Source organism: Pseudomonas sp. FW300-N2A2 (genome assembly GCF_017351735.1).
In the GTDB taxonomy this organism is placed as follows: Bacteria; Pseudomonadota; Gammaproteobacteria; order Pseudomonadales; family Pseudomonadaceae; genus Aquipseudomonas; species Aquipseudomonas migulae.
In genome coordinates, this window is the sequence record NZ_JACNDU010000002.1 from 286,681 (window position 1) to 474,945 (window position 188,265).

Annotated in this window: 157 protein-coding genes, 2 tRNA genes and 2 pseudogenes (1 of these 161 only partly in view); 77 read left to right on the forward strand and 84 right to left on the reverse strand. The window is 60.3% G+C overall.

The features are described from left to right. From J4E42_RS04835 to J4E42_RS04845, 3 genes are all read left to right on the forward strand, one after another. Positions 1-72, forward strand: the final stretch of a protein-coding gene (locus tag J4E42_RS04835; protein WP_207284722.1) for a dermonecrotic toxin domain-containing protein. The gene continues 3,888 nt to the left of window position 1, outside the view; the window shows 72 of its 3,960 coding nt (coding positions 3,889-3,960); the start codon falls outside the window, past its left edge; its stop codon occupies positions 70-72. A 150-nt stretch (positions 73-222) separates the two neighbouring features. After that, on the forward strand, positions 223-1,218 hold the full coding sequence (locus J4E42_RS04840; RefSeq protein WP_207284723.1) for a hypothetical protein: 996 nt from the start codon (positions 223-225) through the stop codon (positions 1,216-1,218). 93 nt (positions 1,219-1,311) lie between these two features. Further along, positions 1,312-6,078, forward strand: coding sequence for an RHS repeat domain-containing protein (locus tag J4E42_RS04845; RefSeq protein WP_207284724.1), 4,767 nt, complete (start codon positions 1,312-1,314; stop codon positions 6,076-6,078). Between the two features lie 37 nt (positions 6,079-6,115). On the opposite strand, the gene queG is transcribed toward J4E42_RS04845, so the two are convergent. Further along, positions 6,116-7,186: a tRNA epoxyqueuosine(34) reductase QueG gene (gene queG / locus J4E42_RS04850; protein WP_207284725.1), complete on the reverse strand. Its 1,071-nt coding sequence runs from the start codon at positions 7,184-7,186 to the stop codon at positions 6,116-6,118. Between the two features lie 63 nt (positions 7,187-7,249). Between queG and J4E42_RS04855 the strand changes: the two genes are divergently transcribed. From J4E42_RS04855 to J4E42_RS04910, 12 genes are all read left to right on the forward strand, one after another. After that, on the forward strand, positions 7,250-8,749 hold the full coding sequence (locus tag J4E42_RS04855; RefSeq protein WP_207284726.1) for an NAD(P)H-hydrate dehydratase: 1,500 nt from the start codon (positions 7,250-7,252) through the stop codon (positions 8,747-8,749). Further along, positions 8,737-9,207, forward strand: a complete 471-nt coding sequence (tsaE, locus tag J4E42_RS04860; RefSeq protein WP_008035315.1) for a tRNA (adenosine(37)-N6)-threonylcarbamoyltransferase complex ATPase subunit type 1 TsaE — start codon at positions 8,737-8,739, stop codon at positions 9,205-9,207. The genes J4E42_RS04855 and tsaE overlap by 13 nt, the downstream gene beginning before the upstream one ends. A gap of 48 nt (positions 9,208-9,255) precedes the next feature. Continuing rightward, complete coding sequence (locus tag J4E42_RS04865; protein WP_404943243.1) at positions 9,256-10,635, forward strand: N-acetylmuramoyl-L-alanine amidase; 1,380 nt, start codon at positions 9,256-9,258, stop codon at positions 10,633-10,635. Then, positions 10,632-12,542 carry a DNA mismatch repair endonuclease MutL gene (gene mutL / locus J4E42_RS04870; protein ID WP_219739747.1) on the forward strand — a complete coding sequence of 637 codons (1,911 nt, stop codon included), beginning with the start codon at positions 10,632-10,634 and terminating at the stop codon, positions 12,540-12,542. The genes J4E42_RS04865 and mutL overlap by 4 nt, the downstream gene beginning before the upstream one ends. Then, positions 12,542-13,513, forward strand: a complete 972-nt coding sequence (miaA, locus tag J4E42_RS04875; RefSeq protein ID WP_207284797.1) for a tRNA (adenosine(37)-N6)-dimethylallyltransferase MiaA — start codon at positions 12,542-12,544, stop codon at positions 13,511-13,513. The genes mutL and miaA overlap by 1 nt, the downstream gene beginning before the upstream one ends. A 94-nt stretch (positions 13,514-13,607) precedes the next feature. Further along, entirely contained in the window at positions 13,608-13,868 is a 261-nt protein-coding gene (gene hfq, locus J4E42_RS04880) for an RNA chaperone Hfq (RefSeq protein WP_007902656.1), read from the forward strand. A gap of 12 nt (positions 13,869-13,880) precedes the next feature. Beyond that, positions 13,881-15,182 (forward strand): ribosome rescue GTPase HflX, encoded by a 1,302-nt coding sequence (gene hflX, locus J4E42_RS04885; RefSeq protein ID WP_008035321.1) that lies wholly within the window; start codon positions 13,881-13,883, stop codon positions 15,180-15,182. Between the two features lie 96 nt (positions 15,183-15,278). Next, the gene (gene hflK / locus J4E42_RS04890) at positions 15,279-16,451 is read left to right on the forward strand and encodes an FtsH protease activity modulator HflK (protein WP_008035322.1); all 1,173 of its coding nucleotides are present in this window, start codon (positions 15,279-15,281) and stop codon (positions 16,449-16,451) included. Further along, on the forward strand, positions 16,451-17,320 hold the full coding sequence (gene hflC / locus J4E42_RS04895) for a protease modulator HflC (protein ID WP_008035323.1): 870 nt from the start codon (positions 16,451-16,453) through the stop codon (positions 17,318-17,320). The genes hflK and hflC overlap by 1 nt, the downstream gene beginning before the upstream one ends. A 316-nt stretch (positions 17,321-17,636) precedes the next feature. After that, positions 17,637-18,824, forward strand: coding sequence for an ATP phosphoribosyltransferase regulatory subunit (locus J4E42_RS04900; RefSeq protein WP_008035324.1), 1,188 nt, complete (start codon positions 17,637-17,639; stop codon positions 18,822-18,824). 55 nt (positions 18,825-18,879) lie between these two features. After that, entirely contained in the window at positions 18,880-20,169 is a 1,290-nt protein-coding gene (locus J4E42_RS04905) for an adenylosuccinate synthase (protein WP_008035326.1), read from the forward strand. 150 nt (positions 20,170-20,319) lie between these two features. Next, entirely contained in the window at positions 20,320-22,254 is a 1,935-nt protein-coding gene (locus tag J4E42_RS04910) for a methyl-accepting chemotaxis protein (protein ID WP_192226926.1), read from the forward strand. 97 nt (positions 22,255-22,351) lie between these two features. On the opposite strand, the gene J4E42_RS04915 is transcribed toward J4E42_RS04910, so the two are convergent. The 4 genes from J4E42_RS04915 to J4E42_RS04930 all read right to left on the reverse strand — a co-directional run bounded on the left by J4E42_RS04915 (position 22,352) and on the right by J4E42_RS04930 (position 25,551). After that, a complete protein-coding gene (locus J4E42_RS04915; protein ID WP_192226927.1) occupies positions 22,352-23,917 on the reverse strand; it encodes an iron ABC transporter permease in 1,566 nt (521 codons plus the stop codon). Beyond that, entirely contained in the window at positions 23,917-24,927 is a 1,011-nt protein-coding gene (locus tag J4E42_RS04920) for an extracellular solute-binding protein (protein ID WP_207284727.1), read from the reverse strand. The genes J4E42_RS04915 and J4E42_RS04920 overlap by 1 nt, the downstream gene beginning before the upstream one ends. A gap of 284 nt (positions 24,928-25,211) precedes the next feature. Further along, positions 25,212-25,298 (reverse strand) — tRNA-Leu (locus J4E42_RS04925). Positions 25,299-25,464: 166 nt separating this feature from the next. Next, positions 25,465-25,551 (reverse strand) — tRNA-Leu (locus tag J4E42_RS04930). A gap of 224 nt (positions 25,552-25,775) precedes the next feature. Between J4E42_RS04930 and rnr the strand changes: the two genes are divergently transcribed. The 11 genes from rnr to J4E42_RS04985 all read left to right on the forward strand — a co-directional run bounded on the left by rnr (position 25,776) and on the right by J4E42_RS04985 (position 42,697). After that, entirely contained in the window at positions 25,776-28,394 is a 2,619-nt protein-coding gene (rnr, locus tag J4E42_RS04935; RefSeq protein ID WP_207284728.1) for a ribonuclease R, read from the forward strand. After that, the gene (gene rlmB, locus J4E42_RS04940) at positions 28,391-29,158 is read left to right on the forward strand and encodes a 23S rRNA (guanosine(2251)-2'-O)-methyltransferase RlmB (protein WP_207284729.1); all 768 of its coding nucleotides are present in this window, start codon (positions 28,391-28,393) and stop codon (positions 29,156-29,158) included. The genes rnr and rlmB overlap by 4 nt, the downstream gene beginning before the upstream one ends. Before the next feature lie 314 nt (positions 29,159-29,472). After that, positions 29,473-29,895 (forward strand): 30S ribosomal protein S6, encoded by a 423-nt coding sequence (gene rpsF / locus J4E42_RS04945; RefSeq protein WP_008035342.1) that lies wholly within the window; start codon positions 29,473-29,475, stop codon positions 29,893-29,895. A gap of 28 nt (positions 29,896-29,923) precedes the next feature. Next, positions 29,924-30,154 (forward strand): 30S ribosomal protein S18, encoded by a 231-nt coding sequence (rpsR, locus tag J4E42_RS04950; RefSeq protein WP_002551829.1) that lies wholly within the window; start codon positions 29,924-29,926, stop codon positions 30,152-30,154. A 36-nt stretch (positions 30,155-30,190) separates the two neighbouring features. Next, positions 30,191-31,084, forward strand: coding sequence for a hypothetical protein (locus J4E42_RS04955; RefSeq protein WP_008035345.1), 894 nt, complete (start codon positions 30,191-30,193; stop codon positions 31,082-31,084). A gap of 19 nt (positions 31,085-31,103) precedes the next feature. Then, positions 31,104-31,550 carry a 50S ribosomal protein L9 gene (gene rplI / locus J4E42_RS04960; protein ID WP_008035347.1) on the forward strand — a complete coding sequence of 149 codons (447 nt, stop codon included), beginning with the start codon at positions 31,104-31,106 and terminating at the stop codon, positions 31,548-31,550. Positions 31,551-31,669: 119 nt separating this feature from the next. Beyond that, a complete protein-coding gene (gene dnaB, locus J4E42_RS04965; RefSeq protein WP_008035349.1) occupies positions 31,670-33,064 on the forward strand; it encodes a replicative DNA helicase in 1,395 nt (464 codons plus the stop codon). A 191-nt stretch (positions 33,065-33,255) separates the two neighbouring features. Then, the gene (locus J4E42_RS04970) at positions 33,256-35,559 is read left to right on the forward strand and encodes a YgiQ family radical SAM protein (protein WP_192226931.1); all 2,304 of its coding nucleotides are present in this window, start codon (positions 33,256-33,258) and stop codon (positions 35,557-35,559) included. A gap of 397 nt (positions 35,560-35,956) precedes the next feature. Beyond that, on the forward strand, positions 35,957-39,232 hold the full coding sequence (locus tag J4E42_RS04975) for a DUF2126 domain-containing protein (protein ID WP_207284730.1): 3,276 nt from the start codon (positions 35,957-35,959) through the stop codon (positions 39,230-39,232). Positions 39,233-39,320: 88 nt separating this feature from the next. Continuing rightward, a complete protein-coding gene (locus tag J4E42_RS04980; protein ID WP_207284731.1) occupies positions 39,321-41,807 on the forward strand; it encodes a circularly permuted type 2 ATP-grasp protein in 2,487 nt (828 codons plus the stop codon). Beyond that, the gene (locus tag J4E42_RS04985) at positions 41,807-42,697 is read left to right on the forward strand and encodes a transglutaminase family protein (protein ID WP_207284732.1); all 891 of its coding nucleotides are present in this window, start codon (positions 41,807-41,809) and stop codon (positions 42,695-42,697) included. The genes J4E42_RS04980 and J4E42_RS04985 overlap by 1 nt, the downstream gene beginning before the upstream one ends. Before the next feature lie 162 nt (positions 42,698-42,859). Here the strand turns inward: J4E42_RS04985 and J4E42_RS04990 are convergent, their stop codons facing one another. Together J4E42_RS04990 and J4E42_RS04995 are read right to left on the reverse strand one after the other, a co-directional pair. Then, complete coding sequence (locus J4E42_RS04990) at positions 42,860-43,051, reverse strand: hypothetical protein (RefSeq protein WP_008035362.1); 192 nt, start codon at positions 43,049-43,051, stop codon at positions 42,860-42,862. Between the two features lie 68 nt (positions 43,052-43,119). Beyond that, positions 43,120-43,707 carry a TIGR00730 family Rossman fold protein gene (locus J4E42_RS04995; protein WP_008035363.1) on the reverse strand — a complete coding sequence of 196 codons (588 nt, stop codon included), beginning with the start codon at positions 43,705-43,707 and terminating at the stop codon, positions 43,120-43,122. A 343-nt stretch (positions 43,708-44,050) separates the two neighbouring features. Here J4E42_RS04995 and azu point away from each other — a divergent pair, with 343 nt between their 5' ends. After that, positions 44,051-44,497, forward strand: a complete 447-nt coding sequence (gene azu, locus J4E42_RS05000) for an azurin (protein ID WP_008035372.1) — start codon at positions 44,051-44,053, stop codon at positions 44,495-44,497. A 164-nt stretch (positions 44,498-44,661) separates the two neighbouring features. On the opposite strand, the gene nadE is transcribed toward azu, so the two are convergent. From nadE to J4E42_RS05015, 3 genes are all read right to left on the reverse strand, one after another. Further along, a complete protein-coding gene (gene nadE / locus J4E42_RS05005; protein ID WP_008043144.1) occupies positions 44,662-45,489 on the reverse strand; it encodes an ammonia-dependent NAD(+) synthetase in 828 nt (275 codons plus the stop codon). A 4-nt stretch (positions 45,490-45,493) separates the two neighbouring features. Further along, positions 45,494-46,720 carry a nicotinate phosphoribosyltransferase gene (gene pncB / locus J4E42_RS05010; protein WP_207284733.1) on the reverse strand — a complete coding sequence of 409 codons (1,227 nt, stop codon included), beginning with the start codon at positions 46,718-46,720 and terminating at the stop codon, positions 45,494-45,496. Between the two features lie 217 nt (positions 46,721-46,937). Continuing rightward, positions 46,938-47,843, reverse strand: a complete 906-nt coding sequence (locus J4E42_RS05015; protein WP_008043152.1) for a LysR family transcriptional regulator — start codon at positions 47,841-47,843, stop codon at positions 46,938-46,940. A gap of 174 nt (positions 47,844-48,017) precedes the next feature. On the opposite strand from J4E42_RS05015, the gene J4E42_RS05020 reads away from it, so the two are divergent. The 8 genes from J4E42_RS05020 to J4E42_RS05055 all read left to right on the forward strand — a co-directional run bounded on the left by J4E42_RS05020 (position 48,018) and on the right by J4E42_RS05055 (position 57,986). Continuing rightward, on the forward strand, positions 48,018-49,508 hold the full coding sequence (locus tag J4E42_RS05020) for an aldehyde dehydrogenase family protein (protein ID WP_008043154.1): 1,491 nt from the start codon (positions 48,018-48,020) through the stop codon (positions 49,506-49,508). Positions 49,509-49,640: 132 nt separating this feature from the next. After that, positions 49,641-50,924 (forward strand): FAD-binding oxidoreductase, encoded by a 1,284-nt coding sequence (locus J4E42_RS05025; RefSeq protein WP_207284734.1) that lies wholly within the window; start codon positions 49,641-49,643, stop codon positions 50,922-50,924. 365 nt (positions 50,925-51,289) lie between these two features. Beyond that, positions 51,290-52,423 (forward strand): branched-chain amino acid ABC transporter substrate-binding protein, encoded by a 1,134-nt coding sequence (locus tag J4E42_RS05030; protein WP_008035383.1) that lies wholly within the window; start codon positions 51,290-51,292, stop codon positions 52,421-52,423. Positions 52,424-52,594: 171 nt separating this feature from the next. After that, complete coding sequence (locus tag J4E42_RS05035) at positions 52,595-53,509, forward strand: ABC transporter permease subunit (protein ID WP_008035385.1); 915 nt, start codon at positions 52,595-52,597, stop codon at positions 53,507-53,509. 3 nt (positions 53,510-53,512) lie between these two features. Further along, positions 53,513-54,796, forward strand: coding sequence for a high-affinity branched-chain amino acid ABC transporter permease LivM (gene livM, locus J4E42_RS05040; protein ID WP_008035387.1), 1,284 nt, complete (start codon positions 53,513-53,515; stop codon positions 54,794-54,796). Further along, positions 54,793-55,668: an ABC transporter ATP-binding protein gene (locus J4E42_RS05045; RefSeq protein WP_008035389.1), complete on the forward strand. Its 876-nt coding sequence runs from the start codon at positions 54,793-54,795 to the stop codon at positions 55,666-55,668. The genes livM and J4E42_RS05045 overlap by 4 nt, the downstream gene beginning before the upstream one ends. Next, on the forward strand, positions 55,665-56,381 hold the full coding sequence (locus tag J4E42_RS05050) for an ABC transporter ATP-binding protein (protein ID WP_008035391.1): 717 nt from the start codon (positions 55,665-55,667) through the stop codon (positions 56,379-56,381). The genes J4E42_RS05045 and J4E42_RS05050 overlap by 4 nt, the downstream gene beginning before the upstream one ends. An 840-nt stretch (positions 56,382-57,221) precedes the next feature. Continuing rightward, positions 57,222-57,986 carry an SDR family oxidoreductase gene (locus tag J4E42_RS05055; RefSeq protein WP_207284735.1) on the forward strand — a complete coding sequence of 255 codons (765 nt, stop codon included), beginning with the start codon at positions 57,222-57,224 and terminating at the stop codon, positions 57,984-57,986. Between the two features lie 87 nt (positions 57,987-58,073). Here the strand turns inward: J4E42_RS05055 and J4E42_RS05060 are convergent, their stop codons facing one another. The 7 genes from J4E42_RS05060 to J4E42_RS05090 form a co-directional block, all read right to left on the reverse strand. Then, entirely contained in the window at positions 58,074-59,201 is a 1,128-nt protein-coding gene (locus J4E42_RS05060) for an AGE family epimerase/isomerase (protein WP_207284736.1), read from the reverse strand. A 130-nt stretch (positions 59,202-59,331) separates the two neighbouring features. Further along, positions 59,332-59,904, reverse strand: a complete 573-nt coding sequence (locus J4E42_RS05065; RefSeq protein ID WP_207284737.1) for a HupE/UreJ family protein — start codon at positions 59,902-59,904, stop codon at positions 59,332-59,334. Positions 59,905-59,938: 34 nt separating this feature from the next. Further along, positions 59,939-60,553, reverse strand: a complete 615-nt coding sequence (ureG, locus tag J4E42_RS05070) for an urease accessory protein UreG (RefSeq protein ID WP_008035409.1) — start codon at positions 60,551-60,553, stop codon at positions 59,939-59,941. 23 nt (positions 60,554-60,576) lie between these two features. Beyond that, positions 60,577-61,251, reverse strand: coding sequence for an urease accessory protein UreF (locus J4E42_RS05075; RefSeq protein WP_207284738.1), 675 nt, complete (start codon positions 61,249-61,251; stop codon positions 60,577-60,579). Further along, entirely contained in the window at positions 61,248-61,748 is a 501-nt protein-coding gene (gene ureE / locus J4E42_RS05080) for an urease accessory protein UreE (RefSeq protein WP_207284739.1), read from the reverse strand. The genes J4E42_RS05075 and ureE overlap by 4 nt, the downstream gene beginning before the upstream one ends. 371 nt (positions 61,749-62,119) lie before the next feature. Continuing rightward, on the reverse strand, positions 62,120-62,752 hold the full coding sequence (locus tag J4E42_RS05085; protein ID WP_008035416.1) for a TetR family transcriptional regulator: 633 nt from the start codon (positions 62,750-62,752) through the stop codon (positions 62,120-62,122). Between the two features lie 157 nt (positions 62,753-62,909). Further along, the gene (locus J4E42_RS05090) at positions 62,910-63,422 is read right to left on the reverse strand and encodes a hypothetical protein (protein WP_207284740.1); all 513 of its coding nucleotides are present in this window, start codon (positions 63,420-63,422) and stop codon (positions 62,910-62,912) included. 388 nt (positions 63,423-63,810) lie between these two features. Between J4E42_RS05090 and J4E42_RS05095 the strand changes: the two genes are divergently transcribed. Continuing rightward, complete coding sequence (locus tag J4E42_RS05095) at positions 63,811-65,886, forward strand: AsmA family protein (RefSeq protein ID WP_207284741.1); 2,076 nt, start codon at positions 63,811-63,813, stop codon at positions 65,884-65,886. A 62-nt stretch (positions 65,887-65,948) separates the two neighbouring features. On the opposite strand, the gene J4E42_RS05100 is transcribed toward J4E42_RS05095, so the two are convergent. Next, positions 65,949-66,911 carry a LysR substrate-binding domain-containing protein gene (locus tag J4E42_RS05100; RefSeq protein ID WP_259331662.1) on the reverse strand — a complete coding sequence of 321 codons (963 nt, stop codon included), beginning with the start codon at positions 66,909-66,911 and terminating at the stop codon, positions 65,949-65,951. A 108-nt stretch (positions 66,912-67,019) separates the two neighbouring features. Here J4E42_RS05100 and J4E42_RS05105 point away from each other — a divergent pair, with 108 nt between their 5' ends. The 3 genes from J4E42_RS05105 to J4E42_RS05115 all read left to right on the forward strand — a co-directional run bounded on the left by J4E42_RS05105 (position 67,020) and on the right by J4E42_RS05115 (position 68,963). Continuing rightward, the gene (locus J4E42_RS05105; RefSeq protein ID WP_207284743.1) at positions 67,020-67,658 is read left to right on the forward strand and encodes an FMN-dependent NADH-azoreductase; all 639 of its coding nucleotides are present in this window, start codon (positions 67,020-67,022) and stop codon (positions 67,656-67,658) included. After that, the gene (locus tag J4E42_RS05110) at positions 67,659-67,964 is read left to right on the forward strand and encodes a multidrug efflux SMR transporter (protein WP_207284744.1); all 306 of its coding nucleotides are present in this window, start codon (positions 67,659-67,661) and stop codon (positions 67,962-67,964) included. A gap of 108 nt (positions 67,965-68,072) precedes the next feature. Further along, the gene (locus J4E42_RS05115; protein ID WP_008045209.1) at positions 68,073-68,963 is read left to right on the forward strand and encodes a triacylglycerol lipase; all 891 of its coding nucleotides are present in this window, start codon (positions 68,073-68,075) and stop codon (positions 68,961-68,963) included. Between the two features lie 97 nt (positions 68,964-69,060). On the opposite strand, the gene J4E42_RS05120 is transcribed toward J4E42_RS05115, so the two are convergent. Continuing rightward, positions 69,061-69,948: a DMT family transporter gene (locus J4E42_RS05120; RefSeq protein WP_207284745.1), complete on the reverse strand. Its 888-nt coding sequence runs from the start codon at positions 69,946-69,948 to the stop codon at positions 69,061-69,063. A 96-nt stretch (positions 69,949-70,044) separates the two neighbouring features. On the opposite strand from J4E42_RS05120, the gene J4E42_RS05125 reads away from it, so the two are divergent. The 3 genes from J4E42_RS05125 (at position 70,045) to J4E42_RS05135 (ending at position 72,450) form a co-directional block, all read left to right on the forward strand. Continuing rightward, positions 70,045-70,839 carry a helix-turn-helix transcriptional regulator gene (locus J4E42_RS05125; protein ID WP_207284746.1) on the forward strand — a complete coding sequence of 265 codons (795 nt, stop codon included), beginning with the start codon at positions 70,045-70,047 and terminating at the stop codon, positions 70,837-70,839. A gap of 64 nt (positions 70,840-70,903) precedes the next feature. Further along, positions 70,904-71,209, forward strand: coding sequence for a PsiF family protein (locus J4E42_RS05130; RefSeq protein WP_008031179.1), 306 nt, complete (start codon positions 70,904-70,906; stop codon positions 71,207-71,209). A 227-nt stretch (positions 71,210-71,436) separates the two neighbouring features. After that, a complete protein-coding gene (locus J4E42_RS05135) occupies positions 71,437-72,450 on the forward strand; it encodes an AI-2E family transporter (protein ID WP_008038685.1) in 1,014 nt (337 codons plus the stop codon). Positions 72,451-72,568: 118 nt separating this feature from the next. On the opposite strand, the gene J4E42_RS05140 is transcribed toward J4E42_RS05135, so the two are convergent. Continuing rightward, the gene (locus tag J4E42_RS05140) at positions 72,569-73,843 is read right to left on the reverse strand and encodes an Hsp70 family protein (protein WP_192226948.1); all 1,275 of its coding nucleotides are present in this window, start codon (positions 73,841-73,843) and stop codon (positions 72,569-72,571) included. Positions 73,844-74,141: 298 nt separating this feature from the next. Here J4E42_RS05140 and J4E42_RS05145 point away from each other — a divergent pair, with 298 nt between their 5' ends. Both J4E42_RS05145 and J4E42_RS05150 read left to right on the forward strand, forming a co-directional pair. After that, on the forward strand, positions 74,142-75,089 hold the full coding sequence (locus tag J4E42_RS05145; RefSeq protein WP_008038686.1) for a DnaJ C-terminal domain-containing protein: 948 nt from the start codon (positions 74,142-74,144) through the stop codon (positions 75,087-75,089). Positions 75,090-75,112: 23 nt separating this feature from the next. Continuing rightward, entirely contained in the window at positions 75,113-75,418 is a 306-nt protein-coding gene (locus J4E42_RS05150; protein ID WP_008038687.1) for a chaperone modulator CbpM, read from the forward strand. Between the two features lie 129 nt (positions 75,419-75,547). Here the strand turns inward: J4E42_RS05150 and J4E42_RS05155 are convergent, their stop codons facing one another. Then, positions 75,548-76,669, reverse strand: coding sequence for a sensor histidine kinase (locus J4E42_RS05155; RefSeq protein ID WP_207284747.1), 1,122 nt, complete (start codon positions 76,667-76,669; stop codon positions 75,548-75,550). A 236-nt stretch (positions 76,670-76,905) separates the two neighbouring features. Here J4E42_RS05155 and J4E42_RS05160 point away from each other — a divergent pair, with 236 nt between their 5' ends. Next, positions 76,906-82,188, forward strand: a complete 5,283-nt coding sequence (locus J4E42_RS05160) for a dermonecrotic toxin domain-containing protein (RefSeq protein WP_207284748.1) — start codon at positions 76,906-76,908, stop codon at positions 82,186-82,188. A 54-nt stretch (positions 82,189-82,242) separates the two neighbouring features. Here the strand turns inward: J4E42_RS05160 and ureC are convergent, their stop codons facing one another. The 11 genes from ureC to urtA all read right to left on the reverse strand — a co-directional run bounded on the left by ureC (position 82,243) and on the right by urtA (position 92,504). Then, entirely contained in the window at positions 82,243-83,943 is a 1,701-nt protein-coding gene (gene ureC / locus J4E42_RS05165; protein WP_207284749.1) for an urease subunit alpha, read from the reverse strand. A gap of 168 nt (positions 83,944-84,111) precedes the next feature. Further along, positions 84,112-84,417: an urease subunit beta gene (locus J4E42_RS05170; RefSeq protein ID WP_008038692.1), complete on the reverse strand. Its 306-nt coding sequence runs from the start codon at positions 84,415-84,417 to the stop codon at positions 84,112-84,114. After that, a complete protein-coding gene (locus J4E42_RS05175; protein ID WP_008031197.1) occupies positions 84,417-84,950 on the reverse strand; it encodes a GNAT family N-acetyltransferase in 534 nt (177 codons plus the stop codon). The genes J4E42_RS05170 and J4E42_RS05175 overlap by 1 nt, the downstream gene beginning before the upstream one ends. Positions 84,951-84,956: 6 nt before the next feature. Continuing rightward, complete coding sequence (locus J4E42_RS05180) at positions 84,957-85,490, reverse strand: GNAT family N-acetyltransferase (protein WP_008038694.1); 534 nt, start codon at positions 85,488-85,490, stop codon at positions 84,957-84,959. Between the two features lie 9 nt (positions 85,491-85,499). Next, entirely contained in the window at positions 85,500-85,802 is a 303-nt protein-coding gene (gene ureA, locus J4E42_RS05185; RefSeq protein WP_007907366.1) for an urease subunit gamma, read from the reverse strand. Positions 85,803-85,960: 158 nt separating this feature from the next. After that, the gene (locus J4E42_RS05190; RefSeq protein WP_207284750.1) at positions 85,961-86,800 is read right to left on the reverse strand and encodes an urease accessory protein UreD; all 840 of its coding nucleotides are present in this window, start codon (positions 86,798-86,800) and stop codon (positions 85,961-85,963) included. A 30-nt stretch (positions 86,801-86,830) separates the two neighbouring features. Continuing rightward, the gene (urtE, locus tag J4E42_RS05195) at positions 86,831-87,529 is read right to left on the reverse strand and encodes an urea ABC transporter ATP-binding subunit UrtE (protein WP_008031204.1); all 699 of its coding nucleotides are present in this window, start codon (positions 87,527-87,529) and stop codon (positions 86,831-86,833) included. Between the two features lie 136 nt (positions 87,530-87,665). Further along, positions 87,666-88,535: an urea ABC transporter ATP-binding protein UrtD gene (gene urtD, locus J4E42_RS05200; RefSeq protein WP_207284751.1), complete on the reverse strand. Its 870-nt coding sequence runs from the start codon at positions 88,533-88,535 to the stop codon at positions 87,666-87,668. Beyond that, the gene (urtC, locus tag J4E42_RS05205) at positions 88,532-89,611 is read right to left on the reverse strand and encodes an urea ABC transporter permease subunit UrtC (protein ID WP_207284752.1); all 1,080 of its coding nucleotides are present in this window, start codon (positions 89,609-89,611) and stop codon (positions 88,532-88,534) included. The genes urtD and urtC overlap by 4 nt, the downstream gene beginning before the upstream one ends. Next, on the reverse strand, positions 89,611-91,107 hold the full coding sequence (gene urtB / locus J4E42_RS05210; protein WP_207284753.1) for an urea ABC transporter permease subunit UrtB: 1,497 nt from the start codon (positions 91,105-91,107) through the stop codon (positions 89,611-89,613). Before urtB ends, urtC begins: the two co-directional genes overlap by 1 nt. A gap of 131 nt (positions 91,108-91,238) precedes the next feature. Further along, positions 91,239-92,504 carry an urea ABC transporter substrate-binding protein gene (gene urtA / locus J4E42_RS05215; protein ID WP_008031211.1) on the reverse strand — a complete coding sequence of 422 codons (1,266 nt, stop codon included), beginning with the start codon at positions 92,502-92,504 and terminating at the stop codon, positions 91,239-91,241. A gap of 291 nt (positions 92,505-92,795) precedes the next feature. Between urtA and J4E42_RS05220 the strand changes: the two genes are divergently transcribed. After that, on the forward strand, positions 92,796-97,325 hold the full coding sequence (locus tag J4E42_RS05220; RefSeq protein WP_207284754.1) for a hypothetical protein: 4,530 nt from the start codon (positions 92,796-92,798) through the stop codon (positions 97,323-97,325). 51 nt (positions 97,326-97,376) lie between these two features. Here J4E42_RS05220 and J4E42_RS05225 read toward each other — a convergent pair whose 3' ends face one another. From J4E42_RS05225 to J4E42_RS05280, 12 genes are all read right to left on the reverse strand, one after another. After that, positions 97,377-98,387, reverse strand: coding sequence for an iron ABC transporter permease (locus tag J4E42_RS05225; RefSeq protein ID WP_207284755.1), 1,011 nt, complete (start codon positions 98,385-98,387; stop codon positions 97,377-97,379). Beyond that, the gene (locus J4E42_RS05230; protein WP_207284756.1) at positions 98,384-99,331 is read right to left on the reverse strand and encodes an ABC transporter substrate-binding protein; all 948 of its coding nucleotides are present in this window, start codon (positions 99,329-99,331) and stop codon (positions 98,384-98,386) included. The genes J4E42_RS05225 and J4E42_RS05230 overlap by 4 nt, the downstream gene beginning before the upstream one ends. Beyond that, positions 99,328-100,116, reverse strand: a complete 789-nt coding sequence (locus tag J4E42_RS05235) for an ABC transporter ATP-binding protein (protein ID WP_008038702.1) — start codon at positions 100,114-100,116, stop codon at positions 99,328-99,330. Before J4E42_RS05235 ends, J4E42_RS05230 begins: the two co-directional genes overlap by 4 nt. Positions 100,117-100,232: 116 nt before the next feature. Next, positions 100,233-102,353 carry a TonB-dependent siderophore receptor gene (locus J4E42_RS05240; RefSeq protein WP_207284757.1) on the reverse strand — a complete coding sequence of 707 codons (2,121 nt, stop codon included), beginning with the start codon at positions 102,351-102,353 and terminating at the stop codon, positions 100,233-100,235. 148 nt (positions 102,354-102,501) lie between these two features. Then, a complete protein-coding gene (locus J4E42_RS05245; RefSeq protein ID WP_207284758.1) occupies positions 102,502-103,881 on the reverse strand; it encodes a PepSY domain-containing protein in 1,380 nt (459 codons plus the stop codon). Between the two features lie 154 nt (positions 103,882-104,035). Further along, the gene (locus J4E42_RS05250) at positions 104,036-106,153 is read right to left on the reverse strand and encodes a TonB-dependent copper receptor (protein ID WP_207284759.1); all 2,118 of its coding nucleotides are present in this window, start codon (positions 106,151-106,153) and stop codon (positions 104,036-104,038) included. A 168-nt stretch (positions 106,154-106,321) separates the two neighbouring features. Then, positions 106,322-106,771 carry a DUF2946 domain-containing protein gene (locus J4E42_RS05255; RefSeq protein ID WP_192226961.1) on the reverse strand — a complete coding sequence of 150 codons (450 nt, stop codon included), beginning with the start codon at positions 106,769-106,771 and terminating at the stop codon, positions 106,322-106,324. Between the two features lie 21 nt (positions 106,772-106,792). Beyond that, the gene (locus J4E42_RS05260; protein ID WP_008038709.1) at positions 106,793-107,272 is read right to left on the reverse strand and encodes a copper chaperone PCu(A)C; all 480 of its coding nucleotides are present in this window, start codon (positions 107,270-107,272) and stop codon (positions 106,793-106,795) included. Positions 107,273-107,320: 48 nt separating this feature from the next. Continuing rightward, the gene (locus J4E42_RS05265) at positions 107,321-107,719 is read right to left on the reverse strand and encodes a DUF2946 domain-containing protein (protein WP_008038710.1); all 399 of its coding nucleotides are present in this window, start codon (positions 107,717-107,719) and stop codon (positions 107,321-107,323) included. 164 nt (positions 107,720-107,883) lie between these two features. Beyond that, on the reverse strand, positions 107,884-108,606 hold the full coding sequence (locus J4E42_RS05270) for a cobalt-precorrin-6A reductase (protein ID WP_207284760.1): 723 nt from the start codon (positions 108,604-108,606) through the stop codon (positions 107,884-107,886). After that, positions 108,603-109,700 (reverse strand): cobalt-precorrin-5B (C(1))-methyltransferase, encoded by a 1,098-nt coding sequence (locus J4E42_RS05275; RefSeq protein WP_192419734.1) that lies wholly within the window; start codon positions 109,698-109,700, stop codon positions 108,603-108,605. Before J4E42_RS05275 ends, J4E42_RS05270 begins: the two co-directional genes overlap by 4 nt. Beyond that, the gene (locus J4E42_RS05280; protein ID WP_008038715.1) at positions 109,693-110,904 is read right to left on the reverse strand and encodes a bifunctional cobalt-precorrin-7 (C(5))-methyltransferase/cobalt-precorrin-6B (C(15))-methyltransferase; all 1,212 of its coding nucleotides are present in this window, start codon (positions 110,902-110,904) and stop codon (positions 109,693-109,695) included. The genes J4E42_RS05275 and J4E42_RS05280 overlap by 8 nt, the downstream gene beginning before the upstream one ends. 169 nt (positions 110,905-111,073) lie before the next feature. Here J4E42_RS05280 and J4E42_RS05285 point away from each other — a divergent pair, with 169 nt between their 5' ends. The 6 genes from J4E42_RS05285 (at position 111,074) to J4E42_RS05310 (ending at position 117,540) form a co-directional block, all read left to right on the forward strand. Beyond that, positions 111,074-111,826 (forward strand): hypothetical protein, encoded by a 753-nt coding sequence (locus tag J4E42_RS05285; protein ID WP_207284761.1) that lies wholly within the window; start codon positions 111,074-111,076, stop codon positions 111,824-111,826. 145 nt (positions 111,827-111,971) lie between these two features. Then, on the forward strand, positions 111,972-113,279 hold the full coding sequence (gene cobG, locus J4E42_RS05290; RefSeq protein ID WP_207284762.1) for a precorrin-3B synthase: 1,308 nt from the start codon (positions 111,972-111,974) through the stop codon (positions 113,277-113,279). Further along, entirely contained in the window at positions 113,272-113,898 is a 627-nt protein-coding gene (locus J4E42_RS05295; protein ID WP_008038718.1) for a precorrin-8X methylmutase, read from the forward strand. The genes cobG and J4E42_RS05295 overlap by 8 nt, the downstream gene beginning before the upstream one ends. Further along, complete coding sequence (locus tag J4E42_RS05300; protein ID WP_032828913.1) at positions 113,898-114,629, forward strand: precorrin-2 C(20)-methyltransferase; 732 nt, start codon at positions 113,898-113,900, stop codon at positions 114,627-114,629. The genes J4E42_RS05295 and J4E42_RS05300 overlap by 1 nt, the downstream gene beginning before the upstream one ends. After that, a complete protein-coding gene (cobJ, locus tag J4E42_RS05305) occupies positions 114,629-116,332 on the forward strand; it encodes a precorrin-3B C(17)-methyltransferase (protein WP_207284763.1) in 1,704 nt (567 codons plus the stop codon). Before J4E42_RS05300 ends, cobJ begins: the two co-directional genes overlap by 1 nt. Before the next feature lie 416 nt (positions 116,333-116,748). Continuing rightward, entirely contained in the window at positions 116,749-117,540 is a 792-nt protein-coding gene (locus tag J4E42_RS05310; protein ID WP_207284764.1) for a hypothetical protein, read from the forward strand. A 46-nt stretch (positions 117,541-117,586) separates the two neighbouring features. Here the strand turns inward: J4E42_RS05310 and J4E42_RS05315 are convergent, their stop codons facing one another. The 14 genes and pseudogenes from J4E42_RS05315 to gcbA all read right to left on the reverse strand — a co-directional run bounded on the left by J4E42_RS05315 (position 117,587) and on the right by gcbA (position 136,243). Continuing rightward, complete coding sequence (locus J4E42_RS05315; RefSeq protein ID WP_008031249.1) at positions 117,587-118,183, reverse strand: MarC family protein; 597 nt, start codon at positions 118,181-118,183, stop codon at positions 117,587-117,589. Positions 118,184-118,247: 64 nt separating this feature from the next. Next, the gene (locus tag J4E42_RS05320) at positions 118,248-121,025 is read right to left on the reverse strand and encodes a hybrid sensor histidine kinase/response regulator (protein ID WP_207284765.1); all 2,778 of its coding nucleotides are present in this window, start codon (positions 121,023-121,025) and stop codon (positions 118,248-118,250) included. 99 nt (positions 121,026-121,124) lie between these two features. Further along, positions 121,125-122,420: a phosphoribosylamine--glycine ligase gene (gene purD, locus J4E42_RS05325; RefSeq protein ID WP_008038723.1), complete on the reverse strand. Its 1,296-nt coding sequence runs from the start codon at positions 122,418-122,420 to the stop codon at positions 121,125-121,127. A gap of 154 nt (positions 122,421-122,574) precedes the next feature. Further along, positions 122,575-124,182: a bifunctional phosphoribosylaminoimidazolecarboxamide formyltransferase/IMP cyclohydrolase gene (gene purH / locus J4E42_RS05330; RefSeq protein ID WP_008038724.1), complete on the reverse strand. Its 1,608-nt coding sequence runs from the start codon at positions 124,180-124,182 to the stop codon at positions 122,575-122,577. Positions 124,183-124,263: 81 nt separating this feature from the next. Beyond that, positions 124,264-124,584, reverse strand: coding sequence for a DNA-binding transcriptional regulator Fis (fis, locus tag J4E42_RS05335; protein ID WP_007907419.1), 321 nt, complete (start codon positions 124,582-124,584; stop codon positions 124,264-124,266). Next, entirely contained in the window at positions 124,581-125,591 is a 1,011-nt protein-coding gene (gene dusB, locus J4E42_RS05340) for a tRNA dihydrouridine synthase DusB (RefSeq protein ID WP_150633367.1), read from the reverse strand. The genes fis and dusB overlap by 4 nt, the downstream gene beginning before the upstream one ends. 185 nt (positions 125,592-125,776) lie before the next feature. After that, complete coding sequence (locus tag J4E42_RS05345) at positions 125,777-127,027, reverse strand: DUF3426 domain-containing protein (protein ID WP_207284766.1); 1,251 nt, start codon at positions 127,025-127,027, stop codon at positions 125,777-125,779. 30 nt (positions 127,028-127,057) lie between these two features. Next, complete coding sequence (prmA, locus tag J4E42_RS05350; RefSeq protein WP_008031261.1) at positions 127,058-127,936, reverse strand: 50S ribosomal protein L11 methyltransferase; 879 nt, start codon at positions 127,934-127,936, stop codon at positions 127,058-127,060. Positions 127,937-128,218: 282 nt separating this feature from the next. After that, complete coding sequence (gene accC / locus J4E42_RS05355; protein ID WP_008038726.1) at positions 128,219-129,577, reverse strand: acetyl-CoA carboxylase biotin carboxylase subunit; 1,359 nt, start codon at positions 129,575-129,577, stop codon at positions 128,219-128,221. Between the two features lie 17 nt (positions 129,578-129,594). Next, positions 129,595-130,059, reverse strand: coding sequence for an acetyl-CoA carboxylase biotin carboxyl carrier protein (accB, locus tag J4E42_RS05360; RefSeq protein WP_008038728.1), 465 nt, complete (start codon positions 130,057-130,059; stop codon positions 129,595-129,597). A 24-nt stretch (positions 130,060-130,083) separates the two neighbouring features. Next, positions 130,084-130,539 (reverse strand): type II 3-dehydroquinate dehydratase, encoded by a 456-nt coding sequence (gene aroQ / locus J4E42_RS05365; protein WP_008031265.1) that lies wholly within the window; start codon positions 130,537-130,539, stop codon positions 130,084-130,086. A gap of 131 nt (positions 130,540-130,670) precedes the next feature. Further along, positions 130,671-132,410: a protein-disulfide reductase DsbD gene (locus J4E42_RS05370; RefSeq protein WP_207284767.1), complete on the reverse strand. Its 1,740-nt coding sequence runs from the start codon at positions 132,408-132,410 to the stop codon at positions 130,671-130,673. Positions 132,411-132,573: 163 nt separating this feature from the next. Continuing rightward, a pseudogene (locus J4E42_RS29680) lies at positions 132,574-133,080 on the reverse strand (methyl-accepting chemotaxis protein); the annotation flags it as partial. Between the two features lie 1,492 nt (positions 133,081-134,572). Then, positions 134,573-136,243, reverse strand: a complete 1,671-nt coding sequence (gene gcbA, locus J4E42_RS05380) for a diguanylate cyclase GcbA (protein WP_008031270.1) — start codon at positions 136,241-136,243, stop codon at positions 134,573-134,575. Between the two features lie 315 nt (positions 136,244-136,558). On the opposite strand from gcbA, the gene J4E42_RS05385 reads away from it, so the two are divergent. From J4E42_RS05385 to J4E42_RS05430, 10 genes are all read left to right on the forward strand, one after another. Next, a complete protein-coding gene (locus J4E42_RS05385; RefSeq protein ID WP_207284769.1) occupies positions 136,559-137,710 on the forward strand; it encodes a DUF2515 family protein in 1,152 nt (383 codons plus the stop codon). Positions 137,711-137,922: 212 nt separating this feature from the next. Continuing rightward, the gene (locus J4E42_RS05390; protein WP_310650439.1) at positions 137,923-138,438 is read left to right on the forward strand and encodes a hypothetical protein; all 516 of its coding nucleotides are present in this window, start codon (positions 137,923-137,925) and stop codon (positions 138,436-138,438) included. Then, entirely contained in the window at positions 138,417-138,923 is a 507-nt protein-coding gene (locus tag J4E42_RS05395) for an Hcp family type VI secretion system effector (protein ID WP_207284770.1), read from the forward strand. Before J4E42_RS05390 ends, J4E42_RS05395 begins: the two co-directional genes overlap by 22 nt. Beyond that, a complete protein-coding gene (locus J4E42_RS05400) occupies positions 138,920-139,396 on the forward strand; it encodes a hypothetical protein (protein ID WP_207284771.1) in 477 nt (158 codons plus the stop codon). The genes J4E42_RS05395 and J4E42_RS05400 overlap by 4 nt, the downstream gene beginning before the upstream one ends. Positions 139,397-139,549: 153 nt before the next feature. Then, entirely contained in the window at positions 139,550-140,617 is a 1,068-nt protein-coding gene (locus J4E42_RS05405) for a DUF2333 family protein (RefSeq protein ID WP_008031276.1), read from the forward strand. Positions 140,618-140,620: 3 nt separating this feature from the next. Beyond that, the gene (locus J4E42_RS05410) at positions 140,621-141,178 is read left to right on the forward strand and encodes an NUDIX hydrolase (protein WP_207284772.1); all 558 of its coding nucleotides are present in this window, start codon (positions 140,621-140,623) and stop codon (positions 141,176-141,178) included. A gap of 291 nt (positions 141,179-141,469) precedes the next feature. Further along, a complete protein-coding gene (locus J4E42_RS05415) occupies positions 141,470-141,841 on the forward strand; it encodes a translation initiation factor Sui1 (protein WP_008031278.1) in 372 nt (123 codons plus the stop codon). A gap of 217 nt (positions 141,842-142,058) precedes the next feature. Beyond that, a complete protein-coding gene (gene speA, locus J4E42_RS05420) occupies positions 142,059-143,972 on the forward strand; it encodes an arginine decarboxylase (protein WP_192226980.1) in 1,914 nt (637 codons plus the stop codon). A gap of 233 nt (positions 143,973-144,205) precedes the next feature. Then, on the forward strand, positions 144,206-145,522 hold the full coding sequence (locus tag J4E42_RS05425) for a contractile injection system protein, VgrG/Pvc8 family (protein WP_207284773.1): 1,317 nt from the start codon (positions 144,206-144,208) through the stop codon (positions 145,520-145,522). Continuing rightward, positions 145,519-146,304, forward strand: a complete 786-nt coding sequence (locus J4E42_RS05430) for a DUF4123 domain-containing protein (protein WP_207284774.1) — start codon at positions 145,519-145,521, stop codon at positions 146,302-146,304. Before J4E42_RS05425 ends, J4E42_RS05430 begins: the two co-directional genes overlap by 4 nt. Here the strand turns inward: J4E42_RS05430 and J4E42_RS05435 are convergent. Both J4E42_RS05435 and J4E42_RS05440 read right to left on the reverse strand, forming a co-directional pair. Next, the gene (locus tag J4E42_RS05435) at positions 146,298-147,647 is read right to left on the reverse strand and encodes an MATE family efflux transporter (RefSeq protein ID WP_207284775.1); all 1,350 of its coding nucleotides are present in this window, start codon (positions 147,645-147,647) and stop codon (positions 146,298-146,300) included. The two genes, J4E42_RS05430 and J4E42_RS05435, sit on opposite strands and share 7 nt — an antisense overlap. 159 nt (positions 147,648-147,806) lie before the next feature. After that, on the reverse strand, positions 147,807-148,100 hold the full coding sequence (locus J4E42_RS05440; protein ID WP_008031285.1) for a hypothetical protein: 294 nt from the start codon (positions 148,098-148,100) through the stop codon (positions 147,807-147,809). 270 nt (positions 148,101-148,370) lie between these two features. Between J4E42_RS05440 and J4E42_RS05445 the strand changes: the two genes are divergently transcribed. Genes J4E42_RS05445 through J4E42_RS05460 form a run of 4 tightly spaced genes read left to right on the forward strand, consistent with a single transcriptional unit; the run spans position 148,371 to position 150,661 of the window. Next, the gene (locus J4E42_RS05445) at positions 148,371-148,673 is read left to right on the forward strand and encodes a MazG-like family protein (protein ID WP_007951009.1); all 303 of its coding nucleotides are present in this window, start codon (positions 148,371-148,373) and stop codon (positions 148,671-148,673) included. Beyond that, complete coding sequence (locus J4E42_RS05450) at positions 148,673-149,422, forward strand: methyltransferase domain-containing protein (protein ID WP_192226984.1); 750 nt, start codon at positions 148,673-148,675, stop codon at positions 149,420-149,422. The genes J4E42_RS05445 and J4E42_RS05450 overlap by 1 nt, the downstream gene beginning before the upstream one ends. Before the next feature lie 12 nt (positions 149,423-149,434). After that, positions 149,435-150,049, forward strand: a complete 615-nt coding sequence (locus tag J4E42_RS05455; protein ID WP_207284776.1) for a DUF4136 domain-containing protein — start codon at positions 149,435-149,437, stop codon at positions 150,047-150,049. Positions 150,050-150,103: 54 nt separating this feature from the next. Further along, on the forward strand, positions 150,104-150,661 hold the full coding sequence (locus tag J4E42_RS05460; protein ID WP_008031292.1) for a DUF4136 domain-containing protein: 558 nt from the start codon (positions 150,104-150,106) through the stop codon (positions 150,659-150,661). A 125-nt stretch (positions 150,662-150,786) separates the two neighbouring features. On the opposite strand, the gene J4E42_RS05465 is transcribed toward J4E42_RS05460, so the two are convergent. The 4 genes from J4E42_RS05465 to J4E42_RS05480 all read right to left on the reverse strand — a co-directional run bounded on the left by J4E42_RS05465 (position 150,787) and on the right by J4E42_RS05480 (position 155,279). Then, positions 150,787-152,775, reverse strand: coding sequence for a sensor histidine kinase (locus J4E42_RS05465; RefSeq protein WP_207284777.1), 1,989 nt, complete (start codon positions 152,773-152,775; stop codon positions 150,787-150,789). After that, positions 152,772-152,954 (reverse strand): hypothetical protein, encoded by a 183-nt coding sequence (locus tag J4E42_RS05470; RefSeq protein WP_008038747.1) that lies wholly within the window; start codon positions 152,952-152,954, stop codon positions 152,772-152,774. Before J4E42_RS05470 ends, J4E42_RS05465 begins: the two co-directional genes overlap by 4 nt. A gap of 115 nt (positions 152,955-153,069) precedes the next feature. Then, positions 153,070-153,924 carry a MaoC family dehydratase gene (locus tag J4E42_RS05475; protein ID WP_207284778.1) on the reverse strand — a complete coding sequence of 285 codons (855 nt, stop codon included), beginning with the start codon at positions 153,922-153,924 and terminating at the stop codon, positions 153,070-153,072. Between the two features lie 2 nt (positions 153,925-153,926). After that, complete coding sequence (locus tag J4E42_RS05480) at positions 153,927-155,279, reverse strand: 3-oxoacyl-ACP reductase (protein ID WP_207284779.1); 1,353 nt, start codon at positions 155,277-155,279, stop codon at positions 153,927-153,929. 264 nt (positions 155,280-155,543) lie between these two features. Here J4E42_RS05480 and J4E42_RS05485 point away from each other — a divergent pair, with 264 nt between their 5' ends. Both J4E42_RS05485 and J4E42_RS05490 read left to right on the forward strand, forming a co-directional pair. Beyond that, the gene (locus J4E42_RS05485) at positions 155,544-156,821 is read left to right on the forward strand and encodes an acetyl-CoA C-acetyltransferase (protein ID WP_207284780.1); all 1,278 of its coding nucleotides are present in this window, start codon (positions 155,544-155,546) and stop codon (positions 156,819-156,821) included. A 197-nt stretch (positions 156,822-157,018) separates the two neighbouring features. Then, positions 157,019-157,810 carry a helix-turn-helix transcriptional regulator gene (locus J4E42_RS05490; RefSeq protein ID WP_008031304.1) on the forward strand — a complete coding sequence of 264 codons (792 nt, stop codon included), beginning with the start codon at positions 157,019-157,021 and terminating at the stop codon, positions 157,808-157,810. A 105-nt stretch (positions 157,811-157,915) separates the two neighbouring features. Here the strand turns inward: J4E42_RS05490 and J4E42_RS29685 are convergent, their stop codons facing one another. Together J4E42_RS29685 and J4E42_RS29690 are read right to left on the reverse strand one after the other, a co-directional pair. Then, positions 157,916-158,683 carry a methyl-accepting chemotaxis protein gene (locus J4E42_RS29685; protein ID WP_390959830.1) on the reverse strand — a complete coding sequence of 256 codons (768 nt, stop codon included), beginning with the start codon at positions 158,681-158,683 and terminating at the stop codon, positions 157,916-157,918. A gap of 90 nt (positions 158,684-158,773) precedes the next feature. Continuing rightward, a pseudogene (locus J4E42_RS29690) lies at positions 158,774-159,862 on the reverse strand (cache domain-containing protein); the annotation flags it as partial. A gap of 444 nt (positions 159,863-160,306) precedes the next feature. Here J4E42_RS29690 and J4E42_RS05500 point away from each other — a divergent pair. Further along, the gene (locus tag J4E42_RS05500; RefSeq protein WP_008038756.1) at positions 160,307-161,200 is read left to right on the forward strand and encodes a PA4780 family RIO1-like protein kinase; all 894 of its coding nucleotides are present in this window, start codon (positions 160,307-160,309) and stop codon (positions 161,198-161,200) included. A gap of 189 nt (positions 161,201-161,389) precedes the next feature. Next, positions 161,390-162,640: an MFS transporter gene (locus tag J4E42_RS05505; protein ID WP_207284781.1), complete on the forward strand. Its 1,251-nt coding sequence runs from the start codon at positions 161,390-161,392 to the stop codon at positions 162,638-162,640. Here the strand turns inward: J4E42_RS05505 and cueR are convergent. The 3 genes from cueR to J4E42_RS05520 all read right to left on the reverse strand — a co-directional run bounded on the left by cueR (position 162,594) and on the right by J4E42_RS05520 (position 165,985). Beyond that, entirely contained in the window at positions 162,594-163,007 is a 414-nt protein-coding gene (gene cueR, locus J4E42_RS05510) for a Cu(I)-responsive transcriptional regulator (RefSeq protein ID WP_207284782.1), read from the reverse strand. The two genes, J4E42_RS05505 and cueR, sit on opposite strands and share 47 nt — an antisense overlap. Beyond that, a complete protein-coding gene (locus J4E42_RS05515; RefSeq protein WP_207284783.1) occupies positions 163,004-165,397 on the reverse strand; it encodes a heavy metal translocating P-type ATPase in 2,394 nt (797 codons plus the stop codon). The genes cueR and J4E42_RS05515 overlap by 4 nt, the downstream gene beginning before the upstream one ends. A gap of 204 nt (positions 165,398-165,601) precedes the next feature. Further along, positions 165,602-165,985, reverse strand: coding sequence for a hypothetical protein (locus J4E42_RS05520; protein WP_008038759.1), 384 nt, complete (start codon positions 165,983-165,985; stop codon positions 165,602-165,604). 147 nt (positions 165,986-166,132) lie between these two features. On the opposite strand from J4E42_RS05520, the gene J4E42_RS05525 reads away from it, so the two are divergent. Continuing rightward, a complete protein-coding gene (locus tag J4E42_RS05525; protein WP_207284784.1) occupies positions 166,133-166,330 on the forward strand; it encodes a heavy-metal-associated domain-containing protein in 198 nt (65 codons plus the stop codon). A 222-nt stretch (positions 166,331-166,552) separates the two neighbouring features. After that, positions 166,553-167,749 (forward strand): multidrug effflux MFS transporter, encoded by a 1,197-nt coding sequence (locus J4E42_RS05530; protein WP_008031320.1) that lies wholly within the window; start codon positions 166,553-166,555, stop codon positions 167,747-167,749. Positions 167,750-167,757: 8 nt separating this feature from the next. Here J4E42_RS05530 and J4E42_RS05535 read toward each other — a convergent pair whose 3' ends face one another. From J4E42_RS05535 to J4E42_RS05545, 3 genes are all read right to left on the reverse strand, one after another. Beyond that, positions 167,758-167,928 carry a hypothetical protein gene (locus J4E42_RS05535; protein WP_008038760.1) on the reverse strand — a complete coding sequence of 57 codons (171 nt, stop codon included), beginning with the start codon at positions 167,926-167,928 and terminating at the stop codon, positions 167,758-167,760. A gap of 134 nt (positions 167,929-168,062) precedes the next feature. After that, complete coding sequence (locus tag J4E42_RS05540; protein ID WP_008031324.1) at positions 168,063-169,076, reverse strand: zinc-binding alcohol dehydrogenase family protein; 1,014 nt, start codon at positions 169,074-169,076, stop codon at positions 168,063-168,065. A gap of 29 nt (positions 169,077-169,105) precedes the next feature. Further along, on the reverse strand, positions 169,106-169,399 hold the full coding sequence (locus tag J4E42_RS05545; RefSeq protein ID WP_008038762.1) for a putative quinol monooxygenase: 294 nt from the start codon (positions 169,397-169,399) through the stop codon (positions 169,106-169,108). 118 nt (positions 169,400-169,517) lie between these two features. On the opposite strand from J4E42_RS05545, the gene J4E42_RS05550 reads away from it, so the two are divergent. Further along, complete coding sequence (locus tag J4E42_RS05550; protein WP_207284785.1) at positions 169,518-170,447, forward strand: LysR family transcriptional regulator; 930 nt, start codon at positions 169,518-169,520, stop codon at positions 170,445-170,447. 316 nt (positions 170,448-170,763) lie between these two features. Further along, entirely contained in the window at positions 170,764-171,498 is a 735-nt protein-coding gene (locus J4E42_RS05555) for a helix-turn-helix transcriptional regulator (RefSeq protein WP_008038764.1), read from the forward strand. Positions 171,499-171,623: 125 nt separating this feature from the next. On the opposite strand, the gene J4E42_RS05560 is transcribed toward J4E42_RS05555, so the two are convergent. The 6 genes from J4E42_RS05560 to J4E42_RS05585 all read right to left on the reverse strand — a co-directional run bounded on the left by J4E42_RS05560 (position 171,624) and on the right by J4E42_RS05585 (position 177,879). Then, positions 171,624-172,577, reverse strand: a complete 954-nt coding sequence (locus J4E42_RS05560) for an adenosine deaminase (RefSeq protein ID WP_008031333.1) — start codon at positions 172,575-172,577, stop codon at positions 171,624-171,626. Positions 172,578-172,658: 81 nt separating this feature from the next. Continuing rightward, on the reverse strand, positions 172,659-173,624 hold the full coding sequence (locus J4E42_RS05565) for an isopenicillin N synthase family oxygenase (RefSeq protein ID WP_207284786.1): 966 nt from the start codon (positions 173,622-173,624) through the stop codon (positions 172,659-172,661). 140 nt (positions 173,625-173,764) lie between these two features. Continuing rightward, positions 173,765-174,847, reverse strand: coding sequence for a BMP family ABC transporter substrate-binding protein (locus tag J4E42_RS05570; RefSeq protein WP_008038766.1), 1,083 nt, complete (start codon positions 174,845-174,847; stop codon positions 173,765-173,767). 351 nt (positions 174,848-175,198) lie between these two features. Further along, a complete protein-coding gene (locus J4E42_RS05575; RefSeq protein ID WP_207284787.1) occupies positions 175,199-176,557 on the reverse strand; it encodes an 8-oxoguanine deaminase in 1,359 nt (452 codons plus the stop codon). A 259-nt stretch (positions 176,558-176,816) separates the two neighbouring features. Further along, positions 176,817-177,503, reverse strand: coding sequence for an SDR family oxidoreductase (locus J4E42_RS05580; protein ID WP_207284788.1), 687 nt, complete (start codon positions 177,501-177,503; stop codon positions 176,817-176,819). A gap of 25 nt (positions 177,504-177,528) precedes the next feature. Then, a complete protein-coding gene (locus tag J4E42_RS05585) occupies positions 177,529-177,879 on the reverse strand; it encodes a MerR family transcriptional regulator (RefSeq protein WP_008038769.1) in 351 nt (116 codons plus the stop codon). 82 nt (positions 177,880-177,961) lie between these two features. Between J4E42_RS05585 and J4E42_RS05590 the strand changes: the two genes are divergently transcribed. Continuing rightward, positions 177,962-178,393, forward strand: coding sequence for a hypothetical protein (locus tag J4E42_RS05590; RefSeq protein WP_207284789.1), 432 nt, complete (start codon positions 177,962-177,964; stop codon positions 178,391-178,393). A 49-nt stretch (positions 178,394-178,442) separates the two neighbouring features. Here the strand turns inward: J4E42_RS05590 and J4E42_RS05595 are convergent, their stop codons facing one another. The 6 genes from J4E42_RS05595 to J4E42_RS05620 form a co-directional block, all read right to left on the reverse strand. Further along, positions 178,443-179,369, reverse strand: coding sequence for an ABC transporter permease (locus J4E42_RS05595; RefSeq protein ID WP_008031350.1), 927 nt, complete (start codon positions 179,367-179,369; stop codon positions 178,443-178,445). Beyond that, positions 179,369-180,475: an ABC transporter permease gene (locus J4E42_RS05600; RefSeq protein WP_207284790.1), complete on the reverse strand. Its 1,107-nt coding sequence runs from the start codon at positions 180,473-180,475 to the stop codon at positions 179,369-179,371. The genes J4E42_RS05595 and J4E42_RS05600 overlap by 1 nt, the downstream gene beginning before the upstream one ends. A gap of 11 nt (positions 180,476-180,486) precedes the next feature. Beyond that, entirely contained in the window at positions 180,487-182,052 is a 1,566-nt protein-coding gene (locus tag J4E42_RS05605; RefSeq protein WP_207284791.1) for an ABC transporter ATP-binding protein, read from the reverse strand. A 530-nt stretch (positions 182,053-182,582) separates the two neighbouring features. Then, complete coding sequence (locus J4E42_RS05610) at positions 182,583-183,164, reverse strand: YigZ family protein (protein ID WP_207284792.1); 582 nt, start codon at positions 183,162-183,164, stop codon at positions 182,583-182,585. Between the two features lie 7 nt (positions 183,165-183,171). Continuing rightward, positions 183,172-183,822, reverse strand: coding sequence for a TetR/AcrR family transcriptional regulator (locus J4E42_RS05615; RefSeq protein WP_008031358.1), 651 nt, complete (start codon positions 183,820-183,822; stop codon positions 183,172-183,174). Positions 183,823-184,028: 206 nt separating this feature from the next. After that, positions 184,029-184,949: a LysR family transcriptional regulator gene (locus J4E42_RS05620; RefSeq protein ID WP_007940170.1), complete on the reverse strand. Its 921-nt coding sequence runs from the start codon at positions 184,947-184,949 to the stop codon at positions 184,029-184,031. A 124-nt stretch (positions 184,950-185,073) separates the two neighbouring features. Here J4E42_RS05620 and J4E42_RS05625 point away from each other — a divergent pair, with 124 nt between their 5' ends. Further along, positions 185,074-186,423: an aspartate aminotransferase family protein gene (locus J4E42_RS05625; protein ID WP_192227006.1), complete on the forward strand. Its 1,350-nt coding sequence runs from the start codon at positions 185,074-185,076 to the stop codon at positions 186,421-186,423. Positions 186,424-186,487: 64 nt separating this feature from the next. Next, positions 186,488-187,981 (forward strand): CoA-acylating methylmalonate-semialdehyde dehydrogenase, encoded by a 1,494-nt coding sequence (locus J4E42_RS05630; RefSeq protein ID WP_207284793.1) that lies wholly within the window; start codon positions 186,488-186,490, stop codon positions 187,979-187,981. Positions 187,982-188,265 lie beyond the last annotated feature (284 nt).

Consider the following 188,265-nt stretch of genomic DNA (forward strand, 5'->3'; position numbering starts at 1 on the left):
GGTGAAGAAATCGATTGGCAGGAAGCGCCTGATTCGGACGACAGCGGAGTTGGTGAAGGTGATTCGGACTGAGTCGGCTGTAATACTTTGTAAGTGATTGGTTGGGTGGAAAGTTTCATGTTTAAATTTGTGGTAATTACTGCATTGAGGCGCTGATTTTTTCTTGTTATTAATCGGTGATACGACCCGTTGAATCGATTAATAACCAGCAAGGAATGCGTCATGAGTAATGTTCAAGGCTTGACTGCTTCGGTAGAAAGTAACAAACCATCCATATCCGGATTATCAAGACTGGAGGTCCGCTTCGAAGCACCCGGTGTCGAATCGAAAAAAGTGTATGCCAATGGGCGGATGCAAGTTCGCGTCTGGGTGTTCGTCGAAGCGGTAGATGAAAATGGTGATGCAGTTGAAATCGACCTTTCCCCGCTTCAATTCTCCGCAAAGCTGATTCATTTCCACAATGGCCAGCCATTGGAAGGTGAGTCGTATCAAAATCTGCCACTGGCTGGTTGGAATGCCAGTCGTTACGAAAACGGGTACACCCATGACGTGCCCGGAGGCGTTCAATCCGGTAGCGCAGGGAGCAGCAGCGGAACGCCCGTAGGGTTCTGGGTTTCATCGGCAATCGACGGGCAAGCTCAAATCGCTGCTGAAGTGACAGTGCAGGGCAAGGTTTACCGAAGCAATAACACCCTGAATCCGGATGGCCGGAAGATTTCCAGAAGTGTTGTGATTCATGCGGAAAAAAGCCCTGATTATGGCGTAGAGCAATTTACGTGGCAGTCGCATGAACTCCGCGGATCGTTTGAGGGCGATCTATTGTTTCGATACAACTTGGGGCTGTATCCAGGCGGCAAGCAAGTAAAACTGCTGCGTTGGGAAAGTCGTCAGTACGAAGTCGGTGGTACCTACCCTGTTTTATTCTGTGATACAGGCTTGATTCTGGGGCGGGATGCGCCGAGGTCCTTCGTGGGTGTCATTGCTCCTTCTCGGGCAACAGAGTTGGATGTCTATGTTTCTGAGTGGCGAAAGGTTGAAGTAAACCAGCGTTCGGGGGAGTTGGCAGTTATAAAAGGTGTGCCTCCGCAGTATGTTTACACTAATCAAGTGAGAGTTGAATCTTTTCACTTTGTCGCTTTCGATGAGTTCGGTAATACGCACAATCTGTCGATTGAAATCGATATTCCTAATGATGAGTTTGTATTGAGAAGAGGCTGAGAATCAATTGGGTCAAAGCTTTGATCAAGACATGTGCGTAGCTGATGTGCTGCGTGATGATTCAATATTCATGAGTTTTAGGGGTATCTGATAATGACAGTCACTGAAGTGGCGAACGTCTATTCCAATGCGTTTAATTTTGATGAGTTTCTCTCCGGCGGGGTCGACCCCCGTACCGGTATTTACACCTGTTCGTTGATGTTGGGTGACATCAAGTCCGCAGACTTGAACGGTCCTTCTTTGCCAATCAGCTTGTCCTACAGCCCACTCAACAGTATCGACAGCGGTTTCGGCAGCGGTTGGTCGATGGCAATGACCCGTTACGACGCGGGCAATGAAATACTCGGTTTGTCCGGTGGCGGAAGTTTCAAGACGAAGCAGACAGCCACCCACCTGGTCTTCGATGAGTTGAAACTTGAGACGCTCAAGGTTGAACGGTCTGGGCCAGGGCGTTTTGACGTCATCCATAAAAATGGTGTGCGTGAAGAGCTGAAGATCTTTGAGGGCAGCGATGTAGCGGTGCCGATGAGGATCGTTGGCGCCAATGGCGCTGCCATCACGCTCGACTACACCGCCATCAACGGGCAACCGGCGCTGGTGGCTGTGAAGGACACACAACGTACGTTGCTGAGCATTTCCCGTACCAGGGGCAAGGTTACGCTGACGCAATACCCCGGCACCGAATGTGAAGCCAGCTTTGTGTTGTCGCTCGCTAACAACGCGGTGGCTTCCATTGATTTGCCCGTAGGCGGGTCCTGGTTTCTGACCTATGAGCCTTTCGGCAATCTCCAGTGCCTGACCCAGGTCGATTCGCCGCTAGGAGCGCGAGAGATAATCGAGTATCAGGAAGCGGGGCATCAATTCCCGCCCGGTTCGCCGATTCGCTCCATGCCTTATGTGATCTCCCACACCGTGTACCCACGGCAGAATCAGCCCGCGATCACAAAAAATTATGAGTTCTCGCAGAAGAATTTCCAGGGCTTCGATGACGAAGGCAGGCGTTGGTCCCCGGACGGTGACACGCTCTACAAGAGCTCGTTGGGCTATGAGTATTCTTCGACCGAAAAACTGATGGCGGGTACGAAGGTCCACAGCTCCACGGTGCGCACCTACAACAAATATCATCTGCTGGTTTCGCAGGTGACGACCTGTCAGCAGATGATCACCACCCGGTCCACGGTGTACCACATCGATTCGGGCAAGAGCTTTCTCGAGCAACCTGCGCAGTTTCGTTTGCCCAAAGTCCAGACGTTACGCTACGAAAACCGCACCGCCGGTACATCGCGCGAAGAGCTTATCCACACCGAATTCGATGCGGCAGGCAATTTGCTCAAACAGGTCGGACCAGATGGCGTCACGACCCTGTCCGAATTTTATCCCGCTGCCGGAGCGGAGGGATGCCCTGCCGACCCATTGGGATTTGTCCGGTTCGAGAAGCAGAGAACCATCATCCCGGCATCACAAGCATCGGATAAACCAAGCGCCGCCTCGACGGTGATGCGTTATCGCTATGCCTTGCACGCCTCGTTGCAAGGTTCGCCGGTGACCGCCGTGCTGCCTGTCGAGGAGAGCTTTTATGAGCTGAGCGCAGACGCTGAAATTCTGCGTTCGAAAACACAACGGGTTTACGTCAATCAGCCTGATGACCCGCTGCGCCATGGCTTGCTGCAAAAACAAACCGTCACGCAGAACGCCTTGGCGACGGTTACCGAGTTTTCCTATGTGCTCGACAACAACCGGCTTGAAATTCAGAGCACCCTCAAGGGTTTCGATGGCACCGTCAAAACCGCGGCTCAGACACTCTCATCGCTCAACGGCATGAAGCTGGGCGAACGCGGCGAAGACCAGGGAGCGGTTGCCTACACGTTCGACGCCATTGGCCGGCCCCTGAGCGAAACGTTTTCGCCGGGCACGGCCAACGCTGCCACCCGCCGCATGGTTTATCAGGCGGCCAGCAATAAAGCACCGGCGACGATGCTCACGACGGATGTGGCCGGTGTTCAGCAAAAAGTCGTGTACGACGGCCTCGGGCGCGTCGTCGCAGTCGAAGAGCAGGATTGCGATAACCCGGACGAAGCGGCCAGGACCCAGTTGCTCGTTATCTATACAGCGCGCCACGATGCGCTGGGCCAGTTAGTGGAGCAAACGCATTCTGACTGGTGGGATGGGGTTGCGAGGCCGGTCAAGACCGGGTTTGTCTACGATGGCTGGGGACAGGTCAAGACCACGCTTCACGCTGACGGGCGCAAGGAGCATTGCACAATCGACCCTGTGGCCCGCACTGAAATCCGCTGGCTTGAGGGTATGGGCAAGTCTGTCACCGGCCTCAATGTTTTCGGCAAGCCTGATCGTATCGAGTCGTTCAATATTGCGGGTGAAACCCAAGGCGCAATCGTTCATGGCTATGACGGCATCGGCCGAGCCATCAGCCAGACCGATCCTGTCGGCAACACCACTACCTATGAGTACGATGTGTTCAATCGGTTGCGGCGCAGCGTATTGCCTGACGGGAGCTCCGTGGAGACCGACTACACGCTGCACAGTCAGGAGTCGCTTGCCACTGAAGTGAAAGTGGCGGGCCAAAGCCTTGGCCGGCAGACATTCGATGGCTTGGGCCGCTTGAGCGAAAGTACCGTGGGTGGACGCACGGTCACTGCGGGCTACGCGGCAGGATTCACGCAACCGATCTGGCAGAAAAGCGCCAGCGGTGAAAAGGTCGAGTTTGTTTATGCGCGCGATTTCGGCGGGCGCGTGACGCAACGCAAGGCGACCGGACTGGACGCCGGATTCACTTACAGCCCACTGCACGGGCAATTAGCCAGTTGTGTCGAGCAGGAGCGGGAAACGCGCTTCGAATATCACCCTTCCGGACGCCTGAAAAGTGAAACCACTGCGCACGCGGGCGTGGACCGGACGGCGTCGTACACGTACACGTTCAATGGCCGGCCTCTGACCTGCGTCGATGTGCTCGGTCAGGCACACAAGACGGAGTACGACGAATGGGGACGGGCAAAGTCGTTTGAGCAGAATTCGCTCAAGGCCGACTTTATCTACAACGCCGTGGGCCTGCTGGAGCGAGTCGACTCGCAGGATACGCAGGCCAAGCGTTCCATGACGACCCGCCTGATCTACGACGATCAGGGGCGAGAAATTTCGCGCAGCTTTGAGGTCAAGGGCGCTGCTACTCAGACCCTGAAATCGAGTTACGACGTCGCTGGCAAGCTGACGCAGAAGGTACTGGGCATCGGTGAAGACGTACTGCGCGACGAACGCTTCGACTACGACGCCCGAGGTCGACTGGGCAGCTACACCTGTAGCGGAACGCTGCGGCCACGCGATCCCTTTGGCAAAGACATTATCAAGCAGACCTACGTTTACGATGCGCTGGATAACATCGTCAGTCTGCAAAACGATTTTCCCGGTGGCAGCAACACCACGACCTTCACCTACAGCGCTGTCGATCCCACGCAACTGATCGAGGTTCAGCACTCTCACGCGGATTATCCGCCGCCGGTTACGCTGCAATATGACGCCAACGGCCAGATGATCCAGGACGATCAGGCTCGTACGCTGAGCTACGACGCACTGGGGCGATTGACGCAAATCGCTGCGGCATCCGGGGCGGTGATGCGCGCCTATCACTACGATGCGCGCGATCGTCTGGTGGAGCTGTCACAACCCGGCGCGCCGGACGCCCAGCGCTTCTATCATGACGGGCGGGTGATCAACGAGATCAGCGGTGCTGACCGTCGTACCTGTGGGCGCCAGTCCGGTTTATTGCTGGGGGAACAGCAGCAGGGCGCGGTCACCGGATTGACGCTGTTTGGCACAGACCTGCAGCAAAGCGTTTTGATCGCCGAGTCCGGCACACAGCGCGACGAAGTTGCCTACAGCCCCTACGGATATCGTCCTGCCGAAGGCGGGATATTCAGTCAGGCAGGATTCAGCGGTGAGCAGCTTGATCCGTTGACCGGGCTCTATTTGCTGGGCAATGGTTACCGGGCCTACAGCCCGACGTTGATGCGTTTCCTGAGTCCGGACAGCTTGAGCCCGTTTGGCGCGGGTGGATTGAACCCATACGCTTACTGCCTGGGCGATCCGATCAATCGGGTTGATCCGACCGGGCATGTTTCCTGGCAATCTGCCTTGGGCGTTGGCCTTTCGTTGTTCAGTATCGCGACAAGCATCCTGACCTTTGGCGCAACCACGCCGCTGGCGGTCGCGAGCCTGACGTTGGCGCTGGCTTCCGGGATCGCCGGCATTGCGAGTGAGATTGCCCATGAAGTGATGCCGCAATCGGAGCTGGGTGACGTCCTTGGCTATGTGAGCCTGGGGTTGGGGCTGGCGTCTTTTGCGGCTGGCGCCGGGGCGGCCGCTCAGGGCGCGGGCAAGGTCGCGGGAGCGTTCCGGTCAGGTTTGAGCGGCGATGCACGAGGGGCGGCCAAGGCGATGGCCGGAGGGATGGGCGCAAGAGGCGCAAGGGCCGGGTCAACCACGCAGTCTGCAGAGACAACATCTGCAAAATGGACTTACGTGATTTACAACTCGAAGCCCAAAATTCCTGGTTTTAAGTCGCTGGATGCTGCGGGACAAAAAAAGTTTTACCAGTTCACGGGCGCTATTGATAAGGGGATGACGCCCAGTCAGGCAGCTGAGCATATAGGCGGCAAAAGCCACTACAACGAAATGGTGCCGTTCAAATCCCCCAACCCCAAGCAGCTTCTCGAGCCGGGATTCTTCAATGAAACGGGGTATACCGAGATCAGACTGAGCCAGGGTAAACGTCTGTTCTTTTACGCAAACAGAGACACTCGAACGGTTACATTGCATTCTATTGGCCATACGAAAAAAGGAGGTTGACGCCAACGGGCGCTCGCTTGGGGAGTAGGTGGCGAGATCAGGAATCGCGCAAAGCATGCTGACGCAACGCCCACTCCACATGCTCCCTAACCAACTCCGACGGGTATTCCCGTCGCGCCTTCAATGCTTCCAGCACCGGAATCGTTGAAGGCGCATTCCCCAGGCCCACCGCCAGATTTCGCAACCAGCGCTCATAACCCGCCCGACGCAGCGGCGAGCCTTCGGTGCTGCTCAGAAACCGGTCTTCATCCCACATGAACAGCTCAGCCAGTTCAGCGTTGTCCAGGTTGTGCCGTGGCTTGAAGTCGCTTTCGCCGGACGGACGGGCAAAACGGTTCCACGGGCAGACGATCTGGCAGTCATCGCAGCCGAACACCCGATTGCCGATCAATGGCCGCAGATCCTCGGGGATCGCGCTTTTCAGTTCGATGGTCAGGTAGGAAATGCAGCGCCGGGCGTCTAGGACATAAGGGCCAACAAAGGCGTTGGTCGGGCAGATGTCGAGGCACGCGGTGCAGCGGCCGCAATGTTCGGTGGCGTGCGGAGGATCTTCCGGCAACGGCAGATCGACAAAGAGTTCACTGAGAAAAAAGTAACTGCCGGCCTTGCGATTCAAGACCAGCGTGTTTTTGCCGATCCATCCAAGGCCGGCCTTTTCGGCGATGGCTTTTTCCAGCACCGGTGCGCTGTCGACAAATGCGCGGTAGCCGAACGGGCCGATGACCGCCTGAATCTTTTCTGCCAGTTGTTGCACGCGTTTACGGATCAACTTGTGGTAATCGCGGCCCAAGGCATAACGCGACACGTAGGCTTTTTCCGGTAGTGCCAGCAATTGCGCCATTTGGGTGTCGCCCGGCAGGTAATCCATGCGCAGGGACACCACCCGAAGCGTGCCGGGCACCAGCTCTTCCGGGTGTGAGCGTTTGCTGCCATGGGCGCCCATGTAGTCCATTTCGCCGTGGTAGCCGGCTTCGAGCCAGCGCGCCAGGTGCTGCTCATGCTCGGCCAGATCCAGGCCGCTGATGCCGACTTGCTGAAAGCCCAGCTCGCGGCCCCAGTCCTTGATGGATTGGGCGAGGGCGGGCAGGTCTGTGGTAATAGCGGGCATGAGGCGAGAGAAACCGGAGCTGAGGTGCGTATAATTCTGCCAGACATCGGAGCCCGAAGACGCATGCCGCACACTAAAGATGATTTACCCGACGTGCTGTACAGCGCCGCGCAAGTGCGAGCGCTCGATGCGAGCCTGATTGCGGCCGGTACGCCGGGCTTCGAATTGATGCAGCGGGCGGCGCGGGCGACCTGGCGTGCGTTGGTCCGGCACTGGCCGACGGCCAACGAACTGACGGTGGCCGCCGGCCACGGCAACAACGCCGGTGACGGTTATCTGGTCGCGGTGTTGGCCAAGCGTGCCGGCTGGCATGTGCGCGTGCTGGCGGTCGGTGATCCCCAGCGTTTGCAGGGTGATGCAGCCTTGGCCCACGCCGAGGCCCTGTCCGAAGGCGTCGCCGTTCAAGCCTGGAGTGCGCAGTCGGAGTTGCGTGGCGTTGTATTGGACGCCTTGCTCGGCACCGGCCTGACAGGCAAGGTGCGCGAGCCTTACGCCAGTGTCATCGCGGCGATCAATGCCAGCGGCATGGCGGTTGCGGCGGTGGATATTCCTTCAGGCCTTTGTGCGGATACAGGGCACGTGCTCGGTGCGGCTGTCCGGGCGGACCTGACCGTGACCTTCATTGGTTTGAAACTGGGCCTGTTCACGGGGGAGGCGGCGGACGTGGTGGGCGAGTGGGTCTTTAATGATCTGCAAGCTTCGCCTGAGTCTTTGAGCGGGATCGCCATCAGTGCTTGTCGTTTGACGGCCGGTAACTTGTCGCGTCTGGCGGGGCGTGCGCCGACTGCGCATAAAGGCAAATTCGGCCATGTCTTGCTGATCGGCGGTGATCGCGGTTTCGGCGGTGCCATTTTGCTGAGTGCACAAAGTGCGCTGCGCAGTGGCGCCGGCATGGTGTCGGTGGCCACTCGCAGCGAGCACGTGCCAGCCGCACTGGCCAGAATTCCCGAGGCGATGGTGCTGGGCACTTCGTCGGCGAATCAGCTGATGGGTTTGCTGCAAAAGGTTTCCGTGCTGGTGGTCGGTCCGGGCTTGGGGCAGGCTTCGTGGGGGCGCAGTCTGCTGTCGGCGGCGGCCAATGCGCCGCTTCCACAAGTCTGGGACGCCGATGCGTTGAATATGCTGGCTGACGAACTCGTGAGCCTGCCCAAGGACTGCGTGATCACGCCGCATCCGGGGGAGGCGGCACGGTTGCTCGGGATCAGTACCGCTGAGGTTCAGGCCGACCGTCCGTCCGCTGCTCACGCATTGAGCAAAAAATATACAGCTGTAGTGATTCTGAAAGGCGCCGGCAGCCTTATTGCCAGTCCCGACGGGCGCCTGGCGGTGTGTCATCAAGGCCATCCGGCCATGGCCGCTGCCGGTCTGGGCGATGTGCTGGCCGGTCTGGTCGGCGCGTTGCTGGCCCAGGGCATGGACGCGTTCGATGCGGCCTGCCTTGGCGTCTGGCTGCACGCCAATGCCGGCGCGCAACAAGGTAAATCGGGCCGTGGGCTGGCGGCCAGTGATCTGATTCCAGCCATTCGTCAGTTGTTGGAGGAGCAAGCACCGTGTCTGAAGTAACCCTGTACCTGGCTGATGAAGAAGCGATGACCGCGTTTGGCGCCCGCATCGCGAAAACCACCGAAGGGCACGGTCTGATTTTTCTGGAAGGGGATCTGGGGGCGGGGAAAACCACGTTGTCCCGCGGCATCATCCGGGGGCTGGGGCATGAGGGCGCGGTAAAAAGTCCGACGTTCACCCTGGTCGAGCCCTACGAGATTGGCGACATCCGCGCCTTCCACTTCGATCTCTATCGTTTGGTCGACCCTGAAGAACTGGAGTACCTCGGCATCCGCGACTATTTCGAAGACGATGCCTTGTGCCTGATTGAGTGGCCCGATAAAGGTGCAGGCTTTTTGCCAAAGCCCGACCTGACCATTACCATTAGCCCGCAAGACAGCGGGCGTTCGCTGAAAATTTTGTCCCAGGGCTCGCGTGGCGAGTCGTGGTGTGCCGCTTTGGCATTGGAAATCAATTAAATGATGGGGTCAGGTATGCGCTTTCGCGCGATGGTAGCTGCCGTAGGGATGTTGTTTTTGGCGGTGACCGTCGATGCTGTGGCCGAAACGAAGGTCAACAGCGTCCGTCTGTGGCGGGCGCCGGACAACACACGGTTGGTGTTCGACCTGACCGGGCCGGTGCAACACAGCGTTTTTACCCTGACAGCCCCGGACCGACTGGTGATCGACATCAATGGCGCCACCCTCGGTGCGCCGCTGAACGTGTCCACTGCCAACACCCCGATCACCGCCATGCGCTCGGCCCAACGCACGCCGACCGACCTGCGGGTGGTCATCGACCTGAAAAAAGCCGTCACGCCGAAAAGCTTCACCCTGGCGCCGAACGCCCAGTACGGCAACCGCCTGGTGGTCGATCTGTTCGATAACGCCGCCGACGCCGCGCCGATTCCTGCGCCGACCAACGTTGCGACCGTCGCACCGGTGCCGGTCACCCCGGTCGATCCCCCGGTCAAGCTGCCGCCCGCGCCGGCCGGCAAGCGCGACATCATTGTCGTGATCGACGCAGGTCACGGCGGCGAAGACCCGGGCGCCTCGGGCTCTCGCGGTCAGCGTGAAAAAGACGTGGTGCTGGCGATCGCTCGCGAATTGCAGCGTCAGGTCAACGGCATGAAAGGCTTCCGCGCCGAACTGACCCGTACCGGCGACTACTTCATTCCGTTGCGTGGTCGTACCGAAATCGCCCGTAAGAAGGGCGCCGACCTGTTCGTTTCGATCCACGCCGATGCCGCGCCTTCGGCTGCTGCGTTCGGTGCCTCGGTGTTCGCCCTGTCTGATCGCGGCGCCACGTCGGAAACTGCCCGTTGGCTGGCCGACAGTGAAAACCGCTCCGACTTGATCGGTGGTGCCGGCAACGTCAGCCTCGACGACAAGGACCGCATGCTCGCAGGCGTGCTGCTCGACTTGTCGATGACCGCCTCGCTGACGTCCAGCCTGAACGTCGGCCAGAAGGTTCTGAGCAACATCGGCCGCGTCACGCCGCTGCACAAACAGCGCGTGGAACAAGCCGGGTTCATGGTGTTGAAGTCGCCGGACATCCCGTCGATCCTGGTGGAAACCGGGTTCATCTCCAACGCCAACGAAGCCTCGAAACTCGCGGCGTCCAGCCACCAGCAAGCGCTGGCTCGCTCGATCAGCAGCGGCGTGCGCCAGTTCTTCCAGCAGAATCCGCCACCGGGTACTTACATCGCCTGGCTGCGCGATTCCGGGAAAATCGCCCAGGGGCCGCGTGATCACCGGGTGAACCCGGGTGAAACCCTGGCGATGATCGCCGTGCGTTATCAGGTGTCCCCGGCCACCTTGCGCAGCGCCAACAACCTGAAAACCGACGAGCTGAAAATCGGTCAGACCCTGACCATTCCCGGCACCGAACTGGCATCCAAAGAATGAATCAGGCCGTGATCAACAGCGCTCGCATCGAGCTGCTCAGCCCGCGACTGGCGAACCAGATTGCCGCCGGCGAGGTGGTCGAGCGCCCGGCTTCGGTGATCAAGGAGTTGCTGGAAAACAGCCTCGATTCCGGCGCCAAGCGCATTGACGTCGATGTCGAGCAGGGCGGCGTCAAGCTGCTGCGGGTGCGCGACGATGGCAGCGGCATTTCTGCCGATGACTTGCCGCTGGCCCTGGCCCGTCACGCCACCAGCAAGATCCGTAACCTGGAAGACCTTGAGCAGGTGATGAGCCTCGGGTTCCGTGGTGAGGCACTCGCCTCGATCAGCTCCGTGGCACGCTTGACCCTGACGTCCCGCACCCGTGATGCCGATCAGGCCTGGCAGGTCGAAACCGAAGGTCGGGACATGGCGCCCCGCGTGCAGCCAGCCGCTCATCCGGTGGGCACCTCCGTGGAAGTGCGGGATCTGTTCTTCAACACCCCGGCGCGGCGCAAGTTTCTCAAAACCGAAAAAACCGAATTCGATCACCTGCAAGAAGTGATCAAGCGTCTGGCCCTGGCGCGCTTCGACGTGGCGTTCCACCTGCGCCACAACGGCAAGACCATCCTCAGCCTGCATGAAGCCCATGACGACGCGGCCCGCGCCCGGCGTGTGGCGGCGATCTGCGGCTCGGGGTTCCTGGAGCAGGCGCTGCCGATCGAAATCGAGCGCAACGGCCTGCATTTGTGGGGCTGGGTGGGCTTGCCGACCTTCAACCGCAGCCAGGCGGACTTGCAGTACTTCTTCGTCAACGGCCGCGCCGTTCGCGACAAACTGGTGGCCCACGCGGTGCGCCAGGCCTATCGCGACGTGCTGTTCAATGGTCGGCACCCGACTTTCGTGCTGTTTTTCGAAGTCGATCCGGCCGGTGTCGACGTCAACGTGCACCCGACCAAACACGAAGTGCGCTTCCGTGACGGGCGCATGGTCCACGATTTCCTCTATGGCACCTTGCACCGTGCCTTGGGCGATGTGCGACCGGATGATCATCTGGCGGCACCGGTGGCGACCGCCATCGTTCGTCCGAGCGGCCTCGAGGCCGGTGAATTCGGTCCGCAAGGCGAAATGCGCCTGGCGGCCAATGCGCTGCTGGAGCAGCCTCAAGCGCAACCGTCGTTCAACACGCCGGCGGGCTCGGGCGCTGGTGCCGGTTATCAGTATCAATACACGCCGCGTCCTCAGTCCGGCGTGCCTGCGGCTGAAGCCCAGGCGACTTACCGTGAGTTTTTTGCGCCGCTGCCGGAAGCCAACGCGGTCGCGCTGCCGGCCGGTCAGGACGATATTCCACCGTTGGGTTACGCATTGGCGCAACTCAAGGGTATCTACATCCTTTCGGAAAACGCCCAAGGCCTGGTATTGGTGGACATGCACGCCGCCCACGAGCGGATCATGTACGAACGCCTGAAAGTCGCCATGGCCAGCGAAGGCCTGAGCGGTCAGCCGCTGTTGGTTCCGGAATCGTTGGCGGTGAGCGAGCGCGAAGGCGATTGCGCCGAAGAAAACGTCGCGTGGTTCCAGCGTCTGGGCTTTGAGTTGCAGCGTCTCGGCCCGGAAACACTGGCCATTCGACAGATTCCGGCCTTGCTCAAGCAGGCGGAAGCCAATCGATTGGTTAGCGACGTGCTGGCGGATCTGATGGAATATGGCACCAGCGACCGGATTCAGGCGCACTTGAACGAATTGCTTGGCACCATGGCTTGCCACGGCGCGATTCGGGCGAATCGGCGTCTGGCCCTGCCGGAAATGAACGGTCTGCTGCGTGACATGGAAAACACCGAGCGCAGCGGTCAATGCAACCATGGCCGACCGACCTGGACCCAATTGGGCCTGGACGATCTGGACAAACTGTTCCTGCGCGGTCGTTGATGAGCCAGCTCCCTCCTGCGATTTTCCTGATGGGCCCGACCGCAGCGGGCAAGACCGACCTGGCCATCGAGCTGACCAAAGTCCTGCCTTGCGAGCTGATCAGCGTCGATTCGGCGCTGGTCTATCGCGGCATGGACATCGGCACCGCCAAGCCCTCGAAAGAGATTCTGGCCGAATTTCCCCATCGTCTGATCGATATTCTTGACCCGGCAGAGAGCTATTCCGCCGCAGATTTCCGCCGTGACGCCCTCGAAGCGATGGCCGACATCACCGCGCGGGGCAAAATTCCGCTGCTGGTGGGCGGCACAATGCTCTATTACAAGGCTTTGGTCGAAGGCCTGGCGGACATGCCAGCGGCCGATCCTGAAGTGCGCGCGCAGATCGAAGATGAAGCTGCACGCCTTGGCTGGCAAGCCCTGCACGACCAATTGGCGATCATCGACCCGGAATCGGCAGCGCGTATTCACCCGAACGATCCGCAGCGACTCAGTCGAGCGCTGGAAGTTTATCGTGTCAGCGGTCAGAGCATGACCGAGCTTAGACTGAGACAATCTGCGCAAAGTACTGAAGCAGCCGCTTCGGGACTGCAACAATTGCCCTATACTGTCGCGAACTTGGCCATTGCTCCGGCAAATCGTCAGGTACTGCACGAGCGAATTAAACAAAGATTCACTTTAATGTTGGAACAGGGATTCATCGACGAGGTCGTAGCCCTGCGTAAGCGAAGTGACCTGCATTCCGGGTTGCCGTCTATACGTGCAGTAGGCTACCGACAAGTCTGGGACTACCTGGATGGCAAGCTGACGCAAGCCGAGATGCAGGAGCGTGGAATCATTGCCACGCGCCAATTGGCAAAACGTCAGTTCACCTGGCTGCGCAGTTGGGCTGATTTACACTGGTTGGACAGCCTGGATTGCGACAATCTGCCGCGCGCCTTGAAATACCTGGGGACCATCTCCATATTGAGCTGAGTCCTTGCAATTGCCGTCTATCCTTGGGGGTGTGACGGCCACAAGCCATCTGTTTACCTATTTTTTATATTGAATCCTTAAAGGAGTGCGGCACATGTCAAAAGGGCATTCGCTACAAGACCCTTACTTGAATACTTTACGTAAAGAGAAAGTTGGGGTGTCCATCTACCTGGTCAACGGGATCAAACTGCAAGGCACGATCGAGTCTTTCGACCAGTTCGTTATCCTGCTGAAGAACACCGTCAGCCAGATGGTTTACAAACACGCTATCTCTACAGTGGTGCCGGTTCGTCCAATTCGTCTGCCTAGCGCAACCGAATCCGAAGCAGGCGACGCTGAGCCAGGTAACGCCTGATAGGAGTCTCCTTTGTTCTTTGAGCGCCACGGTGGTGGTGAGCGAGTGATCCTCGTTCACTTGGATGGACAGGACCCTGAGGCGCGCGAAGATCCGCAGGAGTTTCAGGAATTGGCTAATTCGGCCGGCGCCGAGACCGTTGCGTTTTTTAACGTGCCGCGTCATCGGCCAACCGCCAAATTCCTGATCGGTAGCGGCAAGGTCGAGGAACTGCGCGACCTGGTCCATGCCGAAGAAGCCGATCTGGTGATCTTCAATCACACGCTTACGCCCAGTCAGGAACGTAACCTCGAACGTGTTTTCGAGTGTCGCGTGATCGACCGCACCGGTCTGATTCTCGATATTTTCGCCCAGCGCGCCCGTACCCATGAAGGCAAGCTCCAGGTAGAACTGGCCCAGCTTGACCACATGAGCACCCGGCTGGTTCGTGGCTGGACTCACCTTGAGCGTCAAGGTGGCGGTATCGGCATGCGTGGCCCGGGTGAAACCCAGCTGGAGACCGACCGTCGCTTGCTGCGGGTTCGCCTGCGACAGATCAAGGGCCGACTGGAAAAAGTGCGCAGCCAGCGCGAACAGTCGCGACGTGGCCGTACGCGTGCGGATATCCCTACCGTGTCTTTGGTGGGGTATACCAACGCCGGCAAATCCACGCTCTTCAATAACGTGACGAAATCCGACGTGTACGCGGCTGACCAGTTGTTTGCCACGCTGGACCCGACCTTGCGCCGTCTGGAACTGGCCGACCTGGGGCCGATTGTCCTGGCCGACACCGTGGGTTTCATTCGTCACTTGCCCCACAAGCTGGTCGAGGCATTTCGGTCTACGCTCGAAGAGTCGAGCAACTCCGACCTGCTGTTGCACGTGATCGATGCGGCCGAACCGGATCGCATGTTGCAGATCGAGCAGGTGATGGTGGTGCTGGGCGAGATTGGTGCCCAGGACTTGCCGATCCTCGAGGTCTATAACAAACTCGATTTGCTTGAAGGCGTTGAGCCACAGATCCAGCGCGACGAAAGCGGCAAGCCTCAACGGGTCTGGTTGTCGGCGCGTGATGGCAGTGGTCTGGAATTGCTCGAACAAGCCATTGCCGAGTTGCTGGGCAGTGAGATGTTTATCGGTACCTTGCGCTTGCCGCAACGATTCGCTCGACTGCGTGCGCAGTTCTTCGAACTCGGAGCGGTGCAGAAAGAAGAACACGACGAAGAAGGTGTCAGCTTGCTGGCCGTTCGATTGCCACGCTCGGAGCTCAATCGGCTGGTCAGCCGTGAAGGCGTTGTGCCGACAGAGTTCATCGAACAACACACTTTGCAATAAAAGCCTGAGAAAGCGGTTGTGCCGCGGTGACAGGCATTCTGTAGCATTGGTCGGCGCGCCGTGGGTGCGTCTTTGCTTTATCAGATGGAGAGCGCTATGGCTTGGAATGAGCCGGGTGGCAACTCGAATAATCAGGATCCTTGGGGTGGCAAGCGTCGCAATAACGGCGACCGCAAGGGACCACCGGATCTCGACGAGGCCTTCCGAAAGCTGCAGGAAAGCCTGAATGGGTTGTTCGGTGGTGGTAAGAAACGCGGTGATGACGGCGGTGGTCCGGGCAAGAGTGGCGGCTTTGGCGGCCTGCTCGGCATCGGCCTGGTCGTGTTGGCGGCCGTTTGGCTGTACAGCGCGGTCTATGTAGTCGACGAGCAGGAGCAAGCCGTGGTGCTGCGCTTCGGCAAGTACTACGAAACCGTCGGCCCGGGTCTGAACATCTATTTCCCGCCGATCGATCGCAAGTACCTGGAAAACGTCACGCGTGAGCGTGCGTACACCAAGCAGGGTCAAATGCTGACTGAAGACGAAAACATCGTCGAAGTACCGCTGACCGTGCAGTACAAGATCAGCAACCTGCAGGACTTCGTGCTGAGCGTCGATCAGCCGGAAATCAGCCTGCAGCACGCGACCGAAAGTGCCTTGCGCCATGTGGTGGGTTCCACCGCGATGGACCAGGTGCTGACCGAAGGTCGTGAATTGATGGCCAGTGAGATCAAGGAGCGTCTGCAACGCTTCATGGACACCTATCGCACCGGCATCACCGTCACCCAGGTCAACGTACAGAGCGCAGCGGCACCGCGTGAAGTACAGGAAGCCTTCGATGACGTGATCCGCGCCCGTGAAGACGAGCAGCGTTCGCGCAACCAGGCTGAAACCTATGCCAACGGCGTCGTACCGGAAGCCCGTGGTCAGGCCCAGCGCATCATCGAAGATGCCAACGGCTACCGTGACGAAACTGTCTCGCGCGCCAAGGGTGAGGCCGATCGCTTCACCAAACTGGTCGCCGAGTACCGCAAGGCACCTGAAGTCACCCGCCAGCGTCTGTACCTGGACACCATGCAGGAAGTCTTCAGCAGCACCAGCAAGGTTCTCGTGACCGGCAACAAGAATGGCCAGAGCAATCTGCTGTACTTGCCGCTGGACAAGATGGTCGAAAGTGGTCGCAACACCAGCACTTCGGTGACCGGTGCGGCAGCCACCAGCAATGAAGCGAATGCACGTGCGGCAGCTGATCTGCAGCAACAGCCTGCACGTACCAGGGAGAGTCGCTGATGAGCAATAAATCGCTGATCGCCCTTATTGTCGGCGTCGTCGTGGCGATCGCAGCCTGGAACTGCTTCTACATCGTGGCTCAGACCGAGCGTGCGGTGTTGCTGCAGTTCGGTCGCGTGGTTCAGACCGATGTTCAGCCGGGCCTGCATGTGAAAGTGCCTTACGTTAACCAGGTGCGTAAGTTCGACTCGCGCCTGATGACGCTGGATGCGCCGACACAACGCTTCCTGACGCTGGAAAAGAAAGCAGTCATGGTCGATGCCTACGCCAAGTGGCGCGTGAAGGACGCTGAGCGTTACTACACCGCGACTTCCGGCCTCAAGCAGATTGCTGACGAGCGTCTTTCCCGTCGTCTGGAGTCGGGCCTGCGTGACCAGTTTGGTAAACGCACGCTGCACGAAGTGGTCTCGGGTGAGCGCGATGCGCTGATGACCGATATCACCGCTTCGCTGAACAAGATGGCGGAAAAAGAGCTGGGCATCGAAGTGGTCGATGTTCGGGTCAAGGCCATCGATCTGCCGAAAGAAGTAAACCGCAGTGTGTTCGAGCGTATGAGCTCCGAGCGTGAGCGTGAAGCTCGCGAGCACCGCGCCAAGGGTAACGAGCTGGCAGAAGGCATTCGTGCCGACGCCGATCGTCAACGCCGCGTGCTGCTGGCTGAAGCCTATCGTGAATCCGAAGAGGTTCGCGGTGATGGTGATGCCCAGGCCGCTGCGATCTACTCCAAGGCCTACGGCCAGGATCAGGAGTTCTACGGTTTCTACCGTAGCCTGCGTGCCTACCGTGAAAGCTTCGCGAACAAATCCGACGTCATGGTCCTGGACCCAAGCAGTGACTTCTTCCGTTACCTGGAAAAAGCCAAGCCTTGATACGACGTTGACCTGAATCATCCCCCGCCTGGCGGCTAAAGCCTCGGGCGGGGTGATCCTTTGGGAAAACGTGTGTATGATGCGGCAGCCGGGAAATTCCCGGCTTTTTTGCGTCTGCACGTTTGATTGCTGTTGTTTATGCAGGCGCCCGAGTTGAATGACTCGACAGGTTTTTCGAGGAAAGTGATTGGCGAAGCTTATTTTCAGGCTTTTCGCCGCGTTGTTTATGGGTGGCTTGTAAACAAAGCCGATCATTTTCTGCTTCACTCAAGGCTCGCCCATAGGCTTGCCGCCCGGACCATAGGGGAATGGCGTAATGGCAACGGTAGACCGCTGGCTGCTGCCAGATGGCATCGAAGAAGTACTGCCACCGGAAGCGGCGCGCATTGAAGTCGCGCGTCGTCAGGTGTTGGATCTGTTCCAGAGCTGGGGTTACGAGTTTGTCGTGACTCCCCATATCGAGTACCTGGAATCCTTGCTGACCGGCGCGGGCCAGGACCTCGATCTGCGTACCTTCAAGGTCATCGACCCGCAATCGGGCCGGCAGATGGGTTTCCGTGCCGACATCACGCCGCAAGTGGCGCGCATCGATGCGCATACCCTGCGTCGTGAAGGTCCGAGCCGTCTGTGCTATGCCGGCAGCGTGCTGCACGCTCAGCCACGCGCCTTGTCGTCCTCGCGCAGCCCGATTCAACTGGGCGCCGAGTTGTACGGCGATGCCAGCCCGAGCAGCGACGTGGAAGTCATCAGCCTGATGCTGGCCATGCTGCAACTGGCCGACGTGCCGGAAGTGCACATGGACCTCGGTCATGTCGGCATCTACCGTGGCCTGGCCCGCGCGGCCGGCTTGTCCGGTGAAGTTGAACAACAGTTGTTCGATGCGTTGCAACGCAAGGCCATCGACGAGGTCATTACCTTGACCGAAGGTTTGCCTGCCGATCTGTCGGGCATGCTGCGTGCGTTGGTCGACCTGTGTGGCGGCCGCGAAGTGTTGAGCGCTGCTCGCGAGCGTCTGGCGAATGCGCCGGCGCCGGTTTTGGCGGCACTGGACGATTTGCTGGCGATTGCCGAGCGTTTGTCCGTGCGTTTCCCGGAACTGCCGCTGTACTTCGACCTGGGCGAGTTGCGCGGCTATCACTACCACACCGGTGTGGTGTTCGCGGTGTTCGTGCCGGGCGTTGGTCAGTCCATCGCTCAGGGCGGTCGTTACGACGACATCGGCGCTGACTTCGGTCGCGCTCGTCCGGCAACTGGTTTCTCTACCGATTTGAAAACCCTGGTGACCCTGGGGCGTGCTGAAATCGAGCTACCGTCTGGCGGTATCTGGATGCCTGACAGTACGGATGCAGCACTCTGGCAGCAGGTTTGCCAGTTGCGCAGTGAGGGTCAGCGTGTCGTTCAGGCATTGCCTGGGCAACCTTTGGCCGCCGCCCGTGAAGCGGACTGCGACCGGCAATTGATTCAGCAGAACGGGCTTTGGCAAGTATCGCCACTGGCTTCTTGAGTTTTCCTGCCGGCCCTTGGCCGGCACCAAGTTTGCGCGAATGAGGACAAGTGTTATGGGTAAGAATGTCGTAGTCCTGGGCACCCAATGGGGTGATGAGGGCAAAGGCAAGATCGTTGATCTGCTGACCGAACATGCTGCCGCCGTAGTGCGCTACCAGGGTGGCCACAACGCTGGTCATACCTTGGTGATCGATGGCGAAAAAACCGTCTTGCACCTGATCCCGTCGGGCGTGCTGCGCGAAGGCGTGCAGTGCCTGATCGGTAACGGCGTGGTGGTTGCACCCGACGCTCTGCTGCGGGAAATCATCAAGCTGGAAGAGAAAGGCGTACCGGTGCGTGAGCGTCTGCGTATCAGCCCGTCCTGCCCGCTGATCCTGTCCTTCCACGTTGCGCTGGACCAGGCCCGTGAAAAGGCCCGTGGCGAGCTGAAGATCGGTACGACCGGTCGCGGCATCGGCCCGGCCTACGAAGACAAGGTTGCGCGTCGTGGCCTGCGTGTCGGCGACCTGCTGAACATGCCGCGCTTTGAAGACAAGCTGCGTGAGCTGGTGGATTACCACAACTTCATGCTGGTGGGTTACTACAAAGAGCCGGCCATCGAGTTCGAAAAGACCCTGGCCGAATGCAAAGAATACGCTGAGCTGCTCAAGCCGCTGATGCTGGACGTGACGGCCGAGCTGCACGACCTGCGTCGCGCCGGCAAAGACATCATGTTTGAAGGCGCCCAAGGTTCGTTGCTGGACATCGATCACGGTACCTACCCGTACGTGACCAGCTCTAACACCACCGCTGGCGGCGTTGCTACCGGTTCGGGTGTTGGCCCGATGTTCCTCGACTACATCCTGGGCATCACCAAGGCTTACACCACGCGTGTAGGTTCGGGTCCGTTCCCGACTGAACTGTTCGACGAAGTCGGCGCGCACCTGGCCAAACAAGGTCACGAGTTCGGTGCGACTACTGGCCGTGCTCGTCGTTGTGGCTGGTTTGACGCTGTTATCCTGCGTCGCGCTATCGATGTGAACAGCATCTCGGGCATCTGCCTGACCAAGCTGGACGTACTCGACGGTCTGGAAACCATCAACATCTGCGTCGGCTACAAAGATGCCGAAGGTAACGCTGTTGCCCCGACTGACGCTGATAGCTACGTGGGTCTGCAGCCTGTGTACGAAGAAGTGCCGGGCTGGACCGAGTCGACCGTGGGTGCCAAAGCCCTGGAAGAGCTGCCAGCTAACGCACGCGCCTACATCAAACGCGTCGAAGAGCTGATCGGTGCGCCGATCGACATTATTTCGACGGGCCCGGACCGCAACGAAACCATCGTTCTGCGTCACCCGTTCGCTTAATAAGTCGTTGATGTAAAAAACAAAGGGCCCTTAATCGGGCCCTTTGTCGTTTATGCCTGTTGGACGGCATGACCTTTGCTGTGATCTTCATTAAGAGCGCGTCTTCTGGCGTGCCATCAATTTAATGGCGTCAATGCAGAGGGATATCAAGTGTCGGCGGTTCTCTCATTGTTACAAAGCCGTCTATTGCGGCCTGTGTTCGTTACCCTTGGTATCGCCCTTTTGGTGCAGGTGCTGGTGGCTGTTGCTCTGACGCGGAGCACAGTGACTGCGCTGGAAGCTGATTTAGGTGTGCGCCTGGGTGCCGACAGTCAAAAACTTTCCGGCGAGCTGGAGCAGGCGGGACGCGAAGTCACGTCGAGCCTCGACAACCTCTCCACCAGCACGCGTCAGCGCCTCACGGCCGGTTTGTCCTCGCGGCTGAAGGACGAGCAGGTGCAGCTGCGTGCGACCCTGGAAAAGGACCTGAAGGACTCCGCCAATGATATGGCGCAGCTTCTTGCTTCCGTCGCGCCCCGCGCCATGTGGGACAGTGACGTTCCCACCCTGTCCGAATTCGCCCGCCGGGCCCAGCGCAATCCCAACGTGTTGTTCGTGATCTATGACGACGCAACGGGGCAGCACCTGACGCGCTACCTCAACCGCGAAAACCCGATCAACAAGGCTCTTCTGGAGAAAGGCCAGGGCGAGCGTGCGCTGGATAAAGTGCTGGATGCGGCGAAAAACGATCCATCGGTCTACTACGTCGAAGCCTCGATCAACCCTAATGGCGTGGAAATCGGCAAAGTCTTGATGGGCGTCTCCACAGCCTCGGTGGAAACCGATCTGGTGGCGCTGGACAAGCGTTTCTCGGCACTGATCTCCAGTAGTGATCAACTGGTCGGTGACAGTCTCAAAGGCGCGGCGGCTGATAGCGCCACGGCGATGCGGGCGCGTCTGACGTCTGCTCAGTCCACCGCCTCGGAAATGAAAGCCAACACCACCAGCACCGTGCAGGAAGCCGCGGCGACCTTGCGCTGGCGCATTGGTATGGGCCTGGCATTGGTCGGTTGCGGTGTGCTGCTGTTGCTGGCGGTCGTTTTGGGTCGGCGCGTAGTCAATCGCTTGAAGCTGCTGATTGCCGCGATGGACGACCTGGCGGCGGGCGAGGGCGACCTGACCAAGCGCGTGCAGATCAACAGCAAGGACGAAATCGGCGACATGGCCTCGGCGGTCAATCGCTTTGTGGATAAGTTGCAGCCGATCGTGCGCGAAGCGGGCGATGTGGCCCAGCGTACCGGCGTGGAAATCGGCGCCATGACCCTGCGTAACGCTGGTGCCGATGCGGCGGCGGGCATGCAGCGTGACGAAGTGGCCGAGAGCCTGCGCGCGCTGTCGCAAATGGCTGATGAAGCACAGTCCGAAAGCCACGCCATGCAGGCAGCCTTGAAGCAAGTGGTGGACATCCGTTCGGCCACCGATGAAAACACCCGGACCTCGGCGAAGGTCGGCAGCCTGATCGAAGCGTTGGCTGGACAAGTCGATACCGGCGCGAAAGTCATCGAACGACTGGCGCAGCAAAGTGAGCAGATTGAAGTGGTGCTGACCGTGATTCACGGGATCGCCGAGCAAACCAACCTGCTGGCACTGAACGCTGCCATCGAGGCGGCGCGTGCCGGTGAGACCGGTCGCGGCTTTGCCGTAGTGGCGGACGAAGTGCGGGCACTGGCGAGCAAGACCCAGAGTTCCACGGGCGACATTCAGGCGCACATCGTGGCGTTGCAGCAAGGTGCGCGTGAGGCGGTGGAAGTGATCGGCCAGGCCGGGCGTCAGGCCAGCGAGGGTTTGCTGGTGTTGCGTGACAGTGCGCAGTTGCAGCAATCGGTGCAGGTGTCGGTCGAGCAGGTGCATGCGGCGATTGGTCTGGCGACGCAAGCAGCGGCTCATCAGGCGCAAGGTGCGCAAGCGGTGCGGGGCCGGGTTGAAACCATTCATGCGCAGGCTGAGAAGGCGGCTCAGGCGGTGGTGGAAACCACGGCCAGCGGCAAGGTGCTGGATGGCCTGGCGGCGCAGTTGAAGGCGAGCCTGGGGCAGTTCAGGGCTTAAGATTTGTATTGGCGGGTCTGACGCCTTCGCGGGCAAGCCTCGCTCCTACAAGGGTTGTGTAACCCCCTGTAGGAGCGAGGCTTGCCCGCGAAGCTTTTCAGCGGCTCAAATACATCCGGGTTGTTAACAGATAAACCGGCAACCCCGACACCAGAATCAACAACGCCGCATAAGGCGCCGCCGCCGCAAATTCCACATTCGCGGTATGCGCCCAAACCTCTGTCGCCAGCGTATTGAGCCCGGTCGGACTCAGTAGCAGCGTCGCCGTCAGTTCCTTCATCGCATCCAGAAACACCAGCGCAAACGCCGCGCCCAGCGCCGGGAAGATGATCGGCAACGTCACCCGACAAAACGCGCTGAACGACGAGGCGCCCAGCGTGCGAGCCGCCTCTTCCAGCTGCGGAGCAGCCTTGTTCAGTGCCGTGCGAATCGGTGCCTGCGCCAACGGTAGAAACAGCAGCGCATAAGCGATCAGCAGCAACGCCGACGTTTGGTACAGCGCCGGCACATAGTGCAGGGCGAAATACACCAACGTCAGCGCAATCACCAGCCCTGGCAGCGCATGCAACAGGTACGGCAAGCGCTCGGCCCAGATCGCCAGTTGGCCTTTGTAGCGCACGACCAACAAGCCCACCGGCACCGCCAGCACCAGGCACAGCGCGGCGCCACCCAGCGAAAGCGCAAGGGACGACAGCAGCGCCTCGCTGATCGCCGCCACCGGAAACGCTGCCGACGAACCTACCGCCAGCCAGTACACCAGCATCCCCAGTGGAATGCCGCTGCCGATGATCGCCAGTGCCAGACAGTAAATCTGCCCAACAGCCCCCCAGGGGCCCAGCTGCACCTGTTCCGCCTGCCGCGCCGCGCCCTGGCCGGTGCGCACGTGCCGACCCTTGCCACGGGCTCGCAGCTCAAGCCACAACAGCATCAGGCACAGCGCGAGCAGCACGGCGGAAAGCATCGCCGCATTGGCATTGCTGAATTCCAGTTCGAATTGCTGATAGATCGCCGTAGTGAACGTCTGCAAGCCAATAATCGACAACGCGCCGAACTCAACGAGCATGTGCAGTGCAATCAGCAGTGAACCGGCGAGCAGCGACGGCCACAGCAGAGGCAGGGTGATCCTGAAAAACACGCCCCAGCGATTCTGCCCGAGCGTGCGCGCGGACTCTTCAAGCGAGGGATCGAGATTGCGCAGGGTCGCCGCCACCGGCAGAAAAATCAGCGGGTACTTGGACAGGGTCATTACCAGAATCGCCCCGCCCAAACCCTCGAAGTGCGCGCTCAGCGAGACCCAGGTAAAGCTGCTGACAAACGCCGGCACCGCAAACGGCAAGCACAGGATCACGCCCCACAATCGACGGCCTGGCAGATTGCTGCGTTCCAGCAGCCAGGCCAGCGACAAACCGATCACGCCACAGGCGACCGTTACGCCGACCATCAGCTCCAGGGTGTTGCGCAGCAAGCCAAACACGTAGGGCCGCCACAGCAAATGCAATGCCTGGGCCCAGCCGGCTTGCCAGGTCTTGAGCCCGACATACACCAGCGGCAACACGCTGAGCAGTACCAACAGCAAAACCGGCAGCAGCAGCCAGATCGACGGCCGCTTGCGCCGTGGCACGTAGCTTCCGCGCATGGCTGGTGCAGATAGCGGTGCGCTCATCAGTTCAAGCCAACGTCGCGTTCCAGGTCCAGGGCTTCTTCGGCGTTGCCGAGGTCGGCTGGCGTGACTTTCGGTGCTTCAAGCTCGCTGAACGGCTTGAGGCCTCGGTCCGACTCCATGCCTTTGTGCAGCGGGTATTCGGCGGTGGTCTGGGTGATCACGCGCTGACCTTCTTCGCTGGCCATGTAGGCGAGGAATTGCTGGGCTTCTTTTGGATGTTTGCTGGACTTCAGCACGGCAGCGCTGGAAACGGTGATCAGTCCGCCGACGTCGCCGCCGGTGAAGTAATGCAGTTTCGAGTCGAGCTGGCCTTTTTCGCGTTGCAGGGCGAACCAGTAGTAGTTGTTCACCAGCACGGTCGCGACTTCGCCGTTCTCCACGGCTTTCAAGGCGACCATGTTGTTGCTGTAGGTCTTGCCGAATGCGCGCAAGCCGGTCAGCCATTCTTCGGCTGCATCCATGCCGTGCACTTTGATGATCGCCACGGCCTGTTCCTGGAACGCGCCGCTGGTGGGCACGAAGCCAACCTTGCCTTGCCATTTCGGGTCGGAGAATTCCATCACCGATTTGGGCAGGTCTTTTTCATCGATCAGTTTGGGGTTGAACGCAACCATGCGGACTCGCGCGGTGATGCCGATCCAGGTGCCATTGCCGGCGACGTAGTCTTTTGGCAGCACGGCGAGGGTGGCGGCATCGGTTTGCGCCAGTAGGCCTTGCTCGCCGAGTTTGTTCAGCGGTGGCGATTCTTCGGTGTAGATCACGTCGGCTGGGGAGCGATCGCCTTCTTCGACGATCTGGCTGGCAAGCTGATTGCTGCTGCCTTTGCGCACATTGACGTGGATGCCGGTCTTGGCTTCGAAAGCTTTGGCGACGGCGTCGCCGACTTCCTTGTGTTGACCGTTGTAGAGTGTCAGGGAAACTGGATCAGCAGCCTGGGTGAGGGGGGGAGCGAGTGCCAGGCCGAGCAGGGTGATGGTCAGGCCGCGGCGCAGGGTATTTCGAAACGTCATTCGCAGGGTTCCTCACTGTCGCATTGCAAAAACTTGAAACAATGATAAACGATATTGTTTCTCAAGTGCGCCTTGCGGAGTGTGGCCTGACTCCTGTAGGAGCGAGCCTGCTCGCGATGGACGTAAACGATGATGCGTGTTGTCTGGCTAAACGGGGCGCCTGTGAGTTCATCGCGAGCAGGCTCGCTCCTACAGGGGTTGTGTGGTTTTTCGAATGCCAGAAACGCAAAAACCCGCTTTCGCGGGTTTTTGTGAAATTCCAGAGCAAGCTCTGAAATTTGAATTGGTGCCCAGAAGAAGACTCGAACTTCCACGACCGTAAGGTCACCAGCACCTGAAGCTGGCGTGTCTACCAATTTCACCATCTGGGCATAATCTTCAGCGTTGCCGCTGTTGATGTGGCGCACTATACGGAGAGCAGTTTGATCTGTAAACCCCTGATTTGGTTTTAATAAATCAGAACCGTAGAATGCAAAAAACCCGCTTTCGCGGGTTTTTGTGCGAGCCTTGAAATTGATCTAATCTCAAGCTCTGAATTGGTGCCCAGAAGAAGACTCGAACTTCCACGACCTTGCGGTCACCAGCACCTGAAGCTGGCGTGTCTACCAATTTCACCATCTGGGCAGTATCGGCAACGTCTCCGTCGTCGATGGCGCGCACTATACGGAGCGTCTTTTTAACTGTAAACCCCCAGCGTCAAAAAAACCTGGAAAATTTTACCAGCGGCATTTAAATCAGCTTTGCGCTGTCGATAAAGGGCTTTAGATGGGCTCTCGTAGCCTGAAATTTCCCGTTTCATTACGCCTATGCCAAACTAACCCGCATATAGACAAGGTGAAAACTCTCTAATGGCCGATTGGCAGTCCCTCGATCCCGAGGCCGCTCGTGAAGCGGAAAAATATGAAAACCCTATTCCTAGCCGCGAACTGATCCTTCAGCACCTTGCTGATCGGGGTTCGCCTGCTAACCGCGAGCAACTGGTCGAAGAGTTTGGTCTGATCACAGAAGACCAGATCGAAGCCCTGCGCCGCCGCCTGCGCGCCATGGAGCGCGACGCTCAACTCATCTATACCCGTCGTGGCACGTATGCGCCGGTGGACAAGCTCGACCTGATCCTGGGCCGCATCAGCGGTCACCGTGACGGCTTCGGCTTCCTGGTCCCGGACGACGGCAGTGACGACCTGTTCATGAGCCCGGCGCAAATGCGTCTGGTGTTCGATGGCGACCGTGCCCTGGCCCGTGTTTCCGGTCTGGACCGTCGCGGTCGTCGCGAAGGCATGATCGTCGAAGTGGTGTCCCGCGCTCACGAAACCATCGTCGGCCGTTACTTCGAAGAGGGCGGTATCGGCTTCGTGGTGGCGGACAATCCGAAGATCCAGCAAGAAGTGCTGGTGACTCCGGGCCGCAATGCCAACGCCAAAGTCGGTCAGTTCGTCGAAGTGAAGATCACTCACTGGCCGACGCCACGCTTCCAGCCGCAAGGCGACGTGGTCGAAGTCGTGGGCAACTACATGGCGCCGGGCATGGAAATCGATGTCGCCCTGCGCACCTACGATATTCCGCACGTCTGGCCTGAAGCGGTCTTGAAAGAAGCCGCCAAGCTCAAGCCGGAAGTTGAAGAAAAAGACAAAGAGAAGCGCATCGACCTGCGCCATCTGCCGTTCGTGACCATCGACGGTGAAGATGCGCGCGACTTCGATGACGCGGTCTACTGCGAAGCCAAACCTGGCAAGCTGCGCCTGTTCTCCGGTGGCTGGAAGTTGTACGTGGCGATTGCCGACGTTTCCAGCTACGTGAAAATCGGTTCCGCGCTGGACAACGAATCCCAGGTTCGCGGCAACTCCGTTTACTTCCCGGAGCGCGTAGTGCCGATGCTGCCTGAGCAGCTGTCCAACGGCCTGTGCTCGCTGAATCCACATGTCGATCGTCTGGCCATGGTCTGCGAGATGACTATCTCCAAATCCGGCGAGATGACCGACTACTGCTTCTACGAAGCAGTGATTCACTCCCATGCCCGTCTGACCTATAACAAGGTCAGCACCATGCTGGAGACGCCGAAAGTTACCGAAGCGCGCCAGCTTCGCGGCGAATACACCGACGTTCTGCCACACCTCAAGCAGCTGTATTCGCTGTACAAGGTGCTGCTGGCGGCCCGTCATGTGCGTGGCGCGATCGATTTCGAAACGCAGGAAACCCGGATCATCTTCGGTTCCGAGCGCAAGATTGCCGAAATCCGTCCGACCGTGCGTAACGATGCACACAAGCTGATCGAGGAATGCATGCTGGCGGCCAACGTGGCCACTGCCGAATTCCTGAAGAAGCACGAAATTCCTGCGCTGTATCGCGTCCACGATGGTCCGCCACCGGAGCGTCTGGAAAAACTGCGCGCCTTCCTTGGTGAGCTCGGCCTGTCCCTGCACAAAGGCAAGGACGGCCCGTCGCCGAAGGATTACCAGGCCTTGCTGGCAAGCATCAAGGACCGTCCGGATTTCCACCTGATCCAGACCGTCATGCTGCGTTCGCTGAGTCAGGCGGTGTACAGCGCTGATAACCAGGGCCACTTCGGCCTGAATTACGAAGCCTATACCCACTTCACATCGCCGATCCGCCGCTACCCGGACTTGCTCACGCATCGGGCGATCCGCAGCGTCATTCATTCGAAAATGGACACCCCGCACGTTCGCCGTGCCGGCGCGATGACCATTCCGAAGGCGCGCATCTATCCGTACGACGAAGCCGCGCTGGAGCAACTCGGCGAGCAGTGCTCGATGAGCGAGCGCCGTGCCGACGAAGCGACCCGCGACGTGGTGAACTGGCTCAAGTGCGAGTTCATGAAAGACCGCGTGGGCGAGTCGTTCCCGGGTGTGATCACCGCCGTGACCGGTTTTGGTCTGTTCGTCGAGCTGACCGATATCTATGTCGAAGGCCTGGTGCACGTCACCGCGCTGCCGGGCGATTACTACCACTTCGACCCTGTGCATCACCGCCTCGCCGGTGAGCGCACCGGTCGCAGCTTCCGCCTTGGCGACACCGTTGAAGTGCGCGTAATGCGCGTCGACCTCGACGAGCGCAAGATCGACTTCGAGATGGCTGAAAAAACCATCAGCGCACCGATCGGCCGCAAAAAACGCGGGACTGAAACCGCTGCACCTGCTGGCAAGACCGCAGCAGAGCCGGCACCGGCAAAAACCGGTCGTCGTCCTGCCAAGGAAAAAGCAGTCGAAGCCTATCGCCCAAGCGATGCGGCAGCGAAAAATGCTGAGCTGCGCAAAAGCCGTGAAATGAAGCAGGCGTTGCTGTCTGAAGCGAAAAGCGGTGGTAAAGCGGCGTCTGGGGGAAAGACCGGACGGTCGGCGCCTGACAAGGCTCCCGGCAGCAAGCCGAGCAAACACCGTAAAGGCCCGCCGAAAGCGGGCTCGGCCCCAGCCAAAAGCGGCGGGGCGCGTAAACCTAAGGCCAAGTCATGAGTCAGTTGGAAAAAATCTACGGCGTGCATGCAGTAGAAGCATTGCTGCGTCACCACCCGAAACGCGTCAAGCAGATCTGGCTGGCGGAAGGCCGCAGTGATCCGCGGGTTCAGACGCTGATCGCGCTCGCGGCCGAAAACCGCGTGGCCGTCGGCAATGCCGAACGTCGCGAGCTGGATGCCTGGGTTGAAGGCGTGCACCAGGGCGTGGTGGCGGACGTGAGTCCGAGCCAGGTCTGGGGCGAAGCAATGCTCGACGAGCTGCTCGATCGCACCGATGGTGCACCGCTGTTGCTGGTGCTCGACGGCGTGACCGATCCGCACAACCTTGGCGCTTGCCTGCGTTCGGCCGATGCGGCCGGTGCGCTGGCGGTGATCGTGCCGAAAGACAAGTCGGCCACGCTGACTCCAACGGTGCGAAAGGTTGCGTGTGGCGCGGCGGAAGTGATTCCGTTGGTCGCCGTAACCAACCTGGCGCGTACCCTGGAAAAACTCAAGCAGCGCGGCTTGTGGGTTGTCGGTACGGCGGGCGAAGCCGAGCAGAGCCTGTATCAGCAAGACATGACCGGGCCGACCATCCTGATCATGGGCGCGGAAGGCAGCGGCATGCGTCGCCTGACCCGCGATCTTTGCGACTACCTGGTGCACCTGCCGATGACTGGCAGTGTCAGCAGTCTCAATGTTTCCGTGGCGACCGGCGTCTGCCTGTTCGAGGCCCAGCGCCAGCGCAGCGTAAAAGCCGCCGGATCCGCCAAAAAGTCCTGATTCGCATGTAATCCCTGTGGGAGCGAGCCTGCTCGCGATGGCGTTGTAACATTCAGCATAAGTATTGAATGTTGCGCCCTCATCGCGAGCAGGCTCGCTCCCACAGTGGTTTGTGGTGAGGCCAAAGAGTGTGTGCGAACGAACTGTTCAAATAATCACCAATTGCCTTGCACCTCTTCTGTCCCTTCTCTACAATTGCGCCCCTTGCTATGACGGCAGGCACGCATGTGTCTATCGCAAGCAAGTCCATAAGTGTCATTCACTCCTTGTCTGACCGCTTTTGAGCGGCAGGCTACAACCCGTAAGGAGCATTCATGCGTCATTACGAAATCATCTTTTTGGTCCACCCGGATCAAAGCGAGCAAGTCGGCGGCATGGTTGAGCGTTACACCAAGCTGATCGAAGAAGACGGCGGCAAAATCCACCGTCTGGAAGATTGGGGCCGTCGTCAACTGGCCTACGCAATCAACAATGTTCACAAGGCTCACTACGTGATGCTGAACGTTGAGTGCACTGGCAAGGCCCTGGCCGAGCTGGAAGACAACTTCCGCTACAACGATGCAGTGATCCGTAACCTGGTCATCCGTCGCGAAGAAGCCGTTACCGGCCAATCCGAGATGCTCAAGGCTGAAGAAAACCGCAGTGAGCGCCGTGAGCGTCGCGACCGTCCTGAGCACTCCGACGCCGAAGGCGTTGATGGTGATGACAGCGACAACAGCGATAACGCTGACGAGTAATCCACGGACCTTTTGAGGAGCCTATTACATGGCACGTTTCTTCCGTCGTCGTAAATTCTGCCGCTTCACCGCTGAAGACGTGAAAGAGATCGATTACAAAGATCTCAACACTCTGAAAGCCTACGTATCCGAGACCGGCAAAATCGTTCCAAGCCGCATCACCGGTACCAAAGCTCGTTATCAGCGTCAGCTGGCCACCGCTATCAAGCGCGCCCGCTTCCTGGCCCTGCTGGCCTACACCGACAGCCACGGCCGCTGAGACCGGGCAGTCGACACGTAGCAAAGGATTGAATGCATGCGTGCCATAGCTGAGTTCATCATGCGCGGCCGTATGCAGGCCACTCTCGTAGTGGCTGGATGCGCAACATTGCCGTTGTTGTATTGGTTGGGTGCTGCCGCCGGATGCCTTGTGCTCCTGCGGCGCGGATTGAAGGACGCCCTTGGCGTACTTGCTCTGGGACTGCTGCCGGCGTTGATCTGGTGGCTTTACTCCGATGACCCACGGGCACTTCTGGTGCTGCTGGGGTCTTCGAGCCTTGCGTTGGTTTTGCGCGCAAGCGAGTCCTGGAACCGCGTGCTGCTGGTCAGCATAGCGATGGGAGTGGTGTTTGCAGTGGTGCTGGGGACAGTTTTTGCTCCCCAAATCGAGATGCTGGCGCAGGCCTTGATAAAGGTCATGCCGTCGCTACTCGGTGATGTCTACCAGAAGTTGTCGGTAGACGAGCAAGCGCATTTTGCGTCCCTGATTGCACCGGTCCTGACTGGCCTGATTGCGGCCTTGTTGCAAATCGTCAGTGTGCTGAGCCTGATTGTCGGGCGCTACTGGCAGGCGTTGTTGTACAACCCGGGTGGTTTTGGTCGCGAATTTCGCGCCATCCGATTCCCGCTGGGGCTGGCGATGTTACTGCTGGCGTTCATGCTTCTGGGGCCGAACATCGGCCCGCAGATGGCCATGTTGACGCCGTTGTGCAGTGTACCGCTGGTGTTCGCCGGGCTGGCCCTGATTCACGGGCTGGTGGCGCAAAAGCGACTGGCCAGGTTCTGGCTGGTGGGGTTGTACGTCACGCTGTTGCTGTTCATGCAGCTGATCTATCCGTTGCTGGTGGTCCTGGCCATCGTCGACAGCCTGATTGATTTTCGCGGTCGTTCGACGCCGAAAGACGTCGATAGCGCGAACGGTGAAGGTTAAAAGTTAAGAGGATTTTCACATGCAACTGATCCTTCTGGAAAAAGTCACCAACCTGGGCAACCTGGGTGACAAAGTAAACGTTAAGGCTGGTTACGGTCGTAACTACCTGCTGCCTTACGGCAAAGCTACCGCCGCGACCCCAGCCAACCTGGCTGCGTTCGAAGAGCGTCGTGCTGAGCTGGAAAAAGCCGCAGCAGACCGTAAAACTTCGGCTGAAAGCCGTGCCGCCCAACTGGCTGAGCTGGAAGTGACTATCACTGCCACCGCTGGTGACGAAGGCAAGCTGTTCGGTTCGATCGGTACTCACGACATCGCTGATGCACTGACCGCCTCTGGCGTTGAAGTTGCAAAAAGCGAAGTTCGTCTGCCGAACGGCACCATCCGCAACGTAGGCGAATTCGACGTAGCCGTGCACCTGCACGCCGAAGTTGAAGCCACCGTACGCGTTGTCGTGGTAGCAGCTTAAGCAGCACTTGTCGGCTGGCACCCTCGGGTGCTTGCCGGTAACATCGGGCACGATCCTGTTTACAGGTCGTGCCCTTTGTCTTTCTGCAGTTCCTGATTTTCACAACTATTCAAGTGGCCATGAACGATATCTCCGCTCCCGAGCAATACGATCTGCAAACCGCTTCCCTGAAGGTGCCGCCGCATTCCATCGAGGCCGAACAGGCCGTGCTCGGTGGTCTGATGCTGGACAACAACGCCTGGGAGCGCGTGCTTGATCAAGTCTCCGACGGCGATTTCTATCGACATGACCACCGCCTGATTTTCCGCGCGATCGCCAAACTCGCCGACCAGAACTCCCCGATCGACGTCGTGACCCTTGCCGAGCAATTGGACAAGGAAGGTCAGACCTCGCAGGTCGGTGGCCTCGGTTACCTCGGTGAACTGGCGAAAAACACGCCGTCCGTCGCCAACATCAAGGCGTATGCGCAGATCGTTCGCGCGCGAGCGACGTTGCGGCAGTTGATCGGCATCGCCACCGAGATTGCCGACAGTGCCTTCAACCCGGAAGGTCGCACGGCTGAAGAGATTCTCGACGAAGCCGAGCGGCAGATCTTCCAGATCGCCGAGGCCCGGCCTAAAACCGGCGGCCCGGTGAGCGTCAATGACCTGTTGACCAAGGCCATCGACCGCATCGACACCTTGTTCAACACCGATAACGCCATCACTGGCTTGTCCACCGGTTACACCGACCTCGACGAGAAGACCAGCGGCCTGCAGCCGGCCGACTTGATCATCGTCGCTGGCCGTCCGTCGATGGGTAAAACCACCTTTGCGATGAACCTGGTGGAAAACGCCGTGTTGCGCAGCGACAAGTGCGTACTGGTTTACTCGCTCGAGATGCCAGGCGAATCGCTGATCATGCGTATGTTGTCGTCCCTCGGCCGTATCGACCAGACCAAGGTCCGTGCCGGTCGCCTGGACGACGACGATTGGCCGCGCCTGACATCGGCGGTCAACCTGCTCAACGACCGCAAGCTGTTCATCGACGATACGGCGGGCATCAGCCCGTCGGAAATGCGCGCGCGGACCCGGCGTCTGGTGCGTGAGCACGGCGATGTCGCCCTGATCATGATCGACTACCTGCAATTGATGCAGATTCCGGGCTCCGGTGGTGACAACCGGACCAACGAGATTTCCGAGATCTCGCGTTCCTTGAAGGCCCTGGCCAAGGAATTCAATTGCCCGGTGGTGGCGCTGTCCCAGCTCAACCGCTCCCTGGAGCAACGACCGAACAAACGGCCGATCAACTCCGACCTCCGGGAATCCGGAGCGATCGAGCAGGATGCCGACGTCATCATGTTCGTTTACCGGGATGAGGTTTATCACCCGGAAACCGAACACAAAGGCATCGCCGAAATCATTATCGGCAAGCAGCGGAACGGCCCGATCGGCACGTCGCGACTGGCGTTCATCGGTAAGTACACCCGCTTCGAAAACCTGGCGCCGGGTAGTTACAACTTCGACGACGAGTAAATTATGTAGCGCCTGTCAGGGCCTCATTCGCGGGCAAGCCTCGCTCCTACAGGGGATCACATTCCTCTGTAGGAGCGAGGCTTGCCCGCGAATGAGGTCGCCACCAATTTCCGACCATAACCGTCGGAATTGGTCATTTTTTGTGCTACATTCCGCGCCCGCGATTTTTCATCTCAACACCGGTCATCGTCATGCAAACAGCCAAGCCGTTATTTGACTATCCCAAGTACTGGGCCGAATGCTTCGGTCCAGCGCCATTCCTGCCAATGAGCAGGGAGGAGATGGATCAGCTTGGCTGGGATTCATGCGACATCATCATCGTCACCGGTGATGCCTACGTTGACCATCCGTCGTTCGGCATGGCGATCATCGGCCGGCTGCTGGAGTCCCAGGGCTTCCGCGTCGGGATCATTGCCCAGCCGAACTGGCAGTCCAAAGACGACTTCATGAAGCTCGGCGAGCCGAACCTGTTCTTCGGTGTCGCGGCCGGCAACATGGACTCGATGATCAACCGCTATACCGCCGACAAGAAGATCCGCTCCGACGACGCCTACACCCCCGGTGGCCTGGCGGGCAAACGTCCGGATCGCGCGAGCCTGGTTTACAGCCAGCGCTGCAAGGAAGCCTACAAGAACGTGCCGATCGTACTCGGTGGCATCGAAGCGTCCCTGCGCCGCATCGCCCACTACGACTACTGGCAGGACCGGGTGCGCAACTCGATCCTGATCGACGCCTGCGCCGATATCCTGCTCTACGGCAACGCCGAGCGTGCGATTGTCGAAGTCGCCCAGCGCCTGTCCTACGGCCACAAGATCGAAGACATCACCGATGTGCGCGGCACTGCGTTCATCCGTCGCGATACGCCGAAGGACTGGTACGAAGTCGACTCCACGCGTATCGACCGTCCGGGCAAGATCGACAAGATCATCAACCCGTACGTGAACACCCAGGACACCCAGGCCTGCGCCATCGAGCAGGAAAAGGGGCCGGTTGAAGACCCGAGCGAAGCCAAAGTCGTACAGATTCTGGCCAGCCCGAAAATGACCCGCGACAAGACGGTGATCCGTCTGCCGTCGGTCGAGAAGGTCCGTGGCGATGCGGTGCTTTACGCTCACGCCAACCGCGTGCTTCACCTGGAAACCAACCCGGGCAACGCCCGCGCGCTGGTGCAGAAGCACGGCGAAGTCGACGTCTGGTTCAACCCGCCGCCGATTCCGATGACCACCGAAGAAATGGACTACGTGTTCGGCATGCCTTACGCCCGTATTCCTCACCCAGCGTACGGCAAGGAAAAAATCCCGGCCTACGACATGATCCGCTTCTCGGTGAACATCATGCGTGGCTGCTTCGGCGGCTGCACCTTCTGCTCGATCACCGAGCACGAAGGCCGGATCATCCAGAACCGTTCCGAAGAGTCGATCATTCGCGAAATCGAAGAGATCCGCGACAAGGTGCCAGGTTTCACCGGCGTCATTTCCGACCTCGGCGGCCCGACCGCGAACATGTACCGCATCGCGTGCAAGAGCCCGGAAATCGAATCCGCGTGCCGCAAGCCATCGTGCGTGTTCCCAGGCATCTGCCCGAACCTGAACACCGACCACTCGTCGCTGATCCAGCTGTATCGCAGCGCCCGTGCGTTGCCGGGTGTGAAGAAGATTTTGATCGCTTCCGGTCTGCGCTATGACCTTGCGGTCGAGTCGCCGGAATACGTCAAGGAGCTGGTGACCCACCACGTCGGTGGTTACCTGAAGATCGCCCCGGAACACACCGAGGAAGGTCCGCTCAATCAGATGATGAAACCGGGCATCGGCAGCTATGACAAGTTCAAGCGCATGTTCGAGAAGTACTCCAAGGAAGCCGGGAAAGAGCAGTACCTGATTCCGTACTTCATTGCCGCTCACCCGGGCACGACCGACGAAGACATGATGAACCTGGCCCTGTGGCTCAAGGGCAACGGCTTCCGTGCCGACCAGGTGCAGGCGTTCTACCCGTCGCCGATGGCCACCGCCACCGCGATGTACCACTCGGGCAAGAACCCGCTGCGCAAGGTCACTTACAAGAGCGACGCCGTGACCATCGTCAAGAGCGAAGAGCAGCGTCGTCTGCACAAGGCGTTCTTGCGTTACCACGACCCGAAAGGCTGGCCGATGCTGCGTGAAGCGCTGACCCGCATGGGCCGCGCCGACCTGATCGGGCCGGGCAAGAACCAGTTGATCCCGCTGCATCAGCCAGCGAGCGACAGCTACCAGAGCGCCCGTCGCAAGAACTCGACGCCGGCCGGCAGTCACAAGGTCGCAGGTGAGAAGACCACCAAGATCCTGACCCAGCACACCGGTCTGCCACCGCGTGCCAGCGATGGCGGTAACCCGTGGGACAAGCGTGAACAGGCCAAGGCAGCGGCATTCGCCCGCAACCAGCAGGCGGCCAAGGAACGCAAGGATGCAGCCAAAGGCAAAGGGCCGAAGCCTGCGCGCAAGCCGGTTGTGCCGCGCTAAGCCTCACTTGAGCTGAACAGAACGCCAACCTTCGGGTTGGCGTTTTTGTGTGCGGCAACCACGCGGGCGTTTTCAGAGTCAGATAATGGGTTGTAGCTACTGGCCTCATCGCGAGCAGGCTCGCTCCCACAGGTTCTGCTTTGGATGCAGAATTTGTGAACGACAGAGATCATTGTGGGAGCGAGCCTGCTCGCGATGAGGCCACTACAGCCGCAGCCAATTCCAGCTGACAGCCCACTGGTCGCCACATTTGCGTGCAACGCCCACAAACCAATTTCCTGCATCGCCCGATTTTGGTGCTGTACTGCCTCAAGCAACCGGAGAAAGCGCCAGCGCCACTGGATGGCATAAGTCTTGCGCGCTTTCGATAACGCTTAAGGCTCGCAGGAGGCACGCCGTGTCGATTCATGTCGCATTGCACCACGTCACGCATTACCGCTACGACCGCGCTGTCGAGCTCGGTCCGCAGATTGTTCGCCTGCGCCCGGCCGCCCACAGCCGTACGCGGATACTGTCGTATGCGCTGAAAGTCTCGCCCGAGCAGCACTTCATTAACTGGCAGCAGGACCCCCAAGGTAATTACCTGGCGCGTCTGGTGTTCCCGGAGAAAACCGAGGAACTGCGGATCGAGGTCGATCTGCTGGCGGAAATGGCGGTGTTCAATCCGTTCGACTTCTTCCTCGAACCCTACGCGGAAAAAATCCCGTTTGCCTACGCCGCGGACGAGCGCAAGGAGCTGGCACCGTACCTGGAAACCCTGCCGCTGACGCCGAAATTCAAGGCCTATCTGGACGGTATCGACCGCACGCCGCTGCCCAGCGTGGATTTCCTCGTCGCGCTCAATCAGCGCCTGAGCGAGGACATCGGCTACCTGATCCGCATGGAGCCAGGCGTGCAGACGCCCGAACACACCCTCGAACATGCCTCCGGTTCCTGTCGCGACTCGGCGTGGCTGCTGGTGCAGCTGCTGCGCAACCTGGGCCTGGCGGCGCGTTTTGTCTCCGGCTATCTGATTCAACTGACCGCCGACGTCAAAAGCCTCGACGGCCCGTCGGGCACCGACGTGGATTTCACCGATTTGCACGCCTGGTGCGAGGTCTATTTACCCGGAGCCGGCTGGATCGGCCTGGACGCGACCTCAGGCCTGTTTGCCGGTGAAGGACACATACCGTTGGCGTGTAGTCCCGATCCGGGCTCTGCGGCACCGATCAGTGGCCTGGTGGAACCGTGCGAGTGCGAATTCACCCACGAAATGTCCGTTGAGCGGATTTGGGAGGCGCCGCGCGTCACCAAGCCCTACACCGAAGATCAATGGCTGGCGATCCAGGCGTTGGGCCGGCAGATTGATGCCGACCTGCTGGACGGCGACGTACGCCTGACCATGGGCGGCGAGCCGACCTTCGTCTCCATCGACGATCCGGACGGCGCCGAGTGGAACACCGCCGCGCTGGGGCCAGACAAGCGGCGTTTGTCCGCCGAGCTGTTCCAGCGCATGCGCAAACATTACGCACCCAAAGGACTGGTGCATTTCGGTCAAGGCAAGTGGTACCCCGGCGAGCAACTGCCGCGCTGGTCACTGAACTGCTACTGGCGCCGCGATGGCGTGCCGATCTGGCACAACAGCGCGCTGATTGCCGATGAGCAAGAAGACTACGGTGCCGATGGCGAACTGGCCGGGCGTTTTCTGGCGAGTGTCGCCGAACGCCTGAAAATTCCGACACGCTTTGTGTTCCCGGCCTACGAAGACAATTTCTATTACCTCTGGCGCGAAGGCACTTTGCCGCAGAACGTCAGCGCCGAAGATTCGCGTCTGGAAGAACCCTTGGAGCGTGCGCGACTACGCAAAGTCTTCAGTCAGGGGTTGGATAAAGTGATCGGCCAGGTGCTGCCATTGGCGCGCACCGCCAAGGGCGATCAGTGGCAAAGCGGTCGCTGGTACCTGCGCGACGAGCACTGCCGGTTGGTGCCGGGCGATTCGCCACTGGGTTATCGCTTGCCGCTGGGCTCGCAGCCGTGGGTGAAAGCCGCCGAGTATCCGTTCATCTACCCCAACGATCCCAATCAGGAATTCCCGACGCTCCCGGATACTCAGCAGTTGAGCCGCCCCGTCGCCGCGGCCGAAGCGGTCGAGCGTGATCTGGAAATCGACGAATCCGCCGATTGGCTGACGCGCACCGCGTTCTGCGCCGAGGCGCGGGAGGGGCGGTTGTACTTGTTCATGCCGCCGCTGGAGCGGGTCGAGGATTATCTGGAGCTGGTCACTGCAATCGAGGCCACGGCTGAGGAGCTGCATTGTCCGGTGCTGCTGGAAGGCTATGAACCGCCAAGCGATCCGCGTCTGAGCAACTTCCGCATTACCCCGGACCCAGGCGTGATCGAGGTCAACGTGCAGCCGTCCGCCACCTGGGATGAACTGGTCGAGCGCACCGAGTTTCTCTACGAAGAAGCGCGCCAGACGCGGCTGACCACTGAAAAATTCATGATCGACGGCCGACACACCGGCACCGGCGGCGGTAACCATTTCGTACTGGGCGGTGCGACACCGGCTGACTCACCGTTCTTGCGCCGTCCCGATTTGCTGCGCAGCCTGATCAGTTACTGGCATAACCACCCGTCGTTGTCCTACCTGTTTTCCGGATTGTTCATCGGCCCGACGTCTCAGGCGCCGCGCGTCGATGAAGCGCGCAATGATGCGTTGTACGAGCTGGAAATCGCCTTCGCCCAGATGCCTTCACCCGGCGAAGAATGCGCACCGTGGCTGGTCGACCGGCTGCTGCGCAACCTGTTGATAGACGTGACGGGTAACACTCATCGCGCCGAATTCTGCATCGACAAGCTTTATTCGCCCGATGGCGCAACGGGGCGCCTTGGCTTGCTGGAGTTGCGTGCTTTTGAAATGCCGCCCCATGCGCGCATGAGCCTCGCGCAACAGTTGTTGCTGCGCGCGCTGGTCGCGCGGTTCTGGCGCGAGCCTTACGCGCCGCCGAAACTGGCGCGCTGGGGCACGGAATTGCACGACCGGTTCCTGTTGCCACACTTTATCGAGCAGGATTTCGCTGATGTGATCGTCGACCTCAATGCCGCGGGTTATCCGGTGCGGGCCGAGTGGTTTGCCGCGCATCTGGAGTTTCGCTTTCCCAAGGTCGGCGATTACGCCGTCAGCGGCATCGAACTGGAAGTGCGTCAGGCGCTGGAGCCTTGGCATGTACTGGGCGAGGAGGGCGCGGTCGGCGGCACGGTGCGCTACGTGGATTCGTCCCTGGAGCGCTTGCAGGTGAAGCTCACCGGCCTGGCACCGCAGCGCTATTTGCTGACCTGCAACGGCGTTCCGGTGCCTTTGCAGCCGACCGGCCGGGTTGGCGAATTCGTCGCAGGCGTGCGCTTTCGTGCCTGGCAACCGGCCAACTGTCTGCAACCGACGATCCCGGTCCATGCGCCGCTGGTGTTCGACCTGCTCGACACTTGGATGCAGCGTTCGCTGGGGGGGTGTCAGTACCACGTCGCCCATCCGGGCGGGCGCAACTATGACAGCTTGCCGGTGAACGCCAATGAAGCCGAGAGTCGGAGGATGGCGCGTTTCTTCCGCATCGGACACAGCCCGGGGAAACTTCCTATACCAATTCTGGAAATAAACGACGAGCTGCCGATGACTCTCGATTTGCGACGTTTCTAAACCGTACGCGACGCTCGGATTTTTCGTATATCCGGGCGTCATGAGCGTGCGTTAGTCTGACCGTTCCTTGCTGTCTGCCGAGCTTTCCATGCCTGACCTGCTTGACCGCTACCCGCTGACGGCGGGCACTTATCACGAACTGCTCGACGACAGTGGCGCCGTACGCCCGCACTGGCGTCGGTTGTTCGACCAGTTGCAACGCAGCACGCCCGCGCAGCTGGTGCAGCGTCAGGCACTGCTGACCCGGCAGATCCAGGAAAACGGCGTGACCTACAACGTCTATGCCGATCCCAAGGGCGCGGACCGGCCGTGGGAGCTGGACTTGCTGCCGCACGTGATCGCTGCGGACGAATGGGAGCACTTGTCGGCCGGGATCGCCCAGCGGGCTCGACTGTTGAATGCTGTGCTGGCGGACTTGTACGGCCCGCAACGGTTGATCGCTGAAGGCTTGTTGCCGGCTGAGCTGGTATTCGGTCACAACAACTTCCTCTGGCCCTGTCAGGGCATCACGCCGCCCGACGGGGCCTTTCTGCATCTGTATGCCGTGGATCTGGCGCGCACGCCCGACGGTCGCTGGTGGGTGACGGCGGATCGGACCCAGGCACCGTCCGGCGCCGGTTACGCGCTGGAAAACCGCACGATCGTGTCCCGGGCCTTCCCCGAGTTGTACCGTGATTTGAAGGTGCAGCATCTGGCCGGGTTCTTCCGCACGCTTCAGGAAACCCTGGCCCGTCAGGCGCCAAGCGACGATGAAGTGCCATTGGTGGTGCTGCTGACGCCGGGGCGTTTTAACGAAAGCTATTTCGAGCATCTGTACCTGGCGCGGCAACTCGGTTATCCGTTGGTGGAGGGCGGCGACCTCACGGTGCGCGATGCCACGGTTTACCTGAAAACCTTGAGCGGCCTGCGTCGGGTCCACGCGATCATGCGTCGGCTCGACGACGACTTCTGCGATCCGCTGGAACTGCGCACGGACTCGGCGCTCGGTGTGCCGGGCCTGCTCGAAGCCGTGCGACAAGGACGGGTGCTGGTGGCCAACGCGCTCGGCAGCGGCGTGCTGGAATCGCCGGGGTTGCTGGGCTTCCTGCCGAAGATCAATCAATTCCTGTTCGGCGAAGAGTTGATCCTGCCCTCTATCGCCACGTGGTGGTGCGGCGAAGCGCCGGTGCTGGCCCAGGCGCTGGAAAAACTGCCGGAATTGCTGATCAAACCAGCGTTCCCCTCACAGAGCTTCGCGCCGGTGTTTGGCCGCGATTTGAGTGAAAAACAGCGTCTGGCGCTTTCCGAGCGCATGCAGGCACGACCTTATGCCTATGTGGCGCAAGAACTTGCGCAATTGTCCCAGGCGCCGATCTGGCAGGCCGAGGGCGGTCAGTTGCAACCTCGGGCCATCGGCATGCGCGTGTACGCAGTGGCGAGTCGCGACGGGTATAGGGTTCTGCCTGGCGGTTTGACCCGGGTGGCCGCCGAGGCTGACGCTGAAGTGGTGTCGATGCAACGCGGCGGCGCGAGCAAGGACACTTGGGTGCTGGGGGATCGGCCACCCAGCGGCGAACAATGGAAAGCCCAGCGCAACATTGGCGTGCACGATCTGGTGCGACGCGATCCGTATTTGCCGTCGCGGGTGGTGGAAAACCTGTTCTGGTTCGGCCGTTACTGCGAGCGCTGCGATGACAGTGCGCGGTTGCTGCGGATCATGCTGGCGCGCTACGTCGATGGCGATGATCCGCAAGCGCTGGAGGCCGCGGTCGATCTGGGTGAGCGGTTGATGTTGCTGCCCGAAGAAGGCGAGCTGCCTGAACGGTTGTTGGCGGCGTTGCTTGGTGACGACTGGCCGTTCAGCCTGCGTTCCAACCTGCAGCGCTTGCAGTGGGCGGCGTCGCAAGTGCGCGGCAAGCTCTCGCGGGAAAACTGGCAGGCGCTGGTGGAGTTGCAGCGTGAGGCCGTTGAACTGGAAACCGAAGAACCGGATTTCGGCGAGTTGCTGGATTTCCTCAACCGTCTGGTGATGTCGCTGGCGGCGCTGTCGGGTTTTGCGCTGGACGACATGACCCGGGATGAAGGCTGGCGCTTCCTGATGATCGGTCGACGGATCGAACGCCTGCAATTTCTCAGTGGCAGCCTCGCGGCGTTTCTGCGCGGTAGCGGCGCCTTTGATCAGGCCGGGCTGGAGTGGCTGCTGGAGCTGGGTAACAGCAGCATCACCTACCGCTCGCGGTATCTGGCGGTGGCGCAATTGATTCCGGTGCTGGACCTGTTGCTGCTCGACGAACAAAACCCCCACGCGGTGCTGTTCCAGTTGAAGCTGGTGACCCGCACGCTTAAACGTTTGAACGATGATTTTGGTGTGCCGCGCGAAGCTGGTCTGCCGTTTCTGGTGGAGCGTCTGGCGCGCTTTGATCTTGGGTGTCTGGAGAATTCGCTGTTCGGTGAAGCCAGCGTACGCGCCGCCATCAATGGCCTGGCCGACCTGCTGCAAGAGATCGCCGATGCGAGCGGGCAGGTGTCGGATCGTTTGGCATTGCGCCATTTCGCCCACGTCGATGATGTCAGCCAACGCACGGTGTCCGTCTGATGAGCGCTCATTACCAGATTTTCCATGACACCCATTATCACTACGACAGCCCGGTGTCCCTCGCCCAGCAGTTGGCGCATCTGTGGCCGCGCTCGTGCGCCTGGCAGCGTTGCACTGCGCAACAATTGCAGATCAGCCCCGACCCGACGGCGCGCCGCGACGAACTGGATGTGTTCGGCAACCCGCTGACCCGGCTGGCGTTCGAGCGACCTCACGATGAGTTACTGGTCAACGCCAGTCTTACCGTCGAAGTGCTGGCCCGGCCAACGCTGGACTTCAATCAATCGCCGGCCTGGGAAGAAACCCGCAACGCACTGACCTACAGCAGCCAGCCGCTTTCGTCCGACGTGCTCGAAGCGTGTCGTTACCGGTTCGAATCGCCCTATGTGCATTTGAAGCGCTACTTCGTCGAGTTCTCGGAAAGTTGTTTTCCGGCGGGCCGGCCGCTGTTGCTCGGCGTCCAGGCGTTGATGGAAAAAATCTTCAGTGAATTCACCTTCGACGCCGAGGCCACTCAGGTGGCAACGCCTCTGGTGGAAGTGCTGGAGCGCCGTCGCGGGGTGTGCCAGGACTTCGCTCACCTGATGCTCGCTTGCGTGCGTTCCCGTGGGTTGGCGGCGCGTTACATCAGCGGCTACCTGCTGACTCAGCCGCCACCGGGCCAGCCACGGCTGATCGGTGCCGATGCATCACACGCCTGGGTTTCAGTGTTTTGCCCGGTGTTGGGTTGGGTGGATTTCGATCCGACCAACAATGTGCAACCGGCGCTCGAACACATCACCCTGGCCTGGGGCCGGGATTTCTCCGATGTATCGCCGTTGCGTGGGGTGATTCTGGGGGGCGGAAATCACGATCCGGAAGTCCGGGTCACCGTGATGCCACTGGAGTAACGAAGATCCACCCTGTAGGAGCGAGCTTGCTCGCGATGGACGTCAACGATGACGCGTCCTGTCTGGAAAAACGCGCTGTCTTCGATATCTTCGCGAGCAAGCTCGCTCCTACACGGGACACAGATCCGGTGGGCCTGATCAGATCATCGGGCCCTGAGGGTCTCAGGCGTCGGGCGCCTGATCTTTCGGTGCTTCAACATCACTTTCTGCGGTCACTTCACCGTCTGCTTCCGGGTTCAGTGCGGCGGCGTCTTCTTCAGCTGAAGCTTTCTTGCGCTGAAGCTTTTCCTCTTTCTTCTGCTCCTTGGCCAAGTCTCTCTGACGTTTGGCGAAGGAATAATTAGGTTTAGCCATGGGCGATCCTCTGGGGTCGAAGGTGAGGTTGAGCGGCGCATATTCTGCCCTGTATCGGTGCCTAGCCGTTAGCTGGGTTTTTGCTCGGCCCATTTTGGCAGTACCGAGGGCTGCCAGGCGTCCAGTGCATCGAGCAGGGTGTGCGGCGATTCGCTCACTTGCAGCATGTCACGGTGTGCTTCGCGAACGAAGCCTTCGCCGACGATATGATCAAGAAAACCGGTCAACTTGCTGTAGAAACCGTTCACTTCCAGCAGTCCCAGCGGTTTGCCGTGGTAGCCGAGCTGACCCCAGGTCCAGACTTCGAACAGTTCTTCCAGAGTGCCCAGGCCACCGGGCAGCGCGATAAAGGCGTCGCTGAGCTCGGCCATCCGCGCCTTGCGCGCATGCATGCCGTCGACCACTTCCAGGCGCGTGAGGCCGCTGTGACCGATTTCCTTGTCTTTGAGGCTTTGCGGGATGATCCCGATCACTTCACCGCCGGCCGCCAGTGCGGCGTCGGCGACGATCCCCATCAGCCCGACGGCACCGCCGCCATAGACCAGGGTCAGCTTGCGCTCGGCCAACGCTCGCCCGAGGGCGACAGCCGCTTCACGATAAGCCGGGTTGGTGCCGGTGCTGGCACCGCAAAATACACAAACGGACGCTAAAGACATGCCTTACTCCATGGTCAGGATGGCCACAGAGTAAAGGCAGAGGCGCTATGCTCCAAGGTCTAAACTTCACGCCGGGACGTTTCACAGGTGCCACTGGCGCCACAGGCGTAAGCGGCGAGCAAACTGCACAACAGGCTATTGATGGACATGACAGACGCTCCGTATAAGTGATGACGACCTGATGATAGGGCCGCCCTAGACGTCTGGCTGGTAGATTGTTTCGATAGGTGTCATAGCCCGAAAGTTGTATACAATTTTTGATTCAGGTCATAGGAACTTGCGAAGTTTTCAGGCAGTCTTCTGTCCATTCGCACTTTTGTTAACCCTGCCTTGGAGATTCACCATGTTTGCCAAACTTGTTGCGGTATCCCTGCTGACACTGGCCAGCAGTCAATTGATGGCTGCCGAGTGCAAGACGACCATCGATTCCACCGACCAAATGGCCTTCAACACCAAGGCCATCGAAATCGACAAAAGCTGCAAGACCTTCACCGTTGAACTGACCCACTCCGGCAACCTGCCGAAAAACGTCATGGGCCACAACTGGGTGCTGAGCAAAGAAGCGGACATGCAGCCGATCGCTACCGATGGCCTGTCTGCCGGCATCGACAAGAACTACCTGAAAGAAGGTGACGCGCGCATTATCGCTCACACCAAAATCATCGGCTCCAAGGAAACCGACTCGGTGACCTTCGATGTGTCCAAGCTTGATGCTGCCGAGAAATACGGCTTCTTCTGCTCGTTCCCGGGCCACATTTCGATGATGAAAGGCACGGTTACGCTGAAATAAGCGAATCGCGCGCATAAAAAAAGCGTCCACTTGGGACGCTTTTTTTGTGCCCGGCGTTTGACCGAGTCATCGTTCATCGCTAGCAGGCTAGCTCCCACAGGTACTGCGCTGTCCTTGTGGGAGCTAGCCTGCTAGCGATGACGTCGGTCCAGACGCCGCCTTATTTATGGTGCAAACGGCATCACCCGCTTGTGATGGGTCTTCCTGTACGTATCGCAAATGATCTTGAACGCTTCCTCGCGCACCGGCTGCCCATGCAGGAACGCGTCGATCTCGGCATACGTCACGCCATGGGACGCTTCGTCCGGTTTACCCGGCGACAGGTCTTCAAGGTCCGCCGTCGGGACTTTTTCCACCAGCGATTCCGGCGCGCCGAAACTGCGGGCAATCGCCCGGACCTGATTTTTCACCAGACCGCTCAGCGGGGCCAGGTCGCAGGCGCCGTCACCGAATTTGGTGAAGAAACCCATCACCGCTTCCGCCGCATGATCGGTGCCGATCACCAGGCCATGGGCCGCGCCGGCGATGGTGTACTGGGCGACCATACGCATCCGCGCCTTGGTGTTGCCGAGGACGAAATCCACCGAGACCGCGTGCTTGCCTTCGAACGCTGCCACTTCATTGGCCAGGGATTTGACCGCCGGGCCGATGTTCACGGTGTGGCGCTCGTCCGGCTTGATGAAATCCACCGACGCCTGGGCGTCGTGTTCATCGAACTGGGTTTCGTACGGCAGGCGCACGGCGATGAACTTGTAGTTGTCATCACCGGTGCGGGTGCGCAGTTCACACATGGCGCGCTGCGCCAGCAGGCCGGCGGTCAGGGAATCGACGCCGCCGCTGATCCCGAGCACCAGGGTCTTGAGCCCGGAATTGACCAGGCAATCCTGGATGAAACTGATGCGCCGCGCGATTTCAGCCTCGAGGGCGGCCTCGTCGGCGAATGGCGGTTGAACCTTGAGCTGCTCAGCAATCTCACGCTGTACGGCTTGCATGAATTCACTCCTTGCTTGGTGTGCTGGAAAGGGCGGCAGGAACTTTGAAAACGTGTCGCAAATAGGCAACGAAATTCGGGTCTTTACAGTGAGTCTTGCCAGGCTCGTCGGAGATCTTTGCCACCGGCTGGCCGTTGCAGGCCGCCATTTTAAGCACGATGCTCATCGGTTCGACACCCGGAATATCGCACGTCAGGTTGGTACCGATGCCGAAGCTGACATTGATCCGACCGCGCAATGCGCGAAATATTTCCAGCGCCTTGGGCAGCGTCAGGCTGTCGGAGAACGTCAGCGTCTTGCTCATCGGGTCGATACCCAGCTTTTGATAGTGGGCGATCGCCTTTTCCGCCCAGATCACCGGATCACCGGAGTCATGTCGCAGACCGTCAAAGAGCTTGGCGAAAAACAAGTCGAAGTCGTTGAGGAAGGCATCCATGGTGATGCAGTCCGTCAAGGCGATCCCCAGCAGGCCGCGGTACTCGCGGACCCAGCAATCGAGGGCGGCGGCCTGGCTGTCGATCAGCCGCGGGCCCAGTTGCTGGTGGGCCATGATCCACTCGTGGGCCATGGTGCCCAGCGGTTTCATGTCCAGCTCTCGCGAAAGGTGCACGTTGCTGGTGCCGACGAAGCGCCCGGGGAAATCGTGCTTGAGCACGTTCACCACTTCTTCCTGCACACGGTAAGAGAAGCGACGGCGAGTACCGAAATCGGCTACTTGCAATTCGGACAATTCGTCACTCTCGGCATTCGCGGTCAGCCAGTCGAACTTGCGATAGAGCTGCTCACGCGCCTGCACCAGCACGATCTCCTGGTAGCGATAGCGGTTGCGCACTTCGCTGACGATGGACAGCAGCGGCACTTCGAACAGGATCACATGCAGCCACGGTCCGCGCAGGCGGATGAACAGTTCGCCGTTTTCGATGCCGGTGTGGACGTAGCGCAGATTGAAGCGGAACAACCCGAGAAAACGCAGGAAATCCGGCTTCATGAAGCTGATGCGCTCCATGAAGCTCAACTGGTCGGCGCTCAGGCTCAGCTCGGCCAGGCGCTCGATCTGAAAGCGGATTTCCGCCAGGTACGGGCGCAAATCCTCACTGTTACGGCAACGAAACTCCCATTCGACTTCTACGTTCGGGTAGTTGTGCAGCACCGCCTGCATCATCGTCAGTTTGTAGAAGTCGGTGTCGAGCAGGTTCTGCACGATGCGATCGGCAAACACACTCTCGCTCATAACGGGGTTCTCCAGGCTGGCCGCGGCCCGTGGCGGCGACGTTGCAGCTGTTTCAATGATGGGGGCTAGTGGCGCATATCAGCGCGGGGTATTGCCAGTGTTTTTTTTGTGAGGGTTGTGCCGCTGCCGATGGCCTCTTCGCCGGCAAGCCCGGCTCCTACAGGACCTTTGTCTGGCCCGAAACCTGTAGGAGCACGGCTTGCCGGCGAAGGCGTCCTCAAGGCATTACAGGGCTGTCGATCTGCTCCAGCATCCACTTCACAAAATCCCGCACCTTCGGCACTTCCGCCGAATGCTCCGGGTACGCCAGGTAATAGGCGTCGGAACTGGGCATTGCATGCTGCCAGGGAATGACCAGTTTGCCGTCGGCCAATTCCTCTTCCACCAGAAACCGCGGCAACAACGCCACGCCGCAGCCGACCTGTGCGGCGCGAATGCACATATAAAAGGTCTCAAAGCGCGGGCCGTGATAGCTGTGTTCGGTGTGGTAACCCTGGCTGTCGAACCAGTCGTGCCAGGCCTGCGGCCGGGAGGCGTTTTGCAGCAGGACCAGGTCGGTGAGTTGCGTCGGATCGGTGAACGGCGTGGCCGGCAGGCTACTCGGTGCACACACCGGAACAAGTTCTTCGCCGAACAGCTTCAGGCATTCGGTGCGGGGCCGTGAGCCCTGGCCGAAATAGAACGCCAGATCGCTGCGACCTTGCAGCAGGTCATCGGCTTCCTGCTCGCTGCACAGGTCCAGATGAATCGACGGATGGCGCAGTCGCCAGCCCTTCAAACGGGGGACCAGCCAGCGGGCGCCGAACGTCGGCGGGGTCGAGACGCGCAGGACTTCGGTCTCACCGCCGTAGGAACGCAGGTAATGGGTCGACATCTCGACTTGCGTGAGGATTTTTCGTACCTCAACCAGATACAAATCACCGGCCGGGGTCATTTGCAGGCGTCGGCGTACTCGACGAAACAACAGGTGCTGCAACAATTCTTCGAGTTGCGCGACCTGTTTGCTGACGGCGCTCTGGGTCAGGTTCAGCTCTTCGGCGGCCCGCGTGAAGCTCAAATGCCGGGTCACGGCCTCGAAACACTGCAGTGCAGTGATCGACGGCAGGTAGCGTTTATTCAGCATGGGTTGTCCTTTTTTCTTGTTTCTTGCTGACCAGCAATTCGCAGCATGAATAAACGGAATGATATCTCTCTTAAAGGTCGTTTGTTGGGTAACCTCCGGCGAGCTAAAACTACAGGTCTGATCAGCCGTGATATTCCGGCTGCACGTTTTCTGTTTTAGCTCGAGGAGTGACCCATGGTTGCCGCATTGCTTGATCGTCTTGGTGTGAACCCGGCCCTGTACCAGAACGGCAAAGTGCCGGTGCATTCGCCGATCGATGGCAGCAAGATCGCCTCTGTGAACTGGGAAGGCGCCGCTGAAGTCGAGCAGCACATCAGTCGCGCAGATCATGCGTTCGAATTGTGGCGCAAGGTCCCGGCCCCGCGCCGTGGCGAATTGGTGCGTCAACTGGGCGACATCCTGCGCGAATACAAGGCCGACCTCGGCGAGCTGGTGTCCTGGGAGGCGGGCAAGATCACTCAGGAAGGCCTGGGTGAAGTTCAGGAGATGATCGACATCTGCGACTTCGCCGTCGGTCTGTCCCGTCAACTGTACGGCTTGACCATCGCCTCCGAGCGTCCAGGCCACCACATGCGCGAAACCTGGCACCCGCTGGGCGTCGTGGGCGTGATCAGCGCGTTCAACTTCCCGGTCGCGGTCTGGGCCTGGAACACCACGCTGGCGCTGGTCTGCGGCAACCCGGTGATCTGGAAACCGTCGGAGAAAACCCCGTTGACCGCACTGGCCTGCCAGGCGCTGTTCGACCGCGTACTGAAAAACTTCAGCGATGCACCTGCGCACCTGAGCCAGGTGATCATTGGCGGTCGCGATGCTGGCGAAGCACTGGTCGATGACCCGCGTGTCGCGCTGATCAGCGCCACCGGCAGCACCCGCATGGGCCGCGAAGTGGCACCGAAAATTGCTGCACGTTTCGCCCGCAGCATTCTCGAACTGGGTGGCAACAACGCCATGATCCTCGGCCCAAGCGCAGACCTGGACATGGCCGTTCGCGCCATCCTGTTCAGCGCCGTCGGCACTGCCGGTCAGCGTTGCACCACCTTGCGTCGCCTGATCGCTCACGAATCGGTGAAAGAAGAAATCGTCACCCGCCTGAAAGCCGCGTACTCGAAAGTGCGTATCGGCAACCCGCTGGAAGGCAACCTGATCGGCCCGCTGATCGACAAGCACAGCTTCGACAACATGCAGGATGCGCTGGAACAGGCCCTGAGCGAGGGCGGCCGGGTCTTCGGCGGCAAGCGTCAGCTGGAAGACAAATACCCGAACGCTTACTACGTCTCGCCGGCCATTGTTGAAATGCCGGAGCAGAGCGACGTGGTCTGCCACGAAACCTTCGCGCCGATTCTTTATGTGATCGGCTACAAAGACTTCGACGAAGCCCTGCGTTTGAACAACGCCGTGCCACAAGGCCTGTCTTCGTGCATCTTCACCACAGACGTGCGTGAAGCCGAGCAATTCATGTCGGCGGTGGGCAGCGACTGCGGCATCGCCAACGTCAACATCGGCCCGAGCGGCGCGGAAATCGGCGGCGCGTTTGGTGGCGAGAAAGAAACCGGCGGTGGTCGTGAGTCGGGCTCCGATGCCTGGCGCGGGTACATGCGCCGCCAGACCAACACCGTGAACTACTCGCTGGAGTTGCCGTTGGCGCAGGGCATTACGTTCGACTGATGGGCCCCTTCGCGGGCAAGCCTCGCTCCTACACAGGATCACTCAACACCTGTAGGAGCGAGCGGGCGGCGATCCGACTTGCCCGCGAAGCTTTTGCTTTGTTGTTTGTTAGGTTTCTGTTGGAGTCTGGCAATGCCGTTACGCGAAGAGTGTCTGTGGGAAAAACTGACGCCGCAAAGGCCCGACAATGCTGCGCTCAAGGGCGAAGTAACGGTCGATGTCTGCGTCATCGGTGCCGGGTTCACCGGTCTGTCGGCGGCGGTGCATCTGCTGGAACAAGGCAAGACGGTGTGTGTGCTGGAAGCTCATCGTGCCGGTCATGGCGGTTCTGGACGCAACGTCGGGCTGGTCAACGCCGGCATGTGGATTCCACCGGACGAGATCGAAGCCGGGTTCGGCGAAGCGGTGGGCAGTCAGCTCAATCGCATGCTGGGTGCCGCACCGTCCCTGGTGTTCAGCCTGGTCGACAAATACAACATCGATTGCCAGTTACGCCGCGAAGGCACGTTGCACATGGCGCACAACGCCCGTGGCGAAGCGGATTTGCGCAGTCGTGAAGAACAATGGAAACGTCGCGGCGCCCCGGTGGAACTGCTGACCGGTCAAGCCTGCGAACAAGCAACCGGCACCAAAAAGATCGCCGCTGCGTTGCTCGACAAGCGTGCCGGCACGATCAACCCGATGGCTTACACCACGGGGCTGGCCAAGGCGGCCATCGGCCTTGGTGGTCGGCTGTTCGATCATTCTCCCGTGACCAGGCTCGAACGTCAGGGCCAGCGCTGGTCGGTGCAAACGGCGCAGGGTTCGGTGCTTGCCGAGCAAGTCGTGATTGCATCCAACGCTTACACCGAAGGTGACTGGACGGAATTGCGGCGCAATTTCTTCCCCGGTTATTACTATCAAGTGGCCTCGGTGCCGCTGACTGACGACGCCGCGCAGCAAATTCTCCCGGGTGGCCAGGGCTCGTGGGACACCCGGCAGGTGCTCAGCAGTATTCGTCGCGACAAAGACGGTCGCCTGTTGCTCGGCAGTCTGGGTAATGGCAATCAGAAGCCGACCTGGTTCCTCAAGGCTTGGGCCGACCGGGTTCAGCAGCACTATTTTTCGTACCTCAAACAGGTGGAATGGGAGTGCACCTGGACCGGTTGCATCGCATTTACTCCCGATCATTTGATGCGCCTGTTCGAACCGGCGCCCGGTTTAGTGGCAGTCACCGGTTACAACGGTCGGGGCGTGACCACGGGTACGGTGGTCGGCAAAGCCTTTGCCGATTATTTGTGTAACGGAAATCCTCAGGCGCTGCCGATTCCCTTCGCACCCATGCAGCCACTGGCGGGGGTGGGTTTGCGCAGTTGTCTATACGAGGCGGGTTTTTCGCTGTATCACGCAGGCCAGTGCTTGCGGATCGTTATCTGATTGTTGAAATTTGTTGCTGGAAGCGGCGCTTTTCGGCGCAGCGGCTAGCCTGTAAAAGGTGCGGGTTGTAGCAGTACCGCACCAGCAGTGTGCACTTCGGTGACGCACGTTGTTACAGGCTGGTTGCACGTCGTTTGGCGCCGCGGTTGCAATGATGGCGCGTGCGGGTTGCGCCTTAAAAAATAAATGGTTTCACCTTCCGCGGTTTAGACGGTTGCACGCCCAATGAAAATGGGCTCGAAACAGTCGAAATAACAATAAAGCAGCGACTTTTTTCAGAATAAAAAACCGATGGCACGGCCCTTGCTCTGAGCATTCAGTGAAGTCGCAGTGCCAACTAAAAAAAAACCTTGGAGCACCACCTCATGTCCCAGACGTTTTACAAGAAAGGCTTTCTGGCCCTCGCAGTGGCAGCTGCGCTGGGTGTTTCTGCGTTTGCACAGGCTGACGTAAAAATCGGTGTTGCGGGTCCTATGACAGGCGCCAACGCAGCATTTGGCGAGCAGTACATGAAGGGTGCACAGGCAGCAGCCGACGCAATCAACGCGTCGGGCGGCGTCAACGGGGAAAAAATCGTACTGGTCAAGGGCGATGACGCCTGCGAACCGAAACAGGCTGTGACGGTCGCCAAGGACCTGACCAACCAGAAAGTGGCAGGCGTGGTTGGTCACTTCTGCTCCTCGTCGACCATCCCGGCCTCCGAGATCTACGACGAAGCAGGCATCATCGCAATCACTCCGGGTTCCACCAACCCACAGGTGACCGAGCGTGGCCTGAGCGCCATGTTCCGTATGTGCGGTCGTGACGACCAGCAGGGCATCGTTGCCGGCGACTACATCGTCGACGTGCTCAAGGGCAAGAAAGTCGTGGTTCTGCACGACAAAGACACCTACGGCCAAGGTCTGGCCGACGCCACCAAGGCTCAACTGGCCAAGCGCGGCGTAACGCCGGTTCTGTACGAAGGCCTGACTCGCGGCGAGAAAGACTTCAGCGCCGTGGTAACCAAGATCCGCGCAGCCGGTGCCGATGTCGTCTATTTCGGCGGCCTGCACCCGGAAGCTGGTCCACTGGTTCGCCAACTGCGTGAACAAGGCCTCAAGGACGTCAAATTCATGTCCGATGACGGCATCGTTACTGACGAACTCGTGACCACCGCCGGTGGCCCGCAGAACGTTGATGGCGTGTACATGACCTTCGGTGCCGACCCACGCCTGCTGCCAGACAGCAAAACCGTGGTAGACACCTTCCGCAAAGCCGGCACCGAGCCAGAAGGCTACACCCTGTACGCCTACGCTTCGGTTCAGACCCTGGCGGCTGCTTTCAACGGCGCCAAGTCCAACAGCGGCGAAAAAGCGGCTGAGTGGCTGAAGAAAAACCCGGTTAAAACCGTGATGGGCGAGAAGACCTGGGACGCCAAGGGCGACCTGAAAGTCTCCGACTACGTGGTTTATCAGTGGGACAAGGATGGCAAATACCACCAACTGGAAAAACAGAAGTGATATGAGCTGTTGATCTGCCCGGCGCCTTGAGCGCCGGGCAATCGAAGAACATGTCCGTGCAGTACCTGTCTTTTCTCGTAGAGCTGCACACAACCGTGTTGCGCGGGTGGCTGAACCCCGGTCCGTCGCACCTCGCTTCTGTGCAGTCTCTCAAATGCGTGAGATTGCGTTATGGATGGTATTTTCCTGCAGCAACTGGTCAACGGCCTGACCCTCGGGTCGGTCTATGGCCTGATCGCCATCGGCTACACAATGGTCTATGGCATCATCGGCATGATCAACTTCGCCCACGGCGAGGTTTACATGATTTCCGCTTACCTCGCGGCAATCAGTCTGGCTCTGCTGGCATACTTCGGTATTGAATCCTTCCCTCTGCTGATGCTTGGCACACTGGTCTTCACCATCATCGTCACAGCGGTATATGGCTGGGTCATCGAGCGTGTCGCCTACAAACCCCTGCGTAACTCCACCCGACTGGCACCGCTGATCAGCGCCATCGGTATTTCGCTGATCCTGCAAAACTATGCACAGATCGCACAGGGCGCCCGTCAACAAGGCGTACCGACCCTGCTGACCGGTGCATGGCGAGTGGAAGTCGGAAGCGGCTTCGTTCAGCTCACCTACACCAAGATCTTCATCCTGGTTGCCGCATTCGCCGGCATGGCCCTGCTGACCTACGTCATCAAGTACACCAAGCTCGGCCGCATGTGCCGCGCCACCCAGCAAGACCGCAAGATGGCCTCCATCCTTGGGATCAACACCGACCGCGTCATTTCCTACGTGTTCATCATCGGTGCGGCAATGGCGGCCCTGGCCGGCGTGCTGATCACCATGAACTACGGCACGTTCGACTTCTACGCAGGCTTCGTCATCGGCATCAAGGCGTTCACCGCAGCGGTACTCGGCGGGATCGGCTCGCTGCCTGGCGCGATGCTCGGCGGGATCATCCTCGGGATTTCCGAGTCGCTGTTCTCAGGTCTGGTCAACTCGGACTACAAAGACGTTTTCAGCTTCTCGCTGCTCGTTCTCGTTCTGGTCTTTCGGCCCCAAGGCCTGCTCGGCCGTCCTCTTGTGTCGAAGGTGTAAGCGATGTCTTCAACCACTAAAAAAACCATTGATCTCAAAAGAAGCCTGGTTGACGCGATTCTTGCCGGTCTTGTTGCCCTCATCGTGTTCGGCCCGATTGTCGGCATAGTCCTCGACGGCTATGGCTTCAATCTGGAAACGACCCGAGTGGCGTGGATTGTCGCCATTGTCATGGCCGGCCGCTTTGCCTTGAGCCTGTTCCTGCAAACGCCGAAAGGCCTGAGAATTCTCGAAGGCTTTGAAACCACCGGTTCGGGGGTTCATGTACTGGCACCCGATTACAAATCCCGGCTGCGCTGGATCATCCCGCTGATGATCGTCATCGCCGTGGTGTTCCCGTTTTTCTCCAACTCCTACCTGCTGGGCGTGGTCATCCTCGGGTTGATCTACGTGCTGCTCGGGCTTGGTCTGAACATCGTGGTTGGCCTGGCCGGTCTGCTCGACCTCGGTTATGTGGCGTTCTACGCCATCGGCGCCTATGGGTTGGCACTCGGTTATCAATACCTGGGGCTGGGTTTCTGGACGGTGCTGCCACTGGCGGCGATCACGGCGGGGCTGGCCGGTTGCATCCTCGGTTTCCCGGTGTTGCGCCTGCACGGTGACTACCTGGCGATCGTGACCCTGGGCTTCGGTGAAATCATCCGCTTGATCCTCAATAACTGGCTGACCCTGACTGGTGGCCCGAACGGTATGCCGGCGCCCCTGCCAACCTTCTTCGGCCTCGAGTTCGGCAAAAGGGCGAAGGACGGTGGCGTTCCGTTCCACGAGTTTTTCGGCATCGCCTATAACCCTGACGTGAAGTACTACTTCATCTACGCGGTATTGTTCCTGGTCGTGCTGGCCGTGCTGTACATCAAGCACCGTTTGACTCGCATGCCGGTTGGTCGCGCCTGGGAAGCCTTGCGTGAAGATGAAATCGCCTGCCGTTCCATGGGTTTGAACCACGTGCTGGTCAAGCTTTCGGCGTTCACCATCGGTGCTTCGACGGCTGGCCTCGCTGGCGTGTTCTTCGCCACTTACCAGGGCTTCGTCAACCCGACCTCGTTCACCTTCTTTGAATCGGCCCTGATCCTCGCCATCGTGGTACTCGGCGGCATGGGCTCGACCATCGGCGTGGTTATCGCAGCCTTCGTGCTGACGGTGGCCCCGGAACTGCTGCGTGGCTTCGCGGAATACCGCGTGCTGCTGTTCGGCATCCTGATGGTGTTGATGATGATCTGGCGACCGCGCGGCCTGATTCGGATCAGCCGTACCGGTGTGACCCCGCGTAAAGGAGTAGCGCCATGAGCGAAGTCGTACTCTCGGTCGAGAAGCTGATGATGCACTTCGGCGGCATCAAGGCGTTGAACGATGTCAGCCTGAAGGTCAAGCGCAACTCGATCTTCGCCCTGATCGGCCCCAACGGCGCCGGCAAGACCACCGTGTTCAACTGCCTGACCGGGTTCTACAAGGCCTCGGGCGGCAAGATCGAACTCAACGTGCGCGGCGAGCGCACCGATGTCATCAAAATGCTCGGTGAACCGTTCAAGGCGACTGATTTTGTATCGCCGAAAAGCTTCATCAGCCGGCTCCATTACAAGATGTTCGGCGGCACTCACCTGGTGAACCGTGCCGGCCTGGCGCGGACCTTCCAGAACATTCGCCTGTTCAAGGAAATGTCGGTGCTGGAAAACCTGCTGGTGGCCCAACACATGTGGGTCAACCGCAGCATGCTCGCGGGCATCCTCAACACCAAGGGCTATCGCAAGGCTGAAAGCGATGCGCTGGACCACGCCTTCTACTGGCTGGAAGTGGTGGACCTGGTGGATTGCGCCAACCGTCTGGCCGGTGAGTTGTCCTACGGCCAGCAGCGTCGTCTGGAGATTGCGCGGGCCATGTGCACCCGGCCGCAGATCATCTGCCTCGACGAACCGGCCGCCGGCCTCAACCCTCAGGAAACCGAAGCGCTGAGCGCGATGATCCGGCTGCTGCGCGACGAGCACGATCTGACCGTGGTGCTGATCGAACACGACATGGGCATGGTTATGAGCATTTCCGACCACATCGTGGTGCTGGACCACGGCGTCGTCATCGCCGAGGGTGGCCCCGAGGCGATTCGCAACGATCCGAAAGTGATTGCAGCCTACCTGGGTGCCGATGAAGAGGAGGTGGTGCTATGAGCAAACCGATCCTCGAACTCAAAGACCTGGACGTGTTTTACGGCCCGATCCAGGCCCTGAAAAAAGTCTCGATGCACATCAACGAAGGGGAGACCGTCAGCCTCATCGGTTCCAACGGTGCGGGCAAGTCGACCCTGCTGATGTCGATCTTCGGCCAGCCGCGCGCGGCAGACGGGCAGATCATCTATCAGGGCGTGGACATCACCCATAAGTCGTCGCACTACATTGCGTCCAACGGCATTGCGCAATCACCGGAAGGCCGGCGCGTGTTCCCCGACATGACCGTCGAGGAAAACCTGCAGATGGGCACCATCCCGATTGGTGACAAGTACGCCAAGGAAGACATGCAACGCATGTTCGAGCTGTTTCCGCGTCTCGAAGAGCGGCGGACCCAGCGGGCCATGACCATGTCCGGCGGCGAACAGCAAATGCTCGCCATCGCCCGTGCGTTGATGAGCCGGCCGAAACTGCTATTGCTCGATGAGCCGAGCCTGGGGCTCGCGCCGATTGTGGTGAAACAGATCTTTGCCACCCTGCGGGAACTGGCCAAGACCGGCATGACCATCTTTCTGGTCGAGCAGAACGCCAACCACGCCCTGCGGTTGTCGGATCGGGCATACGTGATGGTCAACGGCGAGATCCGCCTCAGTGGCACCGGCAAGGAGTTGCTGGTGAACGAAGAGGTGCGTAACGCTTATCTCGGCGGGCATTGAGTCCTGTTGAAACACCTAAAGCCCCGACGAGCAATCGTCGGGGCTTTTTTACGCCTCCAATACACCGCAAATCCCTTGTGGGAGCGAGACCGGCTTGCCGGCGATAGCGCAGTGTCAGTCGACATGCTTTTCACAGACCCACCGCAATCGCCGGCAAGCCGGTCTCGCTCCCACAGGGACCGCGGTGAATTGTGGAAAACAAATTTGCCAAGCTCTCAAAGCGCGACATAAAGCCGCTGCAAATAGTTGTTTTGTCACGGTTTTGACTTGTCCCCGTTTGCTGTGGAACTGGCTGTGAATAACGTGGGAGTAGCTGGCTGAGAGCCTTTTAAATCGTGGCTTGTAGCGATGTGGTTGTTTTTTGATCAGGCGTTTTTGCCGGGCTTGAGGTCCGCGTTGTCAACCTTTTTATTGATTGCGAAAGAGGCCTGAAACACACGATGGCAGCCTGTGGATAAGTCTGTGGTTAAACTCTGGAAAGACTCGGCTAAGGGCCGTAGTTACTGGCTTGGCGCCATCGTTGGCAAACCCGGTCAATCGTGCAAAACGCCTTGGGCTACACAGCCCGCACTTCAGGGTCAAGCGAAAAACTTTATGATCTGCCCGCAAAGCCTTGTGCACAGCGGCTTCCAGCTTTTTCACTTGCCCCCGGAAACTGTGGACCGGCCTGTGGATAACGTGCGCGTACATAGCTACAGGCCACGGTGTATATGGCGTTGCTCGCGTTGGTTGTTTTTCGTACAGATTTTCTGATAGTTGCCGCTGTCGGCAAGGCCGGGCATGCTGCCAGCTGATTTTCTAATCCAATGGCGGCCCGTCGGCCGAAGCAAGGAGAACACGATGTCCAACACCCTGTTTATTACCGGCGCGACTTCCGGTTTTGGCGAAGCCTGTGCCCGTCGTTTTGCCGAGGCTGGCTGGAAACTGGTGCTGACAGGTCGTCGTGAAGAGCGCCTCAATGCCTTGTGCGCCGAGTTGTCGAAGCAGACCGAGGTCCATGCCCTGATGCTCGACGTGCGTGATCGCAAGGCCATGGAGGAGGCGATCGCCAACCTGCCACCATCCTTCGCCAAGCTGCGCGGGTTGATCAACAACGCTGGCCTGGCGCTCGGCGTGGATCCGGCGCCGAAGTGCGATCTTGATGATTGGGACACCATGGTCGACACCAACATCAAGGGCCTGATGTACAGCACTCGCCTGCTGTTGCCGCGTTTGATCGCCCATGGCCGTGGCGCCGGCATCATCAACCTCGGCTCCATTGCCGGCAACTACCCGTATCCGGGCAGCCACGTGTATGGCGCGAGCAAGGCGTTCGTCAAACAGTTCTCCCTGAACCTGCGCTGCGACCTGCAAGGCACGGGCGTTCGCGTCAGCAACATCGAGCCGGGCCTGTGTGAGAGTGAGTTCTCGCTGGTGCGCTTTGCCGGTGACCAGGAGCGTTACAACGCGACCTACGCCGGTGCCGAGGCGATCCAGCCGCAAGACATCGCCGAGACCATTTTCTGGGTGCTCAATGCGCCGGCGCACATCAACATCAACAGCCTCGAGTTGATGCCGGTGAGCCAGACGTGGGCCGGGTTTGCGATTGAGCGTAACAAGGGGTAAGACCGCGTAACGGCCAATCGCCGGCAAGCCGGCTCCTACAGGTTCACCTTTGTAGGAGCCGGCTTGCCGGCGATAGCGATCTGTCAGTCAACGAAGATAGTCAGCCAACCCGCGATAGCAGGTCGCCAAATGATAAGGCGTGGTAGACGGCATATCCTGCCGGCTCACTTCACCGTTCTCGTCACGACACTCATACCAGCCGCGCGCATGCAGAGAACGCTGTTGCAGCGCCTGCAATTGGTGCAGTACCGATGCCCCGCTGCCCGGGCGCAGCGTCAACGCACGCAGGTATTCAGCCTGAGCCCAGATGCGTTGGGTGGCATCTTTCGAATGCCCGTCGAGCGTGAGCATCGCGCGCACGGCGCCACTCGATTGATCGACGCCCAGTTGCTCGGTGAACGCAAAGGCGCGCTCCACAGAGGCGTGCAGTTTTGAACCGCGCAACAACGGCGAAGATTCCAGCAGGAAATACCATTCGAACTGGTGTCCCGGTTCAAACCAGTTATCCACAGACCCCAGCGGCTTTTCCATCAGCACACTGTGTTGCGGATCGATAAAGCGTTGTTGCATGGCTGTGCATAACTCGACGAGCGCACGCTGCACGGCGAGGTCTTCACGCACTGAAAGCGTGGCAAGAAACGCTTCGGCGAGGTGCATCAGCGGGTTTTGCAGCGGTCCGGTATTCAGCAACGACCAATCACGCTCAAGGCAGGCTTCGTACAAGCCATCGCCCGAACTGAAGCGCTGATCAAGCACTTCCAGCACCGCGTTGAGCACCGACTCCACCAGCGGTTCGCGAACCTTGTCCCAGTAATGGGCGCAGGCGAAGAGGATGAAGGCGTGGGTGTAGAGATCTTTGCGCTGATCCAGCGGCGCGCCCTGCGGGTCGATGCTGTAGAACCAGCCACCGTGTTCGGCATCGTGGAAATGTTGCTGCAACGAGCGGAACAACGCAGCCGCACGCTCTTTCGCGCCCGGCACCTGGCCGATCAGGCTGGAAAACAGATACAACTGCCGCGCGCAGGCCATGGCCCGGTAGCGTTGCGGTGGCAAGGGATGATGCTCGGCATCCAGTGCTTCGTAGGGCAGCGCCAGTTCGGCATTCCAGCCGGGGCCTTGCCAGAGGGGCACGATCACGTCCTGGAAATGCTGTTGCACCGCGGCAAACAGAGCGGTCAATTCAGGCTGGGAAGCGGAGCGGGGAGCATGAGGCATTGGCTGGCGTCGTCACGGCAGGGTCGAATGCGCGACATGTTATCAGGCCTGAGAGATGTGGTGTCTGTCAGGCCGCCTTCGCGGGCAAGCCTCGCTCCTACAGGAAGAGGCTATTACCGGCAAAACCAAATCAACCCGCCAACAACCACACACCGGTCGCTGCCGAAGCCGCTCCCGCCAGACGAACCAGCGGTGCCGCTGCTTGCGGCAACACGCGAACCAGCGCATAACCCGCCGCATGCAACGCCGCCGTTGCCGCCACAAACCCTGCGGCGTAGGTCCAAGGGCTCGACATGTCCGGCAATTCCAGCCCATGCGCCACGCCATGGAACAACGCAAACAACGCCGTCGCACCCACTGCCATGCTCAGTGGCGGACGTACCGCCAGCGCCACCGCCAGCCCCAGCGCCAGTACCGACGCCGCAATCCCGCTTTCCAGCGCTGGCAGGTTCAGCCCTTCAAAACCGAGCAGGCCGCCGATCAGCATGGTGCCAACGAACGTGCACGGCAGCGCCCAGCGTGCAGCGCCTTTCTGCTGTGCCGCCCACAGCCCGACGGCAACCATCGCCAGCAAGTGATCGAGGCCGCCGATCGGGTGGCTGATGCCGGCGATCAAGCCATTGTCGCCGTGACCGGGGTGGGCGAAGGCGATGGCCGGAGTCAGCAGCAGGGCCATGGCGCCCAGGATGCGTTTAAGTGTCATGGATAAGCTTCCTTGTTGATAAGTTTGATCGTAATCAGGCTGCGGTCAGCAGGCCCTGGCGCTCGATGAAGGCGATGATTTCTTCCAGGCCCAGCCCGGTTTTCTGGTTGCTGAAGACAAACGGTTTGCCGTTGCGCATGCGCTTCGTGTCGCTGTCCATCATCGAAAGCGACGCGCCTACCAGCGGTGCGAGGTCGACTTTGTTGATCACCAGCAGGTCGGATTTGCAGATCCCCGGCCCACCCTTGCGCGGCAGCTTGTCGCCCGCCGAGACGTCGATTACGTAAATCGTCAGGTCGGACAATTCCGGGCTGAACGTGGCCGAAAGGTTGTCGCCTCCGGACTCCACCAGAATCAGATCCAGCCCCGGAAAGCGTCGGTTCAGTTGATCCACGGCTTCGAGGTTGATCGAGGCGTCTTCGCGGATCGCCGTGTGCGGGCAGCCGCCGGTTTCCACGCCGATGATCCGTTCCGGCGCCAGGGCCTGGTTGCGCACCAGAAAATCGGCGTCTTCGCGGGTGTAGATGTCGTTGGTCACGACCGCCAGGTTGTAGCGCTCGCGCAACGCCAGGCACAGGGCCAGCGTCAGGGCGGTTTTGCCGGAACCGACCGGGCCGCCGATGCCGACGCGCAGAGGTTGTGTGTTCATGTGATTCTCCAAAATAACAGGCCCTAGGAACGGAACAGACGGCTGTACTGGCGCTCATGGGCCATGCACGCCAGGGACAGGCCGAAAGCGGCGCTGCCATAGTGGTCGGGGTTGATTCGGGTGGCGTCCTGCTGGGCTTGTTGCAGCAGCGGCAGCAGTTCACTGGTCAGGCGTTGCGCGGCTTGCTGGCCCAGCGGCAGGGTTTTCATCAGCACCGCCAACTGGTTTTCCAGCCAGCTCCAGAGCCACGCGGCCAGCGCGTCTTGCGGGCTGATGTGCCAGGCGCGTGCAGCCAGCGCCCAGCCGAGGGCCAGGTGCGGTTCGGAGCGTTGTTCGAGAAAGGCGCGGGCCGGTACGTCGAGTTCCGGCAAACCGTTGAGCAGTTGCTGTAAGGAGTAGCCCATTTGTCGGCTCTCCTGATGCAACTCGCGGGTTTCCCGGCTGGCGCGGTGTTCTTCGCAGCGTTGCAGCAGTTCGGCCCAGTTTTCTGCGGCGGCGGCCACGCAATGGGCGAGCAGCAGCGGCGCCTCGAAGCGTGCCAGGTTCAGCAGCAATTGATCGCTGATCCAGCGACGGGCGCTGTCTGAATCATTCACCCGGCCGTTATCCACCGCCATTTCCAGACCTTGGGAATAGCTGTAGCCGCCAATCGGCAACTGCGGACTGGCCAGGCGCAACAGCGCCCAGGCCGGGTTCATTGGCGCACGCCGAACTGATGCAGTTTCGGCGGGTAGTTGAAGTCTTCGTCGCCATGCCGCGAGTGGTGATGGCCACCGCCATAGGCGCCGTGTTCCGGCTGGAACGGCGCTTCGATGTTTTCGACCTTGGCTTCAAGTTGTTCGAGCATGGCCTTGAGCACGTAGTCGTCGAGCAGGCGCAACCAGCCATCACCGACTTGCAGGGCGACGTGGCGATTGCCCAGGTGATAGGCCGCGCGGGTCAGTTCGAATGCATTGGCGCAGGTGACGTGCAGCAGTTGTTCGGGGCGGGCGCAGACGCGGACGATGCGACCGTCTTCAGCCTGTAGGCATTCGCCATCAGTGAGGGGCGACTGACCGCGCTCCAAAAACAACCCGACGTCTTCACCCTCGGCACTGAAACAGCGCAAACGGCTTTTGCTCCGGGCTTCGAAGGTCAGGTGCAACTCGGCGGCCCAGACGGGTTGAGGCTCGATTCTGCGATGAATCACCAGCATCGGAAAGCTTCCAGCTATGGACAATAGTCAGGCTAGAGCAAGGGGCTTGCCAATCGGCGCAAGTGTAGGAAATGCCTGTCGGCGCATGGATGGCGTTTCAGTTTGTTGCGGCAATTTGGTGCGGGGCTGGGAACGGCGCACCAAATGACGGCGCAGGGTGTGCTCCAGATTGTTCGCGATCCCGCATTCACCACCCAACCTTGTAGGAGCCGGCTTGCCGGCGATAGCGGTCGGCCAGACGACATCTTTATTGGCTGAAGGGCGCCATCGCTGGCAAGCCAGCTCCTACAAGGGAGGTGGTGGTTCAGATGCACCGTGTTGTCTGAATCGCCAGCAAGCCGGCTCCTACAGGGGATCGGCGTGCAGGAGGGTTATTCCGTGCTGCCCAGGCCTTGCCAGTGCTTGAGGCCGATGAAGATAAAGCGCAGCTGCTGTGTGATTTTCGCCTGCGGTGTCAAATGCGCGGGCAACGCCTCGGCCGGCGGATCAATGATTTCCGGCAGGGTCGCAAACACGCTTTTGACGATGAGATCGGCCATGACACTCAGGCCGGCGATGTCCAGGTGTTGCAGCTTTGGCATCAGCGACAAATCGGCCGCAAGGTCCGAGCTGATGTCTTCGCGCAAGCGACCGATGGCCAGGCGCACCGGTAGCGAACCGCCGTACTGCTCGCGGGCCAGAAACAGGAATTGCGAACGATTGGCCGACACCACGTCGAGAAAAATCCGCACAGAGGCATCGATGATGCCGCCCATGACGAACTCGTTGTGACGCACCAGGCGGATGGTTTCGCGGAAGGTTTGTCCGACTTCGCTCACCAGCACCAGGCCCAGTTCATCCATGTCGGCGAAATGCCGGTAGAAACCGGTGGGGACGATGCCCGCGGTTTTCGCCACTTCGCGCAGGCTCAGGCTGCCGAATCCTCGGCCGCACTCCATCAAATGGCGGGCAGCGTCCATCAAGGCGTTGCGGGTTTGTTGTTTCTGTTCGGCGCGGGGCAGCATCGCAAGGGTGTTTTCTGGACAAGACAGCGGCGCACTCTAGCAAATCGGCTTTGCCGGCGTCGAACGACTATCGGGAGTGATGCGAGGGAATGCGTGGCTTCTATAAAGTCAAAAGCCCAATCCGTGGATTGGGCTTTTTTTCAAGGCCGCCATGGGCTTAGCTCACAGCGCTGTTGCGTTCGATTACGCGGTCACCACCACCTTCAGCCAGGGTTTGGCCTTGTGGGGTACGGTCGGAACCGTCGGCAGCCAGGGTTTGGCCTTGTGGAGTGCGGTCGGAACCATCAGCAGCCAGGGTTTGGCCTTGTGGAGTGCGGTCGGAACCGTCAGCAGCCAGGGTTTGGCCTTGTGGAGTGCGGTCGGAACCGTCAGCAGCCAGGGTTTGACCTTGTGGGGTGCGATCGGAACCGTCGGCAGCCAGGGTTTGGCCTTGTGGGGTGCGATCGGAACCGTCAGCGGCCAGGGTTTGACCTTGTGGAGTGCGGTCCGAACCATCTTGAGTGATCAGGCCTTTTTCTTTCAGGCGATCATTACCACCTTCGGCAACGGTTTGACTGAACACCGAGTGGCTGTCTTTCACTTGTGGGGTGGCCTGGTCAGCGGCTGGCAGGGCGAAAGCGGTGCTGGCCAGCATGGAGAGGGTAAGGCTAAACAGTAGTTGGCGTTTCATGATCATGTGCTCCGTGGGAGGGCGGCAAAGTGGGTACGAGGCCAATGCTACTCTCGATAAGTCGATATAAAAGTTCATAAACGCAATGGTAATAATCAACAGAATTGATTGTTCCGTGCGAAGGCTCTAGACCGGGCCTTTCCGGCGGATGTTTTCGCACTGATGTGGGTATTTTCTACTCACGTGCGTCGCACAAAAGTGCGGGGTCGGTAACGCCGGATTTCGAGTGCAGGGTGTCCCCGACCGATTATTTGAACGTTAAGCCGCATTTCGATTAAACCTGCGCGCCGTTTCCCAGTCCTAGGCTTCATGCCAGGCCGGTTCTGGCCTGAGGTTTCACACGCGCGTCGCGGTCAGGGCGCTCAGTCGTATTCAGGAGCCCTGTGCAATGACGCGCCCCCCGAAAATTTTTGCCTGGACCTTTGCCAGCCTGGTTGTGTTACTGGCGATACTGGTTCTGATCATCGCGTTCTTCGATTGGAACCGGATCAAACCGACCCTCAACGCCAAAGTCTCCGAAGAGCTGCACCGCCCGTTCGCTATTAATGGCGACCTGTCGGTGGTCTGGCGGCGTGAGCTTGACGAAGGTGGGTGGCGCGCCTGGGTGCCGTGGCCGCATGTGGTGGCGCAAGACCTGAGCCTCGGCAACCCGGACTGGTCGAAGCAGCCGCAGATGGTCTCGCTCAAACGCGTCGAGCTGCGCATTTCGCCGCTGGCCTTGTTGGCGCAACGGGTGACGATCCCGCGCATTGACTTGACCGAACCGAACGCAGACCTCCAGCGCCTGGCCGATGGCCGCGCCAACTGGACCTTCAAGTTCGACCCGAAAGACCCGAACGCCAAACCTTCCAGTTGGGTGGTCGACATCGGTGCGATCGGCTTCGACAAAGGCCACGTCACCCTCGACGACCAGAGCCTGAAAACCCAGCTCGACCTGATCATCGATCCGCTGGGCAAGCCGATCCCATTCAGCGACATCGTCGGCGAAAAAGCCGCGAAAACTGCGCAGGAGAAGGGCGCGGCTCCCCAGGATTACGCGTTTTCACTGAAGGTCAAAGGCCAATACCACGGCCAGAAACTGACGGGCGAAGGCAAGATCGGCGGCCTGCTGGCTTTGCAGGATTCGGCCCGGCCGTTCCCGCTCCAGGCCCAGGTCAAGATTGCCGACACCAGCGTCGAGCTCGCCGGTACGCTGACCGACCCACTCAACCTTGGTGCGCTGGACCTGCGGCTGAAACTGGCCGGCAGCAGCCTGGGCAATCTCTATCCGCTGACCGGCGTGACCCTGCCGGATACACCGCCCTACGCCACCGACGGCCACTTGATCGCCAAGCTGCATGAGCCGGGCGGCGCGGTGTTCCATTACGAAGCGTTCAACGGCAAGATCGGCGAGAGCGACATCCATGGCAGCCTGGCCTATGTCGCCAGTCAGCCTCGGCCGAAACTCAGCGGTTCGCTGCTCTCCAATCAACTGTTGTTTACCGACCTTGCGCCCTTGATCGGCGCCGACTCCAACGCCAAGCAAAAGGCCCGCGGCGGCGAAAGCAAGCAGCCGGCGGACAAGGTGTTACCGGTCGAAGAGTTCAAGACCGAGCGCTGGCGCGACATGGACGCCGACGTCGAATTCACCGGCAAGCGCATCGTCCACAGTGAAAAACTGCCGTTCAATGACCTCTACACGCACCTGGTGCTGACCGACGGCGTGCTCAGTCTCGAACCCCTGCGTTTCGGCGTGGCCGGCGGCAAACTGGATGCGCAGATTCGCCTGAACGGTCGCACCGAGCCGTTGGAAGGCAACGCCAAGCTGACCGGGCGCGGTTTCAAGCTCAAGCAGCTGTTCCCGACCTTTGAACCGATGAAGACCAGTTTCGGCGAACTCAATGGCGATGCCGACATCAGTGGTCACGGCAACTCGGTGGCCAAGCTGCTGGGCACGGCCAATGGCAATCTGAAGATGCTGATCAACGACGGTGCCATCAGCCGCGAGTTGATGGAGCTGGCCGGGCTGAACGTTGGCAACTACGTGGTCGGCAAAATCTTTGGCGACAAAGAAGTGAAGATCAATTGCGCGGCGGCCGACTTCGACATCAAGACCGGCCTGGCCACCACTCGGTTGTTTGTCTTCGATACCGAGAACGCGATCATCTACATCGATGGCACGGCGAACATGGCGACTGAGCAACTGGACCTGACCATCACCCCGGAATCCAAGGGCTGGCGCCTGATTTCCCTGCGTTCGCCGCTGTACGTGCGGGGCAAGTTCATCAAGCCGGATGCTGGCGTTAAAGCGGTGCCGCTGTTGCTGCGCGGGGCGGGGATGGTGGCCTTGGGCGTGATTGCGGCGCCGGCGGCGGGGTTGCTGGCGCTGGTGGCGCCGAGTGGGGGTGAGCCGAATCAGTGTGCGCCGTTGCTGGAGCAGATGAAGGCGGGCAAGGCACCCGTCACCGTTAAGCCCACCAAATAAATCGATGACGGTCTGACAGGCGCTACAAATCTTTCAGGATGTCGGCCACAGGGAAGTGATCGCTACTCCGGTGTGAGTGACAAGCGCGGCGAAAAGTTTGATGTGATTGGCGATCTTGGCAACAAGCCAGACAATCGGGCTTCCTCCTGCAACCACGCAAAAAATGCGCGCACCGGCGGATGGCGTTCACGACCCGGTACGCACAGCGCGCTGTAACCGGCGCCACTCACCTGGATTTCACTCCGGTAAGCCACCAACAAACCACTGGCCACGCTCTCGGACACCAGAATATTGCTCGCCAGCACCAGGCCTTGTCCGGCGATCGCGGCTTGCAGCGCGTAATGCTCTTCGTCGTATTCGCGGACCGCCGGGTTTGCCGTCAGCCAGGTTTCTGCAGACTGCGAGCACCACGCCTCCCAGCCATGGGCGTACAGCTTCGAGTTGTGCCAACGCACGCTGATCAACGTCGGTGCGCGGATGCGGGCCTGCGCAACCTGTTCCGGCGAGCCATAAACACCGAACGATTCATCGAACAGGCACAGGCCATAAAGGTTCGGGTAGTCATCGAGGCTATAGCGCACCACCAGATCGACGCTGGCGTCCTGATGCAAATCGATGACTTCGCAATGGGTGTCCAGCCGCACGCTGATGTTCGGATGCCGGGCGTAAAAACGCCCCAGTCGCGGTACCAGCCACAAGGCGGCAAAAGCGGCGGTGGTGGAGATTGTCAGGCTGGTGCCGCTGCGTTGCGGGCGCAAGGTGTCGACGCTTTGCGCCACTTCCAGAAAAGCGCCGTGCAGGCTGTGAAACAGGCGCTCGCCGCATTCGGTCAGGCGCACTTGCCGTGGCAGTCGCTCGAACAGCGGCACGCCGAGCCAGGTTTCCAGCGAGCGGATCTGGTGGGAAACCGCCGTTGGCGTCACCGACAGTTCTTCGGCGGCGGCCTTGAAACTCAACAGGCGTGAGGCGGATTCGAAGGCGCGCAGGGCGGTCAGTGGCAGCGAGGCAAACATTGAACACTCCATGGATGAAATTAATTCATCTAGGCTGATTTTTGCTCATTTGAGGCGAAACGGTCGCGGGCACAAGCTGCATGCCACACGCGGTTTGAGTTTAGTCCTCAGGAGATTCAGATGAACACAATTCTTGCCATTCACGCCAGCCCACGGGGCGAACGTTCCCACTCCCGTCGCCTGGCCGAAGTGTTTCTCGGCGCCTGGCAGGCCCGCCATCCGCACGCGCAACTGACTCGCCGCGAAGTCGGACGGGCGTTGATTCCTCCGGTCAACGAAGCGTTTGTGGCCGCCGCGTTTTACCCCGAGCCCGAGGCGCGGCCGCTGACGATGCAGGCCGACCTCGCGTTCAGCGATGAACTGGTCGCCGAGTTGCTGGGCCACGATCTGCTGCTGATTTCCACGCCGATGCACAACTTCAGCGTGCCCAGCGGCCTCAAGGCGTGGATCGATCAAATCGTGCGGCTCGGGCTTACCTTCAATCACACGCTGGACAATGGTGTCGCGCAATACGAGCCGTTGGTGCACGGCAAGAAAGCGCTGATCGTCACCAGCCGTGGCGGCTTCGGTTTCGGTCCCGGTGGTGAACTGGAAGCCTTGAACCATGCCGATACGCTGTTGCGCACGGCGTTGGGGTTTATCGGCATTACCGACGTGACCGTCGTGGCCGCCGAGGGTGAGGAATCCGCCGAGCGCACCTTCGAGATCTCCGTCGCCGAGGCCGAGCAGCGTTTGCTGACGCTGGCCAGGGAGTTCTAGATGGCCTGGGTGTTTTTGCTGATCGCCGCCGGGTTCGAAGTCACCTTTGCCATGGGCATGAAGTATGCCGAAGGCTTCACCCGGCTCTGGCCGTCACTGATCACGATAGTGGCGGCGGTGGGCGGGATTTACTTCCTGACCCTGGCGATGCGCGAATTGCCGGTGAGCATCGCTTACCCGATCTGGACCGCTATCGGTTCGCTGGGCACGGTGTTTCTCGGGTTTGCGTTGCTCGGCGAAAGCCTGACGGCGGTCAAGCTGGTATCGGTCGGATTGATCGTGGCGGGGGTGGCGGGGCTGAAATAGGGCGGATGTCATAGACTGGTCGTCGAGCTGTCACATTCGATGTCGATGCTGGGCTGATGTCTTGTATTCAGCCTTGCGTCACCTCACCGATCACAAGGACGTTTGCCCATGTCGCAAGGTTCTGCCACGCGTTATCCGTTGGTGCTGGTCCCGGGAATGCTCGGGTTTATCCGTCTGGTGCTTTATCCGTACTGGTACGGGATCGTGGCGGCGTTGCGCCAGGGTGGGGCGACGGTGATTGCGGTTCAGGTGTCGCCGCTGCACTCGACTGAAGTGCGCGGTGAACAATTGCTGGCGCGGATCGATGAAATCCTGCGGGAAACCGGTGCCGAGAAGGTCAACCTGATCGGCCACAGCCAGGGCTCGCTGACCGCCCGTTATGCCGCCGCCAAACGCCCGGATCGCGTGGCTTCCGTGACCTCGGTGGCAGGCCCCAATCACGGCTCGGAACTGGCGGACTACTTGCACAAACATTACCCGGCGGACAGCGCGAGGGGGCGGCTGCTGGCGTTTTTTCTTCGAATCATCGGTGCGTTGATGAGTTTGCTGGAGACGGGTTATCGCGGGCCGAAGCTGCCGGTGGACATCCACGCGTCCCATGAGTCGCTGACGACAGCGGGGGTGGCGCTGTTCAACCAACGTTATCCACAGGGCTTGCCTGAAACATGGGGCGGGCACGGGCCGGAAGAGGTCAACGGCGTGCGCTATTACTCGTGGTCCGGCACGTTGCAGCCAGGCAAGACCGATCGCGGGCGCAATCTGTTCGACGGGACGAACCGCAGTTGTCGGCTGTTTGCCAAAACCTTCGTGCGTGAAGTCGGGCATTGCGACGGGATGGTCGGGCGTTACAGCTCACATCTGGGCACGGTGATTGGCGATGAGTATCCGCTGGATCACTTTGACATCGTCAACCAATCGTTGGGGTTGGTGGGGAAGGGGGCCGAGCCGATCCGGTTGTTTGTGGAGCATGCGGCGCGGTTGAAGGCGGCGGGGGTTTAGCCGTCAGACCGCATTATCGTTCTTCGCGGGCAAGCCTCGCTCCTACAGGGACAGCGCATGAACTGTAGGAGCGAGGCTTGCCCGCGAAGGCGTCAGATCAGGCGACGCTAACCTTACGGCCCAACACCATGGTCCAACGCTCCGAAACAATCACCCCACCCAACGTCAACATCCCGCCCACCAGGTGATACATCGCCAATTGCTCATGCAACACCAGCGCGGCAATCAATGCGGTAATCACCGGCAGCAAATTGAAAAACAACGTCGTCCGGCTCGGCCCCAGACGCACCACGGCCTGCATCCATGCCAGTGGCGCAACCATCGACGCCAGCAGGCAGGCATACAGCACCAGCGGAATATTCTGCAGCGTCGGACCGATTTTCGGCGACACGGTGAACAACGGAAACAGCACCACCACTGCCACCCACACTTGCAGATACAACAACACCAGCGGTGGCAAACGCAGCTGCCATTTTTTCAGCAGCGTGCTGTAAATCGCATAGGCCAGCGTGGCGATCAGCATCATTGCATCGCCCAGGTTCACCCCGTGCTCAAGCAATGCACTGAGGCTGCCGGACGACACCACCACCAACACACCGCCAAACGACAACACCGCACCGGCCAGCGCACCGGCGGTCAGGCGCTGGCCCAGGCTGACGATGGCCATGGCCAGCGACATCAACGGCATCAGCGACAGGATGATGCCCATGTTGGTGGCGGAGGTCAGCGTCGCCGCGAAGTACGCCAGGCTCTGATAAACCGCCATGCCCAGCACGCCGAGGATGAGAATCTTCCCCAGGTTCGGGCGGATGGCCGACCAATGGGCGATCACCGGTTTGAGCATGAACGGTGTGAACAACAATCCGGCCAGCAGCCAGCGGTAAAAACCGATCTCCGCCGGGAAGATCGCCCCGGCCGACATTTTGGTGATCACGGTATTGCCAGCCCAAATGAAAATGGCCAGCAGGGGATAAGCGTATTGCATCAGGAACAACCAGAACGTTAATGAGGGAGAATTATCGCCTGTCCGGATGCAAGCCTATACTGCGATCCAGACAACCTGACCCTGATGACAGACAGCATGAGCAGCAAACACATCGACCTGCTGGATTTCAGCGAATTGCCCGCGCCGGTGTACTTCCGCTACGCCGACTTCAATAGCCACGAATATGCCTCGGCCCACCGTCACCCCTGGGGCACGCTGGAGTATTCGGCCAACGGTGTGTTGCACATGGAAATCGGCAGCAGCCGTTTCATGTCGCCACCGCAATATGCCGTGTGGGTACCGCCGCAGATCGAACACAGTTTCTACAGTAATCAACCGATCAACTACCGCGCCGTCTGCCTGGCGCCGGCGCTGTGCCACGAACTGCCGACGCAGGCCTGCACCCTGGCGATCAGCGACATCCTCAAGGCAATCCTCAAGGACTTCGCCGCCCGTGACGTGAAGATTCCCGAGCAAGAGACCGACCAACGCCTGGCCCAAGTGCTGGTGGATCAGCTGCAGCAGGCGCCCATCCACCAATGCTACTTGCCCTACGCCAGCAGTCCCGGGCTGCTCGGTATTCTGGAAGCCTTGCAGGTTGAGCCCGGAGATAACCGGCCGTTGTCGGCATGGGCCGAGCAGATTCACGTCAGCGAGCGCACCCTGGCGCGGCAGTTTGTGCGCGAGTTGGGCATGAGTTTCGGCGAGTGGCGGCAGCGCCTGCGCTTTCTGGCGGCGATCGAAGCACTGGACAGTCATCGCAGCATTCAGGAAATCGCGTTCGACATGGGCTACAGCACCGGGTCGGCGTTTATCGCCATGTTCCAGCGCCAGGCCGGGTGTACGCCGGAGCAGTATCGCCGAAGCCATCTGCCGGGCAGGAAGCTGTAACAGGCTTTGTCTACACTCCAGAGCGAGGCCGTGCCTCTCGGTGCGGCAACAAGGAGAAAACTCCATGACGATGTTGCGTGTCCCTTTGTTGATGATCGGTTTGCTGCTCTGCTCCCAGGGCTTCGCCGCCACTGCCCAACAGAACAAGATGACCACCTGCAATGCCGACGCTACCGCGAAAAGCCTCAAGGGCGATGAGCGCAAAGCCTTCATGAGCACCTGCCTTAAAGCCGCGCCAGCCGCCAATGACGCGAAAGCCCTGACCCCTCAGCAAGAGAAGATGAAAACCTGCAATGCCGATGCCGCGACCAAGGCCCTCAAGGGTGATGAGCGCAAGGCGTTCATGAGTGATTGCCTGAAGAAGAAATAAACGGATTTGCGGGGATTGTGAGGGCCCCATCGCGAGCAGGCTCGCTCCCACAATGGATCTGCATACACAGGACAAATGTGGGAGCGAGCCTGCTCGCGATGAGGCCGGCCAGAGCGCTGCAGAAATCGCCTCTACCCCCGACCAACGTCGCCCCACACAATCCCTAGTGCTGACACCCGAACGCTGGCAGACTGCCAATCCTTTTACGCCGTTCGTTTTGAGGCTGTATGCCAACGTTTTCTCAACGCCAAGTCTTGCTGCTCATCAGTTGGGTCATCATCTTTGGTGGTTTGCTGCTGGTGATTCCGTTGCGCTTGCTGCCAAGCCTGCTGGCCGGTCTGCTGGTGTTCGAACTGGTCAACATGCTCACCCCGCAATTGCAGCGACTGATCGAAGGTCGGCGTGCGCGCTGGCTGGCGGTGGCGTTACTGGGCACGTTGGTGGTCAGTGTGCTGACGCTGATCTTTGCCGGCGCTTTCAGTTTCCTGCTGCATGAGGCGGAAAACCCCGGCGCTTCCCTCGATAAATTCATGCTCGTGGTCGACCGCGCTCGCGGTCAGTTGCCGCCGTTCATCGACGCCTACCTGCCGGCCAGCGCCGCCGAGTTTCGCGTGGCGATTGGCGAGTGGATGAGCAAACACCTCAGCGACCTGCAACTGGTGGGCAAGGACGCGGCGCACATGTTCGTGACGTTGCTGATCGGCATGGTGCTCGGCGCGATCATCGCCCTGCAACGGGTGCCGGACCTGACCAAGCGCAAGCCGCTGGCCGCCGCACTGTTTGATCGCTTGCACCTGCTGGTCCAGGCGTTCCGCAACATCGTGTTCGCACAGATCAAGATTTCCCTGCTCAACACCTTCTTCACCGGGATTTTCCTGGCGGTGGTCCTGCCGATGTTTGGCATCAAGTTGCCGCTGACCAAAACCCTGATCGTGCTGACCTTCCTGCTCGGCCTGTTGCCGGTGATCGGCAACCTGATGTCGAACACGCTGATCACCATCGTCGGCTTGTCGCTGTCGATCTGGGTCGCGGTGGCCGCGCTGGGTTATCTGATTGTTATCCACAAGCTCGAATACTTCCTCAACGCGCGCATTGTCGGCGGGCAGATCAGTGCCAAGTCGTGGGAGTTGCTGTTGGCGATGCTGGTGTTCGAGGCCGCGTTCGGCCTGCCGGGGGTGGTGGCGGGGCCGATTTATTACGCGTATTTGAAGAGTGAGTTGAAGCAGGTGGGGATGGTTTGATCCGGTCGATATTTATTGCCTGATCTGACGCTTTCGCGGGCAAGCCTCGCTCCTACAGGGATTGAATTGATTCTGTAGGAGCGAGGCTTGCCCGCGAAGGGCTCACCTCGGTTTCGGATCAGTCCATCGGCCCATAACGCTTGGCCGCTTCAATCGCCAAACCACTGCCGATGCTGCCAAAGATGTTGCCTTCCACATGCCGCGCATTCGGCAACATCGCCGAGACGCTGTTGCGCAATGCCGGAATCCCGCTCGAACCACCGGTGAAAAACACCGTATCCACCTGATCGACCCGCACGTTGGCGTCGTTCAGCATCTGGGTCACGCTGTTGCGCACGCGCTCCAGCAAGTTGTCGATGGCCGACTCGAACAACGCCCGGCTCAACTCCACGCTCAGGCCCGGCTCGATGCGGTCCAGCGGCACATGGCGGCTGTCGGCGTGGGTCAGCTGAATCTTGGTTTCTTCCACTTCCATCGCCAGCCAGTGCCCGGCACGTTGCTCGATCAGCTTGAACAGACGGTCGATGCCGCCGGTGTCTTCGATGTCGTAGCGCATGCTGCCCAGGGCCAGGGTCGATTTCTGCGAGTACACCGAGTTGATGGTGTGCCAGGTCGCCAGGTTCATGTGGTGGCTGGTCGGCATGTAGGCGCCGCTCTTCATGCGGCTGCCGTAGCCGAACAGTGGCATCAGGCCTTGCAGGCTCAACTGCTTGTCGAAATCGGTCCCGCCGATGTGCACGCCGCCGGTGGCGAGGATGTCCTCGTGACGGTTGTCGTGGTTGCGGCGTTCAGGAGATAGGCGCACCAGCGAGAAGTCAGACGTACCACCGCCGATGTCGACGATCAGTACCAACTCTTCCTTTTCGATGGTCGACTCATAGTCGAACGCTGCCGCAATCGGCTCGTACTGGAACGACACATCCTTGAAACCGATGGCACGGGCCACGTCCACCAAGGTGTTTTCCGCTTCCTGGTCCGCCATTTCGTCGTCATCGACGAAGAACACCGGACGACCCAGCACCACTTCGTCGAACTCGCGACCAGCGGCGGTTTCGGCACGTTTCTTCAACTGACCGATGAACAACCCGAGCAAGTCCTTGAACGGCATCGCCGTGCCGAGAACGCTGGTGTCGTGCTTGATCAGCTTGGAACCCAGCAGGCTCTTGAGCGAGCGCATCAGCCGGCCTTCGTAGCCTTCCAGGTACTCGTGCAGCGCCAGACGGCCGTACACCGGGCGGCGTTCTTCCATATTGAAGAAGACCACCGAGGGCAGGGTGATCTTGTCGTCCTCCAGCGCGATCAGCGTTTCCATGCCGGGGCGCAGCCAGCCGACGGTGGAGTTGGACGTGCCGAAGTCGATACCACAGGCACGGGCTGGAGATGCGTTTTTCATGTCTATCAGGTTCCGGTTAAAAAACGGCCGCGCAGTGTATGCCAGTGCGGCGCAGATTCGAAGGCCGACTATCCGCTAAATCTCGGTAATTAGCGCCTTGATAAGACGGCCCCATGCCCCAAACTTGTCTGCATTGGCCCTGGCAGCCATTGGGACGGACAAAAGAACCGCCCGCCGCTGCCGATAAACTTCTAATGCGCTGTCCGGTCACAAACTTGAGATCGGTCAAACCTCGTGCGGCAATTAAGAGCATGCTGAGGCTGATGGCGCGATTTTGATAATGGATGGTGATTCCACGATGGACTTCAAAGACTATTACAAGATTCTCGGTGTGGAACCGACCGCGGACGATAAGACGATCAAGGCGGCTTATCGCAAGCTGGCGCGCAAATACCACCCCGACGTCAGCAAGGAAAAGGACGCCGAGTCCAAATTCAAGGACGCGTCCGAAGCCTATGAAGCGCTGAAAAGCGCCGACAAGCGCGCCGAATACGACGACTTGCGCAAATACGGCCAGCACGGCCAACCGTTCCAGGGCCCGCCAGGTTGGCAGGGGCGTGGCGGCGGTGGTTTTGGTGGCGGTCAGGACTCGGGCGATTTTTCGGACTTCTTCAGTTCGATCTTCGGTAACCGTGGTCCTGGGTTTGGTGGTGGAGAGTCGCGCCGCAGTGCCGGACGTCGAGGGCAAGACGTGGAAATGGAACTTGGGATCTTTCTGGAAGAAACCCTCTCGAACGAATCGAAGAAGGTCACGTTCCAGGTGCCGCAGTACAACGCTGCCGGCCAGCACGTCAGCAACACCAGCAAAAGCCTGAACGTGAAAATCCCCGCCGGCGTGACCGACGGCGAGCGCATCCGCCTCAAAGGCCAGGGTGCACCGGGCATCGGTGGTGGCGCCAACGGCGACTTGTTCCTGATCATTCGCTTTGCGCCGCATCCGAAGTTCGACGTCGAAGGCGAGAACCTGATCATTACGCTGCCGCTGGCTCCGTGGGAATTGGCGCTGGGCACCGAAGTGGCCGTGCCTACACTGACAGGCAAGATCAACCTCAAGGTGCCGGCCGGTAGCCAGAACGGCCAGCGTATGCGTGCCAAGGGCCACGGCTTGCTGAACAAGGCCGGTCAACGCGGTTATCTGTTCGTGCAATTGAAGGCGGTCATGCCGAAAACCTCGAGCGACGAGGTCAAGGCGTTGTGGCAGGAACTGGCGAAAAAAGCCGCATTCGACCCGAGAGAAAACTTCTGATCCAAGAGACGGAGTAGCCCATCATGAGCAACCCCCTGATCGTTCAACTGGACATGGCAGAATTCTGTGAGGCGACCGATTTGTCGGACGTCTACGTGATCGAAATCGTCGAGCACGGCATCCTCGAACCTCAGGGCAAGCAGCCCAAGGATTGGCGTTTCACCGATTATGAGCTGGCGCTGGCCAAGCGTGCCGCCAAGCTGCGGCACGATCTGGAGTTGGAGTGGGAAGGCGTCGCCCTGGCGCTCGACCTGCTTGAAGAGGTGCAGCAACTGCGGGCCGAGAACCGGATGCTCAAGCAGCGGTTGGCGCGGTTGGTTGTCGAATAGCTGAAGCCAATTCGATTCCTGTAGGAGCCGGCTTGCTGGCGATGAACGATGATGCGGTGAGTCAGACAGACCGCGTTGCCCCCATCGCCAGCAAGCCGGCTCCTACAGTTCATGACCGTGCACGGCGGTCTATCTCGGCAACACCACGGTAAACAGCGTCCCATCAGTTTCGTTCGAACTGACCTCGATCGTCCCGCCGTGCGCATCGACCACTTCCTTGACGATGAACAATCCCAGGCCAAGGCTGGTGGACGGCTGTCCGAGTTCTTCATCGGCGCTGCGTACCAGCGGATCGAAGATCGTGCCGATCGCGTCCTCGGGTATCGGCGCTCCAAAGTTATGCACCGTTAGACGAACGGTGTCAGGTTCGCCGGTGAGGGTCACCGTCACATCACGTTTGTTCGACCCATGTTGCAACGCATTGCCGATCAGGTTTTGCAGCAGTTGAGCCAGGCGTCCGGCATCCCACACGCCTGTCGTGTCGCCCTGTGCATGAACTGTCGGATCGCATTCGGGATTACCGGCACAGGCTTCGGCAATCGCTGCGTGAGCGGCATCGGCCAGGTCCATCGGCTTGGGTTCAATCGGCAGGCTCTTGCCCAGGCGACTGCGCACCAGTTCCAGCAAATCGCCGACCATCACCGCCATGTGCCGCGCGCCGCGTTTGATATTGATCGCACAAGCCAGGGCATCGCCTTCAAGCGTGGTTTTGCGCATCAGCATTTCGGTGGACAGGCTCACGGCCTGCAAGGGGGCACGCAGGTCATGGCCGAGAATAGCCAGGAAGATATCCCGCGAATGATTGACCTGTTCGGCATAGGCCGCCGTGGATTCGGCAAGGGCTTCATCGATGGCTTCGTTGAAACGGATCATGTCCTGGAAGTAAGCGAGGTCCGGTGATTCCAGGCTGTTGACCCACAACCGGATCACACAGGCACGCAGGTGACGGAATTCGCTGGTCATCTGCAACAGATCGAAGCCCACGGTGTGGCGCAGTTCACCATGACTGGCGCCGGCTTTGTCCAGGCTCGGGGTTTTCTCCGGACCTTCGCCCCTGGCCTTGGCGAGTTGCTCGCTGGCGGTTTGCGCGGTGGTCATGTCCCGCGCTGCCGCCAACAGGATTTCCCTGGCGTGATCACGCAAGGCCACTCGATCCATATTTTCGGCCGCCGGGGTAATCGTTCTGGCGAACTGCTCCCATTCATCGACGATACGGTCTACGTGTTGCCTGATGAATTCGGATAGGCGCATGGTCGGTTTCCTGATGGCAATCCGAGGCATCTTAGCCCCTTTGGCACCCCCTAAAAACTACCACTGCGCCGGCGACCATTCTTTAGTGGCCCCAGGGTGCTAATTAAATATTTTTTAGATCCTGAAATTAAATGCATTGTTGGGCTGGCGCGGTTTTTCAAGTGGTTTTTTAAGCTTTTGTTTTTAATCGCACTCAATAGTCTGGTGGTTCTTTTCATCGCATAAGGATTTGCGAAATGAACGAACTATCGGACGCTCCGGCGTTGCAAGTTATTACCGGGCATGGAAGAAGCAAAGACAATGTTCATCATGATTATTTGCTGGGCAAACTGCCTTCGCCGCTAAAAGACGCACCTGTTTCACGACTGCTTACGATGGCCGATTCGACCGTGGAATTTGCGCAGTGGTATTTGAATGCACGCGCCATCGACCGTCAGTACCTCAAGCAACTGACGGATGAGCGCTGGCGCCTTCAGGTCCCGTTGGACGACGTGTTGGAGAATGTACAGCGGGACATTCTTGCCTTTGCCGAACCTTTGCTCGTTAAAGCATTAAAGGACCAGCTGAATCTGGATCTGGACGTCAATGCGACGCTCATTCGCCTGTACATCCCGGCAAAACTGGGCTTTGGCATTGATACCAATGCCAGTCGGCTCAGGCAATCGACGTTGCTGGAAGCGGCGCTACACAATTTCGAGGCGCCTGAAACGCAGGCCGGCGCGTTTCGCGATGGCTCCGGCATCTTCACCCGGGACCACGAAAACGAGTTACAGCGGCATGCGCTGACGGTCGAACAATTCGCGGCCCTGTGCCGGACGCTTGATATCGGCGCGCACTATCAGCGTCACATCAAGGCAGCACTGATGCCCGAAGATATCGCGGCCAAGGCAATAATCGAGCGGCACTGCATGGCCAGTGAAAAAGCCATCTTCAACGAATCTGCGCTGATTGCGTATTTGAAAAACGACATCAGTTCCTATGGCTACGGGAAACTTCAGCAAATTCGTGACAATGAAAAAGGCATTGCGTGGAATCATCGTCCTTTGCAATGCCATCGACTTTCGTTAATGGGCTTCAGGTTGTCCGGCATCCTGTTGTTCAGTGCAGTGGCAGACCCCACTGAAGTTAAAAGAATTTACGACAGTCTGGTTCCCCGGCACCAACGCACACTGATGGAATGGTCCAGACGTCTGATGCTGCTACCGGGCCAGGAGTTTGAGCAGTTCGAATTACTCGAGGCGTTTTTCGCCAATGGCCCCAACGGTCTTGTCGACGCCACTTTGCAAAGGGAAGATGGTTTTCAACAAAGCCGTCTCGACGGGACGTTGATCGTTTATGTCCCGGATGATCCTGACCACCCCTTCAAAGAGTATGCGTCCCTAACGGACTTCATGAAGGCGCTGACGAGCCAGTTGCGCTCGCCGGACTATCAACAGTTTTTCAGCCGATTCGTGGCACAAAAAGACCATGGCAAATTCTTTGCCCGGGTTCGCGAGCGTTTCACCACGTTCACCTGGACGCAACGTGAGCCGCTGGACATGGGGCCGTGGTGGCGAGAGACCGCGGTTGAAAACGCCAACGCAGAGCCCATCACCAACATCATTACTGGCGATATTTGGCCGCAAATCGGTCGCTGGCGCAGGGATAAGGCGATTGCGGATGCGCGGCACATCGCGGTGCCGACCGACGATGAAGACGCGACCACTCGCTGGAATCGGTTGACCAGCTATCTGAGCATCGGCTGGAACGTGTTCAACTTCGGCTCCATGTTGGTTCCCGGGCTGGGCGAAGCGATGCTGGCGGTCATGGTCGGGCAGATGCTGTTCGAAACCATGGAAGGTATCGAGGCGTGGAGCAAGGGTGACAGGGACGAAGCGGCGGCCCATCTGACCGGTGTCATGATCAATTTCGCGCAACTGGCAATCATGGCGGCGGGGCATGTTTTGCCCGCCGGTGCGGCGGCGTCGGTCAAACCGTCGGCGTTTATCGATCGGTTGCAAAAGGTTGAGTTGCCTGACGGCAAGACGCGCCTTTGGAAGCCGGACCTGTCGCCCTACGCCCATGACCTGACGTTGCCGAAAACGGTGACGCCAGGTGAGCAGGGGCTGTTCCGGCACAGCGAAAAAACCATCCTGAAGCATGAAAACAAATACTTCGAAGTCAGAAACGACCCACTCACGGGCCAGCCACGCCTGCAACATCCGGATCGGCCGCAGGCGTATCAACCCACACTCGAACACGACGGTGCCGGTGTGTGGAAGACCGAGCTCGACCGACCCGTCGAGTGGGGCAAAATCACGCTCATGCGGCGTCTGGGGTTGGCGGTTGAGGATTTGTCCGAGGCCACGTTGGAGCAGATTCGTATCGCCAGCGGTGTCGAAGAAGACCTGTTGCGACGGCTGCATGTCGTCAACGAACCACCGCCCGCGCTGCTGACCGACACGATCGAACGCTTCAAGACCTGGGCTGATGTGCAAAAGCTGCCCGGGCAGATAGTGCTCGATGAGGTTCCCGAAGCGTTCATCGAGCAGGTGCCCCGTTTGCTGGTGGAGCTGCCGGGCTGGTCTGAGCAAAAAAGCATCGAGCTTTTTGGCGGCGCCGGACAGTCGGGCCGCTCGATCAAGTACGGCAATCTCGACGCATCGCCGGCCAATACGCTGAGGATAAGTCGTGCCGAGGTCGGTGCCGGAAAACTTCCGGAGCTGGCTGTGAAGTTTGTCAATGAAGCCGACATTCATTCGTTGTTCGGACAGAGTATTTCCACAGACGAGCGTATCCGCATCGACGCCTTGAAAAACAGGCTCGCGGGGCGGGCAGGCAGTCATCCGGGACCTTTGTTTGACGCGCTCAATCGCCGTTTGCAGCAGACAGACAATCGGCAAGTGCGGGTGCTCCAGGACGCCTTCAGCAACCTCCCGACGGTGATCGCCCGTGAGTTGCTGGCCGACATCGAACCGCAGGACTTGCTCAATATCACCGAGTCTTCGCGCATTCCCTTGCCGCTCAGAGAACGCACGCGGCTGGCCTTGCGCACGTTACGCGCCGCACGTGCTTACGAAGGTCTTTACCTCGATGCCGCGTACGGTGTCGATAGCGAGCGATTGGCGTTGCATTCGTTGCAAGCGTTGCCCGACTGGCCCGCAAACGTGCGGATCGAAATCCGCGAATACTCATTCGACGGACCACTGCGCGACAGTGTGGGCCCGGCAGATGCCGCCGTTCGCAGAATCCTTGTCAGCGAGGACGGTCAGTACCAGGCCCGCGATGCCGATGATCTTCACCTGCATGGGGCCGATGACCTCTACGCTTCGGTGTTGCATGCCCTGCCTGATACTGAGCGGAACGCGTTGGGGTACCAGATCAATCAAGGCGCGACGCTCAAGCACGCCGTTCAAAAAACGCCATTGCCACGGGACAGGTTCAACGCGCTTCTGGCGGATAACCCTGTTCGAAAACCTGCGTACGATCCAGCCACGATGCGTCTGCGTGGCGGCATGCGCGGGATGGCCCAAGGTCTGCGTCGAGTTCAGGGGCAAGTAACGCCGCAAGAGCGGGTCCGCGTCGTTCGCCCAGGATGGACGGAGGCCGAAGCTCAGTCCTATCTGCAAGCGGGGGACAGCGACGTCAGTCTTGAGCAGAGGGCGAGTGCCCTGGAAGAGGAGTTCAATCGGCTCAATGCCAACTTCCAACGCTGGCTGAAATCACCGACCGAAGCATTCCGCTTCACGCCCGCCGGCATCGCCGAATGGCAGTCCAGAAACGCGGTGTACAAAGCGGTCAGGGAATGTTGGCAGCACACCGGCTTGCGCGATGTGGACTCGTACGGCGAGTTGCGAGGCTTCGTGCTCGACCTTGAGAACCTGCCGCTGGGGGGGCGTCTGCGCACCATGCCCACACTGGAGGGCAACTTCGATCACGTCACCCGCTTCAATCTGACCCTGACCGAATTGACCGACGCGCAGGTTTCCTTGCTCGATCATTTTCCGCGATTGCGCTCGCTCAACATCAACGGCAATTCGCTCACCCGGTTTCCTCGTGCCATCGGCCGCATGCGTGCGCTGACGGAGCTGAACCTGCGAGCAAACCGCATTGTCCTGGATGCACAAGGCGTCGCGGACTTGCGCAACCTGACGCGGCTTCAGATCCTGGACCTGCACAGCAATCCCCTCGGCCAGGTTCCGGATATTGGCAGCATGCGCATGTTGCATACGCTGATCCTGGCCGACACCGGCATTCGGAGCTGGCCGGACGGGTTATTCGCGCAGCCGCGGTTCCGGCATTTTTACCTGGACATGCAGCGCAACGAAATCACCTACGTGCCCATGGTCACGAGAGGCTCCGTTCAGGCGGAATTGCTGGCGCGCACGGTGTTGAGCCGGGAAACGGATTTTTTGCCGGCCTTCAATCTGCAGACGCTCAGGGAGTACATCGCGTCCGTCGGCATGGACCCCGATCGACCCTATCCACCTCGCGGCGTGCGCGACAGTCTGGACTGGGAAACCGGCATGACCCGGCCGGAATGGGTGGCCAAACAGGAGGTGTGGAACAGCGTCGAGGACGAGATCGGTTCGGTCGGTTTTTTCAACGAGATTCGCAAACTCACTGAATCGGGGCATTTCAAGCACGACCTCGGGTTTCGGGTCGACATGACCGCCAAGGTCTGGCGAATGCTCGATGCGATGTCGAAAAATACCGAACTGCGGCAAAAACTCTTCACCCTGACCACCGTGCCCACGGCGTGTGTCGATGCCGGCGCGCAGCTGTTCAACGCCATGGGGATGGAGGTGCTGATTCATGAGGCCTATGAACTGGCCAATCCCGCGCTGGTGGAGGGTGAGTTGGTGTCGCTGGCGCAGGGCAAGTCACGTCTGGATGAGCTGAGCAGGATTGCCCGCAAAACGATTTCCGAGCGTGAGGCGATGGGTGAGGAATTCAGGCGCGTCAATGCGACGGGCGAGGTCACCGGCACGATTGATGAGGTTGAAGTTCACCTGGCATTCATGACGGATCTTGCCGACCGGTTGGACCTGCCCTGGCAGTCGCGAAAAATGCAGTTCAGAAAAATCGCCGGCGTCACGAACGCGATGATCGAAGATGCATTCCATCGTGTACTGAACCTTGAGGCGGGTGAATTGCTCGACGATTTGCTGATCGAGCAGCCGTTCTGGTCATCCTATGTCGAGGGTTCCAACCGGGGGGTTATCAAAGGTTTCAGACGCCGGATTGAAGCCACGATCGAGTTCTACTCAGCGCTTGAAAAACGAGCAACCGACACAACGCTTTCCCTTGAGCAAAAGGCTCGCTTGAAGGAAGAGCTCAGGGTGCTCGGCGCTGAGTTGAACAAACCGGAAAGTGAGTTTGCGCCGGGACGGGTCATGACCGAAGCGGAATACGCCGCCGAACTGGAAGTCATCGACGAAGACAAGAAAGCCTTTATCAAAACGTTCACACGCCAGGCAATCGAACGGGCAAAACTGCAACGGGTAGAAATCCCTTTCGCCGTACAGCCGAACAGTTGATCGCTTCTGTTTTACACCGGAGCCAGGCACGCCAGGCTCCGGTGATTTGGCCGATTAAAACAGGAAGTAACGCTGGGCCATCGGCAGTACATCCGCTGGCTCGCACCAAAGCAGAACGCCGTCGGCCTTGACCTGATACGTCTGTGGGTCGACATCGATACTCGGCAGGTAGTCGTTGTGGATCAAGTCGGTTTTCTGCACATCGCGGCAACCTTTGACCACAGCGATTTTCTTCTTCAAGCCCAGTGCTTCGGGAAGTCCTGCCTCCTGCGCCGCCTGGCTGATGAACGTCAGGCTGGTGGCGTGCAACGAGCCGCCGTAGCTGGCGAACATCGGGCGGTAGTGCACCGGTTGCGGCGTCGGAATCGAGGCGTTGGCATCACCCATCAGGCTGGCCGCAATGGCCCCGCCCTTGAGGATCAATGTTGGTTTGACCCCGAAAAACGCGGGGCGCCACAGCACCAGATCCGCCCACTTACCAACTTCGACCGAGCCCACTTCATGGCTGATGCCGTGGGTGATCGCCGGGTTGATGGTGTACTTGGCGATGTAGCGTTTGGCGCGGAAGTTGTCGTTGCCTTGGCCATCCCCCGGCAGTGGGCCGCGCTGTTTTTTCATCTTGTCGGCGGTCTGCCACGTGCGGGTAATCACTTCACCGACGCGGCCCATGGCCTGGCTGTCGGAGCTGATCATCGAGAACGCGCCGAGGTCGTGGAGGATGTCTTCGGCGGCAATCGTTTCGCGGCGGATGCGGCTTTCGGCGAAGGCCACGTCTTCGGCAATGCTCGGGTCCAGGTGATGGCAGACCATCAGCATGTCGAGGTGTTCGTCGATGGTGTTGCGGGTGAAGGGCCGGGTCGGGTTAGTCGAGCTTGGCAACACGTTGGTAAAACCGCAGGCCTTGATGATGTCCGGTGCGTGACCGCCGCCCGCGCCTTCGGTGTGGTAAGTGTGGATGGTGCGGCCCTTGAAGGCGGCGAGGGTGGTCTCGACGAAACCGGATTCGTTGAGGGTGTCGGTGTGAATCGCCACCTGCACGTCGTACTGATCGGCCACCGTCAGGCAGTTGTCGATACTCGCCGGGGTGGTGCCCCAGTCTTCGTGCAACTTGAGGCCGATGGCGCCGGCCTTGACCTGCTCGATCAGCGGCTCCGGCAGGCTGGCGTTGCCTTTGCCGGTCAGGCCGATGTTCATCGGGAACGCATCCGCCGCTTGAAGCATCCGCGCCAGGTGCCATGGGCCGGAGGTGCAAGTGGTGGCGTTGGTGCCGGTGGCCGGGCCGGTGCCGCCGCCGATCATGGTGGTCACGCCGCTCATCAGCGCCTCTTCGATCTGCTGCGGGCAGATGAAGTGGATGTGGGTGTCGATGCCGCCGGCGGTGAGGATCATGCCTTCGCCGGCGATCACTTCAGTGCTGGCGCCGATGGCGATGGTGACGTTCGGCTGCACGTCCGGGTTGCCGGCCTTGCCGATGCCTGCCACGCGCCCGTCCTTGAGGCCGACGTCGGCCTTGACGATGCCCCAGTGGTCGATGATCAGCGCGTTGGTGATCACCGTGTCGACGACTTCGGCGGCCAGCAGCTGGCTTTGGCCCTGGCCGTCGCGGATGACTTTGCCGCCGCCGAATTTCACTTCTTCGCCGTAGGTGGTGAAGTCTTTTTCCACCTCGATCCACAGCTCGGTGTCGGCCAGACGGACCTTGTCACCGACGGTGGGGCCGAACATGTCGGCGTAGGCTTGACGGGAAATCTTCATTCGTTCGCCTTGAGATTCAATTGGATTCGAGATCGCTCGCGGTGCTCGCTATCGCCGGCAAGCCGGCTCCTACAAAGGAATCGCATCCGCCGCAGAATGTGGGGTGGAATGCGATCCCCTGTAGGAGCTGGCTTGCCAGCGATGGGGCCAGTGCAAACGACGTATTACTTACAGGTCACCCATGACCCGCCCGGCAAACCCGAATACCCGGCGATGCCCGGCCAGGTCAACCAGCTCGACCTCGCGGCTCTGCCCCGGTTCGAAGCGCACGGCAGTGCCGGCGGGGATGTTCAGGCGCATGCCGCGACTGGCGGCGCGGTCGAAGGTCAGGGCGTCGTTGGTTTCGAAAAAATGGTAGTGCGAGCCGACCTGGATCGGCCGGTCGCCGCTGTTGGCCACTTTCAGGCTGACGGTGCGGCGGCCGACGTTGAGTTCGATGTCGCCGGGCTGGATCTGGAATTCACCGGGAATCATCAATGGGCTCCTTGGAGAATCTTGTAGTAGAGGGCGGTCGGCTTGTAACGACCGCTCGGGTCGCAGGCGTAGTCGGGGATTTCTCCCGCACGGGTGTAGCCCAGAGCCTTGTAGAAATCCTCGGCCGGGGAACCGGCTTCGGTGTCGAGGTAAAGCATGCCGCGCTTGTGCTGGAGCGCGGCCTGTTCCAGGGCGCTCATTAATTGTTGGCCCAACCCACGGCGGCGCGCGTGTTCACGCACCAGCAGCTTCTGCACTTCGGCGCGGTTCAGGCCGTTGGCCTTCTGGCACAAGGTCAGTTGCACACTGGCCTGCACTTGCTCGTCCTTGACCACCACCCACAGCAGCACGTTGCCCTTGTTCAGCTCCTCTTGAACGCCATCGAACCAGGCGCGTGCCTGTGTGGCATCCAGATCGGCCATGAACCCGACACTGGCGCCATAGCTGACAGCGTCGAGCAGCAGATCAATCAAACCCTGACGATAGTGCGCAAAGCTTTCAACATTGACGCGGCGCAGTTGGGCGGCGTTCATCGGGCATTACTCCTTGTTGGCGGGCGGCGGCTCCGCGCCAGGATTGAGGGTCAGTTGCATGAAGGTCAGGTCCAGCCAGCGGCCGAACTTGGTGCCCACCTGCGGCATCTGCCCGGTGGTCACGAAGCCGACGCGTTCATGCAGGCGGATGGAAGCGGCATTGCCGCTTTCGATGGCAGCGACCATCACATGCTTGTCGCAGCCTTTGGCACGCTCGATCAACACGTCCATCAATTGCGGACCCAGTCCATTGCCGCGTTGATCGCTGCGTACGTAGACCGAGTGCTCGACGGTGTGGCGGAAACCGTCGAACGGTCGCCAGTCACCGAATGAAGCGTAGCCGAGTACGTTGTTATCGCCGTCGACGATCACCAGGATCGGATAGCCCTGGGCTTGCCGGGTGCTGAACCAGGCCTGGCGGTTGCCCAGGTCCACGGCCTGTTCGTTCCAGATCGCCGTGGTGTTGAGCACGGCGTCGTTGTAGATGTCGCGGATCGCCGGCAGATCGGCGTGCACCGCATCGCGGATGTGGTAAGTCATGGCACGGCCTCAGGCGATGGGTTGGTGGACGGTGACCAGTTTGGTCCCGTCGGGGAAGGTGGCTTCGACCTGGATCTCCGGGATCATTTCCGGGATGCCTTCCATCACTTGTTCGCGGCTGAGCAGGGTGGTGCCGAAGTGCATCAGCTCGGCCACCGTCTGGCCGTCACGCGCGCCTTCGAGCAGCGCTGCGGAGATGTAGGCCATGGCTTCCGGGTAGTTGAGTTTCACGCCGCGCGCCAAACGCCGCTCGGCCACGAGGCCGGCGGTGAAGATCAGCAGCTTGTCTTTTTCGCGTGGGGTCAGGTCCATCGTTTGGAATCCATAATCGGCAGATTAAAAAAATTCGACTCTGTAAATACATAACCCTGTAGGAGCCGGCTTGCCGGCGATGGCGTCCTTTCAGTCGATAAATATGTCGACTGATCCACCGCTATCGCCGGCAAGCCGGCTCCTACAGGGGATTGTGTTCAGGTGCTCCATATTCTGGGTGGGACGGCTTCTCGACCGAGCAACGCAGGCCTGAGCAATCGCCACAAATCAATCAACCAGCCTCGCGCCAACAGCGCCTCGCTGGCCAGGCACCGAGCTACCAACAGGCCCGGCAACTGGGTCAAATCCCCGCGTACGTCATTGGGCAGCGAGCGACAGGTTTCCAGCAGTTCACTGTCAATCTCCCCCGTCACCAACAACGTCGCAAACACCGGTTGCCCATCCAGGCCAATCGGCGAATCGAGCAACCCGTCATCCCCGACAATGCGCTGGCGTTCGTGCCAGAGCAACTGGCCGTCGCGGCGGATATCCAGCTGCGCCTGAAAATGCCCGAGGTCAAAGCGCTCGCCACTGGCCGGACGACCCAGTGCCACCACGTCCCAGTAAAACAACCGCGCATCACCTTCCAGATCAATGGATGTGTTGAGTTCTGCCTGGGCGGCGCTGAAGATAATCGTCTCTTGTGGTAACCACTCCAGTGTCGCGCCGTTGGCCACTTTCAGATCAAGTGTCTGATAAGCCGGCCCTGCCGCGCGATACCACTTGGCCGCGCCGGGGCTGGTGATTTGTGCCCACGCATCGCGGCCAACGCTGGCGCTGATGTCCAGCCGATCACCGCCGGCAATCCCACCGGGCGGATGCACGATGATGTGCTGGCAAACCTCGGGCCCTTCGGCGTACAGATGCTTTTGCACCCGCAGCGGCCCTTTATGCCGACGCTGAACCGGGCGTGTACTGTCGCCGAATCGGGCGTAGCCCAGTTCCAGCTCGGCGTGCCAGCTAGGCGTGAACAGCGTTGTGTGGGCAGGTAAATTCATGATGTCTAATTATCGTTAGGACGCTACAGATTAGATCGTAACCAAGCCACGCACACCCTCGGCTTCCATATTTTCGCCGCGACCCTGCTGCACGATCTCGCCGCGGGACATCACCAGGTATTGATCGGCCAGTTCAGCGGCGAAATCGTAGAACTGCTCCACCAGCAGAATCGCCATGTCGCCGCGTGCCGCAAGCTTCTTGATGACCGCGCCGATCTCCTTGATCACCGACGGCTGGATGCCCTCGGTCGGCTCGTCGAGGATCAGCAGCCGAGGACGGCTGGCCAGCGCCCGGCCGATTGCCAGTTGCTGCTGTTGGCCACCAGACAGGTCACCGCCGCGTCGTTGCTTCATTTGCAGCAACACCGGGAAGAGCTCGTAGATGAACGCCGGGACTTCTTTCGCTTCGCTGCCCGGAAACCGCGACAGGCCCATCAGCAGGTTTTCCTCCACCGTCAGCCGACCGAAAATCTCCCGGCCCTGAGGCACGTAAGCGATCCCGGCATGCACCCGCTGGTGTGGCTTGAACGTGGTGATCGGTTTGCCTTCCCAGTTCACCGCGCCTTCTTTGGCCGGCAGCAAACCCATCAGGCATTTGAGCAGCGTGGTCTTGCCCACACCGTTGCGCCCGAGCAGGCAGGTGACTTCACCGACCTTCACGTCAAACGTCAGGCCGCGCAGGATGTGGCTACCGCCGTAGTACTGGTGCAGCTTGTCGACTTGCAGCATTTCTGAAATCTCCTCAATCCCTGTAGGCGCGAGCGGTGCGGCGATCCGACTTGCCCGCGAAGGGGACCTCAAGGCCGCCAAAAGCTTCGCGGGCAAGCCTCGCTCCTACAAAAAGCAAATAAGCGAAAAGCCACAATCAGCGACCTAGGTACACCTCGATCACCCGCTCGTTATCCTGCACCTGCTCCAGCGACCCTTCGGCCAGCACGCTGCCCTGGTGCAACACGGTGACGTGGTCGGCAATCGAGCCGACAAACCCCATGTCGTGTTCCACCACCATCAGCGAATGCTTGCCCGCCAGGCTCTTGAACAGCTCGGCAGTGAACTCGGTTTCGGCATCGGTCATGCCCGCCACAGGCTCGTCGAGCAGCAGTAATTGCGGGTCTTGCATCAACAACATGCCGATCTCCAGGAACTGCTTCTGCCCGTGGGACAACAAGCCTGCCGGGCGATTGACCGAGGTGGTCAGGCGAATGGTTTCCAGCACTTCGCTGATGCGATCTTTCTGTTCGCCACTCAGGCGAGCCCGCAGGCTGGCCCACACCGACTTGTCGGTTTTCTGCGCCAGTTCGAGGTTTTCAAACACGCTCAGCGCTTCAAACACCGTCGGCTTCTGAAACTTGCGCCCGATGCCGGCCTGAGCAATTTGCACTTCGCTCATCTGCGTCAGATCGAGGGTTTCACCGAACCAGGCTTTGCCATGGCTGGGGCGCGTCTTGCCGGTGATCACGTCCATCAGCGTGGTCTTGCCCGCGCCATTGGGACCGATGATGCAGCGCAATTCGCCGACGCCGATGTACAGGTTCAAATCGTTCAGTGCCCTGAAACCATCGAAGCTGACGCTGATGTCTTCCAGGGTCAGGATGGTGCCGTGGCGGGTATTCAGGCCGGGGCCGACGCGTTGCCCGAGGCCGATGGCGTCGCGGCTGGTGCCGGCGTCCTTGTTCGGCTGCGGTGGATAGAAAGCCGGCTCGAGCATGAATTCAGCCGTCGCAGTCACTCTCATTGGTCACTCCTTTTCTTCAGCAGGCCGATCACGCCTTTGGGCAGGTACAAGGTCACGACGATGAACAGCGCGCCGAGGAAGAACAGCCAGTATTCGGGGAACGCCACGGTGAACCAGCTTTTCATGCCGTTGACCACGCCGGCACCGAGCAACGGACCGATCAGCGTGCCGCGACCACCGAGTGCGACCCAGACGGCGGCCTCGATGGAGTTGGTCGGTGACATTTCGCTCGGGTTGATGATGCCGACTTGCGGCACGTACAGCGCGCCCGCCAGACCGCACAGCACGGCGCTCAAGACCCAGACAAACAGCTTGAAACCGCGTGGATCGTAACCGCAGAACATCAGGCGGTTTTCTGCATCGCGCAGGGCGGTCAGCACTCGGCCAAATTTGCTTTGCGCCAGTCGCCAGCCGATAAACAGGCTCGCCACCAGCAACACCACCGTGGCGAAAAACAACACCGCGCGCGTCCCCGGTTCGGTGATGCCAAAGCCAAGAATGGTGCGGAAGTTGGTGAAGCCGTTATTGCCGCCAAACCCGGTTTCGTTGCGGAAGAACAGCAGCATCCCGGCGAAGGTCAGGGCCTGGGTCATGATCGAGAAATACACGCCTTTGATCCGCGAACGGAAGGCAAAGAAGCCGAACACCAACGCCAACAAACCCGGCGCCAACACCACCAGACACATCGACCAGAGGAAGCTGCTGGTGCCGGTCCAGTACCACGGCAATTCGGTCCACGACAGGAAGGTCATGAACGCCGGCAAGGCATCGCCCGAGGCCTGGCGCATCAGGTACATGCCCATCGCGTAACCGCCGAGGGCGAAGAACAGACCGTGACCGAGGGACAGCAGACCGGCGTAACCCCAGACCAGATCGAGGGCGAGGGCGACGATGGCGTAGCAAAGAATCTTGCCCACCAGGGTCAGCGTGTAAGCCGAGACATGGAAGGCGCTGTCTGGCGACAACAGCGACAGCAGCGGCAACGTCAACAGCAAAACAAGGATCACCGCACCGACGGCAATCGTCACTTTGGGGCCGGCCTTTTGGCTGGCCGTGAGCATCAGGGGCTGGTTCATCAGTCGATCACCCGTCCTTTCAGTGCGAAGAGGCCTTGCGGACGTTTCTGGATGAACAGAATGATCAGCGCGAGGATCAGGATCTTGCCGAGTACGGCGCCGATCTGCGGTTCGAGAATCTTGTTGGCGATGCCCAGCCCGAACGCGGCGAGCACGCTACCGGCCAACTGCCCGACGCCGCCGAGCACCACCACCAGGAACGAGTCGATGATGTAGCTCTGGCCGAGGTCCGGGCCGACGTTGCCGATCTGACTCAGCGCCACGCCGCCAAGGCCGGCGATGCCCGAGCCGAGGCCGAAGGCGAGCATGTCCACACGCCCGGTCGGCACGCCGCAGCAGGCGGCCATGTTGCGGTTCTGCGTGACGGCGCGCACGTTCAGGCCCAGGCGTGTCTTGTTCAACAGCAGCCAGGTCAGCACCACCACAAACAGGGCGAAGGCGATGATCACGATGCGGTTGTACGGCAGCACCAGGTTCGGCAACACCTGGATCCCGCCCGACAACCACGCCGGGTTGGCCACTTCGACGTTCTGCGCGCCGAACACCAATCGAACAAGCTGGATCAGCATCAGGCTGATACCCCACGTGGCGAGCAGGGTCTCCAGTGGGCGGCCGTAGAGGTGGCGAATCACTGTGCGTTCCAGCGCCATGCCAATCGCCGCCGTGACGAAAAACGCCACCGGCAACGCGATCAATGGGTAGAACTCGATGGCTTGCGGGGCAAAGCGCTGGAACAGCAACTGCACGACGTAGGTCGAGTAGGCGCCGAGCATCAGCATCTCACCGTGGGCCATGTTGATCACGCCGAGCAGGCCGAACGTGATCGCCAGCCCGAGCGCCGCAAGCAGCAAGATCGAACCGAGGGACATGCCGCTGAAGGCCTGACCGAGCATCTCGCCGATCAGCAGTTTGCGTTTGACTTGGGCCAGACTGGTTTCGGCAGCCGTGCGCACATTGGCGTCGGCTTCGACACCCGGCTCCAGCAAACTCTCCAGTCGAGTGCGAGCCAGTGGATCGCCGGTTTCACCGAGCAGGCGCACAGCGGCAAGGCGTACGGCCGGGTCGGTGTCCACCAGTTGCAGGTTGGCCAGCGCGAGGCTGAGCGCGGCGTGAACATTTTCGTCGTGTTCGCCAGCCAGTTGCTGGTCGAGGAATTTCAGCTGCGCCGGTTTTGCGCTTTTCTGCAATTGCTGCGCGGCGGCCAGACGGGTTTTGGCGTCGGTGGCGAGCAATTGATGGCTGGCCAGTGCGGTGTCGATCAGACCCCGCAGGCGATTGTTCAGGCGCAAGGTTTTCGGTTGGCCGTCGACCGTCAACTCGCCTTGTTGCAGGGCGTTGATCAGTTCGATTCGGGCCGGGTCGGGCTGCGCGGCCCAGGCTTCCAGCAGTTTTGCTTGCTGCACAGGGTTGGCGGCGACGAAGTCTTCGGCGTCGCCGGCATGGGCTGCCATCGGCAATAGCAGCGCGAGGGCAAGAAATAGACGATAAAGGGACATGGCAACGTCCTGAAAGGCGATGAGGAACCTTGTAGGAGCGAGGCTTGCCCGCGAAGGGGACCTCACGGCCGCTAAAAGCTTCGCGGGCAAGCCTCGCTCCTACAGGTTTCGTGTGAGTGCAGTCAGGTGCCTCAGTTGCTCTTCACCGCATACTCCGGCTTCTTGTCGTTGCCAGGAATGAACGGGCTCCACGGCTGGGCACGGATTGGCCCCTCTGTCTGCCACACCACGTTGAACTGACCGTCCGCCTGGATCTCGCCGATCATCACCGGCTTGTGCAGGTGGTGGTTGGTCTTGTCCATGGTCAGGGTGTAACCGGACGGCGCAGCAAAGGTCTGGCCAGCGAGGGCTTCGCGGACTTTGTCGACGTCGGTGGACTTGGCTTTTTCCGCTGCTTGCGCCCACATGTGGATGCCGACGTAGGTGGCTTCCATCGGGTCGTTGGTCACCGCTTTGTCGGCGCCCGGCAGGTTGTGTTTCTTCGCGTAGGCTTTCCAGTCGGCGACGAATTTCTTGTTCGCCGGGTTCTCCACCGACTCAAAGTAGTTCCACGCCGCGAGGTTGCCCACCAGCGGTTTGGTGTCGATGCCGCGCAGTTCTTCTTCACCGACCGAGAACGCCACGACCGGAACATCGGTGGCTTTCAGGCCCTGGTTGGCCAGCTCTTTATAGAACGGCACGTTGGAGTCGCCGTTGACGGTGGAGATGACCGCAGTCTTGCCACCGGCCGAGAATTTTTTGATATTGGCGACGATGGTTTGATAGTCGCTGTGACCGAACGGGGTGTAGACCTCTTCGATGTCCTTGTCGGCCACACCTTTGGAGTGCAGGAACGAACGCAGGATCTTGTTGGTGGTGCGCGGGTAGACGTAGTCAGTGCCGAGCAGGAAGTAGCGCTTGGCGGCGCCGCCTTCTTCGCTCATCAAGTATTCCACGGCCGGGATCGCCTGTTGGTTCGGCGCGGCGCCGGTGTAGAACACGTTCGGCGACATCTCTTCGCCTTCGTACTGCACCGGGTAGAACAGCAGGCCATTGAGCTCTTCGAACACCGGCAGCACCGATTTACGCGACACCGAGGTCCAGCAACCGAACACCACGGCGACCTTGTCCTGGGTTAGCAACTGACGACCCTTTTCTGCGAACAGCGGCCAGTTCGACGCCGGGTCGACCACCACCGGTTCCAGCATCTTGCCGTTCACGCCGCCCTTGGCGTTGATCTCGTCGATGGTCATCAACGCCATGTCTTTGAGGGACGTTTCGGAGATCGCCATGGTGCCGGACAACGAATGCAGAATACCGACCTTGATGGTCTCGGCGGCCTGGACAGTCCAGGTCATGCCCATCGCGGCAATGCTTGCCGTGAGTGTAAAAGCCTTGATCAAGCTGCGACGCTTCATTGTGCGATCTCCATGAACTTATGAGTTTTCTTGGTTGGCAGATGCGGACTACTGAAGGGTCTTTAGCAAGGGGTGTGCCTGTTCGGTAAAGGCCGGTAAATCTCGTGATAGAGCCATTGGCAGGCTGGAGCGCGCACCAGACTGGGGCCTGTTTGCAAGGCGGGTGCGCCTGAGTGCGCAGCATTGGTGCCGAGGGAGTTCAGTGCCAAAACCCGGCAGGCGATAACTATGTACCACCTGCTGTGCTGCGAAATCTTGATCATCGTGGTTTCGAAATCAAGTGAGTAGCGCATGGATAGCACCTCTGGCAACACACCTTCAATCCCCCAGGAACCGGCGAAATTTCCCGCACTGGGACCGACGTTCATAAGCGCCGATGATGCAGCCTATTGGGCACACCGACAGATCGGCGCGCGTCGTGACAGAGCCTACGGCGGCGTGATCGTGCAGCGTGGCGATGGAAAATTTCAGCCCACGTTGCCTGTGGCCGGGAGGATGGGGCATTTCGATTTTGACACCTTGCTGTCTACCGGCCGCGTCGGAGAGCTATTTGCCCCACCGGGCTACAGTGGTGCGGCGTATTACCTGTCCCATTCGGCCAGCCACGCTGAAGTTCTGCGTGCTCATCCGCAGTGGACAGCCGAGCAGATCAAGTTAGACCTCGGTTTTTTTTCGAGAGGGCATATCCTGACCCACATGCAGGACCCGGGCGCCTATGGCCAGCGCCACTATCTGTCGGGGCCGGATGACTCGTTGATCAAGTACGAGTCCACTCAGCCGGCAGAGGAGAAAAAACTCTTTGAACAGGGGTTCAAGTCTTTCGGGCCGTTCACCGATGTTGAACTTTTGATTCAGAAACTGGCCTCGATCGGCACGCTGAGCGTACTGGTGCCCAATGATCAGTGGGGTGGCGTACGAGGAAACGTGCCGGCGAACTGGACCCTTGGTACCGCCCTGGGACACAGCCGGCCCGTCTCACAGCCTTTTTTTTGTGCCGTCTCCGATCAAGTGGACAAGGCTATCGAAGACGCGGCAACGAGCGTATCCACAGTCTCCGGTAGTGTGTATCTGGGTTTTGTCGTCACGTCTGCCGGAAGTTCGGAATGCATGGCGACCTATCCGGTTCTCTCCAGCCAACTGAATGTGGCCATCGAGTTGTTCAATACCTTTCCGAGGAGACCCGATCACAAGCTGGAGAGGTTGCTCGATTTCGACCTGCATGGCGTTTACTTCCTGTCGCACAGTGATGGCGCGCAGAGTGCCAGCGACCCATGGCTTTATGAGCACTTTATTTCACCGGATGAGTTGGCTGCGGGAATCAAATTTTCGCTTTGGGATGTTTATCGGCAGGAATACCCTGACTACCTGAATGTGTACACCAGAACCCGGGATGGTGCCGTGTTGCAATACCGCCCCTCGGGGCACATCCGTGAAGCTCCGTTGGATGACAGCGCGGATATCAACGCTCGACTGAAGGCGGGCACGCTCAAGCCTGCGGATTACGTGAAGCAGGTAGCAGCAGCTGGCGAGCTGACGGTGCTGAAGGACAGCGCGTTATGGGATGTTGTCGGGAACGTTGGTGCCGACTGGCAGCCCTATGCCAGGTCGAGGCGTTTGAGTCCCGCTTTTCTCATGGCGGACGATGCCGCACGTTTTGCGCACGAGTACATCGGCAGCCGGCGTGAACAAGGCTTCGCCGGGATGATTTTGCAGGATCAAAACAAACGCTTCGTTGCCACAGAACCGGTTTTTTCCGCAAAACCACGGTTTGTGCTGGACAGGCTGTGCCCCCTCGATGCCACCGGCGCACCGATCATGTTGCTCGAGGGATACTCGTTTCATGGGCTGTACGCTTCGCGTTGGCAAGCTGACTCAAGCGCCATTGTGCGTGCCGACGAACAAGAGCAATTGACGCAGGCGCAGATGTTCACCACCGAAGACATTCGCTCGGTGCTCGACAAGAGCGCGCATGTTGTCGACTTTTACCTCTCCGGTTCGCCAGACAGCCTGCTGGTTTACAGTCCCGATCTATCGAAAGTGGCCGCCCGCAACAAAGTGCACGAGCGAGTTGCCCTGCTCGCCGATGGCTCCACCCTGATCGACCGGGCGCTGGCGTCTGGCACACTTGCACCCGATACCGTTGTCGACGAACTGGCCGAAACCGGCCGATTGCGTGTGGTAGCCGGCAATGATGTGTGGGGGCCGCGAGGAACGGTGCTGGGTAATGAGTCAACTCCCGTAGGCGTTTCCCCTCCGTTGCTCGGGGCGATTTTTACCAGCGCCGAAGCAGCCGTACTGAACGCCCGTCATCGCGCAAGGCTCGATTACCGCACGGCTGCGGCAGGTTGGGGATTCATTCTCAAGCGCAAGGATCGCGATGAGTATGTGGCGACCGAAACGGTGCCGGTCGGGCGCCTGGGGGCATTGAACCAGGCGAGTGACTTTGGTGCTCCCGTATTGGTCGACGAGTTTCGCACCTTCGCGCTCTACTACTCGGCAAGCTGGGTTCCCGGCGGGTTATCGACAGCGGATGCCTGGTTTGCCCGACATTTTGCTTGCGTGACCGATCTGGCGGCGGCCATCTATGACGACAAGGGCACGCAACGTCTTACGCATTTTCAAGACCTGAGCGTTTTTTTTGCGACACTGGATGGGGCTTTGTTGCGGTATCAATTTTCGGCCACCTCAACCCGGTTCGACACGAAAGGTTTGCAGCAATTGAGGTCGCTGTTGGTCAACGGCACACCTCCCTATGCCGACGTCATTCAATTGATCGCCAAGGCCAGCGAGCTGAAGGTGTTGCACACCAGTGAACTGTGGGACGAGGCGGGCATTGTCGGTGCGGATTGGAAACCCTACGCGCAGATCCAGCGGCGAGCGCTCAGCCCGGTCTTTGTGTCGCAGGATGATGCAGTGCGCTATGCGCTGACGCAGTTGGACTCGCGGCGTGAGCGGATCTACGGTGGCCTGGTGCTGCGTCGGCTCGATGGTTTATTTGTTGCGACGTTACCAGTGGCCGTCGAGGTCGAAAACTTCCCTGCCAGCTGGGTTCGCCTGGACGAATTGACCGAACAGGGGTTGTTTCTGGCTGGAAGCACGGTTGTCGCTCGCTACCATTCGCGAATGCAGGTCGAACCGGTTTTTGCGCTGTCGAACCGCGAACGGGACGTGTATCTCGGTATGTTTTCCACCGATTTTATGGCGGGCATCCTGCCCGTTTCAGGGCTTTCCCCATCGCTGTCGCCTGGCAAGGAATACCTGTTGGGGCTCGATGGCAGCCTGATCAGCTACACCCTCAGCGCCAGTGCTGCCGAAAAACAACTCGCGCGATCATTGGCACCCCCCAGTCAATTGCAGCGCAGGCACACCCCGATAGAACTGCAAATGCGCAATGGCACGCTAACCCCGAGTGAGTATGTCAATCAGGTTGCAAGCGCCGGCAGGTTGCAAGTGATCAAGGGTAGCCGGCTGTGGGGCAAGGTCAGGCAGTTGTCAGCATGGAGCGCTTATTTCGAGGGTGGTCCATCGCAAGTGCATCGGTCGGCCATCGCTGATCCGGCGCTCAGTCCGGTCTTCACGCAATTGAACGACGCCGTACGGCATGTCCACCGTGCGGTGGGCGCTCGAACCGGATTGAGGTTCGGGTTCGTGCTCAAGTCGCTGAACGCCGAGCGGTATATGACTACGATGCCGATCGACGGGCGGCAAGGAAGTCTCGCCGTCGAGAAGGTATTTCCCGATGGGCTATTACCTCTGGGATACAGCGTTGAGGGAATCTATCTGTGCCCGTCGACCGGGCCGGGGCGACTGCCGCACGACGTGAATCAGAGTTTCATCTCGCCTCGGGATCTGATGTATGGGTTGGACGCTGTCCGTGTGCGCACCGGGGCAGTGACTACTTTTCTCAACGTTTTTGTGTCTTGTGCTGATGGCGCTTTGTTGCGATACAAACCCAAGGCCGGCGCACCGGAGTGGACCCGGTTACAGGTCGCGCTCGCCTACGAAAAGGTGCTGCAATCAGGGCACGAAACGCTGTTCGAGTATCTGCGCAAGGTGATCGCGAACGGTGAGTTGCAGGCAGTGGTGCGCAGCACTTTCTGGTCGCCGTTCAGGGTGGATGCCAAGGGTGTCAAAACCGGCATCGGGCTGGTGAGATGGGCGCCGGATAACCGCTTTGCCCTCGGGCCGGTATTTGCGCATGCCGATGATGCGGCTCGTTCGGCCCAAAGACTGATTGGCGAGTACGTCGGCCAGCAATATCTTGGAGGCGTCCTGATACACCAGGCATCGTCTTCGTTCGTTGCGGTCGAGCCGCTTGAGGACGGCCTCGACAGTGGCGCTGCCAGCGCACTGTTTTACTCAGGGCCGGGAGGGCCGATTGCCCCGGTCGCGGTACCAGGCGAGCAGCCGTTGCCATTGCCGGTTTTTCCGCGGGATTTCAAATGGGTGGCTGTTCATCAGTTCTACAAACGCTTCAACCTGTTCGTGAAGGACCCCAGTGCGTCTGAACAACTGCTACTGGACAACCTGACCCTGGCGGACCTTTGGTTCAGCAGGGACGTGGTGAAAAAGAGCGGGGTCTCCGGCGGCAGCTGCTATTTCACCGGGCGAGGCGGGGCGCTGTTCAAATTCACCCCCAGCTTCTCGCCTCAGGAAACGGAGTTTTTCAGCGAGGAAGCAAAGGACGGAGTCGCTGCATACCTCGCCAGACTCGCCAGCGTGGGACGGCTGGAAGTAGTGGACACCGATGGTTACTGGCGCCGTCGCGGGCTTGTGAGCGCCAACTGGAAACCTGCGTTGCCTGGTCATGACGAACTGTAGAGGATCGTATTTTCACTGATGGAAGCCTGAGAAACTGACGTCCTCAAGTGCTCAGCGACGTCGCATCAGGCCGATGAAAAACAACCCGCCAATCGCCGCCGTGGCCACGCCAATCGGCAAGTCCTCGGGGGCGATCAGCGTGCGCGCAGCGACATCGACCCACACCAGAAATACGCTGCCCAACAATACGCACACCGGCAGCAATCGCCGGTGTTCGGCCCCGACCAGTCGCCGCGCAATGTGCGGCACCATCAGCCCGACAAATCCGATCGACCCACTGATCGACACCAGCACTCCGGTCATCAACGAGGCAATCAAAAACACCCGCAACCGTACGGTGCGGGCGTTGAGCCCAAGGGTCACGGCCGTCTGTTCACCGGCCATCAACGCGTTCAGTGGTCGGGCCATGCCAAGCAATAAAACCAGCCCGAGCAGCACACTGGCAGCCGGCACCGCAAGCAATTCCCAGCGTGCCAACCCGAGCCCGCCGAGCATCCAGAACATCACCGCCGAACTGGCGCGATGATCGCCGAGAAACAGCAGCAGATTGGCGATGGCCATCATCACGAACGATACCGCCACACCGCACAGCAGCAGCCGATCACTGTCCAGCCGACCGTTGCGGTTGGCGATCATCAGCACGATCAGCATGCTCAGCAGCGCGCCGATAAATGCAGCGATGGGCAAGGTCAGCAGGCCGACGATTTCACCGACATGCAGCACCACGATCACCGCACCGAGGGTGGCGCCGGAGGTCACGCCGAGCAGGTGCGGATCGGCCAGCGGATTGCGCGTCACCGCTTGCAGCACTGCGCCGATCAGCGCCAGGCCGGCACCGACCAAGGCACCGAGCAACATGCGCGGTACGCGGATCAGCCACACGATGTGTTCCTGCCCGGCCGTCCAGCTCACCTCGCCAAAACCGAACACCTTGTGCAGCAAAATCCGCCACACCACGTCCACCGGCACCCGCGCCGGGCCGAAGCCCAGCGACACCACGCACGACACCAGCAACAACGCGCCGAGGGCAATCAGCAACAGGGCGTAGCGACTATTGATCATTCGCCGTGGAAACCTTTGGCCAGGGTTTCAACCGCCAGCACGTTGTCGATCCCCGGCGTGGCCTGCACATACGGAATGACGATGAAGCGCTGGTTCTTGATTGCGTCAACCGATTGCAGCGCCTTGTTATCGAGCAGGAATTGCGTCTTCTGCTCGGCAGTCACTTCACCGTAATCGACGATCACGATCACCTGCGGATTGCGCTCGACCACGTTCTCCCAATTCACGCGGGTCCAGCTCGCTTCGACGTCATCCAGAATGTTGCGCCCGCCCGCCGCGTCGATCAGCGCTTGCGGCATGCCCAGGCGACCCGAGGTCATGGCGCGATCTTCGCCGCTGTCATAGAGGAACACCCGTGGTTTGTCGGCCGGCAGATCCTTGCGCACATCAGCGACTTGCGCCTGCATGTCGGCGATCAATGCATTGGCGCGATCCTGCACGTCGAAGATTTTGCCGAGGTTGCGCAGGTCGTTGTAGGTGTCCTCCAGGCTGGCCGGTGGACGTTTCATGACGAAGGCGCAGGACTCGGTCAGCTCGTAGACGTTGATGCCCAGCGGCTGCAAGGTTTGCGGCGTGAGATCACCGCCCACGCGCATGCCGTAATCCCAACCGGCGAAGAAGAAATCGACGTTGGCGTTGAGCAGGGTTTCTACTGACGGGTATTTGGCCGCCAGCTCCGGCAGGCCATCGAGGATGGCCTGCATCTGGGGCGTGACCGACTTCCAGCCACTGACACCGCTGTAGCCGGCCATGCTCGGTTTGAGGCCAAGGGCGAGCATCATCTGTGTCATGTTGATGTCGTGGCTGACCGCGTGTTTCGGCGCTTGTGTGAAGGTCACGTCGCGGTTGCAGCTCTGGATCGTCAGCGGATATTTCGTTGCTTCGGCAAACGCTTGGCTACTGCCCAGCAACAGAGCAACGCACAGCAGGGAACGCAAAGTCATGGTTGGGTTATCCAGGTGATTCGTGGGTAGCCGTGCAAAGGGTGTTCATCGATCAGCGCTTCGACGCCGAACACATCACGCAGCAGCGGGGCGGTCAGGACTTGTTTTGGTGTGCCGCTGGCGACGATGCGGCCGTGATTGAGCACGTACAGCCGGTCACAGAACGCGGCGGCGAGATTGAGGTCGTGGATGCTCGCCAGGGTGCCGATCCGCAGGCGTTTGACCAGTTGCAACAGTTCCAGCTGATAGCGCGGGTCGAGGTGGTTGGTCGGCTCGTCGAGGATCAACACTTGCGGTTGCTGGGCCAGGGCGCGGGCGAGGATCACGCGTTGTTTTTCGCCGCCGGAGAGCGTGGCGAAAGCGTGGTCTTCGAAACCGTTGAGGCCGACGGATTCCAGTGCTTGCGTTGCGAGATTCCGGTCTTCGAGGGTGTCACCGTCGAACAGGCCTTTGTGCGGTGTACGGCCCATGGCGACCACTTCATCGACGGTCAGGCCGAAGGCGTCGGGGAATTCCTGCAGCACCACGGCGATGCGCTGCGCGCACCAGCGCGAGGATTGTTTCCAGACGTTGTGGTGGTCGAGCCGGACCTCACCGTTTTCCGGTTTGCTGAAGCGATAGGCGCACCGCAACAGGCTGGTCTTGCCGCTGCCGTTGGGGCCGATCAACCCGACAAACTCACCGGCGGCCACGTGCAACGAGGCATCACGCAGTTGGAACTGGTGATGACAGTGGCCGTGGCCCAGGGGTGTCCAGGCGAGGTTGGTGAGGTTCAGCGAGGTCATGCATTTACTCGGAGATTTACGGTGATGCGGATGACGCCTTCGCGAGCAGGCTCGCTCCCACATTGGAATGCGATCAAATGTGGGAGCGAGCCTGCTCGCGATGGGAGCGACACGGTTTAAAACTGATAATCAGCGGTGACGAAGAACGAGCGCGGCTCCCCCAGGATCCACTGCTGCCCCTCATTGTATTGGCTTTGCGCATACTGGCGGTCAAACAGATTGTTCACCTGCAACCCCAGCGTCGTATTGCGCAGCGCTTTCCATGACAACGTGGCATCGACGACGGTGTAGCTCGGCAGCTCGTTCTGGTTGGCCATGTCGGCATAACGCGCGTCGACGTAACGCACGCCAGCCCCGGCCTTCAGGTCTTCGTTGAGCGCTTTGCTCAGCCACAGATTCGCCGTACGCCTAGGCACATCCACCGGACGATTGCCGTTGCGCGACACTGGCACGCCACCGACCACTTCTTCGAAATCGTCGTACTTCGCTTTGACGATGGCCGCGTTGGCCTGCAGTTGCCAGGCGTGTGGCAGTTGCAGGTCGAGGCTGGCTTCCAGGCCATTGGACGATTGTTGGCCGACCTGTTGTTTTAGCGTCGGGTTGCCCGGATCGTCGGTCAGCAGTTTCTTTTTGACGATGCGATAAGCCGCCAGTGTCCACTCGCCGCGTTGATCCCAGAACATCTGCTTCACACCGATCTCGGTCTGTTTCGCCGTGGCCAGGTCATATTGCTGCTGGCTCGGGCTCAGGGAAATCAGGCCGCCGACACCGTCGGTGCTGGTGGCGTACTGACCGTAGAACGAAGTGTCCGGGGTCACGGCGAACACCAGCCCGGCCTTCCAGTTGTTGCCGGTCAGGGTCTTGTCGCTCTGGCTGCCATCGACCAGGTTGTCGCGATCGACGTGCACGTAGTCGCGACGCACACCGGTCACCAGCGACCAGCGCTCGCTCAACTGCGTGCGGTTTTCGGCAAAGGCCGACATCTGTTTGGTGGTGCTCTGGAACTGGTCGCGATACGGATTGGCACTTTCAAAACTGCCACGTTGTGGATGATACAAATCGATCGGCTGGCCATCGGGCAACACGTCATTGAACGGCGAGTTGCTGTCGAGCTGGAAGCGGATGCGGTTGTAATCGACACCGGTCACGGTCTGGCTATCGAGGCCGAACAGTGAGTGCTTGAAGGTGAAGGTCTGACGGTCGCCCACCTGTTCCTGCCGGTGGCCGATGCCGAAATAGCCGCTGCGGCTGAGCTGCTGTGCGTTGCGGTCGAAGTTGTAGTTTTCGGCGTTCTGCCAGCGGCGCTGGGCCTTGAGGTAATACAGCTCGTTGCTCGCGCTGACGTTATCGGAAATTTGCCAGTCGCTGGTCAGGCGCGTCCATTGATCGTTGTAGTGCTGCTTGTCGTTGCTGACGTTGTAGTTCTTGTCGCGCAAACCTTCGTGGAATCGGCCGTTGATCAATGGCGTGCCGAAGTAGTTCATCGGGTTCTGGTCGCCGTAGTCGTGGGCGAGGGTAAATGCCAGATCGTCCGTGGCCTGCCAGCGCAGGGCCGCGCTGACGAAGTCGCTGGAGGAATCGCCGCGATCGACCCAACCGTTGCTGCGCAGGCGATTGAGGTTCAAGCGATAACTCAGGGTATCGCTCAGCGAACCGCCGCTGTCGAACGCTTGTTGCTGACTGTCATAAGAGCCGTAACCGAGACGCACGTGGTTTTCGATCTCGCCTTCGAAGGGCTTTTTCGGGATCACATTGACCACCGCACCCGTCGCGCCTTCGCCGTACAACACCGAAGCCGGGCCGCGCAGCACATCGACGCGCTCCACCGACCAGGTGTCGACCGGGAAGGTCACGGTGCCCATGCCGGTGTACATCCGGTTGCCGTCATACAACTGCATCACCGAGTTCTGCCCGGTAAAGCCTCGTGCAGACAACGAGGTCCCGCCGTCGCCCGGCGTGCCGGTGCGGCTGATCCCGGTGCTGCGCGAGGCCGCGTCCTGCACGCTGCGGTCACCGCGCGCGCGGATCTGTTCGCCAGTCAGGCTTTCCACACTGGCGGGTGTTTCCAGTGCCGTGAGGTTCAGGCGCGAACCGGCGGTGGTCGGCGTGTTGAGGTTGACGGTTTCGTCGTCAACGGCCGGTGCGGTGATGGTGCCGGCGGGCAGCGTCAACGATTGCGCGTGGGCGTTGTTGTTCAGGGCGAGCAGGCAAAGGCCGGACAAGAGGTACTTGTTCATCGGGTGGGTGACACTTCTTCCAAAAGAAAACCCGCAGCAATGGCTGCGGGTTGGGCGGTGCATTTGCGTTATACAGTAACACTAAAAATGACCGTGCGATAAGCGCCCGAAGTCTACAGATCCCTCTAATACGCGCATCTCGGCTGTTTCATGATGAAGATGAGGCTGATTCAGTTTGTCGGGTGAATCGCGACAACAGCACTCGGTCCAGCAACCAGACCACCACCAGCGAAGCGCCCACCAACGGAAACGCCACCGCCAGCACCAGCATGATCGCTACCCCTGTTTTCCATTTCGGCAGGTCGTGGCGCAGCGGTGGAACACCGAACTTGCCTTGTGGCCGACGCTTCCACCAGATCACCACGCCGCTGACGGCACTGAGCAGAATCATCAGGCAGATCAGCAGCACGATGATCTGGTTGAGCACACCGAACATCTTGCCTTCGTGCAACATCACGCCGGTTTCCGTGGCGCGGGCCACGGGGCCGTAATGTTCCCAGCGCACGTCGGCGAGGACGTTGCCGGTGTACTGATCGATGTGCAGGGTCGCGTCGTTGCGCGGGTCATCGGCGAACACGGCGATGGTGAATACGCCGGTGGCCGTGGTCGGGAAAGTAATGCTGTAACCCGGCTCGACCTTGCGTTCCACGGCGATGTTCTGCACGTCTTGCAGGCTGATGGTCGGTGCGGCGGGGCCGGGTTGCGCACTGTCGTGGGCCATGTGTTCGGCGTGGTCGCCGGACATCGGCATCGGCGTGTTTTCCATCGCCCATGGCACGGTCTGGCGCGTGGCGGTGTTGAGGCTGCGGGCCTCGACGTCGGACTTGGGCATGTCATTCCACATGGCATCCGGGAACACGTTCCAGACCCCGGCGTATTGCTTGCCCCAGAACCCGGTCCAGGTCATGCCGCTGAGCAGCATCACCAGCAGAAACGCGGCGCCCCAGAACCCGGTGACGGCATGCAGGTCGCGCCATAGCACGCGACCGCGACTGCTCAGGCGCGGCCATAAAATGCCGGCCGCCTGACCTCGTGGCCACCACAGGAAGACCCCGGAAACCACCAGCACGATGCCCCAGCCAGCGGCCAGTTCGATCAGCCGGTCACCGACCGTGCCGATCATCAACTCGCCATGAATCGCTCGCGCTATCGCTTGCAGATTCTTCTTGGCGTCTTGCTCGCCGAGGATGTCGCCGTGGTACGGGTCGACGAAAACGTTCAGCTCATTGCCGCCATTGAGTACGACAAATTGCGCGCTGCGTTCGGCGTTGACCGGTGGCAGGTATTGCTTGATCGTCGCTTGTGGATACGCGTCTTTCACCCGCTTGAGCAAGTCGTCGGCCGGGACGCTGTGATGGCCGGCCGGGACGTTCATCAGGCTGTCGTACATCAACGAGTCGAGTTGCGGCTTGAACAGGTAAATGACACCGGTCAGGGCCAGCATCACCATGAATGGCGCGACGAACAGACCGGCATAGAAATGCCAGCGCCAGGCCAGGTTATAGAAATTCGGTTTGGGCTGTTTCATCGGTTGTGCTCCGCTTGGCTTGGTTCTTTTGTTGTTGTCTGGTGACTGCTGCGCAGTCATTCGCGGGCGAGCCTCGCTCCTACAGGTCCAGTGGCGTTCGCACCGATTGTGATCGACGCGAATTTTGTAGGAGCGAGGCTTGCCCGCGAAGCTTTTAGAAGCTCATATCCACCTTGGTCCAGAGCGTTCGCCCCGGTTCTTTAATGGCCTGCGGGTCATTGGCCGGGTAGCCAAAACCGGCGTTGCCGGCCAGGTTCAAATGCTCGGCGTACGCCTTGCCGAACAGGTTGTCGACGCCGCTGCTGACCTTCCAGTTCTTGTTGATCCGATAGGCGCCATTGAGCGAGAACACGCCGAACCCGGAGGACTTGTCGAAGTCCTTGCCGACCACGTTGCCCTTGTTCTGATCAATGCGGTTTTGCGCCGCGACCACCCGCCACAAGGCGCCGGCGCTCCAGTTGTCTTCGCTGTAGGTCAGGCCGAATCGCGCGTCCAGCGGCGGCATTTGCGGCAATGCCTTGCCGTCGCTGCTGTTCTTGCCCCAGGCGTAGGCCAGGGTTGCGTCGGCCTTCCAGTTCGACGTCAGCCTGTAGGCCGCCCCGAGTTCACCGCCCATGATCCGCGCGTCGATGTTCTCGGCTTGCGAGGTCGTGCCCATCATTCCCGACTTGTAATTGAACAGGATGTAATCGCGCACCTGTCCGACGTAACCCGAGGCCCAGGCTTCGAGGTCTTCGGTCTTGTATTGCAGGCCGAAGTCGAGCTGGGTGGTTTTTTCAGGCTTGATCGAGTCGAAGGCGTTTACCGAGCCGGCAGGTCCCGAGTTGGGCGAAAACAGCTCCCAGTAATCCGGGAAACGCTGGGTGTGACCGAGGCCTGCGTACAGCGTGGTCGGGCTGTCTGCCAGATCATGCTCGTAACGGACGAAGCCGCTGGGCAGGGTGTCGGCGCGGGTGTCGTCGGCGGTCGGGTTGGCGCGGGTCATCATCCCCGAGCCAGTGGTCTGCCGAAAATCCTTGGCCGAAGCACGGTCCAGTCGCGCGCCGGTAATCAGTCGATCACGGTCGGCGGCGTACCAGGTCAGTTCGCTGAACACGCCGTAGTTATGGAAATCGGCGTCCTTGTTGCGCGGCAGATCCTTGTAGGTGTCGATGCCCATGGCACTGCGCTTGCGGTGCTCGCTGGTCTGCGCGTCGATGCCGCTGATCAATTGCACATCGGCCCAGCGCCACGTGGCTTTGATCCGTGCGCCCAGGGTTCGGCGATCGACACTGGAAGCCATCGGGCCGGCCATCATCCCGGTGCCGGACGGCGTGCGCAGGGTGTAGTTGTCCATCACGTGGTCGGCGTAGTTGTAGTAGATCTGTGCTTCGACCTTGTCGAGCACGTCGCCGATATTGGACTTCTCGAAACGCAGGCCGAGGCTTTCGCGCTTGAACTGCGCGCCGTCCATGCCGCGTCCGGCGTAACGGGCTTCGCCATCGCCTTTGCCGGCGGTCAGCTCCAGCAGGGTGTCGGCGTCCGGGGTCCAGCCGAGTGCCACGTCGCCATTCCACTTGTCGTAACGCGAGGCCACGGTGTCGTTGTTGCCGTCCCGATAATCGTCGGAATGCGCGGTGTTGCCGATCACTCGCACGTAGCCCAATGACCCGCCGGCAGCGGCGTCCACTACTTTGTCGAAACGGCCGTTGGAGCCGGCCAATATGCTGGCATTCACTCGGGTGCCGAGTTCGCCGAAGCTTTCCGGGTCACGGTCGAACAAGATGGTGCCGGCGGATGCGCCCGGCCCCCAAAGCACCGTTTGCGGGCCTTTGATGACGGTGAGTTTGTCGTAGGTTTCCGGTGAGATGTAGGAGGTCGGCGCGTCCATCCGGCCGGGGCAGGCGCCGAGCATCTGGCCGCCGTTGGTGAGGATGTTCAGGCGCGAGCCGAACATTCCGCGCAGCACCGGGTCACCGTTGGTGCCGCCATTGCGCACCAGGGCGAAGCCGGGGATGGTCTTCAAGTAGTCACCACCGTCGCTGGCCGGTACCGGTTGGCGTGGGTCTTTGGGGTTGGTGACGATGGTCAGCGGTGAACTCGGTGCGATGGCGGTGATCACCGTCGGGCTCAGTTCTTCACTGTGGCCGGCATGATCATCGGCCAGCACCATCGGTGTCAGCAGTGCGCCGCAAAGAACGGCGGTGGCTTGCCTGAAACGAACGCGCGTTTCGTTCAGGGCAAAAGAAGCTTGGGCGGCGCTCAAGCGTGTGTCAGCAGAAAACCTGGACATGACAATTTCCATCGAACAGTCGTAAACGACACGGCCGGCAGCCTGCGCAATGCCTGTGGGGGCGGGCGTGCTCGCGATGTGGGTGGGTCAGCCCCACCGCTTTCGCGAGCAAGCCCGCTCCCACAGGTTGCTTTGCTGTCTTCTAACCGTGTGAGATTGGGGAGATGTTTACGCGACGATGGGTGGTGCGCGGGTGCGGGCACCGGGGAAGAAGGTTTGCCGGGCGTGGCCCAGGCGGGTGGCGGGTGTACTGAAGGTGCTGGTTTTTGGGGCGTCGAATGCAACGAAAGACTGGCCGCCCGTCAGCGCCGGGCAGTTGAACAGCAGGCTGCAATAGCCGCACTTTTCCCAGATCGCATGATGGGAGGTTTTGGGTGGACAGTGCTCGGCGGCGGGTGTCGCGCCGTGCTCGCCGTGCGCCATCGCTGACATGTCCATGCTCATGTCCATCGACATGTTCATGGACATCGAAGAGGCGCGCTGATCCATCGGCATCGACTGAGAAATCAGCGGGCCGATGAAGATCATCAACATGGCGAACAGGCTGATCCAGCTGCCGCGTGTCAGGCTCAATGGCTGACGACGGGGCGCGGATGGCCTGGCGCTAAGCGGGCGCATGGGCGTATTCAGCTCTGGCAGTTACGGATTGTGTGCGTGCACTTGCACGCCGCCCGGTGCGGTTTTCTGCACCGAGACTTCGACCGTCACATCACCGGACTTTTCGAAATGCATCGTCAGCGGGAACCGCTTGCCGTCGCTCAGCAGGCTGCGGTCTTTCAGGTCCAGCAGCATCACGTGGTACGCCATCGGTGCAAACGTGACGTCGCCGCCAGCCGGGATTTCGACGGTTGGCACCTGCTGCATTTTCATCAGATCGTTCTGCATCACGTGCTCGTGCAACTGGGCGATGCCTGCAATCGGTGAGTCGACGCTGAGCAGTTTGTCGGCGGTTTTGCCGGGGTTTTGAATCACGAAGTAAGCCGCAACGGTCGGCGCGTTCGGTGGCAGTTCCTGCGACCACGGATGTGCGATTTGCAGTTCGCCAGCCTTGTATTCATGGGCATTGGCAAAGCAGGCAGGCAGCAGCAATGCAGCCAGAACGATGAGTTTGTTCAACATGGCAGTTCTCCAGAACGATTCAAAACGCAGGTCAATTGCGAGAAGGAATCACACCAGAGGGGATGCGCGGGGGTTGAGATTCGGCCATTGCTGGCGCGGAGTGGGAGTGTCGAGAGCGGTGGCGGGCAGGCTTCGATGGGACTCGAAACGCGCGAAATACAACTGCGGCACATGCCCGGGCAACGCCACCAACGGCGCAGAACCGGAACAGCACCAGCAATGCTGCATGTTGGAATGAACGTCGTTCTGCGGCGCTTTCTGATCAAGCGTCCCCAGCGAAATCGCCACCATCTTCGTGCCGGTGGACGAGCAGAAACTGCCCCACAACACCTGTTCGGCCGGCGATTTCGCCGTCTGCGCCATCGCTCCGGTCATCGGCATGGCGAGCATGTTGAACAGCACTGCGAAGCAGGCTATCCAGGCAATTGCGAGCCGTTGTCGGGACATGGGACAGATCCGGTTGGGTGGGAGATCAGGCGCGGCTATTTAGCCTGATCAGTGCCGATAAGTAAAAACGCGGCCTGCGGTTTGGTGTCGCAGCGTGTTTCAAATGAGTGTAGCGGCTCCCATTTGAAATGCCGGGGGCTGGCCCGGGAATAATTACTGATCGGTCAGAGTATTTCGGCGAGCGCCTCCAACACCTGCACTACCGACCCAAACTCCCGCTCCACCCCCGGCAACACCGGCCGTTTCAACACCAGCACCGGCACTCCACGCTCCCGCGCCACTTCGAGTTTCGGCTCGGTGGCGGTGCTGCCGCTGTTTTTGCTGATCAGCACATCGATCTGCCGGCGCTCGAACAACTCACGCTCATCCTCGATCAGAAACGGCCCGCGTGCGCCGATCACTTCGCAGCGCTCGTTGCCCGGATAAACGTCCAGGGCGCGCAACGTCCAGAATTGCTGCGCAGGGATTTCATGCAGGTGTTGCAAGGGTTCGCGGCCGAGGGTGAACAGTGGTCGGCGGAACGGTTTGAGTGCTTCGATCAGCTCGGCCCAGTCACTGACTTCGCGCCAGTCATCCCCGGCTTGTGGTTGCCAGGCCGGGCGGCGCAGTGCCCAGCAGGGAACGCCGGACATCCGCGCAGCGGTCGCGGCGTTCTGGCTGATTTGCGCAGCGTAGGGATGAGTCGCGTCCAGCAGCAGATCGATCCCTTCGTCGCGGATGAACTGCGCCAGGCCGTCCGCGCCGCCATAACCGCCAACGCGAACCCGACAGGCCAGATCGGTCGGCACACGACCGACGCCGGCCAGGCTGTAGATGTGTTCCGGCCCCAACGTGCGGGCGATGGCCAGCGCTTCCGTCACACCGCCGAGCAGCAATAGGCGTTTCATTGAAAAGCTCCTGCGTGGCCGACAATCCCGCCTTGTCGATCGATGGCAAACACTTCGACCTGAACCTGCGCCGGCACCACACTGCGGGCAAAATCCAGTGCGTGCCGGCATACCGCGTCGCCGAGTGCGATGCCGGCGGCGCTGGCCATGGCCAAGGCCTGTTGACTGGTGTTGGCTTCACGTATTGCCTGCTGCAGCGCTTCGTCCGCGCCGACCGCCGCCGCCCATTCGGCCAGTTGCGGCAGGTCGATGCTCGAATGCCGACTGTGCAGATCCATGTGCCCGGCCGCCAGTTTGCTGATCTTGCCGAAACCACCACAAATGCTGAGTTTGGCCACCGGCACTTTGCGCAGGTGTTTGAGCACCGCACCGACGAAGTCGCCCATTTCGATCAGGGCGATTTCCGGCAGGTCGTAGACTCGGCGCATGGTGTCTTCGCTGGCGTTGCCGGTGCACGCGGCGATGTGCAGGTAACCGTTGGTTTTCGCCACGTCGATGCCCTGATGGATCGAGGCAATGTACGCCGCACAGGAAAACGGCCGGACGATGCCGCTGGTGCCGAGAATCGACAGGCCGCCGAGAATGCCCAGCCGTGGGTTCATGGTTTTCAACGCCAGCGCCTCGCCGCCCTCGACATTCACCGTGACCTCAAAGCCGCCGGGGTAATCGAGCTCTTGCGCGAGTGAGGTCAAATGATCGCTGATCATCTTGCGCGGCACCGGGTTGATCGCCGGCTCGCCGACACCCAGCACCAGGCCCGGTCGGGTGACGGTGCCGACACCACGACCGGCACAGAAACGAATGCCCGGTTCTGCGCTCAGTCGCACTCGGGAATAGAGCAGCGCGCCGTGGGTCACGTCCGGATCGTCCCCCGCATCCTTGATCGTTCCAGCTTCGGCGCCGTCATCCAGCAACCGGCAGAATTCCAGGCGCATCTGCACGCGCTTGCCTTTGGGCAGGACGATGTCCACGGCGTCTGCACTCGTTCCGCCGAGCAGCAATCGAGCGGCCGCCAGGCTGGTGGCGGTGGCGCAGCTGCCGGTGGTCAGGCCGCTGCGCAGCGGTGCGGGTTGTTCGGCGGTTTCGTCACGCATCGAAAGGTTTGACCACGTCCAGCAAAGTAATCGGCAAGGCCTGGCGCCAGGTATCGAAGTCGCCCAGCGGTTGCGCTTGGGCGATATGGATACGCGTCAGCTCGCCGCCATGTTGCTCGCGCCAGGCCATCAGGGTCATTTCACTTTGTAGCGTGACCGCGTTGGCGATCAGTCGGCCACCGGGTTTGAGCCCCGCCCAGCAAGTGTCCAGCACGCCTTCGCGGGTGACGCCGCCACCGATGAAGATCGCGTCCGGGCGCTCCAGACCTGTGAGGGCTTGCGGCGCACTGCCGCGAACCAATTGCAGGCCGGGCACGCCGAGCGCGTCGCGGTTGTGCTCGATCAACAGTTGCCGACCTTCATCGGCCTCGATCGCCAGCGCCCGGCAACCCGGATGGGCGCGCATCCACTCGATGCCGATCGAACCGCTGCCGGCGCCGACGTCCCACAACAGTTCACCGGGAACCGGGGCCAGGCGCGCGAGGGTGATTGCACGCACATCACGCTTGGTCAGTTGACCGTCGTGCCTGAACGCCGAATCCGGCAGGCCGGCCAGTCGCGAAAGGCGCGGCGTGTCGGGGTCGGCGATGCACTCGATGGCGATCAGATTGAGGTCGGCGATTGCCGGGTCGGCCCAGTCGTTGGCGACACCGTCGATGCGTCGCTCAGCCTCGCCACCCAAATGTTCCAGCACGCTCAGGCGGCTCGGCCCGAAACCACGTTCGCGCAACAACGCCGCTATTGCGGCGGGGCTTTGCCCATCGTTGCTGAGCACCAGCAAGCGAACACCGCTGAACAACTGCGCGTTAAGCGCCGCGACCGGGCGAGCGACCACCGACAGCGTGACCACATCCTGCAACGGCCAGCCCATTCGCGCGGCCGCCAGAGAGCAGGAAGAGGGCGCCGGCAGGATCAGCATTTCCGCGCTGGGCAATTGCCGGGCGAGGCTGGCGCCGACACCGAAGAACATCGGATCGCCGCTGGCCAGTACGCACACCGGCTCACCCCGCAAGGCCAACAACGCATCGAGGGAGAACGGCGTCGGCCAGAGTTTGCGTTCGCCACGGATGCAGGGCGGCAGCAGGTCCAGTTGGCGCTGACTGCCGAAGATCTTCGAGGCAGCCAGCAACGCATGCCGGGCATTCCTGCCCAAACCCTTGAAGCCGTCTTCACCAATGCCTGTCACGGTCAGCCAGCGAGCCATGTGTGATCTCTATTCATCTGCATAAAGCGGCACATGATAACGCGGCAGACGCGGAGGCGAGTAATAGAATGTTTTAAGTTGGTTTTGTTAGTCTGTAGCTGGTCATGGTTAAGTTATGTAGTTTGAATGCTCGTGCACTAACTTGATTATGGTTTAAAAGGAATTGACTATGGTTATTGATAAAACAGGGAGCCTGGACTTGATGGCTTATTCCGATGCGTTCGACCGAGACTTCGCACCACGGCAAACAAAGAGCTCTCGACTTTACGTCGCGCAGGATCAGCAAGGCGCTGCCGGGTCGCTATCGGGTGGCAACCTGATCAGCACGGCCAGGGGCGTGTCGCGTCAGGACAAGCGTGACGTCAACTCCAGCGTGCGTTATGCGCAGTGGTATGCGAGTCAGCAGCGCAATAGGGACACAGATCCCCAGGGCTGGTTTTCCTTGTTTGCCGTGGTGTTATGGGACTTGGGTTGGGAAATTGACGAACGCAGGGTTGTCGAGAAAAGTTACAGTAACTTTGCAGGAAAAGTTACTCAGATTTATTTGAACAGAATTGCCGCTGTTAATAGTCAGATGGCGATAGTTACAAAAAACATGTTTGATTCATTGTTGGCTAATTCGTCGGCGCTTTGGTCATTGGCCACCGAAAGTCTGCGTGGCAGGGAGTTTTCCATTGCCCCCGCTGAATACGACAAACAAGGGAAATTATCACTGGACCTGAATGACTTTTCGCTTCGGGCGCTGGCGCAACGGGAAGATTTTCTGTTTTGGGACTGGAAGGAGGGCAACGTGACGCTCACGCATCGAGCCGCCCCTTTCACCCTGAACAGGGCACGCTTCGATAAAGTCCGCCCGGAGTTGAACGATCGGCTCGACCGGATCGCTGACGCCATTTTCGAGTTTTATTCAGAGCGCCTGTGAGGGAGGCCGCCTGATGGATTCAAGGTCGGAGCAAATGCGACACGTGGTCTTATGATGCTGCGCGGCAAAGCAGGCATAATACCGCTCGCCTCCGACGGGGGGCGCTCCCACTTCAGATCCGGTCATCCCTTTGAACGAACTCCCTATGTCCCGCGCTTTACGCCCCTCGGCCTGTCCGGGGCTGCTGCGTATCGTCCAGGCCAGAGACGGCGGTATCTGCCGGATAAAACTGGCGGGCGGCACCCTCACTTCCGAGCAGGCAAACGCTGTCGCCGAAGGTGCACAGCGTTATGCCGGCTCAGTGATCGAGGCCACTAACCGGGCCAACCTGCAGATTCGCGGCATCGTCAAAGAGCAGGAAGCGTTGATCGAAAGTCTGCTCGCCGCAGGCCTTGGCCCTTCGCATGCGGCGGGCGACGATGTGCGTAATCTGATGTTGAGCCCGAGCGCGGGTATCGATCGGCAGATGCTGTTCGACACGCGTGAATTGGCCGCTCAGATCCTCGCCACCCTGCAAGGGCAAGAACGCTTTCACGACCTCAGCGCCAAATTCGCCGTGCAACTGGATGGCGGCGAACGCCTGGCGATGCTCGAACACCCCCACGATCTGTGGTTGTCCGCGGTCGAGCGAGAGGGCGAGCGATGGCTGGCTTTCGGTCTGGCGGGATGCCCCACCGATCAACCGGCCGGTCGTGTTCCACTGGAAGATGGCCACGCGCTGGTGGTCGCCGTGCTGGAGCTTTTCCTGGAACTGGCGGGACCTGAACACACGCGGATGCGCCACTTGCTGGTCGACGTCCCTCAAGCCGAATTTCTCGCTCGCCTCGCCGAACGACTGCCTTTCCAGCCCGTTAGCATCTGGCAACGTTCAGTCAGTAACGAGGTGCTGCACATTGGCGCGCACCCGCAGGCGCAAGCCGGTCATGTCTATGTCGGGGGCGTGCCGCCTCTCGGACGACTCGATAGCACCATGCTTCGGGGCGCCGCTCGACTGGCGCAGGAATACGGCGATGCAACGCTGCGGTTCACGCCATGGCAAAGCCTGTTGTTGCCGAACATTCACCACGACAACGCCGATGAAGTCATCCGCCGCCTGCACGCGTTGGGCCTGGTCTGCGATGCCGGTCAGGCCTTGTCGCGGTTGATTGCCTGCACTGGCTCGACGGGCTGCGCCAAGGGCCTGGCCGATACCAAGCAGGACGCTCTGCAACTGGCCGCGTTGCTGCAACGCCATGGCCAACTGCTGAGTGTGCATCTGAGTGGTTGCCCGCGATCCTGTGCCGCCGCGCACAGTGCGCCGGTCACTTTGCTGGCCGTCACCCCCGGTCATTACGACCTCTATTTTCGCGAAGCGGGGCAGCCGGGTTTCGGCACCCTGCACGCACGCAACCTTACTATTGAAGCGGTCGACGCCTTGCTCGACGCCCGCTCACGGAGCCCCCTTGATGCTTGATTACATCCGCGACGGTCAGGAGATCTATCGCAACTCCTTCGCGATCATTCGTGCCGAGGCCAACCTCGAGCGAATCCCGGCCGATCTGGAAAAACTCGCGGTGCGGGTGATACACGCCTGCGGCATGGTCGATGCGATTGACGGCCTGCAATTTTCGGAAGGTGCGGGCAAGGCCGGGCGCGATGCCTTGGCCGCCGGTGCACCGATCCTGTGTGATGCGCGGATGGTCTCCGAAGGCGTGACCCGCACGCGTTTACCCGCGAACAATGAAGTCATCTGCACCCTGCGCGATGAAAGCGTTCCGGAGCTTGCCCGTGAACTGGGCAACACCCGTTCCGCCGCCGCGCTGGAACTGTGGCGCCCGCACCTGGAAGGCAGCGTGGTGGTGATTGGCAACGCGCCGACCGCACTGTTTTATCTGCTGGAAATGCTCGACGCCGGCGCGCCGAAACCGGCGCTGATCCTTGGCTTCCCGGTGGGCTTCGTCGGTGCCGCCGAATCCAAGGCCGCACTCGCCGCCGACAGTCGCGGTGTGCCGTTCGTCATCATGCAAGGCCGGCTGGGCGGTAGCGCCATGGCAGCCGCCGCCGTCAATGCCCTCGCCACGGAGATCGAATGATGCAGCAACCTGGACGTTTGATCGGCCTCGGCGTCGGCCCCGGTGATCCGGAACTGATTACCGTCAAGGCCCTGCGCCTGCTGCGCGAATCGCCGGTGGTGGCGTACTTCGTTGCCAAGGGCAAAAAGGGCAACGCCTTCGGCATCATCGAAGCGCATTTGCAGGACGCTCAGACCCTGCTGCCGCTGGTGTATCCGGTGACCACCGAAGCCTTGCCGGCACCGTTGTCCTATGAAGAGGTGATCAGCGATTTCTACGATGCGGCCGGCGAAGAACTCGCCGCGCACCTGGATGCGGGCCGAGACGTGGCGGTGATCTGCGAAGGCGATCCGTTCTTCTACGGTTCCTACATGTACCTGCACGATCGTCTGGCCGAGCGATATGAGGCCGAAGTCGTGCCCGGTGTCTGTTCGATGCTCGGCGGCGCTTCGGTACTTGGCGCGCCGTTGGTGTATCGCAATCAAAGCCTGTCGGTGCTGTCCGGCGTATTGCCGCACGACGACCTCAAGCGGCGTCTCGCCGATGCGGATGCGGCCGTGATCATGAAGCTGGGGCGTAACTTCCCCAAAGTCCGTCAGGTGCTGGAAGAACTCGGGTTGGCAGAACGTGCGCTGTACGTCGAACGCGCGACCATGGCCAATCAGAAGATCGTACCGCTGGATCAGGTCGAGCCGATGTCCTCGCCGTACTTCTCGCTGATCATCGTTCCGGGTGAAAGGTGGCAAGGCTGATGACTCGTCCAGCTCCGGCGATTGTCATTCTCGGCAATGGCAGCCTCGCGACCGCGCGCAAGATTCAGCAGGTGTACCCGGGTGCCTTGATCCACGGTCTGGCCGAGCGGGTCGAGGGCGCGGACCGCATCTATCACGAGTTCGGCGCGACCCTGCGTGAGCTCTATCAGCAGGACACGCCGATCATTGCCCTGTGCGCCGCTGGCATCGTGATTCGCACTCTGGCGCCGTTGCTGCTGGAAAAGGGCGCCGAGCCACCGGTGCTGGCCGTTGCTGAAGACGGCAGCGCAGTGGTGCCGTTGCTGGGCGGTCTGGGCGGCGTGAACGTGCTGGCGCGAGAAATTGCGGCTGCACTGGACGTCGCGGCGGCGATCACCACCAGTGGCGAATTGCGCTTCGGCACCTGCCTGCTCAATCCACCCAGCGGTTATGCCCTGGGCGATCTCGAACTGGGCAAGCGCTTCGTTTCCGATTTGCTGGCCGGTGAAACGGTGCGCATCGAAGGCGCGGCCCCGTGGTTGGCGCAGGCGCAGTTGCCCGAGGACCCGCAGGCGCGGCTGGCCGTTCACGTCGGTCATGCCGAGCGTGCGCCGGCGGCCAACGAGCTGTTGATCTATCCGCGCAACGTGTTGGTGGCCGTCGGTACCGGCGTGGCGGATCTGCCGGGTGCGATTCGCGAGGCGTTGCATCAGGCAAAAATCGCCGTGCAATCGGTGGCCTGTCTGCTGGCTGCCGATAGCGAAATGTCGAGTGTGGCGCTGCGTGAAGCGGCGCTTGAGCTGGGTGTGCCGCTGCGTTTTGGCAACGATGTCGGCGCAGTCAGTGAGCTGGCACGCAACGCGCTCGGTCAGTCTGTGAAGATCTTCGGCGATGACACCCTTGCAATCGCGGTGGCCGGGCAACCTCTGGACCCATTGTCGATCGGGCGTCCTCGCGGTCGCTTGGCGGTGATCGGTCTTGGCCCTGGTGCTGCCGAGCTGATGGTGCCGGCGGTCAAGGCCGAACTGGCGCGCGCCAATGATGTGCTCGGTTACGAAACCTATGTGCGCATGGCCGGCCCGTTCCGTGCGGATCAAGTCATGCATTGCACCGATAACCGCGAAGAGATGCAGCGTGCGCGCCACGCATTTGAACTGGCGGCGCAAGGACGGTCGGTGGTGGTGGTTTCTTCCGGTGATCCGGGAGTGTTCGCCATGGCGGCTGCGGTGCTCGAAGCCCTTCACGAGTCCAGCAATGCCGCGTGGCACAACGTCGATCTGGAAATTCTTCCGGGGGTTTCTGCTTCGCTGGCGACGGCTGCTCAGGCCGGTGCGCCGCTGGGGCATGACTTCTGTGTGTTGTCGCTGTCGGACAACCTCAAGCCCTGGGAGATCATCGAGAAGCGTCTGGACCTTGCATCACAGGCCGACCTCGCCCTGGCGTTCTACAACCCGATTTCACGGTCCCGTCCATGGCAACTTGGCCGGGCGCTGGAGATCGTCGCGCGATACCGCACACCTGCGACACCGGTGGTGTTAGGGCGTGACATCGGTCGCCCGGGGCAGACGCTACGAGTGACGACGCTTGGCCAGTTGACCCCGGACCAGGTGGATATGCGCACCATGGTCCTGGTGGGTTCGTCTACGACCTGCGTGTTTTCGCGTATGGGGGGCGGTGACTGGGTGTACACGCCGCGTTGGTATGGAGAAAAGCCTGCCACCTGAAGCGTTGCGCTTCGCTAAAAAAAGCCACGGCCGGGTTTCCACTCGATTTGCCGTGGCTTTTTCTTTGCGCTGTCGTAAAAAACATTCGCCGTAGGGTGTAGGTTAATTCCTGAATGAATAGAGGGTATTTATCTTCTAGCGCTTTTGGTGAGTCGGATTATTTACCTTCCTGTGTAAGTTTGGTTCTTGTTTTTTAATGGGGCGTGCAGGCGTGTGCGGATCTATTGGGGTTTGCCGTTGTTTGGTTTTTATTGATTTGTTGTAATTGATTATGGGTTGTTACATCTCGGTATTTATAGATTGTTTTGTGGCTTTTTTATAAGTTCTGGTGCTGTTGAATCTATCCGGTGGGTGCGATAGTTTTTTCGACGGAGCCAGTTCGGCTTCTATATATATTTGAATTTAAGGTTTATAAGATGAATAAAATGAATGAAGCAGAAGCCAGTCTTTATTTCGATCAATGTCTTGAACAGTGTCGAGCCAAGCTTGAACTTGCCGGTCCGAAAATCCAGGCGCGCTCTGCAGTAAAGTTGCCGATTGATCGGGATGAATTGAATGCCGCCATCATGGGCAGTGGCATCGTTGGTTTTCTGGAGGGGATGTCGAGGCGTAACAAACGCATTGTAAAAAACACCTACGCCTATGCCGATATTGCCTCAAAACTTCTATTTCCGGGGAAGGCAGAGAAGGTTGCTCGCTACGAGTGCTTTAAAAAATTGCTGTTTGCCACGGGCTGGACTGAGTATCACAGTGCGTTCACTCAGTACAAGTCAAGTACTGCCAAGTTGACGATGGATAATGTTGCGCTGGATATTGTTTATTCTGTCGCCGGTGGCGTTGCGGGTTCTGCTGGGGGCGCGTTGAAAGTTGTAGCGGAAAAAACCATTGAGGCGCTGAAAAAGCAACCTGATGCGGTCAAGCTATTTGAACGTCATGCTGTCGAATCCAGTGGTGCGAACTTCGGTGTGTCTGTGTGCAAACAAGACGAAGACGCTGAAGTTACGATGGCCGTAGGCACAGTGCGTTACGACTCATCGGTCAACAATGCCAAAGTTATTTTTGTCGAATGGAACAGCTCTGACGTTGAGATGTATCAAGGTAAAGCGCTCTTTACCATTCATGAGGAGGACTTGCGCAAAGAGGCTGAGTGCATCAAATACCTCGACGATCTTCGCGAGGCTGTGTTCATGGAGTTTTCGCCTGTTTAAAAGAACCGGGTTGCCAGAGGCATCAAGCCTCTGGCATTCCATCGTCCTACGGCACCAGATACCCTTTCACACCGGTGAAAATGATCTGCGCCGCCAGTGCACACACAAACAACCCCATCAGCCGACTGACAATCTGCAAGCCCTGGTCGCCAAGAATGCGTTCGATGCGGTTCGACAGGTAAAGCACCACACCGACGGTAAAGCTGGCCAGGGCAATGCTGAGGATGGCGGTGAGCTTGTCATCCCAGTGGGGCTGGCTCACGCCCATCACCAGCAAGGCGCCGATGGTGCCGGGGCCGACGGTCAGGGGGATGGTCAGCGGGACGATGGTGACGTCCTGCTGCACGTTATCGGTCTGGACCGCCGACTTGCCTTGGGCCATGCCCAGCGCAGAGATAAACAGCACGCTGCCGGCACCGATGCGGAACGCATCCACGGTAATGCCGAAAACACTGAAAATGTACCGTCCGAACAAGTACAGCAAGACACTGGAAATCAGTGTGGCCGTTGCCACTTTCCAGGCCAGCCGCCGTTGTTCCTTGCGCGAATAACCGCGGGTCAGGCTGATGAAACAGGACAACACGAAGAACGGGCTGTAGAGCACCAGCATCTTCAGGTAAACGCTGAACAACACGTGGAGCATGATGCAGGCTCACTGGCGAGAGAAGTCGTGGGGGAGTCTATCAGGCGTTGCAGGGTCTGTCGGCTCAGGACGGTTGTGTTGCCGTCCGTTGCTGCTGATCGCGCTGGGCAACCCAATGTTCGATCAGCTCGCGCAACTGCGACAGCTCGACCGGTTTGGCCATGTGGCCGTCCATGCCGGCCTGACGTGCGCGCTCTTTATGCTCGGCGAGGATGTGTGCGGTCAATGCCACCACGGGGGTGCGAATCCGTTGGTTGCCGACTTCCCAGGCACGCAATTGCTGGGTGGCCGAGAAACCGTCGAGGATCGGCATTTCACAATCCATCAGCACCAGGTCGTAACGTTGGGCTTTCATTGCTTGCAAGGCTTCTTCGCCATTGCTGGCGGTGTCCGGTTGCAGGTTGAGTTTGCCCAGCATGCCGCGAATCACCTTGGTCGAGATGCTGTTGTCTTCGGCCACCAGAATGCGGAAGTCGCTGGGAACCTTGACCGGCAGGGTCGGGCCGGTGGATGGGAACTGCGATACCGCGAGGCCCTTGTTGCGTTGATTCAGTTCATCCGCCAGCGTGGTCTTCAGGGTGTAGCCGGCCACCGGTTTGGCGAGGATGCGTTTGATCCCGGAGTTGCGCGCGATGATCTTGCTCGGCGCATTACTGATGCCCGTGAGCATGATCAGCAGGATGTCGTGGTTCAGGCTCGGGTCTTCCTTGATCTTGGCCGCCAGTTGCATGCCGGTCATGCCGGGCATGTTCTGGTCCAGCAGGACCACGTCGAAGTAATCGCGCAGGTGAGCCTTGGTGCGCAGCAGCGCCAGGGCTTCCTTGCCGGACGGCACCGCACTGACATTCAGGCCCCAGGCACTGCACTGCTGCACCAGCACCTTGCGGCAAGTGTCGTTGTCGTCCACCACCAATACCCGTGCGCCTTGCAGCGGGCCATCGAGGTCGGACGTCGGGTGTTCGAGGCGGTCGGGGTCCAGCGGCAAGGTCAGCCATAAGGTGCTGCCCTGGCTGGCGCCGCTCTTGATGCCGAATTCCCCTTGCATCAGGCGAATCAACTGACGGGCGATCACCAGCCCCAGGTTGCCGCCCAGGCGGGTGGTCGAGAGGAAGTTCTTGCTGTGCAGTTCGGCGTGCATCAGCGCGTCGCGTTCTTCGGCATCCATCGGCTCGCCACTGTCTTGTACGGCAATGCGCAAACGCGGTTTGGCCGTGCGCTCGTCGAGGGCGACGACAATCAGGATCTCGCCTTCGTCGGTTTTCTTCAGGGCGTTTTCCAGCAGGCTCAGCAGCGTCTGGCGCAGGCGCGTCGGGTCACCGCTGATGACCCGCGGCACTTGTGGCTGGATAAAGCTGATCAGCTCGACGTTCTGCTGTTCGGCCTTGGCGCGGAAGATACTCAGGCAGTCTTCGATCAGTGCATTGAGATCGAACTGCACATCGTCGAGCTCGATTTGCCCGGATTCGAGCTTGGAGATGTCGAGAATCTCGTTGATCAGGGTCAGCAGTTCGTTGCCGGCGCTGTGAATGGTTTGCACATAATCGCGCTGCTTGACCGAGAGTGGCGTGCCCAACAACAGTTCGGTCATGCCCAGTACGCCATTCATCGGGGTACGGATTTCATGACTGATCTTCGCCAGGAATTCGGCCTTGGCATTGATCTCGGCGTTGCTGGCGGCCAGATCGCGGCTGACGCTGAAACGGTCTTCGGTGATGCTGCGCTGGCGTTCGCTCAGGGCAATGCTCATCAACAGGCCGCTGATGCAAATGAACACCAGCAGGGCAATGATCAGGCCTTGCGGTTCTACCAGCGTCAGGCCCAGCAGCGCCGGCAGGATAATCAGCGTGCCGACGTTGAACACCACCATGGCGGCCACGAACAGTCGGGCCGGGCGATAGCCTTTTTGCCAGTGCCAGGCGCTGACGAACAACATGGTGAGGCCCGCGAGGGCGACCAGCGCGTAGGTGATGATGTTCAGCGGCAGCGTGTTGACGAACAACAGCAGCAGACCGCAAGCCACAATGAACAGGATGTCGCCCAGCAGCAGCTTGTTCAGCGGGTGCGGGCCGAGCGGGGCGAAGAAACGGTAGGCAAACATCAGCCCGCACGGTGCGGTCAGCAGCAGGGCGAGGTAAGCGCCCGGGGTTTGCACCGCATGCCAGTCCGACAGCCATGGGCCCGCGAGATTCAGCAGCAGCGCCAGGCTGATCATCAGCAGCGCTTCACAACCTGCCAGCCACAGGCTGCTGCGCGAGCGGGTGTAAGCGTAACGGATCAGGTTGTGCAGGATCAGCATCCCGATGCAGCCGAACAGCAGACCGTAAATCAGCGTCTGGCTCTGATTGGCTGCGGTCATGATTGCCGATTGCAGGGTGATGTAAGGCCGCATCTGGTGGTCGGACACCAGGCGCAGGTAGACGTCGAGGGGTTTGTCGCTTTGCGGCAACGGCAACATGAAGTCGCTGTTGGGTAACGGCCGTTCTGCCTGAGGCTGTTCGGTGCCGGTGTTCAATTGCTCGATCAGCTTGTCGCCGTCCAGCACATAAAGATTGAGGTGCGACAGGTCGGGAGCGAACACCCGCAGCAACTGCTCATGCTTGCCGGGTGCCAGCCTGAAGCGTAGCCAGAGTGCACCACCGGGCTCGGCCGCGGTGAGGCGTTCGAGTTCGATGGGGCTGAATTGATTGGTGAAACGAGCGGAACGGATGTCGCTGAGTTGCAGGTCGCCCTGTTCGTCAAGCAATAGCGCCCAGCCACTGCCTTGCGCGGCCTGGGCCGAAAGCATGCAGAGCAGCGTCAGCAGCGTGACTGTGAAACCTATGGCAATCCTGAGCCAGCGCACGGCGAAATCCCTTCGTAGGTTGATGCCAGAATATAACTATGCGCGGCGCCGGAATAGTCCGGCAAGGGCCTGAATCCCAAGCCCTGCCGAATGGATCGCTTATTCCTGATTTTCGCCACGCTCACGGGCAATGGCACGGTAGCCAATGTCCTTGCGATAGAAGCAGCCTTCCCAGTCAATCTTCGCGGCCAGCTTGTAAGCCTGCTGCTGGGCAGCATCGACGCTGGCACCCATGGCAGTGGCGCAAAGCACCCGACCGCCGGCCGTCACCACTTGACCGTCCTTGAGCGCAGTACCGGCGTGGAAGACTTTGCCTTCCAGCGCTGCGGCTGCATCCAGACCGTTGATGGCGACGCCTTTAGCGTAGTCGCCAGGATAGCCGCCTGCCGCCAAAACAATACCGACGCTCGGACGTGGATCCCATTGGGCTTCGACCTTGTCCAGCGCTTGCGCCAGGGCCGCCTCGACCAGCAACACCAGGCTCGACTGCAAGCGCAGCATAACCGGTTGGGTCTCAGGGTCGCCGAAACGGCAGTTGAATTCGATGACTTTTGGGTTACCAGCCTTGTCGATCATCAGGCCAGCATAGAGGAAGCCCGTGTAAACATTGCCTTCCTCGGCCATGCCGCGCACGGTCGGCCAGATCACCAGGTCCATGACGCGCTTGTGCACTTCGCTGGTGACGACTGGCGCAGGGGAGTAAGCACCCATGCCGCCGGTGTTCGGGCCGGTGTCGCCGTCGCCGACGCGTTTGTGGTCCTGGCTGGTGGCCATCGGCAGTACGTTCTTGCCGTCGACCATGACGATGAAGCTGGCTTCTTCGCCGTCCAGGAATTCTTCGATGACCACGCGCGAACCGGCTTCGCCAAACGCGTTACCCGCGAGCATGTCGCGCACGGCGTCTTCGGCTTCGGCCAGTGTCATGGCAACGATCACGCCTTTACCGGCGGCCAGGCCATCGGCCTTGATCACGATCGGTGCGCCTTTTTCACGCAGATAAGCCAGGGCTGGCTCGATCTCGGTGAAGTTCTGGTAGTCGGCGGTCGGGATCTTGTGGCGTGCCAGGAAATCCTTGGTGAAGGCTTTCGAACCTTCCAGCTGCGCGGCGCCAGCGGTCGGACCGAAGCAGTCCAGGCCACGGGAGCGGAACAGGTCGACGACGCCGGCAACCAGCGGCACTTCCGGACCGACGATGGTCAGGGAAACGTTTTTCTCGGCGAAGTCGGCGAGTTGCTCCAGTGCGAGCACATCGATAGCGACGTTTTCGCACTTGGCTTCAATGGCGGTGCCGGCGTTGCCCGGAGCCACGAAAACTTTCTGCACGCGCGGATCCTGAGCCACTTTCCAGGCCAGGGCGTGTTCACGGCCACCGCTGCCAATGATCAAAACATTCATTTCAAAAACCTCGGATGACGCTAATTCTGTTGAGCGCCGCAAGGGCGCTTTTCTGTGGGAGCTGGCCTGCCGGCGATGCAAACAACTCGGTTTATCGGCTAAACCGAGGGGATGCTATCGCTGGCAGGCCAGCTCCCACAGTTGATCGTCGTGCTTAGTGACGGAAGTGGCGCATGCCGGTGAACACCATGGCGATGCCGGCTTCATCAGCTGCTGCAATCACTTCGTTGTCACGCATCGAGCCGCCTGGCTGGATCACCGCAGTGATGCCGACCTTGGCCGCGTTGTCCAGACCGTCGCGGAACGGGAAGAACGCGTCGGATGCCATGACCGAACCCGCTACCTGCAAGCCGGCATGTTCAGCCTTGATCGCGGCAATGCGCGCGGAGTTCACGCGGCTCATCTGGCCTGCGCCGACACCGATGGTCTGACGGTTCTTGGCGTAGACGATGGCGTTGGATTTAACGTACTTGGCGACTTTCCAGGCGAAGATCAGGTCGTGGATTTCCTGTTCGGTCGGTGCACGCTTGGTCACGACTTTCAGGTCATCGGCGCTGATCATGCCGATGTCGCGGCTCTGTACCAGCAGGCCACCGTTGACGCGTTTGTAGTCCCAGGCAGCAGCGCGGTCAGCCGACCACTCGCCGCAGGCCAGCAGGCGCACGTTGGCTTTTGCCGCGACGATGGCGCGGGCTTCTTCGCTGACGCTCGGGGCGATGATCACTTCGACGAACTGACGCTCGACGATCGCCTTGGCGGTCTCGGCATCCAGCTCGCGGTTGAAGGCGATGATGCCGCCGAACGCGGATTCAGTGTCGGTGGCGTAGGCCAGTTCGTAGGCCTGACGGATGCCGCCTTCGGCGTCCGGGCTCACGGCAACACCACACGGGTTGGCGTGTTTGACGATTACGCAGGCCGGCTTGACGAAGCTCTTCACACATTCCAGCGCGGCGTCGGTGTCGGCCACGTTGTTGTAGGACAGCTCCTTGCCTTGCAGTTGGGTCGCGGTGGCGATACCGACTTCGGCAGGCTTGGCTTCAACGTAGAACGCCGCGCTCTGGTGCGGGTTCTCGCCGTAGCGCATTTCCTGAGCCTTGATGAACTGGCTGTTGAAGGTGCGCGGGAACTCGCTGCGACCTTCGGTGCTGAGGGTGTCAGCGGCCTGGTTCACGGTGCCCATGTAGTTGGCGATCATGCCGTCGTAGGCAGCAGTGTGTTCGAAGGCCTTGAGCATCAGGTCGAAACGCTGAGCGTAGGTCAGGCCGCCGGCCTTCAGGCTTTCCAGCACGTTGGCGTAGTCGCTGGCATTCACCACGATGGCCACGTCTTTATGGTTTTTTGCCGCGGAACGGACCATGGTCGGGCCGCCGATGTCGATGTTCTCGATGGCGGTCGGCAGGTCACAGCCTGGCTTGTTGATGGTGGCTTCGAACGGGTACAGGTTGACGGCCACCAGATCGATCGGCTTGATGCCGTGTTCGTTCATGATCGCGTCGTCGATACCGCGACGACCGAGGATCCCGCCGTGGATTTTCGGGTGCAGGGTTTTCACCCGACCGTCCATCATTTCTGCGAAACCGGTGTAATCCGCGACTTCCACTGCGGCAACGCCGTTGTCTCGCAGCAGCTTGAACGTTCCGCCGGTGGAGAGGATCTCGACGCCCAGGGCTTCAAGCTCTTTGGCGAATTCGAGGATCCCGGTCTTGTCGGAAACGCTGATCAAGGCGCGGCGGATCGGCAGGCGGGTAGTCTGGTCGGTCATTTCAATTTCCATCAAAAGCAAAGGAGTCAGCAAAAAAGGCGACCGTTTTTACGCGGGCGCCTTTCTGGTTTGATTGAATGCTTACAGCAAATCGTACTGCTTGAGTTTCTTGCGCAGGGTGCCTCGGTTCAGCCCGAGCAGCTCGCTGGCCTTGGTCTGGTTACCCTTGACGTAGTTCATCACGCACTCGAGCAGGGGCGCCTCGACTTCGGAGAGCACCAGGTTGTACACATCCGTGACGGCAGCGCCCTCAAGGTGGGCGAAATAATTGTGCAGCGCCTTCTCGACACTCCCGCGAAGGGTCTGGCCTTCTTCGCTCGGCGTATTGAGGTGCTGTTTCAAATTCACGTTGTCGCTCACGGGTGTTGTTCCACTCACTAAAGTCTCGGTCATCATCGTCATGCGGCCACCTCTTCTCCGTCCCCTGTCAGGCTCTTGTAACGTTCGGCGAAGAAGCCCTGAACGTTGGCGCATTGTGCTTCCGTATCTTCCAAACGATTGAAGTGGGCGCGAAACTCCCTGGCGCCCGGCAAGGTTGCGAGATACCAGCCCACATGCTTCCGAGCGATCCGGACACCCATGACATCTCCATAGAAGACGTGCAGTGCGGCCAGATGCTCTAGCAGAATGCGTTCCACCTCGATCAGCTCCAGCGCCGGGAGTTTCTCGCCGGTACGCAGGAAATGGTCGATCTCGCGAAAAATCCATGGCCGCCCCTGGGCAGCCCGTCCAACCAACAGTCCATCGGCACCGGTCGCGTCGAGCACGTAGCGGGCCTTTTCCGGCGAATCGATGTCGCCATTGGCGAAGACCGGCATCGACACCGCCTGCTTGATCGCGGCAATGGTGTCGTACTCGGCTTCACCGGTGTACAGATCGGCACGGGTGCGGCCATGGACCGCCAACGCCGTAATGCCTGCCTGCTCGGCGATCTTCGCCACCGTCAGACCGTTCTTGTTGTCCCGGTCCCAGCCGGTACGGATCTTCAAGGTAACCGGCACATCAACCGCAGCCACCACGGCCTGCAGGATCTCGGTCACCAGTGCTTCATCCTTCAACAATGCGGAACCGGCGGCCTTGTTGCAGACCTTCTTTGCCGGACAGCCCATGTTGATATCAATAATCTGTGCGCCCAGTTCGACGTTGGCCCTGGCCGCATCCGCCAGCATCTGTGCATCACCACCGGCGATCTGCACCGAGCGTGGCTCGGGATCACCTTCGTGGATCATGCGCATGCGCGATTTGCGGGTGTTCCACAAACTCATGTCGCTGGTGACCATTTCCGAGACTACAAGTCCTGCGCCCAGTCGCTTGCACAGCTGACGAAAGGGTTGGTCGGTGACACCCGCCATAGGGGCGAGAATCAAGCCGTTGTGCAATGTGTATGGACCGATGCGTACCGCCGACATAGGACTTTCCAGTTGTGGGGCCGGATCATGAGAGTTCGAAAAAGGGTTGGCATGATACCCGCTCTCGATGACTGGATAAAGGCTGAATTGAACAAAATCTGAACAGTTATTCTGTTATTGCCAGCAGTTTGGTATGAGCGGTCTCTGCCAGAAATGTGCCGTCAAACCCGTAACACTGAAGCGTTTCACTCGGGTGAGTGAAAGCTCAGGCTGTAGTTCACGGCTTTGGCGCCTGGGTCGAGGATGTCCAGGGCGATGTGGATCGGCGTTTGCGGCGGCATTTCCGCCATGCCTTCGAGATCGCCGTTGAGGTACTCGCCAGGCTTGAAGCGGCGGCTGGCGATCAGGTGACCGTTGAGGTCGGCAAAGCGCAGCTCCAGCAACGGGAACGGCTGGGAGAAGGGCGCGCGGTTGTAGATGATCGCGTCGACCACCAGCGCGCCATTGAATTCCGGATGGCTGCGCACCACCAGGTTGCTGCTCTTGATTTTCGCGATGTCGACTTTCGACGGCACGGTGCAGCCGATTTGCGGGCAGAACTGCTGGAACCACGGACGGTACTGATCCTGACGAGCCAGTTCGTCAAAATGGTAAGCGATGTATTGACCCGCGAGTGCGCCAGCGCCGAGCAGGATCAGCAGCAACCAGAAAAACCGTCGGCCCCAGGGTGAGCGGCGTTTTTGCCAGTCAAGTTGCAACGGGTCATCGGTCAGGTCTTGCAGCACCTCGGCACGTACGCCCGGTTCGCTGCGTTCACGGCGTTTGCGCAGCGGCTCGATCGAAGGCAGGTCGTCGTCGATATCGTCACTGGCGTCGGTGGCTGACAGGCGTTCGTGATGGAGCGGGGCGTCGAGTGGATCGTTCAGGCGCAGTTGCGGCGGCAGAGTCTCGTCGTCCAGTTCCACGGGTTCCAGGGACAGCGAGGGTTCGGTGCGCGAAGGTTTGCTCGGTTCGATCGCCGGCTCGGGCGTGAGGGGGACTTCGGCAGCTTCTGTCGCTTGCGCCGCTTCGGCGCGATCGGCGGCGGATTCGCTGAACAGGCTGTCGGACCACGGCTCTTCGTCGTGCTCGGCGCTATCGCGGCGGGCGCTCAGGCTGTCTTCGCGGTGGCGACCGAATTCGGTGGTCGGCTGGATTTCCCGCTGTTCCAGTCGAGCGAGTTCTTCATCCAGGTCCAGGCTGTCCAGGTCCAGTTCGGCTGCAGTCCACTGCTTCTGGCTGATGGCCCGAGGTTCTGGCTCGGCTGTCTCGACGATGGCCGGAGCCGCCGGGGGGATCACTTCCTTGCCTGCCTGCTCAAGCAGTTGCTTGGCGGCGTTGAACACCTGCAGGCACGAGCCGCAACGAACCACTCCACGGGCCACGCTCAACTGAGCATGGCTGACGCGGAAGCTGGTTTGGCAATGCGGGCACTGGGTGACGAAGCTGTCGGTCATGCGGCGATCCGGATTATGCAGGCGCTCATTCTAGCGCCGACGGCCAGTGATGCGCACCCAGCCATCGCGATTGGCGATCGGGTCCAGATCGAAGTCCTGCGCGTAGGCGGCGGCTACTTCATCACCTTGCTCGGCGAGGATGCCCGACAGCGCCAGGCGACCACCCGGCTTGACCAGGCTCGACAGTTGCGGTGCGAGGGAGACCAGCGGGCCGGCGAGGATGTTGGCCACCAGTACATCGGCCTTAACCTGTGGCAGATCTTCCGGCAGATACAGCGGGAAGAGCGCATCGGCGATGTTGTTGCGACCGGCGTTGTCGCGCGAGGCTTCCAGCGCCTGCACGTCGATGTCAGTGCCGACGGCTTCCTTGGCGCCGAGCAGCAGGGCGGCAATCGCCAGGATCCCCGAGCCGCAACCGAAGTCCAGCACGTTGCAGTCTTTCAGGTCCTGACCGTCGAGCCATTCCAGGCACAGCGCGGTGGTCGGGTGCGTGCCGGTGCCGAACGCGAGGCCCGGATCCAGCAGAATGTTCACGGCGTCGGGTTCAGGCGCGGCGTGCCAGCTCGGCACGATCCACAGGCGTTGGCCGAAGCGCATTGGCTGGAAATCGTCCATCCAGCTGCGTTCCCAGTCCTGGTCTTCGATGACTTCGCTGTGATGCTCGGGCAGCGGGCTGCCGGTCAGCAGCTCCAGATGCGCCAGGACCGAAGCGGCTTCGGTGCCGCCTTCGAACAGGGCCAGCAGGTGCGTGTGCGACCACAGCGGGGTGGTGTTGAGTTCCGGCTCGAAGATCGGCTGGTCTTCGGCGTCCATGAAAGTCACCGACACGGCGCCCACTTCAAGGAAAGCGTCTTCGTAGGTTTCGGCTTGTTCTGGGCTGATGGCGAGACGGACTTGCAGCCAAGGCATGGCGGGCACCTTTGAAAAATATTGATTGCAGCCTAGCGGGCTGCGAGAAGCGCGCAAGTTTACGCGAGCGCGAAGGGTTTGTGGGAGTGGCTTGCCCCTGCAGTTCACTGTGGGAGTGAGCCTGCTCGCGATAGCGGTGTGTCAGCTACATGAATGTTGTTTGGGGCGCCGCCATCGCGAGCAGGCTCGCTCCCACAGGTATTACGTGCTGCCCAGCATTGGATGAAACCTTCAGAAACAACAAAGCCGCCCGAAGGCGGCTTTGTTGATCAGGCTAAAAGCTTAGTGCTTTTCGCCAGCCAGCTTGTGTTCCAGGTAGTGAATGTTCACACCACCTTTGCAGAAGCCTTCATCGCGGGTCAGGTCGCGGTGCAGCGGGATGTTGGTCTTGATCCCGTCGACAACGATTTCGTCCAGCGCATTGCGCATGCGCGCCATGGCTTCGTCACGGGTTGCGCCGTAGGTGATCAGCTTGCCGATCAACGAATCGTAGTTCGGCGGAACGGCATAGCCGCTGTACAGGTGCGAATCGACGCGAACGCCGTTGCCGCCTGGAGCGTGGAAATGCTTGACCGTGCCTGGGCTTGGCATGAAGGTTTTCGGGTCTTCGGCGTTGATCCGGCATTCCAGCGCGTGACCGCGGATGACCACGTCATCCTGGGTGAACGACAGCTTGTTGCCGGCGGCGATGCTGAGCATCTCCTTGACGATGTCGATACCGGTGACCATTTCCGAAACCGGGTGCTCTACCTGGACACGAGTGTTCATCTCGATGAAGTAGAAGTGACCGTTTTCGTAAAGGAACTCAAAGGTGCCGGCGCCGCGGTAGCCGATGTCGATGCACGCCTTGACGCAGCGAGCGAGGACTTCCTGGCGTGCTTTCTCGTCGATGCCCGGTGCCGGCGCTTCTTCGAGAACCTTCTGGTGACGACGTTGCAGCGAGCAATCGCGGTCGCCCAGATGAATGGCGTGGCCCTGGCCGTCGGAAAGTACCTGAACTTCCACGTGACGTGGGTTGGTCAGGAATTTTTCCAGATAGACCATCGGGTTGCCGAACGCCGCGCCTGCTTCGGAGCGGGTCAGTTTCGCCGAAGAGATCAGGTCTTCTTCGCTATGCACAACGCGCATGCCGCGACCACCACCGCCGCCAGCGGCTTTGATGATCACCGGGTAACCGACTTCGCGACCGATGCGCAGAGCGGTTTCTTCGTCTTCCGGCAGCGGGCCGTCAGAGCCCGGAACGGTTGGAACGCCAGCAGCGATCATCGCGTGCTTGGCCGATACCTTGTCGCCCATCAGGCGAATGGTCTCGGCTTTCGGACCAATGAAAGCGAAGCCGGAGTTCTCGACCTGCTCAGCGAAATCAGCGTTTTCCGCAAGGAAACCGTAGCCTGGGTGAATGGCGGTGGCGCCGGTCACTTCAGCCGCGGCGATGATTGCCGGGATGTGCAGGTAAGAGTGGGCGGCCGAGGCCGGACCGATGCAGACGGATTCGTCTGCCAGGCCCAGGTGCATCAGCTCTTTGTCGGCCTTGGAGTAAACGGCGACGGTCTTGATGCCCATCTCTTTGCAGGCACGCAGAATCCGCAGTGCGATCTCACCGCGGTTGGCGATCAGAACTTTTTCCAACTTCGCAGTCATCAAAGTTTCTCCGCGGTTCAAACGATGGTGAACAGCGGTTGGTCGTACTCAACCGGCTGGCCGTCTTCGACGAGGATGGATTCGATCACACCGCTGGTTTCAGCTTCGATGTGGTTCATCATCTTCATGGCTTCGACGATGCACAGGGTGTCGCCTTTCTTCACGGTCTGGCCGACTTCAACGAAGGACGGCGAGCTTGGCGAAGATTTGCGATAGAAGGTGCCGACCATTGGCGAACGGGCAACGGCGCCGTTCAGGGCAGGGGCGGACGGTGCAGCAGGAGCGGCAGCGGCGGCAACCGGGGCAGCAGCGGCAGGCGCTGGAGCCGGAGCGTGCATTGGCGCCGGAGCGTAGTATTGCTGAGCCGGGGTTTTGCTATGGCGGCTGATGCGAACGGACTCTTCGCCTTCCTTGATCTCGAGCTCGTCGATGCCGGACTCTTCCAGCAGTTCGATCAGTTTCTTAACTTTACGGATATCCATGAATCATCAACTCCCAAGGGTCGGTCAGGGGCGTATAGCTTGTTGTTCAAGCTGCTCTAGTGCAGCCTCCAGGGCCAGTCGATAACCGCTGGCGCCAAGGCCGCAGATCACTCCCACCGCTACGTCGGAGAAGTAAGAGTGATGGCGGAAAGGTTCGCGTTTGTGCACGTTAGACAAATGCACTTCGATGAATGGGATGCTCACCGCCAGCAGCGCGTCACGTAATGCGACACTTGTGTGTGTAAAAGCTGCTGGATTGATCAGAATGAAGTCCACACCTTCGCTGCGGGCAGCGTGGATGCGGTCGATCAATTCGTACTCGGCGTTGCTTTGCAGGTGCAGCAAATGATGGCCGGCTTCACGAGCGCGGCGTTCCAGGTCCTGATTGATCTGCGCCAGTGTCGTAGCGCCATAGGTGCCCGGTTCACGGGTGCCGAGCATGTTCAGGTTGGGGCCGTGCAGAACCAATAGGGTCGCCATCTGCTGTTCCTCGTTATCCGTGTGCATTTGTCAGAACCCGGCGACTATGCCGCAAAGCCTTTGTGACTGTCCAGTTCTATGCAATAGCCAGCACGATGGCCGATGTTTGCGCGAAATATGTGACCGGGTGATTAAATCCGGTCATTTGCTTTGGATACACGTTCGGCGAAGTCCGTGGCGCTGATTTCGCCGATCACTCGTACATCGGCGCGTTCGACACCGTCCTTGCCGAAAAACATCAGCGCCGGTGGGCCGAATAGTGTGTAGCGGTCGAGGAGGGCGCGTTGCTCGGCGTTGCTGGCGGTGATGTCGAAGCGAATCAGCCGATAACCCTTGAGGCGTTCGACGACCTGCGCGTCGTTAAGCACTTTGTGTTCGATGACTTTGCAGCTGATGCACCAGTCGGCGTACCAGTCGAGCAGCAGCGGGGTGCCGGAGGATTTGGCTTCGGCGAGGACGCGATCGAGTTCGGCCGGAGTCGTGACGGTTTGCCAGTCGCTGGTGTTCTGCGATTGCTCGTTGCTGCTGACGACACGCGGCTGGCCGATCGGGTTGAACGGATCGGTCTGGCCACTGAAGGCGCCATACCAACAGGCCAGTGCATAAAACAGCAGGAACATCCCGAGCAACTGGCCCAGGCGTTTTCGCGGAGGTTTGTAGACGAACTCCAGCGCGCCCATGAACAAACCGACACCACCGGCCAGCAAGCCGATCAGCAACAAAGTGATCTGCCCCGGCAGCACGCGGCTGAGCAGGCCGATCGCCAGACCCAGCAACAACACGCCAATCGCGTTTTTCACGTAGACCAGCCATGGTCCGCTTTTCGGCAGCCAGGCGGCGCCGCCAGTGGCCACCAGCAACAGCGGTGCGCCCATGCCGAGGCCGAGCATGAACAGTTTCAAGCCGCCGCCCAACGCATCGCCACTGGCGCTGATGTACAGCAGCGCGCCGGCCAGCGGTGCCGAGACGCAGGGTGAAACCAACAGGCTGGAAACCACGCCCAGCACCGCAGCGCCCCACAACGAACCGCCTTCGGTGCGCCCGGCGATGCGGTCCAGCCGACTGCTGATCGCGTGCGGCAACTTGAGTTCGAAGACGCCGAACATCGCCAGGGCAAACAGCGCAAAAAACATTGCGAACGGCACCAGCACCCACGCCGATTGCAGCCGCGCCTGAAGGTTGAGCTGCGCGCCGAACATCCCCATCAGCGCACCGAGCAGGGCGAAGCAGGCGGCCATCGGCAGCACGTAAGCGAGCGAAAGGTTGAAACCGCGCAAGCCACCCACCTGGCCGCGCAACACCACGCCGGAGAGGATCGGCAGCATCGGCAGCACGCAAGGGGTGAAGGTCAGGCCAAGGCCCGCAAGGAAGAACAATGCCAGTTCCCGCCAGCTCCAGCTCGTGGTTGTGCCGCCACTGCCGTCGATACTCAGGCGTTCGGTCTCGGGCGGATAGCACAGGCCTTTGTCGGCACACCCTTGATAGGTCACCGCCAGCGTGAAGGCGCGTTGATCGCTGCGCGGCAGTTCTACATCGAGAATCCCGTGGTAAACCTCGACGTCGCCGAAGTATTCATCGTGTTTCTGCTCGCCTTTGGGCAGCTGTGCCGGGCCGACTACGATCTCGGCGGGGTCGGCGCGAAACTGAAAGCGATGGCGGTAGAGGTAATAACCCTCGGTGGCGACGAAACGCAGCTTGATCGATTGTGGCGTGCTGTCTATCAGGCTCAGTTGAAAGGCTTCGCGCACCGGCAGGAAGTCGGCGCTGTTGTTGATCGAGCCCAGGGTGGAACTGGGTCGACTCTCCAGCAAACCGGCGGCGGTGGCCGGCAGGGCGAGCACTAAAAGCAGCAGGCAGAGCAAACGGCGCATGACGATCTCGCGTATCGGAATTGGGGGCATGATAGCGGACAGTTGCGGGGCGTGCAGGGCGGGGAGTTCTGTGGTGATTGTTCTGGCGCCATCGCCGGCAAGCCGGCTCCTACAGGTACGGCGGCGTCCTTGTAGGAGCCGGCTTGCCGGCGATGGCGGTCTGTCAGACGCGGAATGCCTGAACGGCCGTATGCAACCGCCCGCCCAACACCAACAAATGCTCGCCTTGCTCACGTCCCTCACCGATACGCAGCAAGTTATCCCCGCCCAATTGGTGAATCCGCTCACTGTGATCGCGGATTTCGCTGACGGCTCCGCTCTGCTGAGCCGTGACATCGGCGATGCGTACGGCGGTGTCGGAGATCGTCTGGATCGCCCCGACGATTTTATCCAGCGCGCCATCGGCCGCCTGGGCCTGGTTGGCCGTCGCCTCCGCGTGTTCAACCTGCGCGCGCATGCCTTCCACCGACTCTCGGGCCGCTGTCTGCAGGCCAGCGATCAAGTTCTGGATCTCCGCCGTAGCGCCTGCGGTGCGCTGCGCCAATGACCGAACCTCTTCCGCCACGACGGCAAACCCGCGTCCCATTTCCCCGGCGCGGGCTGCTTCAATGGCGGCGTTCAGGGCCAGCAGGTTGGTCTGGTCGGCAATCGAGCGGATCACCGTCAGCACGCCGCCGATGGTGGCGGACTCCTCGGCCAGGTGTTCGATCATCTGTGCATTGCTTTGTACTTCGCCCACCAGCGCATGCAGCCCGGTGAGGCTCAAACCGATGACTTTCTGTCCATGTTCCACCGCCAATCCAGCATGGCGGCTGGCGTCGGCAGCCTGGCTGGCATCGCCGGCGACTTGTTGAATGGTCGCTTCCAGCTCGCCGAGGGAGTCGCGGATCAGCGCGGTGTCTCCCGCCTGATGTTCGGCGCCGCTGTGCAAATCATTGCTCAACTCGGCCAGGGTGCGGCTGCTGCCGGCAACCTGCTCGGCGTTGAGGCGAATGGTTCCGACCAGATCGACGAGGTAGGCGCGCAGTCGATTGAGCGAGGCCTGGATGTCATGCAGTTCGCGATTGGTCTTGCCCAATTCGATGTCGCGGCTGAAGTCGCCTTCGGCCCAGGTTGAGAGTGCCGGCGCGAGGTTGGTCAGCGTCCGGGCCAGGCGCCGCTGCAGGGTGTCGATGAGTAATGCGATCAGCAGAATCAGGCCGATCATCACCCCTTGCATCAGCCGCACTTCGCTCTGGATCTGCCCGTGCTGGGCACGGACCACCGGTTCCAGCCCGGCGATGGACTGTTGCACGGCAGCGATTTTCTGGTGAGTCGCGGCGCTGAGGTCGGCGCGTTTCTGGATCTGCTCGCGGGTTCGCGCAAGCTCTGCGGGATAGCGCGTGAGCAGGCTGTTGAGCTCGCGTTTGAGGCCGACGCCGGCATCTTCCGCAACGGTTTTTTCGGTGTTCTCCAGGCCCATCATTGCAGCGAAATCGTCGGTGCCCGATTCACTTTTACTGGTCACGCCCAAGAGCGGCAAGGCGTTCAGAAGCTCGGCTTGCGTGCGGATGTTGGTGACTTCGCGCTCGACATCGGCGGCCAGTTCGCTGCGGCCGCTGCTGACCAGTTTGTCCCGCGCCAAAGAGAGTTTGCCCAGGTGTTGGGAGGCCGCGAGCAATGGCGTCAGATAGTTCGCGTTGCTGCTGGCGTATTGACTCAACTGGTCGAGGCTGGCGCCGAGTTCGCGTTCAGCTTGCAGCAACAGCGCCTGAGGATCGCCCGCGAGTTTGCCTGCGGCCAACAGGTCGGTTTTGCTGAATTCATCCAGGTTCGACAGGCTCGGGCGCAAGCTGTCGGCCAGCGTCGGCGGTAGCTCGGCGAGTTCCTTTTGCAGGCCGTCGATGGCTTGGCTGGCGCTGCTCAGGCGCAGGGCATCGCCGCTGGCCAGGTAGTCCTCGATGTTGCGCGCCACTTCATTCTGGAATTGCTGGGACAACCCGAGGTAGCGCTCCATCAATAGATAGGGGCGCTCCAGGGCTTTTTGCGACCACCAAAGCGTGGCGCCGAGGGCCACGCACACGGCGACTAGAAGGAGGGTATTGAGATTGGTCAGCAGCTTCAGACGCATCAAGGGACTACCAACGGCGAAATGGTAAGTGCCTGAAGTTATTGCGTTTCTGTTACAGGGTTATGACTGAATGGGTCGATTCCGATGAAAAAGTGGCACTTTGCTTTGATGTCCGTGCGGCTTGTACACGGTTGCGTCCGGCATGCTTGGCACGGTACAGCGCCTCGTCCGCCTGGCTGGCCATCATCAGGCCGTCGGAGTCTTCGCACAGCTCGACCACCCCGGCGCTGAACGTGCACCAGAGGTCCTGGGGCTGAGCGGGGTAATGGATTTCGGCGAAGCGCTGACGGATTTCGTCGAGGACTTTACAGGCCGCTTCGATATCGGTGTCCGGCATGACGATGGCAAACTCTTCGCCGCCGTAGCGGCCGATGAAATCGGTCTTGCGCAATCGTTGCTTGAGAAACAGCGCCAGGCTCTTGATCACACGGTCGCCCATGGGGTGCCCGTGGCTGTCGTTGACCCGTTTGAAGTGGTCGATGTCGAGCATCGCGAAGCTCAGCGGCTTGCTCTCGCGGCGGGCGCGGAAGCTGCAGTCTTCGAGCAATTGCAGAATGTGCGTGTGGTTGTACAGCCCGGTGAGGCTGTCGCGGACCATCCGCGCTTTCAGATTGCGCGCCCGCGCCGCGCGGTTGCGCACGGTGGTGATCAGGTGTCGGGGCTTGATCGGTTTGGTCAGGAAGTCGTCGCCGCCCTCACTCATGGCGTCGAGCTGCTTGTCCAGATCGTCTTCGGCCGACAGGTAAATGATCGGCACGCTGACATAGCGGTCATTGTGGCGGATCACTTTGGCCAGTTCCGTACCGGTGCAGGCCGGCATGTACATGTCGAGAATGATCAGGTCGGGCTGGAAATCCGCCAGTTCGGCCATGGCCTGGATCGGCTCGATCAAGGTGCGCGTGACGATCCCGGCGCTGTTGAGCAGGCGCTCGGTGTGCAAGGCCTGGGCGCGGGAATCGTCGATGATCAGCACTTTATAAGGTTCGTACTGCGCGACGCAGGTCAGGACTTCGATTTTCTCCAGCAGGCTCGAGGCTTCGAGGGTGCCGGTGAGAAATTCCTGGCCACCGGCACGCACGGCGGCGAGGCGGGTCGGGGTGTCGGTTTCGAGCAGGCTGAAAAACAGCAGCGGCAACGGTTCATCCAGACCGACCTGGGCTTCGGCGGCCAGTTTCAGGCCGACGCCGGGGCCGCTGAAGTCCACGTCCATGACAATCGCGGCAGGCAAACGCTCGACCATCGAGGAGCGAAACGCCGACACGCTGTCGAGGGACTGGGCGCTGAGGCCGAAAAATTCCAGTTGTTTGGCCAGTCGCTCGGCACGGTCGTGATCCTGCAGCATCACATAGATCGGCTTGCGCAACGGCGGCAGGAAGGTTTGTTCGAGCTGATCGCCATGGCGCAGGCCGGTACGCGACAGGCGCTGCATCAAGCGATTGAGGTCAGTGATCAGGCCGCTGCTGAGGCGTCCGCGATTGGCGTCGACAGCCTCCAGCGACTGGCCGATGTGGCGTGCCAGTTGCGTGTGTTCCGGTTGTTCGAAGCGCTCGGCGAAACGCAGCAGGCGCAGGTTGGCTTCACTCAATTCCGATAAGTCGGTGGTGGACCACTCACTGCGTTGCAGGCGCTGCCAGATCTCAAGAATTTGACGTGCCTGATGAATTACCCGCTGGGCAAAGTGGTGCTTGAGGCGCTCACGGCTGGGGTCTTCTGGCTCGGTCATATCCTGACTACTAGTTAGGGTGCATGCTGAGATCGACTGGTGGCTCTATGCTAGCACCTCTTTTCAGTCGCATGAGTGTCGTATGTCAATAATCTGCAATGCGACGTCATTCAGTTTCTGACTGGCGGGTCTGAAAATGTGTGTCGGTGATCTGGCATTACCCATGATCAGGGCCTCTCCTGCCTGTTTTCGCGAATCGTCTGTCATCCCGGCGAGCGTTACTTGTCAGGGAGTTCTGATTTTTCGCCGGCAGACTTGAACCGGATTTTCGGCTGGTAGGGTGTCAGGGAAACCCTTAGATGCCATCGGCCCATCATGACCCAGTGTTTCAAAGAACATCCCAGCGACGAGCAGCGCCTGAATCACAACAGCACCCCCGTTGCTGATTGTGAATGCAAAGAGGAACTGCTCTATGGGAGCAAGACTTTTGTTACCGACGTCCCGATTCTGACGTGCGCGTGCCTATGGCGACACTACCAGCGGGAGGCGGAGGACATCGTCGCACCTGGAGGGGTATTGATTGCCGACCCTGTCGAGCGCAACCGCGTTATCAACGCTGCGTACGCTCGACTCTGGTTGCACGATTCCAGGTTTCAATGGGCCGGGCTGGCGGCGTTTGCCTCCAAGCAGGTGGGCTGCGGGTTGCTTCACGCGGCGGACAGCATCGAACTGATCCGTGAAGAGCATGAGTCGCGGGAGCGTATGCGTGACAGTCGTCGAGAGCACGGTTTGCTGACGCCGGACAGGATGGCCGGGCAGGCGCAAGAGTTGCGTGACTATAAGGAAGCGGATGCGCGCAATCCGGTGCCCTCTGTGGATTTTCGTTCTGCGGATGAGGATTTGTCGTTGGTGCAACAACAGTTCCGGCATGTGCACGACATGATGGCGCTGGGGAATACCACGCTGTTTCTGGATGTTTTTCCGTTGCATGAGTTTTATGCGAAACGGGGTTTGAGGGAGTTGAAGAAGTGCCTGGACGCCCGGAAGAGAATTTACGGGCATCCGAAGTTCCCGGTGTTGTGGCCAGCGGGGGAGGAAACGCTGAAGTTCGGGGTGGCTCACTTCGAAATTTTGCTGGGCTTTGAGGCGATAGAGGACGGAGACATCGCCGCAAGTGTTGAGCATTTGGCGCGGCATGAGCAGAACAATATCCTCCAACCGACGATTTACCAGAACCGTCAATTGGTGGCGTTGCTGCGTGCCAACCACGCTTCCTACGTCACGGGGTTTCCTTCAGGCGTTGCGCAGGCAATTGAGTTGACGCTTACCAGTCAATGCCAACGTGTCGAGGATGGGCGCACCATCGATTTTGGCGACAACCCGTTGGCGGACTTGTCCGACATCACGCAGCGAATGGCATTCGTTCTCCAGGCTGCAGCGCGTTTTGATCAGATGCTCGGTGACCACAACCGTTATGCGTTAGAACGGTCGATCAACGAAATCGCATTGAGCAGTCTCGGGCTATGACTCTGCAACCACGGTTATTCGGCTGGCGCTGCTGTGCCTGCCTTCTACTTCTGAGTGCCTTGATATGGGCTGCCATACATCAGTTGAGGCAACCGTTGTGGGATGAACCCGAAATCGTCCTGGAAATAGGCGGGACGTATGAAGATCTACGCAGAAATTCTTCAGCCCCCTTTAGTCCGGAGATACGCGGACATATCTGGTCCGGTATCCCCATGACCGATGCGAAATTGCGGTTCGTCGACCCGAAATTTGGGTTCACCACTCCCGCCGCGCGCTTCTTTAGTGTCGGATTTGACGACAACATCATTTTCGGTATCCGCATGTCCCCGCAGATCGAGCCACTACTGCTCGATGGTGCCCTGGAAGTAGCGCTGGATTTACAAGACCAGTGGCGCGGAGGGGGATGGAGGGTGGCCGGTAGGACACGCTATCCACCCTTTGCCGACACGCCTGAATGGCGAGCGCAGCTGCGAGACAAAGGAGGCTCGGTTTACTGGAAGGCCGGCAAAAAATATCAAGTCTTGATGTACGTCCACCGTTTCAAATACGACCAACGGCCTGATGAAGAGCGCTACCTCATCACACTGTCGATCAGCAAACCGTGGACGCCTTTCGCAGAAGATGGGGATGAAGACGCTCTAATCGAATTGGATCAATCCATCCCGCTCACCCCCTTGTTTCCCAAAAAAACCAAAGGAGCCCCACCATGCCAACCCCCGCCTTCATGACCCTCCACGGCGAACACCAAGGCCTGATCAGCGCTGGTGCTTTTACTGAGGCATCGGTGGGTAACACTTATCAAAAGGGGCGTGAGGACCAAATCATGATCCAGGCCCTGAGCCACGGGATCTTCGTACCGAAAGGGTCGGGCGCAGGTCGTCGGATGCACAAACCCTTGATCGTCACCAAGGCCATCGACAAAGCGACTCCGCTGATCAACAACGCTTTATGTTCTGGAGAATTGCTAAAAATATGCCGCGTCGAGTGGTATCGCTCCTCGGCTCAGGGAATCCAGGAACACTTTTATACGATGGAACTGGAAGACGCGGTGATCATCGGCGCTGAAGTGCTCATGCCGCATTGCCAGGATCCCGGTACCGCTCACCTCACTCAAGTGGAGAAAGTCCATTTCAGTTACCGGCGCATCTACTGGCGGCATGAAGTCAGTCGAACCATGGGTTCCGATGAGTGGAGCACTGAGGTGTCGGGATGAGGTTGGTCAACGAGCTCGATCTGTCCGAATGGGAGCGTCAACATGCCTGGCCCAGTGAGCAAGCGCTGGAGCTTGTGCGCCAGGCGCTGCAAGATCGGCAGCTTATCGATGGAATGGACGAGTTGCGTGCCGGCCTGTTGATCGATATCGAGAGCGAGGTGCTCGACCCGATCGAGCGGGGAGAATGGCGGTTGGTCGGGCCTGAAGCCGATTACGCTGACTGGGTAATGCCGGAGAGGACCTTTGATCCAAAGGTAATGGAGCTGATGCTAAATCCGCCTGTTCAGCCGTCGAGAACGCCAAGGGTCTTTCGCCTCGTAGACAGCGTAACGGGTGAGCCGCTGGCGCTTCATCACTACATCGCGACGGTGGATGGGGACACGGCGCCACGCAGGACCGACGGCAAGGGCATTGCGCATCTTTTTATTTCGGCTGAAGTCCAGCAAATTTCAATGAAGGTCGCTGGCGTTTAACCCTGGCAGGGCGACTAGAATTCATCGGCGTACGGTTGTCACAGACCTGACGCTAATTTCTGCGGATAACCCGACGACGGGTGCCGGGCAAAGGCACGTTGTTGTATGGTTGTGGTCGAACCGATGAACTCAAGTGATTGAAAGGATATCGCCATGCTGGACTGGAAGAACCGCGCGGGCAGCGCGCCTGAACGTGCCGCTGAACCGAAATCGGCTACCCGCAGTTACATCGGTGGCCTTTTGTTCAGTCGGGCGCTGGCCACGCTGATCGGCCTCTATCTGATTGTGGCCTTTGTGCTTGGCTGGTACTGGAGCCAGGAGCCGGCGCTGTTCCCGGTACAACAGAATGCTCAAGTGGCGGCCGAGAAAGAAGGCAAGCAAATGGTCATCGGCTACACCACGGTCGAAACACTCAAGACCGTCGCCGATACCTTGCTGACCAAACCGGGCGGCTACATCTCCAACGACCGTTTCCCGCCGGGCCTGTGGATGGACAACACGCCGAGCTGGGAATATGGCGTGCTGGTCCAGGTCCGCGATCTGACGCGGGCGCTGCGCAAAGACTTCGCCCGTTCGCAGTCGCAATCGGCCGAAGACGCCGATCTGGCGAAAGCCGAGCCGCGTTTCAACTTCGACAATAAAAGCTGGGTGCTGCCCTCCAGCGAGTCCGAGTATCAGGAAGGCATCAATTCCCTGAGCCGCTATCAGGCGCGCCTGTCCGATCCTTTGCAGAAAAACGCGCTGTTCTATGCCCGCGCCGACAACCTGAACAACTGGCTGGGCGATGTGGGCACTCGTTTGGGTTCGCTGTCGCAACGCCTGTCGGCCAGCGTTGGCCGGGTCAAACTGAACACCGCGCTGAAGACTGAAGTGGTCGCGCCGGGTCAGGTGCCACAGGTTGACGAGGAAATCGTCGAAACCCCGTGGATGCAGATCGACAACGTGTTCTATGAAGCTCGCGGTCAGGCCTGGGCCTTGTCCCACTTGCTGCGTGCCATCGAAGTCGACTTCGCCGATGTGCTGGCGAAGAAGAACGCGACCGTCAGCGTGCGCCAGATCATTCGTGAACTGGAAGCGTCGCAGGAACCGGTCTGGAGCCCGATGATTCTCAACGGTAGCGGCTTCGGCGTACTGGCCAACCACTCGCTGGTCATGGCCAATTACATTTCCCGGGCCAACGCCGCAGTGATCGATTTGCGTCAACTGCTCAATCAGGGCTGAGTCATGGTCGATAACGCCAGAGAGGCCGCCCACCGCGCGGCCTCGGATGCCGAACAGATCGCCTGGGTCGACGAGCAGGACAACCTGATCGGTGCTCTGGTCCGCTCGGACCTGCGCGAGCGCGGGCTGATCGGACGCGGTACCTACATCATGCTGTTCAATTCGGCTGGCGAACTCTGCGTTCACCGGCGCACCCTGAGCAAAGCGATTTATCCGGGTTACTGGGACGTGGCGGCGGGGGGCATGGTGCTCGCCAGCGAAACCTACGCCGAATCGGCCGCCCGCGAGCTTGAAGAAGAGTTGGGCGTGAGCGGGGTGGAACTCACTGCCCATGACCATTTTTTCTTCGAAGACACCGGCAATCGTTTGTGGTGTTCGGCGTTTTCGGCGGTGTGGGACGGGCCGTTGATCCTGCAACCGGAAGAGGTGCTCGAAGCGCGCTTTTTGCCAATCGATGAAGTGCTTCGGGAAATCGACGAAAAGCCTTACTGCCCGGACTCTCTGGCCGCGTTGAAGCGCTATCTCCGGGCTCGTGGCGAGGACGTCGCAAAAGAGGCATAAATTGGCGCCGATTGGCTCTTAGCAAGTCGGCTTTTTGCCGTTACACTGCGCGACCTTTTCAAGCTGAACCGTATTGCTCTTTGTAGGAGCGAAGCTTGCTCGCGATGGACGTTAACGATAACGCGTGCATCCAGATTGTACGCATCGTTCTTGCGTTCTTCGCGAGCAAGCTTCGCTCCTACAGGGTTGTTTCGGTTCAGTAGCGCTGCCCCTGCCTGAGTGGGGCTTCGCGGTCGATGGCACCTGCCCAGGTTGCCGCGACCAGTCTTTGTCCTCCCAAGAGGATTGCCGGTGGCCAAAAAAGCCGCATCCTTCGCCGCCCTTGGTGGCCTGGTATTTTCCACCGACGCAGGTCGTCATTGCCCGGATTGCAGTAAGCCGGTGGACGCCTGTATCTGCAAACAGACCGTTATCCCGGCCGGCGACGGCATCGCTCGCGTGCGTCGCGAAAGCAAGGGCCGTGGCGGCAAGACGGTGACCACCATCACCGGCGTGCCGTTGGCTGAAGACGCGCTCAAGGACCTGGCCACCACGTTGAAGAAACGCTGTGGCACCGGTGGGGCGTTGAAAGACGGAATCATTGAGATCCAGGGCGATCATGTCGAGCTGCTGTTGGGCGAGCTGATCAAACTCGGTTTCAAGGCAAAGAAGTCCGGCGGCTAGCAGCCTCTGTGAAAACCACCCTCGGCTTGACCCGGTCCTGACTTCTTCTGGCCTGGCGTCGCCTACATGGTTTTCACAGAGCCTGTTCTGACCGGTTTCTAAACTCACTGCGGTCAGCGAGGTCTATCCCCTCGTTGACGAACCGTCATTTTCATCCTTTAGACTGCGCCGGCCTGAACCCAGGCGACGCTCTATGACTTCTTTATAGGGGACTTCAATGTCCGTACGACGCACACGCAAAGACGATGGCAGCCAATGGACAGTTGCGGACAGCCGCAGTGTTTACGGGATTCGCCATTGGGGGGCCGGGTATTTCGCGATCAATGACGCCGGTCGCGTCGAGGTTCGTCCGAACGGTCCGGCCAGTTCGCCTATCGACCTGTTCGAGCAAGTCGACCAGCTGCGTAAAAGTGGCTTGTCCTTGCCGCTGCTGGTGCGTTTCCCGGACATTCTGCAAGACCGCGTGCGTCAGCTGACCGGCGCCTTCGATGCCAACATCGAGCGCCTGGAATACCAGAGCAAGTACACCGCGCTGTACCCGATCAAGGTTAACCAGCAAGAAGCGGTGATCGAAAACATCATCGCCACGCAGAACGTGTCCATCGGCCTGGAAGCTGGCTCCAAGCCTGAGCTGCTGGCCGTGCTGGCACTGGCGCCGAAGGGCGGCACCATCGTGTGCAACGGTTACAAGGACCGCGAGTTCATTCGGCTGGCGCTGATGGGCCAGAAGCTTGGCCACAACGTGTTCATCGTGATCGAGAAAGAATCCGAAGTCGGCCTGGTGATCGAAGAAGCCGCCTCGCTGAAGGTCAAGCCGCAGGTCGGCTTGCGCGTGCGCCTGTCGTCCCTGGCTTCGAGCAAGTGGGCGGACACCGGTGGCGAGAAATCCAAGTTCGGTCTGTCGGCGGCGCAACTGCTGTCGGTGGTCGAGCGTTTCCGCGCGGCGGGTCTGGACCAGGGCATTCGTCTGCTGCACTTCCACATGGGCTCGCAGATCGCCAACCTGGCGGACTACCAGCACGGTTTCAAGGAAGCGATTCGTTACTACGGCGAACTGCGCAACCTCGGCCTGCCGGTTGACCACATCGACGTCGGTGGCGGTCTGGGCGTCGACTACGACGGCACGCACTCGCGTAACGCCAGCTCGATCAACTACGACATGGACGATTACGCCGGTGTCGTGGTCGGGATGCTCAAGGAGTTCTGCGACGCGCAGAGCCTGCCGCACCCGAACATTTTCTCCGAAAGCGGCCGTTCCCTGACCGCCCACCACGCGATGCTGGTGGTGCAAGTCACCGACGTTGAAAAACACAACGACGACGTGCCGAAGATCGACAACAAGGAAGAGCTGCCGGAAACCGTGCAGTGGCTGGTTGACCTGCTCGGCCCGACCGACATCGAAATGGTCACCGAAACCTACTGGCGCGCCACTCACTACATGAGCGACGTGGCCACCCAGTACGCCGACGGCAAGCTGACCCTGGCGCAAAAAGCCCTGGCCGAGCAATGCTACTTCGCCGTGTGCCGTCGCCTGCACAACTCGTTGAAGGCGCGTCAGCGTTCGCACCGTCAGGTGCTCGACGAACTCAACGACAAGCTGGCCGACAAGTACATCTGCAACTTCTCGGTATTCCAGAGCCTGCCGGACACCTGGGCCATCGGCCAGGTCCTGCCGATCCTGCCGCTGCACCGTCTCGACGAAGAGCCGCTGCGCCGCGCGGTGTTGCAAGACCTGACCTGTGACTCCGACGGCAAGATCAAGCAATACGTCGACGAGCAGAGCATCGAGACCAGCCTGCCCGTGCACGCTCTGAATGAGGGCGAAGACTACCTGCTGGGGATCTTCCTGGTCGGCGCTTACCAGGAAATTCTTGGCGACATGCACAACCTGTTCGGTGACACCGACTCGGTGAACATCTACCAGAATGCCGACGGCAGCGTGTACCACGCGGGTATCGAAACCCACGACACCATCGAAGACATGCTGCGTTACGTGCATTTGTCGCCGGAAGAGCTGATGACCCACTACCGCGACAAGTGCGCCAGTGCGCGCATCACCGCGGCCGAGCGCACCCAGTTCCTCGACGCCCTGCGTCTGGGCCTGACCCGTTCGTCTTACCTGTCTTCCTGAGGTAAGTCGCCGTTCTCGCCAGGTTGTCTGAAAATGTTCCGCACGCTGCGGAAATTTCAGATGACCTGGTGCGGCGGTTCTCTGTTTTCAAGCGAAACGTCCCACACTCCCGGCTATCAAAGCCATATGGTCTTCTTTTCGCGTAGGCCATTTCCTAAGTTGTACTTCGGCACTCTACTCGGCCATGTCTCTCGGCGAGAATCCCCGGCCGCCCCTCCTGTAGAGAATCGCCGATGTTCGATCCAGTCAACGAACCTTCATTTCGTCTGGATGTAGCCGGTCTGCCCGACCCTTTCGAAGTCCTGGCCTTTACCGGTAGAGAAGCGATCAGCGAGCCCTTTGTGTTCGATGTGGATCTGCTGATCAATGACCCGAAGCTGGACCTCGCGAGCCTGCTGTACCGCCCGGCCGTTTTGCATTTCGGGCCAGAGGGCAGCGCTTTCCATGGCCAACTGCATGAACTGGTCCAGCGTGACCATGGTCCGAGCGTGAGGCTTTGCCACGTGCGTCTGGGGCCGAAGCTGACGTGCCTGTCCCAGCGTTTCAGCCAGCGGATTTTCAGTACGTTGTCGGTGCCCGAGATCCTCAGCCAGGTGCTCAAGGAACACGGCATTACCGGCAGGGACCGACGCTTCGAATTGACTGGCGATTACCCGCTCCGTGATTTCTGCACGCAGTATCGGGAATCGGATCTGCAGTTTCTCCAGCGTCTGTGTGCCCAGGAACGCCTTCACTACCATTTCGAGCATCAGAGTGATGGGCATTGCGTGGTGTTCGGTGACGGCCACGGGCATTTTCGTCTCGGCGAAAACGCGGTGTTCGCGGTCGGGCAAGCTTCTCCTGCAGTGCGCCGGTTTCAGCTTCAGGCAGAGCAACGCACCGCGCAAAGTGCCGAAGGCTGCACGGACCTGCCGACGCTGCGCAGCGGTCAGTTGATGCCCTTGTCTGGCCATCCGGTCGCCGATTGGAATCATCTGTGGTTGCTGACCCATGTCGACCATCAGGGCAGTCAGGATCCATTGGCCCCGTACAGCAACCAGATCCGTGCGATTCACTGGGAGTTACCTTTCGTCTCGCCGCATTGCGCGGTGAAACCACGGATGCACAGCCTGCAACGAGCCTGGGTGGTCGACGTCGATGAGCCACGGCCCGATCCTTCCAGACCGATTGCCGTGCAGTTTGATTGGCTCTATCAGGGCGAAGGCGCGGCGCCCAGTCATTGTTGGCTGCCGTTGGCGGCTGAGCTGGAAGGGCCGACCGCCTCGCCGCTGAGCGAAGGGACCGAAGTGGTGGTGAGCTTTATCGAGGGCGATCCGGATCAGCCGCTGATTTGCGGGTTTCTTCACGCGCTGTCGTCGCTCGAAGAGGTTGAGGAGCCCAGCCCGACTGAGGACGGATCACCCCATGACGGCTTGCTGGAACTCCTGCGCTCGGGCGAGCCCTTGGTGGTGTTGTGCCTGTTGCCCGGCGGCGGCAGCTTCAGTCACTGCCCGCAGGCGCTTTGCACCTGCCGGGCGGCGACGCTGTTTGGCCAGAGCGGTGCGGCATGATTGGCGCAACCCCGCAATGGCTGTTGCTGGATGTCCCGAGTGCAGCTCAAGCGAGCGCAACACTGCATCAGGTGTTCGCGCAGGCCCAGTGGTTCTGGTTGTTCGAGGGCACCGAACTGCAGGCACTGCGCGAAGACGGCCCGGTACTCATCGACCTTCGAACGTGCCCGGCACTGGCCGAGTTGTGCTACAGCCAAATGCAGGTCTGGCGTGGCTTGCTGATCGTCAGCGAGGTGTCGTCCTCACAGTTGCTGGAGCATTTGCGCCGCATGCTCATCGTCTCTTGCGGGCTGCACCATCGGGCCTTGTTGAGTTATTACAACCCGAACACCGCCAGTTACTTTTTCGATGCCTGTGATGCCCGGGAACTGAGTCGTTGGCTGGGCCCGATCAGCCAGTTGCACTGGTTCGGCGGGACCTGGGCCGATCACGCGATCGGCAGCGAGGGCTGGCAACAGTTGCTCAACCCGGGGCTCGCCGTCAGCCCGCTGGCGGTCGAAGAAAGCCTCAGTTCACGTCAGCGCGAAACCCTGCAAACCTGCCTGCTGGAGCAGCATGCCTGGCACTGGAGCCAATCCATCGGGGCCGATTTCAGCAGCCTGTGGTCCCATGTGCAGGAAGGGCTGGCGCTGGGTTTCAGCGAGCGGCCGGTACTCGATGGCTGGTTATGGCTGCGCCTGCAGAACCCCCGAGCTTCGCTGGTGCAGCCGTTGTCGGGGCTCACGCAGCAGGAGCGCCTCGATAGCCTGCGCAAATGCTGGCAGAACAATCAGCCTCAATGAACCCGACCCGCGAACCAGCCATCGTTGTTGCGCAGCACCCAGGCGATTGTGCCGAGGGTCGCGCTGCGCAACACCATGAACAACAGGAAAGTTATCCACAGCCCGTGGTTGCCCAAACCTTGCAGCGCCCAGGCAAATGGCAGCAGCAGGATCACGGTCAGCAGCATGCCGTTGCGCATTTCCCGGGCGCGGGTTGCGCCGATGAACAGCCCGTCGAGCAAATAGCTCCAGACCGCGATCAACGGCAGGGCGGCGAGGTAGGGCAGGTAGACGAACGCCGTGTCGCGTACGTTCTGAATGTCGGTCTGCATCTCGATGAACAAGTGCCCGGCAAACAGGAACAGCACGGCAAACCCCAGGCTCGCCAACAGCGACCACCCGCAAGCGACGACCAATGAACGACGCAGTGCGTCCCGGTCGCGGGCGCCAATCGCGTGCCCGCACAGCGCTTCCACGGCATGGGCCAACCCGTCGAGCGCGTGGGCCGTCAGCAGCAAACCATTGAGCAGCAACGCGTTGGCGGCGACCGTGGCGTCACCCAGCCGCGCACCTTGTACGGTGATCAGGAAAAACACCGATTGCAGCAACAGGCTGCGGATGAAGATGTCGCGGTTCACGGCCAGGAGCGGTCGCCAACTCTGCCACAGCGCCAGCGCGGCCCAGGCGATGTGACCGGGGTAGGCGCGCAGTGCCTTGCGGGTCATCAGCAGGCCGATCAGCGCGCCGGTCCATTCGGCGATCACCGAGGCCCGGGCCGCACCGACCACGCCCCATTCCAGGCCGAGGACGAACCACAGGTTCAGTGCAATGTTGACCAGGTTGGTGCTCAGTAAAATCGCCAGCGGCGCCCGGGCGTTTTGCGTGCCGAGGAACCAGCCGACCAACGCGTAACTGGCCAGCGCCGCAGGCAGACCGAACAATCGCGTGTGGAAGAATTCGCGGGTCAGTTGATCCAGTTCCGCTGAAGGTTGCATGAAGTGCAGCGCGACACCGCTCAACGGAATGCCCAGCGCACCCAAGGCAATGGCCAGCCCCATGGCCAGCAACAGGCCTTGCAACAGGATCTGCCGCAACGCCGCGCCATCCCCGCGTCCGGCGGCCTGGGCGGCAAACCCGGTGGAGCCCATGCGCAGAAAGCCCATGGCCCAGGCGAGAAACGTGTACAGACTGGCCCCGACCGCGACTGCGCCCAACTGATGGGCGTGGGGCAAGTGACCGATCACCGTACTGTCGACCAGCGCCACCAGCGGCACGGAAATGTTCGAAAGAATCATGGGCGCGGCGAGCGCCCAGACCCGGCGATGGGTCGGGCGGTCGCGCCAGTCGGCAATCAGGTTGGACATGCAGGCTCCTTGGGGAGCGGGCATTGTAGCGATACATCCGAATCCGCAGCGATCGAATGTAGGAGTGAGCCTGCTCGCGATGGTGTGTCAGCCGACACCTGCGTAGCTGACACACCATCGCCGGCAAGCCGGTCTCGCTCCTACAGGAGATTGGTGGTGTCAGTGGATTATCCAGCTAAGCAACCACAACCCCAGCAGCAACCAGATGATCCCCATGATGATCGACGCATTCATGAACGCCCGGATCGCCGACCACAACAGCATCAGCCCCAGGATCAGCGCAATGATACTGATGATCGAGGTGTCCATGCCCAGCGCGCTGGACAACCCTTCGACGAAGTTGCTACCGGCGTTGCTCAACTGATTGAACAGGCCGCTGAGGGCGTCAACGATAAAGCGGATGACCGAGCCGAGCGCCTGGCCGAGCCATTCGAAAAAACTGTCTACCTGCATGTCGTTAACGTCCTGATGTAAGTGGTTGAGCCTTGGGCCAGTCATCGCAGCGCCGAGTTCCCCGATACGGCAATCGTATGAGTATGACGCAAGATTCTGCTTCGTTGATGCACTTGTAGGAGCAGAGCTTGCTCGCGAAAGCGGTGGAACATCCAACATAAATGCTGCCATTTACACCGCCATCGCGAGCAAGCTCAGCTCCTACAGGAGCTAACGCCACTTGCCATCCCCGGCCATCCCCCCGAAGCTATACGCCTTCAGGAGAGCCCGATGAACCTTGTTGAACTGACCGAACGCCTGCACGCCATCCGTGACCGCAATGACTGGCGGCAATTTCACAGCCCGAAAAACCTGGCCATGGCCGCGAGCGTGGAAATGTCCGAGCTGGTGGAGATCTTCCAGTGGCTGACCGAAGACCAGTCGCGCCAGTTGCCGGCGGACAAACTCGCCCATGCCGGGCAGGAAGTCGGCGACATCGTGCTCTATCTACTGCTGCTGTGCAGCGAGTTGGGGTTGGACATGAATGAAGTGGTGCGCAGCAAACTCGCGGACAGTGAACGGAGGTTCAGCTGATGAGCGACCGTCATTTCGATCAACTGGCGACCCGCTTCGCCGAAAAGATTTACGGTGGTGCCAAAGGTGCGATCCGTCTGGCGGTGCTTCAGGCCGACCTGGCGGAAACCCTGCCGGACCGCCCCTTGCGCGTACTCGACATCGGCGCCGGCCTGGGCCACATGTCGTTGTGGCTGGCCCAGCGCGGGCATGACGTGACACTGGCCGAACCTGCCGAACCCATGCTTGAAGGGGCGCGCCAGCGCTTTGCTGATGCAGGCCAGACGGCCACTTTTATTCAGGCGCCGTGGCAGGACCTGCTCGGTCAGCTCACCGAACCCTACGACCTGGTGTTGTGCCATGCCGTACTGGAATGGTTGGCCGAACCCCACGCGATTCTGCCGGTGCTGCATCAACTGACGAAGCAGGACGGCTGGTTGTCCCTGGCGTTTTACAACCGCGATGCACTGATCTACCGCAACCTGCTCAAGGGCCACTTCCGCAAAATGCGCAAGAACGACATGGCCGGCGAAAAGCAGAGCCTGACGCCGCAACAGCCCCTTGATCCGCGTGAATTGGCGGTGCAACTTGAAGGTCTGTGGCAGGTCGAAACCCAGAGCGGGGTTCGTGTTTTTCACGACTACATGCCAGTGGAATTTCAGGCTCGCGCCGAACTGGTGGACTTGCTTGAAATGGAGCTGGCCCACCGGCGTCACCCAAGTTTTGCCGGGCTTGGACGCTACCTGCACTGGATCTGTCGGCCGATCTGATCGGAGGGCGAAATGAAACGTCGTACCGGGTTACTGGTGATCTGTCTGGGATTGGCTGCCTGCCAGGGCAGCAACCCTTATGTGGCGACGTCCAACCCCTTGCCGCCGGCACCGCCCGAGGCCGCCAACACGTTCGACCGCAGCGCCTATCCGGCCCCGCCGCGTGACTATGGCCGCTACCACAGTTGGGCCTGGCTCAATGGGCAACTGCCGCCGGGTTCGGCGTGGGCGGACTCGGCGCAAGTCGCCGAAGCCGTGAGCAACGCCCTCGATCAGCGCGGCTTGCGCCCGCTGCACGACAATCGTCCGGCGGACCTGTTCGTCAGCGCCAATCTGCATCTGGAAACCCGCTTGCGGCAGGTTCAGGACGACTACGGTTACTACGGCGGCGGGTATGGCGGCTACAACCGCTACGGCAGCGGTTATGGCATGTACAACACGGTGCCGATCGTGCGCACCTATTCGGAACAGGTCGTGGTGGTACAGGTGGACATGTTCGATGCTCAAAGCGGTCAACCCGTCTGGAGTTCGAGCGCCGAAACCAGCAACAAAGGCAGCCAGAGTGCACGCGCCGATGCCATTCGGGAGGCTGTGGAAAAGGCCATGTCGGCGTATCCTCCTAGTTAGCTTCTGTAAAAAAGAAGCGTTTCACAGGTTCATGTCTTCAATCGGAGAATCATCATGTTCCGCCGTCTCGTTTTACTGGCAGTGGCCGCGCTCCTGACAGCCTGCGCCGCCAACCAGGTCAATCATGACTTCGACGCCAGCCGCGATTTTGCCGCCTATCGCAGCTGGAGCTGGAAAGACCCCGCCCTGCAATATCGCCCCGATGACCCACGGATCAAGAGCGACCTGACCGAACAGCGCATCCGCCAATCGGTGGCCGATCAGCTGGACCAGCGTGGCCTTCGTCCTGCCGCTGCGGGCAAAAAGGGTGATGTGAGTGTGCAAACCTACCTGATCGTCGAAGACCGTCAGCAACAAGTGACCACCAACTACGGCGGCGCTTGGGGTAACCCGTGGAATGGCTACTGGGGCGGGCCGATGTACAACGAAACCCGCAACATCAGCTACAAAGTGGCGATCATCCAGATCGACCTGCTCGACGGCAAGGACGGCAAACTGGTGTGGCGCGGCAGTGACGAACAAATCCTCAGCCGCACGCCGAACCCGTCGGACCGCAGCACAGCGATACGTGAGACGGTCGGGCGGATACTCGCCAATTACCCACCCAAATAAACCTGTAGGAGCCGGCTTGCCGGCGATGGCGGTTCAACACTCAACATCTATGTTGAATATGGCACCGCCATCGCCAGCAAGCTGGCTCCTACAGGTTTTCTGTTGTCTGGACTTAAAGGCAAAGCCTATCGGGTGACTTGATCGTCCACTGCTATCGGCAACTCAATACAGAACCGAGCGCCCTCGGCCGAGTTGCTCGCACGCAGTGTTCCCCCCATGTTCTCGATGATGCCAATGCTCACCGACAACCCCAGCCCCGTACCCACACCCACCGGTTTAGTGGTGAAAAACGGTTCGAAAATCCGCTCCAGCAACTGCGGATCGATACCGCCACCGTTGTCCTCGACCCACAGTCGCACTGAATGCTCGTCACGTTCGGTGTGCAGCGAAATCCACGGTTTGAAATCCCCATCCGTTTCGCATCTGCTCAGCAATGCATCCCGCGCGTTGACCATCAGGTTAATCAGCACCTGTTCCAGCTGATCGACATTGCCACGCACCTGAACCTGGAAACCGGTCTCGCTGACCCTGAGCTCGACGCCTTTGCCTCGCAACTCCTCGGCCAGCAGCGACAGCGTGCCCCCGATGGCGTCAACCGGATTGAAGGGATGCTGCTCGGCCTCCGAGCGGCGGCCGAACACCCGCATGTGATCCACCACCCGAGCCGCACGCTGGACCTGGGCATCGATGCGGTTGAGTTTGTCGATCAGGTAGTCGACCTGCACTTCACCGCTGTCCAGGCGCTTGAGCACGTTGACGATGGCCAGACGCATCACGTTCAGCGGCTGGCTGATTTCATGCGCCAGGCCCGTGGCCATTTCGCCAAGGGTGGCCATTTTCGCGCTCTGGGCCGTCGCGGCGTCCTGTTGCTGGTTTTTGATGTCGCTGATGTCGAGCATGAAACCCACCAGCCGCCGGTCTTTGCCGACGCCCATGGCTTGCCCTTGCAGGCGATACCAGGTCGGCGTGTCGGGGTGATGCAGGCGCACGCAGAGCAATAAAGGTGTGCCGTCGTCCTGCAAGTCTTGCAGGCGACTGCGCAGCGCTTTGCGGTCGACAGGGTGGACTTGCTCGAGCCAGGCGTGCAGCGGCATGCGTGTGCTGATCAGGTTCAGTGTGTTGGCCAGCGACGACGCCAATTGCACCTCGGCGCTGTCGCTGAAAATTTCCCACCATCCGCTGCCGAGCAAGGCTTGCAGCGATTCCAGTCGCTCCAGTTGCAGATGGTGCTGATGCTCACGCAAACGCTCCAGCAATGGCCCGGCGAGCGCGGCGGCGAGCTGCAGCCAGTCGCGCTCTCCGACGTCGGGTGCACGTTGTTGCACCGGGTAAAAACCACAGAGCAACCACGCGACCACGCCTTGCGCATCGTGGTAAGGCACCGCAAGCCCTTCGGCATTACCGAAGAGGCTGTGCAGGCGCGGGTGCTCGCCGAGGGTCAAATGCTGCGGGGCGGAGCCGTTCAAACTGTCGAGCCCGGTGCCCAGGCGTTGACCGTTTTGCCACAGCCGGGGCGCATCAAAGGCCGCGTAATGTTGGTGGATCTGCCAGCCGTCTTCCTGTTCATCCAGCAACGCCACGGCCATGCACGGAATTTGAAAACGCCGCGCCAGATGTTGCAGTTGTTCCAGCAGTACGTCGGGCAGGCGCGCCAGGCTGCACAGGCGCAACTGGTCGCCGATCTGTGTCGCGAGCAACTGGCAGAGTTCGCGGCTGCGCGCTTGCCGGCGTTCGTACAACAAATCGCCGATGTCCAGTAACTGCAACAGCCAGGCATCGGCCAACGGCTGCACCCAGCCGCGCAGGTGCAAGGGTTGCCCGCTGAGGCTGAAAAAGTCCAGATCCAGACTTTGTCCTTGCCAGTCGGCCGGTGAGCCTTGGACGGCGAGGCTGCTGTGCGGCATGAGGTAATCGTGTAGAAGCGGCGCCTGCGCGGCGGGGTGCTGCTGGGCCAGGCCATGGCGCAGCGGGCCCGCCAGATGAATGACCCGGCCTTCGGCGTCCAGGCGCATCTGTAAGCCGACACCTGGCACGCTCAGGGTGCTGGGGACTTCCGGTGGCGGCGGTGGATGGCGGTTGAGCAGACGCCCGAACAGCTTGTCCCCGGAACTCAAGGTTGCAGGCTCGAACGGGCGGCAAGGGTCGCCGGCAGATCAGGGAGCTTCAATATCCCGCCCACATAAGTGGCGCGGGAGAGATTGAAATTCAGCTCGGCGGGAATCCAGTCCAATTGCCGGCTCGGTTCCGTGGTGGCCACGGCATTTGTTTGCTTGCGGGGGAGGTTTGTTTTCATGAGTGCGTCTACCCTGACTATCACTATGTAATGTCAGCATAGAATCATTCAGCCAAAACGGACGTTTTTTACCCGATACAGTGCTTTGTCCTACTGATCAGGCTGATGCGAACGATCAGGCAACCGGTCGCCAATGCCCGATCATATGCTCCAGATCACCTGCGCCCAGCAGCTGAAAATCTCCACTGGACCCCGCCGCACTGGCGAGCAGTGTCACCTCGCCGGGCAGGCGTACCGGTTTGCGAAACTGCACGGCAATCTCGACGTTCGCCGTGGGCAAATGATCGGCAAGCGCAGCCAGCGTTCGCGCCTTGTTCCATAACCCATGGGCAATGGCCGTCGGGAAGCCGAACAGTTTGGCGCTTACCGCACTCAGGTGAATCGGGTTGTAGTCGCCGGACACTTTGGCGTATTGCCGACCGATGTCCGCCGGCGCTTTCCAGCGGGTGACTTCGCTCAACGGCAACGTCGGTGTCAGCACGTCCTCGGCCGGTTCGCCTTCGAGTTTGACCCCGCGACAGAGCATCCGGCTCTCAGCTTCCCACAACGGCCCCAACTGATCATCGAGCGTTGTCAGCAGCTCGAATGTCGCCCCCTTCGCATGGGGTTGCAGATTCTGCACCTGCACGCTGATGCGCGCGCGGTTCACGCCGCCCATGGGCCGCAAGACGCGAATGCGGTTGCTCAGGTGAATCAACCCCAGCAGCGGAAACGGAAAATCCCTGGCGGTCAGCAGTTGCATCTGCAGCGCGAACGCCAGGATGTGTGGATAAGTCGGCGGCAACAAACCGTTGTCGGCAAACCCGCAGACGTTGCGATAGGCCGCCAGGCGTTTCGGGTCAATATCGACCCAGCAACGCAAACCCGAATCGGGCAGCGTGGTGCCGGTGATCTTGCGGCGCGTAGCGGCCTGCACATACAACCCTGGCAGGCTCGGTTCGCGGTTGAGTGTGTGCCAATCGGTGATCATCGCTAAGCCCCCAAGACACTTTGTCCACAGACCCGCAGCGCTTGCCCGCTGAACGCACCGGTGCCAGGTTGCGCCAGCCAGGCCACCGCTTCGGCAACGTCCTGCGGCAGGCCGCCCTGGCCCAGCGAACTCATGCGCCGGCCGGCCTCACGCAAGCCAAAGGGAATGTGCGCGGTCATCTGTGTTTCGATGAACCCCGGCGCCACCGCGTTGATGCTGATGCCGCGCTCATTGAGCAACGGCGCCCAGGCCTGGGCCAGACCGATCAACCCCGCCTTGCTCGCCGCGTAATTGGTTTGCCCGCGATTGCCGGCGATGCCGCTGATGGACGCCAGCAGAATCACCCGGCCGTTATCGTGCAAGGTGCCGCTGTCGAGCAGAGCCTTGGTCAGCACTTGTGGTGCATTGAGATTGACCGCGAGCACCGCGTCCCAGAATTCCGGGGTCATGTTGGCCAGGGTTTTATCGCGGGTGATGCCGGCGTTGTGCACCACGATATCGACGCCGTCAGGCAACTGCTCGATCAACTGCGTGGCGGCGTCTTCGGCGCAGATGTCCAGGGTGATGCTGCGTCCGCCGAGGCGTGCGGCGAGGGCGTCGAGATCGGTTTTCGCCGGTGGCACGTCGAGCAGGATCACGTCGGCGCCGTCACGGGCCAGGGTTTCGGCAATCGATGCTCCGATGCCACGCGCCGCGCCGGTGACCAGCGCCTTGCGCCCCGACAACGGACGCGTCCAGTCCGTCACGGGCGTGGCGCAGGGGTTCAGGTGAATCACTTGCCCGGAGACGAACGCACTTTTGGGCGAAAGGAAAAACCGCAGCGGGCCTTCCAGTTGATCCTCGGCACCTTCGCCGACGTGGATCAGTTGCAAGGTGCCGCCACTGCGCAGTTCCTTGGCCAGCGAACGACTGAAGCCTTCCAGGGCGCGCTGGGCGCTGGCGGCAAACGGATCGCTCAACGTCTGCGGCGTGCGTCCGAGAATGACCAGGTGCGCGCAGTGATCGAGGTTTTTCATCAGCGGCTGAAAGAACTCGCGCAGTTGCTTGAGCTGATCGGTTTGCACCAGATGACTGGCGTCGAACACCACCGCCTTGAGTTTCGGGCCGTGGCCGGGAATCCACGCGGTGGCGATCGAAGGTTCGCTGCCGTAGCTGTAAATCGCATCGGTCAGGCGGTTGGCGAAGGCGCTGACTTTTTCCGCCAGCGGCCCGCCGCCGATCAGCAGCGCCCCCTCGACAGGCCGTAGCCGGCCCGCCTGCCAGCGTTCCAGCCGAACCGGCGACGGCAGCCCCAAGGCCCCGACCAGACGATGGCCGATGGATGAATTGGCGAAGTCGATATAGCGGTCAGACATGGAACGCGCTCCAGCAGCTGGGGTTCAAAGTGTGGACCACGAATGGCAATCAGTCGTTCGATCCACGAGATAAGGCCTACGCTTGGACATTGCAGATTGGTTTTATCCCGGGATTTTTATGGCGCGATCCTTGTAGGAGCGAAGCTTGCTCGCGAAGGCGGTATATCAGCTACATGGATGTCGACTGACCCAACGCTTTCGCGAGCAAGCTTCGCTCCTACAGAGGGGGGGGCGCGCATTTGGATTTTCATCAGGAGCTTTTTCATGACTCAGCTGCGCCGCGTCGCGATCATCGGCGGTAACCGGATTCCCTTCGCACGCTCCAACGGGCCGTACGCTACCGCGAGTAACCAGGCGATGCTCACCGCCGCGCTCGAAGGCCTGATCGAACGTTTCAACCTGCACGGCCTGCGCATGGGCGAAGTGGCGGCGGGCGCGGTGCTCAAGCATTCCCGGGACTTCAACCTGACCCGCGAATGCGTGCTCGGCTCGCGGCTGTCGCCGACCACGCCGGCCTATGACATTCAGCAAGCGTGCGGCACCGGGCTGGAAGCGGCGTTGCTGGTGGCGAATAAAATTGCCCTGGGCCAGATCGAATGCGGCATTGCTGGCGGCGTCGACACCACGTCCGACGCGCCCATCGGCATCAACGAAGGTTTGCGCAAAATCCTCCTGCAAGCCAACCGCGCCAAGACCACTGCCGACAAATTTAAAACCTTTTTGCAGCTGCGACCGGGTCATCTCGTCCCTGAATTTCCGCGCAACGGCGAACCCCGCACCGGCCTGTCGATGGGCGAACACTGCGAGCTGATGGCGCAGACCTGGAACATTGCGCGCGCCGAGCAGGATCAACTGGCGCTGGAAAGTCATCAGAAAATGGCGGCCTCCTATACCGAAGGCTGGCACAACGACCTGATGACGCCATTCCTCGGCCTGACCCGCGACAACAACCTGCGCCCGGACCTGACCCTGGAAAAACTTGCGTCGCTGAAACCGGCGTTCGAGAAAAGCGCCAAAGGCACGCTGACCGCCGGCAACTCGACGCCGCTCACCGACGGCGCGTCGCTGGTGCTGCTGGGCAGCGAAGAATGGGCGAAGGAACGCGGCTTGCCGATCCTTGCGTATTTGCGCGATGGCGAGGCGGCGGCGGTGGATTTCGTCAACGGTGCCGAAGGGCTGTTGATGGCGCCGGTGTACGCGGTCCCGCGTTTGCTGGCGCGCAATAGCCTGACCTTGCAGGACTTCGATTACTACGAAATCCACGAAGCTTTTGCCGCACAAGTGCTCTGCACCTTGAAGGCGTGGGAAGACCCTGAGTACTGCAAAACCCGTCTCGGCCTCGACGCGCCACTGGGCTCCATCGACCGCAGCCGGCTCAACGTCAAAGGCAGTTCACTGGCGGCGGGACATCCGTTTGCAGCGACGGGCGGGCGCATTGTCGCCAATCTGGCCAAGCTGCTCGATGCCGCTGGAAAGGGCCGGGGGCTGATCTCGATTTGTGCGGCGGGCGGGCAGGGCGTCACCGCCATCATCGAACGTTGATGATTTCATCAGATGAAACAGGGAACCTGTGGGAGTGAGCCTGCTCGCGATGGCGGCGTGTCAGTCGGCAAATTTGTTAACTGACACGCCGCCATCGCGAGCAGGCTCACTCCTACAGGGGATTTGTGGTGTTGATTGGAGAGGTGACATGGCCTAACGTCCGCCTAATCAGCAACCTCGCGACACAAGGCCAGTCAATGCCGACTAACGGACAACAATCCCTCGAACGGACCATCCCGGCCCTGACCGTGTTGCCGCGTCCGTTGTACGCACGTGCCGAAAGCCTCAACGCCGGTTCATGGACGCCGTCTCACCGCCACGACTGGGTGCAATTCTCCTACGCCATCAGCGGCGTCCTCGGTGTGCACACCGCCGAGGGCAGTTTTTTTGCGCCGCCGCAGTGGGGGATCTGGATTCCGGCGGATCTCGAACATCAGGTCGTGACCTCGATGCGCGCCGAGATGCGCAGCCTTTACGTGCGTCGCGAGGATTGCCAATGGGCGGACGGGCGTTGCCGGGTGTTGGAAGTGACGCCGCTGGCGCGGGAGCTGATCAAGAGTTTTTGTGCGCTGCCGGTGGAATATCCACAGGGTGACAGCCCGGAGGCGCGGCTGGTGAATGTGCTGCTGGATCAACTGGCGAATTTGCCGGAGGTCGGTTTCTCGCTGCCCCTGCCGCGCCATGAACGCTTGCTGGGCTTGTGCAACGAATTGATCGAAAACCCGGAACACAACGTGACCCTGCAGGAATGGGCACAACGATTGGGTACGTCGGAGAAGACCCTGATGCGCTTGTTCCAGCGGGAAACGGGATTGAGTTTTCGTGGCTGGCGGCAACGGATGCGGCTGCTGTCGTCGTTGAATTTGCTGGAGGCGGGGGACAGCGTGACGAATGCGGCGTTGGCGTGCGGGTATGACTCGACGTCGGCGTTTATTGCGGCGTTTAGAGGATTGTTCGGGTTTACGCCTGGAGAGTTGTTCAGACAGTGACGGCCTCTTCGCGGGCAAGCCTCGCTCCTACAAAAACAGCGTAAAACCCTGTAGGAGCGAGGCTTGCCCGCGAATGGCCGCGAAGCGGCCACCGGGATTTTTGGATCAGGTACGGAAACGGCGAACCAACCCATCCAGCTCATTCGACAACCCGGCCAGGCTCTGCGAATCCAACCGCGCCGAGTTCGCCAGTTCTGCCACCAACTGCGCATCGCCATGAATCTGGCTGATGTGCCGATTGATGTCTTCGGCCACCTGATGCTGCTGTTCAGCCGCCGTGGCGATCTGGGTGTTCATGTCGCGGATCACGTCCACCGATTCACGGATCTGCCCGAAGCTGCTGCGCGCCTCACCGATGCGAGTCACCGACTGCTGCGACACTTCCAGGCTCGCATGCATCTGCTGAGTCACCTGGCTGGTGCGCTTGGCGAGGTTGCCAAGCAGGCCGTCGATTTCCGCTGTGGAGTCGGCGGTGCGCTTGGCCAAGGCCCGCACTTCGTCCGCCACCACCGCAAAACCGCGACCTTGTTCACCGGCCCGTGCGGCCTCGATGGCAGCGTTCAACGCCAGCAGGTTGGTCTGTTCGGCGATTGAACGGATAGTCCCGAGAATCGACTGAATGTCGTTGCTGTCGCGCTCAAGTTGTTGCATCGACTGCGCCGACTGTTCGATTTCCTGGCTCAGGCGATCAACGCTGGTCACGGCGGCATCAATCTGTTGCTGACCTTCGCGTGCCTGGCGCTGGCCACTGTCGGCCGACTCGGCCGCCTGGCTGCACGAGCGCGCGACTTCGTTGGCGGTGGCGACCATTTCGTGGAACGCGGTCGACACCATGTCCACTGCTTCACGCTGGCGTCCGGCCGCTTCGGCCATGTCGCTGGAGACCTGGGTCGAGCTCTTGGAGGTGGCGAGGATTTTGGTCGCGGCGCCGCCGATGCTTTGAATCAGGTTGCGAATCGCCGCCAGGAACTGGTTGAACCAGTTGGCCAGTTGCGCGGTTTCGTCGCTGCCACGGATTTGCAGGTTCTTGGTCAGGTCGCCTTCACCTTGGGCAATGCCTTCCAGGCCATCGGCCACACTGCGGATCGGACGCACGATGACGCTGGCGAAACTGGCGCCGACGACGGCGAAGACCACTGCCAGCACGGCGGCGATGATTGCGATCAACCAGGTCAGTTGGGTCGCGGTGCTCATCACATCGCTTTGTTTGATCAGGCCGATGAAGGTCCAGCCCAGTTGCTCGGAAGGCCAGACGTTGGCCATGTAGCGCTCGCCATTGAGCTCGACTTCGACCAGGCCTTTGCCGGCCTTGGCCAGTTGCGCATAACCCTCGCCGAGGCTGCCCAGTGCCTTGAAGTTGTGTTCCGGTTGTTTCGGATCGACCAGTACGGTGCCGGAGTTTTCCAGCAGCATCAGGTAGCCGGTTTCGCCGAGCTTGATCTGTTTAACCAGTTCGGTGAGCTGTTTGAGCGACACGTCGATGCTGACCACGCCACCGTTGGTGCCCAGCTTGTTGTCGATGGTGCGTACGGTGCTGACGTAGGACGTATCATTTTCGGCCCAGTAATAGGCCTCGGTACGGAACGGCTTGCCCGGTTTGGCCTGGGCCGCCTTGTACCACGGACGCTGGCGCGGGTCGTAGTTGGCCAGCTTGGCATCGTCCGGCCACGACACGTAACCGCCGGCCGCAGTGCCGAGGATCGCGTAGGCGTAGGACGGATGGGCGTTGCCCAGGTCCTGCAGGAAGCCGAAGACTTTTTTGTCCGCCTCGCCTTGGGGAACGCTGGCGGCGTCGGCCTTCATGTAGGTCTTGAGGCTGTCGTCGGAGTTTGTGATCAGCGGTTGCTTGGCCAGGTATTCAACGTTCTGGCTGATGCCGTCGAAAAACAGTTGCATGGCATTGCTGACCTGACGGATTTCACGACCGCTGTTGTCGACGAACTCGTCCTTGGCATCACTGCGCAAGTTCAACACAACGAGGGTGGCGACCAGCACCACGGGCAGGCAGGCGATGATTGCAAACGCCCACGTCAACTTCTGTTTGATGTTCATCCGCGCTCCAGATTTTCTTGTAGGCCCACGCAGTGCAGATGACTCGCGGATTTATTGGCAGCCGTAAACGTTTTGTTGAACCCGATCCCTTGGGCACGCCATCGTTTTCTGTCGGAACGATCGTCGGACAATTCACTTTGTTACAGATGACTTCGGCTGCTAAAGGAGGAAATTGAGGGCTGTTGAAAAAAATCTTGCGAGCGGTAGGGACCGGTATGTCGGATTCTGTCGCAAATCCCCTCGCATCCCTTCTCCAACAAGTGCTGCCGGCTCGGCTATGATCCTTGGCGGTCGATGAGCATCGGCGGGTTTGCCGGGTTTTTTCGGCACATTGTGTGCATCCGCAACGTTCATAGGTCGGTAACCCCTCCCCCGAATGAGTGGATTGCCGTATAACGAATGACTTTCGCGTGTTTGGTAATAAAGGACCCACAATAAAAGCTGATGAAGACTCCAAAACGCATTGAACCCCTGATCGAGGACGGTCTGGTCGACGAGGTGCTGCGCCCACTCATGAGTGGTAAAGAAGCAGCTGTTTATGTGGTGCGCTGCGGCAACGAGTTGCGTTGCGCGAAGGTCTACAAGGAGGCGAATAAACGCAGTTTCCGCCAGGCGTCCGAGTACCAGGAAGGTCGCAAGGTACGCAACAGCCGTCAGGCTCGGGCGATGGCCAAGGGCTCCAAGTTCGGCAAGAAAGAAACCGAAGACGCCTGGCAGAACGCCGAAGTGGCGGCGCTGTTTCGTCTGGCCGGTGCGGGTGTGCGGGTTCCTCAGCCTTACGACTTCCTTGAAGGTGTGCTGCTGATGGAACTGGTGGCCGACGAGTACGGCGATGCCGCCCCGCGTCTGAACGACGTGGTGCTGGAGCCGGACCAGGCGCGCGAATATCACGCATTCCTGATCTCGCAGATCGTGCTGATGTTGTGTACCGGCCTGGTGCACGGTGACCTGTCCGAGTTCAACGTACTGTTGACGCCAACCGGCCCGGTCATCATCGACTTGCCGCAAGCGGTCGACGCGGCGGGCAACAACCACGCGTTCAGCATGCTGGAGCGCGACGTGGGCAACATGGCGTCCTACTTCGGGCGGTTTGCCCCGGAGTTGAAAAAGACCAAATACGCCAAGGAAATGTGGGCCTTGTACGAAGCCGGCACCTTGCACCCGGCCAGTGTCTTGACCGGCGAGTTCGACGAACCGGAAGAGTTGGCCGACGTCGGCGGGATCATGCGCGAAATCGAGGCGGCACGCCTGGATGAAGAACGCAAACAAGCGATACGCGCAGCAGATGATGCGCCACCGAGCAAAACCGAAGAACCGCCTCCACCGTGGATGCAGTGATCGGTTGACGAAAAACCCGGCTTCGGCCGGGTTTTTTGTTCGGGATGAAGACTCGGGACCGCGTCGTTTGGTTCGCGGGCAAGTCGGATCGCCGCACCGCTCGCTCCTACAGGTTCAACGCTGTCCTTGTAGGAGCGAGCGGTGCGGCGATCCGACTTGCCCGCGAAGACGTCAACCCAGGCAACCCAAATGTGTCATACCCACCACACTCAAGGACTGAATGTGAACACCTCCACCCGCAACGCCCGACTGATCATTGCCGCCCGTCTGGTCTCGGACTTCGGCGCGTTCCTCAACATGGTCGCCCTGGCCACCTACGTCTACCTGCTCAGCAACAGCGCCATGAGCGTCGGGATCTTCCTCGCCAGTCGCGTGGGGGGAGGGATTTTCGCCAGCCTGATCGGCACGAGTTTTTATCGCCGCTGGGCCGGGCGCCTGCCGTTGATCACGTTCGACCTGCTGCGCGCCGGATTGCTGGGTTTGCTGCTGGTGTTGCCAGTCAGCCAGCAAGCGCTTTTGCTGCCGGTGATCGCTTTTGGCCTGGGCTTGGGCAATTCAATGTTCGCCATCGGCCTCAACAGCCAGTTGCCGCACTTGATTGAAGGCGATCAACTGCTCAAGACCAACGCCTGGATCACCAGCGCATCGTCAGCGGCGATGGTCGGCGGAAGTCTGGTTGCGGGGTTGTTGGTGGCGGCGTTCGGCTTTGAAACAGTCTTTGCGCTGAACGTGGTCACTTACCTGCTGGCCGCGTTGTTCATCCTGCCGCTGCGGTTTGCCGGACCATCTCCCAGTGCAGGGCCCGATCATGAACGAGGCGAATGGTCAGCGCTGCGCCAAGGTCTGCGCACCACACCGGTGGTGGCCGCGATGCTCGCGGTCACCATGGCCGATACTCTGGGCAGCGCTGCACACAACGTGGGTTTGCCGATCATTTCAAAACTGCTGACACCCGAATCGGCCAGCACCACGTTGGGCCTGATGCTGGCGGTCTGGGCCAGTGGAAAATTGATCGGCGCACGGATTGCCAGTCGCCTGAAAGGCTCGGACAACGTGAACCTGGAGCGACGGTTTTTCTTCGGCGTGTTGCTGATGTCCTGCGGCTTCATCCTGATGTTCCAGCAGCAAACGCTCTACGGTTTGTTGCTGTTCTCACTGCCGGCAGGGTTGGGTGACGGCTTCTCGGAAGTCGGCCTGATGTCGCGTCTGCAACGTGAACCGGACAACCTGCGCCTGCCGATTTTCAGCTTCCTGACGTTGCTGCAAATGACCGGGTTCGGCATTGGCATGCTGGTCGCCGCGCCGTTCTATTCATGGTGGACGCCCGGCGCGGTGGTGTTGTTGTTCCACGGCATTCCCCTCACCACGCTGTTGATGGTGAAGGTGCTCGCGGTCAGGGGTGAGCGGGTGCGGCGCAGCAACCCGACTCAAGATTTTTGAGGATCGGGCAGTCCGGGCGGTGATCGCCCTGGCAGTGCTCGACCAGGTCCTGCAACGTGTCGCGCAACTGACCGAGTTCGAGGATCTTCTGGTTCAGCTCGTCGATGTGCTGACGAGCCAGCGCTTTCACATCGGCGCTGGCGCGTTGGCGGTCCTGCCAGAGGGTCAGCAGTTTGCCGACCTCTTCCAGGGAAAACCCCAAATCCCGCGATCGCTTGATAAAGGCCAGCGTGTGCAAGTCGTCAGCGCCGTAAACCCGGTAACCGCTGTCGGTGCGATGAGCCGCCTTGAGCAAGCCGATGGACTCGTAATAACGGATCATCTTCGCGCTCAGGCCACTTTGGCGGGCTGCTTGGCCGATGTTCATCGGTTGTCCTCCAGATCCTTGGGTTTCCAGGTTTTCAACAGTAACGCATTGCTCACCACGCTGACGCTCGACAACGCCATCGCCGCGCCGGCCAGCACCGGATTGAGGAAGCCGAACGCGGCCAGCGGAATGCCGATCAGGTTATAAACGAATGCCCAAAACAGGTTCTGACGAATCTTCGCGTAGGTCTTGCGGCTGATGTCCAGCGCTGCCGGCACCAGTCGAGGATCGCCGCGCATCAGGGTGATCCCCGCCGCGTGCATGGCGACGTCGGTGCCGCCACCCATGGCAATGCCGATGTCGGCGGCGGCCAGGGCCGGGGCGTCGTTGATGCCGTCGCCGACCATCGCTATCACGCCGGTCTTTTTCAATTCGGCGACAGTGGCGGCTTTGTCGGCCGGCAGTACTTCGGCGTGCACGTCGGTGATGCCCAATACCTCGGCGACCACTTTGGCGCTGCCGCGATTGTCGCCGGTCAGCAAGTGGCTGCTGATGTGGCGGGCGCTGAGTTGTTGCACCGCTTGCAGCGCGCCTGATTTGAGGGTGTCACCGAAGGCGAACAAACCCAGCACGGTCGGCGTGGGGCTTTGCTCGATCAACCAGGACAGGGTCCGGCCTTCGGTTTCCCATGCGGTAGCAGCGTCGGCCAATGGGCCTGCACTCAATCCACTTTCTTCCAGCAGGCGACGATTGCCCAGCGCCAGGCGCCGACCCTCGAGGTTGCCGGCAATGCCGCGCCCGGTCAGGGACTGGCTGTCGCTGACATCGGCCACGGTCAAACCGCGTTCGGCGCACGCGTCCAGAACCGCCTTGGCCAATGGATGCTCACTGCCGCGTTGCAGCGCGCCGGCCATTTGCAGCAGGGCGGCTTCGTCACCGTCGATGGCGTTCAAATGGGCGATACGCGGTGCGCCCGAGGTCAGCGTGCCGGTCTTGTCGAACACCACCGCGCTGACTTCATGGGCACGTTCCAGTGCTTCGGCGTCCTTGATCAGAATCCCGTGACGCGCCGCCACACCGGTGCCGGCCATGATCGCCGTTGGCGTGGCCAACCCGAGGGCGCAAGGGCAGGCGATCACCAATACCGCGACGGCGTTGATCAGCGCGGTTTCCATCGGTGCGCCGTATAGCCACCAACCGATCAGGGTCGCCAGTGCGATCAGCAGCACCGTCGGCACAAACACCTGGCTGACTTTATCCACCAGTTTCTGGATCGGTGCTTTCGCCGCTTGCGCGTCTTCGACCAGGCGGATGATCCGCGCCAGTACGGTTTCCGCACCCAAGGCCTGGGTGCGAACCAACAAGCGACCTTCACCGTTGATGGCGCCGCCGGTGACCTTGTCGCCGGGTTGTTTCGGCACCGGCAGGCTTTCGCCGCTGATCAGTGCTTCGTCGGCATGGCTCTGGCCTTCGACCACTTCGCCGTCCACCGGGAAACGTTCGCCGGGTTTGACCAGCACCAGATCATTCAGGCGCAAAGCGCTGATGGCGACGTCCTGTTCGCGACCGTCGATGACTTGAATCGCCCGTTCGGGGCGCAAGGCTTCGAGGGCGCGGATTGCGCTGGCGGTCTGGCGTTTGGCGCGGCTTTCGAGGTATTTGCCCAGCAGCACCAGCGCAATCACGACGGCGGAGGCTTCGAAATACAGGTGCGGCATGCGCCCGGCGGCGGTGGCCCATTCATAGAGGCTCAAGCCATAACCGGCGCTGGTGCCGAGGGCGACAAGCAAGTCCATGTTGCCGGCACCGGCGCGTACGGCTTTCCATGCCGCCACATAAAAGCGTGCACCGAAGATGAACTGCACCGGTGTGGCCAGGGCGAACTGCACCCACGCCGGGAGCATCCAGTGCACGCCGAACGGTTGCAGCAGCATCGGCAATACCAGCGGCAAGGCGAGGGCGATGGCCATGATCAACACCCAGCGTTCGCGGTGCAGGCGCTGATGTTGCATGTCGGTTGACGGGTGTTCGACTTCCCAGACGCTGGCGTTGTAACCCGCCTTGGTCACGGCCGCGATCAGGGTTTGCGGATCGATCTGCCCGAGCAGTTCGAGGTGGGCGCGTTCGTTGGCCAGGTTGACGCTGACGCTTTTGACGCCGGGCACTTTGGCCAGCGCTCGTTCGACCCGACCGACGCAGGACGCGCAGGTCATGCCGTCGATGCTCAATTCCAGACTCTGCTGCGGCACGCTGTAACCAGCCTGCTGCACCGCGTCCATCAACGCCGGCAGGCTGTCGCTGGGCGCTTGAACCCGCGCCTGCTCGGTGGCCAGGTTGACGCTGACCGCCGTGGCGCCGATGACTTTGCTCAAGGCACGCTCGACACGCCCGGCGCAACTGGCGCAGGTCATGCCGGCAATCGGCAGATCAAACGTGGTGGATTCGGACATCGGTCGCACTCCCTGTAGTAGATGCCTACAGGATCAACCTTGCCATGCTGGCAAGGTCAAGCGCAAAGATTGGCGTGGTGATATTTGTAGGAGCGAGCGGTGCGGCGATCCGACTTGCCCGCGAAGGCGTCGTATCAGTCGACAAGGATGTGTCTGAAATACCGCCTTCGCGGGCAAGCCTCGCTCCTACAGGTTGGAGGTGGGTCAATAATCGAGGGCTGTCGGCTTGAGGTACATGCCTTCCTGCGTCATCGCAATCCGGAACTTCAACACATCCCCGGCCTTGAGGCTGATGTTCTGCGAGCCCGGCGCCAGCATGCCTGGGTTGCAGCCCGGCGCCTGGCCCGGTAGCAATTTCAGGCGCAGCGAAACGTTGCCTGGCGGCAGGTTGAAGGAGGTGCTTTGTTCCTGAAACAGCCGCGCCGACAGTTGATCCTGGATGTACACGCCGATTTCGCAGTTGGTCGACACTTCCAGGCGCTCGCGGGAAATGATCAATACGCCGTAATCCTCCCCGGCAGCATTGACCGAGGGCACGGCGGCGAAAAGGCTGAGGAAGCCAAACAGGCTGAGAGCTGACCAGCGCATGGCTGAATCTCCTGAGATCGAGTCATAGATGCACGCAGCTTGGCCGAGCGCGACGCCGATTGCCAGCCCGGCAGCTCACTTCAGAACTTGACCTTGCCATGGTGGCAAGCTCGAGACTGTTCGCAACCTCACTAAAGGAGTCATTCCATGCAAGTGTTCAACGTTCAAGGCATGTCCTGCGGTCACTGCGTCAAAACCATCACTCAAGCGTTGCAAGCCAAGGATCCTGCGGCCAGCGTGCGGGTCGATTTGGCGGCAAAGGAAGTCGGCGTCGAAAGTGCGTTGACCGCGGATCAAGTAATCGCCGCGATCAGCGAGGAAGGCTACGAAGTGAAAGTCGCCTGAAGCAACACGCAAAACCACTGTAGGAGCGAAGCTTGCTCGCGAATGCGGTTTGTCAGACGGCATTGACGTGGCTGACCCACCGCCTTCGCGAGCAAGCTCTGCTCCTACAAGGGCCGGTGTTTTTTCAGGGGTTTTTAATAGTTAGCGAGCTATCGGAATGTTCAAGGCGTCGATGCGCGGCTAGACTGTGTGCCCGCCGACCTCCGTCCCACTGGATACCCGATGAACTTCCGTACCATTTTGATTCTTGGCGCACTTAGCGCTTTTGGCCCGCTGGCAATCGATTTCTATCTGCCGGCGTTTCCGGCCATGGCGCTGGCGTTCGGCACCGATGAACAGCACGTTCAACTGACGCTGGCGGCGTATTTCCTCGGATTGTCCATCGGTCAGCTGATGTACGGCCCTGTGGCGGATCGTTTTGGTCGACGCATTCCGTTGCTGACGGGTGTCGGTCTGTTCACCGTCGCGTCCCTGGCGTGCGCTTATGCGCCGAACCTGGAATGGTTGCTCGGCGCGCGGTTCGTCCAGGCGCTGGGCGGTTGTGCGGGGATGGTGATTTCAAGGGCGATCGTCAGTGACAAATGCGATGCGGTGGGCTCGGCGAAAGTCTTTTCACAACTGATGCTGGTCATGGGCCTGGCACCGATTCTCGCGCCGATGCTCGGCGGGTTGCTGGTCAACACCACGGGCTGGCAGTCGATCTTCCTGGTGCTGACCGGTTTCAGTGCATTGGCCGGGCTGGCCGTGGCGCTCGGCTTGCCGGAAAGCATGCCGGCGAATATGCCACGTCAGCCCTTGTCGGGAGCGCTGCGTCAGTACGGTCGGCTGTTGTCGGACCCGGTGTACCTCGGCCACGCCCTGACCGGTGGCATCGCCATCGCCGGGATGTTTGCCTACATCGCCGGTTCGCCGTTCGTCTTCATCAAACTCTACGGCGTGCCGGCCGAGCACTTCGGCTGGTTGTTCGGCACCAATGCGGCGGGGTTCATTCTGGTGGCGCAGGTCAACGCACGGTTGCTGGCCAAGCGTGGCCCGGCGTTCCTGCTGGCGCGCACCGTATGGATCTACCTCGCGGCGGGCCTGACGCTGCTCGCGGTCAGTTCGCTGCACACCGAGCAATTGTGGCCGCTGCTGATTCCGCTGTTTATCTGCATCGCCAGCCTCGGTTGCATCCTGCCCAACGCCTCGGCTTGCGCCATGAACGGGCAGGGCGCGCGCGCCGGCAGTGCGTCGGCAATGCTCGGTTGCCTGCAATTCAGCGTCGCCGCCGGAGCCGCGTCGCTCGTGGGTATTTTGTACGACGGCAGCGCCATGCCGATGGCCATGGTCATCAGCCTGTGCGGAGTTCTGGTGGTGAGCATAGCGATGCTCACCCGGCGTCTGCAAAATGCCCGGGCATTGGTGAAAGCCCAGGTGTGAGGAAGGTCTCAGCCGGCAGCGCGTTGCTGCTGGACGGGAATCTGATGAGGGGCGTGCAATCGTGCTTCGAGGGTTCGGGTGAACTCGCGCGCTTCGGCTTCGCTACGGAACGTCACCGCGTGTTGGTCCAGGCGGACCTGCCACTGGGATTTTGCCAATTCTTTTATCAGGATCTTCATTGCTGACCTCCTCGGTTAAAAGATTGCATCGCAGAGGACACGATTGTAGACCCGAATACGACCACAATGATGACAGCGGTCAACCTTCGGACTGACGGTGTCGTCCATTCGGACGACACTTGTATCAATCTGTTTCAGAAGCCTTCGAGGACAATCTTGCCCTTGGATTTGCCGCTCTCCAGCAGCTCATGCGCACGTCGCAAATTCGCCGCGTTGATCGTTCCGAAGTGCTCGCCCACCGTGGTTTTCAACGTCCCGGCATCGATCAGCGCTGCCACACGGTTGAGCAGTTTGTGTTGCTCGATCATGTCTGCGGTTTCGAACAGCGATCGGGTGTACATGAACTCCCAATGCAGCGACAGGCTCTTGCGCTTGAGCTTGGTCACGTCCAGCGCCTTCGGGTCATCGATCAGCGCCAGTTTGCCCTGCGGCGCCAACGCCTCGACCAATTGATCCAGATGCTGATCGGTCTGGGTCAGGCTGGCGACGTGGGTCACCGAGTTCACGCCTGCACGTTTGAGCTCTTCGCTCAGCGGTTGGCTGTGATCGATCACCAGATCGGCGCCCAGCTCACGCACCCAGCTCTGGGTTTGCGCACGGGACGCGGTGCCGATGACCTTCAGCCCGGTGAGCTGGCTGGCCAGTTGCGTAAGGATTGAACCGACACCGCCGGCCGCACCGACGATCAGCAAACTCTGGCCTTCATCGGTGTTGCCTTCGCGCACTTGCAGGCGTTCGAACAACAACTCCCACGCGGTGATCGCGGTCAACGGCAGCGCGGCGGCTTCGGCGAAGCCGAGGGTTTTCGGCATGTGGCCGACGATCCGCTCGTCCACCACGTGCAGCTCGCTATTCCCGCCGGCGCGGGCGATGGAGCCGGCGTAGAACACCTTGTCGCCGGCCTTGAACAACGTCACTTCACTGCCGACCGACTTGACCACACCGGCCACGTCCCAGCCCAGCACTTTGGCCGCGCCACCTTCAGGCTGCACGTTCTGGCGGACTTTGGTGTCCACCGGGTTGACCGAGATGGCTTTGACTTCCACCAACAGGTCGCGCGGGCCGGCAACCGGCTCTGGCAGTTCGATGTCTTGCAGGGAGTTGGCGTCGCTGATCGGCAACGAGGCGTAGTAGGCAATGGCTTTCATGAGGGGCTCCGCAAAAGTATTTAAGAGAATCAGGCCACGACGCGCAGGCGTTTGAGATCGAAGTGCTCGATCAGGTCGCCGGCCGTGGCGCGAAAATGCTGGATGTGTGCACTGGCGTCATGGGCTTGCAGCGCTTCGTCGCTGCTCCACTGCTCGATCATGTAGAAGGCCTGCGGATTGGCCAGGTCCTGATGCAGATCGTATTGACTGCAACCGGCTTCGGCGCGGGTCGGTTCCAGCAGTGCACGCAGGTGTTGTTCGAGGGCGTCCTGCTGACCGGTTTTGGCGATCAGGGTGGCGATGGCGGTAAACGGCTGGGACATGTTCGACTCCGATAACGGGGTGATTTCGATGGGGCAGATGATTGGCTATTTCTCTGCAAGATAAAACCCGCTAAAAGAGCAGTCTCTTTCAATATTTTTTTGATAATCGAGGCTGGAAATGCTGCGTTTCGATGACTTGCAGTTGTTTGTCCGGGCGGCGGACCTGGGCAGTCTGTCGGCGGCGGCGCGGGGGATGGACATGTCGGCGGCGGTGGCCAGTGCGGCGTTGAAGCGCATCGAACAGCAACTCGGTGCGCGGTTGCTCGCCCGCTCCACCCGCAGCCTGCGCCTGACCGCCGAGGGCGAGGGGTTTCTCGAATACGCCCGGGCGGCCCTGAGCAACCTCGATGAGGGTCGCCGCTTGCTGGCCAGCGGTCAGGACCAGGTCAGCGGAGCGTTGCAGCTGTCGGCACCGTCGGATTTCGGTCGCAACCTGTTGCTGCCGTGGCTGGACGAGTTCCAGCGCGAGCATCCGAAGCTCACGGTGCGCCTGCTGCTGGGCGACCGCATCGCCGACCTGTTCCGCCAGCCGGTGGACATCGCTCTGCGCTACGGCGAGCCGGAAGACTCAAGCCTGGTGGCGCTGCCCATCGCACCGAACAACCGCCGCGTGCTGTGTGCCGCGCCGAGCTATCTGGCCCGACACGGCGAGCCGCGGCAACTGGAGCAACTGGCGCAGCACAATTGCCTGCTGTTCATGCTTGGCAGCCGGGTTCACGATCACTGGAGTTTTCACGATGGCAAACGCGAAGTCAGCCTGACCGTCAGCGGTGACCGTTTCAGTGACGACGCCGATGTGGTGCGCCTGTGGGCCGTGGCGGGCGCCGGGATCGCCTACAAATCCTGGCTGGATGTTGCCGCCGATGTGTTGGCCGGTCGCTTGAAAGTGCTGATGCCGGAGCTGATCTGTGAGCGCGCACCGCTGAATTTGCTGTGCGCCCATCGCGCACAATTGAGTAAGCCGGTGAACCTTTTGCGGGAAATGCTCGCCAGCCGATGCGCCGGTTTAAGTAGTCAATTTCCGGTATTGGCGGTCACCGATCATTAGTCGCAGGTAAAAAGCGAAATTTCACTCAGGAACTATCACCACCAAGGGTTTTCAGAGGGCAGGAACCGACGGTTAACACGCATATACTAGCGCTCGCCTCAGGTACGCACGGTCGATCTCGCCTTGGCGAGTCCGCGTTCGAGTCGGCCAGGCCCGCAGTCGATCGCCGAGCCTTTGCAAAACCCTCAAGGCAATGGCTTGTGTGAGTGGGTGGCTTTGCCCGGGTTGTCGCGGTTTCCGCGTCTTGGCCGACGACACATTACTGGTCAAGATGTCTCTGAGCAGTAGACGAAACGATTCAACAGGGAGTGAATACATGGAACATGCACCTTGCATCAGCCAGATCGCCACGTTGCTGGCTGACCCAAAGCGCAGCGCAATGATGTGGGCCTTGATGGACGGCTCTGCGCGACAAACCGAAGAGCTGGCCTTGCTGGCCGGCCTGTCACCGTCTTCGGCCAGTGCACACCTGGGGCGTTTGTCCGCCGGAGGTCTGTTGAAAGTCGAAACCCGTGGCCGCAAGCGGTTTTTTCGCCTGGCCGCGCCCGAAGTCGGCGCTGCGATAGAAGCACTGGCCAGTGCGACGATTGCCAGCACGCCCCGGGGCATGCCGGACGTTTTCAAACGCGCCGCACCTCTCTCCAAACCTCAGGCGGCACCTTCGTCGCTGTTGCGCGCACGACTCTGCGACGATCATTTGGGGGGCACTTTGGCCGCCGATCTTTACCAGCGTTTGCTGGATACGGGTTGGATCGAACAGTTCGAGCAGCGGGTGTCGATCACCCACAAGGGCGCCACGCAATTGGCCAAGCGCGGTGTGTACGTCCAGGCGCTGGCGCACAGCACCCGTCGAGCCGCTTGCGCTTGCCCCGACTGGAGCGAAAGACGTCCGCACATGGGCGGTTCACTCGGCGCGGCGTTGCTGCAATTGTTCATGCAGTCCGGCTGGCTGAGTTTGCCGAACGATTCGCGAGCCTTGCACGTCACCGCGACGGGGCAGCGTGAAATCCATCGCTTCGCCAAGGAAACCGAGCTGGAAATGGCGTTGTAGTCGACGAAACGTGGACCCTGTAGGAGCTGGCTTGCCAGCGATGAGGCCTTCACATTCAACATCAATGCTGAATGTGAGTCCGTCATCGCTGGCAAGCCAGCTCCCACAGGGTTTTTCGGTGTGGCTTAGGGTTTGACCAACCGCGCATCCAGGCTGTTTTGCGCCAGGCGTTTGGCCTGATCCTGGGTCATGCCCAGATCGGTGTACAGCGCATGGAAGTTCTCGGTCACATACCCGCCGAAGTACGCCGGGTCGTCCGAGTTCACCGTGACTTTCACGCCGCGCTCAAGCATGTCGAGAATGTTGTGCTGGGACATGTGATCGAACACGCAGAGCTTGGTGTTCGACAACGGGCACACGGTCAACGGGATCTGCTCGTCGATGATCCGCTGCATCAGGCGCTCGTCTTCGATGGCGCGCACGCCATGGTCGATGCGCTGGATTTTCAACAGGTCGAGGGCTTCCCAGATGTACTCGGGCGGGCCTTCTTCACCGGCGTGGGCGACGGTCAGGAAGCCTTCGTGGCGGGCGCGATCAAACACGCGCTGGAACTTGCTCGGCGGGTGACCCATTTCCGAACTGTCCAGGCCGACGGCCACAAACGCATCGCGGAACGGCAGCGCCTGATCGAGGGTTTTCTGCGCTTGTTCTTCGCTCAAGTGACGCAGGAAACTCAGGATCAAACCGCTGGTGATGCCCAGTTGCTGCTCGCCATCCTTCAGTGCGGCGGCGATGCCGTTGAGCACCACTTCGAACGGGATGCCACGGTCGGTGTGGGTCTGCGGGTCGAAGAACGGTTCGGTGTGAATCACGTTCTGCGCCTTGCAACGCAACAGGTACGCCCAGGTCAGGTCGTAGAAATCCTGCGAAGTGCGCAGCACGTCGGCGCCCTGGTAATACAGGTCGAGAAACTCTTGCAGGTTGTTGAAGGCGTACGCCTTGCGCAGGGTTTCGACATCGCTCCACGGCAGGGCGATCTTGTTGCGTTCGGCCAGGGCGAACAGCAACTCGGGCTCCAGCGAACCCTCCAGGTGCAAGTGCAGTTCTGCCTTGGGCAGGGCGTTCAGCCAATCGTACATTGTTGAAATCTCATCAGGTGCAATGCCGGCATTCTACAGGTGCTGACTGCAACAATTGGTAAAACCTGACCAAGAGGTTCATTACCCCGCCTCTTGCTCTCGCCGATAAGCATAGGTGTCGGCGAAGCGCGAGAGCAGGAATTCGGCGCAGGTGGTGACCGGGTATTTCGCCGGGTGAAGGGCATCCTGACAACCGGGCAGGCATTCGATGCGCGTGTCGGGGTGCGGCTCGGCGAAGAACGGCATCGAGTAACGGTCCACACCCAACGGGCTGATCACCCGGTGCGGCGTCGACAGATAACGGTCGTTGCTCCAGCGCGCCATCATGTCGCCGAGGTTGACCACGAAAGTGCCTTCGATGGGCGGGGCGTCTATCCAGTCACCTTTGACGTTGCGCACTTGCAGGCCACCGGCCGCGTCCTGATACAGCAGGGTGATGCAGCCGTAATCGGTGTGGGCACCGGCGCCTTGCTGATCTGCGGAGCTGGCGGTGTGGCGCGGCGGGTAGTGGATCATCCGCAGCACGCTGACCGGTTCATGGAAGCGCGTGTCAAAGAAGTCGCGCTCGATGTTCAGCGCCATCGTCATCGCGCGCAACAGGGTTTGAGCTAGCGCCTGCATGTCGACGTAGTGCTGCTCCATCAGCGCTTCCCAACCGGGCATCGAGGGATGACGGTTGGGACCGCGCAGCGGTTTTTCTGCCAGCACTTGCGGGTGATCGGCCGGCAGGTGCAGGCCCATGTCGAAGGTTTCTTTCAGGTCGCTGGGCTTGCTCGGGTCGAGCTGTTCGGTGGCGATGGCGCCGTAACCGCGATGGTGTCGGGTCTGGGTGATATCGATGCTGAGCTTTTCGGCGGCGGGCAGGGCGAAGAAGCGTCGGGCGTGATCAAGCACGGCGTCGATACGTGCGGCACTGATCGGGTGACCCTTGATGTAGAAAAAGCCCCACTCGCGGCAGGCGCGGTCGATGTGTGTGGCGACGGATTGCCAGGCGGTCTGGTCATCGCTGTAGAGCGGGGCGATGTCGATGATGGGGAGGCTGTTCATACTGCGTTCCTGAGATGGAATGAGCTTTTGTAGGAGCTGGCTTGTCAGCGATGGCGGCGTCCTGTTCAACATTGATGTTGAATTTTATGGCCTCATCGCCGGCAAGCCGGCTCCTACAGGGGGTTGTGTTGGGCTGAGGGTTACTTCGGTATCTCGGCCTTCATGCCTTCAACGTAGTAATTCATCGAGGCCAGTTCCGCGTTGCTCGCCGTCGCGCCCGCCGCAATTTTCTCCACGCCCGCCTGATCCTTGATCGGCCCGGTAAACGGATGCAACGCACCGCTCTTGATGTCCGCGATGATCTGTTCGGCCTCGGCTTTCACCGGCGCCGGCACGAGGTCGCTGATCGGTAGTTCAACCGTGCCTTCCTTCAAGCCGCCCCAGTAATCCTGCGACTTCCACGCATGCTCGATCACGCTTTGGGTCGCCTGAATGTAGTGCGGAGCCCAGTCGTTGACGATCGAGGTCAACACCGCTTTCGGCCCGAAGTGCGCCATGTCCGAAGCGTAGCCCACGGCATACACCCCTCGACGCTCGGCGGCCTGGATCGGCGCCGGGCTGTCGGTGTGCTGGAACACTACATCCACGCCTTGATCGATCAACGCGTTGGCGGCGTCGGCTTCCTTGCCCGGGTCGAACCAGGAATTGACCCACACCACTTTGATCTCGGTACCGGGGTTGTATTTGTTCAGGGCCAGTTGAATGGCGTTGATGTCGCGGATCACTTCCGGAATCGGGAACGAGGCGACGTAGCCGATCTTTTTGGTCTTGGTCATTTTCGCCGCGAGGAAGCCGCCGACGTAGCGACCTTCATAGGTGCGCGCCAGGTAGGTGCCGAGGTTCTTGTCCTGCTTGTAGCCGGTGGCGTGCTCGAAGGTCACCTTGGGAAACTGTTTCGCGACTTTCAGGGTCGGGTTCATGTAGCCGAAGGAGGTGGTGAAGATCAGGTCGTAGTTGTCCTTGGCCATGTTGCGGATCACCCGCTCGGCGTCGGCGCCTTCGGCGACGTTTTCCACATACTGGGTGGTGATCTGCGAGCCGAATTTTTCGGCCAGCGCCTTGCGTCCCTGTTCATGCTGATACGTCCAGCCATGATCACCGATCGGGCCGATGTAGACGAAGCCGACTTTCAGCGGGTCAGCGGCGCTGGCGGTCAGGCTGGCGCTCAGACCGAAGGTTGCAGCGACGGCGCACAGCAGCTTCTTCAACGGACGTTTATGCATGAATTCCCACTCCATTTTGTTTTGAGGTTGGAGGGGGTAATGCAAATTGCTGACCAACAGGACAACAAATATCCAAAGCCGTGCGATGGCCTTCGCGGGCAAGCCTCGCTCCTACAGGTCGGCGTTGCTTTTGTAGGAGCGAGGCTTGCCCGCGAAGAGGCCCACAAGGCCAATAAAGTGCACAGGCCAAACCGGCTGCCATCCACTGGTGCGCTGAGGTGTCACGAAACGCCCGCAGTCAGTCGGTGGTCAACATCGCCATTGGGGCTTTAAAAAGCATCGCCGGCAAGCCGGCTCCTACAGTTATCGCGCATAACCTGTAGGAGCCGGCTTGCCGGCGAAGGCGTCCGATCAGACGCCCGCGATCAACTGCCGGGCCGCCTGGCTGTGATCGGCGATCAAGCCTTTGAGATCCAGCCCCTCAACCTGCCCGTCGATCACTCGCCACTTGCCTCCTACCATCACCCGATCCGCCCGATCCGCACCACATAACAGCAATGCCGAAACCGGGTCATGGCTACCGGAAAACCGCAGCTCATCCAGCTTGAACAACGCCAGGTCCGCCTGCTTGCCCGCCGCCAGTTCACCGATATCGGTGCGCCCGAGCAAACTCGCCGAACCCTTGGTCGCCCACCCCAGCACCAATTCCGGCGTGATCTTCTCGGCGCCATAACGCAGCCGCTGGATGTACAGCGCCTGACGGGTTTCGAGCATCATGTTCGACGCATCGTTGGACGCCGAGCCATCCACGCCGAGGCCCAGCAACGCGCCGGCGGCGGTCAGCTCCAGCGTCGGGCAGATGCCGGACGCGAGGCGCATGTTCGAGCTCGGGCAATGGCAAATGCCAGTGCCGGCCGCGCCGAGGCGGGCGATTTCATCCGGGTTGAAGTGGATGCCATGCGCCAGCCACGTGCGCGGGCCGAGCCAGCCGACGCTGTCCAGATAATCCACGGTGCGCAGGCCGAAGCGTTGCAGGCAGAAGTCTTCTTCGTCGAGGGTTTCCGCCAGGTGCGTGTGCAGGCGCACGTCGAGTTTGTTTGCCAGTTCGGCGCTGGCAGACATGATCTCCGGGGTCACCGAAAACGGTGAGCACGGCGCCAGGGCGATCTGGATTTGCGCGCCATCACCACGCTCGTGGTACTCGGCGATCAGGCGCTGACTGTCGTCGAGGATCACTTCGCCTTCCTGCACGGTCTGCTGCGGCGGCAGGCCGCCGTCCTTCTCGCCCAGGCTCATGGAGCCGCGCGTCAGCATGGCGCGCATGCCAAGGTCGCGGACGCTTTCGACTTGCACGTCTATGGCGTTTTCCAGGCCTTTCGGGAACAGGTAATGGTGATCGGCTGCGGTGGTGCAGCCGGACAGCAGCAACTCGGCCAGCGCGACTTTCGTGGCAAGGGCGAGTTTTTCAGGGGTGAGACGTGCCCAGACCGGGTACAGGGTTTTCAGCCAAGGGAACAACGGCTGATTGACCACCGGCGCCCAGGCGCGGGTCAGGGTTTGATAGAAGTGGTGATGAGTGTTGATCAGCCCCGGCAGGATCACATGCTCGCGAGCATCGAATACTTGTCCACAGGGGGCGGACGGTTGCTGGCCGGCGGCGAGCACTTCGACGATCAAGCCGTCTTGCACAACCAGGCCGCCACGGGCATCGAGGCCATTGGCAGTGAAGATTGCGAGGGGATTTTTTAACCAGGTACGGGTCGCAGGCATGTTGGCCGGCTCCTCTGAAAGTTGGGTTCAGGTTAGCCAGCTCAGTGATTACCCTGTCTGCTGATCCAGGGTCGCCGCGAGGACGAGGTGCGCAGTTTCAAACAAAACCCAGTTGCAGGCAAGTCCGGCCGGACGACTGAACCTCGTGTGGAACGCGTACCTGTGGGAGCGAGCCTGCTCGCGATGGTGGGTCAGCTGCATCGGCGTCGACTGACACTCCATCGCGAGCAGGCTCGCTCCCACAGTGGATTGACGGGGTTTACCAGGGAATGTTTTCACCCCTGTAGTTCACGAAGTGGTGCCCACCCTTGCCGGTGTACGCATTCACCTGATCCACCAACCCACGCACACTGGTTTCCACGTCGATATCGGCGCCTTCACCGCCCATGTCGGTTTTCACCCAGCCCGGATGCAGCGACAGCACCGTCAGTTTCTGATCGCCCAATTGCGTCACAAAGCTGTTGGTCATCGAGTTCAATGCAGCCTTGCTCGCCTTGTACAACGCCAGTTCCGGCGCGTCCGGCATGGTCACGCTGCCGAGCACCGAACTCATGAACGCCAGCACGCCGCTGTCCGGGCGAATCTGCCCGGCAAACCGCTGAGCCAGGTTGATCGGCGCCACCGCATTGGTGAAGAACAACTGACCCACTTCCGCCAGCGTCGCACCGCCCGGCGTCTGCACGTCAGGGCCTTTTACGCCGGCATTCACGAACAACAGATCAAACACTTCGCCCTTGAGTTGCTGACTCAGGGCAATGACGGCCTGCTGATCATCCATGTCGAGTTTTTCGATCCGCACCTTGCCCAGCGCCTGCAAGGCGTCGGCGTTCTGCGGGTTGCGCACGGTGGCGGTGACTTGCCAGCCGTCGGCCAGCAGGGTTTTCACCAGACCGAGGCCCAGGCCCCGGGAGGCGCCGATGATGAGTGCGGTTTTTGCCTTGGACATGTGTGGCTTCCTTGATGAATGAGGATCACGGATTTAATGGACAACGTTGCCCGAGCCGTTGTTGCAGCTCGTTGCGCAACGCGCCGAGTTCGTCCATTCGGGTTTCGATCAGTTTGAGTTTGTCTTGCAGCAATTGCGTGACGGCGCTGTCCGGATCGGGCGACCGCCACAACGCGGCGACGCTGTTGCCGATCTCGCCGAGGGTAAAGCCCAGCCGTTGAGCGGTCTTGATGTAGAGCACCAGTTGCACCATGTCATCCGGATATTCGCGATAACCGTTGGCGCTGCGTTGCGCCGCGATCAATCCGCGCTGCTCGTAGAAGCGCAGCGTGTCGCGGCTGACGGCGCTGGCCTGGGCTAATTCACCGATGCGCATGTTGATGTCTCGAGAGGGCTTGACCCTGGAGCATACTCCAGGCTTTAGGCTTGTTGCTCCCTGAATTTATGGAGCAGTGCCGATGTGGACTTCAACGCAATATCGCCGCGTGGTGCGGGGCAGCGCCTGGTATGACTTGATCGTGACGGCGGCGTTTGTCACGCCGTGGAGTTTTACTGCGTTGCATGGGTTGTTGGCGGGTTTGAGTCAGGCTTTGGATTTGCCCGGCGAACTGCCGGCGTTTGAGCCGATGCACATGTTGATGGCGAACCTGTTGGGCTCGATCGTGTGCGTGTGGTCGGTGCTGCGGATTCGTGATCCGCAGCAGGTTTATGGCCGGTATGACGCGGTGGGCAGATTCCTGTTCTCTACTTGGCAGCTCTATGCCTTGCTCCATGGCGCCAGTTCGCTGTTGGTGATTTTTCTGGTTTTTGAATTGGTGTGGGGCGTGGCTCAGGTGTTGCCAGTGCGGACGCCTTCGCGGGCAAGCCACGCTCCTACAGGATTTGCATAACACCCGTAGGAGCGAGGCTTGCCCGCGAAGGGGCCGGAGCAGACAACCCCTAATGCCCACCCTGCCAAGGCTGCCCCAACGACACCGGCGCATACAACCGTGTGCGCACGGCATCCCGCGACAGCAGCACCAACACCACAATCGTCGCGACATACGGCAGCATCGCCAGCAGACTCGACGGGATCGCCAGCCCCAACCCCTGCGCCACCAGGTGCAGGATGCTGGCGAGCCCGAACAGATACGCCCCCAGCAGCAATCGCCACACCCGCCAACTGGCAAACACCACCAGCGCCAGGGCAATCCAGCCGCGACCGGCGCTCATGTTCTCCGCCCACATCGGCGTGTAGGCCAGCGACAGATACGCCCCGGCCAACCCCGCCATCGCGCCGCCGAACAGCACCGCCAGCGTCCGTACGCCCAACACCGGCAAGCCCATCGCACTGGCCGCATCCGGGTTTTCGCCGACGGCCTGAATGATCAGCCCGACACGACTTTTCACAATCACCCACGCCACCAGCGCAAACAACGCGAACGACAGATACACCAGCAGATCCTGTGCAAACAGCATCCGCCCGATCAGCGGGATTTCGCTGAGTAAAGGGATCGCCACCGGCTCAAAACCCGCCAGCGGTTTACCGACCCACGCCGCACCGACAAAGGTCGACAGGCCCACACCAAAGATCGTCAGCGCCAACCCGGTGGCCACCTGATTGGCGTTGAACACCAGCGCCACCAACGCAAACAGCGACGACAGCAACATTCCGGCGAGCATCGCCAGCAACACGCCCAGCCACAGGTTGCCGCTGTTCAGCGCGACGATAAAACCGATCACCGCGCCAAACAGCATCATGCCTTCCTGGCCGAGGTTGAGGACGCCGCTCTTCTCACAAATCAATTCACCCAGCGCCACCAACAGCAACGGCGTGCCGCAGCGCACCATTGCGTAGAAAATATTGCTCAACAGATCGATATCCATCACAGCGCTCCTGCTTGTACGACGGTGGCTGATGCACGACGCGTCCAGCGCAAATGCAAACGCGGTCGGTAGAGAATCAGCACGTCACTGGCCAGCAGGAAAAACAGCATCATGCCCTGGAACAATTGCGTGATCGCTTGCGGCAGATTCATGCTCATCTGCGCGTTCTCGCCACCGATGTACAGCAATGCCATCAACAGGCTGGAAAACAGAATGCCGATCGGATTGAGCCGCCCGAGAAATGCCACGGTGATCGCGGCGTAGCCATAGCCGGGCGAGACTTGCGGCACCAACTGACCAATCGGCCCGGTGACTTCACACACGCCGGCCAGCCCCGCCAATCCGCCGCTGACCAACAGCGCCAGCCAGATCAGCCGTTTCTCGCGGAACCCGACAAAACCCGCCGCACGCTTGTCCAGCCCGAGCACTTTGATCTGGAACCCGACAAAGCTTTTCTGCAGCAACACCCACACAGTCACCAACGCGAGCAGGGCAAAATAAACGCCGGCATGCCCCCGACCGTCCTCCATCAACAACGGTAAACGGCTGGCATCGCCGAACATCGCCGACTCCGGAAAGTTGAACCCGGCCGGATCCTTCAGTGGCCCGTGCACGCAGAACAACAACAGGTTCAGGGCGATGTAATTGAGCATGATGCTGGTGAGGATTTCGTTGGCGTTGAAGCGCGTGCGCAACCACGCCGTCAGCCCGGCCCACGCCGCGCCGGCCAGCGTGCCTACGAGCAGGATCAACACCAATGCCCAGCGACTTTGCAGACCGATGAGGTTCACCGCCAACGCACTGCCGGCCAGCGCGCCGAGCAGCAACTGGCCTTCGGCGCCGATGTTCCAGATCCGCGCCTGATACGCCACGGCCAGACCCAAGGCGCAGAGCAGAATCGGCAGCGCCTTGACCAACAATTCGGAGACGCCATACAAGTCGCTGACCGGGGCGATCAGCAAGGTGTGCAAGGTCAGCAACGGGTCATGGCCCAACGCGATAAACAGCAGCGAGCCGCAGCCCAATGTCAGGGCCGCCGCCAGTAACGGCGAGCACCACAGCATCAGGCGCGATTGCTGGCCACGGGGTTCGAGGGAAAGCAGCATGTGAAACTCCGTTAAACCGTTGCGGGGGCAAGTGATTGAGGGGCGTCGAACTGGCCGGCCATCCAGCCGCCGACGTCGATCAGGCGGGTGTCGACGGTCGCCCTGAGCGGCGACAAGCGTCCGCTGCACAAGGCGCCGAGGCGGTCGCTGATCTGGAACAGTTCATCGAGGTCTTCGGAGATCACCAGGATCGCTGCGCCGGCATCGCGCAAGGCAATCAGCGCGCGGTGAATGGTCGCGGCGGCGCCGACGTCCACGCCCCAGGTCGGGTGCGCGGCCACCAGTAATTTCGGTTGCTGAAGAATTTCCCGACCGAGGATGAATTTCTGCAAGTTGCCACCGGACAGACTGCGGGCCGGCGTTTGCGCATCGGGTGTCTTGACGCCGAAGCGGCGGATGATTTCTTCGGCCAGCGCTTTAACCTTGGTCCGCCGAATCAGCCCGTTGCGCACCAGGCCTTGTTGAAAGGCGCTGAGCAGGGCGTTGTCGGCCAGGCTCAACTCCGGCACCGCGCCGTGACCCAACCGTTCGGCGGGGACGAAGGCCAAGCCGAGTTTTCGACGGGCATCCGGCGGTAAATGAGCCACCGCTTGCCCGTCAAAACGCAGGGTTGCACCGTCATTGCGGTGCAGGCGTTGTTCGCCACTGAGCAGCGCCAGCAGCTCGTCCTGGCCATTGCCTGCCACTCCGGCGATGCCGACGATTTCGCCACGGCGTACGTGCAGGTCGATGTCCTTCAGCGAGCAGCCAAACGGATCGGGGTTGTGCCACGACAATGCGCTCACGTTCAAAAATGCATCACCGCCCACGACCTTCGGGTAATCGGTGATCAGATCGGCCGCTTCCCCGACCATCAACTTCGCCAGTTGCTGATCCGAGCACTGCGCCGGCACGCAATGCCCGGCCACACGACCGCCGCGCAGCACCGTGGCGCTGTGGCACAACGCGCGCACTTCACCGAGCTTGTGGCTGATAAACAGGATGCTGCAGCCCTCGGCCGCGAGCCGGCGCAGGGTGACGAACAATTCGTCGGCCTCTTGCGGGGTCAGCACCGAGGTCGGCTCATCGAGAATCAGCAGACGGATGTCCTGCATCAGGCACCGAATGATTTCCACCCGCTGCCGTTCGCCAATCGACAGGCTGTGGACCAGTCGCTCCGGTTCCAATGCCATGCCGTAGCGCCGGGACACTTCGCGAATTTTTGGCTCAAGTTGTTTCGGTGTACCGGCCGCCGCGCCCATCGCCAGCGCAATGTTTTGCGCCACGCTGAGGGTTTCGAACAACGAGAAGTGCTGGAACACCATGCCGATTCCCAAACCGCGAGCCTGAGCCGGGTTGCGCATGGTCACGCGCTGGCCTTGCCAGATCATCTCGCCAGAATCAGCGTGGGTGACGCCGTAGATGATTTTCATCAACGTACTTTTGCCCGCGCCGTTTTCGCCGAGCAGCGCATGGATTTCGCCGGGCGCAATACTCAGGTCGATGGCATCGTTGGCCAGGCAACCCGGGTAGCGTTTGCTGATTCTGCGCAGTTGCAGGCGAGGCGTTTGGTCGGGGATCGGCACGGGGTTGGGCATGACAGGCTCGGGTCGATGGAGTTGTGCCTGTGGATAAAGCAATTTCCTGGCCATTGAGTCAGGAAAATTGAAAATGCTTGCCGGCCAAGGCATCGGGCGCGCCGCTTCGCCACATTTCGATCCCGACGCAGCACCACATAAGGGCGAAGCAGTAGATCAGGCTCCGGTTTTGCGCAGGCCGATTTGGTCAAAAAACGAGCAACCCTTTGCAAGCCATGCCGGATATGGGGTCGCGCCAGCCATGAACGGGTTATCCACAGATTGCTCCACAGTATTTGTGCGCAAGCGCAAAGCTCGGGCATAAGCACTGAGCGGCTTTCTTCTAAAGGCGATAAACCACGCTAACTGATTGTTTTTACGTGGATTTAGTCTTTTTCAATGCGTATTGGACAAAAAGTGAGCAATGCCCGCAAAGCCGCATGACAGAAGGGTTACAGCGGTATGTGCTCAGGTTATCCACAGCCGGGTGCACAGTAGATGTGGGCAAATACACGGGATCGATGGAAGGGCGTTGAGCGTTGTTGGTGCGCTCAGCGCTGCAACAGAATGCGCCCGCGACTCAAATCGGCCAGTTGCGTTTGCAGGGTGTCGATCTGCGCTTCGCCCATCGCCAATTTCAGCTCCACACCGTTGGCCGTGAACGTTTCCTCCACGACCAACCCGCCAAGTTCGGCCACCCGCAGTTTCACCAGCGTCAGTTCGCCAAACCCGCAGGCGCAACTCAGCGGTACGCGGCTGATCAGCTCAATTTTCGGTGCCGCTTGCAGGCACTTGTTCGCGCCGCCGCCATACGCCCGGGCGAGGCCGCCGGTGCCGAGTTGAATGCCGCCATACCAGCGGATCACCAGCACCGCGACCTGGTCGCAATCCTGTGCATCGATGGCCGCCAGAATCGGGCGCCCGGCGGTGCCGCCAGGCTCTCCGTCATCGGTGCTGCGGTATTGGGCGCCGAGTTTCCACGCCCAGCAATTGTGCGTGGCGTTCAGATCGCTGTGCTGCTCGATGAACGCCTGGGCTTCAGCAGGGCTGCTGATCGGTGCGGCGAAGGTGATGAAGCGGCTTTTGCGAATCTCTTCGCGGTATTCGCAAAAGTCGCTGAGGGTAAAAGGCATAAGAGTCTTAAATGGCTGGAGTCAGGCCGCAGCCTTTGAGAATGATGCGGATCAGGTTGTCGCCAGCGTCTTCCATGTCTTGCTTGGTCAGCTTGGTGCGGCCGCTGACCCGGCAAATCTGCGTGGCAAAGTCGGCGTAATGCTGGGTGCTGCCCCACAACAGAAAGATCAGGTTGACCGGGTCGACCGGGTCCATTTTGCCAGCGTCGATCCACGCTTGAAACACCGCCGCCCGGCCCTGGAACCAGGCGCGGTAATCCTGGTTGAAATATTCGGTCAGGCACTCACCGCCGCTGATCACTTCCATGGCGAAGACTCGCGAGGCTTGCGGCTGGCGGCGGGAGAATTCCATCTTGGCGCGAATGTACCGCGTCAGCGCTTCGGCCGGATCATCCTCGGCGGTGAGGGTGTTGAAAGTGCTGTCCCACAACTGCAGGATGTTGCTCAACACCGCCACGTACAACCCCAGCTTATTGGTGAAGTAGTAATGCAGGTTCGCCTTGGGCAACCCGGCATTCAGGGCGATGGTGTTCATGCTCGTGCCTTTGAACCCGTGACGGGCGAACTCGTCTTCGGCGGCTTTGATGATGGTCTCTTCGTTCTTCTGACGAATGCGGCTGGCAGGTTTGCCGCCGTGAGCGGGGACTTCAAAGGTCATAGGCGCTTCCGAACAGGTGGGTGGGTGCAACCAATGCGTTGATAGCGCAACCACAGGCTCCAGACAAGTCCCGACACGATAAAACCTGACCACCAAAATCCCTGTGGGAGCGAGCCTGCTCGCGATGGCGGCTTAACATTCAGCATTGATGGTGGCTGAACTGACGCCATCGCGAGCAGGCTCGCTCCCACAGTTTCTTCGGTTGTTCAACGGGTCGCGGCCAGGCTTTCGAGGAAGCTTTCCAGCACCAGATGCGGGCGACGCCCCTTGCGCGTGACCGACGCGAGGCTCAAGTCATAGAACCGCGCCTTGGGTTTCAGCGCGCGCAAGCGTCCTTGCTGCACCCAGAGGCTGGCGTAGTGGTCCGGCAGGTAACCGATGTAGCGCCCGGTGAGAATCAGAAACGCCATGCCTTCGCGGTCTGACGCACTGGCGGTGCAATTGAGTGCCTGGTAATGCGCCTGAATCTCGGCCGGCAAGCGGAAGGTCGGGGCGATGGCGTCCTGACTGTTGAGGCGCTCGTCATCCAGTTGTTTGTCGTCGACATAAAACAACGGATGACCAACCGCGCAATACAGCAGCGAACGTTCACTGTAGAGCGGCTGATATTCCAGCCCCGACAGGGCGCTTGCCTGCGGCACCACGCCGACATGCAAGCGGCCGTCGAGCACGCCTTGCTCGACTTCATTGGGCGCGATCATGCGGATCTGAATCTGCACGTCCGGCCCGCGCTCCTTCAATTGCGCCAACGCGTGAGTGATGCGCATGTGGGGCAGGGTGACCAGGTTGTCGGTCAGGCCGATGGTCAATTCACCGCGCAGGTGTTGGTGCAGGCCGTTGACCTCGGTGCGGAAACTTTCCAGCGCACTCAATAGCTGCAATGCCGATTGATACACCTCGCGACCTTCTTCGGTCAGGGAAAACCCGGCGCGACCTCGTTGGCACAGGCGCAGGCCGAGGCGCTGTTCCAGGTCGCTCATTTGCTGGCTGATCGCCGAGCGGCCGATCCCGAGCACCGACTCCGCCGCCGAGAAACCGCCGCATTCCACCACGCTGCGAAAAATCCGCAGCAAGCGGATATCAAAGTCGCTGACTTGTGCCAGCGGATCGGGGCGTCGAGTGCTCATAGTTTAGCGCTGGCCTGACTGAACGTTAGAAAAGTTGGATTTCACCGACTTTATCCCCGTGGCAATTTAGCTGCAAGAACGCTTTTCATCTCCACGCCGCTTATTGCCTTGCGAGGTTTTGCCCATGAACTTGCCTGAAAACGCCCCGAATTCCCTGGCCAGCCAGCTCAAGCTCGATGCTCACTGGATGCCCTACACCGCCAACCGAAATTTCCAGCGCGATCCGCGACTGATCGTGGCGGCTGAAGGCAGTTGGCTGACGGACGACAAGGGTCGCAAGGTCTACGATTCGCTGTCCGGTCTGTGGACCTGCGGCGCCGGGCACACCCGCAAGGAAATCCAGGAAGCGGTTGCCAAGCAGTTGGGCACGCTCGATTACTCGCCGGGCTTCCAGTACGGTCATCCGCTGTCGTTCCAACTGGCGGAGAAAATCACCGACCTGACGCCGGGTAATCTGAATCACGTGTTCTTCACCGACTCGGGTTCCGAGTGCGCTGACACTGCGGTGAAGATGGTCCGCGCTTACTGGCGTCTGAAAGGCCAGGCGACCAAAACCAAAATGATCGGTCGCGCCCGTGGTTACCACGGTGTGAACATCGCTGGCACCAGCCTGGGCGGCGTCAACGGTAACCGCAAAATCTTCGGTCAGGCGATGATGGACGTCGATCACCTGCCGCACACCTTGCTGGCGAGCAATGCCTACTCGCGCGGCATGCCGAAAGAGGGCGGTATCGCTCTGGCCGATGAGTTGCTCAAACTGATCGAGCTGCATGACGCTTCGAACATCGCCGCCGTATTCGTCGAGCCAATGGCCGGTTCCGCTGGCGTGCTGGTTCCGCCTGAGGGCTACCTCAAGCGTCTGCGCGAGATCTGCGATCAGCACAACATCCTGCTGGTGTTCGACGAAGTGATCACCGGTTTCGGCCGTACCGGTTCGATGTTCGGTGCTGACAGCTTCGGCGTGACCCCGGACCTGATGTGCATCGCCAAGCAAGTCACCAACGGTGCGATCCCGATGGGCGCAGTGATTGCCAGCTCCGAGATCTACCAGACCTTCATGAACCAGGCGACGCCTGAGTACGCCGTGGAATTCCCGCACGGCTACACCTATTCCGCGCACCCGGTGGCTTGCGCTGCTGGTCTTGCCGCACTCGACCTGCTGCAGAAGGAAAACCTGGTGCAGAGCGTGGCCGACGTCGCACCGCATTTCGAAAATGCACTGCACGGCCTGAAGGGCTCGAAAAACATCATCGACATTCGTAACTACGGGCTGGCCGGTGCTATCCAGATCGCGCCTCGTGACGGCGATGCCATCGTGCGTCCGTTCGAAGCGGGCATGGCACTGTGGAAAGCCGGGTTCTACGTGCGCTTCGGCGGCGACACCCTGCAGTTCGGCCCAACCTTCAACAGCAAGCCGCAAGACCTTGATCGTCTGTTTGACGCGGTCGGCGAAGTGCTGAACAAAATCGACTGATTTCCCCTTCTATATAGAGGCGCCCGTTGACGGGCGCCTGTGGACAACTTTTCTGGAGCCCCGCATGAGCCTTATCCCGCATTTGATCAACGGTGAACTGGTGACCGAAGACGGTCGCACGGCCGACGTGTTCAACCCGTCTACTGGCCAGGCGATTCACAAACTGCCATTGGCCAGCCGCGAAACCATCCAGAAAGCCATCGACTCGGCCAAGGCTGCGTTCCCGGCCTGGCGCAATACTCCGCCGGCCAAACGTGCGCAGGTAATGTTCCGCTTCAAGCAACTGCTGGAACAGAACGAAGCACGTATCGCCCAACTGATCAGCGAAGAACACGGCAAGACGCTGGAAGATGCTGCCGGTGAATTGAAGCGCGGTATCGAGAACGTCGAGTTCGCGTGCGCGGCACCGGAAATCCTCAAGGGCGAGTACAGCCGTAACGTCGGCCCGAACATTGATGCCTGGTCGGACTTCCAGCCATTGGGCGTGGTCGCCGGTATTACTCCGTTCAACTTCCCTGCGATGGTGCCGCTGTGGATGTATCCGCTGGCAATCGTCTGCGGCAACTGCTTCATCCTCAAACCTTCCGAGCGTGATCCAAGCTCGACGCTGTTGATCGCTCAGTTGTTGCTGGAAGCCGGTCTGCCGAAAGGCGTGTTGAGCGTGGTGCATGGTGACAAGGCTGCAGTGGACGCGCTGATCGAAGCGCCGGAAGTCAAAGCGTTGAGCTTTGTCGGTTCGACGCCGATTGCCGAATACATCTACGCCGAAGGCACCAAGCGCGGCAAACGCGTTCAGGCACTGGGCGGCGCGAAGAACCACGCGGTGCTGATGCCGGATGCGGATCTGGATAACGCCGTCAGCGCTCTGATGGGTGCGGCGTACGGTTCCTGCGGCGAGCGTTGCATGGCGATTTCGGTAGCCGTGTGTGTTGGCGACCAGGTGGCCGATGCGTTGGTGGCCAAGCTGATTCCGCAGATCAAGGCATTGAAGATTGGCGCAGGTACCACTTGTGGTCTGGACATGGGGCCGTTGGTTACCGGTCAGGCTCGTGACAAAGTCAGTGGCTATGTAGAAGACGGCGTTGCCTCCGGTGCAACCCTGGTCGTGGATGGTCGTGGTCTGAGCGTCGCCGGTCATGAAGAAGGTTTCTTCCTGGGCGGTTGCCTGTTCGATAACGTCACGCCAGAGATGCGTATCTATAAAGAAGAGATCTTTGGGCCAGTGCTGTGCGTTGTCCGGGTAAACAGCCTGGAAGAGGCGATGCAGCTGATCAACGATCACGAGTATGGCAACGGCACCTGCATCTTTACCCGTGATGGGGAAGCGGCGCGGTTGTTCTGCGATGAGATCGAAGTCGGCATGGTTGGCGTCAACGTGCCGTTGCCGGTGCCGGTGGCTTATCACAGCTTTGGCGGCTGGAAGCGTTCGCTGTTCGGCGATCTGCATGCGTATGGCCCGGATGGCGTGCGCTTCTACACCCGTCGCAAGGCCATTACTCAGCGCTGGCCACAGCGTGCGAGCCATGAGGCATCGCAATTCGCATTCCCTAGCTTGTAAGTAGAAGGGAAGAAGGCCGAGCCCCTTGGGGCTCGGCCTTCGTGTTTTCGGGCTTTTTTGACCCGTATGACAGAAATGTGAAAATAGGTGTTGACGGCAGATTCTGGAAGTCTATAATTCGCCCCACTTCCGGCGCAGTCGAAACGGAAAACTCCTTGGTAAACAATGAGTTACGCAGTTTTCGACAGCGAGTTGCTTCAGATCATCGAAGCCCAGAAGGAGTTGAAAGAGCGGTGTTGTTTGGCTCTTTTGACGGTTCGATCTTCTCGGTCGAAAGCGGAGAG

Coding starts and splice junctions, on each gene's coding strand:
- J4E42_RS04840 (WP_207284723.1), top strand. CDS start 223: ATGAGTAATGTTCAAGGCTTGACTGCTTCGGTAGAAAGTAACAAACCA.
- J4E42_RS04845 (WP_207284724.1), top strand. CDS start 1,312: ATGACAGTCACTGAAGTGGCGAACGTCTATTCCAATGCGTTTAATTTT.
- queG (WP_207284725.1), bottom strand. CDS start 7,186: ATGCCCGCTATTACCACAGACCTGCCCGCCCTCGCCCAATCCATCAAG.
- J4E42_RS04855 (WP_207284726.1), top strand. CDS start 7,250: ATGCCGCACACTAAAGATGATTTACCCGACGTGCTGTACAGCGCCGCG.
- J4E42_RS04865 (WP_404943243.1), top strand. CDS start 9,256: ATGTTGTTTTTGGCGGTGACCGTCGATGCTGTGGCCGAAACGAAGGTC.
- mutL (WP_219739747.1), top strand. CDS start 10,632: ATGAATCAGGCCGTGATCAACAGCGCTCGCATCGAGCTGCTCAGCCCG.
- miaA (WP_207284797.1), top strand. CDS start 12,542: ATGAGCCAGCTCCCTCCTGCGATTTTCCTGATGGGCCCGACCGCAGCG.
- hfq (WP_007902656.1), top strand. CDS start 13,608: ATGTCAAAAGGGCATTCGCTACAAGACCCTTACTTGAATACTTTACGT.
- hflK (WP_008035322.1), top strand. CDS start 15,279: ATGGCTTGGAATGAGCCGGGTGGCAACTCGAATAATCAGGATCCTTGG.
- hflC (WP_008035323.1), top strand. CDS start 16,451: ATGAGCAATAAATCGCTGATCGCCCTTATTGTCGGCGTCGTCGTGGCG.
- J4E42_RS04900 (WP_008035324.1), top strand. CDS start 17,637: ATGGCAACGGTAGACCGCTGGCTGCTGCCAGATGGCATCGAAGAAGTA.
- J4E42_RS04905 (WP_008035326.1), top strand. CDS start 18,880: ATGGGTAAGAATGTCGTAGTCCTGGGCACCCAATGGGGTGATGAGGGC.
- J4E42_RS04915 (WP_192226927.1), bottom strand. CDS start 23,917: ATGAGCGCACCGCTATCTGCACCAGCCATGCGCGGAAGCTACGTGCCA.
- J4E42_RS04920 (WP_207284727.1), bottom strand. CDS start 24,927: ATGACGTTTCGAAATACCCTGCGCCGCGGCCTGACCATCACCCTGCTC.
- rnr (WP_207284728.1), top strand. CDS start 25,776: ATGGCCGATTGGCAGTCCCTCGATCCCGAGGCCGCTCGTGAAGCGGAA.
- rlmB (WP_207284729.1), top strand. CDS start 28,391: ATGAGTCAGTTGGAAAAAATCTACGGCGTGCATGCAGTAGAAGCATTG.
- rpsF (WP_008035342.1), top strand. CDS start 29,473: ATGCGTCATTACGAAATCATCTTTTTGGTCCACCCGGATCAAAGCGAG.
- rpsR (WP_002551829.1), top strand. CDS start 29,924: ATGGCACGTTTCTTCCGTCGTCGTAAATTCTGCCGCTTCACCGCTGAA.
- J4E42_RS04955 (WP_008035345.1), top strand. CDS start 30,191: ATGCGTGCCATAGCTGAGTTCATCATGCGCGGCCGTATGCAGGCCACT.
- rplI (WP_008035347.1), top strand. CDS start 31,104: ATGCAACTGATCCTTCTGGAAAAAGTCACCAACCTGGGCAACCTGGGT.
- dnaB (WP_008035349.1), top strand. CDS start 31,670: ATGAACGATATCTCCGCTCCCGAGCAATACGATCTGCAAACCGCTTCC.
- J4E42_RS04970 (WP_192226931.1), top strand. CDS start 33,256: ATGCAAACAGCCAAGCCGTTATTTGACTATCCCAAGTACTGGGCCGAA.
- J4E42_RS04980 (WP_207284731.1), top strand. CDS start 39,321: ATGCCTGACCTGCTTGACCGCTACCCGCTGACGGCGGGCACTTATCAC.
- J4E42_RS04985 (WP_207284732.1), top strand. CDS start 41,807: ATGAGCGCTCATTACCAGATTTTCCATGACACCCATTATCACTACGAC.
- J4E42_RS04990 (WP_008035362.1), bottom strand. CDS start 43,051: ATGGCTAAACCTAATTATTCCTTCGCCAAACGTCAGAGAGACTTGGCC.
- J4E42_RS04995 (WP_008035363.1), bottom strand. CDS start 43,707: ATGTCTTTAGCGTCCGTTTGTGTATTTTGCGGTGCCAGCACCGGCACC.
- azu (WP_008035372.1), top strand. CDS start 44,051: ATGTTTGCCAAACTTGTTGCGGTATCCCTGCTGACACTGGCCAGCAGT.
- nadE (WP_008043144.1), bottom strand. CDS start 45,489: ATGCAAGCCGTACAGCGTGAGATTGCTGAGCAGCTCAAGGTTCAACCG.
- pncB (WP_207284733.1), bottom strand. CDS start 46,720: ATGAGCGAGAGTGTGTTTGCCGATCGCATCGTGCAGAACCTGCTCGAC.
- J4E42_RS05015 (WP_008043152.1), bottom strand. CDS start 47,843: ATGCTGAATAAACGCTACCTGCCGTCGATCACTGCACTGCAGTGTTTC.
- J4E42_RS05020 (WP_008043154.1), top strand. CDS start 48,018: ATGGTTGCCGCATTGCTTGATCGTCTTGGTGTGAACCCGGCCCTGTAC.
- J4E42_RS05025 (WP_207284734.1), top strand. CDS start 49,641: ATGCCGTTACGCGAAGAGTGTCTGTGGGAAAAACTGACGCCGCAAAGG.
- J4E42_RS05030 (WP_008035383.1), top strand. CDS start 51,290: ATGTCCCAGACGTTTTACAAGAAAGGCTTTCTGGCCCTCGCAGTGGCA.
- J4E42_RS05035 (WP_008035385.1), top strand. CDS start 52,595: ATGGATGGTATTTTCCTGCAGCAACTGGTCAACGGCCTGACCCTCGGG.
- livM (WP_008035387.1), top strand. CDS start 53,513: ATGTCTTCAACCACTAAAAAAACCATTGATCTCAAAAGAAGCCTGGTT.
- J4E42_RS05045 (WP_008035389.1), top strand. CDS start 54,793: ATGAGCGAAGTCGTACTCTCGGTCGAGAAGCTGATGATGCACTTCGGC.
- J4E42_RS05050 (WP_008035391.1), top strand. CDS start 55,665: ATGAGCAAACCGATCCTCGAACTCAAAGACCTGGACGTGTTTTACGGC.
- J4E42_RS05055 (WP_207284735.1), top strand. CDS start 57,222: ATGTCCAACACCCTGTTTATTACCGGCGCGACTTCCGGTTTTGGCGAA.
- J4E42_RS05060 (WP_207284736.1), bottom strand. CDS start 59,201: ATGCCTCATGCTCCCCGCTCCGCTTCCCAGCCTGAATTGACCGCTCTG.
- J4E42_RS05065 (WP_207284737.1), bottom strand. CDS start 59,904: ATGACACTTAAACGCATCCTGGGCGCCATGGCCCTGCTGCTGACTCCG.
- ureG (WP_008035409.1), bottom strand. CDS start 60,553: ATGAACACACAACCTCTGCGCGTCGGCATCGGCGGCCCGGTCGGTTCC.
- J4E42_RS05075 (WP_207284738.1), bottom strand. CDS start 61,251: ATGAACCCGGCCTGGGCGCTGTTGCGCCTGGCCAGTCCGCAGTTGCCG.
- ureE (WP_207284739.1), bottom strand. CDS start 61,748: ATGCTGGTGATTCATCGCAGAATCGAGCCTCAACCCGTCTGGGCCGCC.
- J4E42_RS05085 (WP_008035416.1), bottom strand. CDS start 62,752: ATGCTGCCCCGCGCCGAACAGAAACAACAAACCCGCAACGCCTTGATG.
- J4E42_RS05090 (WP_207284740.1), bottom strand. CDS start 63,422: ATGAAACGCCAACTACTGTTTAGCCTTACCCTCTCCATGCTGGCCAGC.
- J4E42_RS05095 (WP_207284741.1), top strand. CDS start 63,811: ATGACGCGCCCCCCGAAAATTTTTGCCTGGACCTTTGCCAGCCTGGTT.
- J4E42_RS05100 (WP_259331662.1), bottom strand. CDS start 66,911: ATGGAGTGTTCAATGTTTGCCTCGCTGCCACTGACCGCCCTGCGCGCC.
- J4E42_RS05105 (WP_207284743.1), top strand. CDS start 67,020: ATGAACACAATTCTTGCCATTCACGCCAGCCCACGGGGCGAACGTTCC.
- J4E42_RS05110 (WP_207284744.1), top strand. CDS start 67,659: ATGGCCTGGGTGTTTTTGCTGATCGCCGCCGGGTTCGAAGTCACCTTT.
- J4E42_RS05115 (WP_008045209.1), top strand. CDS start 68,073: ATGTCGCAAGGTTCTGCCACGCGTTATCCGTTGGTGCTGGTCCCGGGA.
- J4E42_RS05120 (WP_207284745.1), bottom strand. CDS start 69,948: ATGCAATACGCTTATCCCCTGCTGGCCATTTTCATTTGGGCTGGCAAT.
- J4E42_RS05125 (WP_207284746.1), top strand. CDS start 70,045: ATGAGCAGCAAACACATCGACCTGCTGGATTTCAGCGAATTGCCCGCG.
- J4E42_RS05130 (WP_008031179.1), top strand. CDS start 70,904: ATGACGATGTTGCGTGTCCCTTTGTTGATGATCGGTTTGCTGCTCTGC.
- J4E42_RS05135 (WP_008038685.1), top strand. CDS start 71,437: ATGCCAACGTTTTCTCAACGCCAAGTCTTGCTGCTCATCAGTTGGGTC.
- J4E42_RS05140 (WP_192226948.1), bottom strand. CDS start 73,843: ATGAAAAACGCATCTCCAGCCCGTGCCTGTGGTATCGACTTCGGCACG.
- J4E42_RS05145 (WP_008038686.1), top strand. CDS start 74,142: ATGGACTTCAAAGACTATTACAAGATTCTCGGTGTGGAACCGACCGCG.
- J4E42_RS05150 (WP_008038687.1), top strand. CDS start 75,113: ATGAGCAACCCCCTGATCGTTCAACTGGACATGGCAGAATTCTGTGAG.
- J4E42_RS05155 (WP_207284747.1), bottom strand. CDS start 76,669: ATGCGCCTATCCGAATTCATCAGGCAACACGTAGACCGTATCGTCGAT.
- J4E42_RS05160 (WP_207284748.1), top strand. CDS start 76,906: ATGAACGAACTATCGGACGCTCCGGCGTTGCAAGTTATTACCGGGCAT.
- ureC (WP_207284749.1), bottom strand. CDS start 83,943: ATGAAGATTTCCCGTCAAGCCTACGCCGACATGTTCGGCCCCACCGTC.
- J4E42_RS05170 (WP_008038692.1), bottom strand. CDS start 84,417: ATGATTCCCGGTGAATTCCAGATCCAGCCCGGCGACATCGAACTCAAC.
- J4E42_RS05175 (WP_008031197.1), bottom strand. CDS start 84,950: ATGAACGCCGCCCAACTGCGCCGCGTCAATGTTGAAAGCTTTGCGCAC.
- J4E42_RS05180 (WP_008038694.1), bottom strand. CDS start 85,490: ATGACTTACCACATCCGCGATGCGGTGCACGCCGATCTGCCGGCGATC.
- ureA (WP_007907366.1), bottom strand. CDS start 85,802: ATGGACCTGACCCCACGCGAAAAAGACAAGCTGCTGATCTTCACCGCC.
- J4E42_RS05190 (WP_207284750.1), bottom strand. CDS start 86,800: ATGAATTTACCTGCCCACACAACGCTGTTCACGCCTAGCTGGCACGCC.
- urtE (WP_008031204.1), bottom strand. CDS start 87,529: ATGCTGCAAGTCGACAAGCTGCACCAGTACTACGGCGGTAGCCACATC.
- urtD (WP_207284751.1), bottom strand. CDS start 88,535: ATGAGAGTGACTGCGACGGCTGAATTCATGCTCGAGCCGGCTTTCTAT.
- urtC (WP_207284752.1), bottom strand. CDS start 89,611: ATGAACCAGCCCCTGATGCTCACGGCCAGCCAAAAGGCCGGCCCCAAA.
- urtB (WP_207284753.1), bottom strand. CDS start 91,107: ATGTCCCTTTATCGTCTATTTCTTGCCCTCGCGCTGCTATTGCCGATG.
- urtA (WP_008031211.1), bottom strand. CDS start 92,504: ATGAAGCGTCGCAGCTTGATCAAGGCTTTTACACTCACGGCAAGCATT.
- J4E42_RS05220 (WP_207284754.1), top strand. CDS start 92,796: ATGGATAGCACCTCTGGCAACACACCTTCAATCCCCCAGGAACCGGCG.
- J4E42_RS05225 (WP_207284755.1), bottom strand. CDS start 98,387: ATGATCAATAGTCGCTACGCCCTGTTGCTGATTGCCCTCGGCGCGTTG.
- J4E42_RS05230 (WP_207284756.1), bottom strand. CDS start 99,331: ATGACTTTGCGTTCCCTGCTGTGCGTTGCTCTGTTGCTGGGCAGTAGC.
- J4E42_RS05235 (WP_008038702.1), bottom strand. CDS start 100,116: ATGACCTCGCTGAACCTCACCAACCTCGCCTGGACACCCCTGGGCCAC.
- J4E42_RS05240 (WP_207284757.1), bottom strand. CDS start 102,353: ATGAACAAGTACCTCTTGTCCGGCCTTTGCCTGCTCGCCCTGAACAAC.
- J4E42_RS05245 (WP_207284758.1), bottom strand. CDS start 103,881: ATGAAACAGCCCAAACCGAATTTCTATAACCTGGCCTGGCGCTGGCAT.
- J4E42_RS05250 (WP_207284759.1), bottom strand. CDS start 106,153: ATGTCCAGGTTTTCTGCTGACACACGCTTGAGCGCCGCCCAAGCTTCT.
- J4E42_RS05255 (WP_192226961.1), bottom strand. CDS start 106,771: ATGCGCCCGCTTAGCGCCAGGCCATCCGCGCCCCGTCGTCAGCCATTG.
- J4E42_RS05260 (WP_008038709.1), bottom strand. CDS start 107,272: ATGTTGAACAAACTCATCGTTCTGGCTGCATTGCTGCTGCCTGCCTGC.
- J4E42_RS05265 (WP_008038710.1), bottom strand. CDS start 107,719: ATGTCCCGACAACGGCTCGCAATTGCCTGGATAGCCTGCTTCGCAGTG.
- J4E42_RS05270 (WP_207284760.1), bottom strand. CDS start 108,606: ATGAAACGCCTATTGCTGCTCGGCGGTGTGACGGAAGCGCTGGCCATC.
- J4E42_RS05275 (WP_192419734.1), bottom strand. CDS start 109,700: ATGCGTGACGAAACCGCCGAACAACCCGCACCGCTGCGCAGCGGCCTG.
- J4E42_RS05280 (WP_008038715.1), bottom strand. CDS start 110,904: ATGGCTCGCTGGCTGACCGTGACAGGCATTGGTGAAGACGGCTTCAAG.
- J4E42_RS05285 (WP_207284761.1), top strand. CDS start 111,074: ATGGTTATTGATAAAACAGGGAGCCTGGACTTGATGGCTTATTCCGAT.
- cobG (WP_207284762.1), top strand. CDS start 111,972: ATGTCCCGCGCTTTACGCCCCTCGGCCTGTCCGGGGCTGCTGCGTATC.
- J4E42_RS05295 (WP_008038718.1), top strand. CDS start 113,272: ATGCTTGATTACATCCGCGACGGTCAGGAGATCTATCGCAACTCCTTC.
- J4E42_RS05300 (WP_032828913.1), top strand. CDS start 113,898: ATGCAGCAACCTGGACGTTTGATCGGCCTCGGCGTCGGCCCCGGTGAT.
- cobJ (WP_207284763.1), top strand. CDS start 114,629: ATGACTCGTCCAGCTCCGGCGATTGTCATTCTCGGCAATGGCAGCCTC.
- J4E42_RS05310 (WP_207284764.1), top strand. CDS start 116,749: ATGAATAAAATGAATGAAGCAGAAGCCAGTCTTTATTTCGATCAATGT.
- J4E42_RS05315 (WP_008031249.1), bottom strand. CDS start 118,183: ATGCTCCACGTGTTGTTCAGCGTTTACCTGAAGATGCTGGTGCTCTAC.
- purD (WP_008038723.1), bottom strand. CDS start 122,420: ATGAATGTTTTGATCATTGGCAGCGGTGGCCGTGAACACGCCCTGGCC.
- purH (WP_008038724.1), bottom strand. CDS start 124,182: ATGACCGACCAGACTACCCGCCTGCCGATCCGCCGCGCCTTGATCAGC.
- fis (WP_007907419.1), bottom strand. CDS start 124,584: ATGACGATGATGACCGAGACTTTAGTGAGTGGAACAACACCCGTGAGC.
- dusB (WP_150633367.1), bottom strand. CDS start 125,591: ATGTCGGCGGTACGCATCGGTCCATACACATTGCACAACGGCTTGATT.
- J4E42_RS05345 (WP_207284766.1), bottom strand. CDS start 127,027: ATGACCGACAGCTTCGTCACCCAGTGCCCGCATTGCCAAACCAGCTTC.
- prmA (WP_008031261.1), bottom strand. CDS start 127,936: ATGCCTTGGCTGCAAGTCCGTCTCGCCATCAGCCCAGAACAAGCCGAA.
- accC (WP_008038726.1), bottom strand. CDS start 129,577: ATGACTGCGAAGTTGGAAAAAGTTCTGATCGCCAACCGCGGTGAGATC.
- accB (WP_008038728.1), bottom strand. CDS start 130,059: ATGGATATCCGTAAAGTTAAGAAACTGATCGAACTGCTGGAAGAGTCC.
- aroQ (WP_008031265.1), bottom strand. CDS start 130,539: ATGGCGACCCTATTGGTTCTGCACGGCCCCAACCTGAACATGCTCGGC.
- J4E42_RS05370 (WP_207284767.1), bottom strand. CDS start 132,410: ATGCGCCGTTTGCTCTGCCTGCTGCTTTTAGTGCTCGCCCTGCCGGCC.
- gcbA (WP_008031270.1), bottom strand. CDS start 136,243: ATGACCGAGCCAGAAGACCCCAGCCGTGAGCGCCTCAAGCACCACTTT.
- J4E42_RS05385 (WP_207284769.1), top strand. CDS start 136,559: ATGACCCAGTGTTTCAAAGAACATCCCAGCGACGAGCAGCGCCTGAAT.
- J4E42_RS05390 (WP_310650439.1), top strand. CDS start 137,923: ATGACCGATGCGAAATTGCGGTTCGTCGACCCGAAATTTGGGTTCACC.
- J4E42_RS05395 (WP_207284770.1), top strand. CDS start 138,417: ATGCCAACCCCCGCCTTCATGACCCTCCACGGCGAACACCAAGGCCTG.
- J4E42_RS05400 (WP_207284771.1), top strand. CDS start 138,920: ATGAGGTTGGTCAACGAGCTCGATCTGTCCGAATGGGAGCGTCAACAT.
- J4E42_RS05405 (WP_008031276.1), top strand. CDS start 139,550: ATGCTGGACTGGAAGAACCGCGCGGGCAGCGCGCCTGAACGTGCCGCT.
- J4E42_RS05410 (WP_207284772.1), top strand. CDS start 140,621: ATGGTCGATAACGCCAGAGAGGCCGCCCACCGCGCGGCCTCGGATGCC.
- speA (WP_192226980.1), top strand. CDS start 142,059: ATGTCCGTACGACGCACACGCAAAGACGATGGCAGCCAATGGACAGTT.
- J4E42_RS05425 (WP_207284773.1), top strand. CDS start 144,206: ATGTTCGATCCAGTCAACGAACCTTCATTTCGTCTGGATGTAGCCGGT.
- J4E42_RS05430 (WP_207284774.1), top strand. CDS start 145,519: ATGATTGGCGCAACCCCGCAATGGCTGTTGCTGGATGTCCCGAGTGCA.
- J4E42_RS05435 (WP_207284775.1), bottom strand. CDS start 147,647: ATGTCCAACCTGATTGCCGACTGGCGCGACCGCCCGACCCATCGCCGG.
- J4E42_RS05440 (WP_008031285.1), bottom strand. CDS start 148,100: ATGCAGGTAGACAGTTTTTTCGAATGGCTCGGCCAGGCGCTCGGCTCG.
- J4E42_RS05445 (WP_007951009.1), top strand. CDS start 148,371: ATGAACCTTGTTGAACTGACCGAACGCCTGCACGCCATCCGTGACCGC.
- J4E42_RS05450 (WP_192226984.1), top strand. CDS start 148,673: ATGAGCGACCGTCATTTCGATCAACTGGCGACCCGCTTCGCCGAAAAG.
- J4E42_RS05455 (WP_207284776.1), top strand. CDS start 149,435: ATGAAACGTCGTACCGGGTTACTGGTGATCTGTCTGGGATTGGCTGCC.
- J4E42_RS05460 (WP_008031292.1), top strand. CDS start 150,104: ATGTTCCGCCGTCTCGTTTTACTGGCAGTGGCCGCGCTCCTGACAGCC.
- J4E42_RS05470 (WP_008038747.1), bottom strand. CDS start 152,954: ATGAAAACAAACCTCCCCCGCAAGCAAACAAATGCCGTGGCCACCACG.
- J4E42_RS05475 (WP_207284778.1), bottom strand. CDS start 153,924: ATGATCACCGATTGGCACACACTCAACCGCGAACCGAGCCTGCCAGGG.
- J4E42_RS05480 (WP_207284779.1), bottom strand. CDS start 155,279: ATGTCTGACCGCTATATCGACTTCGCCAATTCATCCATCGGCCATCGT.
- J4E42_RS05485 (WP_207284780.1), top strand. CDS start 155,544: ATGACTCAGCTGCGCCGCGTCGCGATCATCGGCGGTAACCGGATTCCC.
- J4E42_RS05490 (WP_008031304.1), top strand. CDS start 157,019: ATGCCGACTAACGGACAACAATCCCTCGAACGGACCATCCCGGCCCTG.
- J4E42_RS29685 (WP_390959830.1), bottom strand. CDS start 158,683: ATGGCCGAAGCGGCCGGACGCCAGCGTGAAGCAGTGGACATGGTGTCG.
- J4E42_RS05500 (WP_008038756.1), top strand. CDS start 160,307: ATGAAGACTCCAAAACGCATTGAACCCCTGATCGAGGACGGTCTGGTC.
- J4E42_RS05505 (WP_207284781.1), top strand. CDS start 161,390: ATGTGTCATACCCACCACACTCAAGGACTGAATGTGAACACCTCCACC.
- cueR (WP_207284782.1), bottom strand. CDS start 163,007: ATGAACATCGGCCAAGCAGCCCGCCAAAGTGGCCTGAGCGCGAAGATG.
- J4E42_RS05515 (WP_207284783.1), bottom strand. CDS start 165,397: ATGTCCGAATCCACCACGTTTGATCTGCCGATTGCCGGCATGACCTGC.
- J4E42_RS05520 (WP_008038759.1), bottom strand. CDS start 165,985: ATGCGCTGGTCAGCTCTCAGCCTGTTTGGCTTCCTCAGCCTTTTCGCC.
- J4E42_RS05525 (WP_207284784.1), top strand. CDS start 166,133: ATGCAAGTGTTCAACGTTCAAGGCATGTCCTGCGGTCACTGCGTCAAA.
- J4E42_RS05530 (WP_008031320.1), top strand. CDS start 166,553: ATGAACTTCCGTACCATTTTGATTCTTGGCGCACTTAGCGCTTTTGGC.
- J4E42_RS05535 (WP_008038760.1), bottom strand. CDS start 167,928: ATGAAGATCCTGATAAAAGAATTGGCAAAATCCCAGTGGCAGGTCCGC.
- J4E42_RS05540 (WP_008031324.1), bottom strand. CDS start 169,076: ATGAAAGCCATTGCCTACTACGCCTCGTTGCCGATCAGCGACGCCAAC.
- J4E42_RS05545 (WP_008038762.1), bottom strand. CDS start 169,399: ATGTCCCAGCCGTTTACCGCCATCGCCACCCTGATCGCCAAAACCGGT.
- J4E42_RS05550 (WP_207284785.1), top strand. CDS start 169,518: ATGCTGCGTTTCGATGACTTGCAGTTGTTTGTCCGGGCGGCGGACCTG.
- J4E42_RS05555 (WP_008038764.1), top strand. CDS start 170,764: ATGGAACATGCACCTTGCATCAGCCAGATCGCCACGTTGCTGGCTGAC.
- J4E42_RS05560 (WP_008031333.1), bottom strand. CDS start 172,577: ATGTACGATTGGCTGAACGCCCTGCCCAAGGCAGAACTGCACTTGCAC.
- J4E42_RS05565 (WP_207284786.1), bottom strand. CDS start 173,624: ATGAACAGCCTCCCCATCATCGACATCGCCCCGCTCTACAGCGATGAC.
- J4E42_RS05570 (WP_008038766.1), bottom strand. CDS start 174,847: ATGCATAAACGTCCGTTGAAGAAGCTGCTGTGCGCCGTCGCTGCAACC.
- J4E42_RS05575 (WP_207284787.1), bottom strand. CDS start 176,557: ATGCCTGCGACCCGTACCTGGTTAAAAAATCCCCTCGCAATCTTCACT.
- J4E42_RS05580 (WP_207284788.1), bottom strand. CDS start 177,503: ATGTCCAAGGCAAAAACCGCACTCATCATCGGCGCCTCCCGGGGCCTG.
- J4E42_RS05585 (WP_008038769.1), bottom strand. CDS start 177,879: ATGCGCATCGGTGAATTAGCCCAGGCCAGCGCCGTCAGCCGCGACACG.
- J4E42_RS05590 (WP_207284789.1), top strand. CDS start 177,962: ATGTGGACTTCAACGCAATATCGCCGCGTGGTGCGGGGCAGCGCCTGG.
- J4E42_RS05595 (WP_008031350.1), bottom strand. CDS start 179,369: ATGGATATCGATCTGTTGAGCAATATTTTCTACGCAATGGTGCGCTGC.
- J4E42_RS05600 (WP_207284790.1), bottom strand. CDS start 180,475: ATGCTGCTTTCCCTCGAACCCCGTGGCCAGCAATCGCGCCTGATGCTG.
- J4E42_RS05605 (WP_207284791.1), bottom strand. CDS start 182,052: ATGCCCAACCCCGTGCCGATCCCCGACCAAACGCCTCGCCTGCAACTG.
- J4E42_RS05610 (WP_207284792.1), bottom strand. CDS start 183,164: ATGCCTTTTACCCTCAGCGACTTTTGCGAATACCGCGAAGAGATTCGC.
- J4E42_RS05615 (WP_008031358.1), bottom strand. CDS start 183,822: ATGACCTTTGAAGTCCCCGCTCACGGCGGCAAACCTGCCAGCCGCATT.
- J4E42_RS05620 (WP_007940170.1), bottom strand. CDS start 184,949: ATGAGCACTCGACGCCCCGATCCGCTGGCACAAGTCAGCGACTTTGAT.
- J4E42_RS05625 (WP_192227006.1), top strand. CDS start 185,074: ATGAACTTGCCTGAAAACGCCCCGAATTCCCTGGCCAGCCAGCTCAAG.
- J4E42_RS05630 (WP_207284793.1), top strand. CDS start 186,488: ATGAGCCTTATCCCGCATTTGATCAACGGTGAACTGGTGACCGAAGAC.